Annotated in this window: 207 protein-coding genes, 2 tRNA genes and 3 pseudogenes (2 of these 212 only partly in view); 131 read left to right on the forward strand and 81 right to left on the reverse strand. The window is 61.4% G+C overall.

Going from position 1 to position 228149, the window contains the following annotated elements; translation table 11 throughout:
* Nucleotides 1–380, reverse strand: the 5' portion of a protein-coding gene (locus AC2S2E_RS09800; protein ID WP_476102647.1) for an FMN-dependent NADH-azoreductase. 205 nt of this gene lie to the left of the window's left edge; the window shows 380 of its 585 coding nt (coding positions 1–380); it begins with the start codon at nt 378–380; its stop codon lies off the left edge, out of view.
* Between the two features lie 39 nt (nt 381–419).
* Nucleotides 420–1208, reverse strand: a complete 789-nt coding sequence (locus tag AC2S2E_RS09805; protein WP_486522183.1) for a DODA-type extradiol aromatic ring-opening family dioxygenase — start codon at nt 1206–1208, stop codon at nt 420–422.
* A gap of 116 nt (nt 1209–1324) precedes the next feature.
* On the opposite strand from AC2S2E_RS09805, the gene AC2S2E_RS09810 reads away from it, so the two are divergent.
* The 4 genes from AC2S2E_RS09810 to AC2S2E_RS09825 all read left to right on the forward strand — a co-directional run bounded on the left by AC2S2E_RS09810 (nt 1325) and on the right by AC2S2E_RS09825 (nt 6329).
* Nucleotides 1325–2206, forward strand: coding sequence for a LysR family transcriptional regulator (locus AC2S2E_RS09810; RefSeq protein WP_486522184.1), 882 nt, complete (start codon nt 1325–1327; stop codon nt 2204–2206).
* Nucleotides 2207–2398: 192 nt separating this feature from the next.
* Nucleotides 2399–3145 (forward strand): FadR/GntR family transcriptional regulator, encoded by a 747-nt coding sequence (locus AC2S2E_RS09815; RefSeq protein ID WP_476102640.1) that lies wholly within the window; start codon nt 2399–2401, stop codon nt 3143–3145.
* Nucleotides 3146–3339: 194 nt separating this feature from the next.
* Nucleotides 3340–4191 (forward strand): p-hydroxycinnamoyl CoA hydratase/lyase, encoded by an 852-nt coding sequence (locus AC2S2E_RS09820; RefSeq protein ID WP_486522185.1) that lies wholly within the window; start codon nt 3340–3342, stop codon nt 4189–4191.
* 26 nt (nt 4192–4217) lie between these two features.
* Complete coding sequence (locus tag AC2S2E_RS09825) at nt 4218–6329, forward strand: acetate--CoA ligase family protein (RefSeq protein WP_486522186.1); 2112 nt, start codon at nt 4218–4220, stop codon at nt 6327–6329.
* Between the two features lie 10 nt (nt 6330–6339).
* On the opposite strand, the gene AC2S2E_RS09830 is transcribed toward AC2S2E_RS09825, so the two are convergent.
* The gene (locus AC2S2E_RS09830; protein WP_486522187.1) at nt 6340–7191 is read right to left on the reverse strand and encodes a helix-turn-helix domain-containing protein; all 852 of its coding nucleotides are present in this window, start codon (nt 7189–7191) and stop codon (nt 6340–6342) included.
* Nucleotides 7192–7315: 124 nt separating this feature from the next.
* Here AC2S2E_RS09830 and pobA point away from each other — a divergent pair, with 124 nt between their 5' ends.
* Complete coding sequence (pobA, locus tag AC2S2E_RS09835; RefSeq protein ID WP_486522189.1) at nt 7316–8485, forward strand: 4-hydroxybenzoate 3-monooxygenase; 1170 nt, start codon at nt 7316–7318, stop codon at nt 8483–8485.
* A gap of 47 nt (nt 8486–8532) precedes the next feature.
* Here the strand turns inward: pobA and AC2S2E_RS09840 are convergent, their stop codons facing one another.
* Nucleotides 8533–9432 carry a hypothetical protein gene (locus tag AC2S2E_RS09840; RefSeq protein ID WP_486522190.1) on the reverse strand — a complete coding sequence of 300 codons (900 nt, stop codon included), beginning with the start codon at nt 9430–9432 and terminating at the stop codon, nt 8533–8535.
* Between the two features lie 44 nt (nt 9433–9476).
* Between AC2S2E_RS09840 and trxB the strand changes: the two genes are divergently transcribed.
* Nucleotides 9477–10451 carry a thioredoxin-disulfide reductase gene (trxB, locus tag AC2S2E_RS09845; RefSeq protein ID WP_486522191.1) on the forward strand — a complete coding sequence of 325 codons (975 nt, stop codon included), beginning with the start codon at nt 9477–9479 and terminating at the stop codon, nt 10449–10451.
* A gap of 36 nt (nt 10452–10487) precedes the next feature.
* Here trxB and AC2S2E_RS09850 read toward each other — a convergent pair whose 3' ends face one another.
* The 4 genes from AC2S2E_RS09850 to AC2S2E_RS09865 form a co-directional block, all read right to left on the reverse strand.
* Entirely contained in the window at nt 10488–11270 is a 783-nt protein-coding gene (locus AC2S2E_RS09850; protein WP_486522192.1) for a hydrolase 1, exosortase A system-associated, read from the reverse strand.
* A complete protein-coding gene (locus AC2S2E_RS09855; RefSeq protein ID WP_486522193.1) occupies nt 11267–11971 on the reverse strand; it encodes a hypothetical protein in 705 nt (234 codons plus the stop codon). The genes AC2S2E_RS09850 and AC2S2E_RS09855 overlap by 4 nt, the downstream gene beginning before the upstream one ends.
* Nucleotides 11972–11986: 15 nt before the next feature.
* On the reverse strand, nt 11987–12250 hold the full coding sequence (locus AC2S2E_RS09860) for an acyl carrier protein (RefSeq protein ID WP_486522194.1): 264 nt from the start codon (nt 12248–12250) through the stop codon (nt 11987–11989).
* A 118-nt stretch (nt 12251–12368) separates the two neighbouring features.
* Nucleotides 12369–13385, reverse strand: a complete 1017-nt coding sequence (locus AC2S2E_RS09865; protein WP_486522195.1) for a GNAT family N-acetyltransferase — start codon at nt 13383–13385, stop codon at nt 12369–12371.
* 26 nt (nt 13386–13411) lie between these two features.
* On the opposite strand from AC2S2E_RS09865, the gene AC2S2E_RS09870 reads away from it, so the two are divergent.
* From AC2S2E_RS09870 to AC2S2E_RS09930, 13 genes are all read left to right on the forward strand, one after another.
* Entirely contained in the window at nt 13412–14980 is a 1569-nt protein-coding gene (locus AC2S2E_RS09870) for an acyl-CoA ligase (AMP-forming), exosortase A system-associated (protein WP_486522196.1), read from the forward strand.
* Nucleotides 14977–16206: a pyridoxal-dependent decarboxylase, exosortase A system-associated gene (locus AC2S2E_RS09875; RefSeq protein ID WP_486522197.1), complete on the forward strand. Its 1230-nt coding sequence runs from the start codon at nt 14977–14979 to the stop codon at nt 16204–16206. Before AC2S2E_RS09870 ends, AC2S2E_RS09875 begins: the two co-directional genes overlap by 4 nt.
* A 305-nt stretch (nt 16207–16511) precedes the next feature.
* Nucleotides 16512–17156 (forward strand): XrtA/PEP-CTERM system exopolysaccharide export protein, encoded by a 645-nt coding sequence (locus AC2S2E_RS09880; protein WP_486522199.1) that lies wholly within the window; start codon nt 16512–16514, stop codon nt 17154–17156.
* Nucleotides 17157–17171: 15 nt separating this feature from the next.
* The gene (locus AC2S2E_RS09885) at nt 17172–18701 is read left to right on the forward strand and encodes an XrtA system polysaccharide chain length determinant (RefSeq protein WP_486522200.1); all 1530 of its coding nucleotides are present in this window, start codon (nt 17172–17174) and stop codon (nt 18699–18701) included.
* Nucleotides 18702–18711: 10 nt separating this feature from the next.
* Nucleotides 18712–19803 (forward strand): P-loop NTPase family protein, encoded by a 1092-nt coding sequence (locus AC2S2E_RS09890; RefSeq protein WP_476102607.1) that lies wholly within the window; start codon nt 18712–18714, stop codon nt 19801–19803.
* 15 nt (nt 19804–19818) lie between these two features.
* On the forward strand, nt 19819–21843 hold the full coding sequence (locus AC2S2E_RS09895; protein ID WP_486522202.1) for a preprotein translocase subunit YajC: 2025 nt from the start codon (nt 19819–19821) through the stop codon (nt 21841–21843).
* A 20-nt stretch (nt 21844–21863) separates the two neighbouring features.
* On the forward strand, nt 21864–23057 hold the full coding sequence (locus tag AC2S2E_RS09900; protein WP_476102603.1) for an XrtA/PEP-CTERM system-associated ATPase: 1194 nt from the start codon (nt 21864–21866) through the stop codon (nt 23055–23057).
* A 55-nt stretch (nt 23058–23112) separates the two neighbouring features.
* Entirely contained in the window at nt 23113–24003 is an 891-nt protein-coding gene (locus AC2S2E_RS09905; protein ID WP_486522203.1) for an XrtA system polysaccharide deacetylase, read from the forward strand.
* A complete protein-coding gene (locus AC2S2E_RS09910) occupies nt 24000–25079 on the forward strand; it encodes a FemAB family XrtA/PEP-CTERM system-associated protein (RefSeq protein WP_486522204.1) in 1080 nt (359 codons plus the stop codon). Before AC2S2E_RS09905 ends, AC2S2E_RS09910 begins: the two co-directional genes overlap by 4 nt.
* Nucleotides 25076–26311, forward strand: coding sequence for a TIGR03087 family PEP-CTERM/XrtA system glycosyltransferase (locus AC2S2E_RS09915; RefSeq protein ID WP_486522205.1), 1236 nt, complete (start codon nt 25076–25078; stop codon nt 26309–26311). The genes AC2S2E_RS09910 and AC2S2E_RS09915 overlap by 4 nt, the downstream gene beginning before the upstream one ends.
* A complete protein-coding gene (xrtA, locus tag AC2S2E_RS09920; RefSeq protein WP_486522206.1) occupies nt 26239–27849 on the forward strand; it encodes an exosortase A in 1611 nt (536 codons plus the stop codon). Before AC2S2E_RS09915 ends, xrtA begins: the two co-directional genes overlap by 73 nt.
* Before the next feature lie 45 nt (nt 27850–27894).
* Nucleotides 27895–29805, forward strand: a complete 1911-nt coding sequence (locus AC2S2E_RS09925) for an XrtA/PEP-CTERM system amidotransferase (RefSeq protein ID WP_486522207.1) — start codon at nt 27895–27897, stop codon at nt 29803–29805.
* A 305-nt stretch (nt 29806–30110) separates the two neighbouring features.
* Nucleotides 30111–30938, forward strand: coding sequence for a crotonase/enoyl-CoA hydratase family protein (locus AC2S2E_RS09930; RefSeq protein ID WP_486522208.1), 828 nt, complete (start codon nt 30111–30113; stop codon nt 30936–30938).
* Nucleotides 30939–30985: 47 nt separating this feature from the next.
* On the opposite strand, the gene zapE is transcribed toward AC2S2E_RS09930, so the two are convergent.
* The 5 genes from zapE to AC2S2E_RS09955 all read right to left on the reverse strand — a co-directional run bounded on the left by zapE (nt 30986) and on the right by AC2S2E_RS09955 (nt 36951).
* Nucleotides 30986–32125, reverse strand: a complete 1140-nt coding sequence (zapE, locus tag AC2S2E_RS09935; protein ID WP_476102587.1) for a cell division protein ZapE — start codon at nt 32123–32125, stop codon at nt 30986–30988.
* A gap of 18 nt (nt 32126–32143) precedes the next feature.
* Entirely contained in the window at nt 32144–32551 is a 408-nt protein-coding gene (locus AC2S2E_RS09940) for a hypothetical protein (RefSeq protein ID WP_486522209.1), read from the reverse strand.
* Nucleotides 32552–32704: 153 nt separating this feature from the next.
* Complete coding sequence (locus AC2S2E_RS09945; RefSeq protein ID WP_476102583.1) at nt 32705–33487, reverse strand: succinate dehydrogenase iron-sulfur subunit; 783 nt, start codon at nt 33485–33487, stop codon at nt 32705–32707.
* 241 nt (nt 33488–33728) lie between these two features.
* Nucleotides 33729–36512 (reverse strand): Rne/Rng family ribonuclease, encoded by a 2784-nt coding sequence (locus AC2S2E_RS09950; RefSeq protein WP_486522210.1) that lies wholly within the window; start codon nt 36510–36512, stop codon nt 33729–33731.
* Nucleotides 36436–36951: a hypothetical protein gene (locus AC2S2E_RS09955; protein ID WP_486522211.1), complete on the reverse strand. Its 516-nt coding sequence runs from the start codon at nt 36949–36951 to the stop codon at nt 36436–36438. The genes AC2S2E_RS09950 and AC2S2E_RS09955 overlap by 77 nt, the downstream gene beginning before the upstream one ends.
* A gap of 350 nt (nt 36952–37301) precedes the next feature.
* Between AC2S2E_RS09955 and AC2S2E_RS09960 the strand changes: the two genes are divergently transcribed.
* The gene (locus AC2S2E_RS09960; protein ID WP_486522212.1) at nt 37302–38300 is read left to right on the forward strand and encodes an N-acetylmuramoyl-L-alanine amidase family protein; all 999 of its coding nucleotides are present in this window, start codon (nt 37302–37304) and stop codon (nt 38298–38300) included.
* Between the two features lie 43 nt (nt 38301–38343).
* On the forward strand, nt 38344–40929 hold the full coding sequence (locus tag AC2S2E_RS09965) for a penicillin-binding protein 1A (protein ID WP_486522213.1): 2586 nt from the start codon (nt 38344–38346) through the stop codon (nt 40927–40929).
* A 9-nt stretch (nt 40930–40938) separates the two neighbouring features.
* On the opposite strand, the gene AC2S2E_RS09970 is transcribed toward AC2S2E_RS09965, so the two are convergent.
* Nucleotides 40939–41679: a metallophosphoesterase family protein gene (locus tag AC2S2E_RS09970; protein WP_486522214.1), complete on the reverse strand. Its 741-nt coding sequence runs from the start codon at nt 41677–41679 to the stop codon at nt 40939–40941.
* On the reverse strand, nt 41680–42522 hold the full coding sequence (locus AC2S2E_RS09975; protein ID WP_486522215.1) for an SGNH/GDSL hydrolase family protein: 843 nt from the start codon (nt 42520–42522) through the stop codon (nt 41680–41682).
* A 118-nt stretch (nt 42523–42640) separates the two neighbouring features.
* Between AC2S2E_RS09975 and AC2S2E_RS09980 the strand changes: the two genes are divergently transcribed.
* From AC2S2E_RS09980 to AC2S2E_RS10000, 5 genes are all read left to right on the forward strand, one after another.
* Nucleotides 42641–43201: a peroxiredoxin gene (locus AC2S2E_RS09980; RefSeq protein ID WP_486522216.1), complete on the forward strand. Its 561-nt coding sequence runs from the start codon at nt 42641–42643 to the stop codon at nt 43199–43201.
* Nucleotides 43202–43599: 398 nt separating this feature from the next.
* On the forward strand, nt 43600–44727 hold the full coding sequence (gene prfB, locus AC2S2E_RS09985) for a peptide chain release factor 2 (protein ID WP_476102568.1): 1128 nt from the start codon (nt 43600–43602) through the stop codon (nt 44725–44727).
* Nucleotides 44727–45629, forward strand: a complete 903-nt coding sequence (gene bla, locus AC2S2E_RS09990; RefSeq protein WP_486522217.1) for a class A beta-lactamase — start codon at nt 44727–44729, stop codon at nt 45627–45629. Before prfB ends, bla begins: the two co-directional genes overlap by 1 nt.
* 183 nt (nt 45630–45812) lie before the next feature.
* Nucleotides 45813–47219: an NAD(P)H-dependent flavin oxidoreductase gene (locus tag AC2S2E_RS09995; protein WP_486522218.1), complete on the forward strand. Its 1407-nt coding sequence runs from the start codon at nt 45813–45815 to the stop codon at nt 47217–47219.
* Between the two features lie 175 nt (nt 47220–47394).
* The gene (locus tag AC2S2E_RS10000) at nt 47395–47889 is read left to right on the forward strand and encodes an SH3 domain-containing protein (protein WP_476102562.1); all 495 of its coding nucleotides are present in this window, start codon (nt 47395–47397) and stop codon (nt 47887–47889) included.
* Between the two features lie 83 nt (nt 47890–47972).
* Here AC2S2E_RS10000 and AC2S2E_RS10005 read toward each other — a convergent pair whose 3' ends face one another.
* On the reverse strand, nt 47973–49166 hold the full coding sequence (locus tag AC2S2E_RS10005; RefSeq protein ID WP_476102560.1) for a thiolase family protein: 1194 nt from the start codon (nt 49164–49166) through the stop codon (nt 47973–47975).
* A gap of 308 nt (nt 49167–49474) precedes the next feature.
* Here AC2S2E_RS10005 and AC2S2E_RS10010 point away from each other — a divergent pair, with 308 nt between their 5' ends.
* The 19 genes and pseudogenes from AC2S2E_RS10010 to AC2S2E_RS10100 all read left to right on the forward strand — a co-directional run bounded on the left by AC2S2E_RS10010 (nt 49475) and on the right by AC2S2E_RS10100 (nt 67700).
* Nucleotides 49475–49861, forward strand: coding sequence for an NADH-quinone oxidoreductase subunit A (locus AC2S2E_RS10010; RefSeq protein ID WP_168602385.1), 387 nt, complete (start codon nt 49475–49477; stop codon nt 49859–49861).
* Nucleotides 49858–50412, forward strand: a complete 555-nt coding sequence (locus AC2S2E_RS10015; protein WP_168602386.1) for a NuoB/complex I 20 kDa subunit family protein — start codon at nt 49858–49860, stop codon at nt 50410–50412. The genes AC2S2E_RS10010 and AC2S2E_RS10015 overlap by 4 nt, the downstream gene beginning before the upstream one ends.
* Nucleotides 50413–50423: 11 nt before the next feature.
* A pseudogene (locus tag AC2S2E_RS10020) lies at nt 50424–51035 on the forward strand (NADH-quinone oxidoreductase subunit C); the annotation flags it as partial.
* Nucleotides 51036–51046: 11 nt separating this feature from the next.
* Nucleotides 51047–52261, forward strand: a complete 1215-nt coding sequence (locus tag AC2S2E_RS10025; protein ID WP_476102556.1) for an NADH-quinone oxidoreductase subunit D — start codon at nt 51047–51049, stop codon at nt 52259–52261.
* A gap of 35 nt (nt 52262–52296) precedes the next feature.
* A complete protein-coding gene (locus AC2S2E_RS10030) occupies nt 52297–52620 on the forward strand; it encodes a nuclear transport factor 2 family protein (RefSeq protein ID WP_476103063.1) in 324 nt (107 codons plus the stop codon).
* Nucleotides 52620–53288 carry an NADH-quinone oxidoreductase subunit NuoE gene (nuoE, locus tag AC2S2E_RS10035; protein ID WP_476102554.1) on the forward strand — a complete coding sequence of 223 codons (669 nt, stop codon included), beginning with the start codon at nt 52620–52622 and terminating at the stop codon, nt 53286–53288. The genes AC2S2E_RS10030 and nuoE overlap by 1 nt, the downstream gene beginning before the upstream one ends.
* A gap of 3 nt (nt 53289–53291) precedes the next feature.
* Nucleotides 53292–54587 (forward strand): NADH-quinone oxidoreductase subunit NuoF, encoded by a 1296-nt coding sequence (nuoF, locus tag AC2S2E_RS10040; protein WP_486522220.1) that lies wholly within the window; start codon nt 53292–53294, stop codon nt 54585–54587.
* A complete protein-coding gene (nuoG, locus tag AC2S2E_RS10045) occupies nt 54587–56611 on the forward strand; it encodes an NADH-quinone oxidoreductase subunit NuoG (RefSeq protein WP_486522221.1) in 2025 nt (674 codons plus the stop codon). The genes nuoF and nuoG overlap by 1 nt, the downstream gene beginning before the upstream one ends.
* Nucleotides 56608–57654 carry an NADH-quinone oxidoreductase subunit NuoH gene (gene nuoH / locus AC2S2E_RS10050; protein WP_486522222.1) on the forward strand — a complete coding sequence of 349 codons (1047 nt, stop codon included), beginning with the start codon at nt 56608–56610 and terminating at the stop codon, nt 57652–57654. Before nuoG ends, nuoH begins: the two co-directional genes overlap by 4 nt.
* Entirely contained in the window at nt 57651–58136 is a 486-nt protein-coding gene (gene nuoI / locus AC2S2E_RS10055; protein ID WP_168602393.1) for an NADH-quinone oxidoreductase subunit NuoI, read from the forward strand. Before nuoH ends, nuoI begins: the two co-directional genes overlap by 4 nt.
* A gap of 21 nt (nt 58137–58157) precedes the next feature.
* Nucleotides 58158–58775 (forward strand): NADH-quinone oxidoreductase subunit J, encoded by a 618-nt coding sequence (locus AC2S2E_RS10060; protein ID WP_486522224.1) that lies wholly within the window; start codon nt 58158–58160, stop codon nt 58773–58775.
* 10 nt (nt 58776–58785) lie between these two features.
* Nucleotides 58786–59091 carry an NADH-quinone oxidoreductase subunit NuoK gene (gene nuoK / locus AC2S2E_RS10065; RefSeq protein ID WP_168602395.1) on the forward strand — a complete coding sequence of 102 codons (306 nt, stop codon included), beginning with the start codon at nt 58786–58788 and terminating at the stop codon, nt 59089–59091.
* Between the two features lie 5 nt (nt 59092–59096).
* The gene (gene nuoL / locus AC2S2E_RS10070; RefSeq protein WP_486522225.1) at nt 59097–61142 is read left to right on the forward strand and encodes an NADH-quinone oxidoreductase subunit L; all 2046 of its coding nucleotides are present in this window, start codon (nt 59097–59099) and stop codon (nt 61140–61142) included.
* Nucleotides 61143–61170: 28 nt separating this feature from the next.
* On the forward strand, nt 61171–62721 hold the full coding sequence (locus AC2S2E_RS10075) for an NADH-quinone oxidoreductase subunit M (RefSeq protein WP_476102541.1): 1551 nt from the start codon (nt 61171–61173) through the stop codon (nt 62719–62721).
* A complete protein-coding gene (gene nuoN / locus AC2S2E_RS10080) occupies nt 62721–64184 on the forward strand; it encodes an NADH-quinone oxidoreductase subunit NuoN (RefSeq protein WP_476102539.1) in 1464 nt (487 codons plus the stop codon). Before AC2S2E_RS10075 ends, nuoN begins: the two co-directional genes overlap by 1 nt.
* Nucleotides 64185–64195: 11 nt before the next feature.
* Nucleotides 64196–64906 (forward strand): biotin--[acetyl-CoA-carboxylase] ligase, encoded by a 711-nt coding sequence (locus AC2S2E_RS10085; protein WP_486522226.1) that lies wholly within the window; start codon nt 64196–64198, stop codon nt 64904–64906.
* A gap of 25 nt (nt 64907–64931) precedes the next feature.
* Nucleotides 64932–65711: a type III pantothenate kinase gene (locus AC2S2E_RS10090; protein WP_486522227.1), complete on the forward strand. Its 780-nt coding sequence runs from the start codon at nt 64932–64934 to the stop codon at nt 65709–65711.
* Between the two features lie 100 nt (nt 65712–65811).
* Nucleotides 65812–67416: a ribonuclease J gene (locus AC2S2E_RS10095; protein WP_476102533.1), complete on the forward strand. Its 1605-nt coding sequence runs from the start codon at nt 65812–65814 to the stop codon at nt 67414–67416.
* The gene (locus AC2S2E_RS10100; RefSeq protein WP_486522228.1) at nt 67413–67700 is read left to right on the forward strand and encodes a DUF1467 family protein; all 288 of its coding nucleotides are present in this window, start codon (nt 67413–67415) and stop codon (nt 67698–67700) included. Before AC2S2E_RS10095 ends, AC2S2E_RS10100 begins: the two co-directional genes overlap by 4 nt.
* Here AC2S2E_RS10100 and AC2S2E_RS10105 read toward each other — a convergent pair.
* Entirely contained in the window at nt 67697–69967 is a 2271-nt protein-coding gene (locus tag AC2S2E_RS10105; protein ID WP_486522229.1) for a coiled-coil domain-containing protein, read from the reverse strand. The genes AC2S2E_RS10100 and AC2S2E_RS10105 overlap by 4 nt on opposite strands.
* Nucleotides 69968–70119: 152 nt before the next feature.
* Between AC2S2E_RS10105 and AC2S2E_RS10110 the strand changes: the two genes are divergently transcribed.
* From AC2S2E_RS10110 to AC2S2E_RS10125, 4 genes are read left to right on the forward strand one after another with little or no spacing between them, the layout of a single operon-like run.
* Entirely contained in the window at nt 70120–70422 is a 303-nt protein-coding gene (locus tag AC2S2E_RS10110) for an Hpt domain-containing protein (protein ID WP_486522230.1), read from the forward strand.
* A gap of 30 nt (nt 70423–70452) precedes the next feature.
* Entirely contained in the window at nt 70453–71754 is a 1302-nt protein-coding gene (locus tag AC2S2E_RS10115) for a hypothetical protein (RefSeq protein ID WP_486522231.1), read from the forward strand.
* A 24-nt stretch (nt 71755–71778) separates the two neighbouring features.
* Nucleotides 71779–72723: a hypothetical protein gene (locus tag AC2S2E_RS10120; protein ID WP_476102523.1), complete on the forward strand. Its 945-nt coding sequence runs from the start codon at nt 71779–71781 to the stop codon at nt 72721–72723.
* Complete coding sequence (locus AC2S2E_RS10125; protein ID WP_486522232.1) at nt 72720–74090, forward strand: sensor histidine kinase; 1371 nt, start codon at nt 72720–72722, stop codon at nt 74088–74090. The genes AC2S2E_RS10120 and AC2S2E_RS10125 overlap by 4 nt, the downstream gene beginning before the upstream one ends.
* 301 nt (nt 74091–74391) lie before the next feature.
* On the opposite strand, the gene gltA is transcribed toward AC2S2E_RS10125, so the two are convergent.
* A complete protein-coding gene (gltA, locus tag AC2S2E_RS10130) occupies nt 74392–75675 on the reverse strand; it encodes a citrate synthase (protein WP_476102519.1) in 1284 nt (427 codons plus the stop codon).
* Nucleotides 75676–75697: 22 nt separating this feature from the next.
* Nucleotides 75698–77164, reverse strand: a complete 1467-nt coding sequence (gene gltX / locus AC2S2E_RS10135; RefSeq protein WP_476102517.1) for a glutamate--tRNA ligase — start codon at nt 77162–77164, stop codon at nt 75698–75700.
* Nucleotides 77165–77194: 30 nt separating this feature from the next.
* On the opposite strand from gltX, the gene AC2S2E_RS10140 reads away from it, so the two are divergent.
* Nucleotides 77195–79426: a ComEC/Rec2 family competence protein gene (locus AC2S2E_RS10140; RefSeq protein WP_486522233.1), complete on the forward strand. Its 2232-nt coding sequence runs from the start codon at nt 77195–77197 to the stop codon at nt 79424–79426.
* A gap of 46 nt (nt 79427–79472) precedes the next feature.
* Here AC2S2E_RS10140 and lexA read toward each other — a convergent pair whose 3' ends face one another.
* The 3 genes from lexA to moaC all read right to left on the reverse strand — a co-directional run bounded on the left by lexA (nt 79473) and on the right by moaC (nt 81898).
* On the reverse strand, nt 79473–80156 hold the full coding sequence (gene lexA, locus AC2S2E_RS10145; protein ID WP_486522234.1) for a transcriptional repressor LexA: 684 nt from the start codon (nt 80154–80156) through the stop codon (nt 79473–79475).
* A gap of 66 nt (nt 80157–80222) precedes the next feature.
* Nucleotides 80223–81428: a molybdopterin molybdotransferase MoeA gene (locus tag AC2S2E_RS10150; protein ID WP_486522236.1), complete on the reverse strand. Its 1206-nt coding sequence runs from the start codon at nt 81426–81428 to the stop codon at nt 80223–80225.
* Entirely contained in the window at nt 81425–81898 is a 474-nt protein-coding gene (moaC, locus tag AC2S2E_RS10155) for a cyclic pyranopterin monophosphate synthase MoaC (RefSeq protein WP_486522237.1), read from the reverse strand. The genes AC2S2E_RS10150 and moaC overlap by 4 nt, the downstream gene beginning before the upstream one ends.
* Before the next feature lie 92 nt (nt 81899–81990).
* Between moaC and AC2S2E_RS10160 the strand changes: the two genes are divergently transcribed.
* The gene (locus AC2S2E_RS10160; protein ID WP_476102505.1) at nt 81991–82551 is read left to right on the forward strand and encodes an NUDIX hydrolase; all 561 of its coding nucleotides are present in this window, start codon (nt 81991–81993) and stop codon (nt 82549–82551) included.
* Here AC2S2E_RS10160 and trpC read toward each other — a convergent pair.
* The 5 genes from trpC to AC2S2E_RS10185 are packed head-to-tail and all read right to left on the reverse strand — an operon-like array spanning nt 82548 to nt 88408.
* Nucleotides 82548–83336, reverse strand: coding sequence for an indole-3-glycerol phosphate synthase TrpC (trpC, locus tag AC2S2E_RS10165; RefSeq protein WP_476102503.1), 789 nt, complete (start codon nt 83334–83336; stop codon nt 82548–82550). The genes AC2S2E_RS10160 and trpC overlap by 4 nt on opposite strands.
* A complete protein-coding gene (trpD, locus tag AC2S2E_RS10170) occupies nt 83333–84328 on the reverse strand; it encodes an anthranilate phosphoribosyltransferase (protein ID WP_486522238.1) in 996 nt (331 codons plus the stop codon). Before trpD ends, trpC begins: the two co-directional genes overlap by 4 nt.
* Entirely contained in the window at nt 84325–84933 is a 609-nt protein-coding gene (locus AC2S2E_RS10175) for an anthranilate synthase component II (RefSeq protein WP_486522239.1), read from the reverse strand. The genes trpD and AC2S2E_RS10175 overlap by 4 nt, the downstream gene beginning before the upstream one ends.
* A complete protein-coding gene (locus tag AC2S2E_RS10180; RefSeq protein ID WP_486522240.1) occupies nt 84930–86456 on the reverse strand; it encodes an anthranilate synthase component I family protein in 1527 nt (508 codons plus the stop codon). Before AC2S2E_RS10180 ends, AC2S2E_RS10175 begins: the two co-directional genes overlap by 4 nt.
* 26 nt (nt 86457–86482) lie before the next feature.
* Nucleotides 86483–88408: a peptidyl-prolyl cis-trans isomerase gene (locus tag AC2S2E_RS10185; protein ID WP_486522241.1), complete on the reverse strand. Its 1926-nt coding sequence runs from the start codon at nt 88406–88408 to the stop codon at nt 86483–86485.
* A gap of 304 nt (nt 88409–88712) precedes the next feature.
* Between AC2S2E_RS10185 and tpiA the strand changes: the two genes are divergently transcribed.
* The 3 genes from tpiA (at nt 88713) to pyrG (ending at nt 91738) form a co-directional block, all read left to right on the forward strand.
* Entirely contained in the window at nt 88713–89465 is a 753-nt protein-coding gene (tpiA, locus tag AC2S2E_RS10190; RefSeq protein ID WP_486522242.1) for a triose-phosphate isomerase, read from the forward strand.
* A 135-nt stretch (nt 89466–89600) separates the two neighbouring features.
* Nucleotides 89601–89933: a preprotein translocase subunit SecG gene (gene secG, locus AC2S2E_RS10195; protein WP_486522243.1), complete on the forward strand. Its 333-nt coding sequence runs from the start codon at nt 89601–89603 to the stop codon at nt 89931–89933.
* Nucleotides 89934–90106: 173 nt separating this feature from the next.
* On the forward strand, nt 90107–91738 hold the full coding sequence (gene pyrG / locus AC2S2E_RS10200; RefSeq protein WP_476102489.1) for a CTP synthase: 1632 nt from the start codon (nt 90107–90109) through the stop codon (nt 91736–91738).
* A gap of 225 nt (nt 91739–91963) precedes the next feature.
* Here pyrG and AC2S2E_RS10205 read toward each other — a convergent pair whose 3' ends face one another.
* The 10 genes from AC2S2E_RS10205 to AC2S2E_RS10250 all read right to left on the reverse strand — a co-directional run bounded on the left by AC2S2E_RS10205 (nt 91964) and on the right by AC2S2E_RS10250 (nt 95716).
* Nucleotides 91964–92314, reverse strand: a complete 351-nt coding sequence (locus tag AC2S2E_RS10205; RefSeq protein WP_476102487.1) for a YbaN family protein — start codon at nt 92312–92314, stop codon at nt 91964–91966.
* A gap of 6 nt (nt 92315–92320) precedes the next feature.
* A complete protein-coding gene (locus AC2S2E_RS10210) occupies nt 92321–92728 on the reverse strand; it encodes a SufE family protein (protein ID WP_172339248.1) in 408 nt (135 codons plus the stop codon).
* 26 nt (nt 92729–92754) lie between these two features.
* Nucleotides 92755–92988, reverse strand: a complete 234-nt coding sequence (locus tag AC2S2E_RS10215) for a hypothetical protein (RefSeq protein WP_476102485.1) — start codon at nt 92986–92988, stop codon at nt 92755–92757.
* A gap of 14 nt (nt 92989–93002) precedes the next feature.
* The gene (locus AC2S2E_RS10220; protein ID WP_486522244.1) at nt 93003–93260 is read right to left on the reverse strand and encodes a hypothetical protein; all 258 of its coding nucleotides are present in this window, start codon (nt 93258–93260) and stop codon (nt 93003–93005) included.
* A gap of 27 nt (nt 93261–93287) precedes the next feature.
* Nucleotides 93288–93578, reverse strand: coding sequence for a hypothetical protein (locus AC2S2E_RS10225; protein ID WP_476102480.1), 291 nt, complete (start codon nt 93576–93578; stop codon nt 93288–93290).
* 21 nt (nt 93579–93599) lie between these two features.
* A complete protein-coding gene (locus AC2S2E_RS10230) occupies nt 93600–93890 on the reverse strand; it encodes a hypothetical protein (RefSeq protein ID WP_476102478.1) in 291 nt (96 codons plus the stop codon).
* A 24-nt stretch (nt 93891–93914) separates the two neighbouring features.
* Complete coding sequence (pspC, locus tag AC2S2E_RS10235; RefSeq protein ID WP_476102476.1) at nt 93915–94292, reverse strand: envelope stress response membrane protein PspC; 378 nt, start codon at nt 94290–94292, stop codon at nt 93915–93917.
* Complete coding sequence (pspB, locus tag AC2S2E_RS10240; protein WP_486522245.1) at nt 94289–94618, reverse strand: envelope stress response membrane protein PspB; 330 nt, start codon at nt 94616–94618, stop codon at nt 94289–94291. Before pspB ends, pspC begins: the two co-directional genes overlap by 4 nt.
* A 4-nt stretch (nt 94619–94622) precedes the next feature.
* Nucleotides 94623–95336 carry a phage shock protein PspA gene (gene pspA, locus AC2S2E_RS10245; protein WP_476103061.1) on the reverse strand — a complete coding sequence of 238 codons (714 nt, stop codon included), beginning with the start codon at nt 95334–95336 and terminating at the stop codon, nt 94623–94625.
* Nucleotides 95337–95584: 248 nt separating this feature from the next.
* The gene (locus tag AC2S2E_RS10250) at nt 95585–95716 is read right to left on the reverse strand and encodes a hypothetical protein (protein ID WP_486522246.1); all 132 of its coding nucleotides are present in this window, start codon (nt 95714–95716) and stop codon (nt 95585–95587) included.
* Between AC2S2E_RS10250 and pspF the strand changes: the two genes are divergently transcribed.
* The 7 genes from pspF (at nt 95715) to infB (ending at nt 103802) form a co-directional block, all read left to right on the forward strand.
* The gene (pspF, locus tag AC2S2E_RS10255; RefSeq protein WP_486522247.1) at nt 95715–96740 is read left to right on the forward strand and encodes a phage shock protein operon transcriptional activator; all 1026 of its coding nucleotides are present in this window, start codon (nt 95715–95717) and stop codon (nt 96738–96740) included. The genes AC2S2E_RS10250 and pspF overlap by 2 nt on opposite strands.
* Before the next feature lie 71 nt (nt 96741–96811).
* Nucleotides 96812–97582 carry a ParA family protein gene (locus tag AC2S2E_RS10260; RefSeq protein WP_486522248.1) on the forward strand — a complete coding sequence of 257 codons (771 nt, stop codon included), beginning with the start codon at nt 96812–96814 and terminating at the stop codon, nt 97580–97582.
* Nucleotides 97583–97626: 44 nt separating this feature from the next.
* The gene (locus AC2S2E_RS10265) at nt 97627–98073 is read left to right on the forward strand and encodes a hypothetical protein (protein WP_486522249.1); all 447 of its coding nucleotides are present in this window, start codon (nt 97627–97629) and stop codon (nt 98071–98073) included.
* Nucleotides 98074–98215: 142 nt separating this feature from the next.
* Nucleotides 98216–98788, forward strand: a complete 573-nt coding sequence (rimP, locus tag AC2S2E_RS10270) for a ribosome maturation protein RimP (RefSeq protein ID WP_486522250.1) — start codon at nt 98216–98218, stop codon at nt 98786–98788.
* A gap of 2 nt (nt 98789–98790) precedes the next feature.
* On the forward strand, nt 98791–100419 hold the full coding sequence (gene nusA, locus AC2S2E_RS10275; protein WP_476102460.1) for a transcription termination factor NusA: 1629 nt from the start codon (nt 98791–98793) through the stop codon (nt 100417–100419).
* On the forward strand, nt 100400–101152 hold the full coding sequence (locus AC2S2E_RS10280; protein ID WP_476102458.1) for a DUF448 domain-containing protein: 753 nt from the start codon (nt 100400–100402) through the stop codon (nt 101150–101152). The genes nusA and AC2S2E_RS10280 overlap by 20 nt, the downstream gene beginning before the upstream one ends.
* 22 nt (nt 101153–101174) lie before the next feature.
* On the forward strand, nt 101175–103802 hold the full coding sequence (infB, locus tag AC2S2E_RS10285) for a translation initiation factor IF-2 (protein ID WP_486522251.1): 2628 nt from the start codon (nt 101175–101177) through the stop codon (nt 103800–103802).
* A gap of 136 nt (nt 103803–103938) precedes the next feature.
* Here the strand turns inward: infB and AC2S2E_RS10290 are convergent.
* A pseudogene (locus AC2S2E_RS10290) lies at nt 103939–104124 on the reverse strand (RcnB family protein); the annotation flags it as partial.
* 179 nt (nt 104125–104303) lie between these two features.
* Here AC2S2E_RS10290 and tnpA point away from each other — a divergent pair.
* From tnpA to tnpC (AC2S2E_RS10305), 3 genes are read left to right on the forward strand one after another with little or no spacing between them, the layout of a single operon-like run.
* Complete coding sequence (gene tnpA, locus AC2S2E_RS10295) at nt 104304–104669, forward strand: IS66-like element accessory protein TnpA (protein WP_486522252.1); 366 nt, start codon at nt 104304–104306, stop codon at nt 104667–104669.
* The gene (tnpB, locus tag AC2S2E_RS10300) at nt 104653–105006 is read left to right on the forward strand and encodes an IS66 family insertion sequence element accessory protein TnpB (RefSeq protein WP_486522253.1); all 354 of its coding nucleotides are present in this window, start codon (nt 104653–104655) and stop codon (nt 105004–105006) included. The genes tnpA and tnpB (AC2S2E_RS10300) overlap by 17 nt, the downstream gene beginning before the upstream one ends.
* A 41-nt stretch (nt 105007–105047) precedes the next feature.
* On the forward strand, nt 105048–106649 hold the full coding sequence (gene tnpC / locus AC2S2E_RS10305) for an IS66 family transposase (RefSeq protein WP_486522254.1): 1602 nt from the start codon (nt 105048–105050) through the stop codon (nt 106647–106649).
* A gap of 34 nt (nt 106650–106683) precedes the next feature.
* Here the strand turns inward: tnpC (AC2S2E_RS10305) and AC2S2E_RS10310 are convergent, their stop codons facing one another.
* The gene (locus tag AC2S2E_RS10310) at nt 106684–106842 is read right to left on the reverse strand and encodes a hypothetical protein (RefSeq protein ID WP_486522255.1); all 159 of its coding nucleotides are present in this window, start codon (nt 106840–106842) and stop codon (nt 106684–106686) included.
* Between the two features lie 185 nt (nt 106843–107027).
* A complete protein-coding gene (locus tag AC2S2E_RS10315) occupies nt 107028–107417 on the reverse strand; it encodes an RcnB family protein (protein WP_476102451.1) in 390 nt (129 codons plus the stop codon).
* A gap of 178 nt (nt 107418–107595) precedes the next feature.
* Between AC2S2E_RS10315 and rbfA the strand changes: the two genes are divergently transcribed.
* The 5 genes from rbfA to pnp all read left to right on the forward strand — a co-directional run bounded on the left by rbfA (nt 107596) and on the right by pnp (nt 112369).
* Entirely contained in the window at nt 107596–108000 is a 405-nt protein-coding gene (gene rbfA, locus AC2S2E_RS10320) for a 30S ribosome-binding factor RbfA (protein ID WP_476102449.1), read from the forward strand.
* A gap of 10 nt (nt 108001–108010) precedes the next feature.
* On the forward strand, nt 108011–108595 hold the full coding sequence (locus AC2S2E_RS10325) for a thymidine kinase (protein ID WP_476103059.1): 585 nt from the start codon (nt 108011–108013) through the stop codon (nt 108593–108595).
* Entirely contained in the window at nt 108592–109509 is a 918-nt protein-coding gene (gene truB / locus AC2S2E_RS10330; RefSeq protein WP_486522256.1) for a tRNA pseudouridine(55) synthase TruB, read from the forward strand. Before AC2S2E_RS10325 ends, truB begins: the two co-directional genes overlap by 4 nt.
* A 5-nt stretch (nt 109510–109514) precedes the next feature.
* On the forward strand, nt 109515–109784 hold the full coding sequence (rpsO, locus tag AC2S2E_RS10335; RefSeq protein ID WP_168602441.1) for a 30S ribosomal protein S15: 270 nt from the start codon (nt 109515–109517) through the stop codon (nt 109782–109784).
* A gap of 281 nt (nt 109785–110065) precedes the next feature.
* Nucleotides 110066–112369 (forward strand): polyribonucleotide nucleotidyltransferase, encoded by a 2304-nt coding sequence (pnp, locus tag AC2S2E_RS10340; protein ID WP_486522258.1) that lies wholly within the window; start codon nt 110066–110068, stop codon nt 112367–112369.
* 112 nt (nt 112370–112481) lie between these two features.
* Here pnp and AC2S2E_RS10345 read toward each other — a convergent pair whose 3' ends face one another.
* The 3 genes from AC2S2E_RS10345 to AC2S2E_RS10355 all read right to left on the reverse strand — a co-directional run bounded on the left by AC2S2E_RS10345 (nt 112482) and on the right by AC2S2E_RS10355 (nt 116302).
* Complete coding sequence (locus AC2S2E_RS10345; RefSeq protein ID WP_486522259.1) at nt 112482–113666, reverse strand: GGDEF domain-containing protein; 1185 nt, start codon at nt 113664–113666, stop codon at nt 112482–112484.
* Between the two features lie 72 nt (nt 113667–113738).
* Entirely contained in the window at nt 113739–115490 is a 1752-nt protein-coding gene (locus AC2S2E_RS10350) for a hypothetical protein (RefSeq protein ID WP_486522260.1), read from the reverse strand.
* 107 nt (nt 115491–115597) lie between these two features.
* The gene (locus tag AC2S2E_RS10355; RefSeq protein ID WP_476102432.1) at nt 115598–116302 is read right to left on the reverse strand and encodes a GcrA family cell cycle regulator; all 705 of its coding nucleotides are present in this window, start codon (nt 116300–116302) and stop codon (nt 115598–115600) included.
* A gap of 110 nt (nt 116303–116412) precedes the next feature.
* Here AC2S2E_RS10355 and AC2S2E_RS10360 point away from each other — a divergent pair, with 110 nt between their 5' ends.
* Complete coding sequence (locus AC2S2E_RS10360; RefSeq protein WP_476102430.1) at nt 116413–117306, forward strand: ABC transporter permease; 894 nt, start codon at nt 116413–116415, stop codon at nt 117304–117306.
* 72 nt (nt 117307–117378) lie between these two features.
* Here the strand turns inward: AC2S2E_RS10360 and hspQ are convergent, their stop codons facing one another.
* A complete protein-coding gene (gene hspQ / locus AC2S2E_RS10365; RefSeq protein WP_476102428.1) occupies nt 117379–117759 on the reverse strand; it encodes a heat shock protein HspQ in 381 nt (126 codons plus the stop codon).
* 154 nt (nt 117760–117913) lie between these two features.
* Here hspQ and AC2S2E_RS10370 point away from each other — a divergent pair.
* Nucleotides 117914–118003 (forward strand) — tRNA-Ser (locus AC2S2E_RS10370).
* A 197-nt stretch (nt 118004–118200) separates the two neighbouring features.
* Here the strand turns inward: AC2S2E_RS10370 and AC2S2E_RS10375 are convergent.
* Nucleotides 118201–119109 (reverse strand): LysR family transcriptional regulator, encoded by a 909-nt coding sequence (locus AC2S2E_RS10375; protein WP_486522261.1) that lies wholly within the window; start codon nt 119107–119109, stop codon nt 118201–118203.
* Between the two features lie 128 nt (nt 119110–119237).
* On the opposite strand from AC2S2E_RS10375, the gene mdlC reads away from it, so the two are divergent.
* The 10 genes from mdlC to AC2S2E_RS10425 all read left to right on the forward strand — a co-directional run bounded on the left by mdlC (nt 119238) and on the right by AC2S2E_RS10425 (nt 131208).
* Nucleotides 119238–120803: a benzoylformate decarboxylase gene (mdlC, locus tag AC2S2E_RS10380; protein WP_486522262.1), complete on the forward strand. Its 1566-nt coding sequence runs from the start codon at nt 119238–119240 to the stop codon at nt 120801–120803.
* Nucleotides 120804–120823: 20 nt separating this feature from the next.
* Nucleotides 120824–122167, forward strand: a complete 1344-nt coding sequence (locus AC2S2E_RS10385) for an aromatic ring-hydroxylating oxygenase subunit alpha (RefSeq protein ID WP_486522263.1) — start codon at nt 120824–120826, stop codon at nt 122165–122167.
* Nucleotides 122164–122658, forward strand: a complete 495-nt coding sequence (locus AC2S2E_RS10390) for an aromatic-ring-hydroxylating dioxygenase subunit beta (protein WP_486522265.1) — start codon at nt 122164–122166, stop codon at nt 122656–122658. Before AC2S2E_RS10385 ends, AC2S2E_RS10390 begins: the two co-directional genes overlap by 4 nt.
* Before the next feature lie 10 nt (nt 122659–122668).
* Nucleotides 122669–123601 carry a ketopantoate reductase family protein gene (locus AC2S2E_RS10395; protein ID WP_486522266.1) on the forward strand — a complete coding sequence of 311 codons (933 nt, stop codon included), beginning with the start codon at nt 122669–122671 and terminating at the stop codon, nt 123599–123601.
* 320 nt (nt 123602–123921) lie between these two features.
* Nucleotides 123922–125001, forward strand: coding sequence for an amidohydrolase family protein (locus tag AC2S2E_RS10400; protein ID WP_486522267.1), 1080 nt, complete (start codon nt 123922–123924; stop codon nt 124999–125001).
* Between the two features lie 57 nt (nt 125002–125058).
* Complete coding sequence (locus AC2S2E_RS10405) at nt 125059–125991, forward strand: LysR family transcriptional regulator (RefSeq protein WP_486522269.1); 933 nt, start codon at nt 125059–125061, stop codon at nt 125989–125991.
* 67 nt (nt 125992–126058) lie between these two features.
* Nucleotides 126059–126991 (forward strand): VOC family protein, encoded by a 933-nt coding sequence (locus AC2S2E_RS10410; RefSeq protein WP_486522271.1) that lies wholly within the window; start codon nt 126059–126061, stop codon nt 126989–126991.
* Nucleotides 126969–128048: a fumarylacetoacetate hydrolase family protein gene (locus AC2S2E_RS10415; RefSeq protein ID WP_486522272.1), complete on the forward strand. Its 1080-nt coding sequence runs from the start codon at nt 126969–126971 to the stop codon at nt 128046–128048. Before AC2S2E_RS10410 ends, AC2S2E_RS10415 begins: the two co-directional genes overlap by 23 nt.
* Nucleotides 128045–128620 carry a cytochrome b gene (locus tag AC2S2E_RS10420; protein WP_486522273.1) on the forward strand — a complete coding sequence of 192 codons (576 nt, stop codon included), beginning with the start codon at nt 128045–128047 and terminating at the stop codon, nt 128618–128620. The genes AC2S2E_RS10415 and AC2S2E_RS10420 overlap by 4 nt, the downstream gene beginning before the upstream one ends.
* Nucleotides 128621–128754: 134 nt before the next feature.
* Nucleotides 128755–131208 carry a TonB-dependent receptor gene (locus AC2S2E_RS10425; RefSeq protein WP_486522274.1) on the forward strand — a complete coding sequence of 818 codons (2454 nt, stop codon included), beginning with the start codon at nt 128755–128757 and terminating at the stop codon, nt 131206–131208.
* A 72-nt stretch (nt 131209–131280) separates the two neighbouring features.
* Here the strand turns inward: AC2S2E_RS10425 and AC2S2E_RS10430 are convergent, their stop codons facing one another.
* Together AC2S2E_RS10430 and AC2S2E_RS10435 are read right to left on the reverse strand one after the other, a co-directional pair.
* Nucleotides 131281–131973 carry a spermidine synthase gene (locus AC2S2E_RS10430; protein WP_476105060.1) on the reverse strand — a complete coding sequence of 231 codons (693 nt, stop codon included), beginning with the start codon at nt 131971–131973 and terminating at the stop codon, nt 131281–131283.
* 135 nt (nt 131974–132108) lie between these two features.
* Complete coding sequence (locus AC2S2E_RS10435) at nt 132109–132558, reverse strand: tRNA (cytidine(34)-2'-O)-methyltransferase (protein WP_476105058.1); 450 nt, start codon at nt 132556–132558, stop codon at nt 132109–132111.
* 136 nt (nt 132559–132694) lie between these two features.
* On the opposite strand from AC2S2E_RS10435, the gene AC2S2E_RS10440 reads away from it, so the two are divergent.
* From AC2S2E_RS10440 to AC2S2E_RS10450, 3 genes are all read left to right on the forward strand, one after another.
* Nucleotides 132695–133489 (forward strand): MASE1 domain-containing protein, encoded by a 795-nt coding sequence (locus tag AC2S2E_RS10440; RefSeq protein WP_486522275.1) that lies wholly within the window; start codon nt 132695–132697, stop codon nt 133487–133489.
* Nucleotides 133462–134436, forward strand: coding sequence for a GGDEF domain-containing protein (locus tag AC2S2E_RS10445; RefSeq protein WP_486522276.1), 975 nt, complete (start codon nt 133462–133464; stop codon nt 134434–134436). The genes AC2S2E_RS10440 and AC2S2E_RS10445 overlap by 28 nt, the downstream gene beginning before the upstream one ends.
* 192 nt (nt 134437–134628) lie before the next feature.
* Entirely contained in the window at nt 134629–135303 is a 675-nt protein-coding gene (locus tag AC2S2E_RS10450) for an HIRAN domain-containing protein (protein WP_476105054.1), read from the forward strand.
* A 39-nt stretch (nt 135304–135342) separates the two neighbouring features.
* Here the strand turns inward: AC2S2E_RS10450 and AC2S2E_RS10455 are convergent, their stop codons facing one another.
* The 4 genes from AC2S2E_RS10455 to AC2S2E_RS10470 form a co-directional block, all read right to left on the reverse strand.
* Nucleotides 135343–136719: an alpha,alpha-trehalose-phosphate synthase (UDP-forming) gene (locus tag AC2S2E_RS10455; protein ID WP_486522277.1), complete on the reverse strand. Its 1377-nt coding sequence runs from the start codon at nt 136717–136719 to the stop codon at nt 135343–135345.
* The gene (locus AC2S2E_RS10460) at nt 136716–138500 is read right to left on the reverse strand and encodes a glycoside hydrolase family 15 protein (protein ID WP_486522278.1); all 1785 of its coding nucleotides are present in this window, start codon (nt 138498–138500) and stop codon (nt 136716–136718) included. Before AC2S2E_RS10460 ends, AC2S2E_RS10455 begins: the two co-directional genes overlap by 4 nt.
* A complete protein-coding gene (gene otsB / locus AC2S2E_RS10465; protein WP_486522279.1) occupies nt 138497–139288 on the reverse strand; it encodes a trehalose-phosphatase in 792 nt (263 codons plus the stop codon). Before otsB ends, AC2S2E_RS10460 begins: the two co-directional genes overlap by 4 nt.
* A 186-nt stretch (nt 139289–139474) precedes the next feature.
* Nucleotides 139475–141889, reverse strand: a complete 2415-nt coding sequence (locus AC2S2E_RS10470) for a TonB-dependent receptor plug domain-containing protein (protein ID WP_486522280.1) — start codon at nt 141887–141889, stop codon at nt 139475–139477.
* Between the two features lie 414 nt (nt 141890–142303).
* On the opposite strand from AC2S2E_RS10470, the gene AC2S2E_RS10475 reads away from it, so the two are divergent.
* Nucleotides 142304–142669, forward strand: a complete 366-nt coding sequence (locus AC2S2E_RS10475) for a glutathione S-transferase N-terminal domain-containing protein (protein ID WP_486522281.1) — start codon at nt 142304–142306, stop codon at nt 142667–142669.
* A 4-nt stretch (nt 142670–142673) separates the two neighbouring features.
* Here AC2S2E_RS10475 and AC2S2E_RS10480 read toward each other — a convergent pair whose 3' ends face one another.
* Entirely contained in the window at nt 142674–143555 is an 882-nt protein-coding gene (locus tag AC2S2E_RS10480; RefSeq protein WP_476105045.1) for an alpha/beta fold hydrolase, read from the reverse strand.
* A 151-nt stretch (nt 143556–143706) separates the two neighbouring features.
* Here AC2S2E_RS10480 and AC2S2E_RS10485 point away from each other — a divergent pair, with 151 nt between their 5' ends.
* Nucleotides 143707–144795, forward strand: a complete 1089-nt coding sequence (locus AC2S2E_RS10485) for a helix-turn-helix transcriptional regulator (protein ID WP_486522282.1) — start codon at nt 143707–143709, stop codon at nt 144793–144795.
* A 46-nt stretch (nt 144796–144841) separates the two neighbouring features.
* Here AC2S2E_RS10485 and AC2S2E_RS10490 read toward each other — a convergent pair whose 3' ends face one another.
* Nucleotides 144842–145312: an Hsp20 family protein gene (locus tag AC2S2E_RS10490; protein WP_476105041.1), complete on the reverse strand. Its 471-nt coding sequence runs from the start codon at nt 145310–145312 to the stop codon at nt 144842–144844.
* 164 nt (nt 145313–145476) lie between these two features.
* Here AC2S2E_RS10490 and grxC point away from each other — a divergent pair, with 164 nt between their 5' ends.
* The 4 genes from grxC to AC2S2E_RS10510 all read left to right on the forward strand — a co-directional run bounded on the left by grxC (nt 145477) and on the right by AC2S2E_RS10510 (nt 147233).
* Nucleotides 145477–145740 carry a glutaredoxin 3 gene (grxC, locus tag AC2S2E_RS10495; RefSeq protein WP_476105039.1) on the forward strand — a complete coding sequence of 88 codons (264 nt, stop codon included), beginning with the start codon at nt 145477–145479 and terminating at the stop codon, nt 145738–145740.
* A gap of 1 nt (nt 145741) precedes the next feature.
* Nucleotides 145742–146578, forward strand: coding sequence for a carbon-nitrogen hydrolase family protein (locus tag AC2S2E_RS10500; RefSeq protein WP_486522283.1), 837 nt, complete (start codon nt 145742–145744; stop codon nt 146576–146578).
* 5 nt (nt 146579–146583) lie between these two features.
* Nucleotides 146584–147096, forward strand: a complete 513-nt coding sequence (locus AC2S2E_RS10505; RefSeq protein WP_486522284.1) for a DUF1178 family protein — start codon at nt 146584–146586, stop codon at nt 147094–147096.
* A 60-nt stretch (nt 147097–147156) separates the two neighbouring features.
* Nucleotides 147157–147233: transfer RNA gene (locus AC2S2E_RS10510), tRNA-Arg, on the forward strand.
* Nucleotides 147234–147334: 101 nt separating this feature from the next.
* On the opposite strand, the gene AC2S2E_RS10515 is transcribed toward AC2S2E_RS10510, so the two are convergent.
* The 3 genes from AC2S2E_RS10515 to tenA all read right to left on the reverse strand — a co-directional run bounded on the left by AC2S2E_RS10515 (nt 147335) and on the right by tenA (nt 149430).
* Entirely contained in the window at nt 147335–147541 is a 207-nt protein-coding gene (locus AC2S2E_RS10515) for a hypothetical protein (protein ID WP_486522286.1), read from the reverse strand.
* Between the two features lie 141 nt (nt 147542–147682).
* Nucleotides 147683–147946 (reverse strand): hypothetical protein, encoded by a 264-nt coding sequence (locus tag AC2S2E_RS10520; RefSeq protein ID WP_486522288.1) that lies wholly within the window; start codon nt 147944–147946, stop codon nt 147683–147685.
* A gap of 821 nt (nt 147947–148767) precedes the next feature.
* Nucleotides 148768–149430, reverse strand: coding sequence for a thiaminase II (tenA, locus tag AC2S2E_RS10525; protein ID WP_476104954.1), 663 nt, complete (start codon nt 149428–149430; stop codon nt 148768–148770).
* A 381-nt stretch (nt 149431–149811) separates the two neighbouring features.
* Between tenA and AC2S2E_RS10530 the strand changes: the two genes are divergently transcribed.
* From AC2S2E_RS10530 to AC2S2E_RS10570, 9 genes are all read left to right on the forward strand, one after another.
* The gene (locus AC2S2E_RS10530; RefSeq protein ID WP_486522289.1) at nt 149812–151482 is read left to right on the forward strand and encodes a GH35 family beta-galactosidase; all 1671 of its coding nucleotides are present in this window, start codon (nt 149812–149814) and stop codon (nt 151480–151482) included.
* A 62-nt stretch (nt 151483–151544) separates the two neighbouring features.
* Nucleotides 151545–152348 carry a hypothetical protein gene (locus AC2S2E_RS10535; protein ID WP_486522290.1) on the forward strand — a complete coding sequence of 268 codons (804 nt, stop codon included), beginning with the start codon at nt 151545–151547 and terminating at the stop codon, nt 152346–152348.
* A 129-nt stretch (nt 152349–152477) separates the two neighbouring features.
* Nucleotides 152478–152978, forward strand: coding sequence for a c-type cytochrome (locus AC2S2E_RS10540; protein ID WP_476104950.1), 501 nt, complete (start codon nt 152478–152480; stop codon nt 152976–152978).
* Between the two features lie 441 nt (nt 152979–153419).
* Nucleotides 153420–154298 carry an ATP-grasp fold amidoligase family protein gene (locus tag AC2S2E_RS10545; protein ID WP_486522291.1) on the forward strand — a complete coding sequence of 293 codons (879 nt, stop codon included), beginning with the start codon at nt 153420–153422 and terminating at the stop codon, nt 154296–154298.
* A 376-nt stretch (nt 154299–154674) separates the two neighbouring features.
* Nucleotides 154675–155022, forward strand: a complete 348-nt coding sequence (locus AC2S2E_RS10550) for a transposase (protein WP_273617543.1) — start codon at nt 154675–154677, stop codon at nt 155020–155022.
* A complete protein-coding gene (tnpB, locus tag AC2S2E_RS10555) occupies nt 155019–155366 on the forward strand; it encodes an IS66 family insertion sequence element accessory protein TnpB (protein WP_273617544.1) in 348 nt (115 codons plus the stop codon). The genes AC2S2E_RS10550 and tnpB (AC2S2E_RS10555) overlap by 4 nt, the downstream gene beginning before the upstream one ends.
* 98 nt (nt 155367–155464) lie before the next feature.
* Complete coding sequence (gene tnpC, locus AC2S2E_RS10560) at nt 155465–157093, forward strand: IS66 family transposase (protein ID WP_476108095.1); 1629 nt, start codon at nt 155465–155467, stop codon at nt 157091–157093.
* Nucleotides 157093–157314: a hypothetical protein gene (locus AC2S2E_RS10565; protein ID WP_292690834.1), complete on the forward strand. Its 222-nt coding sequence runs from the start codon at nt 157093–157095 to the stop codon at nt 157312–157314. Before tnpC (AC2S2E_RS10560) ends, AC2S2E_RS10565 begins: the two co-directional genes overlap by 1 nt.
* A gap of 31 nt (nt 157315–157345) precedes the next feature.
* Nucleotides 157346–157477, forward strand: coding sequence for a hypothetical protein (locus tag AC2S2E_RS10570; RefSeq protein WP_486522292.1), 132 nt, complete (start codon nt 157346–157348; stop codon nt 157475–157477).
* A gap of 419 nt (nt 157478–157896) precedes the next feature.
* On the opposite strand, the gene AC2S2E_RS10575 is transcribed toward AC2S2E_RS10570, so the two are convergent.
* The gene (locus tag AC2S2E_RS10575; protein ID WP_486522293.1) at nt 157897–158118 is read right to left on the reverse strand and encodes a hypothetical protein; all 222 of its coding nucleotides are present in this window, start codon (nt 158116–158118) and stop codon (nt 157897–157899) included.
* A gap of 272 nt (nt 158119–158390) precedes the next feature.
* On the opposite strand from AC2S2E_RS10575, the gene AC2S2E_RS10580 reads away from it, so the two are divergent.
* The 11 genes from AC2S2E_RS10580 to AC2S2E_RS10630 all read left to right on the forward strand — a co-directional run bounded on the left by AC2S2E_RS10580 (nt 158391) and on the right by AC2S2E_RS10630 (nt 171694).
* Nucleotides 158391–160241, forward strand: coding sequence for an ATP-binding protein (locus AC2S2E_RS10580; protein WP_486522294.1), 1851 nt, complete (start codon nt 158391–158393; stop codon nt 160239–160241).
* The gene (locus AC2S2E_RS10585; protein WP_486522295.1) at nt 160238–162433 is read left to right on the forward strand and encodes a two-component system response regulator; all 2196 of its coding nucleotides are present in this window, start codon (nt 160238–160240) and stop codon (nt 162431–162433) included. The genes AC2S2E_RS10580 and AC2S2E_RS10585 overlap by 4 nt, the downstream gene beginning before the upstream one ends.
* 216 nt (nt 162434–162649) lie before the next feature.
* On the forward strand, nt 162650–162928 hold the full coding sequence (locus tag AC2S2E_RS10590) for an STAS domain-containing protein (protein ID WP_486522297.1): 279 nt from the start codon (nt 162650–162652) through the stop codon (nt 162926–162928).
* Nucleotides 162925–163293: a response regulator gene (locus AC2S2E_RS10595; protein WP_476104939.1), complete on the forward strand. Its 369-nt coding sequence runs from the start codon at nt 162925–162927 to the stop codon at nt 163291–163293. The genes AC2S2E_RS10590 and AC2S2E_RS10595 overlap by 4 nt, the downstream gene beginning before the upstream one ends.
* Nucleotides 163290–165272 carry a chemotaxis protein CheA gene (locus tag AC2S2E_RS10600; protein ID WP_486522298.1) on the forward strand — a complete coding sequence of 661 codons (1983 nt, stop codon included), beginning with the start codon at nt 163290–163292 and terminating at the stop codon, nt 165270–165272. Before AC2S2E_RS10595 ends, AC2S2E_RS10600 begins: the two co-directional genes overlap by 4 nt.
* Nucleotides 165269–165760 carry a chemotaxis protein CheW gene (locus tag AC2S2E_RS10605; protein ID WP_476104936.1) on the forward strand — a complete coding sequence of 164 codons (492 nt, stop codon included), beginning with the start codon at nt 165269–165271 and terminating at the stop codon, nt 165758–165760. Before AC2S2E_RS10600 ends, AC2S2E_RS10605 begins: the two co-directional genes overlap by 4 nt.
* 47 nt (nt 165761–165807) lie before the next feature.
* The gene (locus tag AC2S2E_RS10610; protein ID WP_486522299.1) at nt 165808–167496 is read left to right on the forward strand and encodes a methyl-accepting chemotaxis protein; all 1689 of its coding nucleotides are present in this window, start codon (nt 165808–165810) and stop codon (nt 167494–167496) included.
* Nucleotides 167493–167978 (forward strand): chemotaxis protein CheW, encoded by a 486-nt coding sequence (locus tag AC2S2E_RS10615; protein WP_476104932.1) that lies wholly within the window; start codon nt 167493–167495, stop codon nt 167976–167978. The genes AC2S2E_RS10610 and AC2S2E_RS10615 overlap by 4 nt, the downstream gene beginning before the upstream one ends.
* Before the next feature lie 5 nt (nt 167979–167983).
* Nucleotides 167984–168841, forward strand: coding sequence for a CheR family methyltransferase (locus tag AC2S2E_RS10620; protein WP_486522300.1), 858 nt, complete (start codon nt 167984–167986; stop codon nt 168839–168841).
* Nucleotides 168842–168846: 5 nt separating this feature from the next.
* A complete protein-coding gene (locus AC2S2E_RS10625; protein ID WP_476104930.1) occupies nt 168847–169917 on the forward strand; it encodes a protein-glutamate methylesterase/protein-glutamine glutaminase in 1071 nt (356 codons plus the stop codon).
* Between the two features lie 10 nt (nt 169918–169927).
* Nucleotides 169928–171694, forward strand: coding sequence for a chemotaxis protein (locus AC2S2E_RS10630; protein WP_486522301.1), 1767 nt, complete (start codon nt 169928–169930; stop codon nt 171692–171694).
* On the opposite strand, the gene AC2S2E_RS10635 is transcribed toward AC2S2E_RS10630, so the two are convergent.
* The 3 genes from AC2S2E_RS10635 to AC2S2E_RS10645 are packed head-to-tail and all read right to left on the reverse strand — an operon-like array spanning nt 171691 to nt 177431.
* A complete protein-coding gene (locus tag AC2S2E_RS10635) occupies nt 171691–173088 on the reverse strand; it encodes an efflux transporter outer membrane subunit (RefSeq protein ID WP_486522302.1) in 1398 nt (465 codons plus the stop codon). The two genes, AC2S2E_RS10630 and AC2S2E_RS10635, sit on opposite strands and share 4 nt — an antisense overlap.
* On the reverse strand, nt 173081–174247 hold the full coding sequence (locus AC2S2E_RS10640) for an efflux RND transporter periplasmic adaptor subunit (RefSeq protein ID WP_486522303.1): 1167 nt from the start codon (nt 174245–174247) through the stop codon (nt 173081–173083). The genes AC2S2E_RS10635 and AC2S2E_RS10640 overlap by 8 nt, the downstream gene beginning before the upstream one ends.
* Nucleotides 174240–177431, reverse strand: coding sequence for an efflux RND transporter permease subunit (locus AC2S2E_RS10645; RefSeq protein WP_486522304.1), 3192 nt, complete (start codon nt 177429–177431; stop codon nt 174240–174242). Before AC2S2E_RS10645 ends, AC2S2E_RS10640 begins: the two co-directional genes overlap by 8 nt.
* Before the next feature lie 350 nt (nt 177432–177781).
* Between AC2S2E_RS10645 and AC2S2E_RS10650 the strand changes: the two genes are divergently transcribed.
* Nucleotides 177782–177943, forward strand: coding sequence for a hypothetical protein (locus AC2S2E_RS10650; RefSeq protein ID WP_486522305.1), 162 nt, complete (start codon nt 177782–177784; stop codon nt 177941–177943).
* Nucleotides 177944–177993: 50 nt separating this feature from the next.
* On the opposite strand, the gene AC2S2E_RS10655 is transcribed toward AC2S2E_RS10650, so the two are convergent.
* From AC2S2E_RS10655 to AC2S2E_RS10665, 3 genes are all read right to left on the reverse strand, one after another.
* Nucleotides 177994–179343, reverse strand: a complete 1350-nt coding sequence (locus AC2S2E_RS10655) for a sensor histidine kinase (RefSeq protein WP_486522307.1) — start codon at nt 179341–179343, stop codon at nt 177994–177996.
* A gap of 23 nt (nt 179344–179366) precedes the next feature.
* A complete protein-coding gene (locus AC2S2E_RS10660; RefSeq protein WP_486522308.1) occupies nt 179367–180059 on the reverse strand; it encodes a response regulator transcription factor in 693 nt (230 codons plus the stop codon).
* A 68-nt stretch (nt 180060–180127) separates the two neighbouring features.
* Nucleotides 180128–181123 carry a YeiH family protein gene (locus AC2S2E_RS10665; RefSeq protein WP_486522309.1) on the reverse strand — a complete coding sequence of 332 codons (996 nt, stop codon included), beginning with the start codon at nt 181121–181123 and terminating at the stop codon, nt 180128–180130.
* A gap of 75 nt (nt 181124–181198) precedes the next feature.
* Between AC2S2E_RS10665 and AC2S2E_RS10670 the strand changes: the two genes are divergently transcribed.
* Nucleotides 181199–182077, forward strand: a complete 879-nt coding sequence (locus AC2S2E_RS10670) for a LysR substrate-binding domain-containing protein (protein ID WP_486522311.1) — start codon at nt 181199–181201, stop codon at nt 182075–182077.
* Here AC2S2E_RS10670 and AC2S2E_RS10675 read toward each other — a convergent pair.
* The 3 genes from AC2S2E_RS10675 to AC2S2E_RS10685 are packed head-to-tail and all read right to left on the reverse strand — an operon-like array spanning nt 182060 to nt 187489.
* Nucleotides 182060–185227 (reverse strand): error-prone DNA polymerase, encoded by a 3168-nt coding sequence (locus AC2S2E_RS10675; protein ID WP_486522312.1) that lies wholly within the window; start codon nt 185225–185227, stop codon nt 182060–182062. The genes AC2S2E_RS10670 and AC2S2E_RS10675 overlap by 18 nt on opposite strands.
* On the reverse strand, nt 185224–186681 hold the full coding sequence (locus tag AC2S2E_RS10680; RefSeq protein ID WP_486524582.1) for a Y-family DNA polymerase: 1458 nt from the start codon (nt 186679–186681) through the stop codon (nt 185224–185226). Before AC2S2E_RS10680 ends, AC2S2E_RS10675 begins: the two co-directional genes overlap by 4 nt.
* Before the next feature lie 13 nt (nt 186682–186694).
* Nucleotides 186695–187489 (reverse strand): ImuA family protein, encoded by a 795-nt coding sequence (locus tag AC2S2E_RS10685; RefSeq protein ID WP_486522314.1) that lies wholly within the window; start codon nt 187487–187489, stop codon nt 186695–186697.
* A gap of 172 nt (nt 187490–187661) precedes the next feature.
* Here AC2S2E_RS10685 and AC2S2E_RS10690 point away from each other — a divergent pair, with 172 nt between their 5' ends.
* Genes AC2S2E_RS10690 through mdoH form a run of 4 tightly spaced genes read left to right on the forward strand, consistent with a single transcriptional unit; the run spans nt 187662 to nt 192976 of the window.
* On the forward strand, nt 187662–188525 hold the full coding sequence (locus AC2S2E_RS10690; RefSeq protein WP_486522316.1) for a TolC family protein: 864 nt from the start codon (nt 187662–187664) through the stop codon (nt 188523–188525).
* Nucleotides 188518–189708 carry an efflux RND transporter periplasmic adaptor subunit gene (locus AC2S2E_RS10695; protein WP_486522318.1) on the forward strand — a complete coding sequence of 397 codons (1191 nt, stop codon included), beginning with the start codon at nt 188518–188520 and terminating at the stop codon, nt 189706–189708. The genes AC2S2E_RS10690 and AC2S2E_RS10695 overlap by 8 nt, the downstream gene beginning before the upstream one ends.
* Nucleotides 189705–191207 carry a glucan biosynthesis protein gene (locus tag AC2S2E_RS10700; RefSeq protein WP_486522319.1) on the forward strand — a complete coding sequence of 501 codons (1503 nt, stop codon included), beginning with the start codon at nt 189705–189707 and terminating at the stop codon, nt 191205–191207. Before AC2S2E_RS10695 ends, AC2S2E_RS10700 begins: the two co-directional genes overlap by 4 nt.
* A gap of 38 nt (nt 191208–191245) precedes the next feature.
* On the forward strand, nt 191246–192976 hold the full coding sequence (gene mdoH / locus AC2S2E_RS10705; RefSeq protein WP_486524584.1) for a glucans biosynthesis glucosyltransferase MdoH: 1731 nt from the start codon (nt 191246–191248) through the stop codon (nt 192974–192976).
* An 81-nt stretch (nt 192977–193057) separates the two neighbouring features.
* Here the strand turns inward: mdoH and AC2S2E_RS10710 are convergent, their stop codons facing one another.
* The 4 genes from AC2S2E_RS10710 to AC2S2E_RS10725 form a co-directional block, all read right to left on the reverse strand.
* Nucleotides 193058–193555: a RidA family protein gene (locus AC2S2E_RS10710; RefSeq protein ID WP_476104911.1), complete on the reverse strand. Its 498-nt coding sequence runs from the start codon at nt 193553–193555 to the stop codon at nt 193058–193060.
* A gap of 73 nt (nt 193556–193628) precedes the next feature.
* Nucleotides 193629–194948 (reverse strand): APC family permease, encoded by a 1320-nt coding sequence (locus AC2S2E_RS10715; RefSeq protein WP_486522320.1) that lies wholly within the window; start codon nt 194946–194948, stop codon nt 193629–193631.
* A gap of 10 nt (nt 194949–194958) precedes the next feature.
* Nucleotides 194959–196395: a D-alanyl-D-alanine carboxypeptidase/D-alanyl-D-alanine endopeptidase gene (gene dacB, locus AC2S2E_RS10720; protein WP_486522321.1), complete on the reverse strand. Its 1437-nt coding sequence runs from the start codon at nt 196393–196395 to the stop codon at nt 194959–194961.
* A gap of 13 nt (nt 196396–196408) precedes the next feature.
* Nucleotides 196409–198460, reverse strand: a complete 2052-nt coding sequence (locus AC2S2E_RS10725) for a M3 family metallopeptidase (RefSeq protein ID WP_486522322.1) — start codon at nt 198458–198460, stop codon at nt 196409–196411.
* A 140-nt stretch (nt 198461–198600) separates the two neighbouring features.
* On the opposite strand from AC2S2E_RS10725, the gene AC2S2E_RS10730 reads away from it, so the two are divergent.
* Together AC2S2E_RS10730 and AC2S2E_RS10735 are read left to right on the forward strand one after the other, a co-directional pair.
* The gene (locus AC2S2E_RS10730; protein ID WP_486522323.1) at nt 198601–199065 is read left to right on the forward strand and encodes a (2Fe-2S)-binding protein; all 465 of its coding nucleotides are present in this window, start codon (nt 198601–198603) and stop codon (nt 199063–199065) included.
* A gap of 98 nt (nt 199066–199163) precedes the next feature.
* Nucleotides 199164–200915: pseudogene (locus AC2S2E_RS10735) on the forward strand (xanthine dehydrogenase family protein molybdopterin-binding subunit); the annotation flags it as partial.
* Here AC2S2E_RS10735 and AC2S2E_RS10740 read toward each other — a convergent pair.
* Nucleotides 200902–202464, reverse strand: coding sequence for an amino acid permease (locus tag AC2S2E_RS10740; RefSeq protein WP_486522324.1), 1563 nt, complete (start codon nt 202462–202464; stop codon nt 200902–200904). The pseudogene AC2S2E_RS10735 and the gene AC2S2E_RS10740 overlap by 14 nt on opposite strands.
* A gap of 76 nt (nt 202465–202540) precedes the next feature.
* Nucleotides 202541–203017: a vgr related protein gene (locus tag AC2S2E_RS10745; RefSeq protein WP_486522325.1), complete on the reverse strand. Its 477-nt coding sequence runs from the start codon at nt 203015–203017 to the stop codon at nt 202541–202543.
* A 120-nt stretch (nt 203018–203137) separates the two neighbouring features.
* On the opposite strand from AC2S2E_RS10745, the gene AC2S2E_RS10750 reads away from it, so the two are divergent.
* Nucleotides 203138–204709 (forward strand): amidase, encoded by a 1572-nt coding sequence (locus tag AC2S2E_RS10750; protein WP_486522326.1) that lies wholly within the window; start codon nt 203138–203140, stop codon nt 204707–204709.
* 9 nt (nt 204710–204718) lie between these two features.
* Here the strand turns inward: AC2S2E_RS10750 and AC2S2E_RS10755 are convergent, their stop codons facing one another.
* Nucleotides 204719–205297 (reverse strand): response regulator transcription factor, encoded by a 579-nt coding sequence (locus AC2S2E_RS10755; protein ID WP_476104894.1) that lies wholly within the window; start codon nt 205295–205297, stop codon nt 204719–204721.
* Nucleotides 205298–205481: 184 nt separating this feature from the next.
* Here AC2S2E_RS10755 and AC2S2E_RS10760 point away from each other — a divergent pair, with 184 nt between their 5' ends.
* The 7 genes from AC2S2E_RS10760 (at nt 205482) to AC2S2E_RS10790 (ending at nt 213323) form a co-directional block, all read left to right on the forward strand.
* Nucleotides 205482–206429 (forward strand): NAD(P)/FAD-dependent oxidoreductase, encoded by a 948-nt coding sequence (locus AC2S2E_RS10760; RefSeq protein ID WP_476104893.1) that lies wholly within the window; start codon nt 205482–205484, stop codon nt 206427–206429.
* An 18-nt stretch (nt 206430–206447) separates the two neighbouring features.
* Nucleotides 206448–207659, forward strand: a complete 1212-nt coding sequence (locus AC2S2E_RS10765) for a BaiN/RdsA family NAD(P)/FAD-dependent oxidoreductase (RefSeq protein WP_486522327.1) — start codon at nt 206448–206450, stop codon at nt 207657–207659.
* 74 nt (nt 207660–207733) lie between these two features.
* The gene (gene adhP / locus AC2S2E_RS10770; RefSeq protein WP_486524585.1) at nt 207734–208759 is read left to right on the forward strand and encodes an alcohol dehydrogenase AdhP; all 1026 of its coding nucleotides are present in this window, start codon (nt 207734–207736) and stop codon (nt 208757–208759) included.
* A 127-nt stretch (nt 208760–208886) separates the two neighbouring features.
* On the forward strand, nt 208887–209969 hold the full coding sequence (locus AC2S2E_RS10775) for a hypothetical protein (protein ID WP_486522329.1): 1083 nt from the start codon (nt 208887–208889) through the stop codon (nt 209967–209969).
* Nucleotides 209966–210970, forward strand: a complete 1005-nt coding sequence (locus AC2S2E_RS10780) for a KpsF/GutQ family sugar-phosphate isomerase (RefSeq protein WP_486522330.1) — start codon at nt 209966–209968, stop codon at nt 210968–210970. Before AC2S2E_RS10775 ends, AC2S2E_RS10780 begins: the two co-directional genes overlap by 4 nt.
* Complete coding sequence (locus AC2S2E_RS10785; protein WP_486522331.1) at nt 210967–212322, forward strand: RraA family protein; 1356 nt, start codon at nt 210967–210969, stop codon at nt 212320–212322. Before AC2S2E_RS10780 ends, AC2S2E_RS10785 begins: the two co-directional genes overlap by 4 nt.
* 92 nt (nt 212323–212414) lie before the next feature.
* A complete protein-coding gene (locus AC2S2E_RS10790) occupies nt 212415–213323 on the forward strand; it encodes an SDR family NAD(P)-dependent oxidoreductase (RefSeq protein WP_476104884.1) in 909 nt (302 codons plus the stop codon).
* Between the two features lie 123 nt (nt 213324–213446).
* Here the strand turns inward: AC2S2E_RS10790 and AC2S2E_RS10795 are convergent, their stop codons facing one another.
* Nucleotides 213447–214040 (reverse strand): TetR/AcrR family transcriptional regulator, encoded by a 594-nt coding sequence (locus AC2S2E_RS10795; RefSeq protein WP_476104882.1) that lies wholly within the window; start codon nt 214038–214040, stop codon nt 213447–213449.
* A gap of 207 nt (nt 214041–214247) precedes the next feature.
* On the opposite strand from AC2S2E_RS10795, the gene AC2S2E_RS10800 reads away from it, so the two are divergent.
* The 3 genes from AC2S2E_RS10800 (at nt 214248) to AC2S2E_RS10810 (ending at nt 219474) form a co-directional block, all read left to right on the forward strand.
* The gene (locus tag AC2S2E_RS10800; protein WP_486522332.1) at nt 214248–216668 is read left to right on the forward strand and encodes a TonB-dependent receptor; all 2421 of its coding nucleotides are present in this window, start codon (nt 214248–214250) and stop codon (nt 216666–216668) included.
* Nucleotides 216669–216671: 3 nt separating this feature from the next.
* Complete coding sequence (locus tag AC2S2E_RS10805) at nt 216672–217811, forward strand: glycerophosphodiester phosphodiesterase (RefSeq protein WP_486522333.1); 1140 nt, start codon at nt 216672–216674, stop codon at nt 217809–217811.
* 166 nt (nt 217812–217977) lie between these two features.
* Nucleotides 217978–219474, forward strand: coding sequence for a phosphomannomutase (locus AC2S2E_RS10810; RefSeq protein WP_486522334.1), 1497 nt, complete (start codon nt 217978–217980; stop codon nt 219472–219474).
* 261 nt (nt 219475–219735) lie between these two features.
* Here AC2S2E_RS10810 and AC2S2E_RS10815 read toward each other — a convergent pair whose 3' ends face one another.
* Genes AC2S2E_RS10815 through cyoA form a run of 7 tightly spaced genes read right to left on the reverse strand, consistent with a single transcriptional unit; the run spans nt 219736 to nt 226490 of the window.
* Nucleotides 219736–220272 carry a response regulator transcription factor gene (locus tag AC2S2E_RS10815; RefSeq protein WP_486522335.1) on the reverse strand — a complete coding sequence of 179 codons (537 nt, stop codon included), beginning with the start codon at nt 220270–220272 and terminating at the stop codon, nt 219736–219738.
* Nucleotides 220269–221570, reverse strand: a complete 1302-nt coding sequence (locus tag AC2S2E_RS10820; protein WP_476104875.1) for an ATP-binding protein — start codon at nt 221568–221570, stop codon at nt 220269–220271. Before AC2S2E_RS10820 ends, AC2S2E_RS10815 begins: the two co-directional genes overlap by 4 nt.
* 33 nt (nt 221571–221603) lie before the next feature.
* Nucleotides 221604–222329 carry an SURF1 family protein gene (locus AC2S2E_RS10825; RefSeq protein WP_486522336.1) on the reverse strand — a complete coding sequence of 242 codons (726 nt, stop codon included), beginning with the start codon at nt 222327–222329 and terminating at the stop codon, nt 221604–221606.
* Entirely contained in the window at nt 222329–222688 is a 360-nt protein-coding gene (gene cyoD / locus AC2S2E_RS10830; RefSeq protein ID WP_486522337.1) for a cytochrome o ubiquinol oxidase subunit IV, read from the reverse strand. The genes AC2S2E_RS10825 and cyoD overlap by 1 nt, the downstream gene beginning before the upstream one ends.
* Nucleotides 222688–223302 carry a cytochrome o ubiquinol oxidase subunit III gene (gene cyoC / locus AC2S2E_RS10835; protein ID WP_476104869.1) on the reverse strand — a complete coding sequence of 205 codons (615 nt, stop codon included), beginning with the start codon at nt 223300–223302 and terminating at the stop codon, nt 222688–222690. Before cyoC ends, cyoD begins: the two co-directional genes overlap by 1 nt.
* A complete protein-coding gene (gene cyoB / locus AC2S2E_RS10840; RefSeq protein WP_476104868.1) occupies nt 223302–225320 on the reverse strand; it encodes a cytochrome o ubiquinol oxidase subunit I in 2019 nt (672 codons plus the stop codon). Before cyoB ends, cyoC begins: the two co-directional genes overlap by 1 nt.
* A gap of 12 nt (nt 225321–225332) precedes the next feature.
* Entirely contained in the window at nt 225333–226490 is a 1158-nt protein-coding gene (cyoA, locus tag AC2S2E_RS10845) for a ubiquinol oxidase subunit II (RefSeq protein WP_486522338.1), read from the reverse strand.
* A gap of 229 nt (nt 226491–226719) precedes the next feature.
* Here cyoA and AC2S2E_RS10850 point away from each other — a divergent pair, with 229 nt between their 5' ends.
* Nucleotides 226720–228069, forward strand: a complete 1350-nt coding sequence (locus AC2S2E_RS10850; protein ID WP_486522339.1) for an MFS transporter — start codon at nt 226720–226722, stop codon at nt 228067–228069.
* A 69-nt stretch (nt 228070–228138) separates the two neighbouring features.
* Nucleotides 228139–228149 carry the 5' portion of an ATP-binding protein gene (locus tag AC2S2E_RS10855; RefSeq protein ID WP_486522341.1) on the forward strand. It continues 1615 nt past the right edge of the window, so the window shows 11 of its 1626 coding nt (coding positions 1–11); it begins with the start codon at nt 228139–228141; its stop codon lies beyond the right edge, outside the window.

Below are 228149 nucleotides of genomic sequence, written 5' to 3' on the forward strand. Positions count from 1 at the left end.
CCCTTGATCAGACCTTCAGGGCCTTCGGCAGTGTACTGGAACGTGGTGCCGGCGCGGGCGATGTAGTCGAACCAGGCCTTGAGCGTCGAGGGCATGCCGAAGTTGTAGAGCGGAACGCCAATGACGATCACATCGGCGGCAAAGGCTTCGGCAATCAGCTCATCCTGCAGCGCGCGGGCGGCGGCGAATTGTTCACCTTCGGGGGCCTGACGACCGATACCGGCCAGCGAGGCGGAGTCGACGTGGGGGACGGGGTTCGCGTCAAGGTCGCGTTCCACGACATTGGCTTCGGGGTGGGCGGCCAGATAGGCGTTGATCAGCTTGTTGCTGACCGAGGCTTCGCCAGTGGCGGCCGAACGGATCACAAGAACATTAGCCATGGGAATTCTCCTGAAATAGAAGGGGTTGGTCAGTAAAGGTCAGTCGAAACGATAGGCATCCATGCGCAGGATGCCCAAATCGGTGGATTGGTGGATACGGGTGGCCTTTGCGCCTTCGCCCGCCGCGCCAAGTGCAACGAACAAAGGCAAAAGATGTTCATCCGTCGGGTGATTTTCCACCGCAAAGGGGGCAAGGCGGCGATAGGAGACCAGATCGCAGGTGCGCCCTGATACCAGCGCCTCGTCCATCCAGTCGGCAAAGGCGGTCACCCATTCCGGGCCCCATTTCGAGCCAAGCCCATCGCCCAGTTGGCGGTTGATGGCGCGAAGGTTGTGGGTGAAACTGCCCGAAGCCAGCACCAGAATGTTGTCCTTGCGCAATTGCGTCAGAGCGCGGCCCAGTTGCACGTGATGTCCCGGCCCAAGGCGGCTCTGCACCGAAAGCTGGACCACCGGAATGTCATGTTCGGGCCACATCAGCAGCAGCGGCGTCCATGCCCCGTGGTCCAGACCGCGGCGGGTATCGATCCCGGCGCGCAGCCCCGCATCGCCCAGCAGATCCACCACGCGGGCGGCCAGATCGGGCGAGCCGGGCGCGGGATAGGTCAGCGCATAGAGCGGCGGCGGAAAGCCGTAGAAATCGTGGATCGTCTCATTGACTTCTACTGCATTGACCGCCGGAACGTCCGTTTCCCAATGGGCTGAAATCACGACGATCGCGTCGGGGCGTTCAAGCTGGCCGCCAAGGCCCGCGATGAAATGACGCGCCGGGTGGTCCTGCAGCGCCAGCATCGGCGAACCGTGGGAGAGGTAGAGGGTGGGCTGCATCGGTCATCTCCGTGCCAAGACTGGCTTGGCGTTGAGGGAGAGATAGGGTAATGATTTTTGCATTACAATCGACTAAAAATGCAAAGCATCCATGCAAAAACGCATAAGGTGGAAAAATGGACTGGGATGATGTGCGAAGCTTTCTGGCTATTGCCCGCACGCGCAGCCTGTCGGGCGCGGCGCGTGAACTGGGCGTGCGCCAATCGACGATGAGCCGCAGGCTGGAGGCGATGGAGGCGCGCAATGGCGCCCGCCTGTTGCAGCGGACCACCAGCGGCTATGAATTGACCGCGCTGGGCGAGGCGGTTTTGGGCAATGCAGAGCGGATGGAGGCCGAGGCCATTGCGGTTGAGCGCATGGTGCAGGGGCGCGACGTGGCGCTCTCGGGCGTGGTGCGATTGACCACGGTGGAGGTCATCGCCAACCTTTTGCTGCCCCGCGCGGTTGTGGCGTTACAGGCGCGTTATCCGGCGATCACGCTGGATGTGCTGACCGAAAGCCGCTCGCTCAATCTGACCAAGCGCGAGGCCGATATTGCCATCCGCATGACCCGGTTCGACAGTCAGGATCTGATCACCCGCCGCATGGGCACGGCGGCCAGCGCGCTCTATGCCAGCCCCGATTATCTGGCGACGCATGGGCAGGATTTGAGCGGCGACAATCATGCCATCATCACCGTGCTGGAGGATCAATCGCATCAGAGCGAGGCCAAATGGCTGGTCGAAATGATGCCTCATGCCCGCGTGGCCATGCGCAACAACAGTCGAGATGGGCAATTGGCAGCGGCGCGCGCCGGGGTGGGTGTGGCTTGCCTGCCCTGCTATCTGGCCGACCGTGATCCGGGACTGGTGCGGCTGGACGTCGGCTATGGCCCGCCGCGCGAAGTATGGTTGGGGGTCCATGCCGATTTGCGCCATATGCCCCGTATCCGCGCAGTGATCGATGTTTTGAACCAGGCTTTTGCCGAGGATAGGTCGATGTTTGTGGGCGAGGGGTGAGAGGGCCGGCGCGGCAATTTGCTGCGCAGCAAATCGGGAATGGTCGTAATCTTGGCGATTGTTTCCGGATAGCCGCGCCAAAACGAACAAATTTTGCGCACAATAAGGGCGCGATTTACGGATTGTGCGCGCAGCAGAGATTGCGCAGGCCGGTTTGCGCGCTTAAGGTTTGTGCAGGGAGAGTTTGCGAAAATGTCATCAGCAGTGCCGCCATCAACCACCACCAGATCGCGCAGGCGCAAGGGCGGCGAAGGATTGCGCATCCACCAATCCATCGCGCGCCAGCTGGGCATTGCCATTCTCAACGGCACCTATGAACCGGGCTCTTCTTTGGGGGGCGAGATTGATGCTTCCGAGCGTCTGGGCGTATCGCGCACCGCCTATCGTGAGGCGATCCGCATCCTGATTGCCAAGGGGCTGATCGAAAGCCGCCCCAAGGCCGGGACGCATGTGTTGCCCCGGCGGCGGTGGAACCTACTGGACCCGGATATTCTGGCATGGATGTTTTCGGAAAAGCCGGATCGCAATTTCGTGCGCGACCTGTTCGAATTGCGCGGCATTATTGAGCCGGAGGCCGCCGCTCTGGCCGCCGAACGTCGCACCGATGCGCATTTGGCCGCGATGAAGGTGGCGCTTGATGGGATGCGTGTCCACGGCCTTGCCTGCGGCGATGGGCAGGCGGCGGATCAGGATTTCCATTCGACCATGCTGGAGGCGGCGGGCAATGATGCGCTGACCTCGCTGATCGGGTCGGTTGGGGCGGCGGTACGCTGGACCACCCATTTCAAACAGAGCAACTCGCCCCTGCCGCGCAATTCGCTGCCCGAACATGAGGCTGTGCATCATGCGATTGCGGCCGGGGACGCCGCAGGTGCGCGCCGTGCGATGCAGATCCTGTTGGCCTATGCACGGGCCGATGTGGTGGATGTCATGGCCTGATACGACTGAAATATATTCGGTTTTCAAACAGCCCGCCCCGGTCATCATGCCGCGGCGGGCTGTTTTGTCATGGGCGCTGAAATGGCCGGCATGGCATCGTGCAAGGGCGCTTGACGAGGGCGGGATAAATGTTATGAATAATAGCATACGCCGCCCCAGACGGCGGCGCCATCCCATTTGGAGAGGAGCCTGTCATGACCGAACAGACGATTGATCGCGCCGAAGAAGATACCGTTGCCGTCCATATCGAAAACCGCATCGCCTGGGTAAAGTACAACCGCCCGGAAAAGCGCAATTGCATGAGCCCTAAGCTCAATCGTCAGATGACGCGCGTGCTGGCCGATCTGGAATTCCGCGAAGACGTGGGCGTGGTCGTGCTGACGGGCGAAGGCTCGGCTTTCTCGGCGGGCATGGATCTTCAGGAATATTTCCGCGAAAACGAACAGAAGGGCCTGTGGGCCACCCGCAAGGCCCAGCGCGAAGCCTATAACTGGTGGGAACGTCTGCGTTGGTATGAAAAGCCGACCATCGGCATGATCAACGGCTGGTGCTTTGGTGGGGCCTATGGCCCGCTCTATGCGGTCGACATCGCGATTTCGTCGGACGATGCCAAGTTCGGCCTGTCGGAAATCAACTGGGGCATCCTGCCCGGCGGCGGCGCGTCCAAGGTGGCGCAGGAACTGATGCCGCTGCGCAAGGCGATGTATCACGCCATGATGGGCGAAAACCTGACCGGCAAGCAGGCCGAAGCGCAGGGTCTGGTGACTGAAAGCGTGCCGCATGACCAGTTGGTCGCCCGCGTGACCGAAATCGCCGAGGCGCTGCTGAAAAAGGACGCCAACGCGTTGCGCGCCACCAAGTGGGCGATGCGTCGCATGGTCGAAATGACCTATGACAATGCCGAGGATTACCTGATCCGCGCACAGGAAGCACTGAACGGTTTTGGCGGTCTGGAAGCGCGCAAGGAAGCCACCAAGCAGTTCCTTGACGAAAAGACCTTCAAGCCCGGTCTTGGCACCTTCGACATCACCAAGATCAACAAGTAATCATCCGCCGGAGAGGGCAGAAAATCATGGCAAGACTGGAACGGGCGAGCATTGCTCGCCTGCTCAAGCCGCGCAGTGTTGCGGTAGTGGGCGCAAGCGACAAGCCGGGTGCCTTGGGCGCAACGCTGATCAGCAATCTGGACCGTGCCGGATATGCGGGCGCGATTTACCCGATCAATCCCAACCGGGAAAAGATCGGGGAGCGCGCCTGCCTGCCCTCGGTGGATGCTTTGCCCGATGGCGTGGATGTGGCGGTTCTGGCCATTCCCCGCGCCTTCGTGCTGGATACGATCAAGGGCCTTGCCGTGCGCGGCGTAGGCAGCGCGATCATCTTTGCGGCTGGCTTTGCCGAGGATGGCGAAGCAGGCATGGCCGAGCAGGCCGAGATCGGCCGCATCGCCGCCGAATCCGGCATGGTGATCGAGGGGCCGAACTGCCTTGGCATGGTCAATCATGTCGATGGCGTGCCGCTGACCTTTGTGGAAACGGCGATTGTGCCGCCGGCCGGTCGTCGCTCGGTATCGGTGGTGTCGCAGTCGGGCGCGATGGCGGCGGTGCTTTGCACCACGCTTTTGGCGCGCGAACTGGCCTGTTCTTATTCCGTCAGCACCGGCAATGAGGCGGCATCGGGCGTGGAGGATTATCTCGACTGGCTGGTCGATGATGCCGATACCTCGGTCATCGCCATGATCGTCGAGCAGTTCCGCGATCCGGCCCGCTTCATCGCGGCGGCGGACCGGGCGCGCGCGGCGGGCAAGCCCATCGTGCTGCTGCATCCGGGCAAATCCTCGGCGGCGCGTGAAAGCGCGGCCACGCATACCGGCGCCATGGCGGGCGATTACAAGCTGATGCGCGCCAAGGTCGAGCGCACCGGCGTGATCTTTGCCGAAACGCTTCAGGAACTGGGCGATATAGCCGAGATCCTCGTGCGCTGCGCCGCGATGAACCATCCTTCGGCGGCTGTTCTGGGGGAATCGGGCGCGTTCAAGGCGCTGACTCTCGATCTGGCCGAGGAACTGGGCCTGCCGCTTGCCGATCTGCATGATGAGGACAGCCCGGAACTGCGCGCGGCCTTGCCGCCCTTCGTGCCGGTGTCGAACCCGCTGGACATTACCGCACAGGGCCTGTCGCAGCCGATCATCTATACGCAATCCTTGGGCGCGCTGATGGATGATGCGCGCGTGGGTGCGGTGGTGGCCGGGATCATCCAGTCCGATCCGATCACCGCCAAGATCAAGGTGCCCGCGATTGTGGCCGCTCTCGACGGGCGCGAGATCACCAAGCCGCTGGTGTTTGCAGGCCTCGATGAAGGCGCGGATATGCCCGCGCACTATATCGCCGACCTGCGCGCTCGCGGCATTCCGTGGTTTCCCACCACCGAGCGGGCTTTCCGCGCTCTGGCTGCGCTGACCCGCCGCGCCGCGCTCGATCTGACCAATGCGGCCCCGGTGGCGCTGTCGGTCGCCGGCCTTGGCGATTATGCGGGCGTGGTGGCCGAATATCAGGCCAAGGCGCTGCTTGGCCCGCTGGGGATCAGCTTCCCCTCTGGCCGGTTTGCAGCGGATGCCGAGGCAGCGGTCGCGGCGGCCGAAGCGGTCGGCTATCCCGTGGCGATGAAGGCGCAGGCGGCGGCCCTTGGCCACAAGTCGGATGCGGGCGGGGTGATGCTCAACCTGGCCGATGCTGAAGCGGTGCGCGCGGCGTTCCCGAAAATGGTGGCCAATGTCGCGGCCTATGACGCCTCCATCACTCTGGACGGCGTGCTGATCGAGAAGATGGGCAAGCGCGGTCTGGAAATGATCGTGGGCGCCAAGAATGATCCCGAATGGGGTCCGGTGGTGCTGGCCGGGTTTGGCGGGGTGACGGCGGAAATTCTTGCCGACGTGGCGCTGATTACGCCCGACCTGTCCGAAGAAGCGATTGTCGAAAAGCTCTATGGGTTGAAGCAGGCTGCTTTGCTCAAGGGCTATCGCGGGTCGCCTGCGCTGGACGTGGCGGCGCTGGCGCGGCTGATCCGTCAGATCAGCGCGGTCTTGCTGGCCGAACCGCGGATTGCGGAAATGGACCTCAACCCGGTGATCCTGCACCCGGTGGGTGAGGGCGTTGTGGCGCTCGACGCCCTGATGCTGGTCCAATAATCGATGCGCCTCAGGCGGAGTGGTCGCGCTCCGCCTGAGGCCGCTGACCCATGACGCGCAGGTAAAAGCGCGAAAAATAGGACGGGTCGGCAAAGCCCAGTTCCTGCGCAATCTGCGTCACGCTGGCATTGGTATAGCGCAGCAGGCGTTGCGCCTCGACGCCCAGACGGCGATGGATCACCTCCAGCGGGCTGCCCCCCAGGCGGGCATGGCACAATCGCCCCAGCGTGCGCGGGGTACAGCCGATGCTGTTGGCGTAAAAATCCAGCCCGCGATGTTCGCGCAGATGCACCTCGACCAGATGGCGGAATTGCGCGAGGCGGCGGTCGTCCGCGCTTTGGGCGCCCAATTCAGGATCAGGCAGCGATCGGGCCAAAGCCTCGGCCAGCGCGAGGAAGAGATGGCCGTCATGCCATTCCTGCGCCAGTGCGTTCATTTCCCCCGCCAACAATTCCACTCGCCGCGCCGCATTGTCGCCCATCGTGCCATGCCCACCCTTGGTCAGCAGATGCCGCAAGGGGTCATCGGCGCCCCGCGCCCGTCCGGCAAAATCGAGCGAAAGCGTCAGCACATGCCCATGCGTGCCGGGGCTGAAGCGGAAACCATGCACGCTGCCTGCGGGCAGTACGACATAGGCGGGGGGCACCAGCGCGAAACGCGCCCCATCCAATGTCACTTCGGCATGGCCCGCGCTAACGATAAGTACCTGAATACCGCGTTCGTGGCGATGGGGCGAAATTTCCCAATCATGCAGGCTGGAGCGCTCCGCAATCGTCTCAATATGCGCAAAACCGGCGGGAGACGGCGCATGGCTCTCGCCAAAGAGGCCATAGACGGGGATGGCGGGGGATGTTTTGCGCATGTCCGAAAAGTGCCAATAGAATGACCGACCCATCCCTTTTCGCAAAGGCGGCCCGATGTCAATATCCCGGTCAATTGGCCTGATGATCAAATGTCGGCCAAGTGTGGAATATGGGAGATATGTCATGAAGACTCAGGTCGCCATTATTGGCGCCGGGCCTGCCGGTTTGTTGCTGGGCCATTTGCTGAAATCCGAAGGCGTCGATTGCGTGGTGCTGGAACGCCAGACCGGTGACTATGTGCTGGGCCGCATCCGCGCGGGCGTTTTGGAACAGATCACCGTGCAATTGATGGAGCGCCTTGGTCTGGACGGCCGCCTCAAGGCCGAGGGCCTCGTTGAGGAAGGCTTCAACCTAGCCGATGGCGAACGCCTGATCCGTATCGATGTCGCCAACCTGACGGGCAAAACCGTTGTGGTCTATGGTCAGACCGAGATCACCAAGGACCTGATGGATGCGGCCGCGCCGCGCGGGCTTGAGGTGATCTATCAGGCGGGTGACGTTGCGCTGCATGATATCGAATCCGATGCGCCTTATGTCACCTATACGAAGGATGGCGCGGATCATCGCATCGACGCCCGCTTCATCATCGGCTGCGACGGTTTCCACGGCCCCAGCCGCAAGGCGATTCCCGCCAGCGTTGCGCGGGAATATGAACGCGTCTATCCTTTCGGCTGGCTGGGCATTCTGGCCGATGTGCCGCCGTGCAACCACGAACTGATCTATGCCAACCACGAGCGCGGCTTTGCCCTTGCCTCGATGCGTTCGCACACGCGCAGCCGTTATTATGTCGACGTGCCGCTGACCGAAAAGATCGAGGATTGGTCGGACGATCGCATCTGGGACGAACTGGCAATCCGCCTTGGCCCGGATGCGGCGGCCAATATCACCCGCGGGCCGTCGATTGAAAAGTCCATCGCCCCGCTGCGGTCCTATGTGTTCGAACCGATGCGCCATGGCAGCCTGCTGCTGTGCGGCGACGCGGCCCATATCGTGCCGCCCACCGGGGCCAAGGGGCTGAACCTTGCCGCATCCGACGTGCATTATGCGGCCGAGGCTTTGACGGCCTATTTCCGCCGCGCCGACAATGATGCGGTGATCGGCTATTCGGCCAAAGCGCTGGCCCGCGTGTGGAAATCGGAACGTTTCAGCTGGACGCTGACCAAGCTGATGCACCGTTTCCCCGATGACGGGCCGTTCGAACGGGCGATGCAGGTGGCCGAACTGGACTATATCAGCACCAGCAAGGCGGCGCAGACCAGTATTGCCGAAAATTACGTCGGGCTGCCGGTCTGATGATGCTGGTGTAATGCCAGAGTGGGCGGGAGGGAAACCTTCCGCCCTTACAATTTCCAGTTGAAGTTGAGATTGGCATAGGTGCGGCTCGGTTGGGCCGCGCTGCCCGGACCAAGGCGCATGTCATAGCCGGTTTCCACCGACAGCGCCGAATTCTTGCCCAGCAGTTTGAGCCGCGCCACCGCCCCCGCATCGTGGCGCGCCGCCGGCGCAAAATCATCCAGCGTGCCCAGATCGCCCCGCGCCACCATGCCCAGCGCCAGCGCCGAATTGAGTTGATAGAACGCGCTGGAACTATAGCTGAAGCGCATGGGGTTCTGATTGATCAGCGATTTGTTGCCCTTTACGTCCACCTGAACATCGACCGGCCCGGACATGTGGCGCAGTTTCAGGTTGGCGGCCAAGTTGCGCGAATCGGCAAAACGCTGCTGAACAGCCACCGCAACCCGCTTGGCATTGCCCAGATCATATTTGCCCAGATCCTGAAACTTGACGCCCGGATCGGGGAACATGTTGTTTTTGCCATGCGACACGCCGTTGACGACGATATCGCGGCCATTGGCGGCCCCCGGCATCCAGCTTTCGACCGAAAATCCGGTATATTGTCCCGTGGCGGCAATGTTCATGGCCAAGGCCGTGTCCAGCATGCGCTCAACTTCGGGCGCCATCTCCTCGCCGATTTGGGCCGCCGTTTCGCCAGGCTCCAATTCCAGGCGCATATCCATCGATTCGCGCAGAGCGACGGGCCATTCGATCAACGGGGACGGGGCATCCACATCCTGCGCACACGCAGGCCCCGCGGCCAGAGCCACGCCAAGGCAAAGCGGAACGAGGGCAAGGCGATGATGCATCGTCATGTCAGTGCGGGGCCGTGAACAAAATCCAGACTTGGCCGCAGTATAGCGAATATTGGCGGCCATAACAGCCATGCGATGCTGGCTTTCCATGCAACTCATCCCTATTTCGACCGGGTTAGGAAAGAGAGAATCGCATGGCAACGCATAACACTCGCATGCTCATCATTGGTTCGGGGCCGGCCGGGCTGACCGCCGCCATCTATGGCGCGCGCGCCGGTTTGAACCCCATTGTGGTGCAGGGCCTGCAACCGGGCGGGCAATTGACGATTACGACCGATGTCGAAAACTATCCCGGTTTCCGTGAAGCGGTGCAGGGCCCCTGGCTGGTTCAGGAAATGCAGGCACAGGCCGAACATGTCGGCACGCGCATGATGTGGGACACGATTGTCGAAATCGACCTTTCGGGCCCTCCGTTCCGCGCGATTGGCGATTCGGGCGATGTTTACGAAGGCGACACGCTGGTCATCTGCACCGGGGCGCAGGCCAAGTGGCTGGGCACCAAGGGCGAGCAGGAATTTTCGGGCAAGGGCGTTTCGGCCTGCGCCACCTGCGACGGCTTCTTCTATCGCGGCAAGAAGGTCGTTGTGATCGGTGGCGGCAACACCGCGGTCGAGGAAGCGCTGTACCTGACCAACCATTCGCAGGATGTGACGCTCATCCACCGCCGCGATTCCTTGCGCGCGGAAAAGATCCTTCAGGAACGCCTGTTCGCCCACCCCAACATCAAGGTTCTGTGGAACAAGGAAGTTGAGGAATTCATCGGTGATGCCGCCATTGGCGGGGCGGGCCTGACGGGTCTTGCTCTGGTTGATACGGTGACGGGTGAAAAGTCGGTGGAACCGGCACAGGGCGCCTTTGTCGCCATCGGCCATGCACCGGCCACCGAATTGTTCAAGGGCAAGCTGGAACTGGACGACAGCGGCTATATCGTGGTCCAACCCGGCACGCCCAAGACCGCGATCCCTGGCGTGTTCGCGGCGGGCGATGTTATGGATCACACCTATCGTCAGGCCGTCACCGCGGCGGGTACGGGCTGCATGGCGGCGCTGGATGCGGAACGCTTTGTCGGCGCGCTGGATTTCGCGGCGCAGGCCAAGGCGGACGCCTGATAAAAGAGGGGCGGCGGGATCAACCGCCGCCCTTTTTTACGCCGCCTGCATCGCGGCGATGATGTGATCCATCAACCATTGCCTTGCATGGGGCTCGACAAAGGAATGGCTGGCCCCGTCGCATCGCTCGATACGCGGGTCTTTGCCATCCCACACCCCGGCAAAGGCTTGCGCGGTGGAATCATTGCCCGCCAGCAGCAGGTGGACCGGCCCATCAAAATTGGCCAACCCATCGCTCATTTGCCGCACCAGAGGCGCGGGCGGCGGGGCAGGGCGCGCCAAACGCAGCAGCGAGCCAAACAGGCTGTCCAGCGATACTTTGCCCGTCAGCAGGCGCATCACCGCATCGGTACTGAGCAGGCGCTTTTTGTAATGCGCGCGCAGGGCCTGCACCGATGGCCCGGCGCTGTCTTCCTCAAACGTCCATGGGTTGGACAGGATCAACCCATCGACCCCCGCCCCGCCCGACAGCATCAGGGCGCTGGCCGCATCGCAATTGCCCAGCGCGATGATGCGCGTCATCGACGGCACGGCGGCGCGAAAGGCGGCAAGGGCGGCGGAAATATCGGGGGTGGAGGATTTGAAGCCGCCATTGGTCCCGGTGCTGTCGCCCACGCCGCGCCGGTCGAAACGGAACGCGGCATAGCCTTGCGCCACCACGCTCTCGGCAATCCGGGCGTGGCTGCCCCATGCGCCGGAACGGATTTCATTGCCGCCCGATACGATCAGCAATCCGGTCGTGGGCACGCCTTCAGGCATGTCGAGCGTGGCGCAAAGCACCGCCCCTTCGCAGGGGAAGGAAAGCATTTGGCGCGTCATGCCCATTCTCCCTGTGCCACGCCAACCGCGATCACAGCGGCCAGAGCATCGGCCTGTGACGCATCTTCGCCCGGTTCGGGGCGCATCCATAATCCGGGGCCGCCCAGCATATCCTGCGTGATGGTTTGCACATCGGGACGGGCATCCGCAACGATCCCACCAAATTCGCTCAGGAAATCAGGCCCCAGCCGGTATCCGGCCAGTTCCAGCCCCTTGACCCGCCCGTGTTCGAGCAGGCTGTCCTGTGTCTCACTGCGGCCCGCTTCGCGCGAGGCAAGGATGCGGGCGCGGAGCATCTGGCGCAACTGGCTGGCCCCGGCGAGGGGGGCGTAATGCCAGCCCGGAACATCGCGTGGCGCGGCAAGAGCGCCGCCGCGAATGGCCAGCATATGTGTTGCGCCGAAATGACGCGCCGCGCCTTCCATGGCGGCCTGCCAATCGCTGGGCGTTTGCTCCTCAAGCGGCAGGCCGCTTTCATTCAGACCCGGAAGATCGGGCAGAAAGCAGGCAATCCCGCTGGCGGATAAACGCCGCATCACCTCGACGGTGAAACGGCGCATCTTGTTGCCTTCGTCGAACAAGGCCGGGACGATCAGCAGGCGCGCCTTCTCGTCCCCGTCGGGCCTGTGCGTTAAGGCCCATTCCTGCACCGCGCCGCCGCCAGGCAGTGGGCAGGACCATTGTGCCATTTCCTGCAACATGTGTCCTTACATGGGTTATGCCGCCTTGCGCCGCGCCGAAACGAATTCCAGCAACGAGCCATAGTCGGAGAGCATATCGCCATCGACATCTTCATCCTCGACGATGATGCCCAGACGATCCTCTATTTCGGTAAGCAGCCCGGCCACCGCCATCGAATCCAGTTCGGGCAAGTGGCCAAACAGGCCGGTTTGCGCTGTGAAAGCATCGGCCTGACCCGGCTTCAGCCCCAGAACATCACTCAGGATGGCGCGGAGCATTTGATCGGTATCGTTTTGCATAGGGATCCTACTGGGTGTTCCTGTTGGGTTGACGCAACATGCCCCGGTAGCCTCCTGCAAGGCCTGCCTCAAGCCTTGCCTTGCTAGCGCCAATTGGTTTCAAAATTCTCTAGGACGATCAGGCGCGGTTAAGGGCGCGGCGCAAAAGCGATTTTCCAATGGCTTTCCATTGGCCGATCCGCGCCGGATTATAGGCGGTGATGCGGTAACGCGGGCGCGATTCTTCCATCCAGTCGCGCTTATAGGGATCATCGCCCGTGCCGAAATCAACGGTATGGACGCGGTCGCCATCGATGACCCGTTCGAACAACGCCGCCGACAGGCTGGTTCCGGGCGAAATCACCTTGGCCGCCTCGACATAGGCCAGCTTGTGAATATAGGCGGCGGCGTTTTCAACCGTCCACATTTGCGCGGCGACCGGCTGGTTCACGCCCTCGATCTCACCATGGGCGACGCCCATGCGCAGGCGGCCCGCTTTGCCTTCCTCTTGCGCGAAATGGCGCAGCAGGGCGGGTGAACCTTCCTCCGGTTTCCAGCTTTGCGCATAGACCGTTTCGTAATCGTCCCAAGCTTGGGCGGAGAAATCGTCGTAGAGGGTAATCGAAACCTTCTTCGCCTTGCGCTTTAACGTGGTGCGCAAGGGGCCGGGGCGCGAGGCCATATATTCGGCGTAGGTCCGCCCGTTGACCTTCAGGATATGGTTGGTGTCGCACTCCACCCGTTCGACGATCCAGCCCGCCCGCGACAGGGCCGCGCACAGCAGGCTGGCTTCGCCCCCTTCATCGGGCACAGGCCAAAGGGTGATCCGCCCCGCCTTTGCCCGCAGATCGCGCGTCAAAGCGGACAGCAGCGCCAGTCCATCGCCGCCCGCCGTCACGCGCGGCCGCACCGTAAAGGCGTACCAGTTCGACAATGGCCCCAGCCCATCCTCGCGCCGGGCCAGAGGCAGCACCGCCATCGCATCGCCATTACGTGCCACGGCCAGCAAGGGCTTCACCCCACCCAGCTGTTCGAGCGCGGTAAACCACTCCAGCCGATCAAACAGACCGGCAGCCTGCGGCGCGCGCAGCCAGTCGCAAAGCGCAATATCGCCTTGCAGTTCGTTAAGGTTAGCATGATAGCTGAGCCGGGTCACAAGCCTGTCCGAAGTCGGGAAAATCCATGGTCACGCACAGTCATTCGCTTGAAACCGCCCCTTTGCCGCTGGATCATCTGGCGATCCGGGGCAGGGGGGATGATCCTGCGCTGGTGCTGCGTGACGGTGTTCTTAGCTACAAGGCTTTAACAGAGCGTGTCGGTGCGATGGCATCGTGGCTGACGGGGCGGGCGCAAAAGGGAGACCGCATCGCCACATGGGCGGCCAAGGGTGAGCTGACCTGTCTGATGCCTCTGGCCGCGGCGCGGGCGGGCATGGTGCATGTGCCGATCAATCCCTTGCTCAAGCGGGCGCAGGTGGCGCATATTCTGGCCGACAGCGGCGCGGTGTTGTTGATCGCCACGCCCGCGCGGCTGGCCACACTGGAGCCGGGCGATGCGCCTTGCCCGGTGCTGGGCGAGGGCGAGGCGGTGGAGGAGAGCAGGGCTTTTTCCTCCATGGCGCCGTCGCAGGCCGATCCCGATAAACTGGCCGCGATTCTTTATACCAGCGGTTCGACCGGGCGGCCCAAGGGGGTGATGCTGTCCCACGCCAATATGTGGCTGGGGGCGCAAAGCGTGGCGACCTATCTGGACCTGCGGCCCGATGATCGGGCGCTGGCCGTTCTGCCGCTCAGTTTCGATTATGGACAGAATCAGTTGCTCTCGCACTGGTATGCGGGTGGCAGCGCGGTGCCGCTGGATTACCTGATGCCGCGTGATGTGGTGAAGGCCATCGATCGGCATGATGTGACGACACTGGCCTGTGTTCCGCCGCTCTGGGTGCAATTGACCGAATTGGAATGGCCAACCCATGTGGCGGCCAAACTGCGGCGGCTGACCAACAGCGGGGGGGCGTTGACGGTCGATCTGGTGCATCGGCTGCGCGCAATTTTCCCCGATGCGCGCCTGTTTGCCATGTATGGCCTGACCGAGGCTTTCCGCTCGACGTTTCTTGATCCCGATTTGATCGACACCCATCCCACCAGCATGGGCAAGGCGATCCCGCATGCCGAAATACTGGTTATCAATGATGAAGGCATGATTGCCGCCGATGATGAGGAAGGCGAACTGGTGCATTGCGGCCCCTTGGTCGCGCAGGGTTATTGGCAGGATGCGGCGCGCACCGCCGAACGTTACAAGCCTGCGCCCGCCGGTTCGGCCTATGGCGGCATGGCGGTGTGGAGCGGTGACCGCGTGCGGCGTGACCGCGACGGCCTGCTCTATTTCGTCGGACGCCGCGATGCGATGATCAAGACGGCGGGCAACCGTATCAGCCCGCAAGAGGTTGAAGACGCCGCCATTGCCACCGGATTGGTGGCCGAAGCGGTGGCCTTGGGCATTCCCGATGTGCGTTTGGGCCATGCGGTGCATTTGATCGTTCGCGCGGCGCCGGGTGCGGAAAACCCGGCGGAAGAATTGCCGCGCCGCCTCAAGGGCGATCTGCCCAATTTCATGCAGCCTTCGGTGATCCACTGGAAGGATGCCATGCCCATCAGCCCCAATGGAAAATTGGATCGCGCAGGATTGTATCAGGAAATGCTGGACTGGAAGATCGCCGTCGAATTGGAATCCTCGCGGGAGCATGATGCATGAAGCCTTTGGGGCCAATTCCGGCGGGCTTTGTGGCGCGCGATGGTATTCTGACGATTGATGGAGCCAAGGTCACCGAACTGGTGGCGCAAAGCGGGGGGGCGACGCCGCTGTTTGTCTATTCGGGCGCGATGTTGCGTGCGCGCGTGGCGGAACTGCGCGCGGCCATGCCCGAACGGCTGGCCATCCACTATGCGATGAAGGCCAATCCTTTTGCACCCGTATTGCGTTTGATGGGCGAATTGGTCGACGGGTTTGACATTGCCAGCGGCGGCGAATTGGGCATGGCGCTCAACGCCGGGCTGGACCCGTCGCGCATCAGCTTTGCCGGACCGGGCAAGCGCGACATGGAATTGCAGGCCGCCATCATGCGCGGCGTGACGCTCAACCTTGAATCCGAGGGCGAGGCGCAGCGGGCGCTCAATATTGCCGAAAGGATTGGTAAAACGCCCCGGCTTGCCATACGGGTGAACCCTGATTTTGGCCTTGCGGGGTCGGGCATGAAAATGGGCGGCGGGGCGAAACCCTTTGGTATTGATGCTGAGCGCGTGCCTGCTTTGGCCCGATTGGTCGTGGATGCGGGCGCCGAGTGGCGGGGTTTTCACATCTTCGCCGGATCGCAATCGCTCAATTCCGACGCTGTCATCGAAACACAGGCGCAAACCATCGCTCTGGCCGCACGGCTGGCGGATGAAGCGGACGTGGGTCTGCCGCATTGCAATCTGGGCGGGGGGATGGGCATTCCGTACTTCCCCGGCGACACGCCCGTTGATGCAAACCGGATTGGTGAGGCGCTGGGCCAACAGTTCGACAACTTGCCCGATGTTCTTGGCGAAACGCAATTCTGCATGGAATTGGGCCGCTATCTGGTGGGCGAGGCGGGGGTTTACCTGACCCGTATCGTCGATCGCAAGATCAGCCATGGTGAGGTCTATCTGGTCACTGATGGCGGTTTGCATCACCAATTGGCGGCCAGCGGCAATTTCGGCACGGTCGTCCGCCGCAATTACCCCGTTGCCATCGCCACCCAATTCGGCCGCGAATCGGTCGAGGAGGCCAGCGTTGTGGGTTGCCTCTGCACCCCTCTGGATCGTTTGGCCGACAAGGCGGGCTTTCCCCATGCTGATGTGGGCGATCTGGTCGCGGTGTTCTGTGCGGGCGCCTATGGGGCCAGCGCCAGCCCTTCGGCCTTTCTGGGACAGGGGCCAGCGCGCGAGATGTTGCTATAGGTCTTGATACCTAGCATTTCCGGGGTTTGTTTTACCTCTTTGGCGATTATTCGCCTGAATTGTTTCCTGCCAAGTCTTGCCAAAGTTCTCGCAAGACTTGGCAAGAATCGGCGCTGTTAAGATATTTCCGACAATTGTCCCCTTCTGGGACCACTATCCAAAAAGCCCCGTATTCCCGCGGTTCGTGCCACAATGGCTAACCGGATCTTTACCCTTCTTGCCCATACCGCACCTTGAACTGCCGTGCCTTCCATCAGGAATAGATCTTGTTGGGCAATCGGACGGCGCCGTCGAGGAAAAGGACCATGTCGAGCAAGAGTTTTGCAACGCTGCTTGGCGGAGCTGCGCTGGCCAGCGTCGCCATGGCGGGCTGCGCCGACGCCAGAACCGCCCCGCGTTTGCCCTCCGCCAATTTTGTGGCGCTTCAGGAAGGGCCGGGCGAGGATTACGTGATCGGCCCGATGGACGAGCTGACCGTGTTCGTCTGGCGCAACCCTGAGCTGGGCGCGCGCGTACAGGTCCGTCCCGACGGCCGTATCACCACGCCGCTGATCGCGGACCTGCCCGCCACGGGCAAGACGCCCAGCATGTTGGCGCAGGACATCCAGCTTCAGCTGAGCCAATATATTCAGGATCCGCTGGTCTCGGTCATCGTCAACCGCTTTGCGGGCACCTTTTCCGAACAGATCCGCATTGTTGGCGCCACCGGGCGCCCCGCCTCGATCCCCTATCGCGCGAACATGACCATCTTGGACGCGATGATTGCGGTGGGCGGCATGAATGAATTTGCCGCCGGCAACCGTTCGAAGCTCGTTCGCTTCGACAAGGCAACCGGCAAGCAGAAAGAATTTTCGCTGCGCCTTAGCGACCTTTTCAAGAAGGGTGACTCCAAGGCCAACGTGATGCTGATGCCGGGCGATGTGATCATCATCCCCGAAAGCATCTTCTAAGCAGGGGGCCGTCAGATGAATACGCTTCTGGAAGATTTCCGGGCTACGCTGCACAGTATCTGGCAACGTCGCTGGCTTGCGCTCGCTGTGGCGTGGGTGGTGTGCGTGCTGGGCTGGCTGGGCGTTTCGATGGTGCCCAACACCTACGAATCGCGCGCACGCATTTTCGTGCAGATTTACGATCCGCTGGCAACGCAGGTCGGCATCAATGACACCGACCGCAAGGCCGCCATCGACAAGGTGCGCGACTCGCTGACCGGCACACTCAATCTGGAACGCGTGATCCGCTCGACCCGTCTGGGTGAGAGCATCACCACGCGCAAGCAGATGGACGGGGCCGTTGCGGGTCTGGGCAAGGCCATCAAGATCAACGCCGATCAGGACAATCTGTTCACGATCACCGCGCGTTCGGCCTCGATGCGGTTTTCCGATGGCGAAAACGCCCGCCTGTCGCGCGATATCGTCCAGAAGCTGATCGACATTTTCCGCGAGGAAAACCAGAACGGTGGTCAGGGCGAAATGAAGCAGACGCTTCAGTTCCTCGACCAGCAGCTGGCCAACCGTCAGGGTGAGCTTCAGGCCGCCGAACAGCGCCGTCTGGCCTTTGAATCACAGCATCCCGAACTGGCGCAGGGCGGCGTTTCGCTGATCCAGCGTCTGGAACAGAGCCGCGCCTCGATCCGTGGCCTGGACGCCGACATTGCCGCTGCGCAAAGCTCGCTTGCCGCCATTCAGGCCCAGGTGGCCAGCACGCCCCAGACCGTGGCCGTCAATGGCCCGACCGGCGGCCTGCGTGGTCAACTGGCTCAGGTTCAGTCGGATCTGGCGATGATGCGCGCACGCGGTCTGACCGAAAACCACCCCGACGTGATCACCGCCCGCAACCAGATCGTCTCGCTGCGCCAACAGGTGAAGGCGGAAGGCAATTCGGGCGCCGTATCGGGCACGCCGAACCCGGCCTATGCCTCGCTGGAATCGATCCGCGCCGAGCGGCAAGCCAACCTGCAATCGTTGCAGGCCCGCCGCGCCGCCGCCGAGGGGGAAATCGCCCAGATCACCTCGCAGCAGTTCACCAATCCCGAACTGATGCAGGAAGCCCAGAACATCAGCCGCGACTATGACGTGCTGAAAAGCCAGTATGACAAGATGCTGACCGACCGCGAAAACCTGCGCCTCAAGGGTCAGGTCGTCTCGGCCCGCGGCACGGCCAAGGTTGACGTTCTGGATCCGCCGGTTCTGCCGCGCGCGCCTGCTGCGCCCAATCGTCCGCTGTTGCTGATGATCGTGCTGGCCGGCGGCATTGTGGCCGGTATCGGTGTGGCTTTTGCCGCTGGCGAGCTGCAGTCGAGCTTCTCGACCACCAGCAAGCTGGAGCGTTCGACGGGCCTGCCGGTGCTGGGCGCCATTTCGCAAACGCTGACCGCCGAGGGCGCCGCGACCAAGGCTCGCCGCACCCGCAACTTCTATGCTGCATCGGTGGCGCTGGGCGGTGTGTTTGCCCTCTTGCTGGCGATGGAGTTCATCCAGCGCGGCACGATCGCCTGAGGAGGATGACATGAACGAACCTCTCAAGAATCAGGACTATCCGCAAAAGCCGGAAGATACGCACAGCTCGCTGATCCAGCGCGCCATGCAGGCCTTTGATCGCGGCCAGTTCGTACCGCCCTCGGGCCCGGCCGATCTGGTGCCGCCTTCGCTGACCCCGCAGGCTCCGGCCCCGCAGGCATACATGCCCCCGGTGCAGGCCCCGGTTCAGCCCGCAGCCCCGGTGAACCCGCAAGCGCCAGTAAGTCCGCAAGCCTATGCCCCGGCGCCCATCGTGGCTCCGGTGGCCCCGCCGCCCCAGTATGGCGCGCCGGTTTATGGCGAGCAGGCCCCGGCCTATGCCCCGCAACCGGCGGCACCCGCACCGGCATTCCACCGCATCAATCACCAGCGCCTTGCTCTGGAAGGTTTCGCGGTGCCCGGCGGCGCGGCCAATGCACAGGTCGAAGAATTCCGCATCGTCAAGCGCCAGCTCCTCGAACAGATCGAGGATCTGCGCCGTCAGGGTGCGGGTGTCGAGGCCCAGTCGATCCTGATCACCTCGGCTCTGCCCGAAGAAGGCAAGACTTTCGTGGCGATCAACCTTGCCATGTCGATTGCCGCGGAAAAGGATACTGAAGTCGTGCTGGTCGATCTCGACATGGCGCGTTCCTCGGTACTCTCGACGCTGGGGCTGCCCGGTGGTCCGGGGCTGGTCGACGCGATTGCCGACCCGCGCATCGATGTGCGCGATCTGGTGATCAAGACCGATCTGGGCGGGCTTTCGGTGTTGCCGGGCGGTCGTCCGACGGCCTCGGATTCCGAATATCTGGCCTCGGCCCGTGCAAAGGCGGTCATTGCCCGCCTGATCGAAGGCCATCCCAACCGCGTTGTCGTGTTCGATACGCCGCCGGTTCTGGCCGCCGCTCTGGCGGTCGAAGTGGCCAAGCTCTCGGCCCAGACCGTGCTGGTGGTAAAGGCGGAAAAGACTTCGGGCAGCTCGGTGCAGGACGCCGCCAGCCTGTTGTCGGCCGGCTGCCCCAATGTGCAGGCGCTGCTTAACGGGGTGCAATTCAGCCCCAGCGGCCGTCGCTTTGGCACCTATCACAACTATCGCGGGTAATTGATCATGCGGGCGATGGCTCATCAGATTTCTGTTCTGGCGCTGGGGGCGGTTCTTGCGGTTATGCCGCAGGCCGTCGCCGCCCAGCCCCGGCAGACCGCATCACAGACGCAAGGTCTCAATGATGCGGCGGCGCAGGCCATTGCCCCCAATCTTGGCGACAATACGGTGTTGACCACGGGCGACACCAACCGCGACAATGGCGCACAGGCCGTCATTCAACAGGACGAGGCGATCGGGGCCAATCCCTACACGCCCTTTTCCTATGACAATGACGTCACCTATACGCAGGCCGATGGGTTGCGCACCAATGCCACCAACCGCCGCGAAACGCCGGCCGACCGCGCAGGCCGCTATTACGGCGCGGCCTATAGCAGCGGCGATCTGGCGGCGGCGGCCTATTCGGACGATGATTACAATTCGACGCGCGGCAAAACCACGATGAAGCCCCGCCGCCTTGGCGTGTTCGATCAGGGCACCGTGGACAAGCGCCGTCTGGCCATCCGCCCCTATATCGAGGCGGCTCAGGTGGTGCAGGCCAACCTCGGCTCGCGCCAGTCGCTGGCGTTCAATGACGATGTGGTCACCTATTCGACGGTGGCGGCGGGCGCGGACGCCACGATCAACGGGCGCAACAATCAGGGCGTGATTTCCGCGCGCTATGAGCGCCGCTTTACGTGGAACCGTAAAAGCAACACCGATGGCGTGACGGGCATCGCGCGCATGTCCTCCTCGATCGTGCCCAACGCCTTGCGCGTGGATTACGGCGGCTTTGCCAACCGCACCTATGTCACCGAAACCGGCGCGGCCTTTGGCTCAAACGCGGTGGGCGCTGATTCGCTGACGCAGGTTTACTCGGTCTATGCCGGCCCCACGCTGGCCACGCAAAAGGGCGATGTGGCCATCACCGCGCATTATCATGCCGGGTACACCGCGCTCAATTCGCAGGGCAATGTCAGCGCCAACGGCGTTTCGGCGGGCGTGGACCGGCTGGACCATTCCACCGTGCAGGAAGGCCGCTTTGCCGTTGGCAACCGTCCGGGCGAGGGGCTTCCCGTCGGCCTTGGCGTCGATGCGGGCGTCTATCAGGAAGACGTCTCGAACCTGACCCAGCGGGTCAGCGACAAGCATGTGCGCGGGTCGATCACGATCCCGGTGACCGAAGACGTCTCGCTGGTGGGCGGCGCGGGTTACGAACATGTCCGCGTGTCGGCGCGCAATGCGAAATATGACAGTGCGGGCAATGTGATCGTCGATTCCAACGGCCGCTTTGTCACCGATTATTCCACGGGTCGTCAGATTGCCTTCGACACCGAAGGTCTGATCTGGGACGCGGGCGTCGTGTGGCGTCCCAGCCGTCGCACCAATGTCGAATTCCACGTCGGCGACCGTTATGGCCGGTTCGGCGGCTATGGCTTCATCAATTATCAGCCCGACGATCATTCCAGCTTCAATCTGGTGGTCTATCAGGGCGTGACGGGTTTTGGCGGTGCGCTGACCAATTCGCTCTTCAACCTGCCCACGCAATTTTCCACCGTGCGCGATGCGATCACCGGCAACCTGTCCAGCTGCGTTGCGGCGGCCACATCGGGCAATTGCCTTGCCGGGTCCATCGGCTCGGTCAATTCGACGGTCTATCGTGGCAACGGCTTCTCGGCGGGTTACTCGTTTGACCACAGCCGCCTGCGCGGCGGTATCGGCTTTGGCTATGAACGCCGCCAGTACATCACCGCGCCCAACACCATCCTGGCCAACATCAACGGCAAGGTGGACCAATATTACTGGGTCTCGACCTATCTGGGCTATCACGTGACGCCGCGTTCCACGTTTGGCGCCACGCTGGACGGGTACAAGTATGTCAGCGGCATCAACACCACGCAGGGTGACATCAACGCCGTTCGCGCGGTGGCCCTTTATCAATATTACCTTTCGCGCCATCTTACGACGACCGCATCACTGGCCATGGACGGGATCACCCGTGAAAAGGCCGCTGACCTGTGGAGTGCCTCGGCGGCACTTGGTATGCGTTACACTTTCTGATCCCACTGGGGAGAGCAAGAATGTTCGATAATTTCTATGGTTTCACCGGGCGTCCTTTTCAGCTCACTCCGGACCCGGCATTTTATTTTGAAAGCCTGACCCATCGCAAGGCTTTGTCCTATCTGGGCTATGGTCTGGCGCAGGGCGAAGGTTTCATCGTCATCACCGGCGAGGTGGGCGCGGGCAAATCGACGCTGGTGGCGCATCTGATGGCCACGATCGACCGCAACCGCCTGACCGCGGCGCAGATCGTCACCAGCCGTTTGGACAGCGGCGAACTGGTACATGTCGTGGCGCAGGCCTTCGGGCTGAGCGTGCCGGGGCAGGACAAGGCGAGCGCTTTGGGCGCGATTGAAAAGTTCCTGCATGACGAGGCGCGCGCGGGTCGCCGTTGCCTGTTGGTGGTGGACGAATCGCAGAATCTTGCTCTGGGCGCTCTCGAAGAATTGCGCATGCTCTCCAATTTCCAGTTGGGCAGCCATCCTCTGCTCCAGATCCTGTTGCTGGGTCAGCCGGAATTCCGTGAAAGCCTGCAAGGCCACCCCGGCCTTGAACAATTGCGCCAGCGCGTGATCGCGGCCCATCATCTCGACGCGATGGAGCCGGGCGAGATGGAGCCTTACATCATGCACCGCCTGCGTCTGGTGGGCTGGAATGGCAATCCGACCTTTGAACCGCGCGTGTTCGCCGAGTTGTACACCGCGACCGGGGGCGTCCCGCGCCGGATCAACCAGATCGTCAACCGCCTGCTGATCCTTGGCGCGGTGGAGCAGCGCCAGCATATCGATGGCGTGATGCTGGCACAGGTTCTGGCCGAACTGACCGCCGATGGCGGCTTGCAGATCGCGCCCGCACCGGCCCAGCCGGGCGAAGGCCTTGCCGTGGCGCAGGGCATGGCCCTGCCTACCACGCCGCAGGCACAGGCCCCCGCCCAATTCGCCGTCGAAGGCCTTTCGCACCTTCAGGCCGCATTGGCCCAGCGTGACAGCCAGATCGCCGAGTTGCAGCAGGCCGTGATCGAACTGGCCAATCAGGGCGACACGTCGGGGCTCGAAGGCGCGGATTCCGCGCACAAGGCCGCCATCGAGGTGATGCAGGAACGTCTGGCCAAGCTGGAAAGCCGTCTGGTCGAACAGGATCGCACGATCCGTCACACGCTGACCATGTTGATCGAATGGATCGAGCGGGACGAGGCACAGCGCGTCGCGGCATGACATCTCTGCCGCGCAGCGGTGGATAGGTACGCGGGCGTCAGCAGGAGATAGGAAAATGGTGGCTCAGGCGCCGCTGGTAAAGGCCAAGCTGCTCAACGGCTTTTCGGTCGATGTTGAGGATTGGTTTCAGGTTGGCGCCTTTGAAAAGGTGATCGATCCGGCCGACTGGGACGGTCTGGCCTGCCGGGTCGATGTCAACACCAACCGCCTTTTGGATATGTGCGAAGATCTGGGTGTGAAGGCGACGTTCTTCACGCTGGGCTGGGTGGCCAAACGCCACCCGGCGCTGATGCGCCGCATCGTCGAAAACGGGCATGAATTGGCCAGCCATGGTTGGGCCCATGCCCGCGTGTTCACGATGGATGCCGCCGGCTTTGCCGCCGACATTGGCGATGCGCGCAAGGCGTTGGAGGATGCCTCCGGCGCGCGCGTCATCGGCTATCGCGCGCCCAGTTTTTCCATCGACACCCGCACCCCATGGGCGCATGAAATCCTGGCAGAGCAGGGCTATCTCTATTCCAGCAGCGTGGCCCCGATTGCGCATGACCATTACGGTTGGCGCGAGGCGCCCCGATTTGCTTTCCGCCCGGTGGCGGGGGCCGATCTGATCGAAATTCCGGTCACGACGGTTGAAACATTCGGACGGCGCATGGCGGCGGGCGGCGGCGGTTTCTTCCGCGTATTGCCCTATGCGTTCAGCCAATGGGCAATGCGCCGCGTCAATGAACAGGACGAACGCCCGATCATTTTTTACTTTCACCCGTGGGAAGTGGACACCGAACAGCCCCGCGTTGCCCATGCCCCGCTGAAAAGTCGCCTGCGTCATTATACAAATATTGACGGGATGGAGGCTAAATTGCGGCGAATGCTCAAGGAATTCGCGTGGGGTCGTATGGATAACGTCGCAGCAACCGAAGGTCTGAGGGTGGTGGAGTTCGAGCGGTGAACGCGCCGTTCCGCGTGGACATGGACCTGCGGGTCGCTCTGGCCGATCTGAACGATCCACAAATGGCGCGCTCGGTCGAAGGCTTTGTCGCCGCTCACCCAGAAAGCACGCCCTTTCATCGGCCCGTCTGGTTGAATGCCGTGGCGCGCGGGACGGGCAATGACGCGCTGGCGCTGATCCTGACCCGCTGCGGCGAGGTGGAGGCCTATCTGCCGCTGACCCAGGTTCATTCGCCGATTTTTGGCCGCGTGCTGGCGTCCAGCGGTTTTGCCGTGGGCGGGGGCGTTCTGGCCGCGCCCGATGTCGATCCCGCGCCTTTGTTCGCCGCGGTGGAGGAATTGGCCCTGCGTCAATCCACGCCCTCGGTTGAACTGCGCGGAGGCCCTTTGCCCGAAACCCGCGCCGGATGGACGATCAAACGCGAAAGCCATTGCGGTTTCATCCGTCCTCTGGCCGATAGCGACGAGGCCGAATTGACCACCATCCCGCGCAAACAACGCGCCGAGGTGCGCAAAAGTCTGGCGGGCGAATTGACGGTGGAAACCGGGACCGGTCCCGCCGACCGCGACGCCCATTATGGCGTCTATGCGCAAAGCGTGCGCAATCTGGGCACGCCCGTTTTTCCGCGCGCTTTATTCGATGCGGTGCTGGACCTCTTTGGCGAGGATGCCGACATCCTGACCGTCCGCCACGAAGGCGCGCCGGTGGCCAGCGTCCTTTCGGTTTATCACCGTGGCGCGGTCATGCCCTATTGGGGCGGCGGCACGTGGGATGCACGACGGCTGCGGGCCAATGACCGCATGTATTACGAACTGATGCTGCACGCCCGTCGCCGGGGATGCACTCATTTCGATTTCGGGCGCAGCAAGACGAACAGTGGCGCCTATGATTTCAAACGCAACTGGGGTTTTGAGCCGCAGCCTTTGTCCTATGGCGTATGGACCGCGCCCGGCGCGCCCAAACGCGATGCGGACCCGACCAGCGCGACCCATTCGCGCCGGATCGACATGTGGAAAAAGCTGCCCTTGCCGGTCGCCAATCTGATCGGTCCGTGGATCGCAAGGGGGCTGGGATGAGCAACGAAATCCTGTTCCTGTCCCACCGCATCCCTTTTCCGCCCAATCGGGGGGACAAGATCCGCTCGCACCATATTTTGCGGCGTCTGGCCCGGATGGCGCCGGTGCATGTCGGGTGCTTTGCCGATGATCACGCCGATCTGGCCGAAGAGGTTGAGCTTGCCTCGCTCTCGCATTCCTATCGGTTGGTGCGCCGAACAAAGCCGTTGGTGCTGGCCGGAATTCAGGCCATCATGAAGCGCGAGCCGATCAGCCTAACGGCCTTTCGCGATGAAAACGTGACGAAATACGTTCGTCAGACATTGGCGAGCGGGCGCATCGGCACGATCTATGTCTTTTCGGGCCAGATGGGCCAATATGTGCCCGACGACTTTACGGGCCGCGTCATTATGGATTTCGTCGATGTTGATTCGGCCAAATTCGAAGCCTATGCCGCCAAATCGCACGGGCCGATGGGCTGGGTCCACGGGCGCGAGGCACGCCTTCTGGCCGCAGAGGAAGCGCGTTTGGCCGCCATGGCCGATTACAGCCTGTTGATCAGCCGCGCCGAGGCGGACCTCTTTGCCCAGAGGTTAGGCGCATCGGCCCGTCATGCGCGGATCGAGGTTTTGGGCAATGGCATCGATTCCGATTACTTTGACCCGCTACAGGTCGGCCCCGAATGCCAGATGGGGCATATGGGCGGGCCTCGCCTGATCTTTACCGGACAGATGGATTATCAGCCCAATGTGGCCGCCGTGATCCGCGTCGCGCGCCTTATTCTGCCGCTGGTTCAGGCGCGTCATCCGGAGGCGACGTTCCATATCGTCGGGCGCAACCCCACCGATGCGGTCAAGGCGTTGAATGCCATGGCGGGCGTCCATGTCTGGGGCCGGGTGGATGATATTCGCCCATGGCTCAAGGCGGCCGATATGGCGCTGGTCCCGCTGGATATCGCGCGCGGGGTTCAGAACAAGGTGCTGGAGGCCATGGCGATGGAATTGCCTGTCGTGCTGACTTCGGCGGCGGCCAATGGCATTCACGCGGTGGCCGGGCACCATTTCGCCGTGGCCGACAGCGACGAGGCCTTGGCCGCACAAGTCAACCGATTGGCCGATACGCCGCATCTGGGCAAGGCGATGGGTATTGATGCGCGCCGTCTGGTTGTGGAGCGCGCCAGTTGGCAAAGCACGCTGGCGCCTTTGTCCGCCATGCTGTCCCAGCCGCCGCGCCGGTGGCGCGATGCGGCGTGAGCCTTGCGGTACCTGAACTGACCCGACCGGCGCGCGCCATGCCTTTGGCGTGGCGTGAAGGGGTGATCCGTCTGGCCTGCCTCTGGGCGGGGCTGATCGCGCTGTTCCGGGGCGATTGGGCGGCGATGGGGCATCAGTGGTGGGATTCCTCTACCTATAATCACATCCTGATGGTGCCGGCCATTCTGGTCTGGCTGGTGTCCCAGCGATTGCCTGATCTGTTCCGCCTGCCGGTGGCGCTGTGGCGGGGCGGGTTGTGGATGATGGGGGGGGCGCTGCTGCTCTGGGCGCTGGGGGCTTTGGCCGGTGTGGCGCAGGTGACGCAGATCGCCGCTGTTGCCATGCTGATCGCGGCGGTGCCTTTGATGCTGGGCGAAAGGGCGGCGCTGGGGCTGTTGTTTCCGCTGACCTATATGGGGTTTCTGGTGCCGTTTGGCGATGAAGCCATCCCCATGCTGCAAACCGTGACGGCCAAGATCACCATCGCCCTTGTCCATATCAGCGGGATCAAGGCGCAGATCGATGGCGTGTTCATCGCTACACCCGCCGGCCTGTTCGAAGTGGCCGAGGCATGTTCGGGCGTCAAATTTCTGGTCGCCATGATTGCCTTTGGCGCTCTGGCGGCACATGTCTGTTTCGTTTCGTGGGCGCGGCGCGCCGGGTTCATGGTCCTGTGCATTGTCGCGCCCATTCTGGCCAATGGTGTGCGGGCGTGGGGCACGGTCTATCTTGCGCAAATCTATGGCGCAGAGATTGCGGGCGGGGTCGATCATATCATCTATGGCTGGTTCTTCTTTGCTGCGGTAATTGCCGGGGTGATTGCGCTGGGCTGGCGGTTTTTTGACCGGGCGGCGGGCGCGCCTATGCTGGACGTGGATGCGGTCATGGCGCTGCGTCTGCCGCAATGGCGCGGGATCTCGGCCAAGGCTTGCTTTGGGGCGCTGGGGTTGATGGTGCTGGCGGCACAGGGTTGGGTGATGGCGGCGGACCGGCTTGCCGCGCCTTTGCCTACACAGATTGCCCTGCCAGAGGTCGCCGGATGGCATCGGGTCGATTACGCCCCTCGCCATGTGTGGGAACCGCGCGCGGGCGGGGCCGATCATCGCCTGCTGGGCCGCTATGCCGATGCGCAGGGGCATGAGGTGGATGTGTTCTTCGCCCTCTATGCCGCGCAAGGTCCGGGCAAGAAGGCGGGCGGATTTGGCGAAGGGGCGCTGCGCCCGGATACGGGATGGTCGTGGCAATCGCCCGGGCCGGATGTGCCGGATGCGCGCAGCGACCGTTTGCTGGCGGGCGGGCCGACCGAGCGTTTGGCGCAAACCAGTTACAAGACCGGTGATCTGGTAACGGGCAGCAATGCGCGCCTGAAACTGGCCAATATCGTGGATCGGTTGTTGTTGCGGCGGCGGGCAACCATGATGCTGATCCTGTCGGCCGAAGAAGTCGGGCCGTTCAAGGCCGCCGATTCCATCGCCGCTTTCCGCGCCAGTGCGGGGCCGATCGGTGATTGGATGGACGCGGTGGCACGGGGTTTGTAAGGCCCGGTCAAGAGTTGCAGGCAAAGTCGTTTAAGGGGTTCACATATGTGTGGTTTTGCCGGGATCTTTCATCTGGAAACCCCCAAGCCGGTTGATCCGGCCCGGGTGGAGCGGATGTGCGATGCCATTGCCCATCGCGGGCCGGATGGCTTTGGCGTGTGGACCGCGCCGGGCATAGGCATGGGCCATCGCCGCCTGTCCATCATCGACATTGCCGGTTCGCCCCAACCGATGGCGTCCACCGATGGGCGCGCGATGCTGTTGTTTAACGGCGAGATCTATAATTACCGCGAATTGCGCGCCGAACTGGCGGCGCAGGGGGCGGTTTTCCATACAGACGGCGACAGCGAGGTGATCCTTGCCGCCTATCAGCGTTGGGGCGCCGATTGCGTGTCGCGCCTGTCGGGCATGTTTGCCTTTGCCATCTATGATCTGGACCAGCGCTCGCTCTTGCTGGTGCGTGACCGGCTGGGGGTCAAACCGCTGTTTCTGGCCGAATTGTCGGATGGCAGTTTGATCTTTGGGTCGGAATTGAAGGCCTTGATGGCGCATCCGGCCCTGCGGCGCGAAGTGGATCCGCTGGCGATCGAGGATTATCTGACCTGGGGTTATGTGCCCGATCATCGCTCGATGTTGCGCGGGGTTGAGAAATTGCCCGCCGGGCATCTGATGATCCTCAAGCATGGCGCGCCCAAGCCTGCGCCCCGGCAATGGTGGGATGTCAGTTTTGCCGAAAGGCGTAAGGGCAGCGCGGCGGACTTGTCGGCTGAACTGATCCATTTGATGCGCGATGCCGTGACCAGCCGGATGGTGGCCGATGTGCCCTTGGGGGCGTTTCTGTCGGGCGGAGTCGATTCCTCCTCGGTCGTCGCGCTGATGGCCGAGGCGAGTTCGTCGCCGGTCAAGACATGCTCGATCGGTTTTGACGTCAAGGCGCTGGATGAAAGCGACTATGCGCGACGGATTGCCGAGCAATTCGGCACCGATCATCAAAGCCGCATCGTGTCGCCCAATGATTTCGAGGCGGTCGACCATCTGACCACCATGTTCGACGAACCCTTTGCGGACGCCAGCGCGCTGCCGACATGGCGCGTGTGCCAATTGGCGCGCGAAACGGTGACGGTGGCCCTGTCGGGTGACGGCGCGGACGAAGCCTTTGCCGGATACCGCCGCCATGTGTTTCAGCTTGGCGAGGACCGGGTGAGGGGGATGATCCCCGATGGATTGCGCCGGGGCCTGTTCGGAACATTGGGCGGCATCTATCCCAAGGCGGATTGGGCGCCGCGTCCGCTGCGGGCGAAAACCACGCTGCTCAACCTCGCACGGTCGAGTGAGGAGGCCTATACCGACGCGGTCAGCGTGACGGGGCCTGCGCTGCGTGATAGGCTCTATACCGAGGAATATCGGCGTTTGCGGGGCGACTATCGGGCCGAGCAGGCGTTTCTGGACTGTATGGCGCGGGCGCCGGCACGATCCGGGCTGGACCGGGCGCAATATGCAGATCTCAAATTCTGGCTGCCGGGCGACATCCTGACCAAGGTGGACCGGGCCAGCATGGCGGTCAGTCTGGAAGCGCGTGAGCCTTTGCTCGACCACCGATTGATCGAATTTGCCGCCAGCCTTCCGGAGAATCTGCGAGTCAAAGGTGGGCAGGGCAAGTGGCTGCTTAAAGATTCGATGCGGCGTTATCTGCCTGATGACATTCTGTTTCGGCCCAAACAGGGATTCGTTACCCCCATTGCGCAATGGTTGCGCGGACCACTTGCCGCAGAAGCGAGAAAAATTGCTGCACAAGCGAAAGATGGTGGAGGGGCGCTGGGGCGCACCGGATGGTTAAATCCCATTAACCTTCATGAAATAGCAGAAGCGCACATTTCCGGGGTTTCTGACCACTCAAGACTGTTGTGGCAGTTGTTGATGCTGGACAGGTCGCTTGTCCATCTGGGCATTGCCTGATACGCTCTGCTTTCGGAGCAAAGATTAACTAAAAACTTTTTGTTTCATTTTGAAACACCTTTCTGTAAAAAGGCTTTGCATTCCGTGGTTTAGCATGCCTAAACTTCGCCCGGTACTAGAGAGCGGTGAAAGACGAGGTTGCGCTTCGTTAACCGTGATCAGAAAGGGTCGTGACGACAATGGACCGGATGACCGGTGAAATGGGAAATTTGCCTCCTTACGGTGAAAGTGGAGGCAATCGTGGCATCTTCTTTCCCGAGGATCCCGCGCAGGCAGCCCTAAATCGCCTGGCCGTTCCAGAGGCATTGACCGATCTGGAACAGCTTGACGTCTTGTATGACGATCAGGCCAGTACGATCTGGACCTTTATGAGCCCGTCAGGACGCCCCAGCTTCACGCCCTCGCTGTTGCGGGATTTTGAAAGCTGGCAGGATCTGATTGCCGGCAATTTCGGCCCTGACAAGATCCCGCTGCGCTTTCTGGTTCTGGGCAGCCGGACGCCCGGCGTATTCGGGTTTGGCGGCGATCTGGAACTGTTTCAGGGCATGATCCGGTCACAGGACCGCGAAGGTCTGGCCGCTTATGGCCATCGCTGTGTTGCCATTCTGGATCGTAACCGTCGCGCACTCGAATTGCCCATCGTCACGATCGGGCTGGTGCAGGGGCAGGCGCTGGGCGGCGGTTTTGAGGCGGTGCTCTCGTTTGATTATCTGGTGGCGGAAAAGGGCGCGACCTTTGGTTTGCCAGAGGTGATGTTCGGCCTGTTCCCCGGCATGGGCGCCCATGCGATCCTGTCGCGCAAGCTGGGCACGGCTGCGGCACAGCGCATCATCCTGTCCAACCGCACCTATAGCGCCGAGGAAATGTATGATCTGGGCGTGGTGACGCATCTGGCCGAGCGGGGCGAGGGTGTGGCCTATGTTCAGGATTTCATCGCCAAGAATCAGCGTCGCCATGGCGGTCTGGTGGCCGCGCAAAAGGCGATCCGTCGCGCGGCACCTCTGGATCTTGCCGAATTGAACGACATCGTCGATCTGTGGGCAGAGGCCGCATTGGGTCTGTCGGAGAGCGATCTCAAGCTGATGTCGCGTCTGGCCGGGGCGCAGGCGCGCAACCATTCGGCGGCGGCCTGAATTGGGCGTTAGGGGGCGCTTATGCGGCGCCCCTTATTCTTCGGGCCTTATTCTTCGCCGTGGCCCTTGGCCATGTAATCCTGGCTCTGCATTTCGGTCAGTCGGCTGATCGTACGATCAAATTCAAAGCTGCCGGTGTCGGATTCCTTGTCGCCCGAATCATACAAACGGTCGAGAGGTGCGTCGGCGGTCACGAACAATTTGACCTTATGTTCGTACAACGCGTCGATCAGCGTAACAAAGCGCGCCGCTTCGTTGCGGGTTTCCTTGCCTAGCCGGGGAATGCCGACCAGAATGACCGTATGATAGGCCCGCGCCACGGTCAGATAGTCTGACGCCCCGCGCGCCTCGCCACACAGCTTTTTAAAGCTGAATACGGCCACGCCCTTCAGGCTCTTGGGCACATGCAGCAGGCGCCCGCCGCCAACATCCAGATCCGCCGAGGGCACATTGCGCGCATCTTCTGGCGGAAAATCGGTCAGGCGGAAGAAAACTTCACGCACACGTTCGGTCGCCGGCAGGCCCAATGGGCTGTGCCAGCTGCGGATACCGGCCAGACGTTCCAGCCGGTAATCGACCGGACCATTTAGCGTCAGCACATCCAGCTCTCCCTCGATCAGCGCGATGAAGGGCAGGAAATGCTCACGATTGAGGCCGTTTTTGTACAATTCGGACGGAGCGCGGTTGCTAGTGGTGACGAGCGTCAAATTGTGATCGTGGATCAAGGCGGTGAACAACCGGCTCATGATCATCGCGTCGGCCGAATTGTTGACCACCATTTCGTCAAAGGCCAGCACGCGCAGGCCCTCAGCAATGCGGGTGGCGACCTGCGGGATGGGGTCGCCGGTTTCGCCCTGACGGACCTCGCGCATGATCGCGTGGACTTCCTGCATAAAGGCATGGAAATGCACGCGGCGCTTTTCGGTGATGTTCAGCGTGTCGTGGAACAGGTCCATCAGCATCGATTTGCCGCGCCCGACGCCGCCCCACATGTAAAGCCCGCGCGCGCGCGTCGGTTTGCGGCCCAGCAATCGTCCAAAGAAACCGCCACCGGCAGGCGCCGCTTCCAATTCCTGTTGCAGGACATTGAGTCGTTCCGCCGCGGCCGCCTGTTCCCGATCGACGCGCAATTCATGGGTATGGATGAGCGCGCGATAACGCTCGATCACAGTCGCAGGCTTGGCCATCGTAACGTCTTCAAACTTTCAATCGCAGGTGATGCGGGCCAGAATATCGCCGTCGCCATCAACCCGCGTGGTCAAGGGCATCGAGCGATAGATACCGCCTTCACGCTTCATTTCCGGGCCGGTGCCCTGCCAATGCAGTTTGCGGCCCGCGTCGGTCGTCTCTGCATAGGCGTAAAGCGGAATATCTTCAATCTGCGTCAATTTTTCCCCGGCGGGCGAGCGCAGATAGGAGCTTTCGCGCGGGTTGAAATAATACCAGCCCTGATCATGCAGCCCTTTATGGTCTGTATAGGCCAGAATGACGCGCAAGGGGCGCGAGCAGGCGTTCTGGACAAAGATCTGGCGGCGGGCCTGAGCCGACGCTTCCCCGGCCCCAAGGGCAAGGGCGGCGAGTGCGGCAGAGAAGGCAAGGGCATTACGAAACATTGCGATTTCCCGTGGATCAGGATTCTAAGGGGCGACCGTTTACCAATCGCTAACCCAGTCATACGGGGCGTTACAAGGGAATGCACGTAAAGTGGATGCAAAAAAGCGCCCCCAGTCGAGACTGGCGGCGCTTTCCTGATTCGCGTCAAGAGATCAGACGTGGCGTTCGGCCTGCATCTTCTTGATTTCGGCAATGGCGCGGGCGGGCGAAAGGCCCTTGGGGCACACATTGGCGCAGTTCATGATCGTGTGGCAACGATACAGGCGGAACGGATCTTCCAGTTCGTCCAGACGCTCACCCGTGAATTCGTCGCGGCTGTCGGCCAGCCAGCGATAGGCCTGAAGTAGGATCGCCGGGCCAAGGAACTTGTCGCTGTTCCACCAGTACGAAGGGCACGAGGTCGAGCAGCAGGCGCACAGAATGCACTCATACAGACCGTCGAGCTTTTCGCGCTGTTCGGGCGACTGCAGGCGCTCCTTGCCCGAAGGCGTGGTCGAAACGGTCTGAAGCCAAGGGCGAATCGAGGCATATTGGGCATAGAAATGCGTAAAGTCAGGGACGAGGTCCTTGATCACTTCCATATGCGGCAGCGGCGTGATGCGCACATTGCCCGAAAGATCTTCGATTGCGGTGGTGCAGGCAAGACCGTTGCGACCATTGATGTTCATCGCGCAAGAACCGCAAATGCCTTCACGGCACGAACGGCGGAACGTCAGCGTCGAGTCGACTTCGTTCTTGATCTTGAGCAGCGCGTCCAGCACCATCGGGCCGCACGCGTCGAGATCGATCTCGAACGTGTCATAACGCGGGTTTTCGCCGCTGTCGGGGTCATAGCGGTACACGGTGAATTTCTTCACCTTGGCCGCGCCCTCTGCCTTATGGACGACGCCATTCTTGCTGATCTTGCTATTGGCGGGGAGGGAGAACTGGGCCATTTTCCGCTGCTTCCATCTCTGAACACGATTCTGTTAGGGGCTATGAGCCCCCGCTCCGTAGGGGCGCATAGCCCCCTGCTTGCCCGCCTGTCTAGTGTCTTGTGGGCCATGAGCAAGCATAGATTTTTGCACTGCGGCGAAAGTCGCAGACTCTGCCTCTCTTGACCACCCATCCCAAATGCAAAAAGCCGGAGAGCGTTTGGGCTCTCCGGCTTGATGTCATCGGCAAGATGCTTTGGGCTTATTCGCCAAAAGTACGCTGCCACCAACCGCGACGCGGCGTTGCGGAACCTTCGTCGTCACCGCCCGCAGCAGCAGGTTCCGAAACCGGCTCTGCGGCAGGCGCTTCAACAGCGGTTTGCGCCACAGGAGCCTCAGCCACCGGGGCGTCGGCAGGAGCGGTCTCGACCTTCTTCTTGCGCACACGCTTGGGCTTGGCCGGGGCTGTTTCCGCCACGGCTTCCGTCGGAGCGGCTTCGGCAGGTGCTGCTTCCACCTTCTTCTTGCGCACGCGCTTGGGCTTGGCAGGGGCTTCTTCAGCTACTGCTTCGACCGGCGTTGCTTCTGCCGCCACGGCTTGCGCCGGCGCTGCTTCGGCGGTTTCTGCCGGCGCGGCCTTTTTGCGGCGTACGCGCTTGGGCTTGGCAGGCGCTTCTTCAGCGACCGCCTCGACCGGCGCGGCTTCAACGGGGGCTTCGGCCTTGGGGGCTTCGACCACCGGTTCGGCCACAAGGGCCACGTCAGCGGGCGCTTCAACCACAGGGGTCACTTCGGCGGGCGCATCTTCGTCGCCTGCTTCACCCTGTTCTTCGCTCACGCCTTCTTCGCCTTCACCGCGGTTGCGGCTGCGCCGACGCTTGCGACGACGACGCTTGCGCGGTCCTTCTTCGCCCGCTTCGACCGGAGCTTCGGCATCGCCTTCTTCACCCTCGTCGGCTTCTTCGCCATCGTTGGTTTCGGCCTGGCTTTCCTCACCGGTGCCTTCTTCGCGGCGATCACGGCCACGACCGCGACGACGCTTGCGACGCTTGCGACGGGTTTCGGCGCTTTCGTTCGCGCCTTCGCCGCCGGTTTCGCCTTCGGCTTCCTCGGCTTCTTCCTCGATCTCGTCCTCGAAATCCTCTTCCGGCAGATCGTCAAGGTCTTCTTCAAGGATCAGCGGTTCGAACTTGGGCACGAATTCGTTACGCGGACCCGACGAGACGACGCGCATCTTGGCGCCTTCATTCTCGCCTTCGGGGATCACTTCGACCACGACGCCGTAACGGTTTTCGATCTCGCCCAGATCAAGGCGCTTGGCATTGAGGACGTAAACCGCCGCTTCCTGGCTGGCGAAGAGCGTGATGACCGTGCCCTTGCCCTTGGCCGCTTCTTCCTCGATCAGGCGCAGCGCCGACAGGCCCGCCGAACCCGCCGTGCGGACCAGACCGGTGCCATCGCAATGCGGGCAAGAACGGGTCGTGGCTTCCAGAACGCCGGTGCGCAGACGCTGGCGGCTCATTTCCATCAGGCCGAAGCTGCTGATACGGCCGACCTGAATGCGGGCGCGGTCGTTTTTCAGCGCTTCCTTCATGGCCTTCTCGACCTTGCGGACGTTCGAGCCATATTCCATGTCGATGAAGTCGATCACGACCAGACCAGCCATGTCGCGCAGGCGCAACTGGCGGGCGATTTCGCGCGCGGCTTCAAGGTTGGTGGCCACCGCCGTCTGCTCGATGCCATGTTCCTTGGTGGAACGGCCCGAGTTGATGTCGATGGAAACCAGAGCTTCGGTCGGGTTGATGACGATATAGCCGCCCGACTTCAACTGAACCACCGGATCATACATCGCGGTCAACTGATCCTCGGCGCCAAAGCGCTGGAACAGGGGGACCGGATCGGCGTAATGCTTCACCCGGCGGGCATGGCTGGGCATCAGCAGTTTCATGAAGTCACGCGCCGCGCGATAGCCATCGTCGCCCTCGACGATCACTTCTTCGATGTCGCGGTTATAGATGTCGCGGATGGCGCGCTTGATCAGGTCGCTGTCCGAATGGATCAGCGCAGGCGCCGCCGACTTCAGCGTGCTTTCGCGGATATCGTCCCACAGGCGGGCCAGATAGTCGAAGTCGCGCTTGATCTCGGTCTTGGTGCGCTGAAGCCCCGCCGTGCGCACGATGCAGCCCATGCTCTTGGGCAGGTCCATTTCGGCGATGATGGTCTTCAAACGCTTGCGGTCGGCAAAGCTGCTGATCTTGCGCGAAATGCCGCCGCCATGGCTGCTGTTCGGCATCAGCACGCAATAGCGACCGGCCAGCGAAAGGTAGGTGGTGAGAGCTGCGCCCTTGTTGCCGCGCTCTTCCTTCACGACCTGAACCAGCAGCACCTGGCGCCGATGGATCACGTCCTGAATCTTGTAACGGCGGCGCAGAGCCATGCGCTTGGCGCGCAGCTCTTCGGCTTCCTTGGCGTGGGACGCGTTGCGGCCACCCTGACGACGGCCACGACGGCCACGGCGCTCACCGCCTTCTTCGGCGGCTTCTTCGGCTTCATGGTCGCCTTCGAAACCGTCTTCGACATGACCGGCCTCGATCGTGGCGACGCTGTTCTTTTCCGATGTGTCGACTTCGATCAGCGAGCCGGTTTCCTCGACGCTGCCGCCGGCGAAATCATCGGCCAGACCTTCGCCCAGTTCATCGTCGCCAACGAAATCTTCCTCACCCTCGGCAACCGCGCGCAGGGCGGCTTCTTCCTCGGCATGGGCCGCTTCTTCGGCCAGCAAGGCCTCGCGGTCTTCCTTGGGGATCTGATAATAATCAGGGTGGATTTCGGAAAAAGCGAGGAAACCGTGACGGTTGCCCCCGAAATCGACAAAAGCGGCCTGAAGCGAGGGTTCTACTCGCGTGACCTTGGCCAGATAGATATTGCCCTTGATCTGCTTGTGATCAGCAGAATCAAAGTCGAATTCTTCAATACGGTTGCCCTTGAGCACCGCCACCCGGGTTTCTTCCGAGTGGCGCGCATCGATCAGCATGCGCGTTGACATTATGATTTCTCCGGCCGCGCAGGTCCGGCATCGGGTCATGGCCTGGGGTCGGTCCCTTTGGCGCATGGCCCGGCAATGGGGCGCGGCAATTGTGGTGGTGTTCGCGCGGCGGCTTGGCCATCGGCGCGAGGATCAACAGGCCATTCGCGCAAGATGCGCGTCCGGCATGAGTGGAACGGCCATGGGGCAAAGGCCCGCTGGCGTTTTTCGTGTCTGCAAGGCAGAGGAGGCGCGGCTGTGTGCTGCGCATGGCGATGGCTTTATGCTTTGCAAACAGGGTCTTGCCCTTTGCATAGCGCTTCGGAAATTGCGACCGGTTTGTCGTGAAGCGGTTTGCCATCGACGAGTCTTCCGCCCACACCGCAAAGCCGCCTTGCGGCTGCGGATTTTGGAACGGAACACAACTCATCATACCTGCATCAACCTGTACGTCCGGCATGAAAAAACAACCGGGGCCAAGGGCAGGTTTTGTCGCGCTTCCCTTTTGCTTGGCCCGGCCGGAATGGCGGGCGGCGATGCCTTGGGCGGGGTTTGCCTATGGGCCTGTTGGCGTTTGGGGCAAACCTTTGAAAAAGGCAGGGGCGCGGGGAATGTACTGCCCCCGGTCTTTCCCTGCTAGCACCCCTTGTCTTTCCGGGCAAGTTCCATGCGATGCGTGATTCTACGCTTTTTTCCGGGGACTGTGTCGATAAAGACATCGCCAACGCGGCGTTAACCCCATTGCGTGCATAAGGGGTCTCGCTTACCACAATCATGCTTTGGGGATGTCCCCAAGTCCGATGGACCCTGATGGACCCCGCCAACCGCGCCATGTCTGAAACCAATCCGACGCCTGTTGATCCGCCATCTGCTGATCTGCTGGTGCTGGACGAGGCAGAGCCGCGTTCGGATAATCAGCGCGGGCTTGGGCTGGGGCTTTTGATCTTCGCCTTGTTCGCGCCGCTGGCCTTGCTGGTGTCGATGCTGCTGATGGACCTGTGGATGGGCGCGCCGGGTTTTACGCGCGATTATGTCGTGCGTTTCGATTTGCCGCCTGCGGGCGCATTGGCCGCTTTGCCGCAGATTTCCGGGCCAAATGATCCGCATAGTCCGTTGGTTGTGATCGATGCCGGGCATGGCGGCCATGATCCGGGTGCGCATGGCGATCACCGCGATGAAAAGGATCTGACGCTTTCCCTTGCCTTGGCCTTGCGACAGCGCCTGCTGGATGTGGGGGGCATTCGTGTCGCATTGACCCGCGCCGATGATCGCTATCTCTTGCTGGAGGAACGGTCAGGCATCGCGCGGGCGATGAAGGCGGACCTGTTCCTCTCGATCCATGCCGACAGCGCCGACACGCCCGATGCGCATGGCGCCACCGTCTATACCCTGTCCGATCGTGGCAGCAGCCAGGAGGCCGAGCATCTGGCCGCGTCCGAAAATCGCGCCGATACGGTCAATGGCGTGTCGCTGGCCAACACCAGCAGTTCGGTTTCGGCCATTCTGGTCGATTTGTCGCAGCGCCATTCGGCGGAAATGTCGACCAATCTGGCGCGGCTCATCCTGCGTGAGGGTGAGGGGCGAATCGCTTTCCGCGACCGCGCCTTGCAATCGGCCGCCTTTGTCGTGCTGAAATCGCCCGACGTCCCCTCGGTCCTTTACGAGGCGGGGTATATTTCCAATACGGATGATGCCGCGCGCCTTGCCTCGCCCGCTGGCCGTCGCGATTTTGCCGAGGCCACGGCGCAGGCCATCCGCGTTTACTTTGCCCGCGCGAGGGAAGCGTTGGCGCCAAGTCCAGCGCCTTAACCACTGGCAAAGCCGGGGTTGCCCGTGCTAGGGGCGCAAGTCTATGGCGCCCAGCGATCCTTCTCAGCCCGGTTCTGATCCGAACAATTCGCCCGATCAGAATGAAACTTTTCACCTGCGTATCCGTCGTCAGGCGGGCGGGGCATGGCGTCGGTTGCTGGCGCCGGGACTGACGCGGTTTCGCGCCTGGTTTTCGGTGCGCTGGCAAAGCGGGCGGTTGTTCCGCATTGGCGCGCTGGCCGTGGGACTGCTGGTTGCCTTTTGGCTGTTGCTCTATGTGACGGTGCTGCGCACGCTGCCCTCGGCCGATACGCTGCTGACCTATCAGCCGCCTTTGCCGACGATGGTGCGCGGCAATGATGGCGGTATCGTCTATTCCTATGCCCGCGAACGGCGCGTCCAATTGCGTTATGTCGATTTTCCCAAGCAATTGGTGAATGCGTTCCTGTCGGCGGAAGACAAGAATTTCTTCAGCCATGGCGGGGTCGATTTCATCGGTCTTGGGCAGGCGGTTGTCGATTACGCGTTGAAATATGGCAGCGGTGAACGCGCCCGCGGCGGTTCGACCATCACGCAGCAGGTGGCCAAGAACATCCTGATTGGCGATGAATATTCGGTCAGCCGCAAGCTCAAGGAAATGATCGTCGCCTTCCGCATCGAGGGCGTGCTGAACAAGCAGCAGATCCTTGAGCTTTACCTCAACGAAATCCCGCTGGGGCGCCAAAGCTTTGGCGTTCAGGCTGCCGCCCGCGCCTATTTCGGCAAGGACGTGGACAAGCTGGAACTGCACGAGGCCGCTTTCCTTGCCATCCTGCCCAAGGCGCCCGAAGTTTATGGCCGCGCCAAATTCGCCGAAAAGGCGATTGCGCGCCGCAACTGGGTGCTGGACCAGATGGTCAAGAATGGTGCGGTCGATGCCGGTGCCGCCGCCAATGCCAAGGCGCAGCCGTTGGGTCTGATCCAGCGCCGCGTGGAAACCTATGATCCCTCGGTCGGCTATTTCGTCGAGGAAGTGCGCCGCCAACTGATCGCCAAATATGGCGAGAACGCCGAAAACGGCCCCAACAGCGTCTATGCGGGCGGGCTGTGGGTGCGCACTTCGCTCGATTCCGAATTGCAGAAGGCGGCGCAGGAAGCCCTGCGCGGCGGCCTGCTGCGCTATTCGGCGGGCAAGGGTTGGCACGGGCCGATCGCCCATATCGAACTGGATCGCGACCATTGGCAGAGTCAGTTGATCGGGTTGAACAAATCGATTGCCTATAAGGACTGGCGCGTGGGCATCGTGCTGCGCCGGGGTGGCAATGGTCAGATCGGCTTTACCGACGGTTCGACCGCGGCTTTGACCGGATTGGTTGATCAGGTGCGCGTGGGCGATGTCATCACGGCGGCGCCTGCCGGGACGGGCGTCTATGCCTTGCGCATCCTGCCCGGTGTGGGCGGCGGCATGTTGGTGGAACAGCCCGGATCGGGCCGCGTTCTGGCCGTGGCCGGCGGGTTCGACGATGGGCTGGACAGTTTCAACCGCGCCACACAGGCCCAGCGCCAGCCCGGTTCGACCATCAAGCCCTTCGTCTATGCCACCGGCCTCGACAATGGCATGACGCCCGCCAGCATGGTCCCAGACCAGTCCTTCTGCGTCTATCAGGGCGCAAACCTTGGCGAAAAATGCTTCCGCAATTTTGACAGTCGCGGGATGGGCGGCATTCACACGATGCGCTGGGGCCTTGAACAATCGCGCAACCTGATGACCGTCCACATCGCCAATGATGTGGGCATGGATAAGGTGGTCAAAACCTTTGCCAATATGGGCATCGGCAAATATCCGCCCTATTTCGGCTTTGCTCTGGGCGCGGGTGAAACCACCGTGGCGCAAATGGTCAATGCCTATGCCGCGCTGGCCGCGAACGGGGTTCAGCATCAGCAGACCTATGTGGACTTTATTCAAGACCGCAACGGCAAGGTGGTGTGGCGCGCCGATGAACGCGCCTGCAACGGTTGCAACATGCCCGATTGGGATGGCAAGCCCATGCCGCGCTTTGCCCCGCGCGGGCATCAGGTGATGGATGCCCGCACCGCCTATCAGACCGTCCACATGCTCGAAGGCGTGGTGCAGCGCGGTACGGCGGTGGTGCTGCGCGATCTGGGCCTGCCTTTGTTCGGCAAGACGGGGACCACGACCGGCCCCACCAATGTCTGGTTCATGGGCGGTTCGCCCAAGATCGTGGGCGGCGTCTATATTGGTTATGACCAGCCCAAATCGCTGGGTGGCTATGCGCAAGGGGGGACCTATGCCGCGCCGATCTTCAAGCAATTCGTGCAATTGACCAAGGCGCGTTGGGATCACACGCCCTTCGTCGCGCCGCCGGGCATTCGCATGATGAAGATCAGCCGTTCCACCGGCCAGCGCGTGTTCGGCGGCACGCCGGGCGATGACCCCAAGGCCGAGGTCATCTGGGAAGCGTTCAAGCCCGAAACCGAGCCCCAGCGTGTGGGTCGTCAGGAGCAGGTCGCGGCCAAGCGCAGCGAGTTGCTCGACGCGATCCGGCGCGGGTTTGACGCTTTGGGCGGCCGCGTGTTCCAGCGCGGCGAGGGTGAGGATATGGTGGTGGAGCAGGGTGGGCCTGATTAAGCCCGCTCTTTAACCCATCCGCCCGGTGCGCAAGGCGCGCGCCCAACTGTCGCGGCCCATCGCCTCTGCGCGGCGGGCCGCGTATTCGTGGTCATAGGGCACGGCATGGAGCGTCACCTCCCAACGGCCATCGACCAACTTCGTGGTCAAATAGCGGGCATCGGGCGTGCCGGTTTCCACCACATGCCACGACGGCACATCATCCTCATAGGCGGGCAGGCCGACGCTGCCCGCATTGGCGATCTGGCGACCATCGGGCAGGGCCACCACGCGTGGCATATGGGTGTGTCCGCATAGGGTCAGGGCATGCGCGCTGGCATGGGGCGCAATTTCCTCCAGCGTGGATTCACGCATCCGTCCGCCCTTTTGCCTTCGGTGGAGCCAGTAAGTATCGTCGCTTTGCGGCGTGGCATGGCACAAAAGGACATCCCCATCGGGCCATTCCATGCGCGGCGGCAGGGCGGCCATCCATGCGCGAATATCCTTGTCGATCACAGCATGGGCCGCCGCATCCGTCGGTCCCATTTTCGCCGGGTCCAGCGTCAGCAATTGCCGCTCATGATTGCCCGCTAGGGTCGGCCAGTTCAGCGCCATCAGCCTTTGGGCCGTTTCACGCGGCCAAAGCGGCCCCGAAAGGCTGTCACCCAGATTGACGATCCGGGTGATCCCCTGCGCGGCGATGTGGTCAATCACGGCCTCCAGCGCAGGCAGGTTGCCGTGAATGTCGGAAACGGCGGCAAATTCGATCATTTACCGCGCGCGCCAGGCGGCCTCGATCAATTGGGCGGCGGCGGCCATGCCGGCCTGATTGGGATGATAGTTCACGCCGTCCAGCTTTGCCCGATCCGGCTTTGGTCCATTGACCCAAGGCGCCGCTCCGCAAATGCCATGATCGGCCGATGCGCGATCGAGCGCCACCGTGCGGGCAAAGGCGCGATAGGGGCGCACCGCAGCCTCGGTAATGGCGCTCAGATCGCGGGCGATGGGGCGGATCTGGGCGACGGCTTCATCGGTGAGGCCCGTGGCGGCGCAATTGCCCGTGGCGGGAAACAGCGTGAAATATTGCACCAGCAGAACGCGCGCCTTGGGCGCCCGCTGATGAATGGTGGCGATCATGCGGTCCATGTCGGCGGCCAGCTTCTGCTTCGCCTCGATGGTCAGCGGGGTGAAAGGTGTGCATGTTCCGCCGAAATAGCGGTTGCGCTCTTCATCGGTCAGATTGGGGCACTGAAATTTGCCGATGGCGGTCATATAGCCCAGATCATTGCCGCCAATCGTCACCGTCACCAATTGCGTGTCGGCATCCAGCGCATCAACCTGCGCCGGGATTGGACCCCAAGCGCCCAGAATATGCGCGGTGGTCGCGCCGCTGCATGATACGTCCTTCAATTCCAGCCCGACCTTTTGCGCAAAGATATGCGCCGCATTGGTGGCCGAACGGGCACAGCGGTTGGGCGGTGTGTCGGCGCTTTGGCCAATGCCGGGGCCTGCGGCATAGGAGCTGCCCATGGCGACATAGGCGGCGCCCGCCATGGCCGGATGGGCGGCCGATGCGGAAAGGAGCGAAAGGGCGGCAAAGGCTGATTGTTTCATGGGCGCAGGGTTTGCCGATAATTGCGCCCTTGGCAAGACGGGTTGCCCATTTCGCAAATTGTATCGGCCGGTTCAGATTGCTGGACAGGGTGGAGCGTGTGCGACATTCTGTCGCGCCATGACCAACCTGCGTAACCTGTTCGCCCCTGCGCTTGCCGCTCTTGCCGTCGGCGCTTTGTTGTCCACCCCGGCGCACGCCGAACTGGCGGTGGGGGCGGTGGCGCCCGCCTTTGTCACGCAGGGGGCAAAGGCGGGGAAGCCCTTTACCTTCGACCTTAAAAAGGCGCTGAAGAAGGGGCCGGTGGTCGTCTATTTCTATCCCAAGGCTTTTACCAAAGGTTGCACTTTGGAAGCCCATGCCTTTGCCGAGGCGACCGATGATTTCGCCAAGGCCGGCGCGATGGTGATCGGCATGTCGGCGGATGATCTACCCACGCTTGAAAAATTCTCGACGATGGAATGCCGCGACAAATTCCCGGTGGCGATTGCGGACGCGGCGATCATCAAGAATTATGACGTCCTTCTGACCCGCCCCGATCTGAACGCGACGATCACGAAGCGCACGTCCTATGTCATCGGCAAGGATGGCAAGATCAAGCTGTCTTTCACCGACATGGATTACAAGGATCACGTGTCCAAGACGCTGGCCACGGTTCAGGGGCTGGCAGCCAAGCGCTGATGGTTGGGGCCGGGCGGGTTTAACATCTGCCTGTCCGGCTTTCCCGAATTGGGACCGTTGCAAGGTGCAAATGGGCGAACGGCCCGTCGTCAGGCATCAGGGAATCACGTCTTTTCAATGATGCGCGATGATGATGCTAACCGGCGATGGAGCAGGCCATGATGCATTCCGTTTTAAGCAACCTGACCTTGCGGGCCGCGGCGATTTCCTTGCTGATGCTGGCCCCCATGGTGGTGTCGGTCAAGATTTGACATCCCAGTGTTCGCGCCTTGGCAGGCAACCGTGGCGCGCGGCGCAAATGCGTTGAATATCGCAAGGGGCGACTGACGCTTTCCCTTTACTTTCGCCCCAATCCGGCTAACGCGCCGTGGTTTGGACATAAGCTAAGGGTATTGACGATGCGTGCCGAAGGGCAGGCCCATATTGACCGGATCGATGCAGCGCTGGCGCTGGTGCGCAAGTTTCTCGACTGGGAGCGTGCGCTGCGCCGCTTTGACGAGTTGAACGCGCGCGTCGAGGACCCGAAACTTTGGGACAATCCCAAGGAAGCCGAAAAGGTGATGAAGGAACGGCGCCGTCTGGAGGCTTCCATCGGCGCCGTGAATCAGATTTCGGCCGAGATGAAGGATGCCATCGAGTTCATCGAACTGGGCGAGATGGAGGATGATGAGGCCACCGTTCAGGAGGGTCTCTCGACTCTGGCGGCTTTGGCCGAACGCGCGGATCGCGACAAGGTGCAGGCGCTGTTGGCCGGTGAAGCCGACGGCATGGACACCTATATCGAAATCCACGCGGGCGCTGGCGGCACCGAATCGCAGGACTGGGCCTCGATGCTTTTGCGCATGTACACGCGCTGGGCCGAAAAGCGGGGCTTCAAGGTCGATCTGATCGAGTTTCAGGCGGGCGAAACGGCGGGCATCAAGAGCGCGACCATCCTGTGCAAGGGCGAGAACGCCTATGGCTATGCCAAGACCGAGAGCGGCGTCCACCGCCTGGTCCGCATCAGCCCCTATGACAGCAGCGCACGTCGCCATACCTCGTTCAGCTCGGTCTGGGTCTATCCGGTGATCGACGACAGCTTTACGATCGAGATCAATCCGGCGGATCTGAAGATCGACACCTACCGCGCATCGGGCGCAGGCGGGCAGCACGTGAACACGACCGACTCGGCGGTGCGAATCACCCACGTGCCTAGCGGCATCATCGTGGCCAGCCAGATCGACCGCAGTCAGCACAAGAACCGCGAAACCGCGATGAACATGCTGAAGGCGCGTTTGTACGAGGCCGAAATGCAGCGCCGCGAAGAAGCGGCCAATGCCGAACACGCTTCCAAGAGCGACATCGGCTGGGGCCATCAGATCCGCTCCTATGTTCTCCAGCCCTATCAGATGGTCAAGGATCTGCGCACCGGCCTGACCAGCCCGACGCCTGCAGATGTGCTGGACGGTGATGTGGATGCCTTCATGGCGGCCGCTCTGTCGCAGCGCGTGACGGGCGAAAAGGTCAATGTCGAGGACGTGGACTGATGTTCCCTGTGCTGGGGCGCCGGCATTTTATGGGTGGCGCTCTGGCCAGCGGTCTGTTGGGCGCGGCGCGGGCAGGGGCAGTTGTCATGCCCCCGCCGCATTGGTCTTTGATTGAGCTTGAACAGGAGCATGGCGGGCGTTTGGGCGTCTATGCGTGGTTTGCGGACCGTCCGGCCATCGCCTGGCGGGCTGATGAACGCTTTTCCTTTTGCTCCTCTTTCAAGCTGAGCCTTGCCGCTCTGATATTAAAGGGCGCAGAAACGGGCCATTGGCGCTTGGGCGAAAAACTTGCCTTTGGGCCAAAGGATCTGCTGCCTCACTCGCCCGCGCTTGAGGCGCATCTGAGCGAGGGGCAATTGTCGTTGGGGGAACTGGCGGAAGCTGCGCAGAAGTTTTCCGATAATGGTGCAACCAACCTGCTGCTCCGCCGTCTGGGCGGGCCGCAAAAGGTGACGGCCTTCTGGCGCGCGCTGGGGGATCGGGTCAGCCGTTTGGATGATTACGAAACCTCGCTCAATCGTGTGCCGCCCGGGACCTCGCGCAACACGACCAGTCCGCGCGCCATGGCAGGCAATGTCGTTGCGTTGATGAACCGGCGCGGGGTGATGGGGGCGAACTCGCGTGGCCTGTTGAAACAATGGATGCATGATACGGATACCGGGTTGAAACGGCTTCGCGCCGGATTACCTGTTGATTGGTGGGCTGGCGACAAGACGGGTACGGGCCTGCCTGATGATGTTCCGGGTTGTTATGTCGATTTGCTTTGGGCGGAACCGAAAGGTCGGGGCGCATTGGCCATCGCGGCTTTCTATCGGCCGGAAAAGCCGACGCCCAATGGAGATTCGCATGCCGAGGCCATATTGGCTAACGTTGCACATACCATTGTGTCGCAAGGAAAATGAGGCAGAATGCGTAGGGCCTATGTTGATTTTAGTCGCATGATGGCCCGAAAAGTTTATGAACAGTATTTGAACATTTGGAACATCCGGTCAGCCCCGATCGGATGTTCCGGGGCCGCAGACAAAGGGGGGGAGGGTGCTTCCTTTTCTGCGGTGTGTCGGGGTTTGTGGTGAAAGTATACGGCAATGGGTTTCAAGGGTTTGCAGCCGATCCTTTATGGTCGTCGTGAGGTTTGGCCGCTGGTAGAAGGCGGCAAGGGTGTGGCGGCGACCAACCATGCCAGTTCGGGCGCATGGGCGGCGGCCGGCGGCATCGGCACGGTCAGCGCCGTTAACGCCGACAGCTATGACCCCGAAGGCAAGATCATTCCGCAGGTCTATCATGAGCTGACCCGTCAGGGGCGCCATGAGGAACTGATCCGCTATGCCATTGATGGCGCAGTGGAACAGGTTAAGCGGGCCTATGATATTGCCTCGGGTCGCGGCGCGATCAACATCAACGTGCTGTGGGAAATGGGCGGCGCACAGCAGGTTCTCGAAGGCGTGCTCGAACGCACCAAGGGGCTGGTGACGGGCGTGACCTGCGGCGCGGGGATGCCGTACAAGCTGTCGGAAATCGCGGCGCGCTTTAACGTGCATTACCTGCCGATCGTGTCGTCGGGGCGCGCTTTCCGCGCACTGTGGAAGCGGGCCTATCACAAGGTTGCCGAACTGATGGCGGCGGTGGTCTATGAAGACCCGTGGCTGGCCGGTGGACACAACGGCCTGTCGAACGCCGAAGACCCGACCAAGCCGCAGGATCCTTATCCCCGCGTTAAGCAACTTCGCGAAACCATGCGCGCCGAGGGCGTCCCTGACAGCGTCCCCATCGTGATGGCGGGCGGCGTCTGGTTCCTGCGCGAGTGGGAAAACTGGATCGATAATCCCGAACTGGGCGCAATTGTGTTCCAGTTCGGCACCCGGCCGCTGCTGACCGAGGAAAGCCCGATCCCGCAGGCGTGGAAGGATCATCTGCGCACGCTGGAACCGGGCGACGTGCTGTTGCACAAATTCTCGCCGACCGGCTTCTATTCCTCGGCGGTCAAGAATCCGTTCCTGATGAGCCTTGTCGCGCGCAGCGACCGCCAGATCCCCTATTCCAAGGTGGAAGCGGGCGATCATACGGTGCAACTTGACGTTGGCGTCAAGGGCAAGAACTTCTGGGTCACGCCCTGCGACCGCGCCCGTGCGCATCAGTGGGTGAACGAGGGCTTTGTCGAAGCGCTGCGCACGCCGGATGACACGGTGATTTTCGTGACGCCGGCCGAGCGTCAGGAAATCCGCAAGGATCAGGCCGATTGCATGGGCTGTCTTTCGCATTGCGGTTTTTCCAGCTGGAAGGACCATGATGACTGGACGACGGGGCGCATGGCCGACCCGCGCAGCTTCTGCATTCAAAAGAGCCTGCAGAACATCGCCCATGGTGGCGACATCAATGAAAATCTGATGTTTGCGGGCCATGCGGCTTATCGGTTCAAGCAGGACCCGTTCTATTCGAACAATTTCACCCCGACGGTGAAGCAATTGGTGGATCGCATCCTGACCGGCGATTGATTCGGGAGAGGGGGAACCCCTTTTCGAAGAAATGGAAAGCCCGATCATGTCGCCGCGTGATCGGGCTTTTGCTTTATGGCGCGTAAACCAGATCTGTTGGTGCCAACCCGGCTTTGCGGCGTATAGAGTGTGCCCCGGCTTGCCGCATGTGGCGCAAGGGTACTATAGAAGAACCATGTTGCACAAATTCTGGAATAGGTTCGGGCGCGCTGTTGCATTGGCGGGTCTGGTAATTGCTGGGGCGTGGGGCGGCCCTGTGGGTGCCGAAACGCCGCAATTTCCCGCGTGGCGTTCGTTGCGCGATCCTGTTGTGAATATGCGCACCGGGCCGGGCGAAGATTATGCCATCCGTTTCATCTATCGTCGCCAGTTTTTGCCGATCAAGGTGCTGCGCCTTTATCAGGGATGGTATCTGGTCGAGGATCCGGATGGTTCGCGCGGCTGGATGATGATGCGCTTTTTGAACAAAACGCCGACAGCGCTGATTCGCGGCAAGGGGCCCGTGGAAATGCGTGCAGGGCCGGGCGCGGACGCGCAATTGCTGTGGAAGCTGGCGCCGGGTTTGGTCGGACGTCTGGGGCCTTGCAAGGATGGCTGGTGCCAGATGGACATTGACCGTCATGTCGGTTTCGTGCCGGAAGGACGTCTTTGGGGTGCGGGAAAACCGTAATCGGATGATACGGTCCAGATGCAAAGAAACGCCCCAACCGTGAGGTCGGGGCGTTTCCTGTTTTTAGGCTTGGTTAGAAAGGCTTACACCAGTTCTACCGCAACCGCCGTGCCTTCGCCGCCGCCGATGCAGAGCGCAGCAACGCCTTTCTTCAGCCCGCGAGCCTTGAGCGCCGCGATCAGCGTGACGAGAATGCGCGCGCCCGAGCAGCCGATCGGGTGGCCCAGCGCGGTTGCGCCGCCATTGACGTTGACCTTGGCGTGATCGAGGCCAAGGTCATGGATCGCGAACATGGCGACGCAGGCAAAGGCTTCGTTGACTTCGAACAGGTCCACATCGGCCACGGTCCAGCCAGCCTTGTCCAGCGCCTTTTGAATGGCGCCGACCGGGGCGGTCGTGAACAGCTTGGGATCATGGGCGTGGGCGGCCACGGCCTTGACGATGGCGACGGGCTTGGCACCCTTGGCCTCGGCAGTGCTCTGACGGGTCAGGACCATCGCGGCCGCGCCGTCAGAAATCGACGAAGAGGAGGCCGCCGTGATCGTGCCGTCCTTGGCAAAGGCAGGCTTGAGGGCGGGGATCTTGTCGGGGCGGCCCTTGGCGGGGGCTTCGTCGGTGTCCACGACGACTTCGCCCGCACGGGTCTTGATCGTCACGGGTGCGATTTCGTCGACAAAGCGGCCTTCGGCCACCGCGGCCTTGGCGCGGGCCAGCGATTCGATCGAATAGGCGTCCATGCCTTCGCGCGTCAGGCCGTAATCATTGGCGGTGACCTGCGCAAAGCTGCCCATGGCGGCGCCTTCATAGGCGTCTTCCAAACCGTCGAGGAACATGTGGTCATAGGCCGTGTCATGACCGATGCGCGCGCCCGAGCGATGCTTTTTCAGCAGATAGGGGGCGTTGGTCATGCTTTCCATGCCGCCCGCGATCACGAAATCGACGCTGCCTGCGGCCAGAGCTTCGGAGGCCATGATGACCGTCTGCATGCCCGAACCGCAAACCTTGTTGACGGTGGTGGCCTGAACCGACTTGGGCAGGCCGGCCTTGATCACGGCCTGGCGGGCAGGGGCCTGACCCAGGCCAGCAGGAAGGACGCAGCCCATATACGCGCGTTCGATGTCTTCACCCGCGATACCGGCGCGTTCAACAGCGGCCTTGACGGCGGTGGCGCCAAGCTCGGTGGCGGACACTTCGGAGAGACTGCCCTGCATCGCGCCCATGGGGGTGCGGGCATAAGAAAGAATGACAATCGGATCAGCAGCGGAAATCTGTGCCATGTAACTAGGACCCTCCGGAGTAGCAGCGCGAGCGCGCCTGATGCGGAAAGACGGGCTTAGCGTCCTTCAATGAAGGCGCGATGACGCCTTGCCTCTTTGAGATAGTGCCGCACAGCAGCAAAGGCAATCAGGATAAGTGGATGAAGAATCGACGTGCAAATACGCATTATTTGCGCTATTGCGAAGCACTTGCAGATATTTGAGCAGGTTCTTTTCGCTCCTGCACAGTTTGAGACGTTAGGAGGCTTGCGCACCCCGGAAAGGGGTACTAGGGCCGCCAAAGCTCAACTTTATCTGCGAGTCAGCTCTTGATCGACCTGTCGCACTACCTGTCGAACTACCTTCCCATCCTGATCTTTCTCGGGATCGCGCTTGGTTTGTCTTCGGCCTTCGTCATTTTGCCCATTCTTGTGTCGCGCCTTACGGGCTCGTACAAACCGGATGCTGACAAGCTTTCGGAATATGAATGCGGTTTCCCCGCCTTTGAAGAACCGCGCAGTCAGTTTGACGTGCGTTTCTATCTCGTGGCGATCCTCTTCATCATCTTCGATCTCGAAGCAGCTTTCCTGTTTCCCTGGGCTGTCAGCCTGAAGGAAACCGGCTGGGCTGGCTGGCTGACGATGATGGTGTTTCTTGCCGAACTCGTGATCGGCTTTGCCTATGCGTGGAAGAAGGGAGCGTTGGACTGGGAATGAGTACAAATCCCTCCTTTGAACCGATCATGGCGGCTAACGGCAAGTTGGTCGCCCCCGATCAGGGTTTCTTTAACGACCTGTCGAACGAAGTGTCCGACAAGGGCTTTCTGGTAACCAGCACCGAGGAACTCTTTCAGTGGGCCCGCACCGGCTCGCTGTGGTGGATGACCTTTGGACTGGCTTGCTGTGCTGTGGAAATGATCCACGTCAATATGCCGCGCTATGACATGGAGCGCTTTGGTGCTGCTCCGCGTGCGTCCCCGCGTCAGTCGGACGTGATGATCGTGGCCGGCACGTTGTGCAACAAGATGGCCCCGGCGCTGCGCAAGGTCTATGACCAGATGTCGAACCCGAAGTACGTGATCTCGATGGGGTCGTGTGCGAATGGCGGTGGTTACTACCATTATTCCTATTCGGTGGTTCGTGGTTGTGACCGCATCGTTCCGGTCGACATCTATGTTCCCGGCTGCCCGCCGACCGCGGAAGCCTTGCTCTATGGCATCATGCAGTTGCAGCGGAAGATCCGCCGCGTCGGCACCATCGAGCGTTGAGGGAGGGACGAATGGCTGTTCTGCATTCCGCCCCCAAGTGGAGCTCGAACGAAGGCGTACTCGACACGCTGGTGGGCGCTCTTGCCCACCGCGTCGTTGCGTCCAAGGAAGAGCATGGCGAAATCGTCATTACCGTGGGCCGCAACCACGTTGAGGACGCGCTCAAGATCCTTCGCGATGAGCATGAATACCAGCAGTTGATGGAAATTGCCGGTGCCGACTATCCCAACCGCGATGAGCGGTTTGAAGTCGTCTACATGCTGCTCTCGGTGACGAAGAATCATCGCATTCTGGTCAAGACCACCACGGATGAAGTCGCGCCGGTTCCCACCGTCACGACGCTCTGGCCGGTGGCCGGCTGGTTGGAACGCGAAGTGTTCGACCTTTACGGCGTGGTCTTTGCCGGCAATGCGGACCTGCGCCGCATCCTGACCGACTATGGTTTTGAAGGGCATCCTTTCCGCAAGGATTTCCCGCTGACAGGCTATCAGGAACTGCACTATTCGAACGAAGAAAAGCGCGTGGTTTATGAGCCGGTCCGTCTGGCCCAGGATCTGCGTCAGTTCGACTTCACCTCGCCGTGGGAAGGTTCGGATTACGTCCTTCCGGGCGACGAGAAAGCTGGGGAAGGCAAATGAGCGGTCTGATTCTTGAAGAATCGCCGACCACCGGCGATGAAATCATCACCAATTACACCATCAACTTCGGACCTCAGCACCCCGCCGCCCACGGCGTGTTGCGCATGGTCACCGAACTGGACGGTGAAATTGTCACGCGTATCGATCCGCATATCGGCCTGCTGCATCGCGGCACCGAAAAGCTGATCGAATACAAGACCTATCTGCAGGCGCTGCCCTATTTCGACCGGCTGGACTATTGTTCGCCGCTCGGCATGGAGCATTCCTATGTTCTGGCGGTGGAAAAGCTGCTGAATTTGGAAGTGCCCGAGCGCGCCAAGTGGCTGCGCACGATGTTTGCGGAAATCACGCGTATCTGCAACCACATGCTCAACATCGGTTCGCACGTCATGGACGTGGGGGCGATGACGCCGAACCTGTGGCTGTTCGAAATTCGCGAAGATTGCTTGAACTTCTTCGAGCGCGCTTCGGGCGCTCGCATGCACTCGGCATGGTTCCGCCCCGGCGGCGTCCATCAGGACGTGCCGCAAAAGCTGATCGACGACATCAGCGTCTGGCTCGACAAGCGTCTGCCCGAACTGTTCGAAGACGCGATGAGCCTTGTGTGCGATAACCGCATCTTCAAGCAGCGCAACGTCGATATCGCGACGGTGACCAAGGAAGACGCGCTGGCATGGGGCTTTTCCGGCCCGATGATCCGCGGCAGCGGCATTCCTTGGGATCTGCGCAAGTCGCAGCCCTATGATGCCTATGATCAGGTCGATTTCGAAGTGCCCGTGGGCACCCGCGGCGACTGCTATGATCGCTTCATGGTCCGCGTCGAAGAAGTCCGCCAGTCGGCTCTTATCATCCGCCAGTGCATCGAAAAAATGCCTGCCGGTCCGGTGCTGAGCAGCGACCGCAAGGTGGCCCCGCCCAAGCGCGCCGAGATGAAGCAGGACATGGAAAGCCTGATCCATCACTTTAAGCTTTACACCGAAGGCTTCCACGTTCCGGCGGGCGAAGTCTATGTGGCGACCGAAAGCCCCAAGGGCGAGTTCGGCGTCTATCTGGTGTCGGACGGCTCGAACAAGCCCTATCGCTGCAAGATCCGCCCGACGGCGTTCAGCCATCTTCAGGCGATGGACTTCATGACCAAGGGCCACATGCTGCCCGATATCACGGCCATCCTTGGCGCGATGGATATCGTGTTCGGGGAGTGTGACCGGTGAGCCAGAGCAGCAATCATCTGGCAACCGCCGAGGCGATGATCGCGGCCTATAACGCGCAGGATGCCGACCTTTACGTGTCCTATATGACCGATGATGCCTGCGAAGCGGGTTATCGCGGCGCTGTGGTGCGTGAAGGCAAGGAAGGCACCCGCACGGGTCTGGCCGCCGCTTTCGCTAAGTGGCCGGAAAACCATGCCGAGATCCGCGAAAAGCAGGCCATCGGCAATTATGTGCTGTTCCGCGAATATGTCACGCGCGGCCCGGCCAGCGATGGTTCGGAACTGGTTGATCCGTTCGAAGTCATCGCCGTCTATTCGTTCGAGGGCGACAAATGCTCTCGCGTGGAGTTCATCCGCTAATGGCTGATCGTCATATCTATCCCGATAGCCCCGAGCTGCGCGCGCGTTGGGGCAATTTCGCGTGGACCGAGGCCAATGCGGCCAAGGCCAAGGAAATCGTCGCGCGTTACCCCGAAGGACGTCAGCGTTCGGCCTCGATGCCGCTGCTCGATCTGGCGCAGCGTCAGGTGGGCGCGGAAACCGGCACGCAGGGCTGGTTGCCGATCCCGGTGATGGAATATGTCGCGAAATATCTCGACATGCCGATCATCCGCGTGGTCGAGGTCGCCACCTTCTATACCATGTATAATCTGGTTCCGGTCGGAAAGTTCCATGTGCAGGTTTGCGGCACCACGCCGTGCATGCTGCGTGGTTCGGACGATCTGATCTCGGTCTGCAAGGCCAAGAAGATGCCCACCGGCGGCGTTTCGGAAGATGGTCTCTGGACCTTCACCGAAGTCGAATGCATGGGCAATTGCTCGTCGGCGCCGATGGTGCAGATCAATGACGACAATTACGAAGACCTGACCGCTGAACGTTTCGAGGGCATTCTGGATGCTCTGGCGCGCGGTGAAAGCCCCAAGACGGGCACGCAGGAACCGGGTCGTCACACGGTTGAACCGGCCGGTGCGCTTTCTTCGTTGACCGCCATGGCCAACGAAAATCACGATTATCGCGGGGAGTGGTAAGACATGGCACTCGCTGACAAGGATCGCATCTTTACCAATCTCTACGGTTTTCAGCCGTGGAACCTGAGCGCGGCGCGCGCGCGGGGCGATTGGGACAACACCAAGGCGCTGCTCGAAAAGGGCCGCGACGCGATTATCCAGGAAATCAAGGATTCGGGCCTTCGCGGTCGTGGCGGTGCGGGTTTCCCCACCGGCATGAAGTGGTCCTTCATGCCCAAGGAAAGCAAGGACGGTCGTCCCAGCTTTCTGGTCATCAATGCTGACGAATCCGAACCCGGTTCGTGCAAGGACCGCGAAATCATCCGCCACGATCCGCACAAGCTGATCGAAGGCGCGCTGGTGGCCGGTTTCGCGATGGGGGCACGTGCGGCCTACATCTATATTCGCGGCGAATATATCCGCGAAGCTGAAACGCTGTTTGCCGCTGTTGCCGAAGCCTATGACGCCGGACTGGTGGGCAAGAACGCCAGCGGTTCGGGCTATGATTTCGACGTCTTCGTCCATCGCGGCGCGGGTGCCTATATCTGCGGCGAAGAAACCGCGATGATCGAATCGATCGAAGGCAAGAAGGGCCAGCCCCGTCTGAAGCCTCCTTTCCCCGCCGGTGCCGGCCTTTATGGCTGCCCCACCACGGTGAACAATGTCGAATCGATCGCGGTTGCTCCCACCATCCTGCGTCGCGGCGCGGGCTGGTTCGCTTCGTTCGGGCGTGAGAACAACAAGGGCACCAAGCTCTTTCAGATCTCGGGCCATGTGAACAAGCCGTGCGTGGTCGAAGAAGAAATGTCGATCCCGTTCAGCGAACTGATCGAAAAACACTGCGGCGGCATTCGCGGTGGCAAGGACAATCTGCTGGCGGTCATTCCCGGCGGTTCGTCGGTGCCGCTGGTGCCGGCCGATCAGATCTGGGACGCGCCGATGGACTTTGACGGTCTGCGTGCGGTCGGTTCGGGTCTGGGCACGGCGGCGGTCATCGTCATCGACAAGTCCACCGACATCGTGCGCGCGATCAGCCGCCTTTCGTACTTCTACAAGCACGAAAGCTGCGGCCAGTGCACGCCGTGCCGCGAAGGCACCGGCTGGATGTGGCGCGTGATGGAGCGTCTGCGCAAGGGCGATGCCGATGTGCAGGAAATCGACATGCTCTGGAACGTTACCAAGCAGGTTGAAGGTCACACGATCTGCGCATTGGGTGACGCGGCGGCTTGGCCGATTCAGGGCCTGATCCGTCATTTCCGCCCCGAAATTGAGCGTCGCATTGCCGAAAAGGGCGGTGCGCTGCGGGAGGCCGCTGAGTAATGCCTAAGGTCAAAGTTGACGGCGTGGAACTTGAGGTGCCGGCCGGCGCCACTGTTCTGCAAGCCTGCGAAATGGCGGGGAAGGAAATTCCGCGCTTCTGTTATCACGAGCGTCTGAGCATTGCGGGCAATTGCCGCATGTGCCTGGTCGAAGTGAAGCCCGGGCCGCCCAAGCCGCAGGCTTCCTGCGCGCTTCCGGCCGCCGAAGGTCAGGAAATCCGCACCGACAGCGAGATGGTCAAGAAGGCGCGTGAAGGGGTGATGGAGTTTCTCCTCATCAACCACCCGCTCGATTGCCCGATTTGCGATCAGGGCGGCGAATGCGACCTTCAGGACCAGAGCGTGGCCTATGGCCGCGGTTCTTCGCGTTACCACGAGCACAAACGCGCGGTGACCGAGAAGTATATGGGCCCGCTGATCAAGACGGTGATGACGCGCTGCATCCAGTGCACGCGCTGTGTCCGTTTCAGCGAGGAAATCGCGGGTGTGGATGAAATCGGCGCGCTTTATCGCGGCGAAAACATGCAGATCAGCACCTATCTGGAAAAGGCCTCGACACACGAACTGTCGGCCAATGTGATCGATCTGTGCCCGGTCGGTGCGCTCACTTCGCGTCCTTACGCGTTTGAAGCGCGTCCTTGGGAATTGAAGAAGACGATTTCAATCGACGTTTCGGACGCGATTGGCTCGAACATTCGTGTCGACGCGCGTGGCCGCGAAGCCATGCGCATCCTGCCGCGCGTCAACGACGACGTGAACGAGGAATGGTTGTCCGACAAGGGCCGCTATATGGTGGATGGCCTGTCCAAGCGCCGTCTTGACCGTCCGTTCATCCGTCTCGATGGCAAGCTCAAGGCCGTGACTTGGGATGAAGCGCTGGCCGCTGTCGCCAAGATTGCTCCGGGCAATTCGATTGCTGCGGTGGCGGGCGATCTGGTTGACGTTGAAACGATGTTTGCGGCCAAGAAGCTGCTGGCCGGCCTTGGTTCGTCGGTACTCGAAGGGCGCCAGACGGGTCTGGCCTATGATTGCTCGAACTTGGCTGCGGTCAATTTCAACAGCACCATTGGCGGCATTGAAACGGCAGACGCCATCCTGATCGTGGGCAGCCACGTTCGTTGGGAAGCGGCCGTTCTGAATGCCCGTCTGCGTAAAGCGGTAAAGCATGGCGCCAAGGTGTTCATCATCGGCCCCGAATGGAATACGACCTATCCGGCCGAATTCCTGGGTTCGGACGCTGCGATCCTGAACAATCTGCCCGCGCATGTCTGGTCGGCTTTGCAGGGCGCCAAGCGTCCCGCGCTGATCATCGGCGGGGCAGGGCTGGCCAAGGGTGCGCTGGAAGCGGGCCTGTCGATCAGCGAGCAGCTCGGTCTGGTTCGCACGCTCGAAGACGGTTCGGTGTGGAACGGCTTCAACGTTCTGCACATGGCCGCGTCGCGCATGGGCGGCCTGATGCTGGGTTATGCACAGAAGGGCGGTATCAACGATGTCGCCGCTGCCAAGCCCAAGCTGCTGCTTTCGCTGGGCGCGGATGAGGTGGATTACACCAAATTCGCCGACAGCATGATCGTCTATGTCGGCCATCATGGCGACAAGGGCGCGCATGCCGCTGACGTGATCCTGCCGGCTTCGGCCTTCACCGAAAAGGCGGGTATTTACGTCAACACCGAAGGTCGCGTGCAATTTGCCGAAAAGGCTGTGTTCGCTCCGGGTGATGCTCGTGAAGACTGGGCGATCCTGCGCGCCATGGCTCAGGTTCTGAACGTCAATGTCGGCTTTGACAGCTTTGACGAATTGCGTTCGGCGCTGTTTGTCGAATATCCGGCGCTTACGGTTGATGGTGGTTTGGTCGAATTTGGCCCGCTGCCTACCGGTGTTTCGGGTTCGGCTGCTGGCGAAATCGCCTATCCGATCAAGGATTTCTATCTGACCAACCCGATTGCACGGGCAAGTGAAACGCTTGCCAAGTGCTCGGCAGAATTGCTGAACGGGTCGCAACCCCAAGCGGAGGCTGCGGAATGACCGCCTTCTTCCAATCGCTTGGCCTGCCTTTTGAAGGGGCATGGCTGATTTCCACCATTGCGGGGATCCTGTTGATCGCGCTGCCGCTGATGCTCAGCGTCGCGATGATCATCTATGTCGACCGCAAGATCTGGGCAGCCATGGCGCTGCGTCGCGGCCCGAACGTTGTTGGTCCGCTGGGTCTGCTGCAGTCGTTCGCCGACGGTCTTAAGGTTTTCCTTCAGGAAACCATCGTTCCGACCGCCGCAAACAAGGGCATCTTCCTGATCGGCCCGGTGGTGACGTTCACCGTCACGCTGCTGGCTTGGGCTGTGATCCCGTTCAATTCGGGCGCGATCCTGGCCGACATCAACGTTGGCCTGCTCTATGTGCTGGCGATTTCGTCGCTGGGCGTTTACGGCACGATCATGGCCGGTTGGGCTTCGAACTCGAAGTATCCGTTCTTCTCGGCAATGCGCGCTTCGGCACAGATGATCTCTTATGAAGTCTCGATCGGCTTCATTCTGATCTGCGTTGTGCTGTGGGCGGGTTCGTTCAATTTGGGCACGATCGTTTCGGCGCAGAAGGGCCATGTGTTTGGCATTCTGAACGGCTTCGGTTTCAATCCCTTGTTGTTCCCGATGTGGGTGCTGTTCCTGATCTCTGGCATGGCCGAAACGCAGCGCGCTCCGTTCGACCTTTGCGAAGCGGAATCCGAACTGGTTGCCGGTTATCAGACCGAATATTCCTCGATGGCTTTCGCGCTGTTCTGGCTCGGCGAATATGGCAACGTGCTCTTGATGTGTGCGCTTAACGCCACGCTGTTCTGGGGCGGATACTTGCCGCCGCTGGATATTCCGGTGCTTTACATGGTGCCGGGCGTGATCTGGCTGCTGCTCAAGATCTTCTTCTTCTTCTTTGTGTTCAGCTGGGTGAAGGCCACCGTGCCGCGCTATCGTTATGACCAGCTGATGCGTCTGGGCTGGAAAATTTTCCTGCCGCTCTCGCTGCTGTTCGTTTTCCTCGTCAGCGGTTACCTCATGGCTACGGGACATTTTGCATGAGCGTCGCCCATCTCATCAAGAGTTTCACCCTCTGGGAGTTCGTGAAGGCACACGCCTTGACCTTGAAGTATTTCTTCAAGGAAAAGGCGACCATCAACTATCCCTATGAGAAGAACCCGCTTTCGCCCCGTTTTCGCGGTGAACATGCGTTGCGGCGCTATCCCAATGGGGAAGAGCGCTGCATCGCGTGCAAATTGTGCGAGGCGATCTGCCCCGCACAGGCGATCACGATCGAGGCCGAACCGCGCGATGACGGCAGCCGCCGCACGACGCGTTACGACATCGACATGACCAAGTGCATCTTCTGCGGCTTCTGCCAGGAAGCATGCCCGGTCGATGCCATCGTCGAAGGGCCGAATTTCGAATACGCGACCGAAACGCGTGCCGAACTGCTCTATGACAAGAACAAGCTGTTGGCGAACGGGGACAAGTGGGAGCGTGCTATCGCCGCGAACCTTGAAGCCGACGCGCCCTACCGTTAAGGCGCGGGCCGGAGACAAGAGATGATCCAAACGCTTGCCTTTTATCTGTTCGCCGCGCTGGTGATCGCGTCGGCCGTGATGGTGATCACGGCGCGCAATCCCGTGCATTCCGTGCTCTGGCTGATTTTGGCCTTCTTCAACGCGGCCGGTCTGATGATCCTGATCGGCGCCGAATTCATCGCGATGCTTCTGGTCATCGTCTATGTCGGCGCGGTTGCGGTGCTGTTCCTGTTCGTGGTGATGATGCTCGACATCGACTTTGCCACGCTGCGGGCCGGTTTTGTGAAGAACTTCCCGCTGGGTCTGGCGATTGCCGGCATCCTGCTGGCCGAACTGCTTTTCGGTCTGGGCGCTCATTCGGCTGGTGGCCTTGTGCTGGGCACGCCCGATGCGGCGACGGCACCGCTGGCCAATGTGCCTAACATTCAGGCGATCGGTGCGGTCCTTTACGGCCACTACCTGTTCCTGTTCGAAGCGGCCGGGGTTGTGCTGCTGGTTGCCATGATCGGCGCCATTGTACTTACCCACCGTCAGCGCAGCGATGTGCATCCGCAGAACATCTCGGAACAGGTCAAGCGCCGTCCTGAAGATGCCACCATCAACACCCGTCCCGAAGTGGGCGGCGGCGTGAAGCTGTAAGGGGGCGGCCATGATCGGTATCGAACATTATATCGTTGTCAGCTCGATCCTCTTCGGGCTGGGCGTGCTGGGCATCGTGCTCAACCGCAAGAACATCATCATCGTGTTGATGGCCATCGAGCTCATTCTGCTCTCGGTGAACATCAACCTCGTGGCCTTCAGCGCCTTCCTGCATGACCTGGCCGGTCAGATCTTCGCGATGTTCGTGTTGACCGTGGCCGCGGGTGAAGCAGCCGTGGGCCTGGCCATCCTCGTGATCTATTTCCGCAGCCGCGGTACGATTGCGGTGGACGACGCCAACCGGATGAAGGGGTAAGACCTGTGCATTCGATCCTCTTCATTGTTTTCCTGCCGTTGCTGGCCTCGGCGATTGCCGGGCTTGGCAACAAGGCGCTGGGCAAGTTCCCGGCCAAGGTGGTGACGACGGGCGGGCTGCTGGCAGCCTGCGCCCTGTCGTGGCCGATCTTCATCAGCTTCCTCACTGGAAATGCCGAAGCCACTGTCGTCCCCGTACTCAAGTGGGTGCAGTCGGGCGATCTCAGCTTTGACTGGGAACTGCGCGTCGATACGCTCACGGCGGTCATGCTTGTCGTGATCACCAGCGTTTCGGCTCTGGTTCACCTCTATAGCTGGGGCTATATGGACGAAGAGCCGGATCAGCCGCGCTTCTTCTCCTATCTCTCGCTTTTCACCTTCGCCATGCTCATGCTGGTGACCGCGAACAATCTGGTTCAGATGTTCTTCGGCTGGGAAGGCGTGGGTCTGGCTTCGTACCTGCTGATCGGTTTCTGGTTCCGCAAGCCTTCGGCTGGTGCTGCCGCGATTAAGGCTTTCGTGGTCAACCGCGTGGGCGACCTTGGCTTCATGCTGGGCATCTTCGGCGTGTTTCTGGTGTTCGGCACGGTGTCGATCCCCGAAATACTCGCCAATGTCCCCAACCATGTAGGCAGCACCATCGGCTTCCTCGGCTACCGCTTTGATACGTTGACGATCCTGTCGATCCTGTTGTTCATCGGCGCGATGGGTAAATCGGCCCAGCTTGGTCTGCACACGTGGCTCCCGGACGCGATGGAAGGCCCGACGCCTGTGTCGGCGCTGATCCACGCGGCCACCATGGTGACCGCTGGCGTCTTCATGACCTGCCGCCTTTCGCCGCTGTTCTCGGCCAGCCCCGATGCGATGACCTTTGTCACCATCGTCGGCGCTGCCACCTGCTTCTTTGCCGCCACCATCGGCACGACGCAGTGGGACATCAAGCGCGTGATCGCCTATTCGACCTGTTCGCAGCTGGGCTATATGTTCTTTGCCGCAGGTTCGGGCGCTTTCGGTGCGGCCATGTTCCACCTGTTCACGCACGCTTTCTTCAAGGCTCTGCTGTTCCTTGGCGCCGGCAGCGTGATCCATGCGATGCATCACGAGCAGGACATGCGCTATTATGGCGCGCTGCGTAAGAAGATCCCGCTCACCTATTGGGCGATGATGGCTGGCACGCTGGCGATCACCGGTGTGGGTATCGTCGACGTGTTCGGTTTCGCAGGCTTCTATTCGAAGGACTCGATCCTTGAAGCCGCCTATGGCACCGGCACCGGCGTTGGCCACTTTGCCTTCTTCATGGGCATCGTTGCGGCTCTTCTGACCTCGTTCTACTCGTGGCGTTTGGTGTTCCTGACCTTCTTCGGCAAGGCTCGCTGGTCGCAGTCGGAACACATCCAGCATGCCGTTCATGACGCGCATGGTCACGACGATCACGGCCATGGCCACGATCATGCTCATGACCATCACCACGCGCATGACGACGATGGCACCGCTGGTTATCACCCGCACGAAAGCCCGCTGGTCATGCTGCTGCCGCTCATCATCCTGAGCATCGGCGCGGTATTTGCCGGCTTCGTCTTCAGCCATGCCTTCATCTCTGAAGGTGAGGGTGAGTTCTGGAAGGGCAGCCTCGTGTTCTCCGAACACCTGATCCACCACATGCATGAAGTGCCTGTGTGGGTGAAATGGGCTCCGTTCGGCGTGATGGTGACCGGCCTGCTGGGCGCGATTTACGCTTACATCATCAACCCCGGCTTCCCCGCGGCCTTCGTCCGCGCGATCAAGCCGATCCACACCTTCGTTTACAACAAGTGGTTCTTTGACGAACTCTACAACTTCCTGTTCGTCCGTCCTGCCTTTGCGCTGGGCCGGATCTTCTGGAAGGCTGGCGATGTCGGCTTCATCGACCGCTTTGGCCCCAATGGCGCGGCCTGGGTTGTGGTTCAGGGCACGGGTCTGGCCCGTCGTCTCCAATCTGGTCTGCTCACCAGCTATGCGCTGTGGATGCTGATCGGCCTGGTGGCTGCGGTCAGCTGGGTTCTCACTCGATAAAGGCGGGCAGCGAAAAGGTTTTATGGCAATGACCGGTTTTCCCATCCTTTCGCTGATGCTGGCGGTGCCAGCGGTAGCGGCTGTGGCGGCTTTGTTCGCCTCAGCCGGCGCCGCGCGCACCATCGCGTTGGTGGCGACTTTGATCGATCTGGCCCTTGGTCTCGATCTTTGGGCCAATTACCAGATTGGCGGCCCGCAGTGGCAATTTGTCGAACATGCCGAAGTGTTCAGCGGTTTCAGCTGGTCGCTTGGCATTGACGGCATCGCTCTTGTTCTGATCGTCCTCTCGACCTTCCTCATGCCGATCTGCATCGGCGCCAGCTGGGAAGCGATCGAGAAGCGCGTGCCGGAATATATGGCGGCCTTCCTGTTCATGGAAACGCTGATGATCGGCGTTTTTGCGGCACAGGATCTGTTCCTTTTCTACATCCTGTTCGAGGCAGGCCTGATCCCGATGTATCTGATCATCGGCATCTGGGGCGGCGTGGATCGCATCTACGCCAGCTACAAGTTCTTCCTCTATACGCTGCTTGGCTCGGTGCTGATGCTGATCGCCATGCTGTGGATCGTGAACCTGACGGGCACGACCTATATTCCGACGCTGATGGAGTATAACTTCCCGGTTCAGGCTCAGTATCTGCTGTGGCTGGCCTTCTTCGCCTCGTTTGCGGTCAAGATGCCGATGTGGCCGGTTCACACCTGGCTGCCCGACGCGCACGTTCAGGCGCCGACCGCTGGTTCGGTTATTCTGGCGGGCGTGCTGCTCAAGATGGGTGGTTATGGCTTCATCCGCTTCAGCCTGCCCTTCTTCCCTGAAGCCAGCGCCTATTTCGCGCCGCTGGTATGGGGCCTCTCGATCGTGGCGGTGGTGTACACCTCGCTGGTCGCGCTGGTTCAGTCCGACATGAAGAAGCTGATCGCCTATTCGTCGGTTGCCCATATGGCGATTGTGACCTTGGGCCTGTTCGCTTTCAATCGTCAGGGCCTTGAAGGTTCGATGATTGTTATGCTGGCCCATGGTCTGGTTTCGGGCGCGCTGTTCCTTTGCGTCGGCGTGATCTATGACCGTCTGCACACTCGCGAAATCAACCGTTACGGTGGCCTTGCGATCAACATGCCCTATTATGCGCTGTTCTTCATGTTCTTCACGATGGCTTCGGTGGGTCTGCCCGCCACGGCCAACTTCGTGGGTGAATTCCTGTCGCTTCAGGGCATTTACAAGGCGTCGAGCTGGACCGCGCTGATCGCAGGTACGGGCATCATTCTGGGCGCTGCCTATATGCTCTACCTCTATCGCCGTGTGGCTTTTGGTGAGCAGAAGAATGCTGATGCCGCCGCTATGCCCGACCTGACGGTTCGCGAATATCTGCTGCTCACGCCGCTGGTGATCGCGACGCTGTGGATGGGCATCTATCCGGAAAGCTTCATCGCGCCGATCCGTGCCGACATTGCTCATCTGGATGCCCGCCTTGCTGCGGCCCGTCCGGCTGGTGATGCGCAGGTGACGCCGGGTCATCCGGTGGCTGGTGATGAACATCATGAAAACGCCGAACATGCCGGCGAAGGGAGTGAAAAGTAATGGACTGGGCAACTTCCCTTCGCCTGGTAGCTGGTGAGGAATTCCTCAGCGTATCCGGGCTGGTGCTCTTGCTGGTCTGCGCGTGGGCGGGTGACAAATCCGCCCGCTTGGTGACGTGGCTTGCGGTTGCCGCTTTGGCGGTGGCTGGTGTGCTGGCGGCTCCGGCGCTTTGCGGCGGCGTCATGGGCGCAGAGGCTTCGGCTTTCTTTGGTCAGTATTCGGCAGACAGCTTCTCGGCTTTCGCCAAGCTGCTGATTTATGGCGCTGCTGGTGCATCGCTTCTGGTTGCGCCCGGCTTCTTTGAACGTCAGGGCGGCTATCGCGCTGAATATCCGGTGTTGGCGCTGTTTGCTGCACTGGGCATGGGGCTGATGGTTTCGGCGACCGACATGCTCACGCTCTATGTCGGTCTCGAAATGAACTCGCTGGCGGCTTATGTGCTGGCGGCCATGCTGCGCACAGATGACCGTTCGCCGGAAGCGGGCCTCAAGTACTTCGTGCTGGGTTCGTTGGCTTCGGGCATCCTGCTCTTCGGCATCAGCCTGACCTATGGCTTTGCGGGCAGCACGAGCTTTGACGCCATCCACACCGCGCTGGTGGGCAAGATGTCGACCGGTTCGCTTTTCGGTCTGGTGTTCATCCTTGTCGGTCTGTCGTTCAAGATCAGCGCTGTGCCGTTCCACATGTGGACGCCCGACGTTTATGAAGGTGCGCCGACCCCGGTAACCACCTTCTTCGCCACGGCTCCCAAGGTCGCGGCTCTGGCTCTGACCATGCGTGTCACGCTGTTTGCCTTTGGCATGCAGGCCGCCGCATGGCAGCAGATCGTTGTCGCCATTTCGCTGCTCTCGATCGTCGTGGGCGCCCTTGGCGCTATCGGTCAGGGCAACATCAAGCGCCTGATGGCCTATTCCTCGATCAACAACGTCGGCTTCATGCTGATCGGTCTGGCAGCCGCCACGCCGGGCGGCGCGTCCTCGATGCTGGTCTATCTGGCGATCTACGTTGCCATGTCGGTGGCGGGTTTCGTGGCGATCCTTTCGCTGCGTGATGCTGAAGGCAAGCCGGTTGAAGCGATTGCCGACCTTGCGGGTCTGTCGCGCAGCAAGCCGGGTCTGGCCTTCGTTCTGGCCATGGTGATGTTCAGCCTTGCCGGTATTCCGCCGCTGTTCGGTTTCTGGGGCAAGTTTGTGGTCTTCCAGTCGGCTGTGGCTGCTGGCATGATCCCGCTCGCCACGGTTGGTATCGCCGCTTCGGTGATCGGCGCGTTCTACTACCTCAAGGTCGTCAAGACTCTCTACTTCGATGAACCCGCCGACAAGGTGGTAGGCTCGATGGACGGCGTTCACGCGGTTCTGCTCTATGGCAGCGCCATCGTGATCTCGCCCGTGGGCTATCTCTTCACGGGTTGGCTGGGCGGTATTGCCCGTCAGGCCGCAGCGGCTCTGTTCCATGCGGCCTGAGAAGCTGTGCTTTGATTGAAGTTATCGGCCTGACCGGCTCGACCAATGCAGACCTTGCGAAAAGGCTGACTTCGGGCGAGCCGGTGGTTGAAGGGCAATGGTTGGTTGCCGATCGCCAGAATGCCGGACGTGGCCGTTTGGGTCGGGTCTGGAATGATGGTCTTGGCAATTTCATGGGCTCGACTGTGGTGCGGATCGATCCGCACCAGCCGCCTGCTCCCAGCCTCGCGCTGGTGGCAGGCCTTGCCGTTCAGGCCTGTGTCGCTGATCTTGTTCCACCACCACGTATGGCCTTGTTGAAATGGCCCAATGACGTGTTGATCGGGCCGGGGAAGGTGGCCGGTATTCTGCTCGAAGCGGTGGCGGGATGCGTGATAGTCGGGGTCGGGGTCAATCTTGCCTCGGCGCCCCAATTGGCGGATCGCGCTACGGTGGCTCTCAGCGACTTTGGACCAGCGCCGGATCGAGACGGTTTTGCCTTGGCTCTTTCTACGCGATTTGCCGAGGAATTGAACCACTGGCGCCAGTTTGGCCTATCGGCTCTGGTCCAAAGGTGGCAGGCTGCGGCGCATTCTTTGGGCACGCCTCTGGTGGTGCGCGATTCCATGGGGCAGGCCATCGCCGGGCAATTTTCGGGGCTGCGTGACGACGGGGCCTTGCAGCTTCGGCTTTCCAACGGCACGGTCCGGGTCATTCATGCAGGCGATGTCGAACTCGCCTGAAATATAACAAGCGGAGAGAGGCAGCATGTTGCTGGCCATTGATGTGGGCAATACCAATGTCGTCTTCGCGCTCTATGACGGGCGCGAGATGAAGACGCGTTGGCGTATCGCCACCGATCCGCGCCGCACTGCGGATGAATTCGCGGTCTGGTTGTTGCAGTTGATGGCGATTGAGGGGTTTGGCCGAGAGCAGATCTCGACCATGATCGTTTCGACCGTTGTGCCGCGGGCGCTGCATAACCTCCAAGTTTTGGCGACCAAATATTTCAACACCGAATTGCTGGTCGCCGGCGTTGGCAAGGCGGAATATGGCATTGATGTCGATGTCGACGCGCCCAAGTCTTTGGGGGCGGACCGGGCGGTCAATGCCATTGGCGCGCATGAAAAATTCGAAGGCGATCTGATCGTTGTCGATTTCGGCACCGCCACGACCATCGACCATATTGACGCGCGCGGGGCCTATAAGGGCGGCATCATTGCGCCCGGCATCAATCTGTCGCTTGATGCGCTGGTGGGCAATACGGCCAAACTGCCGCGCATCGCGATTGCCGTGCCCGAAAGCGAAGGCGTGATCGGCACCAATACCGAAGACCAGATGCTGATCGGGGTCTATTGGGGCTATGTCGCGATGATCGAGGGATTGATCGCCCGTATGCGTGCCCAGATTGGACGCCCGGTGACCGTGGTGGCCACAGGCGGCCTTGCCGTGCTGTTTGACCGCCAACCGGGCCTGTTCGATGTGGTTGAACATGATTTGACACTTAACGGACTGGCGCTGCTCGCAGAGCGCGTCGCCGCACGATAAACGGAGAAGTACAATAGCGCGCAAGTCTGAAACGAAGGATCCGTTCACGCCCGGCAAGGAATTGCTGTTTTGCGCGCTGGGCGGATCGGGCGAGATTGGCATGAACGTCAATCTCTATGGCGCGCATGGCAAATGGTTGATGGTCGATCTGGGCATGACGTTCGCCGGAAATGAATATCCGGGCAGCGAACTGGTCTTTGCCGATCTGGCCTTCATCGAGGAACGCCGTGAGGATCTGGTCGGCATCGTGCTGACCCATGCGCATGAGGATCACATTGGCGCGGTGCCCTATTTCGCCGCCGACCTTGATGTTCCGCTTTATGCCACGCCTTTCACGGCGAAACTGGTGGCCTCCAAACTGGCCGAGGCGGGGATTGATCGGGACGTTGAACTCAATGTCATCGATCATTTTGACCAGTTTGAACTGGGGCCGTTTGGCATCCGCTATGTTCCGTTGGCGCATTCGATCGCCGAGGGTCATGCGCTGCTGATCGATACGCCTTATGGACGCGTCTTTCACACGGGCGATTGGAAGCTGGACGATGAACCGATTATCGGAACGCCCGCGACGCCTGAACAATTGACCGCCATTGGCGACGAAGGCGTGTTGGCGCTGGTGTGTGACAGCACCAATGTGTTCAACCCTTCGCCTTCGGGCAGCGAGGGCGAAGTCGCCCGCGCGATGAAAGAGGAAGTCGCGCGCCACAAGGGCAAGCGCGTTCTGGTCACAACCTTTGCCAGCAATGTCGCGCGCCTGCACACACTGGGCGAGGTGGCCAAGGCAACCAATCGCCGTCTTTGCGTATCGGGCCGTTCGCTGGATCGGATCATTCAGGCGGCCGAGGGTTGCGGCTATCTGGGCAAATTGCCCGATATTATCGATCCCGATACGGCGATGAGCCTGCCGCGTGGAGAAGTCCTGATTGTTGCCACCGGCGGGCAGGGCGAACCGCGTGCGGCGTTGGCCCGTATTGCCGAGGGGAACCATCCGATCAAATTGGAATCGGGCGACGTTGTCCTTTTCTCCAGCCGTCAGATCCCCGGCAATGAAATCGCCATCGGGCGCATTCAGAACCAGCTGGCGGGGGATGGGATTACTGTTGTCACCGACCGTCAGGCCGATATCCACGTTTCGGGCCACCCCGGTCGCCCGGAACTGGAGGCGATCTATGGTTGGCTGCGGCCCAAGATCCTGATGCCCGTGCATGGCGAAATGCGCCACATGCGCGAACAGGCCAAGGTGGGCAAGGAAGGCGGTATTCCGACGCAGGTGGTGCAGAAGAACGGCGATCTGGTCCGTCTGGCGCCGGGCCGTCCGGGTAAATTTGCCGAGGTGCCGCATGGCCGCCTCGTTCTGGATGGCGACATCATCGCGCCCGCCGATGGTGAGGCGGTGGTTATGCGTCGCCGACTGGCATGGCATGGCGTGTTGATGGTGGCGGTTTCGGGCCGGATGAAGCACCACGAATATGCCTGTCAGGTGGCCGGTCTGGGCTTGCCTCTGGTCGAGGATTACGACGCCTTTGTCGAGGAGGCGCAGAATGACGTGATCGAGGCTCTGGGCAAGCTGCGCGGGCCGGACAAGCGTAACGCCAGCGCGATCAGCGAAGCGGCTCGTCTGGCCGTGCGCCGTGCCGCCACGCGTTGGTGCGGCAAGAAGCCCCAGGTCAAGGTGATGTTGATGGTGGAGGGGCTGGAAGGGTGAAACCCGCCTCCATCCTTGCGATCTATTTGTTGTTTTGGGTCATTTCGGCCTTTTTGGTGCTGCCCTTTGGCCTGCGCACGCCCGACGAAACGGGCGATGACATGATCAAGGGGCAGGCCGCCAGCGCCCCGGTCAATTTCCGACCCGGCCGCGTTGCGATCCGCGCGACGATTGTTTCCGCCATCGCCTTTGCACTGTTTTATGCCAACTACGTTTACGATTGGGTGCGTATCGAGGATATCGCACCCTTTCAGGTTCCCGCATCGCTGGAACAGGATCGTTAAGCCCGCAGCCTTTCGATGGCCTGTGCGAGGGCCACATAGAGTTTGCCCATGTCGGACGACAGCAGCGTCACCGAAATGGCATGGCCATCGCGCGTTGACAGGACGTGGCGCAACATTGCTTCAAAATCATGGATATAGCGGTTGACCTGCGCCTGAAACGCGCCGTCATTTTCATAGAGGTTCAGCACCTGACGCGCATCGCCCGTGTCCATCAGACGCACCGCACGCCGCGTGAAAATTCCACGATCGCCGCGCAAATAGGATGCCCACGCCGTATCGGCCACTTCGCTATCCAGCGCGCGGGTGATGTCCACGGCATTGGATTGCAGCGTGTCGGTAATGATCGCCATCCGACGTGAAAAATCATTGTCCACCGGGTCTTCGGCCTTGTCACGGGCCTCGGCGATGCGGGTTTCGATATTGGCGATGACGGTTTCGACCTCGCGTAATTGTTCGCGCAACTGGTGGGCCGCCTCGCGGCTGATGCCAAGGGCGTGGGATGCGGCCTGTTCCAGTTGGCCGGTGATCTCGCTGGCCTTTAGGCGCATGGCGCGTTCCAGCGCGATGCCGCTTTCGGTTGAAAGCTGATCGGCCAGAGCGGTTACTCGCGATGCGCCTTCGCTCTCGATAGAGCCAAGCATCTGCATAACGGTGCCGCCCAGAGTGCGGATCGCTTCGCCCAGTTCGCCCTTGGCGTCGCTGGCGATGCGCAGGGCTTCGCTTTCGACTTGAGTCAACTGCTCGCGCAACCCGCCAATGGCCACATCCTGCGCGCTCAAGGCATCACTCACGCCATGGGCCGCGCCATGGACCTGCACGATGCGCTGGGCCAGCATTTCGCCCTGTGCGCCCGCTTCGACCACGACATTGCGCAGCGATTGCACGCGGGTTTCAAAATGCACCAGCCGTTCCTCGCTCTCATTGAGCGCAGGCTGCAAAGTCTCGCGGCTGTGGCGCGCGGAGGATTGGATGAGATCAAGCAGGCGAACACTCGTTTCGGTCAGCCGTTCCAGCCCCTTGTCGGTTTCACTCAGCCGGCGCTCAATGGCCTCAAGCCTTGTGTCCATGGCGCCCGATACCGCAACATCGGCCATGGCAATCGCTTCAAGCCGCGCCTCGGCCTGCGCCAGACGCAGGCTCGATGCTTCGCTCATCACGCCCAGCTTGGCCGCGCGTTCGATGGCGGCGTCATGGCGTTGCGCCAGATCCTGATCGAGCCGCGCAAGGTCATTGGTGAGCCGCGCCGTCGCCGCCTGCCAGTCACCCAAAGCCACGGCTTCGTTTTCGCGCAGCGAACGGCCGATGATCGCGGCCTCGTCACGCATGGCCGACAGGCGTGCGCGCAGCGAGGTCAGGGCCTCGGCCTCATCCTGATCGAGCCGGGCGCGGGTGGCGGCAATTTCCTCACCCATCACCGATGCGCGGCGGCGCAGGGCATCATTGGCGTCCGCCTCGTGCCGTTCCAGATCGAGCGAAAAGCCCGTTGAGCGTTGCTCCAGCGCCTCAAACCGCCCGGTGATGACGGCGTCCAACTGCTGTGTCCGGCCCTCCAGATTGCCCAGCGTCGCCTCGATCTTTTCGCGCAGAGAGCCGACCTGCTGCTCGCTCGACTGGGCAAAATCCTGAAGGCGCCCAAGGCCGCTGACCATATCCTGAAGATGGGCGTGGGCGATGCGGCCCGCATTGCCGATATTGCTGGTCACATCCTTGGCGGCATTGCTGATGACGGGCAAATGGTCGCGCAATTGCTCCATATTGTTCAGTGCGGCGGTGCTGACGGTGCCGATGGTTTCGACCTGTGCGGCATTATCACGCACCAGCGTATCGATTTTCTGAGCGCTTTGCCCGATGCGGTCGACCGCGGTGCGCCCCAGTGAATCCAGTTCGCGCGTCTGTGCCGCCAGAAATTCGCGCGCCAGGCTCAATTCGCGGTTGAGCGAGGTCAGGCGCATCTCCAACGCTTCCGACTCCCGGCGTAGCGCGCTGGCGGCATCACCAAAACGCGAGGCCTCGCGGCGGCTCGACCGCTGAACGATCAGATAGACCAGCGCGATCAGCAAAACCGGCGTCGACCATTGCATGGTCAGCGCGCTCCATTCCGCCGGGCCGCGCGCGTTCATTAACGCGGGCGTCGCGCCCATGCCAAATACCACGCTCCACCCGGCAACAAGCAGCGACGCGATGGCAAGGGGCAGCCAGTCCGGCAGCTTGCGTCCGGGCGCTTCGGCATCATCGGCCCAACCCGCCTCCTCTTCGCCTCCGGTCATGGAGGGGAGGGGCATGCCCGCGTTATCCTCCGTGATCGAAGGGTGTTGGGGTTCAATGCTGAAGATGGGTGTTCCGCTCGCCATCCGCCCTTGATAGCATAAGCTGCGCGTGGGGAAACACTGCTTTAACTTCTGATGTGTAGTGTTTCCACATGGCTTATGAAGCAGGCGCTCTTGACGCAACCCTTGCCGCCGCTGCGGGCGATGATCCGGTCCTGATGCGTGAATTGCGCACCAGTTTCCATGAAAGCCTCGCGCGTCAGATCGACTTGCTCAAACGTGCGCGATGCGACGGCAATTGGGAAGTCGCCGCGATGCGTCTCAAAGGGCTGGCGGCCAGCTTTCAGGTCTGGCCGCTGATCGCTCTGGCCGATCAGGCATTGGATGGGGCGCCGGGCGATCCGGTGGTTTTGCGCCAGCTACAGGCCTTTGTGGATGAATTTCCGCTGGGTTGATCCGGGGTACTTGCCCGAATCAATCGGGGTATGGGCGATGGTTCGCGTCTTGGCATAACGTTCAGGCTTCTTTACAACCTGCCCGGTCCCGCCAAATTGGCTTTGCCGGAGAATGTCTTGCGCGTTGCGCTTTTATCCCTGATCGCCCCTGTCGGCCCCGATGCCGGCGCGCAGGCTTCGGCCATGCCGCGCGGCATGATGCGGCTTGGCGGTCATACTCTTGCCCGACATCAATTGGCCATCGCGCTGTCGCTGGGTTGTGACCGGGTGATCGTGGTGGCCAATGGCGCGCTCGATGGCCTTTTGCCGTTGCAACATGCGGCGGAAAGCGCGGGGGCCTTGTTCCACCGCGTCACGGGCGCGCATGGCGTCATGGGGCTGGTCAGCGCGCAGGATGAGGTGATCGCGCTGGGCGACGGGGTTCTTGCATGGCCGGATCTGGCGCATGAATTGCTGGGCACGCCCGCCGTTCTGGTACAGCCGGTGGAGCAGGGCGTCGCGGCGGGGTTTGAACGTCTCGATTTCAATTACGCCTCGGCCGGGGCGATGCGCTTTCCGGGCCGTCTGGTTGAACGGTTGGGTGAATTGCCCGGTGACGTTGAAACTTTCGCCTGTTTGCAAAGAATTGCGCTGCAAGGCGGCGTTCCGCAGCGCTCGGTTCCCGATGATGTGATTGCGCAGGGACGCTGGACCCTGCTGCATAATGAGCAAGAGGTTCAGGCCGTCGAACCGGGCTGGATCAGCCACCATCTGTTCGAGGATGGTTTGCGTTCGCCCTCCGAATGGCTTGCGGGTCAGGCTGTGCGTCTGGCTGGCCCGGCCTTGCTGGAGGCGGGGTCAGGCGGCACCGTCGTGGCAATGGCGGCGGGCGTGCTGGCGGCGCTGGGCATGGTGGCGGGCGGATTTGGCGCGATTACGCTGGGGCTGATGCTGGTTGCGGCGGCGTGGCTGGGTTTTGCCTGCGCATCGCTGTTTGGCCGGTTTGAGCGGCGCTCGCTGCGCCTGCCGCGGCCGCGCGTGGCGCCGGTTGTCACCTATCGCTGGATTGTTGACGGCGTGCTGCTGGCCCTGCTGGGGCTGGCGCATGGGCAAAACGGCTATATCGCCGGGCTGTTTGCCCCGTTGATGTTGTTGGGGTTAATCCGACTGGTTCCGGTCCTTTTGCCGATTCGAATCGCGGCATGGATCGAGGATCGCGCCTTGTTCGCCCTGATGCTGGGTCTGCTGTCCATGCTGGATTGGTTGCGCAATGGCGTAGCGGTTTTCGCGGTTGCCTTGCTTTTATCCGGATTAATAATGGTAGGAAGACAAAATCGGCTAACGCCAGCTTAACTCCCTGTCATCTATGGTGGGCCTATGACTGATCGTATGTCTGACGCTCTGGGCCGGGATTCGAGTGAATCTTCGCTGCGCCTGCAACTGGCGCGGGGCGATGCTGTGGTCGGGTCGGTGGTGCCGGTCTTGCGGCATTTGCTGGTCTGCGGCGATCAGGGACTGTTTGGCGACGACGTGTTGGCGCGGCTGCGCGCGATGCTCGATGATCTGGCGAATCAGCTGGAGATGGGGGTTATCGACGCGGGCGGGCGCGGCGGCATTCTCGATTCGCTGATGGAACAATTGCCCGAAGTGCCGGGCCTGCTCTCGCATCTTCACGCCCTGGCGCTGGAATGGCAAATGACGCAGCGTCTGGCCGACCGGCTGGGTGTTGATCCGGTGGTGTCGCCTTTGTTACAGGCGCTTATTGCCTCGACAGAGGCGGAAACCTCGGCGCGGGCGATGAAATTGCTGGCCGCGCAGGCGCGCTTTGCCCAAAATCAGCGCCGGATGCAGTTGCCGCTGGGCGAATTGCCCGCCGAATTGCTTCACGGCGTTCTGGTCGCGCTGCATGTCGCTGCCGAGGATGATGGCGAGGCCGCATCGCGCGCTTCGGATGTCCTGCGCCAGAATTATGATGAGGCTTCGACCCGTTTGGGGCTTTTGGCGCGACTGGTCGCGGCGATGGGGCCGGGGTCGGTGGCGGCTTTGGCCTTGGCGCATGGCGGGGTGGCGATGTTTGCCTCGGCGCTGGCGCTGGCCGGTGATGGGGTGCGCGAATCGGTCCTGTTGTCGATGCGCGACGGACAGCAGGCCAGATTGGCCGTGGCCTTGCGCGCTGGCGGTGCAAAGCTCGGGGTGATCGAGGAGAATTTGCTGATCCTCCATCCACAGACGATCCGCCCCGATGGCTTGTCGCGTTTGAGCGTTGAGCGCGCCGGTGAATTGCTGGTCGAAGCGGCGCAGGCTTTGGGACGGCTTCCATGAGCGCGCCCGAGCGCATTCAGGTCGAGGCGCAAAGTGATGGCGAGGATCGGCTGCTGCGGGCGGACGAACCGCTTTCGGCGCTGCAAATGCGGTGCGGTGGGACGATCCCCGGCGCGATTGCCGTTCCCGAATTGCGCGAATTGGTCAGCAAAGCGCGCGGATTTGGCTTGAAACTGGCGCGGCCCATCATCGCGCAGGACGGTCAGGAAACCATTCGCGCATGGATCGAGGTAACGCCGCAGGAAGGCGGCTGCCTGATCATCCTTCGTCATTGGCAGGCCAGCAGCCTGCCGCCGGAACCGGCCGATCTGGCCAACCGCCGCAAGTCCGAGATTGACCGGGCACTGGCCGAATTGACGGCGCGTCTGGACCCGCATCAACGTTTGATGGCGGTCGAATCCTCGGCCAGCGATCTGGTGGAGGCCACCCATGCCATGCGCGCCGGATTGGGCCGTCCCTGGACCGATTTCGTGCAATTGCCTGGCAGCGGATTGAAGCAGCCCCTCCATTGGCGCCTGCTGGACGGTGCCAGCGTTATTGTGCCGGGGTCGGCGCGGGGGTGGCGGGCAACCATTTTGCCCCAAACCGGGCCGGAGGGTGAGACGCTGGGTTTTGATCTGTGCCTGACCAGCGAACAGCCCTTGCCCCGCGTGAATGAGCCCGAGCAGGAGGTCGAAGCCCCTCCGGCCAAGGCAAGTTCCGTGATTGGCCGCGAATTGGCGCCGGTTCTGCGTCAACCTATTGCCCGGATCATCGCCAATGCCGAAACCATCCGCACGCGCCGGGCGGGGCCGCTGACCGAGGAATATGCCGGTTATGCGGGGGATATTGCTTCGGCCGGGCAACATCTTTTGACCTTGATCGAGGACCTGTCCGATATGGAGGTCATCGAGGCGGAAGGGTTTGCGCCGGCGGCGGACCGGATCGATCTGGCCGATGTTGCGCGGCGGGCGGCGGGCATTCTGGGCGTTCGCGCGCGGGAAAAAGGGATTGCCATCCACGCGCCGGACGAAGGTGCCTCATTGCCGGCGGTCGGAGAGTTTCGTCGGGTGCTTCAGGTGCTTTTGAACCTGATTGGTAATGCCATTCGCTATAGCCCTGAAAATTCGTCGATTTTGCTTATCCTGACGGGTGGCGCGGGCGTGGCCCGGATCACCGTTGCCGATCAAGGGCCGGGCCTGTCGCCGCAGGATGCCGCTCGGGTTTTCGACAAATTCGAACGCCTTGGGCGCAGCGGTGATGGTGGGTCGGGGCTGGGCCTTTATATTTCGCGCCGCTTGGCCCGCGCCATGGGCGGGGAATTGAGTGTCGACAGCCATGCCGGGCAGGGCGCGCGGTTTGTGTTGACCTTGCCGGTTCAGGCGTAAGGATTGCCTCCGGCGGGCAAAGGGCGGGGGCCCTTTGCAATCCCGATAATGGGAGCAGTTTTGCTTTCTTATGACGTTAAATTTAAAGCCTGCGGCGCAGATAAAGGGCGCCGCAGGCTTTAAATATTGTGACGTTGCGTCGATCATTTCACGCCGAACCAGTGGCACAACGCAGACAGTAATGGGAGCGCGAGGGTCTAGACCCTCGCATCATTGCCTTCTTTCAAAACTCAACCCCAAAACAAAAACGCGGGAGAAGGTTTCCCTTCCCCCGCGTTCGTGAATGGTCGAGCCTTAAGGCTTAACGCTGGCCAACGGGCACGTAGTCGCGCTGCGTCGGGCCGGTGTAGAGCTGGCGGGGACGGCCGATCTTCTGGCTGGGATCTTCGATCATTTCGTTCCACTGAGCCACCCAGCCCACGGTGCGCGCCAGAGCGAACAGCACGGTGAACATGGTGGTGGGGAAGCCGATGGCCGACAGGATGATGCCCGAATAGAAGTCGACGTTCGGGAACAGCTTCTTTTCGACGAAGTAAGGATCGTTCAGCGCGATCTCTTCGAGGCGCAGAGCGGTTTCGAACAGCGGATCCTGCACGTTGAGTGCTTCGAACACTTCGCGCACGGTCTTCTGCATCACGGTCGCGCGCGGGTCGCGGTTCTTGTACACGCGGTGGCCAAAGCCCATCAGACGGAACGGATCGTTCTTGTCCTTGGCGCGCTCGATATAGTGCGGGATCTTGTCCGGGGTACCGATTTCACGCAGCATGTTGAGGCATGCTTCGTTCGCGCCGCCATGGGCCGGGCCCCACAGGCAGGCGATACCGGCCGCAACGCAAGCGAACGGATTGGCGCCCGACGAACCGGCCAGACGCACGGTCGAGGTCGAAGCGTTCTGTTCGTGGTCGGCGTGCAGGATGAAGATGCGGTCCATCGCCTTTTCGACGGCGGGCACAACTTCATATTCTTCGGCCGGAACGCCAAAGGTCATGCGCAGGAAGTTGCCGGCATAGGACAGCTTGTTGTCGGGATAGACGAAGGGCTGACCCACCGAATACTTGTACGCCATGGCGGCGATGGTCGGGATCTTGGCGATCAGGCGGTGGGCCGAAATGCGGCGCTGCACCGGATCGGAGATGTCCGTCGAGTCATGATAGAAGGCCGAGAGCGCGCCAACCACGCCGACCATGATGGCCATCGGGTGCGCGTCGCGACGGAAGCCCTTGAAGAAGCTCGACAGCTGTTCATGGACCATCGTGTGGCGCGTGATCGTGCGCGAGAACGTGTCAAGCTCGCTGGCGCTGGGCAGTTCGCCGTTCAGCAGCAGATAGCAAACTTCCATGAAGGACGACTGTTCGGCCAGCTGACCAATCGGATAACCGCGGTGCAGCAGCACACCTTCGTCGCCGTCGATATAGGTCAGCGCGCTTTCGCACGATGCCGTCGAAGTGAAGCCGGGGTCATAAGTGAACGCACCGGTCTGGGCATAAAGCTTGCGGATGTCGATGACATCCGGACCAACGCTGCCCTTCAGGATCGGAGATTCAACTTCCTTGCCCTCGACGATGAACTTTGCCGTATCACCCACCGCAACACTCCTTGTAGTATGCTTAGATTTTTGTGGTTTCCATTTGCTCCGCGATGCGCGCGAGGCTTTCCTCTCGCCCAAGTAGGATCAAAACATCGAAAATACCGGGAGACGTAGTTTGCCCGGTCAAAGCCGCGCGAAGCGGCTGGGCCAGTTTACCAAGACCAAGACCAAGCTCGCCGGCCAGTGATTTGACCGTGGCCTCCAGGGGCTCGATTGTCCAGTGCGTTTCCTGCAACAGCGTTGCGTGAATTTTCTGAAGAATCGAACGCGCGTCGTCGGTTAGCAGCGCGGCCGCCTTCTCCTCCAGCGCCAGCGGGCGCACGGTAAAGAGGAAGCGCGCACCAGCGGCCAATTCGTTAAGATCCTTGGCGCGAACCTTGAGCACGGGCATTGCCTGCGCCAGCAAATTCATCTCGACCGACAGGTCCGTGATGCGCGGCGCGACCAGCTGCGCCAGACGCGCATCATCGGCTTCGCGCAGGTAATGGCCGTTGAGATTGGCCAGCTTGGCAAAGTCAAAGCGCGAGGCGCCCTTGTTCACATCCTTGATGTCGAACCATTCGATGGCTTGGGCAATCGAGATGATTTCCTCATCCCCATGCCCCCAGCCAAGACGCATCAGATAGTTCAGCACCGCTTCGGGAAGCAGGCCCATTTCGTCACGATAGGCGTCCACGCCCAGCGCGCCGTGGCGCTTGGACAGCTTTGCCCCGTCCGCGCCATGGATCAGCGGGATATGGCCATATTCCGGGTCCGGCCATGCATGTCCTTGGCCACCTTCGATGGCATCCATTGCACGGATGATCACCAACTGGCGAAAGGCGTTGTTGATATGGTCATCGCCGCGGATCACATGGGTCACGCCCATATCGTGATCGTCCACCACCACGGCCAGCATATAGGTCGGCGTACCGTCAGAGCGCAGAATGATGAAATCGTCCAGCTCAACGTTCTGAACCGTGATGCTGCCCTGAACCAGATCGTCGATCACGGTCGCGCCTTCACGCGGCGCCTTGATGCGCACCACATAGGGCAGATCGGCGGGCCACTGATCGGGCGTCGCGTCGCGCCAGGGCGACTGAATACGGAACGGACGCTTCTCGGCCTGCGCCGCTTCGCGCATCGCGCTCAGCTCTTCCTGAGTCAGATAGCAGCGATAGGCGTAGCCCGCGTCCAGCAGCTTATGCGCTACCTCGGCATGACGGGGCGAACGTTCGAACTGCATCACGGCGGGCTGATCGCCGTCCAGACCCAGCCAGCGCAGACCATCAAAGATCGCGTCAATGGCCGCATCGGTCGAACGCGCGCGGTCGGTATCCTCGATACGCAAAAGATATTGCCCGCCATTGGCGCGGGCATAAAGCCAGTTGAACAAAGCCGTGCGCGCGCCGCCAATATGCAGAAAACCTGTGGGCGAAGGCGCAAAACGAGTGACAACAGGGCGTTTGCCGGTGCTATTGCTGCCAGCCAACCCCGAACTTGTCATTCCCTTGTCCTTTCTGTCCTAATAGGGCCCATGGTTCACGCGACCCAGAGCAACACCCAAACGGCCCAGCGTTCCGCCTCTTTCGGGGGGGATGGCGCTGCAACGCAACATGGCCCTTGGCGCAGCCGCGCGCGCTTGGCAAGTTTTGCTTTGGTCTTAGAGCAATTTCTGTTGCGGGCCGGATCGACGCTGGCGCCATGGCTGGCGGCGGGCATGGCCGGAGGCGTGGCGGCGTGGTTTGCGCTCTTTGGCCCGCTTCAATGGATATTGTTGATAGCAATATGTTTTTCCGTCGCGCTGTTTGCCGGCGTGTTGCTGGGGCCCAAGGGGCGATGGCCGTGTCTGGCCAAGGCGATGATGTCGATGGCCTTGGCCGTCGCCTTGGGTTGCGGGCTGGTTTGGGCCAAATCGACCTTGGTCGGTACGCCGGCGATTCCCGCGCCTATGGTCTTGAATATACGAGCCATTGTGGTGGAGCGTCAGGAATTGCCCGCCCAATCGCGGATTCGCCTGATCCTGGGGCTGCGTTTGCCGGGCGAAAAAAGGGCGATCAAGGCGAGAATCACGCTGAAAACCGGCGATTCCGCTTCGGGGGCGGTGGAGGGGGCCTATGTGCAAATGCGGGCGAGGCTTGTTCCACCTGCGCCACCGCGTTTACCGGGAGGCTATGATTTTGCACGCGCGGCGTGGTTCAGCGGGTTGGCGGCAACGGGCAGCGCTCTGGGTCCGGTGACGGTCGAATCGGCCCCGCGCGCGCAGGGCCTGTCGCGGATGCGTCATGCGCTGGCCGCGCATATCCGCGCCGTTTTACCCGGATCGGCGGGGGGCATGGCCGCAGCCTTTGCCAGTGGTGAGCGCGGAGGTATCACACCACAGGACGAGGCGGCCATGCGTGATGCGGGGCTGACCCATCTGCTCTCCGTTTCCGGCCTTCATGTCAGCGCCGTTGTCGCGGGGGCCTATTTTCTTGCGCTGCGTCTGCTGGCCCTCTGCCCATGGCTTGTTCTGCGGATTCGCTTGCCGATCGTGGCCAGTGGTGCAGGGGGATTGGCCGCGGTCGGATATACGTTGTTGACGGGGGCCGAGGTGCCGACGGTGCGGTCCTGTCTTGGTGCCTTGCTGGCTCTGGCGGCGATTGCGGCCGGGCGACAACCCTTTTCGATCCGTCTTTTGGCCGTGGCGGCGGCTTTTGTGATGCTGCTTTGGCCGGAAGCCGTTATCGGACCCAGCTTTCAGATGAGCTTTGGTTCGGTTCTGGCCATTGTGGCCCTGCATGAAGCGACCCCGGTTCGGGCCTTTCTTGCCCGGCGGGAAGAAGCCTGGGTGATCCGTTTGGGTCGGCACATTGCCATGTTGCTGATGACGGGCATGGTCATAGAATTGGCGCTGATGCCGGTCAGTTTCTATCACTTTCACCGCGCCGGGATCTATGGCTCGCTCGCCAATCTGGTTGCCATCCCGCTGACGACCTTTGTCACTATGCCTTTGATTGCCGCGGGTTTGGTTTTCGATATGATTGGCATGGGCGGGCCGTTCTGGGGCCTTTGCGGCTTGTCGCTGGATGGCCTGATTGGGCTTGCGCGATGGGTGGGCGCGCGGCCCGATGCCGTGACGCAATTGTCGGTTATGGCGGGGGGCACCTATGCTTTCATCGTGCTGGGCCTGTTATGGCTGGCGCTTTGGCGCGGGACTATTCGACTGCTGGGACTGGTGCCTGCGGTCCTTGGTTGCCTGTGGCTGGCATTATCAGCGCCGCCCGATGTCATGATCACGGGTGACGGACGTCAATTGGGATTGATCGATCCGCAAACCGGGCAATTGCTGGTAATGGGTCAAGGGCGTTCAAATTACACTTCGGATGCCATGCAGGAAGCGGCCGGGCTGTCTGGCGCTGTATTGCCGATTGAACAGTGGCGTGGCTCGACCTGCAATCAAAGCTTCTGTCGTGTCACGATCAGGCAAGGAGAGCGGGATTGGGCCATCCTTGCGGCGCGGGGGGAAGGCTTTGTTGACGAAGCGGCGATGGCCAAGGCTTGTGCGGCGGTCGATATTGTCGTCTCACGGGTGGCGTTACAGCCTTCGTGCCGCCCCCGTTTCCTGCGCGCGGATGAGGCGCTGCTCTATCGGACCGGCGGGATGGCGATCTATCTGAACCGAGGGAAAATTGTCACTGTGGCGCAGGGGCAGGGGCAACATCCGTGGTGGCGCGCGCCTAGTCTAAAGCAGGATATGACGTCTAAAGCAGGATATGACGATAGGTGATGATTAGGAGAGGGCGTTACAACCCCCTCCCGATCAAGCAGGGTGCTTAATGATACCGGCGGAGCAAGCCGGCCAGCTTGCCTTGAACCTGTACTTCGCCGGGCTGATAATATTGCGGGTCATAGGCCGCATTGGCCGGGTCCAGGCGGACCAGACCGCGTTCGCGCCGTAGATATTTCAGCGTCGCTTCCTCGCCGCGTACAAGGGCGACGACAATCTCGCCTTCGCGCGCAATGTCGGTCTTGCGGATCAGTGCCAGATCGCCGTCCAAAATGCCCGCTTCGACCATGGAATCGCCCGAAACCTCAAGCGCGTAATGTTCGCCCGAACCCAGCAAGGCCGCCGGGACCGGCAGCATGGTCTGACCTTCCATTGCCTCGATCGGAACGCCGGCCGCGATGCGCCCATGCAGCGGGATTTCCACCACGTCATTGGCCGCGGCGGGCACGACAGGCTTGGGTGCCTCGACCACCTTCTTGGGTGCCGCAGCCTTGGCCGCGACCGGCGGGGTGACGTCTTCGGGCTGGCGCAACACTTCCAAAGCGCGGGCGCGGTTGGGCAGGCGGCGGATAAAACCGCGTTCCTCCAGAGCGGAGATCAGGCGATGCACCCCCGATTTCGACTTCAGATCGAGCGCTTCTTTCATTTCCTCAAAGCTGGGCGAAACGCCCGTTTCCTCAAGGCTGGCTTGGATGAAGCGCAGCAATTCATGCTGTTTCCGGGTGAGCATTGTGACCTCCCAACGGGGGTGTTGCGTGAACAATTGCGGAACAATTACGCAACCATTGCCCTTACGTCAAGCGCTTCCGCCATTTTCGATCAAATGGATCTTCACCCTATCGCCGGCCGCCGCCGATGGTGCATTCGCCATATGTTCGATCAGGCAATTGCTGGCCGCCATCGCCGCCAGCGCAGAGGAATCGCGCATAGGACGTGGCAGGACATTTTGGCCGTCCCACCATCCACGGATGAATTCGCGCCTGTCGGCCCCCGGACCCAGCGGTTCGCTCAATTGCGCCATCGCGGTCCTGGGCAAAGGATTGGCTGCCCCCTGCATCGCGCGCAGCAGCGGCAGCAGGAACAAATGCGCGGTCACAAAGCTGGACACCGGATTGCCTGGCAGGCCGATCACGATCTGATGCCCGCGCGTCGCCACCAGCAGGGGTTTGCCGGGCCGGATCGCGACCTTCCAGAAATCGACCTGCGCGCCCCAATTCAGCAAGGCGGGCTGGATCAGGTCGTGATCGCCCACCGATGCGCCGCCGCTGGTGACAATCACATCAACATCGCCTGCACGCGCCAAGGCGGCGTCCAGCGCAGACAGATCATCGGTCACTGGTCCAAGGCGCAGGATGTCTCCGGCCACGCCTGATGCCATCGCCGCCAACATTGCGCCGTTGCTGGCGGGCAGGCGGTGGGGCGGGCAATCGAGGCCGGGCGCCACCAATTCATCCCCGCTGTCCAAAATGGCCAGACGCGGGCGGCGGTGGACCGAAATTTCGCCATGCCCCGCCGCGATGGCCAAGGCCATTTGCGCCGGCCCGATCCTTGTGCCTGCCGGCAAGACCTCGTCGCCATGGCTAAAGTCCAGCCCCTTGCGCCGGATATGCCGTCCTTCGGGTTGGGGCGGCGTTCCGGTCAGGGTTAGGCGGTCGCCGTCCCTTGCTGCGTCCTCCTGACACAGGACGATTCCGGCGCCATCGGGCACCATTGCGCCCGTGGAGATACGAATGGCCTGTCCGGGCTGAACGGTGCCGCCAAAGGGGTGCCCTGCCGCGCTTTCACCCACGACGGTCCACGGCCCGCCCAGATCGCCGGGGGCCAGAGCATAGCCATCCATGGCCGAAAGATCAGCCGCCGGTTGTGTCCGGCGGGCCAGCAGCGGCTGGGACAGGTAACGCCCTAGCGAGGCCTCAATTGGCACGGCTTCGCCGGCTGTCGGAGTGGCTAGAGCCAGAACTCGCGCCTGCGCCTCTTCAAGGGGCAAGGGCGCGCGCGTCATAGCTCTGCTTTCCAGTCGCCGGATTTGCCGCCCCGTTTTTCGATCAGGCGCACTTCTTCGATGACCATGCCTTTGTCGATGGCCTTGGCCATGTCGTAAATCGTCAGAAGGGCGAGCGAAGTGGCGGTCAAAGCCTCCATTTCAACCCCCGTCTTGCCGGTCAGGCTGGCCATGGCGGTGGCGCGGATCGCGCCTTCCTCGACGGTGAAATCGACGGTCACGCTGTGCAGGGGCAAGGGATGGCAAAGCGGGATGAGATCGGCGGTTTTCTTGGCCGCCATGATCCCGGCGATGCGGGCTGCGGCCAGAACGTCGCCTTTGGGCACATTGCCATCGCGGATCGCGACCAGCGCCGCCGCGTTCATGCGGATACGGCCAGAGGCAATCGCAATCCGCGCGGTTTCAGCCTTGGCGCCGACATCGACCATGCGGGCATGGCCTTGGGCATCGAGATGGGTCAATTCGCTCATGCTTCTCTCTTGCCAAAGCGGAGGCATCAGGCAACGAAGAAATGCGCGAACTGCGATAGAGTCATGCCAAGTTTTTGAGGGACCGAACAAATATGGCGGAAATTATTGCCCGGCATTTGATCTATGATGGATGGTATCGGTTTTTTCGGCTGGAATTGCGGATGCCTGACGGCATGATTTCCGAAAGGCATCTGATCGATAATGGACAGGCTGTCGCGGTTTTGCCTTATGACCGGGAACGCCGCGTGGTGATGTTGGTGACGCAGCCGCGCGCGGCGGTGCTGGATGCCGGGGTGGCGCCTCTGCTCGAAGCGATTGCGGGCGGGCTGGATGGGGCCGTGCCCGAAGCGCGCATTCACAAAGAAGCGATGGAGGAGGGTGGCGTTCGCCTATCCACGCTGGAACCGGTTTCCAATATCTGGCCCATCCCGCCGCTGTCGACGGAACGGGTCATGCTGTATCTGGCGCAATATACCGCCGCCGATCGCGTGGGCGATGGCGGCGGAGCAGAAGACGAGGATGAGCATATCAACGTCGTTGAGATTGGCCTCGACGCGTTGCGTGACATGGTGATGGACGGCACGCTGGAAGATGCCAAAACGCTGATCCTGGCACAGGCGCTGATGCTGCGTTATCCAGAGCTTTGGAGTTAAAGCCCGAGCAAGGCCTTCGTCGCCGCCGTCACGTCCTCCTGCCGCATCAGGCTTTCCCCCACAAGGAAGGTGCGCGCCCCGCAAGGGGCAAGGCGCAGCAGATCGGCATGGGTGTTGATCCCGCTTTCCGCCACCAGCAAGGTCCCCTCCGGCGCGAGAGCGGCGAGGCGCTCGGTCGTCGAAATGTCGGTTTTGAAGGTCTTGAGATTGCGGTTGTTGACCCCGATCAGGCGCGATTGGAGGTTGGCGGCGCGGGCCATTTCTTCCTCGTCATGCACCTCGACCAGAACCGACATCGACCGCTCGATGGCGGCGGCCTCGATTTCAAGCATTTGCGCGTCGGACAGGGCGGCGACGATGATCAGGATGGCGTCCGCACCGATGGCGCGGGCCTCGGCCACCTGCCACGGATCGACCATGAAATCCTTGCGCAGCACCGGCAGATCACAGGCCGCGCGCGCGGCAATCAGGTAATCCTCATGCCCCTGAAAATAGGGCGCGTCGGTCAGGATCGACAGACAGGCCGCCCCGCCCGCCTGATAGGCGCGAGCGTGAGCGGGCGGATCAAAATCGGCGCGGATCAAACCCTTGGAAGGGCTGGCCTTCTTGATTTCGGCAATCAGGGCGAAACCATCGGCGGCCTTTGCGCGCAGGGCAGCTTCAAACCCGCGCGTCGGTGTCTGCTCGCTCGCACGGGCATCCAGATCCGCGATGCTGGCCAAAGGCTTGCGCGCGGCGACTTCTTCACGCTTGGTGTCGCAGATTTCGGTCAATTTGTCGGTCATGAGCAAGCCTTGATCCAGCAATCGAGCAGGCCCTTGGCCAGCCCCTTGTCAATGGCCTCTGCGGCCTCTTCGGCGCCTTCGCGCCAGTCGTTCACTTCGCCCGCCACCATCAGCGCCCCGGCGGCATTCATCAGCACCGCATCGCGATAGGCGCCATGTTCGCCCATCAGCAAGCGGTCGAGCGCGGCGGCATTATAGGCCGGATCGCCGCCCTTGATCGCATCGACGGGATATTCCGGCAGGCCAGCATCGGCAGGCGTCACACGGCGCATGGCCACGGCGTCATGGCGCACATCGGCCACTTCATTGCCGCCCGCAAGGCTCAGTTCGTCGAGGCCCTCGTCGCCCGAAATGACAAAACTGCGCGCCGTGCCAAGGCGGCGGATCGCTTCGGCATAGATCGGGACATAGGCGGGGCGGGCAATGCCCACCAATTGGCGCTGAACATTGGCCGGATTGGCCAGCGGGCCCATCAGGTTAAAGATCGTGCGCGAGCCCAGTTTCCGCCGGATCGGCGCGATATGCTTGAGCGCGGGATGATGCGCCTGGGCAAAGAGAAAGGCGATGCCGATCTCGTTCAACGTCGTTTCCGCCCGCGCGCCCGCATTGGCCAGATTGAGGCCCAGCGCCTCAAGCGTATCGGCAGCGCCCGCCTTGGAGGATGCGGCGCGATTGCCATGCTTGGCCACCGGCACGCCGCAGGCCGCCACGACCAGCGACACCGCCGTCGAGACATTGAGTGTATGATGCCCGTCGCCTCCTGTGCCACACACATCGATGGCCCCTTCGGGCGCATGGACCGCGATCATCCGTGACCGCATGGCGCGGGCCGCGCCGGCGATTTCGCTGGCCGTTTCTCCACGTGCCGACAGGGCGACGAGGAAGGCCGCGATGACCTCATCGCTGACCTTCTGATCCAGAATGGCGCCGAACAGGCTTTGCGATTCCGCCTCGCCAAAAGGTTGTGAGGTAACCTCCGGCAGGCCCGTCATGCAGGCCCCACCGCATCGGGAATACGGGCATCAATCCCGCAAACCTTCAGGAAATTGGCCAGCATCGCATGACCATGCTGGGTGGCGATGCTTTCGGGGTGGAATTGCACACCATGGATCGGCAAGGACACATGGCGGAAACCCATGACATGCCCATCGTCGCTGCGCGCATTGACATGCAGGCAGGCCGGAATATCCGTCACGATCAGCGAGTGATAGCGCGTGGCGATAAAGGGCGAGGGGATGCCCTCGAACAGGCCGGTGTTGTCATGGGTGACGGGCGAAGTCTTGCCATGCATCAAACCGCCGCGCTGCACCGTGCCGCCGAAATATTGGCCGATGCTCTGATGGCCAAGGCATACGCCCAGCAAGGGCTTGCCCGCATCTGCCGCCGCGCCGACCAGATCGAGGCTGATCCCCGCTTCATTCGGCGTACAGGGGCCGGGCGAGAGCAGGAAACCGGTCGCGCCGCTGTCGATGGCCTGCGCCGCAGTCATGGCGTCATTGCGCACCACCTCGACCTCTGCGCCCAGTTCCATGATGTAATGGACCAGGTTCCAGGTGAAGCTGTCGTAATTGTCGATGACGAGAATCTTGCCGCTCATTGTCCAAACCCCGCTTCCTGCGCCACGCGCACCGCCTCACGGGCGGCGGCGAAAAGGGCGCCGGATTTATGTTCGCATTCGCGCTGTTCATAGACCGGATCGCTGTCGGCCACGATGCCCGCGCCCGCCTGTACGTGCAAGACGCCATCCTTGACGATGCCGGTGCGCAGCACGATGCAGCTGTCCAGATTGCCGTCCGGCCCGAAATAGCCCACGCCGCCCGCATAGGCGCCGCGCGTTTCCGGCTCCAGCCCGGCGATGATCTGGCCCGCGCGCACCTTGGGCGCGCCCGACACGGTGCCCGCCGGGAAACCGGCAAAGACCGCGTCAATCGCATCCGCGCGGTTCGTGTCCAATTCGCCCACCACGTTCGAAACGATATGCATCACATGGCTGTAACGCTCGATCGTATAGCTTTCGGTGACCTTGACCGTGCCCTTGGCGGCCACGCGGCCCACATCATTGCGGCCCAGATCGAGCAGCATCAGATGTTCTGCGCGCTCCTTCTGGTCTTCCAGTAGGCTGATCTCATTGGCTTTGTCCTCAGCCGCAGTCTTGCCGCGCGGACGGGTGCCAGCGATGGGACGGATCGTCACCTCACCGTCACGCACGCGCACCAGAATTTCCGGGCTGGACCCCACCACGGCAAAACCGGGCAGGTCGAGGAAATAGAGGAAGGGCGAGGGGTTCACCCGGCGCAAGGATCGATAGAGCGACAAAGGCGGCAGGGTAAACGGCGCGGTGAAACGCTGAGCCAGCACGACCTGAAAGATGTCGCCCGCCTCGATGAACTGCTTGGCGGCCTCGACCATGTTGCCATAATCGCCCGGCGCCATCACCGGGGTCGGCATCGGCATGGGCATGTCCGGCCCGGCGCGCACCGGTTCGGGCGCGGGCGCGGCCAGAGCGCGCAGCGCATCGTCGATCCGATCCTGCGCCACTTCCAGCGCGGCCTCGGGCGCGCGGTCCGAGGGCCATACCGGGGCCACGGCAAACAATTCATCGCCCAGCCGGTCGAACACAAGGATCACCGTCGGGCGCACAAACAGCATGTCCGGCAATTCCAGCGCGCTTTGCGGCGCACGGGGCAGCTTTTCGACAAGGCCGAACGTCTCATAGCCGAAATAGCCCACGATGCAGGCCAGCGCAGGCGGCAGCGCGGCAGGCACATCCATCCGGCAGCTTTCCACCAGCGCGCGCAATTCATTGAGCGCATCACCCGCCAGCGGCTCGAAAGCGTCGCGGTCGGTGGCCCATACACGGTTGATTTCAGCCGCATGGCCGGTGGCGCGGAACACCAGATCGGGGGCCAGACCCAGCAGGCTGTAACGCCCGCGAACCTCGCCGCCCTCGACCGATTCGAGCAGGAAATCGCCCCGCTCGCCCGCGAACAGCTTTACCGCCGCGCCCACGGGTGTTTCGGTGTCCGCAATGACGCGACGCCACACCAGCGCCGGATTCCCGCCAGACAGCAGGGAAAGGGCGGCGTCCCAGTTTTCTGGGCGATGGGTGTTGTCGGTCATGGGTCTTTCGCTTTTGTTATTGAACTTCAGTTGCCGCCGGCCAGTGTGGCGGCGACGGTCTTGATGGTGCTTTCGTTGCGCTCCACCTTGACTTCGGTGCGGATTGCGCGGCGCAGGCTTTCACCTTGTTCGCGCGCGGCCAGATTGTTCAGCTCGCCCTTGACCTGTCCGATCAGCGGATCATTGGCGGCCACGGTGCCCGGCGTGATGGCTTTAAGCTGGACCGCAATAAAGCCGCGATTGCCCGCAATCGGGATCAGCTTGGTCGTGCCCGGCGCCATGCCAAAGAACAGGGCGACGGCAGGCGGGATCTGACCACCGCGCGACATGATTTCCTCGCGGCCCATGTTGAGCGGCTGAACCGGGGGCAGGGCAACGCCCAGCTTGGCGACTTCGGCGCCCAACTCGCCACCCTTCTTGCCCGCGGCCAGCAGCTTCATGGCGGCGGCGCGGGCGGCAACGGCGCCCTTTTCAAGCTGGATGTCAGCCATCACCTGCGCGCCGATCTGGGCCAGCGGGGCAGGGGCGGCAGGGACGATCTTGGTCACGTCAAAGATCACAAAGCTCTTGCCCGCGACCAATTCGGAAATCTGCGGCTGACCTTCATGCTCCATGCTAAAAGCAGCGGGCAGAATCGAGGCGAGGTCCGCCGGAAGGCCCGCGCCCGCAGGTGCCTTGGCTGTCAGCAATGGCGTTTCCGCCATGGTCACGCCCAATTCCTTGGCCGTGTCGGACAGCGCGCCGCCCTTGCCGAAATCATCATTGATCTTCTCGGTCAGCGCGGCCAGCGTTTCCTTGCGCTTTTCCTCGGTCAGGGTCGCGGCGATTTCGCCCTTTACCTGATCCAGAGTACGAGCGGGCTTGGCGTCAATCGCATCAACCCGCACCAGCGCCCAGCCAACTTGACCCTTGACCGGGCCGACCGTGGCGCCTGCCTTGGCGGCATAAGCGGCTTCGGCAACAGCAGGGCCGCTCTTGATGGCCAGAGCATCCTTGCTGACCAGACCGAGCGAGGCAACGCTCAACCCCTTGGCCTTGGCGGCGGCTTCAAGGCTTTCGCCCTTGGCGGCGGCGGCGGCGATCTCCTTGGCCATGGCTTCGCCAATGACGATCACCTGCGACACCTTGCGCGTTTCGCTGGCGGCATATTGCGCGGCGTTCAATTTATAGCGGGTCGCGATTTCGGCATCGGTGGGGGCCGGAGCCTTCTGGACCGCCGATTCGTCGAAACGGGCGTAACGGATCATGCGCTGTTCGGGCACGGTATAGGCGGCCTTGTGGTTGTTGTACCACGCGGTCACTTCGACCTGTGTTGGCAGACCCTTGGGCGCAAAGGCATTCGAGGGCAGCATGGCGACAAAGCCGGTGCGATGTTCTTTCAACAAGGCGGCATATTGCATGATCGCGCTTTGCGGCAGGGTCGCGCCGAATTGGGCCGGGGCCAAGAGCTGACGCGACACCAGATCGCGCGCAAAGCTGTCGCGCACATCGGCGTCATTCATCTGGCGCTGGGCCAGAACCGAAAGATAGGCGTTCTGATCAAACTTGCCCCCTGCGCCCTGAAACGCGGGGATCTTGGCCAGTTCGGAATCGATCAGGCGCTTGCCCGCGATCACGCCGATCTTGCGGCCAAAGGCCATCTGCGCCTCGCCATCGATCATCTGGTCCAGAACGACGTCCAATCCGCCTTCGGCCAGAAAGGTCTTCATCGTCATGCCGGGCTGCTGCTGGCGGGTGATTTCCACGGCCTGCTGCATCTGCTTGGTCAATTGCGCGGCGCCGATGGCGGTGCCGCCCACCTTGGCCACACGATCGCCGCCGGTGATGCTGCCCGAGCTGATCATGTTCGACACATCGCCCGCGGCAAAAGCCAGAGCCAGCATCACAATCAGCCCCAGAGCAGCGAACACGCCCACCGAGGAGTGGAAGAACTTGCGGAACATTTGCAGCATCAAATCAACCCGTCATCGCGGTGGCGCCCAAAAGGCGCGCGCCGTCAAAACTATCAGTCGGCGGCTTTAGGCGGCTTGGCCGCATCCCGCAAGCAGCGCATTGGGCCAAATTTTCGCAGGTCAGGCAGCGCTGTCTGTGGTGCGGCAATGTCGCGCCTGTGTGTTTTTGGTGGTTAACGTGCCCATGCCTTTTGACAAAAGCGGCCTCCTTGGCCTAGTCGCGCATACGCATGCTGGGGAAGCGTGGCCGGCGAACCTTTTGGGGTTTGCATGGGGTCACGCGCTTAGGAAGGACAAAGGGATCATGGCTTTGCGGCCCTATATCGTCGGCAACTGGAAGATGAACGGCCTGCGCGCCACTTTGGCCGAGGCCCGCGCGATTGATCGCGCTGCGGCCCGCTATCCGGCGGTGGATGTCGGCATCGCGCCGCCTTTTACGCTGGTCCACACGATGGCCGAAGAAGCCCAAGCAATGGCCGTGGGTGGTCAGGATGTCCACGCCAAGGCCAACGGCGCCTATACCGGCGACATTTCGGCCGTGATGCTGGAGGATGCCGGTGCGCGCTTCACCATCGTTGGGCATAGCGAGCGGCGCAGCCTGCATGGCGAAAGCAATGCCGATGTTCAGGCCAAGGCCGTTGCCGCCCGCGCGGCGGGCCTTTCGGTGATCCTTTGTGTCGGGGAAACCGAAGCAGAGCGTGATGCCGGTCAGGCAGAATCGGTGGTGTCCGCCCAGCTTCACGGCTCGATGCCCGCAGGTGATGCCGAAGGGCTGGCCGTGGCCTATGAGCCGGTCTGGGCCATCGGCACGGGGCGCGTACCCTCGGTTGAGGATGTGGCCGCGATGCATCAGGCGATCCGCCGTGACCTGATCGCGATCTATGGCGAAGCGGGCAAGGGCGTTCGCATTCTCTATGGCGGTTCGGTCAATGCGGGCAATGCCTCGGAATTGCTGGCCGTTGCCGAGGTCGGCGGCGCTCTGGTCGGCGGGGCCAGTCTGACGGCAGAGAGCTTTTCGGCCATCATCTATGCCGCCGCCATGCTGGTCGAAGGCTAAATTTCGTCTATTCAGTTTTGGGGCAGGGGGGAAGCACCCCCTTGCAACTCATCGCTCTCGCGCCTAGATGCGCGCCATTCCATTCATGCGGTGACATGCCGATTGCGGTTGTCACCATGTCGAGAGTCGCGCTTCATGTTCATCTTCCTTATTGTGCTTCAGGCCATTGTCGCGGCCATGCTGGTCGTGGTGATCCTGATCCAGAAGTCGGAAGGCGGCGGGCTTGGCGTTGGCGGCAGCCCGTCGGGCTTTATGTCGGCGCGCGGTGCGGCCGATTTCATGACCCGTGCGACGGGCGTTCTGGCCGCGATTTTTGTCGGCCTCTCGATCGTTCTGGCGGCCATGGCCGTGGCCAGCGCGTCGAACCAGAAGGTCGACACCTCGCTCGATCGCACCGTTTCTGCGCCCGTCGCGGCCCCTGCGGTGCCGGCTCCGGCCGATCCGTTGGCCGGAGCGGCCAAGAAGTAATTTTGTGGTATTGTGTCAGCCACCCTGCCGCATTCGCGGTGGGGTGGTTGGCGTTTGGGTATGACCGCCTGCTGCCGTTTTAACGCGGTATTGAACAGGACTGTGGATTGCCTATCGCTGGCGTGCATTGCGCGCTTGGATTGATGGTTCGAAAAAGGTAAGGCGCAAATCCCATGGCGCGGTATATTTTCATCACCGGCGGCGTGGTCTCCTCGCTGGGCAAGGGTTTGATGGCGGCTTCTTTGGCCGCCTTGTTGCAGGCGCGTGGCTTTAAGGTCCGCATCCGCAAGTTCGACCCCTATCTCAACGTCGACCCCGGCACCATGAGCCCGTATCAGCACGGTGAGGTCTTTGTGACCGACGACGGCGCTGAAACGGACCTCGATCTTGGGCATTATGAACGCTTTACGGGCGTTTCGGCGCGCAAGAGCGACAACATCACCTCTGGCCGGATCTATCAGACGATCATCGCCAAGGAGCGCCGCGGCGACTATCTGGGTGCCACGGTTCAGGTGATCCCGCATGTGACCGACGCGATCAAGGAATTCGCCCAGGCGGATACCGATGATCTCGATTTCGTGCTTTGCGAAATCGGCGGCACGGTGGGCGACATCGAAGGCCTGCCCTTCATCGAGGCGATTCGCCAGTTGCGCAACGAACTGGGCCGTGAGCAGACCTGCTTTGCCCACGTGACGCTGGTGCCCTACATTGCGGCGGCCGGTGAGCTGAAGACCAAGCCGACTCAGCACTCGGTGCGCGAACTGACGTCCTATGGCATTCAGCCCGACGTGCTGCTGTGCCGTTGCGAACAGGAATTGCCTGAGAACGAGCGCAGCAAGATCGCGCTCTTCTGTAACGTGCGCAAGGAGGCGGTGATCCCGGCCCTTGACGCGCCGAACATCTATGCCGTGCCGTTGCAATATCACGCCGAAGGGCTGGATAATGCGGTGCTGCATCACTTCGGCCTGACCGCGCCCGAGCCGGTCCTCGACCGCTGGCAGGCGCTGACCAAGACTTATGCCAACCCCGAGGGTGAGGTCACCATCGGCGTGGTGGGCAAATATGTCGTGTTGCAGGACGCCTATAAGTCGCTGAACGAAGCGCTGGTGCATGGCGGCATTGCGAACAAGGTCAAGGTCAATATCAAATGGATCGACGCCGAAATCTTTGAAAAGGATGAGGAAGAGATCGTCTCGACGCTCGAACCTCTGCACGGCATTCTGGTGCCCGGCGGTTTTGGCGAACGCGGCACCGAAGGCAAGATTTCGGCGGTGCGCTTTGCCCGTGAACGCAAGGTGCCCTTCTTCGGTATCTGCCTCGGCATGCAGATGGCCTGTATCGAAGGCGCGCGCAACACGGCGGGAATCGCCGATGCTTCCTCGACCGAATTTGGCGAAACGACCGACCCCGTTGTGGGCATTATCACCGAATGGATGAGCGAAGAGGGCCTTCAGACCCGTACCAGCGAAACCGATCTTGGCGGCACGATGCGCCTCGGCGCCTATGAAGCCAAGCTGGCCGGCAACAGCCATGTCGCGGCGATTTATGGCAGCGAGACGATCAGCGAACGTCACCGCCACCGCTACGAAGTCAACAGCCACTATCGCGAAGCTCTGGAACAGGGCGGTTTGGTGTTCTCGGGCATGTCGCCCGATGGCCTGCTGCCCGAAATCGTCGAGCGTCCCGATCATCCATGGTTCGTCGGCGTGCAGTTTCACCCCGAACTCAAGAGCCGTCCGTTCGAGCCGCATCCGCTGTTTGCCGGTTTCATCGGGGCTGCGCTGCGTCAGGCGCGGTTGGTTTAAGGGGCAAGGTGCCTCCGGCGGGCAAAGGGACTCGGTCCCTTTGCAATCCCATTATTGGGGCTTGATCTGAGATCTTGTGTTGAAATGATTAAAGCCTGCGGCGCATTTCGTTGGCGCCGCAGGCTTTAATTTTGCAAACGGCGCGTCCGACACACAATGCCGATCCCATGGCTCAACGAAGACAGTAATGAGAGCGCGAGGGACGAGTCCCTCGCATCTATCCTTCTACTCAGCCCTTGTCCAAATCCACGACCCGGACAAAACCATCACCCCCACCGGGATCAACACCCACGGCCAACCAGCGGTAAACGCCGTAATCCCCACCGACACCGCCATGGCCAACAGCGCGGCCTTCTTGGCCCTACGCGGGATCGCGCGCCGTTCACGCCATTGGCGCAGGGGCGGGCCATAGGTTGGATGGTCGAGCAGGCGCTGTTCCCACGCGGGGTTCGAGCGGGCAAAGCAGAACAGCGCCAGCAACAGGAAAGGCACCGTGGGTAACAGGGGCAGGAAAGCCCCGACAATGCCGAGGCCAACAAAGAACAGGCCGCCCGCTTGATAAAGGTGGCGGCGCATCCCCGATCAGCCCGCCGCGAGCCGCGATGCGTGATCCTTGATCAGCGCGATCATGTTGGGCACGCCTTGGGTCCGGTTGCTGGAAAGCTGGTTTTTCAGATCAAACGGCGCCAGAGCCTCGGCAATATCCATCGCGGCGACTTCATCGGCGGGCTTGCCCTGAACCGCCGACAACACCAGCGCGATGATGCCCTTGGTGATCGCTGCATTCGAATCGGCCAGGAATTGCAGCCGGTCGCCCTGTTCCACCGGATAGACCCAGACGCTGGCCGAACATCCGCGCACCAGCGTGGCGTCGGTTTTCAGCGCGTCGGGCATCGGGTCCAGTTCGCGGCCCAGTTCGATCAACAGGCGGTAACGTTCGTCGGCTTCGAGGAATTCATATTCCTCGGCAATATCGGAGAGGCTGCGCATGAATGCTGCGATAGCGCCCATGGGCCTTACAAATCAACCCCGGCGGCAATCGCTTCCAGCTTGCGCAGGCGTTCTTTCAGGTCCGCCATCTCGATCCGCTGGGTGGGCGAGGGCTGTGCCGGTTCCTCGGCCTTGGCCGCCAGATCAAGTTCGCGGTGTTTCAGGCCAAGCCATCCCGACCAGCCGCGCAACAGGGCGATGCTGATCATGGCAATGGCGGTCAGGGCGGAGGCCAGTTCGGGCAGGGTCAGGCTGTCCATGGTAAAGCTCCGGATTACTGGTGGCGCAGGGCTTCGATTTCGGCCGAAAGCTTGTCTGCGCTGCGGGTTTCAAGCGTGGATGAGGTGGCGATGCGTTCCAGCACGCGGATGCGTTCGCGCAATTGTTCGACCTCGTAATCACTTTCGGGCGCGCGGGGCGTGTCGGCAAACTGGATCGCGGCCAACTTGCGGCGATGGCGCAGGGTGATGGCGGTGATGGCGATGCCGGTCCACATCAACGGGGCGAGGTTGTGAAGAAAATCATGCAACATCGGTTCAAACCCTTCTATCGGCCCCGCTTATCGACGGAGCGATTCGATTTCATCGGCCAGATCGCGGGCCTTGCGGTCCTCGGTGGCGATGCGTTCCAAGACCTTGATGCGTTCGCGCAATTCTTCGACTTCGCTGCTCAGCCGCTGATTGCGTATGTCGGCTTCGGCATTGTCGGCATGTTCGATGATGGTCTGCTTGCCCTTGTCATCGATGGTCACGCGGCGCGCCCGGCCCGACCGGCTGTAAAGCCCGGCCTGAAACACTTTCGCGACCGACGTGATGATGACGATCAGAACAATGGCTTCCCAGAAATTCATGACACTGGCTCCGGCGAGAGATCAGTTGAGGGGATCGCGGCGGTAATCTTCGACGGCGCGGGTGTCGCGCAGGGCCTCGATCTGGGCGGCGACGTCATAGCCCTTGTCGGTGACGATGCGTTCCAGCACGCGGACCCGTTCTTCCAACTCGCGCGTTTTGGCGGCATATTGCGCGGCGCGTTCGGCGGTGTCATCGGCGGTGGCGCGGATCTGCATTTCGGCGATGCGCGTCTTGTGCTTGGTCCAGATCGCGACAATCGGGATCGAGAGCGCGACGATCGGGATCAGCGCGCCAATGGTGCCAGCAGACATGGAAATTCCCCCTGATGCTGCGGCTTAGCGCAGCTTTTCAATCTCTTCGGACAGGCGCGGATTAGAGGAGACGTAATAGTCCTCCACAGCGGCCAACCGGCGGTCCAGATCGCGGAACTTGGCGCGGACCTCGCGGGTGGTGCGGCCCGGCGATTGGCGCACCCCCTGCCAGAAGCGCTGTTCTTCGCGGTCGGTGTACAATTCGCGCGGCTTGTTAGGGGCCAGGAAACCGATGCCGAAATAGACCAGCCAAGCGGTGCCCCCGCTCATGGAGAGCAGGATCAGCGTGGCGATCCGCACCCAAAGCACGTCAATTCCGGTGTAATCGGCAATCCCGGCGCAAACGCCCATGAACTTGCCATTGGCCTTGTCACGGTAAAAACGGGTGTGGATCGGGTTCATCGGATGCTCCTGTCGGAAGAGCGGGCGCGCATACGTTCAATCTCGCGCAGCGGGTGGTTGTCGATTTCGCGGTTGGGCCCAGAAAAACTGGATTGGGGTACGGCGGGGTGAAATTCGGGATGTTCCGAAGCGACAAGGCGCTCGACCGTATCCATCCGTTCATCCAGCCGCCGGGCCAATTGATAGAGTTCCTCCAGCAAGGCTTCGTCATCGGTGGTCAGCGTTGCGGCGGTTTTCCATTTGGTGACGTAATGCAGGATCACCCAAGGCAGGCCGATGAACAGCGCGACCACGCAGGCAAGGCCCACGACATCTCCACTTTCCATGGCCTCAGCCCTCCTTGCGCAAAGCGCGCTTCATGGCTTCGAGTTCCTCGTCCACCTTGTCGCCAGAGGCGAGGGCGGCGATTTCGTCGGCAAGGCTGGGCTTGGCATTGTCGGCAAGGCCAAGGGCATCGGCGCGGCCTTCAGCATAATCGACGCGGCGCTCCAGCGCATCGAAACGCGCCATGGCTTCATCGACGCGCTCGCTGGCCAGCAAGGTGCGCAGCTTGACCCGGTTTTCCGCGCTTTCCAGACGGGCGGCAATCGCGGTCTGGCGGCTGCGGGCCTCGCGCAGGCGGGTTTGCAGCTTTTCAATGTCGGCTTCAAAGGCGCGCAGACTGTCGTCCAGCACCGCGACTTCTGACATCAACTGATCGGCCATGTCCGAAGCCTTGCGTTTTTCCACCAGAGCGGCGCGGGCCAGATCCTCGCGGTCCTTGGACAGGGCAAGCTGCGCCTTTTCGCCCCAATCGGCCTGAAGGCGGTCGAGCTTGGCGATATGGCGGCGCATTTCCTTCTGGTCGGCGATGGTGCGGGCGGCGGACGCGCGCACTTCGACCAGCGTTTCCTCCATTTCAAGGATGATCATGCGGATCATCTTGGAAGGATCTTCGGCCTTTTCCAGAAGATCGGAGAAATTGGCGGCGATAATGTCGCGGGTGCGGCTGAAAATGCCCATGCGGCTTGCTCCCGATGATGGATTGGATTGCAGTTTCTCGATTTCCCGTTCTAGCTTGCTGAAGCCTTTCGAGAAATCCTGAAGTGAAAAAAACCGGGCCGGAGGGGGAAGTGCCGCATCGCGCAGGGGCGTTGCGCGATCATCACCCGAAAAGCGGGTGAACTGGCCCTCCGGCCCGCCCTTCGCCAGACCCGTTTGGGGGTTGCGCATCGGTTGTGTCGGCGATGCGCCGATCATGCCGGGGGTGTCGGCATGAAAGTGTGGGTCGAGAGGCGAAAGTTCGGTCATGCCTAGGTTATTGCATGGGGCGTGCCAATTTGCGGAAAGCCCGATTTTTCCGGCATTTTGTGATGGCGCGGATTGACGGATTTTGTGATTTTTGCCAACCTTCGGGAAATTTCACCAAGGATAGGCAAAGTCATGGCCCTGTCTCCTCAACACGCCCAGCGCGACACGCAATTCATTGGCCAATCGGGCGCTTTCCTTGATGCGGTGGAGCGCGCCAGTCGCGCCGCGCCCCTGCGTCGCCCGGTTCTGGTGATTGGTGAGCGGGGTACGGGCAAGGAACTGATCGCGGAACGTCTCCACCGCCTGTCGATGCGTTGGGATGAGCCTTTGGTGACGCTCAATTGCGCGGCCATGCCCGAAACGCTGATCGAGGCGGAATTGTTCGGGCATGAGGCGGGGGCCTTTACCGGCGCGACGCGGGCGCGTGCAGGGCGGTTTGAGGAGGCGGATCGCGGTACTCTGTTCCTCGACGAATTGGGGACGCTGAGCATGGGGGCGCAGGAGCGCCTGTTGCGCGCGGTCGAATATGGCGAGGTGACGCGGATCGGGGCCTCGCGCCCGGTGCGGGTGGATGTGCGCATTGTCGCGGCCACCAACGAAGACCTGCCCCGCATGGCGCGTGAAGGGCGGTTTCGCGCTGATTTGCTCGACCGATTGAGTTTTGAGGTCATCACCCTGCCGCCATTGCGCGCGCGGGAAGGGGACATCCTGGTGCTAGCCGAATATTTCGGGCGGCGTATGGCCAGCGAGATGGGTTGGGACCGCTGGCCGGGATTCACCGGGGCGGCGGCGGCGGCGCTGGAGAAGTATCAGTGGCCCGGCAATGTCCGCGAATTGCGCAATGTGATCGAGCGCGCCGTCTATCGCAGCGATACGCCCGATGCGCCAATTGCCGATATCACCTTCGACCCCTTTGATTCGCCTTGGAAGCCGACGCAATCCCTGCGCGCTGCCGACAATGACGCGCCGCCCGCCGCAGTGATGGCCGGCGATCTGGCCGGGGTGTGTGACTTGCGCGGGGCGGTCGATGCCCATGAAAAAGCGATTGTCGAGGCAGCTCTTGCCCGCCACCGGTATAATCAGCGCCAGACCGCAAAGGCTCTGGGCGTGACCTATGACCAATTGCGGCACACCATGCGAAAGCATCATCTGCTTTGACTTGCGGGCTTTGACTTGCGGATGTCACCTTTGCGGGCTTAGGCTGTGGTTTCAGGTAGAAAGGCGGGCGCATGGGCAAGGTGATCGCGGTTTACAGTATGAAGGGCGGGGTGGGGAAATCCTCGCTGGCGGTCAATCTGGCGCATGGCTTTGCGGTTTCCGGCAAGAGGACGCTGATCTGGGATATTGATGCGCAGGGGGCGGTGGCGTTCCTGTTGGGGCAGTCAGGTGCGGCGGCGAAAGCCAAGAAGATATTCGCCCGCGACGCTGATCCCGCCGATGCGATTGTACCGACGAATTGGCCCGAACTCGACCTGATCGCTGCGGACCTGTCGCTGCGCCATCTCGAAAGCGATCTGGCCGATGACAAGCCCAAGCGTTTGAAGAAGCTGCTGGAGAGCCTTTCGCCCGATTATGACCGGATCGTGGTGGATTGCCCGCCGGGTCTGGGCGGGATTTCGGACCAGATTTTCCGCGCCGCCGATCTGCTGGTGGTGCCTTTGTTGCCCGCGCCCTTGGCGATGCGCACGTTGGAGCAGGTGAAGGATCATCTGGCCGCCGAGCGCGGCGGCAAGGCGCCCGGCGTGTTGCCGGTTCTGTCCATGGTGGACCGGCGCAAGGCGATGCACCGCGAGATTGTCGAGGCCCATCCCGACTGGCCCGTGATTCCGCACGCCAGCGTGATCGAGCAGATGGGGCTGAAACAGGCGCCTCTGGCCGAATTTGCGGGGCGCAGCGCGGCCATGCTGGCGGTGGAAAATGTGCTGGCGCGGGCGGAGCTGATGCTGGGCAGCGGGGTGTGGCTGACGCAGGCGACGGATGACGGGTGGGTGAAGGGATGAGGGGCCAATCTGGCGGAGACGGCGATGTGCTTTCTGGACCGGCAATGTTGGTGCTCGCCGTTCCAATGGGATTTCATGTCGGTCTGTTGGTCTGGTTGCTGTTCATTCTTTTGGCTGCGATGTTCGGCTTCGGTCCGTTCGACGACTTCTCATGGCGTGATCTTTTAGGGTTAGGCCCGATCTTCATCCTTGTGGAGATTATTGGTCTTCTGCTGGCCAGTTTCGGGGCGGTGGTTTTAGGTTGGCCTGCGGTGCACTGGCTTCAAAATGATGTGATGTCGCGAAAATCGGGCTTGCTTGCCGTGGTGTATGCGGGCCTTTGTGGGGGCGCCATTTCAGCGGCATTCTGGGCCATCTTGTTTGGCTGGAATGCCGATTTGTGGATCAATGTGCTTTTCTTTGTATGTGGGGTTCCTTTTGGCGCATCGATTGGCGGGTGCTGGTTGTTTTTGTGCCGCCGTGCGTGCCTGGGGGAATTGCGAAAGCAATAGTCGTTGCGTGGCTCTTGCATTCGCGGCCAAACAGGCGTAAAGGCCCGATCAATCCCGACATTGTGAAGCAAAGCGGGGCTGGCGCCGGAAGGGGCCGGCGCGAAACTGCTTCGCTACCTTGTCGCTCATTACAGGAACTTACATGGCCAATATCGCGCGCATTACCGAGATTGTCGAACCCGAGGTGAAAGCCCTTGGCCTGGATCTTGTGCGCGTGATTCTGTTTGGCAAATCCGATGTGGGCGATGAAGAGTATACGCTCCAGATTATGGCCGAGCGCCCCGAAACCGGGCAATTGGTGATCGGCGATTGTGTCGCGCTCTCGCACCGCATTTCGGACAAGATTGACGCTTTGGAAGAAGCGGGTGAGACGCTGATCGAGGAAGCCTATCGCCTTGAGGTCAGTTCGCCCGGTATTGACCGCCCGCTGACGCGGCTTAAGGATTTTACCGCGTGGATCGGCCATGAGGCCAAGGTCAACCTGACCGTTCCTGTCGATGGCAATCGCAAGAGCGTGGTGGGTAATCTGATCGCTCTTGAAGGCGAGGTGATCACGTTGGAGGATAAAAAGTCCGGCCGCGTGTCCTTCCCCTTTGCTGATATTCATTCCGCCAAGCTGGTGCTGACCGATCGCCTGCTGGCTGCCTCTAAACCCATCGAACTTGACGAAGAATTCGACGAGATCGACGAAGAAACCGAAACGCAGGAAGACTGATTATGGCCAGTGCGATTTCCGCCAACCGCGCCGAACTGCTCGCGATTGCAACGGCTGTTGCCACCGAGAAGATGATCGACAAGGCGATCGTCATCGAGGCAATGGAAGAAGCGATCCAGAAGTCGGCCCGTAACCGCTATGGCGCCGAAAACGACATTCGCGCCAAGCTGGACCCGCGCACCGGCGATCTGCGCCTGTGGCGCGTGGTCGAAGTGGTCGAGCATGTCGATGACTATTTCAAGCAGGTGGATCTGAAGGCTGCTGAAAAGCTGCAGAAGGACGCCAAGATCGGTGACTTCATCGTCGACCCGCTGCCGCCGGTGGACCTTGGCCGCATTGACGCCCAGAGCGCCAAGCAGGTCATTTTCCAGAAGGTGCGCGATGCCGAGCGCGACCGTCAGTATGCCGAGTTCAAGGACCGCGCGGGCGAAATCGTCACGGGCGTGATCAAGTCGGTCGAGTTCGGCCATGTGATCGTCAACCTTGGTCGCGCCGAGGGCGTGATCCGCCGTGATCAGCAGATCCCGCGCGAAACCGCCCGCGTGGGCGAGCGTGTGCGTGCGCTGATCCTGAAGGTTGAGCGTCAGAACCGTGGCCCGCAGATTTTCCTGAGCCGCGCGCATCCCGATTTCATGAAGCGCCTGTTCGCGCAGGAAGTGCCTGAAATCTACGACAACATCATCGAGATCAAGGCCGCCGCCCGCGATCCCGGTTCGCGCGCCAAGATCGGCGTGATCAGTCGCGATTCGAGCATCGACCCGGTCGGCGCCTGCGTCGGCATGAAGGGCAGCCGCGTGCAGGCCGTCGTGCAGGAAATGCAGGGCGAAAAGATCGACATCATTCCCTGGAGCGAAGATACCGCCACTTTTGTGGTGAACGCTCTCCAGCCCGCGACTGTCAGCCGCGTGGTGATTGATGAAGAAGAAGGCCGCATCGAGGTTGTGGTTCCCGACGATCAGCTCTCGCTGGCCATCGGTCGCCGTGGCCAGAACGTGCGTCTGGCCAGCCAGTTGACTGGCCGTCAGATCGACATCATGACCGAGGCCGAGGCGAGCGAAAAGCGTCAGAAGGAATTCGCCGAAAAGTCCAAGCTGTTCGAAGAAGAGCTGGACGTCGACGAAACCCTCTCGCAGCTCTTGGTGGCCGAAGGCTTCAGCGAGCTGGAAGAAGTGGCCTATATCGAAATCGCCGAACTGGCGCAGATCGAAGGCTTTGACGAGGAACTGGCCGAAGAGCTGCAGAACCGCGCGCAGGAAGCGCTGGATCGCCGCGAAGAGGCCGCCCGTCAGGAACGTCGCGCTCTGGGCGTTGAAGATGCGCTGGCTGAACTGCCGCATCTCAACGAAGGCATGCTGGTGACGCTGGGCAAGGCGGGGATCAAGACGCTCGACGATCTGGCCGATCTGGCCACCGATGAGTTGATCGCCAAGAAGCGCGTCAATGACCAGCGCCGCCGCAATGACAAGCGCGACCGCGACGACAAGCGCGATGAAAAGCGCGAAGAAGTGAGCCGCGGCGGTGTGCTGGGCGAATATGGGCTGACCGAAGAGCAGGGCAATGAGATCATCATGGCCGCCCGTGCTCACTGGTTCACTGATGAGGAGGCCGCCGATGCGGATTCCTCGCAATGAACGCGTAAGCGCCGACATCGCTGACGCCGGGCCGGAAAGGAAATGCATCCTTTCCGGCGAGGTGGCCCCGCGCGATGCGCTGATCCGACTGGCGATTTCGCCCGAAGGACCGGATGGGGCCTGCTTTATCGCACCCGATGCTTTGGCCAAGGCGCCAGGGCGTGGGGCGTGGATCGGTGTGCGTAAGGACGAACTGACAAAGGCGATTGCCAAGGGTAAGCTGAAGGGCGCTCTGGCGCGGGCCTATAAAGGCGCGAAAATTGCCATTCCCGATGACCTGCCGGAAAAGATCGAAGCGGCGCTGACCCGCGCCTTCACCGATCGGCTGGGGCTGGAAATGCGCAGCGGGCGCTTGCTGGTAGGCTCTGATCGCATTGCCGAAAATGCGCGCATGGGGCGTGTCGTATGGCTGGCCCATGCGGCCGATGCGGGCGATGATGGCAATCGCAAGCTGGATCAGGCCTGGCGCGTAGGCAAGGAAACCGAAGGCAGTGGTGAAAAGGGTGACACCTTGCCACTGGACCGCGCGGCCCTGTCTGTGGCATTGGGCCGCGACAATGTCGTGCATCTGGCGTTGACCGACCGGGCATCGGCCGAAAGGCTTGCCCCCTTGCTCGCGCGCCTGAATCACTATCTTGCCGAAGATAATCAAGGCTTTGGCGGTAATTCCGCCGAACCGGACGCACATCATGATGACGCCGCCGACAGTGAGTCGCCGGCTGAGACGAATTGAGACTGAAGGGCTGTTTGAACCGATGACCGATAACAATGACAAACCGACACTGGGTCGCAAGCCGCTGGGGCTGAAGCGCTCGGTGGAAGCGGGCGAAGTCAAACAGACCTTCAGCCACGGCCGCACCAATAAGGTGGTGGTTGAAGTCAAGCGCCGCAAGGTGATCCCGGGCAAGCCGGGTGAGGGTGCCCCGCAGGCTGGTGAGGCCGCTCCGGCTCCTGCGCCTGCGCCCGCTCCTGTGGCACAGCCTGCGCGTCCGCCGCTGCCGCCTGTGCGCCCGGCGCCCGTAGCCGCAAGCCGCGAAACGCGTCAGGAAATGCAGGCTCGCCTGCTGCGCGAGGCCGAAGAAGCCCGTCTGGCCGCGACCGAGGCTGCGACCCGTCGTGAACAGGAAGAAAAGGCGCGCCAGATCGAAGAAGAGCGCCGCCGCGCCGAAGAAAACCGTCGCGCTGCCGAAGCTGCTGCGGCCCCTGCGCCTGCGCCCGTCGTGGAAGAAGCGCCCAAGGCTGGTGAAGCCGCGCCTGCGCCTGCCGCGCCCGTGGCAAAGCCGGTGGCCGAAGCCGCTCCTGCGCCGGCGGCCCCGGTGAAGGTCGAAGCGCCCAAGGCTGCTCCGGTTGAGGAAAAGCCCGCTGCGCCTGCGCCGCGCCGCTTTACGCCGGTTCAATCGGCGCCGACCCCGCCGCGTCGCCCCGAAGCGGCGGCGCCTGCGCCCAAGAAGCCTGCGCCCAGCCGTGGCAAGACCGCCGACGAACGTCGCGGCGGCAAGCTGACGGTGAACCGCGCGCTCAACGAGGACGAAGGCGCCCGCGCCCGTTCGCTGGCCGCGTTGAAGCGTGCCCGCGAAAAGGAACGCCGCGCCCACTTCGGCGGTCAGTATCAGCAGCGTGAAAAGCAGGTGCGCGACGTGATCGTGCCCGAAGCGATCACGGTGCAGGAACTGGCCAACCGTATGGCTGAAAAGGCCGCCGATCTGGTCAAGTCGCTGTTCAAGATGGGCATGGTGGTGACGCTTAATCACACCATCGATCAGGATACGGCGGAACTGCTGGTCGAAGAATTCGGCCACAACATCCAGCGCGTTTCGGAAAGCGACGTTGATATCGACTCGACCGTTGACGTCGATGCCGATGAAACGCTCAAGACCCGTCCGCCTGTCGTGGCGATCATGGGCCACGTTGACCATGGCAAGACCTCGCTGCTCGACGCTTTGCGTGGGACAGACGTGGTGCGCGGCGAAGCCGGCGGCATTACGCAGCATATCGGCGCCTATCAGATCAAGACCAAGGGCGGCGATCTCGTCACCTTCCTTGATACGCCGGGCCACGAAGCTTTCACCGAAATGCGTATGCGCGGCGCCAATGTCACCGACATCGTCATTCTGGTGGTTGCGGGCGATGACGGCCTGATGCCGCAGACGATCGAGGCGATCAACCACACCAAGGCGGCCGGCGTGCCGATGATCGTGGCGATCACCAAGAGCGACAAGCCCGAATTCAACCCGCAGAAGATCCGCGAACGTCTGCTCGAACATGAAATCATTGTCGAGCAGATGTCGGGTGACGTTCAGGACGTGGAAGTTTCGGCCAAGACCGGCGCGGGGCTTCAGGATCTGATCGACAAGATCCTGCTGCAGGCCGAATTGATGGAACTGCGCGCCAATCCGGACCGCGCGGCCGAAGCCACCGTGATCGAAGCCAAGCTGGACAAGGGCAAGGGACCGCTGGCCACCGTGCTGATCAACCGTGGTACGCTCAAGGTTGGCGACATCTTCGTCGTCGGCACCCAGTCGGGCCGCGTGCGCGCCATGCTGGACGACAAGGGCCGTCAGGTGAAGCAGGCTCCGCCCGCGTTGCCGGTTGAGGTTCTGGGTCTGGGCGGTGTGCCGATGGCCGGGGATACGCTGACCGTTGTGGAAAGCGAAGCGCGTGCCCGTGAAGTGGCTGCCTTCCGTCAGGAACAGGCCACCGCCAAGCGCACCACCGCATCGCCGGCAAGCCTTGAAAACATGTTCTCGGCTCTGGCCGCCAAGCAGTCGGTGATCGAATATCCGATCGTCGTGAAGGCGGACGTGCAGGGTTCGGTCGAAGCTATCGTCAACGCGCTCAACCGCCTGTCGAATGACGAGATCAAGCTCAAGGTGCTGGCTTCGGGCGTCGGCGCCATCACGGAAAGCGACGTCAATCTGGCGGCGGCTTCGGGCGCGCCGATCGTGGGCTTCAACGTCCGTCCCAATGCCAAGGCGCGCGACATTGTCGAACGCTTCAAGGTGCGGATGAAGTATTTCGACGTGATCTATCACCTGACCGATGACATCGCTAAGGAAATGGCGGGTGTCTGGGGGCCGGAACGCATCGAAACCGTCGTCGGCCGCGCCGAGGTCAAGGAGGTGTTCCCAGCCGGCAAGCACAACAAGGCCGCTGGTCTGTTGGTTGTCGAAGGTTACATCAAGAAAGGCCTGCACACGCGTCTTACCCGCAACGACGTCATCGTTTCCAAGACCACCGTGGCCTCGCTGCGCCGGTTCAAGGACGACGTTGCCGAAGTACGCGCCGGTCTGGAATGCGGTGTCGTTCTGGAAGCAACCAACGATGTGAAGGCGGGCGATATGCTCGAAGTCTTCGAAGTCGAAATGCGCGAGCGTACGCTCTGATCCTTTGACGGATCGGCCCCGGAAACGGGGCGCAACGAAAAAGGGCGGCTTCCCGTGTGGGGAGCCGCCCTTTTTGCATGGCGGGCAGATTGGGAAAGGGACGGGCGGGGCTGTGATGACGCCGCCCGAATGGCCCTTAACGGATTGCGCCGGCAATCACGCTGGCCACGATGCCCGATGTGATGCCGATCAGCACGGCGTCATTGCCGCTGCGGACCCAGCGATAGCCGCGGGGCGGCGGGCCAAGGCGGCGATAGCGGTGATAATCGACAACGGCATAATTAGGTGCGCGGCGACGGTCGAAGCGTTCGCCCTTGCGGAACTGAACGAATTGGGGGGCATTGCCGCGCCCCTGCGGGCCGTGGAACGCGGGGCCGCCGCGGTTGTCGGTAAGCGCGCAAAGCCCTGCACCTGTTCACTGACATCGACATGATGGATTGTGTCCACGAGGAGATCGTGGACACAATGGCATTGGATGGTGGGATTTTGGGGCGGCCCGGAGTGGTCAGTGTTTCTCGCAATGGGAAGCGTCGGTATGATCCGATCTGGAAGGAGCGGTTGATCGCAGCAGCCCTTGAACCGGGGGTCTCGATTGCAAGGCTCGCACTGGAGCATGGGGTGAATGCCAACCAGTTGCGCAACTGGGTCAAAGTGCTTCGGGACCGACAGGGGGTGTGGGCACCGAAGAATGTGCCTGCCTGCGGGCCGTCAGCTTTCGTTCCGGTTGTTGAAGTCACATCACCGGCACGCCTGCAATTGAAGGCATCGCTGCCGAATGGCGTTCTGCTTGAGCTGGCCGATGCGGATGCACAAGCCCTGTCTGTATTCATCGAAGTGCTGGGGCGTTGCCATGTTCCGGCTCGCTGAAGATCTGCGGGTCTATCTCCACCGGGATCCGATCGATTTTCGCTGTGGGATCAACAGTCTTGCGATCCTGGTCGAGCAATCGATGGGCCTCAATCCGTTCGAGCGCGCGGTGTTTGCCTTCTGCAACCGGCGTCGCACCCGGATGAAGCTCCTGTTCTTTGAGCGGTCCGGCTTTGTCCTGGTGTTGAAGGCGCTGACGGAGGATAAATTCCGGTGGCCCCGACGCGCGGAAACGGTGGTGGCGCTCACCGCCGAGCAATTGCGGTGGCTGCTGGACGGGATCGATATTGACGCGATGGTGCCTCATCCGGTGCGGCAATATCAGTTTGTTGGCTAAAGGCTGTTGACGCGGGAGGGGGCTTTCGATTCAAGACTGTGATGGATCAAACCGGCGTCCCCACTGTTGCGGAATTGATGGCGCTTCTGGCGACCAAAGCCGCCGAGGTCGCGACATTGGAGGCCGAGAAAGACGCCCTCGCACGGCGCATCCGCAAGCTTGAGGAGGAACTGGCGCTGGCGCGGCTGCACCGCTTTGCGCCGCGCAGCGAAAAGCACATGGATCGTATCTTCAACGAAGCCGAGCAGGTCTCCCATGAGGGTGATGCAGGCGAAGATCACGACGATATCGATGAGCCGGGCGCGGCCGATCTTCCCGATACGGAATTGCCGGAGGCGCAAAAGCCCGCAGGCAAAAAGCGCGGTCGCAAGCCGCTGCCCGCCAACCTGCCGCGCCAACGCGTCGAGTATGACCTTGCCGAGGACCAGCAGGTCTGCCCGTGCTGCCGCGGCCGGATGCATCGCATGGGCGAGGTCGTTACGGAGCAGCTTCACGTCGAGGTGAAGGCCACGGTTCTGCAGAATGCCCGCGCCAAATATGCCTGCCGCCATTGCGACCGCACCGGGATCACGACGCCGATCATTCTTGCCCCGATGCCCGCACAGCCCTTGCCGGGCAGCATTGCCACGGCCTCGACGCTGGCCTTCGCCCTTGTTCATAAATACGTCGACGGCACACCCCTCTATCGTCTGGCGCAAACCTTCGAGCGCGCGGGCGTGCCGGTCAGCCGCGGTGCTCTGGGCCATTGGGTGATCGGTTCAAGCCAGAGGCACCTGTATCGCATCTATGACGCCCTGAAGCTGCGCCTCCGGTCCCAGGAGGTCATCCATGGCGACGAGACGACGGTTCAGGTTCTGAAGGAAGAAGGCAAGGCCCCTGCCAGCACCTCATATATGTGGGCGTACCGCAGCGGCGAGGAGAGCCAGCAGCCGATCGTGCTGTTCGACTATCAGCCCGGTCGCGGGCAGGAATATCCGCAGACCTTCCTTGGCGACTATCGCGGCATCCTGATGAGTGACGGATACTCGGCCTGGCGCACATTGAAAGGCGCTACCCATCTGGGATGCATGGCTCACGCCAGACGGCGCTTTGCTGACGCCCTCAAGGCGAGGAAGAAACCAGGCGGGCCGCCCGCACAGGCCCTCAAGTTCTTCGACCAGCTCTACCGGATCGAAAGGCAGGCGCGGGACGAAATACCCATCGAGGGAGAAACACAGGCCGACACCATGCGTCGCTTCCGCCAGAAACATAGCGTCCCGGTCCTCAATGCCCTCAAGGCGTGGCTCAATGCCATCGCACCCAAGGTCGTGCCCGACACCAAGCTTGGCGATGCGGTCTCCTACACCCTCAACCAGTGGGGGTATCTGATGCGCTATGCCGAAGACGGCAGAATGCCGATCGACAACAATCTTCTCGAACGCGACATCAGAATCTTTGCAACAGGCAGGAAATCCTGGCTTTTCTGTGATACCCCGGACGGAGCAAGGGCCAGCGCCGTCATCTACAGCCTGATGTTGACTTGCCGCGCCTGTGGCGTCGAGCCTCTCGCATGGCTACGCCATGTCCTCACGGAACTGCCCCAGCGCCCACATGGCGCCGATATCGACGACCTGCTGCCATTCAACTTCAAAAACCAAGCCTGAACCGCCACATTCGTTCCGCGCACGTTGCCCTGCGTCATTTATGATCGCCGCCCACCAGCGTGATCCGCGCGCTATGAAATGCGCGCTTACGGTTGTCGTGGCCGCGATCATAATGGCCGCCCGGTTGCGCCATGGCCGGAACCGCAGGAACCAGCAGGGCGGCGGCAATCGCCAGTGCGATAGGGGTCTTCATGGTTTTCCTCCTGTATGAAGCCGTGAAATCGTGATCAAATGATTACGAGGAGGAAACGCACGGGAGGCTGAACGGCCCCCGTCATTCTTGTGCTAAATTGTCGCAATTATTTGTGATAGTTACAAAAAAGCCCGCCTTGATCGCCAAGGCGGGCCGCAAGTTGATCGGGTCGAGGGTGAAGTGAATTAACGCATGGCGCCGACGATGACGCTGGCCACGATGCCGCTGGCGATACCGACCATCAGGGCGTCATTGCCGCTGCGGACCCAGTGATATCCGCGCGGCGGAGGGCGCAAACGGTCCCAGCGGCGATAGTCGTTGATCACGTAATAGTTGGGCGCGCGGCTTGCATAGAAGCGCTCACCGCGGCGGAATTGGCGCCAGCCCGGTTGGGGCGCCCAGCCGCCGCGGCTCCAGCCCGGACCGCGGTCGTGGCGCCAATCGCGGTCGTACCCGCCATGATGGCCCCGGTCCCAATGGCCCCGCCCGTGCCCATGACCATGACCGGGATCGGCCGCAGCGATCGTCGGGGCCAGCGCGAGGGCGCAAAGTGCCAGACTGATGATTTTACGCATGATATTCCTCCTTCCGGTTCCGTTCTGATGGACGAGATCAGATTTCGGAGCCGCTCAATGTGTAAGAAGTCATTGCCAAGCGATGCGTTCCATGGGCAAAGCGAATTTACGACAGGCCGGTTCGTTCCGGCGACAGAATATATGCCGGTGCAATCCGGCCAGAGAAATGACGGACATTATGGCACGCCACCAAACTTCCACTCCCGAAAACCGTTCGGTTCGCCTGCTCAAGGTTGGCGAACAGGTGCGGCATGTGATTTCCGATCTGTTGACGCGGCAGATGGTGCATGACGACGTGTTGACCGCCCATTCGGTCAGCGTGACCGAGGTTCGCATGAGCCCGGATCTGCGCCACGCGACGGTTTTTGTTAAGCCTCTGTTGGGCGTTCACGAGGATATCGTGCTTAAGGCGCTGCGCACGAATATCGCGTTTTTCCAAAAGGAAGTCGCGGGCAAGCTGAAGCTGAAATATGCGGCCAAGATCAAGTTTTTGCCCGACGAAAGCTTTGACGAGGCGACCCGCATCGACGCTTTGCTGTCCAGCCCGCTGGTGCGGCGCGATATCGAAGGTGGCGGCGAGTAAGCCTTACACGATGGCCAAGCTCTATTTTTACTATGCCAGCATGAATGCGGGCAAATCGACCACGCTGCTTCAGGCCGATTTCAATTATCGCGAGCGGGGCATGGCCACGATGCTGTGGACGGCGGCGTTGGACCATCGCGGGGGTGACAATGCGATTGAAAGCCGGATTGGCCTGCACGCCGATGCGCATCGCTTTGGCGCCCGGACGGACATTCATGGCGCGGTTATGGCGGCGCATGCCGAGTCGCCTTTGTCCTGCGTTCTGATCGATGAGGCGCAGTTCCTGTCCGCCGATCAGGTGTGGCAGGCGGCGCGGATCGCGGATGAGGGCGGGATTCCGGTCCTTTGCTATGGGTTGCGCACCGATTTTCAGGGTGAGTTGTTCCCCGGTTCGGCGGCCTTGCTGGGCATTGCCGATGCCTTGGTGGAGTTGAAGGCGGTGTGCCATTGCGGGCGCAAGGCGACGATGAACCTGCGCGTCGATGCGTCGGGCCGGGCGGTCATCGAAGGGGCGCAGACCGAGATCGGGGGTAATGACCGCTATGTCGCGCTTTGCCGCCGTCATTTCGCAACGGCGCGGGGGATGTTCGCATGAGCGTCCATGGCTGGATCATTCTGGACAAGCCGCTGGAACTGGGCAGCACGCAGGCGGTCAGCGCGGTCAAGCGCAACCTGCGCGCGGCGGGCTATAACATGAAGCTGAAGGGCGGGATCAAGGTGGGCCATGGTGGCACGCTCGACCCGCTGGCCAGCGGAATTTTGCCGATTGCGCTGGGCGAGGCGACGAAATTGACGGGGCGGATGCTGGATGCGTCCAAGACCTATGATTTCACGGTCAAGTTCGGCGAGGAGACGGAAACGCTCGATCTTGAGGGCAAGGTGGTGGCGACCAGCGATGTGCGCCCCATCGCGGCGGAAATCGCGGCGGTGTTGTCCCAGTTCACCGGGCCGATTGAGCAGGTGCCGCCCGCCTATTCGGCGCTGATGATCGACGGGGTGCGCGCCTATGACCGCGCGCGCCGGGGTGAGGCGGTGGATATGCCCACCCGCGCCGTCACGATCCACGCGCTGGACTTGATCGATGCGGGAGAGGATTGGGCCACCCTGCGCGCCCATGTGTCCAAGGGCACCTATATCCGTTCGCTTGCCCGCGACATTTCCTTGGCGCTGGGCACGCGCGGGTCTGTGACGATGTTGCGGCGGCTGTCGGCGGGGCCGTTTGCGCTGGAACACGCGATTTCGCTGGACTCCTTGAACGAAATCGGTCAGGGGGCGCCGCTTGAAACTAAACTTCTGCCGCTAGAGGCAGGGCTGGTCGACATCCCGGCTCTTTCCCTCACGCCCCAGCAGGCAGGAGCGGTCCGTCAGGGCCGCGTTCTTTTGGGGCAGCCCTATCCCGATGGGCTTTATCTGGCGCGGCTGGGCAATGTGCCTGTCGCGCTGATGATGCTTGAAGGGGGCTCGGCCAGAGTCGAGCGGGGGTTCAACCTTTCGGATGTCGCGGAGTAGAGATTATGACGATTACCGCTGAAAAGAAGCAGGAACTGATCGCTGACAACGCCCAGCACGCCGGCGACACCGGTTCGCCCGAAGTGCAGGTTGCGATCCTGACCACGCGCATTGTCAACCTCACCGAACACTTCAAGACCCACGCGAAGGACAACCACTCGCGTCGCGGTCTGCTTCAGCTGGTCAACAAGCGTCGCACGCTGCTGGCCTATCTGAAGAAGAAGGATGTGGCGCGTTACAACGCTCTCATCGCCAAGCTGGGCCTGCGCAAGTAAGCCAAGTTTGAGAAGCGCCCCCACGCGGGGCGCTTCGCTTATGTAGACAGGGCGGTTGCTGATGGATCAGCGCTGCCCTTTCTGCTATGCAGCGCCAGATTTGCACGACACGCCCCATCCGGGGCGGTTTGCATTTCAGGCGTATGATTGATTTTGGGGCTTTTTCCGCAATTCGGCGGGGGCCTTTGGGGCATGAACAAACAGCCCCGCACCGCACCGGGCGGCTATCCCGGCAGCAAATCCTGTGTGGCAATAGGGCCATGTGGGCTGAAGGATACAAGATGTTCGACGTTAAGACCGTATCGCTGGAGTGGGGCGGAAAGACCCTCACCCTCGAAACCGGCCGTATTGCCCGTCAGGCCGACGGCGCTGTTCTGGCCACTTATGGCGAAACCGTGGTGCTTTGCGCCGTGACCGCCGCCAAGTCGGTGAAGGAAGGCCAGGACTTTTTCCCGCTGACCGTTCACTATCAGGAAAAGTTTTCGGCTGCTGGCCGTATTCCCGGCGGCTTTTTTAAGCGCGAACGCGGCGCGACGGAAAAGGAAACGCTGGTTTCCCGCCTGATCGACCGTCCGGTCCGCCCGCTGTTCCCCGAAGGTTTCTATAACGAAATCAACGTCATTGCCCAAGTTCTGAGCTATGACGGCGAAACCGAACCCGATATCGTTGCGATGATCGCCGCTTCGGCTGCGCTGACCATCTCGGGCGTGCCTTTCATGGGCCCCATCGGCGCTGCACGCGTGGGCTTCAAGGATGGCGAATATCAGCTCAACCCCTCGATGGCGCAGGTGGCCGAAGGCCGTCTCGACCTCGTCGTGGCTGCCACCGGCAATGCCGTGATGATGGTCGAATCGGAAGCCAAGGAACTCTCGGAAGACGAGATGCTGGGCGCCGTGATGTTTGCGCATGACGAATGCCGCAAGGTGGTCAACGCCATCATCGATCTGGCCGAAAAGGCCGCCAAGGATCCTTGGGAAGTCGACCTGTCGGACAACACCGCCGACATGAAGGCCAAGCTCAAGAAGCTGGTGGGCAAAGATATCGCTGCTGCCTACAAGCTGACCGACAAGTCGGCTCGCTCGAACGCGCTCAATGAAGTGCGCGCCAAGGCCAAGGCCGCCTATGCCGACGAATCGCCCCAGACCCAGATGGTCGCCATCAAGGTGACCAAGAAGCTGGAAGCCGAAATCGTGCGCACCGCCATCCTCAAGGACGGCAAGCGTATCGACGGGCGCACCACCACGCAGATCCGCCCCATCGAATCGATGGTCGGCTTCCTGCCGCGCACCCATGGTTCGGCGCTGTTCACGCGTGGCGAAACGCAGTCGATCTGCACCACCACGCTGGGCACCAAGGACGCTGAACAGATGATCGACGGCCTTGACGGCCTGTCGTATCAGAACTTCATGCTGCACTATAACTTCCCCCCCTATTCGGTGGGTGAAGTGGGCCGCTTTGGCGCCCCCGGTCGCCGCGAAGTGGGCCATGGCAAGCTGGCATGGCGCGCTCTGCACCCCGTGCTGCCTTCGAAGGAAGACTTCCCCTACACGATCCGCGTTCTCTCGGACATCACCGAGTCGAACGGTTCGTCCTCGATGGCCACCGTCTGCGGCGGTTCGCTCTCGATGATGGACGCTGGCGTGCCGCTGGTGCGCCCGGTGTCGGGCATCGCCATGGGTCTGATCCTCGAAGGCGACGAATTCACCGTGCTGTCCGACATTCTGGGTGATGAAGATCACCTGGGCGACATGGACTTCAAGGTGGCCGGTACGTCTGAAGGCATTACCACGATGCAGATGGACATCAAGGTTGCCGGCATCACGCAGGAAATCATGGGCAAGGCTTTGGCTCAGGCCAAGGAAGGCCGCGCGCATATCCTGGGTGAAATGCTCAAGGCTCTGGGCGAAGCGCGCACCGAACTGTCGGCGCATGCTCCGCGCATCGAAACCATCAGCATCGACAAGTCGAAGATCCGTGACGTCATCGGCACGGGCGGCAAGGTGATCCGCGAAATCGTGGCCACCACCGGCGCCAAGGTCGACATTGATGATGAAGGCGTGATCAAGATCTCGTCGAGCGATCTGGGCCAGATCGAGGCCGCTAAGGCCTGGATTCTGGGCATTGTGGAAGAAGCCGAAGTCGGCAAGATCTACAAGGGCAAGGTCGTCAACATCGTCGATTTCGGCGCTTTCGTGAACTTCATGGGCGGCAAGGACGGTCTGGTCCACGTGTCGGAAATGAAGAATGAACGCGTTGAAAAGCCGACCGATGTGGTGAAGGAAGGCCAGGAAGTTTTCGTCAAGGTTCTGGAAATCGATCCGCGTGGCAAGGTTCGCCTGTCGATGCGCGTTGTCGATCAGGAAACCGGCGGCGAACTGGAAGACACCCGTCCGCCCCGCGAACCGCGCGAACCCCGCGCTGATCGTGGCGACCGTGGTGATCGTGGCGGCGACCGTCGTCCCCGCGGCGGCGACCGTGGTCCGCGTCGTGAAGGTGGCCGTGATGGTGGCCGTGGCCCCCGTCGTGACCGTGAAGAAGGCGGCAACCCCGACCACATGCCGGCTTTCCTGAAGTCGGAAGATTGATCTGATACATGGGGGAGGGCGCCCTGCGCTCTCCCTTTTCAGGCCAAAGAAAAGGCCCGCCTCTGTCGCAAGAGGCGGGCCTTCTTCTTGGTGGGGCGACCAAGAAGCCTGTTTAACTCTTTTGGTGGCGCTTTGTGCGTTCGTCTTCCGAAGGTTCGGCCACCATTACGCGGTTTCGCCCTTCGGCCTTGGCGCGGTACAGCGCCTTGTCGGCGGCGCGCAGGGCCGCGCGCGGGTCGGCAAAGGAAAAGACGTCGGCAATCCCGGCAGAGAAGGTGACCTTGCCAATGGGCATGTCGGTTGCCCGGTTGACCATCCGCCGTTCGGCCAGCGCAGAGCGCGCGTCATCGAGCAATTCCCACGCCTGATGCAACGAACGGCCGCGCAGCAGGACGACAAATTCCTCGCCGCCATGGCGGGCGACGTGACAGCGATCATCGGAAATGCGGGTCAGGGCCGTCGCCACATTGCGCAACACGCGGTCGCCTGCTTCATGGCCATGTTCGTCGTTGATCCGCTTGAAATGGTCGATGTCGCAAAAGGCCACGGCCAATTGGTCTCCGGCATCGCGGGCGCTGGCAAATTCGCTGCTGAAACGGTGTTCAAAGGCGCGGCGATTGGGCAGGCCTGTCAGGTGGTCCTCTTCGGCGCTGCGGCGCGCCTGTTCAAGGCTGCGACGCAGGGCGCGGGTTTCCAGCAACGAACGCGCCATATCCTGTTCAAGGCTGGCGGTGCGATCCAGCATGGTGCGCGCGATAGAGACCAGTTCATGCACCAATTCGCCCGTATCGATGGGTTTGTTGGCGGGCTTCATTTCGACCAGCCCGTCAACATGGGCCGACAGGGCATCGCCATATTCGCTGGCGGCGGTTTTGGCCGCGCTGCTGGTGCGATCAAAGGCTTCGATGTTTGATTCAAGCCGGTTCATCAGCCGGTTAAGGAATTCGCTCTGATCCCCGCCATTTTCGCGCAACAGTTGCTCGATCCATTCCAGCGTCAGAGGCTCGCGCGCCTGCATCCGTTGGTCGATGCTGCGGACCATGGAACCATCGCCGCCGATCAGGTAATTATGCGCCACGGTCAATGTCAGCGGGCTGATTTCCAGATCATGGGCCAGCAAAAAGTCGGCAATGTCAGTCAGTAGTTGCGTGCGCGCCAAACGGCGCGGATCACGCGTGACAACAGTTTCGGCGGCCTGTTCTTCTTCTGACGCGTCATCTTCCCGGCCGCTGCCCATCAGCCAGCCAATCAGGCCCTTTGCCGGGCGCCGTGCAAGGTTAGGATCGTGCGAAGTCATGGCCGGAGTTGTAACACCGGCCTATGGAAACCATATTGCCGGTTTGGACCGGATTTCTACGCAGATCGCGACTTAATGCTTGGCCTGTACGGGTTCGTCATGAAAAACCGTCGCGCCGGGGGGCAGTTTTGACCAATCGGCGGGGGTGACACAGCAATAGGCGCCGCTGCGATGGGCGATGCCTTGCAATATTGGGGGCAGGCGTTTGCAGCGCATCAGGATGCCATCGCTGTTATGCGAGGCCAGATAGGCCACGGGATCGGTAATCGACCCACGGAAATGGCGCGGCAGTACCGCCAGTTCATGATCGGGCATCACACTTTGCATATAGGCAAAATAGGTGATGTCATCGAGCAGCAGGTGTCGCGCATCACGCGGCATGGGCAGATTACATTGCCGTGCGGCCCCCATGATATTGGCATAGGACGCGTGATAACCGAAAACCGGCACCGACCAAGGGTGATAGGGCAGCCAGTCGCGGCGCCGGGCATCGTCAATAAGGCGCGGGCCATACAGGCCAGACACCAGCACAATGGACAGCAGCATCAACGGCCCGATAGCCAGCGCCAGCGTGCTGATCCAGCGGCGCAGAGCCTCCCATTTATGCGGGCTGGCCATGGCCAGAATGATCGCCAGCATCAGCAGCGGCAGGACGAAACTGGCTTCATAGACATTGCGGTCATATTGGCTGACACACCAGATCGACACCGCGCCAAGCAACATCAGCGAGATCACCGGTTCGGGCGGAATTACCCGTTCCCGCCACATGACCCGCACCCCGCCGATAAAGCTGATGATCGCGGCCAGCAGAGCGGTGGCCCAGATAATGGTCATTCCGCCTTGCCAGCCCTGCATTTCATCCTGACTGACGATATTGACGGGCAGCCATAACGATCTCGGAGCGACCGCTGGGGCTGCCCGATTCACATAGATGTTCAGCTTGTAATTCTGCAAAACCTTGAGGACCAGCTCGACCTTGCTGATCTTGCCCATATCCAATTGGCCGGCCAGATTGTTCCGCGCGTGCTGTTCGGCAATGATCGGGTCGGCCGGGCATTGCACGCGGTTGACCCAATATTGCCCCGCGCTGACCGTGGCACAGGCCAGCAGGATAATCGCCACGCCGCGCGCGAACAGGGCACGGCGGCCCCGGCTGGCAAAGATGATGCAGGCGGCAAAGGCGGGCACCACCAGCACGGCCTTGAAGTGATAGGACATGGCGATCAGCGCCAACGCCAGAATGGTCAGCGAGCGGCGCCATGCGGTGCCGGGGCTGGCGGTGGCGTTGGTGTAGGCGATGCCGTTAAAGGGCGCGAAAAGGTTGCCCGGCGATCGCCACCCCGCGCTGGCGATCAGGACCGCGGCGGTGGCGGCCAGAAAGATCGGCTGTTCCGGCCTGCTCCACACCAGCAACAGAGGCATGACGCCCAAGCCCATCAGCGCCGAGGCAATAATGGCCAGCGTGTGCCGTTCATCATAGCTGCGCCCGATCTGTTTGACGAGGCGCAGGACCATGACGATAAACACGATGGCATAGGCCACGCCCGAAACGCGCACGAACATCGGATCGGGAAAGCGCGTGTTGAAAAAGGCCGAATACCAACGCACCGGCCACATGAAAAAGGGTGGCACGGCCAGCGTGTTCGGCCCGCAATTGTCCGAATAAAGCTTGTCCAGCCCGTCGAGCCACGCCCGTTCCTGAAGCCTCCACCCGATTTCATCGGTATAGACCGGCAAGAGCATGCCCGCGACCAGAGCGATCAACAGCCCGCCCACGACGGCGCGGCGCAAATTGGGGAACAATCTGGTGTGGTCAAAGGTCATGGAAGAAGCGGGCGCCCCGAAAAGATCAAATTCTGTGTGGCCACATGCAACAAGGCGCGCAAGCGGCGGATCATGCCACTTGCGCGCCTGTGTTTGTCAGCAAACGTTTAACGCACGCGCGGATTGCCAAACGGCAGCGGCGGCGGAGGGCGGCGATGGCCACGCGGCAATTGTGCCTGATAGGCGCGACCGCAATGTTCGACGCAATAGGGGAAGCCGGGGTTCACCTTTTCACCGCAGAAGTGGAAATCCGGTTCGCCCGGATGCCCCATCGGCCAGCGGCAGATGCGATCGTTGAGATCGAGCAGGCTGGTCTTGTCGGCGATGTCCGCGCTGGGCTTTGCCGGCACAAGGCGGCGCGGCGGCGCGGGGGGAATGGGGGCCTGCTGTTCGCCCGGACCCTGACGCAGAAAGCCGCCGGGGCCGACCGAGACGATGCGCGGAGCGGGCGGAGCCGCCGGAGCATCACCCGAAGGCGCAGCAGGCGCGGCTGCAACCGGGGCGGGAGGCGCGGCCACAGGGGCAGCCGGGGCCGGACGCGGCGCAGGCGCGGGTGCCGACACGCGGGGCGCTGGCGGTTCAACCGGCGCGGGACGCGGCGTTGGCGCGGTTTGCACCGGGGCGGGCGTGGCCTCTTCGTGGCGATCATTCGACTTGACCGGGCTGGGGCGAGCCTTGAGCCCAAGACGGTGCGCCTTGCCGATGACGGCATTGCGGGACACGCCGCCCAGTTCTTCCGCGATCTGGCTGGCGGTGGAGCCGCCTTCCCACATGCGGGTCAGTTTGTCGATGCGTTCTTCGGTCCAGCTCATGCGTGCCTTGCTGCCTTTTGTCCTGATTCTTTCGCGCACCCCAATGTGGGGAGTGTGAAAGCGCGGTGCAAGTCTTGCCAGCCCGCGCGCTACCCGATAGTCGGGCAAGCATGGTCGATCAACCCCGCAATGCCGCCCAGACCGCCGCAATCGCCCATGATTCGTCGGTTCGTCCCCCTTTAAGGCAGTTTCCTGTTCAGGGAGAGCCTCTGATCCATGGCATCAACCGCCTGGGCTTGTGGACTCTCTATATGAAAGAGGTGCGCCGTTTCATCAAGGTCCAGACCCAGACTATCTGGGCGCCGGCGGTCACGACTTTGTTGTTTCTGGTGATATTCACGGTGGCGATGGGGCGTGGGGGGCGCATTGTGCTGGGCGTGAACTTTGCCACCTTTGTCGCGCCGGGCCTGATCATGATGGGTATGATGAACAATGCGTTCCAGAATGCCTCGTTCAGCTTTCTTGCGGGCAAAATTCAGGGGACGATCGTCGATTTCCTGACGCCGCCGCTTTCGACCGGCGAATTGATGGCCGGGATGATCGGCGGGGCGATGACGCGCGGCATTCTGGTCGGGTTGGCGCTGGCCGGGGCGATGCTGCTGTGGCCGGGTGTGACGTTGAGCGTGGCGCATCCGTGGGCGGTGGCGTGGTTCGGGTTGATGGGGACGATGCTTTTGTCGCTGATCGGGCTGTTGTCATCGGTTTGGGCGGAAAAGTTTGACCACAATGCGGCCGTCACCAATTTCGTGGTGCAACCCTTGGCGCTGTTGTCGGGGACGTTTTATGTGATCGACAACCTCTCGCCCGCGTTTCAGTCGGTCAGCCGGGTCAATCCGTTCTTCTATGTGATTTCCGGCTTCCGCTTCGGCTTTCTGGGGCAGAGTGACATTGGGGCGACCAATCAGGCGGTGCTGCATGGCGCATTGGGTCTGGCGGCATTGAACGTGGCTCTGGGCGTGCTGTGCTATATGGTGCTCAAGTCGGGGTGGAAGCTGAAGGGATAATCCTTCGCCAGCGCCGAATAGAAAAAACCCGCCGGGATGAACTCTCGGCGGGTTTTTTATTGGTGATCGGGCTTAGTGGCTCAGGCCCGCCCTTAACCGATAGCGGGCGCCGTCAAACGGTTCGAACACCTGCGGCAGGGCGGGGTGTTCCACCGGATCGCCTTCTGTATCGCGCACAAGGTTCTGCTGGCTGACATAGGCGATATAGCTGTCCTCCTCGCTCTCGGCAAAGAGGTGGTAGAAAGGCTGGTCGCGGTCGGGTCGGACGTCCTGTGGAATGGATTCGTACCATTCCTCGCTGTTGGCAAACACCGGATCGATGTCGAAGATCACCCCGCGAAAATCGAAATCGCGGTGGCGTACAACATCGCCAATGGCAAAGCGGGCGCGTGCGGCACGAGGTACGTCGATCCGACGTCCGGCCTGGGGAGAGAAGAAACTCGTCCTGTCCATGATTGGAAATATAGGCGTGTTGCAGCGCAAAACAAGCGGCCCATCAGAAAATCCACAGGGATGTGAAATTAGGGCTTGGCAAGGTGTGATTCGTTGGCTAGAGGGCGGCTCCCGACCGGGACGAAGCCCTTGCGGTTTCATCCAAAACCTCTGCGGAGAGGTGGCAGAGTGGTCGAATGCACCGCACTCGAAATGCGGCATACTCGTGAGGGTATCCAGGGTTCGAATCCCTGCCTCTCCGCCACTTACCCCCTCCAGAGGGGGCGCAGTTGACACTAAGCTGCGATAAGCCGGGCAACCCGGCCTGATCTTCCATAGCTATCCTGCCAAATTGGTTTTTAGGCGATCCGGCGTGCTGTTGCGCCCAAGTGCATGACGCCGCGGCAACCATTGCCCCAATAGTGCCGCCGAGGATTGCGCAATCGCGGGGCTGTCATACATTCAGGCGGACAAAGAATCCGCAAGATCGAATTGCGATAAAAGCAATTCCGCGGGCCGCGAAAGATAGCCATTGGTGCGTCGATAAATCGCGAAACGTCGAGGGTAGGTCAATTCGGGGATGGCAAGCGCGACAAGGGATCGGTCGGCGATCTGATCACGAATGACGGGCATGGGCAGCCAGCCGATCAGATCGTTGCTCTGAAGCAGGGCGATCTGGGCGACGATGGAATTGGTTTCGATGGCGATGACAGGCAGTTGTGCGCCAGCTTTGGCAACCAGATCGTCGAAATAGCGGCGCGGCGTCCGCCCCTTGTTCAGCAGAATCCAGCGTTGGCGAAGAACATCGCTGAGGCGGGGGGCTGTTGGCAATAATCGGGCGGTGCGCGCGCCACAGCAGACCGAAAACTGATCGCCATGCCCGCATTGGCCAAGGGACTTGATGCCTTCATGGACCAGTCCGGTGCTGCCGATCATCAAATCGATTTTTCTTTCGGCAAGAGCCTCGATCAACTCGCCATCGGCTGCTTCGAATAATTCGATCGAAACTTGGGGCGCTTCAGCCATCAAGGCTTTGATGGCGTCGGCCACCAGCGCATAAATCGCCGTGGCAATCGCGCCGATCCTAACCCGTCCGCCGCGCATTCCGTCAAGTTCGGCAAGGGCTTCGCGCGCCTGCTTCATGTCGAACACCAATTGCCTTGCATAGCGCAGCATGATCTCGCCGGCGACCGTGGGGGGCATGCCTTTGCTGTGCCGTTCGAACAGTGCGCGCCCAAGGCGCATTTCCATCTCATGGATCATGCGGCTCAAGGCCGGCTGGCTCAGGTTTACCTGATCCGCGGCGCGGCCCAGGCTGCCCGTGTCGGCGATGGCGATGATGGCGCGCAGTCGATGTTCGTCAAATGTCATGCAGAATTGGTATGTCTTTGGCCAAATAATGCAATGGCCGTTATGACATGAGCGCGCTAGTTTCGAAGCATAAAACAAAGGCGCGCCGGTTCGGGCCGCGCTGCATATTGCGGAGAGAATGGCCGACCATGACCACGGTCAGACAGATCACTATCGATGTGTTGCGAAAGCTGCGCATGACCCATGTTTTTGGCAATCCCGGTTCGACCGAACTACCGATGTTCCGCGATTTTCCGGCGGATTTCCGCTATGTGCTGGGGCTTCAGGAATCGGTCGCGCTGGCCATGGCCGACGGTTTTGCGCAGGCCACGCGCAACGCGGCGTTGGTCAACCTGCACAGTTCGGCGGGCACGGGCCATGCGCTTGGCAATCTGTTTACCGCATATAAAAACCAGACGCCGCTGGTGGTGACGGCGGGCCAGCAGGCGCGCTCGATCCTGCCGTTCGAACCGTTTCTGTTTGCAGAGCGGGTCTGCGAATTCCCGCGCCCCTTTGTCAAATGGGCGTGTGAACCGGCGCGGGCGGCGGACGTACCGCGCACGATTCTGCGCGGCTATCGCATCGCCATGACGCCGCCCTATGGCCCGGTGTTCATTTCGGTGCCGGTGGATGATTGGGATCAACCTTGCGATCGGCTGGACTTCGGTTCCTTTGCGGCCAGCAATCCGGGTGATCAGAGCGAAATGGCCGAATTGGCGCAAAGGTTGAGCGAGGCGCGCGCGCCCGCGCTGGTGCTTGGGGCAGGGTGCGCACGCCAGCAGGCGTGGGATGCGGTGGTCCAATTGGCGCAGGCGCAAGGGATGGCGGTCTATGTAGCGCCCTTTGCCAGCCGTAATGTGTTTCCCGAAGATCATCGCCTGTTTCAGGGTTTCCTGCCCGCGTCGCGCGAAAGGATCGTGGAAACACTGGCGCGGCACGATCTGGTGATTGCCGTGGGCGGCCCGCTCAATCTCTATCATACCGAGGGCCATGGGCCTCATCTGCCCAAAGATACCAAGGTGTGGTTGATCACCGATGATCCGGGCCTCTTGTCCTTTGCGCAGGGGGACAGGGCTGTTCTGGCCGATCCGCGCCATGCGGTTGAAACCTTGGCGCGGCTTGCCCCTCCGCCATCCGCGAGGGTCGAGGTGGAGCCGCGTGATACGCGCCGTGCGCCCGATGCCCTCAACAGCGGGTTTGGCGAAGACCATATGATGGAGGCCATCGCAAGGCTGCGTCCCAAAGGCTCGGTCATTGTTGAGGAGGCCCCTTCCAGCCGCCCAGCCATGCAGCGCGGTTTGCCGATGCTCGATCCCGACAGCTTTTATACGACGGCCGGTGGCGGGCTTGGGTTTGGATTGCCGGCGGCGGTCGGCATCGCGCTTGCCCGGCGGCAGGATAAGGTTATCGCGCTGCTGGGCGACGGTTCGGCGATGTATGCGATTCAGGGCCTGTTTTCCGCCGCAAAACTGGGTGTCGCGGTCAGCTTCCTGATCGTCAACAATCGCTCCTATGCCGCGCTGCGCCAGTTTGGCGGGCATTTCGGGCTGGAAAAGGTCGAAGGCTCGGATCTCGATGGGCTGGACTTTTGCGCCATCGCACAGGGCCATGGGGTTGAGGCCCGGCGCGCGACAACACCCGAAGAGCTTGAAGCTGCGCTGCAATGGTCGTTTGACGCGCCAAAGCCGACGCTGGTCGAAATGGTTTTGGCATGATGCGCGGGGAGGGTTTGGATATGCATCAATTCACACTTGGCGCCTTGATCGACGATCGGCCCGAAGACGGCGTATTCCGGGTCAATCGTGCGTTGTTTCGGGATGCGGCACTCTTCGATCTGGAAATGAAGCATATCTTCGAAGGCGGCTGGGTGTTTGTCGGCATGGCCACCCAGGCCGAGCAGCCGCATGACTATTTCACCGCTGCCATCGGGCGGGTGCCGATCCTGGTCAGCCGGGATGGCGAGGGGCAATTGCATTGTTTCATCAACGCCTGCCCGCACAAGGGCGTACGCCTTGTGCAGCGCCAGTGCGGACAGGCGCGGCGGCATGTCTGCCCCTATCACAGCTGGACCTTTGACAGCGCCGGGGCCAATCGCGGCATCAAATGGGAAAAGCGCGGCTGCTATGGCGAAGGTTTCGCGCGTGAGGATCACAATCTGGCCCGTGTGGCGCGTTTTGGCGAATATCGCGGCTTTCTGTTCGCCAGCCTGAATGCCGATGTCCCTTCGTTGGATGAGCATCTGGGCGAGGCGCGCAAGCTGATTGATCTGGTGGTAGATAAGAGCCCCGAAGGCGTTGAACTGGTGCCGGGGCGCGTGCGTTTCACCTATGCGGCCAATTGGAAGATGCAGCTTGAGAATTGCTCGGATCAGTATCACTTCACATCAACCCACCCCAGCTATATCCGCATTCTGAACGAGCGCGCCCAAGAGGAAACCGCGCAAGTGGTGACAGCCAGCCTTAGCAATGCCGACTTCTGGAAAGAGGATGCCAGCGGGATCACCGGCGGCACCTATTGCTTTGACCATGGCCTTGTTCTCAACTGGGGGTTGATGGGGGTGACGGCTGCGCTGCCTGAATTCGAGCGGGCGGATGCTTTGGCCGAGGAACTGGGCGTGGCCCGGCGCAACTGGATATTCAACATGCGCAACCTGACGCTTTTCCCCAATATGCAGATCGCCGAAAACGCATCGAGCCAGTTGCGCATGATCCGGCCGATTGCGCCCAACCTGACCGAAATGCAGACATGGTGCATCGCCCCGCGCGGCGAGAGCGCCAAGGCACGGCAATTGCGTATCCGTCAGTATGAGGACTTCTTCAACCCCACCGGCATGGCGACGCCTGATGACACGGTGTGTTACGAGGAAGCCCAGACCGGCATGGCCGAGCAGGCAAGTGAGTGGCTGCAAGGCCATTCGCGCGGGCTGGGCGCATCGGTGGCGGGCGGCAATGATTTTTCCGACGCTTTGGGCATGAACCCGGCCTCCAGCGTGCTGGCCGATGCGCAATTGTGCGACGAGAGCTTGTTCCGCAATTACTATCGCGCTTGGGCGCAGCGCATGGCGCCGGTGCTGTCATGAGCGGCGAATCCACCCAATTCGCAGAGCTTCTGACCCGTGAGGCGCTGTTGCTTGATCGCGGCGCTTATCAGGAATGGCTTGATCTCTACACGCCCGACTGCGTGTTCTGGATGCCGGCATGGCGCGACGATGGCACGCAAACCCAAGACCCGGATAGGGAACTGTCCCTGATCTATTATCGCGGGCGCCGCAATCTGGAGGACCGGGTCAAGCGCATACAATCCGGCCTTTCGGTCGCCTCCTCGGTCATGCCGCGCGTGTCGCATATGATCGGTAATGTGCTGCTCGAGGCGTCGGATGGCCAGCGGGCGCGTATTGCTTCGGTTTTCACGGTCCATGTCCATGATGTGCGCACGTCGCGGGCCCATGTGTTCTTCGGGCGCTATGAACACGAATTGGTGTTTGTGGAGGGCCGCTGGATGATCGCGGGCAAGGTCATTCGCCTGATGAATGACGTCATTCCCACCTTACTCGATATTTACAGCATCTGACGGAGCCGTGATGACCCAATTTCCCCAAACTGTCGCAATCATTGGCGCGGGCGCGATGGGCTGTCTGTTCGCCGCGCGCATGGCCGAGGCGGGGGCGCGGGTGACGCTGATCGATGTTGATACCGCGCGGCTTGATGGGATTGCCCGCGATGGTATTCGCCTGACCGATGACCGTGGAACCCGCGATGTTGCTGTTGGCGCTGCGCTGGCAAAGGACGTCATACAGGCGCCGGATCTCGCGCTGTTGTTCACCAAGAGCAACCACAGCGCGGCGGCCATTGCTTCGCTCGCGCATTGGCAAGGGCAAAGTCCGTTGCTGATGACCTTGCAAAACGGGATCGGCAATGCGGAACGTCTGGCCGAAGTTTTCGGGGCGGACCATGTGTTGCAGGGAACCGCGCATGTTCCGGCCGATTTCCTGCCGCCCAACGGTGTGGTGACACATGGGTTTGGACATATCCACTTTGGCGGCCTGACGGCGCAGGCCCATGCGGCGGCGTCCGGCATTCGCGACTTGCTGGAACGGGCCGGATTTGAGGCGGTTCTGGCGCATGATGTCGAGCGGGTTGTCTGGGAAAAAGTCGCTTTCAATGCCGCGCTCAATGCCACATCAATGATTTGCGAGGCCACCAACGGTCAGATCGACAACCCTTCTGGTCGGCGGATCGCCGGGGCGGTGGTGCATGAGACGGTCGCTGTTGCAAAGGCGCGGGGCCTGATACTGGATGCCGATGTCATAATGGCTACGGTCAGCGCCGCGCTGGTCGACCATCGCCACCACAAGCCCTCGATGCTTCAGGACCGCGAACATGGCCGCGCGACCGAGATAGAGGCGATCAATGGCGCGATCCTGCGTGAGGGCGAAAGGTTGGGCGTGCCAACCCCGGTTTGCGCGACCTTGGCCGATCTTGTGCGGCTGATCGAACAAAAGAGCGCTGTTTAGAGCGTTTTCCGATCATTCGGGATCGAAAAACGCGACTAGCCCGCGCGGCGCTTGAGCGTCGCTTTTCCGTTCGCGTCAGCTTGAACGGAAATCGCTCTAGGGTGTGAACTGTTCCTGTTTTCCCGGCGGCTGGGATGTGTGAGAGGGAGCTTTTGTCATGAGCAAGACCCATAAGCGGCATTGATGGGTGTCGATGGTTTAAACGATACTGCAATGACATCTTGCTCTGCTAGTATGCGGCAAAGCGATAAGCATAAGCCAAGCCCCCAAATTTCGCCGCGTTCAGGCAAGGGGGGCTTAATTTTGCCGGGACGGGATGGATGGCGCAAGATTGCCTTACAAATTGCGGGCATAGCAGACTTGGCAGAGCGGTCATCAAACGCCGTGAGGAGTTGGTTGTTGACCTGCACTGCCACCTTAATGTGGCCGCCGCCGAACAATATGTTCGCAAGGAGGTTCCCGATGCCCCGGATCCACTGACATTTGTGTCTGCGGCATCGCGGGCAACCAACGCCAAATTGTTTGCCGAAATCGGCGCAAAATTGAACGGCATCAACGAACGCTTGCTGGACATGGACCGTTTAGGGGTCGATGTGCAGGCCATCAGCCCATCGCCGGGGCAATATTACTATTTCGCCCCCCCGGAAGTAGGGCGTCAGGCCGCGCAATTGGTCAATGACCGGATGGCGCAGGCCGTGGCCGAGCAGCCCGATCGGCTGGTGGGCATGGGGACCGTGCCCCTGCAAAACACCGATATGGCGATTGCCGAAATGCGACGCTGTGTTTCGGACCTTGGGCTTCGTGGTGTAGAGATCGGTTCGAATGTCGCCGGTCGCGAACTGGCCGGTAACGATCTGCGCCCCTTCTTTGCAGCGGCAGAGGAACTGGGCGTATTGGTGTTTCTGCATCCGCTTGGCTTCACGCATGGCGAGCGGTTGAAAGAATATTACCTCGACAACATTATCGGCAACCCGCTGGAATCCAGCATTGCGCTCAGCCACCTGATCTTTGCGGGCATATTGGACGCCTATCCGCGCCTCAAGCTGTGCGTGGCGCATGGCGGGGGTTTCTTGTCGGGCTATTGGGGGCGTATGGATCATGCATGGCGCGTGCGCCCGGAATGCCAAATCCATGCACGTCGCCCACCGTCAGACTATCTGCGCCAGATCTGGCTCGACACGCTGGTGTTCGACCGCAAACAACTCGACGCCTTGATCGATAGCCATGGGGCTGATCGGCTGTGCATGGGAACCGATTATCCCTTCGACATGGCAGAACCCGATCCGGTGGGGTTCCACAGCCACCTTGCCCCTGATGTGCGGGCCAAAATCCTTGGCCTGAACGCGGCCGAACTGTTGGGGCTGGAAGTGCGCAGTCTGACCGATCAAAGCGAAACATAGCGCGGCCGGGCGCAAGCCGTTGACGGGACATGCGCATGACTTGTGTTAAAAAGCCGAATGCGATTCGATAAACTTGACCTCAACCTGCTCGTCGCGCTCGACGCGTTGATCAGCGAGCAGAGCGTGACCGAGGCTTCACGGCGCCTCTACCTCAGCCAACCGGCCGTGACATCGGCGCTGAACCGCCTGCGGCAGTATTTTGGGGATGACCTGCTGGTGCTGGAAGGGCGCCAGATGCGTCTTACCTATAAGGCGGAAGAATTGGCTGCGCCCGTGCGGCAGGCTCTGGAGCTGATCCGAAGCGAAATCACGCAGCCCGGTCAATTCGATCCAAAGGAATCGTCACGTAAATTCGTGATCATCGCCTCGGATTACATTCACACGATCCTGCTTGCCGAGGTGATTGCCACTATCGCGCGTGAAGCGCCCAAAGTGATGATCGAAATCATCCGGCCCAGCACCGATGCCACCGAGCGGTTCGAGCGAGCCGAGGCTGATTTGATGCTGACCGTTGAGCCTTTCTCGCTGGCCCAGCATCCCAGCGTTCCGCTCTTTCAGGACGAACACGTGCTGATCTCATGGGTGGGATCGGGCCATGGCGATGTCATTTCATCCGAACAATTCCTGGCCGCAGGCCATGTCGCGGCGTCCTTTGGGCGCGACAGGCGGCCCGCGCTATCCGAACTCTCGCTTGAAAAATTCCGCGAACAGCGCCGGATCGAACTGGTCGTGCCCAGTTTTTCCGCGCTGGCCCAATCCGTGGTGGGGACCGAGCGGCTGGCCACCATGCATAGTAAACTGGCCCAGCATTTTCTGCCCTTCTACCCGATCCGCATGCACACATTGCCTGTGCCCATTCCACCCATCCAGCAGGTCGTGCATTGGCATAGGCTTAGAAACCGGGACGCCGGGATGCAGTGGTTGAAAGACCTGATCGTCGCACGCAGCGCGGCCAAATTCGGCCAACCCATAAATAGCGCAGATAGATAGGGCGCAGCCTTTCGATTAGACGGATGAGAGCGCCGCTGCCATTGTTTCTTCCATCGGGAGAACAGATATGGCGATCAAAGGCCTCCATCACATTCATCTTGCTGTTCAGGATTTACCGGGCGGCGTTGCTTTTGCACAGGATTTCGGACTTCATATTGCCGATGTCCTGGGCGCTCGCACTTACCTGCGCGGTCTTGGACGTCATCCCTACCTTGTCGTGCTGGAACAAGCGGCCCAATCGGATTTCCGCGGTCTTTCGTTTGAAGCCGACAGCCGGGCCGATCTCGACAGAGCCATTGCCCGGCATGGCGCGGGCGCGATCCGCGAACTGGACGGCCCGGGGGGCGGCATTGCGGTGGATCTGCGCGATCCCAACGGCTTTGCCATTTCGCTCGTCCATGGTGTGGCCGATCGCACGCCTGATCCGTTGCCTCCGTCGCTTTTGCTCAATCAAGGGTATGAAAAGCCGCGCATCGGCAACGCTCAGGAAAAGTCGCCGCTGGGGCCGCCGCCGGTCATCCGTCTGGGCCATGTGGGCATCTATGTTCAGGACTGGAAAGCCGCCGACGCATGGTATCGCGACGTTCTTGGCCTGATCCCCAGCGATCTGATCCACGTGGGCGACGAGAACGTCAAGGTCGGCGGCTTCTATCGCCTTGATCGCGGCGATGAATTTGTCGACCACCATGTCGTTGGCATGTTCGGCCTGCCCGGCAAGCAAGGGCTGCACCACCTGTCATTGGAAGTGCCCAATTCCGAGGCGCAATTCATGGCGCACCGTTGGTTGGCCCAGCGCCAGCGCAACGAGGTCTGGGGCGTAGGCCGCCACCCGTTGGGCAGCCATGTCTTCGACGTTTGGAAAGACCCCAACGGCTTTCGTTACGAAACCTTCTCCGACACCGATTTGCTGAATGCCTCAGCGCCTGCGGGCCTGCACGCCATTCAGCAGATGGAAATGGACCTATGGAGTGACCGCGATGTCCAAATCTACTTTGCATGACCTCAAGCCGAAGCCGGCGCCCCAGCCCGAAGGCATCCATGAAGCCACAGGCCTGATCAAGGGCAGTTTTGGCATCGGTACTTACCGCGCCCATGGCAAAGTGTTCCCCGGTCTGGTTCAGGCCGACGGCGGGGTCCACGACCTTTCCTTGCACTATGCCGACACGCTGGCGCTGTTCGAGGATTGGGACCGCGCGCTCGATCTGCTGGCCGATATTGCGGCCAAGGATGCCGGGACCGACCTGCGCTTTGCCGATGTCGAATGCCTGCCCCCGGTCTCGCGCCCCAACATGCTGTGCGCCGGGTCCAACTATCGCCAACATGTCGCCGAGATGATGACCTATAACAAGTTCAATCAGGACAAGCGCTTGCCCGGCGAAAGCGATGAAAGCTTCTTCCTGCGCAATCTGGAGGAAGTCGATCGCCGCGCCCGCGAAGGCATGCCCTTCTTCTGGACCGGGCTGCACAGTTCGCTGTGCGGCGCGAATGACGAGATCCCGCTGCCGCTGGTGGGCGAACACCCCGATTGGGAACTGGAATTTGCCGCCGTTGTCGCCCGCACCGGCCGTTATATCCGCCCCGATGATGCGGGCGATCTGATCGCGGGCTATGTGATGGTCAACGATCTGGGCACCGTGGACGAATTCCGCCGCGCCGACGTGCGCTGGGGCCATGATTGGGTCAGCAAGCACCAGCCCAACTTCAAACCCGCCGGGCCCTTCATCGTGCCCAAGCAGTTCGTGGACCGCTCCAAGGTCCAGATCCGCATGAAGCTGAATGGCCAAATCATGCAGGATTGGCCGATCAGCGACATGATCTTCGAGCCTGAACAGATCTTGTCTTATGCATCGGAACGTATCCGCCTGATGCCGGGCGATTTCCTGCTGACCGGCTCGCCTCCGGGCAATGGCGCGATGCACAACAACCGCTGGATGCGTCCGGGCGATGTGCTGGAAAGCGAGATTACCTATCTGGGCCGTCAGACCAACAAAGTGGTGGCCGAAGAAACGCAGGGCAAGCCGACCTATGGCCCCTTCATCACGGAATGGACGACGTGACCGGCGCCATCCTGCCAGAAGCTGAGCCGACTTTGTCGGCTCAGCAATATACAAAAACCGCCGCGCTGCTGCATTGGATCATCGCGGCGCTGATATTGGCCAATCTGGTCCTGGGTTTCATGTGTGGCTGGCTGGAATTGGCGTTTGAAGACACAATCATGAACCTGCACAAGGTTATCGGACTGCTGGTTCTGGCGTTAAGCTTTCTCCGGCTGGCATGGCGACTGAGCCATCGCCCGCCCGAACCGGTCAATACCGCGGCGTTGCAGCGCAGGGCCGCCGGGGCGGTCCACTTTGCGCTCTATGCCTTGATGTTGGTCCTGCCGTTTTCGGGATGGTTGGTGACATCCAGCTTTCCCAAGCGGCATCCCATCAGCGTCGGCCTTTTCGACCTGCCGTTCCTGCCCGTCGGCCCCAGCCTTGCGCGCGCCATGTTTGCCCATGGTGTTCACGAGGCGCTCTCGTTGGTCATGCTGGGCTTGGTGATGGGCCACATTATGGCGGCGCTCTATCACCAATTGGTTCTGCGCGACGGGCTGATTGCCCGCATGCGCTTGGGGAACGATGGCTGAGTGCATCCACCTATCCACGCCATCTATAAATGGGCTCTATGTTATCGATTTGACTGAAAGCGGCATCGGCCGATTAAATAGACCTGCAAAAAACGAACCGAAATGATCGGCGCAAAACCCGTTGGGAGGGAACAATGAAAGCATTATTACTGGTATCGACCGGTTTGGCATGCGCACTGTCGCTTGGCATGCCCGCTTTGGCCCAAGACAGCAAGGCCAATGCAACGCCAGCCAGAGATGGGCTGGCCGAAATCGTCGTGACGGCGCAGCATCGCTCGGAATCCTCGCAAAGGGCTGCGGTTCCGCTGGATGTGGTTTCAACCGCCAAGCTGCTGAATGCGGGCGTAACGTCAAGCACCGCGCTCAATGCGGCCGTGCCCTCGCTGTACGTCAGCCGGGGCGGCGGCGCGAACACCAGCTATTTCATTCGCGGCGTGGGCGATTTCACCAACAATGGCTATACCGATCCGGCCATCGCCTTCAACGTGGACGGCGTCTATTATGGCCGCCCCGGATCGACCATCGGCGCTTTTTACGATCTGGACCGGATCGAAGTTCTCAAAGGGCCGCAGGGCACCCTCTATGGCCGCAATGCCACCGGCGGCGCGATCAACGTGCTGACGGCCAAGCCGATATTGGGCAAATGGGCGGGGCGGGTTGCGTTGGGCTATGGCAATTACAACGCCATTGACGGCGAAGCCTTCATCAACGCGCCGCTGGGCGAAAACGCGGCGCTGCGCATCAGCGGCAAGGTGCTCGACCGTGACGGTTATTACAGCGACGGCACATCCGATGAAAAAGGACACGCCGTGCGGGCACAGGTTCTGGCCAACCTGTCCAGCAATCTGACGGTCCGGATTATCGGCGATTATTCCCATATCGGCGGCATGGGGCCGGGCGCTACCTTTACCCACAGCATCAGGGCAACGCCCGGGTCTGCGGCCACGGCCACGTCGCCGGCCAATTACACGATCACGCCCACCGGCCTTGATCCCCGCTCCGGCCTGCTCTCGCCCAGCAATGCTGCGTTCTTCTCGAACGTGTTCATTGGCGGGCCGGGCATCAACCCCGCGCCTCTGAACAGACCGTTTGTCCAAAATGACTATTACGGCATCAGCGGCGAGTTGACATGGCGCACCGGCCTTGGCGATCTCACCGTCATTCCCGCCTATCGCAATTCCAGAGTGCGCAGTCTGTTCAACGGTCCCGCCTTTCGCGGCGGCCTGGTCCATGAAGATTCCGATCAATTCACGTTGGAAGCGCGCATCGCGGGCAAGCGGATCGGACCGGTCGATTGGCAGATCGGCGGGTTTTATTTTGACGAACACGTCAACGGTTCGCAGGTATTCAGCCAATATACCGTCAATTCGTTCCAGATTTTTCGGGCCAACAACAAATCCAGCGCCGCCTATGGCCGACTGACCCTGCATGCCAGTGATCGCCTGCGGCTGGTCGGCGGGATCCGCTTTACCAACGATGACAAGACTTTTGCGGGCGACGGCAAGAACCTGATCCAGATCTGCTCGACCCAGCCTTCGACCACATGCCTTGGCGGCCCGTCGGTTCCCGTTGCGCTGACCTATGCAGACCTCTCACGGATGATAACGCTGCCCACTTTGCCCGGACCGGCTAACGGGGTGGCGTTTGGGTCCACGGGCAATCGGCTTTTCTATACGCCGGTGGTCAACAATCAGAAGCTGAACCGTAACCGGACCACTTGGCGCGGCGCGGTGGAATTCGATGTTGCCCCGCGCTCGTTGCTTTATGCCAGCTATGAAACCGGCTTCCGTTCGGGCGGCTTCAACTTTGCGCTGGGCCGCGAAACCTATGAGCCGGAATATATCACCGCGTGGACGTTGGGCATGAAGAACCGCCTGTTTGACAACCGGCTTCAACTCAACCTCGAGTTGTTCCGCTGGAATTACACGAATCAGCAAGTGGCCCATTTTGGCCTCGATTCCACCGGCGGCAATTCGTTCTTCACCGAAAATATCGGCAAATCCCGCATTCAGGGTGTCGATGTGGATGTTCAGTTCAAGGCCGCCGCCAACACGCTTTTGCGCGGGTCGGTGCAGATCCTCGATAACAAGCTGACCAGCTTTACCTACAATACACAGCGCAACGCCACCAACAACGCGCTGCCCCCGGTTGTGGGCTGTGCCACATCGCCGGGCACCGCGCCGATCCCCGGATCGACCACAGGCGCCACAAGCACGGTTTGGGTCGTAAACTGTTCGGGCAATCCGGGGTTCAATTCGCCCAAACTGGCGTTTAACGTCGGTATAGAACAGACCTTCCCAATTGGCGCCTATGATGTGGTCGCCACCGTTGATGGCCGTTATCGGTCGAACCGGGTCACGTCGTTCGAATATCTGGCCTTTGAAAACTCAGGCGCCGATTTCACGGCGGATGCCTCGCTGCGGTTTGCGCCGCGCGAGGGCAGGTGGTCCATCACGGCCTATATGCAAAATATCGGCAATCGCCTGATCCCGACATTGTCTCAGTTTGCAGGGACAACCGGCAATGTCGTCGTGACCAGCTATGGCGCGCCGCGCACCTATGGCTTGAGGGCAGGCTACTCGTTCTGAACGAGCAATCGCGGCCACTTGGGGTGGCAGGTATTCCGAGGCCCGGCGCGCACATCGCCGCCGGGCCTCGGATCAAATGGCTTTGCCTAATGTTGCGAACCAGATTACGTGCTTGGCGCCCTTGCCGTTGCCGTGCTTGTCATAGCGGGCAAAGACCGTAACCTCGTCCACCGTAAAACCGGCGGCCTTGAGGCGTCGCGTAAAGGCTTCGTCACGCGCCGCAGACCAGATGGCCAGCACGCCGCCGGGCCGCAAAGCCCGGCCCGCCGTGCGTAAGCCCGCGCTGGCATAGAGCCGATTATTGCCCGCGCGCACCAATCCGTCGGGTCCATTATCAACGTCGAGCAGAATGGCATCAAACCCGCCCGGCGAGTTGGCGATGACATCGACAACATCGCCCTGCATGATTTCAACGCGTCGATCATCCAGACATCCGGCCGCCACCTCGGCCATCGGCCCGCGCGCCCAGGCAAGGATCTCGGGCACGATTTCCGCCACAGTGACCCGCGCGTCATCAGGCAGTTTGGCCAGCGCGGCACGCAAAGTGAAGCCCATTCCATAGCCGCCGATCAACATGCGCGGCCGCGCCGCACCGGCGATGCGCGTACAGGACATGACGGCCAACGCCTCTTCGGAGCCGCGCATCCGCGTGCTCATCAATTCGTTGCCGCCCAGCACGATCATGAAATCGCCGCCATGACGAAAAAGGCGTAATTCCTCGCCATCGGGCACCTGTGCCGTGCCAATCAACTCACGCGTAATCATACCGGTTCTCCTGCCGGCTGCCCGGTCGCTGCGTCCTTTGGCCAAGGTCAATGGAAATTACAATCGTCCAGTCAGTCGATGGATCGCACAGCTTTGCCTGTTTGGGGCCGTCACACAGGCAAGGCGGCGACTTCCTCAAGGCAGGCTGTTTGTCTGACGCAGCGCTTCGCCAAGGACGATGGCCGCGGTGGTGGCAAGGTTCATCGAGCGCACCTCTGGCCGCATGGGGATGCGTATGCGGGCGTGACAGATGTCGGCCACTTCGGCCGGAACGCCTGCGCTTTCCTTGCCAAACAACAGAACGTCATCGGCCATGAATTGGAAATCATAGGCAGAGGCAGAGCTTTTGGTGCTGAGCAGGACGAGGCGGCTGTTGCCTACCGTGGGCAGGAAGGTCTCGAAACTGGCATGGCGGACAAAGGTGACATGGTCGATGTAATCCATCGCCGCGCGGCGCACGCGCCGGTCGTCCCAGGCAAAGCCCATGGGTTCGATCAGATCGATCTGCGCGCCAAAGCACGCGCCAAGGCGCAGGATGGCGCCGACATTTCCCGCAATTTCCGGTTCGAACAGAGCAATACGCATGGCGCTTCCTTGGCCTTGGCCGGGCGGTCAGGCAAGATGGGATGCGGCATTTATTCACCATCGGGCGGCAGGATTTTGCAGGCCGACGCCGGAATCAAGCACATTGTTAACTGTCCTTCTATATCGATTGTCATCGATGAATGATGACCGATCTTCTTCCTTTGGATTGCCCTATGGCCTTGGTCGCGCGCTTTGGGCGGGGCTGGCCTATTTCTGTCTGGCGGCCATCACCATTGCCCTGACCAGCGATGGGCGCAATCATACGACGATCTGGGTGGCGGATCCGGTTATCCTTGCGCTTTTGCTGCATTTACCGCGGGCGCAATGGAAGCCGGTGCTGATTGCAGGCCTGATCGCCAATCATCTGGCCAATGACGTGATGCGTGGGTTTGAATGGGGCCATATCCTGTACGGCGTCATCAATATGGGGCAGGTATGGGTCGCGGCCACCTGTCTGCGCCCCAGACTCACAACGCCCAGCCTGTTGTCGGATGCGCGCTCGCTGGGTGATTTCGTGCTGTGGGCGGGGGTGATTACGCCCGCGGTCGGGGGCGTTTTGGGGTCATTGGTGACCTTGGCGATCTATCAACAACCCTTTGTTCCATCCTTTGTTCGCTGGTTTTTCAGCAACGGGCTGGGCTTTCTGGTGGCGACGCCCTTTTTCAAATCGATCTGGGATGGGTCCTATGTCGAATGCTATCGCATAAAAACCGCGAATGAGCGGATGCGGATGATGGGCTTGCTGGCCGGATATACGGTGTTGTTAGCCCTCGTCTTTATGCAAACGGCGATGCCTTTGCTGTTCCTGCCGGTCAATGCGCTGGTCTTGCTGACCTTCCCCTTGGGTCGCCAGGGGTCAAGGTCGCGATTGTCATTACCGCGCTTGTCGGCGCACTGGCCACCATGGAGGGGCATGGTCCGATTTCCTTGATGCATGGCGATCTTCTGGCCAAGTCTGTCTTCTTTCAATTCTATCTGATCATGACGTTGGCCACGTGTTTCACGGTGGCGGCGATCATTGCCTCGCGCGCGGAATTTTCGGCCAAGCTCAAGGATCGGGAAAATTCCATCCAGATGATTCTGGCCAACAGCCCCGATGCGGTTCTGGGTTTTGATGCCGAAGGTCGCTGCATTTTTGCCGGTGGTCCGACGACGGCGCTGCTGGGTGAGGATTCGGAAAAGCTGACGGGGCGGTCGCTGTGGCAATTGGCCGAAAAATGGCCCGATCTGGCCCCGTTCCTGCAGCGCAGGGAAACAGTGGTCGAATTGCAATCCCCACAGGGGCTTTGCGTCGAAGCCTCCTTTACCCCGCTTGATCAAAATGCGGGCGGATCCGGGGCGGTGGTGACGTTCCACAATATCACCGTGCGGGCGCTGCGCGAACGTGAACTGGAAAAGAAGGCCTATACCGATGACCTGACCCAGGTTCTCAACCGCGCCGGTTTCCACCACAGCGTTCAGGAAGCGATCCTTGAGGGACGCAAATGCACGCTGGCGCTGATCGATGTCGATCATTTCAAATCGATCAACGACCGCTTTGGCCATAACAGGGGCGATGAGGTTCTGGCCAAGATTGGCGAGTGCCTGCGCGTTGAGACGCGATTGACCGACGTTGTCGGGCGTATCGGCGGCGATGAATTCGCGGTTCTGTTCAACACGGATGCGCAAACCGCCGAAAAAGTGTGCAACCGCATTCTGGATAAATGCGGCATTCTGACGGCCTCGGTGCGCGACGGCCAGATGATGCACGTGACGCTCAGTTGTGGCCTTGCCGAAATGGTGCCGGGCTGGACCAAGGCTCAACTTTTCCGCAATGCCGATGAAGCGCTGTATGAGGTCAAGGGCGCGGGGCGCAACGCGGTACGCCTGCGAGCGTGAAGTATTCAACATGCGCCGCAAGGCCATGGGCGACGACATAGTCGTGGTTGCCATCACGCATGTTCAAATCCGGCATGATGTGGCTACTTGGGGATAGTCTATAGTTAGACTTGCCTTGATGGACCTATTGGCACTAGGCGCCCGTCAAGTGGATCGCGGCAACGCCGATCGCAGCCAGACAAAGGGATCAGCATGTTCAGTTTCTTGAAGCGTTTTTTCGGCAAAGTGGTGCAGTGGGCGCAAGCTCCGGCCATTGACGCGCCTGAAACGACACAGGATGACGTGCAGAGCGAAGGTTCGCGGATCGATACGCTGCGCCGCGCTTCGGTCCTTGCCGAAAGCCAGCCGGTTGAGTTTGCGCAGTTTCAGCCCGAACCGGCTGTGATTGAGCCATATATTCCGGGGCCGGGCGCTCATACGGAAGCCCCGCAGCCCACGATTTCGGACGATTTCCTGCGCGGTTCGGTCTTTGACGATGATGACGAAGAAGAAGAACTGCCCGGCGACAAGGCCAATCTGGGCATGGTGCCCAGCATCGGCAATCCCTATGCCTATATGATCGGTCTGGTTGATGAACAATATCATGCCGAAGCGGTCCATGACCTGCGCGAAGGCACGGTGGTGACGCTGGAGCTTGAACCGGGCAATCCCCATGATCCCGCCGCCATTGCCGCGGTTGACCCCTATGGCCGCGTGATCGGTTATGTCAGCCGCGACAGTTGGCTGCGTGAGGCGGTCTATGGCGGCGGTTCGGGCTTTTCGGCCAAGGTCCTTGCGGTGGAAGAAGGCAGCCGTGGCTTTGCCGAAGTGGTGCTGGAGGTTGAGCCCAGCGAACAGCCCTTGCTGGAACGCGCATACGAAGGTTGAGCATATAGGCCCCCGGCGCGACGGGGGCCATTGTATGCGTCATGCGGGGCAAACCGGCACATCTTTGAGCGCATCGGTAAAGCGCTTGAGCCACCACATGACGTCTTCCTGTTCCACGCCCGCCATCAGGCGTTCCCAGCGCTGAATCCTCTCGGCCAGAGGCATGGTCAGCGCGCGGCCCAGAGCGTCGGAAATTTCCTCGGCGCTGTGGGGGTTGACCAGAATGGCGTCGGTCATCTGTTCGGCCGCCCCGGCAAAGCGGGACAGGATCAGGACACCCGGATCGGCGGGGTTTTGTGCGGCCACATATTCCTTGGCCACCAAATTCATGCCGTCGCGCAGAGGCGTGACCAGACCCACCCTGCTGGCGCGATAGACACCGGCCAGCATGTCGCGCGGATAGCTTTGATTGACATAGCGGATCGGCACCCAATCGAGCGCGGCATGGGCGCCATTGATCTTGCCCGCCAGACTTTCCAGCGAACTGCGTATGCGCATATAGCTTTCCACCGCGCCGCGTGATGGCGGAGCGATCTGGAGCAGGACGACATTCTTGCGCTCGTCGGGATGTTCGGTGAGGAAGCGTTCATAGCCGAGGAAGCGTTCTTCCAACCCCTTGGAATAATCGAGCCGATCAACACCCACGATCAGATTGCGTCCGACCGCGCTTTCACGCACCCGTTCAAAAGTTTCCCGCGCCTTTTCACTGGCGGCCAGTTCGGCAAATTCATTGGCATCAATGCCCACCGGACAGACGATCAACCGAACCCGGCGCCCGTTGAGCGAGAGAACCTTGTTCTCATCCACGACCCCGCCCAATTCCTCCCGCGCATAATCGCAGAAGGATTCCAGCCATTCATTCGTGTGAAAACCGATCAGGTCATATTCCAGCAAGCCTTCGACCAGTTGCCGCGCTTCGGGCAGGGTGGAGAGCAGGCGGCGCGCAGGCCATGGAATATGCAGGAAAAAGCCGATGCGATTGGCCACACCCCGCTTGCGCAATTCCTTGCCCAGCGGGAACATGTGGTAATCCTGAACCCAGACAATGTCCTCATCCTCGATCAGGGGGCGGACGGTGTCGGCGAAACGTTCATTGGCCCGTTGATAACCACCGGCAAAACTGCGCTCATATTCGGCCAGATCGATGCGGTAATGGCACAGTGGCCAAAGCGTGCGATTGGCATAGCCGTTGTAATATTCGTCAATATCCTGTTCTTCCAGATCGATCGTGGCGGTGGTGACGCCATCGACCCGCTGGAAATTGATATGGCCGGTGAATTCGGGCGTTTCCTGACCCGACCACCCGAACCATATGCCCCCATGTTCGCGCAGGGCCGCCGAAAGCGCGACGGCCAGGCCGCCTTGATTGCCCCCGCCGGGACTGACGCGGTTGGAAATGACGATCAATCGGCTCATCGGACACTGTTCCATGGTTTGCTCAACAGGACGGCACAGTTGATCAAGCCGACAAGCGAGTAGGTTTGCGGGTAATTGCCCCAAAGTTCGCCGGTGACGGGATCAATGTCTTCGGACAGCAGACCGGCCGGATTACAGCGGCTCAGCATTTCCTCGTAAAGGGCGCGGGCCTCGGCGCTGCGTCCGGTCAGATGCAGCGCCTCGATCAGCCAGAAGGTGCAGACGTTGAACGCCGTTTCGGGCAATCCGAAATCATCCTCCGTCGCATAGCGCAGCATATGCGATCCGCGCCGAAGCCCCGTTTCAATCGCGGCCAAGGTCGAAACAAAGCGCGGATCATCGGGGGCCAGAAAACGCAGGTCGAGCAACTGGATCACACTGGCATCCAGATCATCGCCCGAAAATGTGGCGGACATGCGCTGTGTTTCGGGGCGCCATGCGGATTCTTCGATCCGGTTGCGGATGTGGGCGGCGCGTTCGTTCCAATGGGTTGCGCTGGCCTCCAGCCCCAATGCGGCGGCGGCATTGCCCAGACGGTCGCACGCGGCCCAGCACATGGCCGCGCTATACGTATGGACCGATTGGCGGGTGCGCAATTCCCAAAGGCCCGCGTCGGGTTTGTCGAACAATTCCCACGCACGTTCGCCGATTTTTTCCAGCGCTTCGAAATCGGCCACGCCGGATTGGCGCAACAGGCGTTGATCGAAAAAGGCTTGCGTGCTGGACAGGATGATCTGGCCATAGGCGTCGTGCTGGCGCTGGATATAGGCGGCATTGCCCGCACGCACCGGCCCCATGCCGCGATAGCCGCCCAGCTTGTCGGCAAAGCCTTCCTCCAGCCGCGCTTCGCCCAGAACGCTGTAGAGCGGTTGGACATCGCCGCCCTTGGTCGCGTCCACAATGTTGCGCAGATAGGTGAGATAGGATTCCAGCACATCCAGCGCACCAAGCCGGTTGAGCGCCTGAACCGTATAATAGGCGTCGCGGATCCAGCAGTAGCGATAGTCCCAATTACGCTGTGACCCGGCATGTTCGGGGATCGATGTGGTCAACGCGGCAACGATCGCGCCCGTTTCCTCATGCTGGCACAGTTTCAACGTGATGGCCGAACGGATCACCACATTCTGCCATTCCAGAGGGATGGCCAGACCGCGTACCCATTTGCGCCATTCATCCTTTGTCGCGGCCAGCATTTCATCCAGCGTGGCCGGTATCTCGCCCGAAAAGCTTTCATCCGGGCCAAGGAAGAAATGGAGGGGATGTTCAAGGCGGAACGTCAATTCCTGGGCCACCAGACCAACCGGCGCGGTCGTGCTGAGGCGCAGCGTCGTCGCTTCGGTGGGATAGCGGATATGGTTGGACCCGCCAATGCGGGCCTGTGACGGGCAGCCCCAATCGCCGGTCGGGCGAAGGCGCACCGTGATCCGGGGCGAGCCGGACACAGGCCGCACGATCCGGGCAAAGGCGCCGGGGCGATAGCTGCGCCCCAGTCGGCGGAAATAGGGGCAGAAATCGGTAATCTCGATCTCACCCCCATGCTCGTCGCGGTGGCGAGTGATCAGGATGGGCGTGTTGCGCACATATTCCTGCGTGGTTTCAACACAGCCTTCCAGATCGATGGCCCAGAAGCCGGTATCGGGTTCCTCGCCCCCAATCAGTGAGGAAAAGACCGGATCGCCATCGACCCGCGGCACACAGCCCCAGACGAAGCGCCCCGCCGTGTCGATCAGCGCGGAAACCTGACAATTGCCGATGGGCCAGAGGTCGAGGGTCTGGGTCACGCTACAGCCTCCTGCAACCATGCCTTCAGCGCATCGGGCGAGGGCAGGCCATATTGCGCGGCGGTGCTGCGATGCGGCCCGATCAGAATGCCGTAACCGCCCAGCGCGCGAACCGCGCCGAACCCGGGTTCATCGGTCAGATCGTCGCCGGCAAAGACCGGCGTCGTGCCCTGCATCATCGGGCGATCCATCAGGCGGGTGATCGCGCTGCCTTTGTTGCCGCCGGCGATGCGCAATTCGACCATCATTTTGCCATGCTGGACCATCAGGCCGAATTCTGTGGCCAAGTCCTCGGTCAGAGCATGAGCCGCGCCTTCGGCCTGCGGCATCAGGCGGTAATGCAGGCCGACGCCGAAACTCTTTTCCTCTATCAGAACCTGCGGATAGGCTTCCACGAACAGTTTCATGCGTTCGGCGGCCAGATCGAGTTCATGGGGGCGGTTGGGGCGGGCAGAAATGCCATGCCATCGGTGTTCACAACCATGGCTGCCGGAAAGGGCCAGTTCGGCCGCCATGGGGCCGATGATGCGGTCGATCTGCTCAATAGAGCGGCCCGATATGATGGCGAGGCGACCATGCAATTTTTGAGAAAGCTTTTGCAAAAGCTCTAATAGATATTCATCTGCCCGAACAGATTCCGGATCATCGACCAGGTCGAGCAAAGTACCATCGAGATCCAGAAAAAGTGTAGCTTCGTCCAGAAGGTCGGCTGGCGGGGGGGACAGCTTGTCTTGTACGCTAGCGATTATTCTTCTCCGGCTGAGGGCGAAAGAGTCGGGAGGCGACATCTTTTGCCAAAGGCGATGCTGGGTGTTGCAACTGCCTGCGGATAGGAAATGCGACGAACCGTTGAATGTTCCCGCCCGTCGCCCTTTGCGACGATGGGGTGAGCCTTGGGCGCGATCAACCGAGCCCACAAGAAAAGCGCCCCGCACAAGGCGAGGCGCTTTCCTGTTTCAGCTATGCCTATCCGATTACCAGTTCAGGCTCAGCTTGGCATAGAGATAGCGGCCGTTGAAACCCCAGGGCGAGTAATACGGGAACGCAACCGCGCCATTGGTGGCCAGCAGGTTGGCCGGGGTCTGCTTGGGATAGATGTCGAACACATTGTTCGCACCCACCGACAGGCTGGCCATCGGCAGAACCTTGTAGCGCGCTTCCAGATCGATGATCGTCTTGCGCCCCGTGCTCAGATCGCCAGCCGCCGTCGAGGAAGGCTGGATCACATTGCCATAATAGGACGCACGGGCCGTCGCGCCCAGCTTGTCAAACGACCAGTCGACGCTGCCGACCAGCTTTTCGCCCGGCGTGCCATCGGTGATGGTCAGGATACGCTGACGCGCAAACAGAGTGGAAAGCGACGAGGTGGGATAGCTGTCAACGGTGATCTTGTTGATGTTGGCCGCCGCCGTCAGGTCAAACGTGCCCACCGATGCGGTGCGCAGCTTGTAATGGCCGACGATGTCGATACCCTTGGTCGTGGTGTGCAGACCATTGATAAAGAAGCGGGCCGCCGACACGCCATAGGTTGCCTGATCAGCGCTCGACAGGTTGATGTTTTCCGACAGGCCCAACTGGTCGCGGATCTTGATGATATAACCGTCGATGGTCAGGTCAAAGCCGCCCTTGCGGAACACCGCGCCTGCCGAGAAGTTGGTCGACTTTTCAGGACGCAGCGCCTGACCGCCCAGCGAGCGCGCGATGTTGCTGGTCGAGGGGAAGGTGCCGGTTTCCACGATCGTCGGCACGGTCTGGCCGGGCAGCGTGGTCAGGACCGAAGCGGTCGAGGTGAAATACTGCTGTTGCAGCGAAGGCGCGCGGAAGCCCGTCGAAACCGTGCCGCGCAGCGCGAACCAGTCGGCAATATCGGCGCGGGCCGAAAGCTTGCCGGTGGCAATGTCGCCAAAATCGGAATAATGTTCGCCGCGAACCGCTGCGCCAAAGGTGAAGATGCTGGGCAGCTTGGCTTCGAGGTCCAGATAGATCGCGTTGCTGATGCGGCTGGTCTTCAGAGCATTGCCCGCCTGAAAGCCGATGAAGCCCTGCGCGCCGCTGGTCAGAACAGCACCGCCGTTGGGGCTGTTGTTGACCGGACCGCGGTTGTACGAGGTCGGCTCGCCCGCGATGATGCGATAGCCTTCGCGGCGCACTTCCACGCCCCATGCCACGTTCAGGTCCGTGCCGCCCAGCTTGTAGAGCTTGGCCAGATCCATGCCGCCCAGCGCCTGATCATAGATCATCGCGCCGTCATAAAAGCTGGTCTGCGAGGCCGCGCCATAGGTCGAGTTGAGCGAACCCTGGGTGCGATAGTCCAGACGGTTGCGGCCATAGGAAGCCTTGATCGTCGCGTTCCAGTCGCCCATCTGGCCGCGCACGCCCGCCGTCACGGTCAGGTCCTTGGACAGGACCTTGATCTGGGGCAGGAAGCCGTTGGGATAGATCGAGAGAACATTGTTCACATTGCCCGGCTCACGCGCAAAGGCCGAACTGGTGCTGTCACGGAACTGATAGCCGCCAAAGGCAAACGCGGTCCAATTGGTGTCGCCGATCGGCAGCGCGGCGTTGACGTAGCCGGTGCCCTGCAAAACCTTGGGATCGCCGATGCGCGAACGCACCACCGCCGGGGTGGCCGGGGTCAGCGCGGTCGCCGTCTGGGTGCGCGTGTCGAGGTCCGAACGGGCCGTCAGGCCGCGATCCAGATATTCGCCCGTGACGGTCAGGAAACCGCCATTGTTGCCCAGCTTGAAGCCCTGCCATGCGCCAACGGTCAGCGTGCCGCCGTCCGAGATGTGACGCGACGAACGGGCGCCGTTGAACTGCGTGTCATACTGACCATAGGAAACGGTTGCCCCGCCGCCATGGCTGGCTTCGCGCAGGCGCAGGTTCATCACGCCCGCGATGGCGTCCGAACCATACTGGGCCGAGGCGCCGTCACGCAGCACTTCGACCTGCGACAGGGCCAGGGTGGGGATGGTGTTGAGGTCGACAGCCGCCGAACCGCGACCCACCGAACCGTTGACGTTGAGCAGGGCCGAGGTGTGGCCGCGCACGCCATTGATCAGCACCAGCGTCTGGTCAGGCGAAAGACCGCGCAGCGTGGCGGGACGGATCGAGTCCGTGCCATCGGTACCGGCCGGGCGGGGGAAGTCGATCGAGGGGGCGACAGCAGCCAGCGAGGCACCCAGTTCGGTCGAGCCCTGACGCGAGAGGCTGTCGAGCGAAAGGACATCGACGGGGGCGACGGAGTCAAGCTTGGTGCGGTTCTGGGCGCGGGTACCGGTCACGACGATGTCGGTGGCGGGTTCATCGGCGGCCCATACGGGGGTGCTGACGGCCACCGCCAATGCGGAGCCGACGCCAGCCAGAAGGGCTTGGCGGAGGTTGGTCATAGAAATGTCCTCATTCACTTGGCGAAGAAATTTATGTTTTTTTCGATCGCTTGCCGGGGGGCGGCTCACGACCGGCATCTCCCCTAGACCCCATTTGTCGGGCAGGACAACCAACAAAACATGGATTGTTACCAAGGAATCGGCCTGCAAGCGGAAAAAAGCGTATAAGGTGACATTTTTGCCGCAATTTTTGTTCTTTTGGCAGAATCCGTTGCGGCTTTATGCACCAATATACGATTGCACATGAGGATAGATGCGCGACATATATGAACGGGATGACAGGTTTGTCGCACTGTTCATCCGCTCTGTTTCCGGCTTTTCACCGCGTCCCGTGTGACGGAGCGCGCCAGGCGGCTTGACAACCCAGAGCATAGACGGTCGAAACGGGGTCTTCCCTCAAGCAGGATGTCCACCATGAGCCACACCGACTTTCGTCCTGTCGTCTATCTCAAGGATCGTTGCCCATGGTCGCTTAAATTCCGTCTGTTCCTGCTGGAATCAGGTCTGCGCGATAATTTCGAATTTCGCGAATTTGCCCCCGGCGATGATCGTGAAACGGCTATCCGCGAGGAATTGGGCCAGCATTTTGAACGGCCCACATTCCCCACGGTTCAGGTCGCGCCTGGCGTCTATATGCGGGAATCGGACGATCTGATCGCCCATTACGCTACAGCAAATAATGTCAGCCTGACCGACCTGCCCACGCTGGACCAATATGTGCGCGGGCCATTGGTGACGATTGCCGAATTGCGTGCCGAGATTGCGCAATTAAAGAACTGACCGATCAACCTTGGGCCAGAAATGCCTTCAGGTCGCGCATGAAGGCGTCAAAACGATCATGGTGGGGCCAATGGCTGGCCTCATCATATTCGATCAGGCGCGCGTTGCGGAAATGATTGATGCGGCCATCCGTGACAGGATTGGGCATGAAACTCTCGCTGCCCTGAATGAACAGGATCGGGCATTCGACGGCCTGCCACAGGCTTTCGACATCAGCCTGTTGAAAATCGACGGCGGGAAAGATGTTGAGCCGGGGGTCGAATTTCCAGCTATAGCTGCCGTCCTCATTCCGGCGCAGCGCGTGATGCGTCAAGTGGCGCACCAGTACCTCGCTCAGATGGCGGTTCTTTTCCCGCATCCTTTCGCGGGCTTGCTCCTCGGTTGCATAACGGCGGACCTTGCGCAGCGGCGCGGCGCGGTGCAGGGCCACCCATTCGCGCATCCGCGCGGCAAAAGGTGTGATGGAAAGCAGCGAATTGGCTTGCTGTGGGACACTTAACCCTTCGATATTGACGAATTTGACCACCCGTTCGGGATAGATGCCGGCAAAGCGCGTGGTGATCATCGCACCCAGAGAATGGGCACAGATCGTCACTTTGTCCTGTCCCAACGCCTCGATCAGATTGGCAAAGTCAAAGATATAGGCCGCCATGTTATAGGCCGCATCGACCGACCAGGCGCTGTCGCCATGACCGCGCAGGTCGGGCGCGATGACATGCCATTCATCGGCCAATTCGCGCGCGATCCAGTCCATCGAACGGGCATGATCGAACCCGCCATGCTGAAGGATCAGCAATGGCGCGCCATGGTTGCCCCAGTCCAGATAATGCAAACGCAGGTTTTGGCTGGTGAAGAAACAGGATGTGGGTTGCCGATTATCAGTCATTGACCACCCATGGGCGAGACGGCAACCGGCGTCAACCAAGACAAAAATCGCAGATTTTCGGCCTTTTGGCCCCGTGGAACCCATTGCACGAGGGGGTGACGAAGGTTAACCTGACACTGTAACAGGGGGAAATGCGATTCCGATTCAGGCTTTGGCGGAGGCATTTCTTGCCGCGCCATTTTCGGATGATGGGTGGGACAAGGCGTTGCGGGCGCTGGCCAGCGCGACAGGATCGTCGCGCGCGCACTTGATTGCCATGAATGAGCGCCACGCCCGGTTCAACTGGATGACCGATGCGCCGCTTGAATATGGACAACTTTTCCTTGAAATCGAGGCTTATAAGCCCGAAGTCAATTACCGCATCGGCGCCATGGCCGCGCCGATGGAGGTTTCGTTTGAACGCGACTACGACCATTCTCGCCAGATAATGGGTACGAACGAGGTCTATCTGGACCATGTGCGCGAGATGGACGGCGAATTTGGATGTCAATCGGTCCTGATGCGCAATGATCAGTCCATGATCGGTCTGGCCATGTTGCATGGCCAAGCCGATGGGCTGACGACGATTGAGCAGCGTGATTTGTTTGCGCAATCCTTGCCCCATGTCCTTTCGGCGGTCAGGTTGCAAAACGCGATCGATCATCAGGGGACCGATCTGCTGTGCGGTTCGCTCGAAACGATGCGGGCGGCTGCGGTGTTGATTGATGGGGTGGGGCGGGTTTGCGCGTGTACGCAATCGGCCGAACGTACTTTGTCCGCAGGGGTGCTTCACATCGTTCACGGACAATTGCATGCGGCCTCTGCATCCTTTGACCGGCATCTTCAAAATGCCATTGGCGCGGCCATTGCCTTGCAGCCTATTCCTGCCCATGATCTTTGGGTGCCGCAGGGTTCCCCGCCTCTGTTGGTAGAGGTCAATGCCTTGCCCATGCGGCCGTGGAGTTTGGGCTTTGCCCCGGCGGCCATTGTAACTTTGCGATCGCCGGTTCGCGCTGATCAGATCGACGGCTCGGTTTTGGCCGATGCTTTGGGGCTGACGCAGGCCGAAGGGGATGTGGCGGCGATGGTTGCGTTGGGCCAAAACCGCCAGTTGATTGCCGCGGCCCGTAACACCAGTGTTCAGACAGTGACCACCCAATTGCGGTCGATTTTCCAGAAATGCGGGGTCAGGCGTGAGGCCGAACTGGTCAGCCTTGCGCTTCAGGTCGGGCAATTGGCCCGCGCCGTAAACAACGTTTGAAAACAGAGCCTTCCGCGCGGGGGCGGAAGGCTCCTCGGTCTTGGGGTTAAGCGGCGTTCTTGCCTTCGACCACGGTCAGAGCAGCCGGGCCGGCGGTGCCGATGGCGATCTTCTTGGGCTTCATCGCTTCGGGCACTTCGCGCAGCAGGTCGATCACCAGCAGGCCGTCCTCAAGGTTGGCGGCCTCGACCCGGACAAAATCGGCCAGTTCAAAGCGGCGCTCAAACCCGCGCTGGGCAATGCCCAGGTGGAGATATTCGCCTTGCGGGGCGGTGTGCTCGTCATGCTTGCGGCCCTGGATCACCAACAGGTTCTGCTGTGCGGTGATGTCGATGTCGGCGGGTTTGAACCCGGCCACGGCCAGCGTGATGCGATAGGAATCCTCGCCCTTGCGTTCGATGTTGAAGGGGGGATAATTGTCGCCCCCGCCCGCACGATTGACGTTTTCCAGCAGGTCGAACAAGCGGTCAAAGCCAACAGTGTTGCGGCGATAGGGGGTGAAATCAAAACGGGTCATATCAAAAATCCTCTTGCGTTTGAGCAATTTTCGGTTCGACGAAAGCCCTTGTCGGCGCTTTCTGATTGTGGTCATGCCCGGTGCGGCGCATGACACGGATCTTGAGATATGTTAGCCGCGACCTATTTCAAGACCCGGACAAACGACAAAGAAGGACTTGTTTGATGACCACCCCCAAGGTCGAGATTTATACCCAATGGGGTTGCCCCTATTGCGTGCGTGCCAAGGCTTTGCTGGACAGCAAGGGCGTGGCCTATACCGAGATCGACGTGACCATGGATACGGCCAAGCGCCGCGAGATGGGCGAACGCAATCCGGGCGCGCGCACCGTGCCGCAGGTTTTCGTCAATGATCAGGCTTTGGGCGGCAGCGATGACATTCACGCGCTGGACGCTGCGGGCAAGCTGAACCCGCTGCTGGGCCTGTAACATGGCCCGCGTCGCCCTGCTTCAAATGACGAGCGGGATCGATCCCGCCGCCAATGCCGCCACGATTGTCGAGGCGGCGCGCGCGGCCAAGGCCGGCGGGGCGACGATGCTGTTCACGCCCGAAATGTGCGGTTTGATTGACCGTGACCGGGCGAGGGCGGCGCCCCATATCGTTCCGGCATCGCAAAACCCAGTCTTGGCGGCGGCGCAAAATGTGGCGGCCGAGCAGGGGGTCTGGGTCGTGCTTGGCTCCTTGGCCGTCAAGGTTGAGGGCGAGGAGCGCGCCGCCAACCGCACCTTTGTCATCGATGCAAAGGGGCAGATCGCCGCGCAATATGACAAGATCCACATGTTCGACGTGGACCTTGCCGCCAAGAATGGAGTGGGGGGTGAGAGTTGGCGCGAAAGCCGCGCCTATCGTCCCGGTGATCAGGTGGTGACGGTCGAAACGCCTGCGGGGCGGTTGGGGCTGGCGATCTGCTATGACCTGCGTTTCCCGGCCTTGTTTGAGGCTTTGGGCCGTGCGCGCTGTGATCTGATCGCCATTCCGGCGGCCTTTACGGTGCCTACTGGGGCCGCGCATTGGCACATCATGCAACGCGCCCGCGCCATCGAGGCCAGCGCTTATGTCGTTTCCGCCGCGCAAGTGGGCCAGCATCAGGATGGCCGCGCCACCTATGGCCACAGTCTGGTCGTTGACCCTTGGGGCGATGTCCTGCTCGACATGGGCGGGGATGCGGTGGGGCTTGGCTTTGCCGAAATCGAGCCGCAGCGCTTGGCCGAAGTGCGCGCCCAATTGCCCAGCCTTGTCAATCGCCGACCCATTCTTACATCCTGAACGCCATGATTGTTTATGATCTTGCCTGCCGTGAAAACGGCCACCGTTTCGAAGGGTGGTTCGCCTCTTCGGATGATTTTACGCATCAGCAGGCGCGCGGTTTCGTCACTTGCCCGCAATGCGACAGCCATGATGTTATCAAGGCACCGATGGCGCCCCGGTTGAACCGCAAGGGCAATCAACAGGTGGTGGCGACGCCATCGCTTCCCGCGCCGACGCAGGCGATGGTTGCACCTGCTGCTGGTCCGGCACCAACGCCACCATTGCCGCCCGAAGTGCGCGAGAAATTGCAAGCCGCGATCAAGGTTGTGGTCGAGGCGCAGGCCGAAGCGCTGAAATCCTCGCGCTGGGTCGGCAAGAGTTTTGCCGAAGACGCCCGCGCCATGCATTATGGCGACAAGGAACCGGCACCCATTCACGGTCAGGCCAGCCCCGAAGACGCGCGCGCTCTGGTCGAAGAAGGGGTTGAGATCATGCCTTTGCTGGTCCCGGTCGCCCCGCCCGAAGAGATTAACTGAACCTTTTGTGCGCGCCAGTGGTTGCAAGTCAGACGACGCGCCATTATGGCCAAGCCGAGTGCATCCGTAGCTCAGCAGGATAGAGCATCAGATTCCTAATCTGAGGGCCATGGGTTCGAATCCCGTCGGGTGCACCATTTTTTCAAGGGTTTAGGGCATTTTTCGTTTGGGCTGTTTTCCTCGCCTAAGCCGTTAGTAAGCACATAGTAAGCACCAGAGCGATTTTCGCGCCTAAAGGTCAAAAGATGCTTGGGGGGGGATTCGCGGCCTTTGCGCTCCAAGGGCCTGCGGTATTTTCCACAAGCATTTTTAATGCCGGAAAGGGGCAATCAAATTTATACAGTTCGGGCAAGGGCGCGGTTAGCCAAATCCGCCACTGGTATGGGGCTAGGATAACTGGTGATCGGTCATGGATGTGCGCAAGTTCGGGCGTGTTGTCGGTCATGACGCCGGTATAGCAGTCGCCCCATTCATCAGATCGGTGATGGCTTGCAGGTCGCCGTGTTGGTATCTGCTGCCCATCGCCTAGCCTTCATGGCTATTCTAATATATTCGGACGATGACCCTGTATTTTCGAATAGTTTGTCTAGGGCTTGGCGCAAAATGCCTTAGCTTGGTTCGCCAATTCAATCTCGCCATATTGTAGCGCCACGGCAATCGCCTTTGGGCAATCACCGGCTGCTAGCAAGTCGCCTACGTCTTTTCGCAGGCCTTCACGAAAACGCGCCTTGTCGGCTGCAATCTCCGCTTGCGCTCTAGCATATTGCTCTTGTTGCGCCGCCTCGCGCTGACGCCTGATCGCCTGCCCTTGCAGATAGCCTTGCATAAAGGAATTGCCAAAATCTGGCATAGGAGACGGTTGCACTAGTGGCGCTATGGGTGGCGGAGGGGCTTGCGTTGTGGTGTTGCACTGAACCGTATTGCCGACGCGATAGCAGCTTGTGCTTGAATTTTGCGCGCTACTACCCGTTGACCACCCGAGGGCCGCGCACATCGTCACCGTCATTAAAGCCCGCTTTTCTATCATTCGCCTGCCCTTCGTCACTATGTGCCAGCGTGACAATCTCTTCTGCACTGGCGCGCAACAGGCGTAAAGACATTGCGCCTATTGGGTGCATGGCCTGTGCGCAAATAGCTCTGATAGCCCGCGTTCCGATGCGCGAAGGGATCGGCCATGTATTCCCAAAATTTCTTGCAATGCCAATCGAGTGGCACGCCAGTTTGCGCCATCCATGCTAAGGCCAATTTCTGCCCCCAAATCCGTTCCACTGGCCCATGATACGCTTGGGCAAGAGCATCCTCTAAGACACACGAAGGGCAAGGCGGTTAAGGTCATCACGAGTGAGCTGCTGCGCCAAAATCAGGCCCTTTCCCCCAGCGACCACGATTCCGTCCTCCAAATCATCCACTCCCTAGCCACCAGCGCCGCCAGCCGCCGCGTCAACGAAAGCCGCATCAGCGACGCCGATTGGTTTGGGGAGGAGGAGGTGCCTCAGCTTGTGGCCAGAAACCCACCAGTCCAAGCGTAGAGCGACCGAGGCAGGTTTCGACCAGCTATCGCCGTTCGTCCATCGCCCCCAATGGCTGCCTGTGACGGAAGCGGCCGTTGTGGCTTGTCGTCGTGACGAGACCGTCGGGGATGGCCGCCATGGGAAGTCTCGAAGGGGCCGCTCAGATAGGCCAGGTCTCACGCCGGTAGGCGGAATCCCAGAACATCCATTCGTAGCGCGTGGCGGTTCGGAAGGCGGTCGCCATTGCGGCGCGGGTTGCCGGGGTGGCGTTGTCGGCGGCCTCGTCCACCAGTGCGCGAACGCGATCGGTTGCCTCGCCGAAGGAGGGAGCGGCGTAGGTATCGATCCATGCTGCATAAGGATTGGGCGAGGCAGCGCGCGGCTTGATGTCGCAGCCGACTTCCCAATAGACCCAGAAGCAGGGGAGGATGCCCGCGATCAGTTCCTCGTAGCTGCGCGTTGCGGCAAGGCTGGCAAGGTAGCTGGTGTAGCCAAGGCACGCGGGCGTCGCCTCGGCCTCCCGACTCATTTCTGTGGTAACACCAAACTGTACGAAGAAGGCCTGATGTAGCGCCTGTTCCACCTGCACCGCAACCTTGGCGCCGTCCGAGAATTCGAGGCGCCCTTCGGCCGTGGGCGCGCGCGCGGCCGCGATCGCCAGCACGCGGGCATATTCTGCAAGGTATAGGCTGTCCTGCAGCATGTAGTGTCTGAAGCTCTCGGGCGGGAGCGATCCATCGGCCAACTCCGCAAGAAAGGGCTGGGCGAGGATCGCGCTGCGCAGCGGGGCGACGTCCTGCCAGATCGTGTCGCAGAAGCTCATGGGCTGGTTCTCTTCCCTTAGAAACGGCATGTGGCGCCGAGGCCGAACTGGCGGCCGGTGTTGATCGTGAAGCTGTCGAACGGGCCATTTAGGCCACAGGCGCATAATAATAGGATGAATTGCTGATCAATAACAGGCCACGTTAAATCACTTCAGCGGATTTGCGGTTGAGGTGGCAGGCGACCAATTCAAGCCGCCGGGTATTTGGCACTCGAACGACCGCTTGTCTCGAAAACGGCCATACATGGGGTTGCCCCAAAGATTGAACGCACTCGGCAAATGCCCCCATTGCCATATCAGAACAATAGTCCTACTTTTGATTTGTGCGCTGCTGAGCGGACATCAAAGAGGGGATGCATTGTGAAGAGGATCCTGCCGTGCTTGTTGACGGCTATTGCGGCGGGGGCGCTCTTTCCTGCTGCCCATGCCGAGGAATTGCCGGTCATCCGAAACCGCCAGCTGCTTGTGGATGGCAAACCATACCTCGCGCTTGGTGGCGAATTACACAATTCCAGTGCCTCCAACTCGGACTATATGCGGCCGGTATGGGACAAATTGAAAGCAATGCGCGTCCGCACGGTGGTCAGCACGGTGAGTTGGGAAGACTTCGAACCGCAGGAAGGCCGTTACGATTATGCTCTGATCGATGCCCAGATTGCGCAGGCCCGAAAGCACAATTTGCGGCTGGTGCTGATCTGGTTCGGGGCGTTCAAGAATGCCAGTTCGACCTATGCGCCCACTTGGGTGCGCGCCAATCCTGCCCGTTTCCCCCGTGCCGTTGCGCGGGGACAGTTCGCGGAGGCCTTCACCTATCCCGGCGCCATGCCCAAGCCTGTGCTGTCGGTTTTCTCGCCCGAACTGCTGAATGCCGATCGGCGCGCCTTTGCCGCTTTCATGAAACATCTGGCGCAGGTCGATCCCGATCATCGCGTCATCATGGTGCAGGTCAACAACGAAACCGGCATGTTGCATGACAGCCGGGACCGCTCACCGCTGGCCAATGCGGCATGGGGACAGCAGGTACCCTCGCCTCTGCTGAAGTATCTCGCCGCTCATCGGCAGGATTTGCGTCCTGAACTGGCGCAATTGTGGGCGCGTCAGCGGCGCCGCAGCACCGGAACCTGGGCGCAGGTCTTTGGCGCGGACTGGCAGGCTGACGAGGTCTTTATGGCGTGGCATTTCGCCCGCTATATGGAGGCGCTGGCCGCAGAGGGCAAAAAGGCCCTGCCTTTGCCCATGTATGTCAATGGGTGGCTGGGGCCGCAGGAAGGGCAGCCGATCGCGGGCCAATATCCCAGCGGCGGTCCGGCCAAGCGGGTGCTGGACATATGGAGGGCTGCGGCCCCATCGCTCGACATGCTCTCGCCCGATATTTACGTGCCGGATGCCAAGGAACCGCTGGCCGATTATGACCACGCGGGCAATCCACCCTTTGTGCCCGAGGCGCAATTCCGCACCGGCAATCTGTTCTGGGCCTTGGGCCAGCATGGCGCGCTGGGCTATTCCATCTTTGGCATCGAGGATGGCAAACCCGACAGCCAGTTGGCGCAGGCCTATGCACTGCTTGCAAATATGGATGGCGTCATTACGCGGGCACAGGCGGAAAAGCGTATCGCCGGTATCCTGATCGACGATGGCAAACCGGTCGAAATCCATTTAGGCGGCTATACGATCACGGTGCGCGAAACGCAGGTGCTGCTTAAGCAAATGTTGCTGGATGCGGGCCTTCAGGCGCCCCCTACGCCCGCACCTTTGCCCAGCGAGACCGAGCATGGCCAGCCAGCGCCGGGGGATGGCCGCCCGTTCGGCCTTGTCATCGATGAGGGCAAAGGCAGCTTTCTGGTTATAGGCCGGGGCTTCACTGTCGATTTTGCCGACAAGGCGGGCCTTGCCGAAATCGACAGGGTCGAAGAAGGCCGCTTCGACGAAAAGGGCTGGAAGGCAGGACGCGTCATCAATGGTGACGAACGTCTAACCATTATACCTATGGACCGCATCGGTCTGGTGCGCATCCGCCTTTTGCGAAGGGCAGGCATGCATTATGGATTATAGCACCCAGTACCGGCTTGATTTTAAGGCAGTTTGGCTTCACTCACAGGGTATAGGGGGATCGAATGCTGCCAATTCTTGCCATGTTGCTTGCTTCATCTGCGGTACCAGACAGTATGGTCGCGGTTCCAGTATCGCATGGAACGATTCAGTCCGCAGACATGGCGATTCCCGTCAGCGATTCTGTGCGCGCAGCAACTTGGGATAGCATGGCGGTCAAGCCAGATAAGCCTGTGCATTTTCGAGTGGCCTGTATTGTCATTGGCTTATTCGGATTGCCCGGGGCGTGCGTGCCGGCATCCAGCGTCGATGAAAATGGAAAGACTATTAATTGGGCCAAGGCCAGGGACGATTATGACCAATGGGAGCGAACTGCGGATCCCAAAGATGTTGCCTTGCTGCGTGTTGTCACAGAGCGGCTGAATGCTGCTCGGGCGCCGAAATCGCGTATCGCCAAATCCCTATTTGCAATACAGTTCTTTGATGAGGTCGTTAGCCCCGAAGATGCACGCGCACCATATGCGCTCGGTGATGCTTTAGCATTTAGCGACATCAAGCTGACCAAGCCGATAGATGGGGAATTGCTAAGTTGGCTTTACCCGACGGCTGCTCTGCGCAATGGCGTATCGGCCCAGGTCTTGTTGGTTTGTGATATTCAACCAAATTTAAAATTGTTGTGCAGAGATCAGGGGCGGATCAATCTTGCGGGAACCGGAGCTATTCCCGATTCAGATAGAGCAATTCACGACTTTAGGTTTGCAACCTATCAGTTTGCCTCCACCCTGCAATTGGAGCCGATGAGTTTGAAAGGTGATAGTGTGGCGGGGCGGCAATTAAAGCTCTATATGAGCTGGAAGTTGCCCGAATAGTGCTATTGCTGGGCCAGTGATGGGGGCATTGCGGAACCAAGTGCAAGTTTGGGTTGATTGTCCTAGACCAACTGGACATTCCGGGCGCTTGAGAGCAACGCGATTGGCATGAATTACCCCAGCGAATCCGTGCCCAGTCGTTCCCAAAAGACCTCATGCGCCAGCGTTTTGCCACGCCACGCCAAGGGTGTCCTGCATGGCCTTCTCTTGGGAACATTGGTCATGGTGGGTGGGTGCACGGATGATCGCCGGGAAGAGCGTCTGCGCGCTGTGGGGGCAAATCCTACGCTGGACGATTTTATGCGTGTTGCCGATGCCAAAGTCGGGGCGTCGAAATTCGATCAATGCAAAGCCTGTCATTCCTATATTGAAGGCGCGACGGATCGCGGCGGGCCGAACCTGTTCGGGGTTTATGGAAAGCCCATGGGTACGAACAGCGTGAGGTTCGGCTATACGGCGGATTTGCGCGGCAAGGGGGGCAAGTGGGACGCGGCGACGCTGGATCGTTGGATCAGCAATCCGAAAAAGATGATTCCGGGCACGTCGATGCAATTTGACGGGATAGCCGACAGGCTCGATCGGGCGGATATCATCGCCTATATTCGGCAGTTGAGTGAAGCGCCGGAGTGAGGGGTTTCGCGGGGCGGACAATGAGCATTACGCCCTCTACAACCTTACCATCTGCTTGATCCCGCCAGCATCCATCGCGGTGTCGATGCTCTCGACCAGCCAATTGGTCCCACCGACTGCCGCGTCCCATCCGTTGAGCGCGACCCGCTGATTGGGCCTGACATGCGGTATTGGCTGCTGAACTGGCCGAAGGCACGTTCTTCATCGTATTTTCCCAAGTGCCATGGCCGAGACGACCTGGTGCCTTGAAAGATCTTCGGATTAGGGTTGCTTGCCACAGAATTTCTGCGATGCGGGCTCCCAAGCGGGCATCTACGCATACCCGCTTTCAGACATTTCGGGGGGAATGCGCTTGTTATGCAGAAGCTAAGGGAATCTTGTGGTGATTTGCTCATTCTTCTGATGATAAACTTATGCGTATATCTTAAGCACCCAATGTGGATGGCACGAACAGCCTATCGGCAGAGGACACTGCCTAACATAGCCGTTCCGACCCGGTTCCGTGAAAAGCGCATATGGCGCCTGATCTTCGATCAAAACCCGTTGTTTCATCTTTTTGGCGATAAATTGGCCACCAAGGAATGGATGAAACAGCGCGCGCCCGGCCTCGAAGTCGCTCGCACTTTGTGGTCGGTGACGTCGGTATCAGAGCTACCGCTCGACGCCCTGCGCGCAGGTATTGTCGTCAAGGCAAATAGTGGATGTAATCAAAACCTTTTCCTTGGAGCCGGCCAGGTCGACCCTGCTTCCATCAAGGAGATCATTAGCCAATGGTTGCGTTTGCCCTACAACGAAAAGTACGGTCGACGGTACTGGCCCAATCCCACGCAAAGAGTTTTCGGTGAAGAGGCAATCATCAGCGAAAATGGCCCGCTGGTCGATGTCAATTTCTTTTGCTGCAACGGCAAGGTTCACTTTGCGGTCGTTACAGTTGGGGAGAAGACCGATGATGAACGGATAGCCTATTTCACTGCAGACGGTCAGCGCATCACCTCGATCATGCATGAACCCACTTACCAGCGTAACTGGCTCCCTCTCGATTTCGTGGTTCCGGTTGGTTACGCCGAGGCGGCAAAAGCAGCAGCGGCTCTATCTGTCGGAATTGATTTCATGCGGGTTGACATCATGATCGCCAACAACAGACCCTATGCCTGCGAAATGTCGCCGTTCCCTGGTTACGGTCAATATGATACCACAGCCTTGTACAAGGACTGGATCAAAAACTGGGATATCCGACTTACCTGGTTTGTCACGCAGCCTAAATCCGGCTTAACAGAGCGTTATCGCAAGGCGCTCGGCAGGCGGCTAGGTGCTAATTGAAATCAATGGGATTTTGGGGCGTGCTTTCCCAAAGGCAAAATGCCCCCAGCATAGCTTGTAGAGATGCGTGCCGAGCCGCTGCGCCTAGCGTGGAACCCTTGACTTCATGCCAGCGCCGGAATCTGCGACAGATCAACGCCGCCACATGCCGGGGAAAGAGCCCTTTGCGGTCGCGGGGCTTTGGCGGCCCACCGATGTTTGGGGCAAATGCTACACAATGGTGATGGTGCCAAGCAGCGATCAGATGACAGATGTCCACGATCATATGCCGGTGATCCGTACGCCTCCGATAGCGGCCGCCTTGTGGATGCCCATCCGGTGTGGATTTAGGCCCCGGTGCTAGCTCTGGTGTTAGCACTGGTGCGAAGGATCAGTGGTGGGACAAGTAACGGTTTTTGCAGGCTCGGAGCGCCGTCGGATTTGGGATGATGCAGAGAAGCTGGCGCTATTGGCGCGGGCTTTTGCCCCTGGTGCGGTTCTGGCCCATGTTGCGCGGGCGGCCGATGTGCATCCAAGCCAGCTTTACCGGTGGCGCAAGGAGTTTGGCTTTACGCCGGACGGTGGAACGCAAGGTTTTGCGCAAGTCGTCGTGCAGCCCGATCCACCTGAAGTTGCCCGCCGGGCTTGCGCCATCAGGGTGTGCCTGAACGGAGCGGAAGTGGAAATCGGCGAACATGCGCCATTGCCATTGGCAACCGCTGTCCTGCAGGCGCTGTCGCGATGATCCCCGTTTCAGGCAATGCGCGGATCTGGCTGGCGCTGGGACATACCGATATGCGGCGAGGCATGCGCTCACTGGCATTGCAGGTGCAACAGGCACTCAGGAAGGACGTGCATACCGGCGACCTGTTTGTCTTCCGGGGACGAAGCGGATCTTTGTGCAAGATCCTGTGGCATGACGGGATTGCTATGTCCTTATACATCCGCCGCCTGGAGCGGGGGCGGTTCGTCTGGCCGGCAACAAAGGAAGGAACAGTGGCGATCCCGGCCTCGGCACTGGCATGTCTGCTCGAAGGGATCGACTGGCGCGCGCCGCAGGAAACCTGGCGCCCGGCACAGGTTGGTTGATGCACTCAGCCCCCATTCGGGCGCTTTCCTGAAAGGTGAAATGGCGCTGAAAATGGCGAAAATGCTGGAGTTTTGACGAATTTCTGCTATGCGGGCGCATGTCCGCAATTGAGCCTTCCCAGGAGCTGTCACGCCTGCGCGCCGAGTTGTCCTGTGCGCAGGCTCATGCTCTCGAGACGGAAGCGGAACTGGCCAGAGTTCGGGCCGTCAATGCCGATCTGCAGGCTCGTAACGCACATCTTGAGCTGATGAACGAGAAGATGCGCCGCGATAAATATGGCGCGAGTTCCGAACGTCGGCGGGTGCTTGATCAGTTCGAGATCGCCTTTGAAGAAGCAGAGGCCGATGCCAGTGCGGCTGAGATGGAAGGCCAGATCGCTGCGGCCAGGACTACAAGCGTTGCCCCATTCACCCGCAAGCGCGCCACGCGCCGCGACTTTCCAGCCGATCTGCCGCGCGAAGACATCGTGATCCCGGCGCCTGAACAATGTCCCTGTTGTGGTTCGGGCAGTCTCAGCCGCTTACCCGCCGACATCACCGAAACGCTTGAGAAGGTGCCTGCGCGCCACAAGGTTATCCGCACGATCCGCGAGAAGGTCTCCTGTCGTCGTTGCGAGAAAATCAGCCAGCCCCCGGCGCCATTCCATGTGACGCCGCGCGGCATGTTCGGGCCGCACTTTCTCGCCAACCTCGCCTTCCAGAAATATGGTCTGCACCAACCGCTCAATTCTCAGCGCGACCGGCTTGAAGCCGAAGGCATTCCGATCAGTCTCTCGACACTGGCGGACCAGATCGGTGCCATCAGTGTCGTGACAAGGCCCTTGTTCCTTCTCCTTGAAGCCCATGTTCTTGGCGGTGATCGGCTCCATGCCGATGACACCACTCTGCCGCTGCTGGCCAGATACAAGACCGATATCGCCAGAATCTGGGATTACGTGCGCGATGACAGCCCCTTTGGCGGGCTCTCGCCGCCCGGCGTGGTCTGCTATTACTCCCGCAATCGCAAGGGAGAACATCCCCGTGGTCATCTGGCCGGATATGGCGGCATCCTTCAGGTTGATCGCTTTGCCGGTTTCAATGAAATGTTCCGGCAAAGCACCATGACCCGCGCCAATTGTTGGGCCCATTCACGTCGCCAGTTCTTCGAACTGGTCGATGTCGCGCGCCAACTCAAACGCAAAAAGGGCAAGCCGCCTATCGTCTCACCTCTTGCCATGGAGGCGCTGGAGCAAATCGACCGGATCTTTGCCATTGAGCACACCATCAATGGCCAATCCGCCGCCCAGCGCCTGCAGGTTCGGCAGGACAGCGTTGCTCCGCTTGTGCGCGATCTCGAAGTCTGGATGCGCACGCATCTTGGCTTGCTCTCGCGTCACGATGCTGTTGCCAAGGCCATCGCATACATGCTCAACGACTGGGAGGGTTTCACCGCCTTCCTTGGCGATGGCAGGATCTGTCTCACAAACAATGCGGCCGAGCGGCAGCTGCGCGGTGTGGCTCGAGGCAGAAAAGCATGGCTGTTCGTCGGCTCCGATCGCGGCGGTGAGCGGGCAGCGATGATGTACAGTTTCTTCGGCTCGGCCCGACTTAACGGCATAGATCCGCTGGCCTGGTTTACCGACGTGCTCGCCCGCATCGCTGACATACCCCAAGGCCAGTTGCATGAGTTGCTTCCGTGGAACTGGAAAGCGACCCAGCAGGCTCAAATTGCAGAATTGGCCGCCTAATGCAGAGAAACAAGGTCTATGCCGTCACGACCCTCACCAGGGTCGCACTGGACCTGGGCGAAGATGAAGACTTCCTCTTTGACCTCACCGACCAGATGGACACCGAAGACGGACTGATCTGGGTTTACGGCACGGGCGATGAGCCTGTTCTTGCTCTCTCCAGCGATGGCGTCGACTGTCTCCAGGACATCATCGCCGAGAACCGCCGGAGCCAATTCTGATCTCACGGGCGGCCGCTATCGGAGGCGTACGGTGATCCTGCGCCGCGAGGATTGGGATATCTGGCTGGACGCGTCGCCTCAGGATGCTTTTGCGCTTTGCCAAACGTGGGCCGGGCCGCTTGAGGTTGAGCGCACCGACGAGCGCTGGGCGGGCAGGCGCTAGGCTGGGGCAGGGCAGGGAGCGCAGACTTTGCCTGATGCCCGAACGCCCTCGCTCCCACGCCAGTTTGGGGTCGTCAGGCAGGAGTATGCTGCCGAGGCGCGAGGTGGGGTAGGGCTGCGCTCTGACTTGCGCGTGCGGCGCACCTTTTGCAGAAAGCGATGGTGCTGCAACGTGCAGATCGTGCGAACCACCGTGGCGCGGGCCAGTCTGGCCTTGGCGCAGATCGTGTCGAGCGCGGGATCGCAGCGGCCCTTCGCGTTCACCCTTGCGTTTATCCCGCGTGTTATATTCCCGCGCGACCTGGAGCAGCTTGTCGCGCCAGCGAAGCGCGTCGGCGCTGCGCCCGCCGCGTTCAAGTTTTTGCACCTGCCAGCCCACAAGGTCGCCAATGGCATAGCCGCTTATGCGTGGGGTCCAAATCAGCCGGAAAACGGTTCGCCAATTTTCGCGGAAACCCGCAGAAATGCGTCGGCGCGGTCCAGTCCTTTGTCCATTATAAGATAATGATTTAAAGCGTTAAATAAGGTAACGTCGGGTGCAACAAAACCTCCCCCCCCGGAATGGCAAGGTTTGACGTTGTTCATCTCCCGGATTGGGCGAATGCGTTTTTGCGCGGCGGTGTTTCTTGCATCTGGAATCATTCGATCATTTTGCAAGGAAAGATCGGAAATATGGAATTGCAGAATATGGCGTAAAAGGATGCCGTCATGGCGATGATAAGGGGCTTAACTGGGGTTTCCATTTTTCTGTGATTTAGGTGTTATTAGGTAATCTGCTCAATATCTGCTCGACAATATTTAAAGCGAAGCCGTGGTAAAACAGTCATAACTGACTGATGAAAGGCATGGCCTTGCTGCGGTATTTTCACAATCTTCTCAATGCTCAAGGGTATGCCCCCCACGGCTTCTGCCTATTGTGGCAACCAGAGCTGATTTGGACCCATGTGCTGGCTGATGCCATCACGGCGCTGGCCTACTTTACCATTCCGGTGGCGTTGGTGATGCTGGTGCGCAAGCGGGGCGATATCGCTTTTAGCTGGGTGTTCATATGCTTTGCGGTGTTCATTTTGGCATGCGGTGCAACGCATGTCATTTCGATCATCACCTTGTGGAAGCCGATTTACGGCATTCAGGCACTGGTCAAGGCGCTGACGGCGGTGGTCTCGGTGGCGACGGCCGGGGCGCTTTGGCCATTGATGCCCAAGCTTTTGGCCATTCCGTCGCCCACGCAATTACGCATGGCCAATGAAGCCTTGGCCGCTCGCGTCTTGGAACGTGACGCCGCGATCGAGCAATTGCAGGCCGAAATCGCCGAGCGCAAAAGCATTCAGGCCCAGTTGGCCCAACAGAGCCGCGAATTGGATATTGCCCGTTCGGTGGCCGAAAGCGCCAGTCAGGCCAAGTCGAACTTTCTGGCCAATATGAGCCATGAATTGCGCACGCCGCTCAACGCGGTGCTGGGCTATGCCCAATTGCTGATGCGCGAGCGCGGACTGGAGGAACGCCACAAGCACGCGGCACAGACCATCCACGACAGCGGCGAGCATCTGCTCACGCTGATCAATGACATCCTTGACCTGTCCAAGATCGAGGCGGGCAAGTTTGAACTTTACCCTTCCAGCATTGACCTGCGCGGTTTCCTGAAGGGCATCGCGGCGATCATGCGGGTGCGGACCGAGGAAAAGGCGCTGGAATTCCATTGCGAATTGGCCAGCGATCTGCCCGAATTCGTGCTGGCCGATGAAAAGCGGTTGCGTCAGGTCTTGCTCAACCTGCTGGGCAATGCGGTCAAATTTACCGAGCGTGGCGGCATTACGCTGAGCGTCAGCGTATTGATTATCAGCGATCAGAATGTCCGCCTCAATTTTTCCGTGCGCGACACCGGCGTGGGCATTTCGGAACAGGAATTGCCCGCCATTTTCAGGCCCTTTGAACAGGTGGGCGCGACCGAGAAGCGTTCGGGCGGCACCGGCCTTGGCCTGTCGATCAGCCGCCAGTTGATCGAATTGATGGACAGCGAACTCAAGGTCGAAAGCGCACCGGGCGAGGGCAGCCTGTTCTGGTTCGACCTCGATCTGCCCGTTTCGCATGTCCAAGCGGCCACCGCGATCAGCCCTGCCGAATGCACCGGCTATCGCGGCGCGCGTCGGCGTGTGCTGGTGGTCGATGACGTCACCGCCAATCGCGAGGTTCTCAGCGCAATGTTGTGGGAACTGGGCTTTACCGTCGAGCAGGCGTCCAGCGCGCAGGCCGGGATTGATCAGGCGATTGCCTCGCCGCCAGACCTGATCATGATGGACATCCGCATGCCGGTCATGGATGGGCTGGCGGCGATCCGGATCCTGTGCGCGCATAAAGGCGTGAAATCCGTGCCGATCATCGCAGTATCTTCGGGCATTTCGCCTCAGAACCAGTCCAATGCGCTGGCCGCGGGCGCTTGTTCCTTCCTGCCCAAACCATTGGATCGGGGCGAAATGATCCGTCTGGTGGGTGAGGCGACCGGCGTTGAATGGATCATGGGAGAGGGCAATCCGGTTGAACCGGAAGATGATGCCATGATCTTCCCGCCTGCCGATGCGCTTGATGCTCTGCATGGCGCGGCCCTTGCCGGGAACATGCGCATGGTGCGGGCCGAGGCCGAAGCAATCGCTGCGCTCGACCCGGCCTATCGCGCCTTTGCCGATACGATCCAGCGCATGGCGCGTGCGTTTCAGTCGCAGGCCCTCTTGGCATTGATAGAGAATAATAGGGAGAAGCAGGCATGAGCGATATGTCGGGAGCCTTTGTTGCCGATATGGGGGACGTGTCGGCACAGGTTCAGACCATTTTGGTGGTCGATGACAACCCGGTCAATCTGGGCGTCGTGGGCGAACATCTGGAGGACAACAATTACAATGTGACCGTGGCCCAGGACGGATTGGAAGGGTTGAAACGCGCCGAATTTGGCCAGCCCGATCTGATCCTTCTGGACGTGATGATGCCGGGGATCGACGGGTTTGAAACCTGCCGCAGGTTAAAAGCCAATCCGTTGACGGCGGAAATTCCGGTCATTTTCATGACCGCGCTGACCGATGTGGCGGACAAGATCGCGGCCTTTCAGGCGGGCGGCGTCGATTATATCAGCAAGCCGTTCCAGACCGAGGAATTGCTGGCCCGGGTGCGCACGCACCTCAGCCTCAGGGATGCGCAAAAGACGCTGGCCGCCAAGAATGCGAAGCTGGAGCAGGAAATGGCTGCGCGGCAGATCGCCGAAGTCAGCCTGCAACGCACAGAGGTCAGCTATCGCCGCCTGTTCGAAACGGCCCCCGATGGGCTCATGTTGGTCGATGCGCTGACCGGCCAGGTGTTTGATGCCAATCCGGCGGCCTTGAATATGTTGACCGATGACCCTGCCGATGTGCTGGGCAAAAAGATTTGGGAGATTGCCGGCCTCGCCCATTTGGGGCTGGATGCGGCATTTTTGGGAGACGCGCTGCGCGGTGAAATTATCAAATATGACGATTGGAACCTGTTGGCCACCAATGGCATGATCACCCATGCCGAGGTTATTGCCCGATCCTATCAGACCGATCAGCGCAAGGTGATCCTTTACAATTTCCGCAGCATCAATGACCGCAAAGAGGCCGAGGCGCGCATTCGCTATATGGCGCTGCATGATGCGCTGACGGGTTTGCCCAATCGCACGTTGTTGACCGATCGGCTGGGACAGGCCGTCGCCCATGCCCGCCGCGCGCGCGGCAAGGTGGCGGTGATGATGCTGGACCTCGATCATTTCAAACATATCAATGACTCACTGGGTCATCACGTGGGCGATATGTTGCTGCAAACCGTGGCGGATCGATTGCGCGCCTGTCTGCGCGAATGCGATACGGCGGCCCGGCTGGGCGGGGATGAATTCGTGATCCTGCTGGGCGATGTGGAAAGCAGCGCCGATATTGACGTGGTGGCCGAAAAGGTGCTGGCTGCTCTCAAGACGCCGTTTATGATCGAGCAGCACCAATTGCATATCGGATGCAGCATTGGCGTCAGCACCTATCCCCATGATGGCGAAGATCCGGCCAAGCTGATGCGTGCGGCCGATACGGCCATGTATGACGCCAAGGGTAATGGGCGGGGCATTCACCGCCACTTTACCCCCGAAATGAACGAAGCGACGATGCGTTGGCAGGAATTGGCCAATGACATCCATATGGCCTGCGCCAATGGCGAATTCACCCTTTACTATCAGCCGCAGGTTGCGCTCGACGGTTATCAGATCACCGGGGTCGAGGCTTTGCTGCGCTGGAACCACCCAGAGCAAGGTTTGGTCATGCCCTCGGTTTTCGTGCCTTTGCTCGAAGAACTGGGCCTGATTGTCGAGGTGGGCGAATGGGCGTTGGTGCAGGCATGTCAGCAGAATATGGCGTGGCAGGCGCAAGGCCATCCCCCGATCCGCATGGCCGTCAACCTTTCGGCCCAGCAATTCTATCGCGGCGATATCGTTAAAAGCGTTAAACATGCGCTGGAAGTTTCAGGCATGGATCCGCAATGGCTTGAGCTTGAGTTGACCGAGAGCCTGACGCTGGACGATACCGAAGTCACAATAAAGATCATGAATGATCTCAAGGATCTGGGCGTCACGCTTTCGCTCGATGACTTTGGCACGGGGTGGTCGTCTCTGTCCTATCTGCGGCGTTTTCCATTGGATCGCATCAAGATCGACCGCGCCTTTATGAGCGAGGTCGCCACCGAACCCAATGCGGCGGCGGTGGTGCATGGCATCCTTAACCTTGCGCAAAGTCTTGGCCTTGGCTGTGTGGCCGAAGGCATCGAAAACAATGAACAACTTGATTACCTGAAACAACAGATCTGTGCCGACATGCAGGGTTTTCTGTTCAGCCGCCCCTTGGCCGCCGAAGATGTTTCGCGGGTTTTGGCCGAAGTGATGGGGCCAAAGCCGCTTGTTGATGATCAATAAATATCCGCATAAATTCAATGTATTGTGCATGTTGCGGGCAAGGTTGTGAACTAAAATCGATTATGATTGCTTCGGGACTGCGTGAGTTTACGCAGTCCCTCTCAAAGTAACCATCTACAAGCTTCTGATACTCCTGAGTCAATGAAAGGGCGCCTGAATAGGCCTTTGACGGGGTTAGGCTTGATTATGGCAACATTGGTACGACTGGCACCGCAGGTGACGCTGCAAACGGTTTCGGCAGCCTATGAGGCGCTGTGCGAGGCATTCGCGGCCGGACAGGATGTCGACCTTGATGTCGACCAACTGGAGGAGGGCGATCTGGGCGTGGTTCAATTGATTTTGGCCGCCCGCGCCGAAGCCGACCGCAACCATCGCCATTTCCGCCTGACGGCTTCGGCCAACCCGGTGCTGATCTCCTTGCTCAACCGGTCGGGTCTCTATCCTCAGACACCCGCCGATGTCGATTTCTGGTTCCATGGAGTAATCCCTGCATGAGCGCGACCATCCTTACCGTTGATGATTCCTCCAGCCTGCGCATGGCCGTGCGGATCGCGCTGACCGGCGCGGGCTATACCGTGACGGAGGCCAATGATGGCATGGAAGGCCTGACCAAGGCCGGAGCCCAGCGGTTCGACATGATTATCACCGACCTCAACATGCCGCGCATGGACGGGCTGACGATGATCCGCGAAATCCGAAAGTCGGGCAAGCAGACCGGCGTTCCTATCATCTTTCTGACCACGGAAAGCGATGACGGGATCAAGGGACAGGCCAAGGCCGCCGGCGCGACCGGATGGCTGGTCAAACCGTTCAACGCCGACCAATTGGTCAAGATCGCCCGAAAGGTGCTGGGCCGATGAGCGAAGACGATCCAGTCGCCGCCTTTAGGGTCGAGGCCGCGGACCTGCTCGATCAGGTGGAGCGCGCCTTGCTCGATCTGGCCGGGGATTCGACCAGCAGCGCGCTGGTCGATGAAGTGTTTCGCGGCCTGCACACTCTGAAAGGCTCGGGCGCGATGTTCGGGTTTGAGGCGCTGGCCCGTTTCACCCACCATTGCGAAACCGCCTTTGACCGCGTTCGCAAGGGCAAGGCCGAAGCCTCGCAGGCGCTGATCGGCGTGGTTCTGTCGGCCCGCGATCACATGCAGGCGCTGATCGATGTCGGCACGCAGGGCGATCCGATGCTGGAAACGGCGGGCGATGCGATTCTGGCCGCGCTGGAAAAGGCGGTGGCCGATGGCGAAGGCGTCGCCATCCCCCGCCGCATCGAGGAAGCCGAGCGCAAGGGCTGGCACATTTCCTTCAAGCTGCCCCCCGGTTCGATGGCCAATGGCACCAATCCTTTGCCTTTGCTGGATGAATTGCGCGGGCTGGGCGATTGCCGGATCACGCCGCGGCTGGATGAATTGCCGCCCTTGGCCAGCATGGTTCCCACCGAATGCTATATCTATTGGGACATCGTGGTCGAAGGCGACGTGACGTGTGAGGACATCGAGGATGTCTTCATCTTTGTCATCGACGACATGGATATGGCGATCACGCCGCTGGTCGATGAACCCGAACCGGAGGTCACCGAAAAGGAAGTCCCGGTGGCCACCGTCGTCACCGCGCCCCAACCGACAGCCAGCAAGGCCGCCCCGGCGGCGCAGGAAAGCGTACGCGTTGCCGCCGAAAGGCTGGACGAATTGATGAACCGCGTGGGCGAGCTGGTCATCGCGCAAAGCCGTCTGGCTCAGCTGGCGGGCATGTCGGGGCCGGTCAATGAATTGACCCTGCGCGCGGTGTCGGAGGATATCGAGCGCCTGTCCGCCGAATTGCGCGACACCACCATGGCCATGCGCATGATGCCGGTGGGCAATCTGTTCAGCCGTTTCCGCCGTCTGGTCCACGATCTGGCGCGGGAAACCGGCAAGACCATCGAACTGGTCACCGAAGGCGAAGCGACCGAGGTGGACAAGACCGTGATCGAGCGTCTGGCCGATCCGATGATCCACTTGATCCGCAATTCTTGCGATCACGGTCTGGAAATGGCCGACGAACGCGTCGCTTCGGGCAAGCCTACGACCGGTCGCCTGACCCTGTCGGCGCGACAGGCGGGGGGCGAGGTGTTGATCGCCATCACCGACGACGGGCGCGGCATCAACCGCGAACGCGTGCGCGCCAAGGCCGAATCGCAGGGCTTGATCCAGCCCGGCGCGCTGCTGGGCGATGCCGAATTGTTCCAGATGATCTTTCACCCCGGATTTTCGACGGCGGCGGCGATCACCAACCTGTCCGGGCGCGGCGTTGGCATGGATGTGGTCAAGCGCAGCATTGAATCCTTGCGCGGCACGATCGACATTTCCAGCCAGGACGGTCGCGGCACGACGATGACGCTGCACCTGCCGCTGACGCTGGCGATCATCGAATGTATGCTCGTGCGGGTGGGCGAAGGGCGTTATGCAATCCCGCTGTCCGTGGTCGAGGAATGTATCGAACTGCCCGCCAGCGAGGTGGCCTCGACGGCCAAGCGCAACTTCCTCGACGTGCGTGGCGAACTGGTGCCCTATGTCCGGCTGCGCGACAGTTTCGGCACCGATTATCCCGCCGACTTGTTCCAGAAAGTCGTCATTGTCGGACAGGGGCGCGGCCGCGTCGGTCTGGTCGTCGATCAGATCATCGGCAACACCCAGACCGTCATCAAATCGCTCTCGCGCTTTCATGCGGGGCAAGGCTGTTTTTCGGGCGCCACCATCCTTGGCGATGGCAGCGTGGCGCTGATCCTTGATGTGTCGACGCTGATTGTCGGTGCGCAAAAGAACCAGCGCCTGCTGGCCGAACGGGCGGGGGAAGTGGCATGAACATGATGAATGGCGTTCCTGTTCCCGAACGGGTGCTGACCTTTGCGCTGGATGGCGAAATGTTTGCCATTGATGCGCAGGCCGTGCGCGAAATCCTTGAGGTTCCGCCCATTACGCGGGTGCCGGGCGCGCCTTCCTTTGCCAATGCGTTGATCAATGTGCGCGGGGCGATTGTGCCGATGGCCGATCTGGCCGTGGCCTTTGGCATGGCCAAAATCGACCATGGCGAGGACACGCGCGTTATCGTCATCGAGGCCGATGTCGAAGGCGAACCCACCACGATTGGCGTGGTTGCGGACAAGGTGCTGGACGTGGCCGCCATGGAGGGCGTTCCCATCGAGGAAGCGCCGCCCGTCGGCATGCGTTGGCGGGCCGATTTCATCCGCGCGATTGCCCGGCCCAACGGCCAATTCGTCATCCTGCCCGATCTCGAACTGATCTTTGCCGAAAGCCTGGCCCAGTCCGCACGGCAACATAACATCAACTGATCGCCGCCCCCGATTGTTCAGAGACCGAAACTCCAGAGGATTGCCTTATGAAACTGACCCTTAGGACGAAATTGGCGGCGGCCTTTTCTGCCGTCCTGCTGCTTTCCACGGTGCTGGGCATCGTGGGTATTTTCAACATGAGCAAGATCAACGATCAGGCAGTCGAGATCAACACCAACTGGATGCCCAGCATCGATTTGATCCACACGATCGACACCGGGACGTCGGATCTGCGCGTCAATGAATTGACCCATGTGGCCAACACCGATCAGGCCAAGATGGCCGAGGTTGAAAAGGACACCGATCGTTTGCTCAAGGCGATTGCCGACACGCGCGCAAAATATGCGGCGCTGATTTCATCGCCGGAGGAAAAGGCGGTTTATGACCGCTTTTCCCAGAAATATGAGCAGTTTCTGGTGATCCATAATGAGATCATCCAGCATTCGCGCAAGAATGAGAATGATGATGCGCACCGCAAAATCTTCTCGTCCAAGCCGCTGTATGATGACTTTTCGACTGACCTGAAAACGCTGGTCAAGATCAACGTCGATGGCGGCGCGGCCACGGCCAAGATGGCGGCGGAAACCTATACCAATGCGCGGCTGATGTTCCTTTCCATCATGGTTCTGGCCATTCTGGTCGGGGTTGGCGCGGCGGTCGTCGTCATCCGCAGCGTGATGAAGCAATTGGGCGGTGAACCCGATTATGCCCGCGATGTGATCAGCAAGATTGCCGAAGGCGACCTGACCGTGCGCGTGGAAACCAAGGATGGTGATACGACCAGCCTACTGGCCAGTGCGCGCGACATGGTGAACAAGTTGGCGCAGGTGATCGGCAATGTGTCGAGCGCGGCGGACAATGTCGCATCGGGTTCGCAGCAAATGTCGGCAGGCGCCGAAACCCTGTCGCAAGGCGCCACTGAACAGGCCGCCAGCACCGAGGAAGCATCCAGTTCGATCGAGGAAATGGCCGGCAACATCAAGCAGAACGCCGACAATTCCGCCCAGACCGAAAAGATCGCCCGCCAATCGGCCAAGGACGCCGAAGTCAGCGGCGCCGCCGTCAGCAAGGCCGTCGTGGCCATGCAGACCATCGCGTCAAAGATCAGCATTGTTCAGGAAATCGCCCGTCAAACCGACCTGCTGGCGCTGAACGCCGCGGTCGAGGCGGCGCGGGCGGGTGAACATGGGCGCGGCTTTGCCGTGGTGGCCTCCGAAGTGCGCAAACTGGCCGAACGTAGCCAGGTGGCGGCCAGCGAAATCAGCACCCTGTCGACCGACACCGTCAAGGCGGCCACCGAAGCGGGCGAGATGCTGACCAAACTGGTGCCCGACATTCGCCGCACCGCCGAACTGGTGGCGGAAATCAGCGCGGCGTGCCGCGAACAGGACATCGGTTCGGCCCAGATCAACACCGCGATCCAGCAATTGGACAAGGTGACGCAGCAAAACGCCGGTTCGTCCGAGGAAATTTCCGCGACCGCCGAGGAACTTGCCTCGCAGGCCGAGGAATTGCAGGCCAGCGTCGCTTTCTTCCGCACCGACAACAAATCGCATGCCGCGCCGGTCAAGAAGGCCGCCAAGCCCGTCCGCAAGGCGCCGGTCGCACGCCCCACATTCCGCGCCCCGCGCGTGAATACTGTGGCCCATCAACAGGACCGCGTGCGCGGCTTTGCCCTCGATCTGGATCAGGGTGGACCTGACGCCGACGACCTCGATTTCGAGCGCGTGGCATGAGCGGGGACGGCGCCGTGCAGGCGGTCACTTTCAGCATCGGGGCTGAAATCTTCGCCGTTCCGGTCGAGCAGGTGCGCGAGATCCTGGATTATCAGGAATCGTTCCACCTGCCCGGCGCGCCCGAACATTTCCTTGGGTTGATCGACGTACGCGGGTTGGGCGTGCCCACCATCGACCTGCGGCTGCGCCTTGGCCTGCCGCGGGCCGAACCCACGCCTTTGACGCGCATTCTCATCCTTGAGGTGCCGCGTGAAGGGGAAACGATCGTGTTGGGTCTGGTCATCGACCGGGCGCTGGTGGTCAATGCCTATCCGCGCGACACCATCGAAAAGGCACCCGATATCGGCGTGCGCTGGCGTTCCGATTACATCACCGGGGTCATTCGTCAGGATGGCGGCTTTGTCGTGCTGATCGACATTGCCAAGGTTTTGACCAGTCAGGATGCGGCCATGATCGGCCAATCGACCGAAAGGGCGGCATAAACATTATGTCCGGCAAGGCTCTCGCTCTGGATACAGGTACTGGGTCCATCGGTGACCGGCAATTCCGGCAGATCGCGGCCTATATTCAGGCCCAAACCGGGATCAAGATGCCGGCGACCAAGGCCCAAATGATCGAGGGTCGCCTGATCCGGCGCGTGCGCGAGGGCGGCTTTTCCAGCATCAATGAATATTGCGAACACATCCTGTCGGGCTATGCCACGGATGAGGCGGTCGATGATTTCATCAACGCCATCACCACCAACAAGACCGACTTTTTCCGCGAACCGGGCCATTTCGATTACATGGCGCAAAAAATCCTGCCCGAAATGCAGGCCGAAGGGCGGCGGCGGATCCGGTGCTGGAGTTCGGCCGCCTCGACCGGGATGGAGGCCTATACGATGGCCATGATGCTGGCCGATTTTGTCGGCACGCGTAAGGATATGGAATATTTCATCCTGGCCACCGACATTGACACCAATGTTTTGGCCGAGGCGCGGCGGGGGATTTATCCGGTGACCGCACTTGCGCCCGTGCCGTCGCGTTTGCGCGCGCGCTATGTCGCCGCCGCCCGCGATCCGCGCCGCGGCGAAGCCCGCATCATTCCCGAATTGCGGCGCAAGGTGGGCTTTGCCCGGTTGAACCTGATGGATGAGAAATATCCGGTTGGCGAACCGATGGACATTATCTTTTGCCGCAACGTGTTGATCTATTTCGAGCGTGATACGCAATACAAGGTCATCTCGCGCCTTTGCGACAATCTGCGCCCCGGAGGCCATTTGATCCTTGGCCATTCGGAATCGATCCATGGCTTTGATCTGCCGCTCACCACCGTGGCCAACACGGTGTTCAGGAAAAAGGGGTAAGGCCGATGCCCAAGATCCGTGTCTTGATCGTCGATGATTCGGCCAGCGTGCGCCAGATGATGACAAAGATCCTGTCCGCCGATCCCCAGATTGAGGTGATCGCGGCGGCCAGCGACCCTTTTGCCGCGGCGCGCTATATCAAGGATGAATTGCCCGATGTGGTGACGCTGGACGTGGAAATGCCGCGCATGGACGGCATCACATTCCTGCGCAAATTGATGAGCCAGTGTCCGGTGCCGGTGGTCATGTGTTCATCGCTGACCGAGGACGGTTCCGAAACCTTGCTGCAGGCGCTGGAGGCGGGCGCTGTGGACATCATCCTCAAGCCGCAGGCCGGGGTGGCCGACTTCCTTGCCGAACAGCATCAGCGCATCCGCGATGTGGTCAAAGGCGCCGCCCGCGCCCGCGTTTCGGCGCGCAACGAACGCACGATGATCAAGCCCCAGCAAAAGCTGACCGCCGACGCGGTTCTGCCGCCGCCGGGCACGCGGGCGATGAGCCGGACCACCGAACAGATCGTGTGCATCGGTGCCTCCACCGGCGGGACCGAGGCGTTGCGTGAAGTGTTGGAAGCTCTGCCCGCGAACTCGCCCGGCATTGTCATTGTCCAGCATATGCCGGAACATTTTACGCGATCCTTTGCCCAACGTCTCAATGACTTGTGCGAGGTTGATGTCAAAGAGGCCGAAGATGGCGACACCGTCATGCGCGGCCACGTGCTGATCGCGCCGGGCGGGCGCCATACGCTGCTGACCCGGCAAGGCGCGCGATACACGGTTAGCGTGCGCGAAGGGCCGCTGGTGTCGCGCCACCGGCCTTCGGTCGATGTCTTGTTCCGTTCGGCGGCGCAATCGGCGGGCAGCAATGCCGTCGGCGTGATCCTGACCGGGATGGGCGATGATGGGGCGCAGGGCATGCTGGAAATGAAGCAGGCCGGCGCGCGCACCATTGCCCAGGACGAAGCCACCAGCATCGTCTTTGGCATGCCCAAGGAAGCCATCGCTCGCGGTGCGGTCGACCGGGTCGTACCGCTGGGCAATGTGGCGCGTGAACTGCTCCACGCGGCCTCGAAATAAGGGAAACTTGATGAAACATACCAGCTTCCCCGTTTTCGACGCCACCAGCCCAGGCATCGGCCAGACCGCCGATGCACAGGCGGGCATGGCCGATATTGTCACCAGCCTCGATTCCCGCTTTATCCCGGCGGGCGAAACGCTGGCGCGGCTGGTCGAAGCGATGGGGGCGGTATTATCCGGCCTTGATGTGATGGGCCGCGTTCTGGGCGATGGATCGGGCGGGGATAGCGAGGCGGCCGAGGCATTGCTGTCGGCCGCGCGCCAATTGCGCGAGGCGCCCGAACGCCAAAGCGAAAGGGCGCGTCAGGTGACGTCTCTGGCCGCTGTTATGCAGAAATTGGGCACATTGTCGGCGGAAATTGCGCGTATTCTGACGGTGCTGGAATTCTATACGGTCAATTTGAAGATCGCGGCGGCGGGCGCTGATGAATTTGTCGAATTTGCCAATGACATGGCGGTCAAACTGAAATCAGGCAGCCGCGAAGTCGAAGCCTTCAACAATCAGATCAAGGTCATGCAATCCAGCCTGGCCGATATGCGCCGGGTGGATGACGTGCTGGCCCGCGAATGCGCGCGCGTGATCCCCCAAGTGCCCAACCGTCTGGTGGATGAGGTGCAGCAATTGCGGTCGCGTCAGGCGTGGCTGTCGCAAGTGGCGGGCAACACCCGCGCCATCATCATGCGGCTGCAAGGTCGGGTGGGCACGGCTCTGGCCGCGATGCAGGTGGGCGATATTACGCGGCAAAGGCTCGAACACGTGCTGGATGGCTGCCGCGCGCTGGAAAGCCTGCTGGCCGATCCGGCGGCGGTTGATCCGGACGGGACGCGGGGCCATATGCTGCGCCTCTATGGCGATCAATTGGGTGATCTGACCCGCGACTTTATCGACCAGACCGGCGATCTGCTTGATGCCTTGGGCGCGCTGGGGCCGGATTGCGCGCAATTGCTGGGCAATGGCCGCCGTGACGACACGATGCACCAAAGCAATGACTTCCTCCACGACCTGAGCAATTGCATCGCCGATGCCCATGGCATGACCGGCCAGTTGCAGCGCGCCAATGAAAAGGCCACCGAAATTGCCGAAGTCGTGGTGCAGGTTGTCCACGCCCTGCGCCAACGGGTACAGGCGATCGAAAGCCTGCGCTTTGACGTCGATTACATGGCGATCAACGTGAACATTCGCGCCCGCCGCGATGCCCAGATCGGGCGCCCGGTGGCGGTGATCGCCGATGAAATCCGTATCTGTTCCCAGCAACTGGCCGAATTGATCCTTGGCATCGGACATGTGGCCGACGATCTGGGGGTGCAAAGTCAGGCATTCGAAAATGGCCATAGCATGACCGGCCAACCGGGCGTCGACACGATGCTGGGCAATGCGTTGCAGATCATCCGGCAAGGCGCGAGCGAGAGCGAGCAGGCCATGGCCGATGTCGACAAACGCGCCCAGGGCATTGCCAGCATGATTGATGCGGCGTCCGATGAACTGTCCATTTGCGGCACGTTGTCGGAAAGCCTGCGCGCGATGACCGACAGTTTTGCCGTTCTGGCCGGACGCGATGAGGTCGATGTCGCGGCGCAAAAGCCCCATCCGGTCGAAGGGTTGATGGGCGATATGGCCCGCAAATATACGATGAGCAGCGAACGGCGCGTGCATGATCGCCATCTGTTGCCCGGCATGGCGCCACTGATGGGCATCTCTGTGGTCCATGCCGGGCTGGGCGCCACCAATCCGCCGCCGGATGATGATGACGCCCTGTTCGATGACGCGTTGTTCTAAGCTGCTGGCCCTCCCAGCGCCCGGACGAGGGCGATGCTGACCTGCACGCGCTGCGTTGCGACTTGCGCGGCGCGGCGGCGGGCGGCCAGTTCGGCGGTTTCAGCCGTCACCACGTCCAGCAAGGTGTTGGCGCCCTTGATGTAGAGTTCATAGGACAGTTTGGAGGCTTGCCCTGCTGCGGCGGCGGCCCGGTTTTGCGCGGCGCCTTCCTGTTGCAATTGGTCCATGGATGTCAGGCTGTCCTCAACCTCGCGCATGGACTGCAATACGTTGCCGCGATAATTGGCGCTGGCCGCGTCCCAATCGGCCCGCGCGGCTTCGATCCGCGCCTTGATCCGCCCCCCGTCAAAGATCGGCAGGCTGAATTGCGGCCCCACGGCCCAGAAGGCATTGGGCGCGGAAATCAGGCTGGACACTGCCATGCTTTGAAACCCGCCATTGCCGCCCAGCGAGATTTGCGGAAACCGCGCCGCGCGGGCAACGCCAATGGCGCGATTGGCGGCATACATGCGCCTTTCCGCTGCCGCGATGTCCGGCCGCCGCTGCAACAGCGTGGCGGGCAGGGTGGCGGGCACGGACAGAATGCCGAGAGATCCATTTACAGGCGCAAATTGGGCTTCACCCGCCGGAATGCCCGCCAATGTGGCAACGGCATGGGCCAAAACGGCGCGCTGGGCGCGGACCTGCGCCAGTTGTGCCTGCGCATCGGCCAATTGCGCGTCGGCGCGGCCCACGTCGATGCCATTGGCAATGCCGCCGTCATAGCGGTGATGCGTCACATCATCGGCCCTCTGATAGGCCGCCACCGCATCGGACAGGATCGCGATTTCCAGATCCGCCCCGCGCATGGCCGCCCATGTGCTGGCCAGATCGGCCTGTAGCGCAAGGCGCAGCGCAGCCGCGTCATCGGCGCTGGCCAGAGCATTGGCTTTCGCCGCACGGACGGAATCGCGCACCCGGCCCCACAGGTCCAGTTCATAGCTGACCGTGGCGCCGACCGTATCGGAACCATAATAATCGGGCTGTGTTCCGCCGCGCAAAGGGCGGTCATCCGATTGCCGGTTGCGTGTCAACGTGCCTGATGATTCCACATCGGGCATCTGCGCCGCCTTGCTCTGGCGCAGCGCGGCCATGGCAAGCCGGTGCTTGGCAAGGATCGCGGCAAGGCTGGGATTGTCCTTGTCCAGCCGTTCCTCCAACGCATCGAGCGCCGGATCGTTCAGGCCATGCCACCATGCCTTGTCCACCTGCGGCGCGGCGGGCTGGGCCTCGCCCCACACTTTGTCGGCATCGGCGAACGTGGCGGGCAGGGGCGCCTGGGGCGGGCGATAGGCGGGTGCCTGACTACAGGCCGCCGCCAGAAGGGGTAAAAACCCGATCCAGCGCTTAGCCATTCGCGCCCCCTGCAACATGGACCTTTTGACCGTCCAGCAGCGAGTCCGGCGGGCTGTCGATGACCTTCTCGCCCGGTTTCAGGCCGGATGAGATGTCGACCGAATTGCCCTGATCCTGCGCGATGGTGACGTTGGCGAAATGGACCTTGCCCGATGCATCGACGGTGGCCACCTTGGTCCCGCCGCCGCGCAGGATCAGCGCGCTGGCCGGAAGGTTCAGCCGTCCGGCGGGCACCGGCACATCAAAGTGCACTTGCGCAAAGCCGCCGGGGCGCAGCGCGTCGTCGGCATTGTCCATCACCAATTGCACCTGAAGCGAGCCGGTCTGCGGATTGATCGCGCCCGATTGATCGACCAGCCGGGCCGTGAAATTGCGCCCCGGCCATGCAGGCGCGGTCAAACGCGCCGTCAGGCCCGAACGCATCAGCGGGGCATATTGCTGGGGTACGCTGACATAGACGCGCAGGCGGTGGCCGTCGGCCATGGCGAACATCGGGTTGGGATTGGTCGATCCCGGCCCGACCAGATCGCCAATGTCGGCGTTACGTAAAGTAACCGTCCCGGCAAAGGGCGCGCGGATCGTGGCATAGGCCTTCATCGCCAGAAGCCGTCCCAGATTGGCCTGCGCCTCGTTCACGGCGGCGACGTGGGTGGCGGCATTGGCGTTTTTTTCATCGGTCTCCTGCTGGGAAACCGAATGGCTTTTGAGCAGGTCGGTCCAGCGCGCCGCCGTGGTGCGGGCCAACGTCGCCTCGGCCTTGACGCGGACAAGGGTGGCGCGGGCCTGAATGATCTGCTGGTCCAATTCGGGCGTGTCGATGGCGCCAAGGGGCGCGCCTGCGGCAACCTTTGCGCCAATATCGGCGTACCATGCGCGGACATATCCGGGGACGCGGGCGAACAGGCGGGCCGATGTCCATGCCTCGATCGTGCCGGGCTGGACCAGTTCGTCGCTGGTGCCGGTGGGCTTGGGCGTGATCAGGCGCACGGTGGGGGTGCTCTGGTCATCGGCCCATGCGCGCGCTTCGTTGTTTTCATGCGCGCGCGACCAGGTGCCGGCGAGCACCACGGCGATGGCTATTGCCCCTGCCGCGATGCCCGCCGACCGCAGGCCCCGAGGGGGGGGAGGGGTGGCCTGCGTAAAGGAAGTATCAGTCATTTTCGGAAAGCTCCTTCTGATCGCCGCGATGGATCAGGCTGAACACCACAGGCACGAAAACCAGCGTGGCCATGGTGGCAAAGATAAGTCCGCCGATAACGGCACGGCCCAGCGGGGCGTTCTGTTCACCGCCTTCGCCCATGCCCAGCGCCATCGGACCCATGCCGATGATCATGGCCAAAGCCGTCATCAGAACCGGGCGGAAACGGGTGGATCCGGCCTCCAACGCGGCCTGAAGCGCATTGCCGCAGGCCGCCAGCCTTTCGCGGGCGAAACTGACCACCAGCACAGAGTTGGCGGTCGCCACGCCCATGCACAGGATGGCCCCGGTCAGTGCGGGCACCGACAGCGTGGTGCCCGTGGCGAACAATATCCATGCGATCCCCGCCAATGCCGCAGGCAGAGCCGAGACGATGGCGGCCGGATCGGCCCAGCTTTGGAAATTCACCACGATCAGCAGGTAGATCAGCACGATGGCCCCCGCCAAACCGGCAATCAGGCCGACAAAGGCGGTGTTCATCGTTTCCACCTGACCGCGCAAGGCAACCTGTGCGCCCTTGGGCAGGTCGCCCTTGGTGGCGTCGAGGATCTTCTGGATGTCGGCCGAAACCGCGCCCAGATCGCGCCCTTGCGTGGCGGCATAGATGTCAAAGGCGGGGCGCACCGCATAATGGGTGATCACCGCCGGGCTGGGGCCGCGCTTTAACGTGCCCAGAGCGGACAGCGTCTGGAACGCGCCGGTGCTGCCGCTGATGGGGGTATTTTGCAGGGCGGCGATGCTGTCGGTGTGCCACAGCGGGGCCTGGACCACGATTGGGTAGGACACGCCGTTCTTGGGGTTGAGCCAGAAGGTGGGCGCCACCTGACTGGACCCCGACAGGCCAACGGACAGCGAGCGCGTCACGTCATTTTCGGTAATGCCCAGACGGTCCGCCTGTGCGCGGTCGATGTTGACGCCGATCTGGGGATAGTTGGACGCCTGTTGCAGGCGAACGTCCACCACGCCGCCAATGCGCGCCATTTTTGCCGCGACCATATGGGCATAGGCTTCATTGGCGGCGGCATCGGGGCCGGTGACCATCACGTCGATCGGGGCGGGCGCGCCAAAGTTCAGGATCTGGCTGACGATATCCACCGGCAGGAACGAGAAGACCGTGCCCGGAAACGCCTTGGGAAGATCGGCGCGCAGTTGGCGGACATAATCGTCGGTTGCGCCATGGTCTTCCTTCAGCGAGATCAGGATGTCGCCGTCCTGTGGGCCGATGCCGCCGGTGTTCGAATAGGCGCGGTTGATGCCCGATACCGGCGGGCCGATGTTGTCGGTCATGCTGGCGATTTCGCCCTTGGGCAATTGTGAGCGGACGCGGTCTTCGATCCGGTCGAACATGGCGGCGGTTTCTTCGATACGCGTGCCAACCGGCGCGCGGACGTGAATGCCGATCTGGCCCGTATCGACCGCCGGAAAGAAGTTGCGGCCAAGGAAGGGCACCAGCACCAGCGAAAGCGCGACGATGACCGCAAAGCCGACGATCACCTGTTTACGCCGGTTGAGCGCCAGAGAAAGCGCGCCGACATACCAGCTGCGGATCTTTTCAAAGCGCACCTCGAAACCATGCTGGAACCGGCGCAGCGGGTTGTGCGTGCCGGGATGGCCGACGGCGGCGTCATGTTCGCGCATTTGTTCGCCGATATGTTCGGGGGCATGGGCGCGCAGCAGATAGTTGCCCATGGTGGGCACCAAAGTACGGCTGAGGATGAACGAGGCGATCATTGCAAAGACGACGGATTTCGCCATCGGGGCAAAGAGGAAGCCTGCCACACCGGGCAGGAAGAACATCGGCACAAAGGCGATGCAGATGCACAGCAGGCTGACGAGAGCAGGCTGAACAATCTGTTGCGCGCCATCGAGGATGGCCTCCTGCACGCCTTTACCCTGTTCAAGGTGCCAGTTGATGTTTTCGATGGTGACGGTCGCGTCATCCACCAGAATGCCGACCGCCAGCGACAGGCCGCCCAGCGTCATGATGTTGAGCGTTTCGCCGGTCATCGCCAAACCCATCACCGCGGCCAGAACCGCCAGCGGGATCGAGGTTGCGATGATCACCGTCGAGCGCCACGAACCAAGGAAGAGCAGGATCATCAGGCTGGTCAGCACGGCGGCAATCACGCCTTCGCGGATCACGCCCGAAACCGCGCCTTTGACAAAGACCGACTGGTCGGAAAGGAAGGAAATGTGCAGGTCGGAGGGCAGGGTGAGCTGTAATTGCGGCACGATCTTTTTGACGCCATCGACAATCGCCACGGTCGAGGCCGACCCAGCCTTGAGGATGGTCATCAGCACTGCGCGGGTGCCATTGACGCGCACGATATTCTGTTGCGGGGGCGATCCGTCGTGAACGTGGGCCACATCGCCAATCGTGATCGTCGTGCCGCCCACCGTGCGGATGGGCAGCTTGTTGAGATCATCGATCGCGCTGGGGCTGTTGTTCAGATGGACGGTATATTCAAACGTGCCGATGCGCGCGGTGCCCGGGGGCACGATCTGGTTTTGCGCGGCAAGCGCGGTGCCGACATCGGTGGCCGACAGGTGGTGGGCCTGAAGCGCGGCGGGATCGATGTCGATCTGGATCTGGCGTTCGCGCCCGCCATAGGGGGTGGGGACGGCGGCGCCTTCGACCTGGGCCAGGCCGGGGCGGATGGCGTTGATGCCAAAGTCGAACGTCTTTTGTTCGCCCAGCGTCGGCGATGACAGCGCCAATTGCAGGATCGGCACGGTCGAGGCGTTATAATTCATCACCAGCGGCGGCGTCATGCCCGGCGGCATCTGTTTCAGCACGGTTTGCGAAATCGCGGTCACCTGTGCGGTGGCGGTGCGAATGTCGACGCCGGGGTGAAAGAAGATTTTGACCACGCCCATGCCGGCATAGGACTGGCTTTCGACGTGATCGATGTCGTTGACGGTGGTCGATAGCTGGCGTTCGTAATAGTAAACGACGCGCCCGGCCATGTCTTCGGGGGGCAGGCCCTTATAGGACCACACCGCCGCGATGACGGGCATTTTGATGTCCGGGAAAATGTCGGTGGGGGAACGAAGCCAGGCGATGGAACCGCCAAGCACGATGAGGATGGCCATCACCACAAAGGTATATGGCTTGCCTAGTGCGATTTTGACGAGTTGAAGCATGAAGACCCGATCTTGGCGACGCGATGGGGGGGGATGCGCCGGTTGCAGGTCTGCGTTTCGTACCCTTGGGGCGGGGTTTCAAATGAATTGGATTTTAGGTTGCTGCATTGCGGCAATCGGGGTCAATCTAGCATGCGGTTTTTGCAATTGCGATGGATTAGATTGTCGCTTGCGCAATGATGCTCACCGGGCGTATGGGCGACAATGCCCGACGGAATCGGTCCTTTTTTAATGGTAAAGGGTGTCGCCGGGACAGGTTCAAGCGTTGATGCCCTGCATTGTGCAGATTTCCATCTGGACCGGCGTTTTGAGGCAATTTGCCTCGCCATAGAAAGAGTCAGCTATTCGCCATGGAATGGGTTCCCGTATTTTTGATCACCCTCAAGGTCGTTGTTTTTGGGACGGGAATGTTCTTCTCGATCAAATGGCATTACGATCAGGACAAGAAAAAGAAGCAGGAAGCCGCCATAGCGCAGGAGCGCGCAGAAGCGGGTGCCGAGGTTCAGGACTGACTGAATTCTGAGCGAGGCGTTTCTTTTACGGCATGCCTCGCTTCGCGGCTTTACGCGGCGTCGTTGCGCCATTCCGGGGCGCGTATGCGCACAACCAATCCCGGTCCGGCATCGCCCAGTTCCAATCCGAACCCGTGCAGATGCACAATCGCCGCAACCAGATTGAGGCCAAGCCCCGATCCCGGCGTTTGCCTGCTGGCTGCGCCGCGATAGAAACGGCGCAGCACAGCGTCGCGTTCCGACCGCGCAATGCCCGGCCCATTATCGGCCAGTTCTATGATCAATTCCTGTGCCCGCCTGATCAGGTTCAGGCGGATACGCCCCCCTTGCGGCGCGAACTTGATCGCATTGTCCAGCAGGTTGCCCACCGCCTCGACCAGCAGCGCTTCATCGCCCATGATCTGATGGCCGTAACTGCCGCTGATGGCGATTTCGATCCCGCGCTCCTCGGCCAGCGGTTCATAGAGTTCGGCCGCCGTGGTCATCAGCATCATCGGGTCAAGCGGGCCGAAACCGGCGCGGCGATTGGCCGCTTCCAATTCGGCAATGCGCAACAGGGCGTCGAAACGGCCCAGCACCGCGTCAATATCCTCTACCGCCTGATCCACGCCTTCGGGGCGCGGGTCCATCATGGCCAAACGCATGCGAAGCCGCGCCAACGGGCTGCGCAGATCATGGGCAATGGCATCGGTCGCACCTTTGACCTGTTCCATCAGGCGCTCAATCTCCTCGACCATGCCGTTCATCGTGTCGGCCACCAGATCGAGTTCATCGCCGCGCGGCGAAACCAGAATGCGGTGTGAAAACTCGCCCGCCGAAATGCGTTTGGCATCGGTGCGCAATTGGGCAATCCGGCGGATCGGGCCAAGGCTGAGCGCGATGGCGGCGATGGAGGCGGACAGGATCACGATGGCCCCCGCCGTCAGCGATAGGTCCAGAATGCGGGTGCGAAATTCAACCGCCGGGGTAATGTCGCGCGCCACGATCAGACTTTGCCCATCGGGCAGGCGCGTGGTCATGGACAACAGTGGTCCGGGGGCCAGCGTCCCGGCGGGCCACTCCTTCATCGCCTCGGTCGGGGGTGGGTCATTCCATTTCAGGTTTCCTGCGATTTCATGCCCTTGCGCATCGATCAGGGCAAAATAGTTGAGACCCGAAATGCTGGTGGCAATGGCGGCCTTTACCTCATCTGCGCGCAGGTTGGTGGGGGCATGGCCCAACCTTGCGGTTTCCGATGCGATGATGCGGTCGGATCGGTTGATCAACTCGCCCTTGGTCAGAAAATAGGTCAGGCCCAACAGCGCGACCACCGCCAGCAAGAACACTGCGCCCAGCATCAGCATCAGCCGGAACGCCGATGTCCGGCGCAATTCACCCCATGGCAGATCGGGGCGCGGCATACGAGGGGGCTTGATGGGCAAGTTCAGTCCGCCACCAGCCGATAGCCTTCGCCCTTCACCGTTTCGATGATGGTGTTTTGGCTCTTGCCAGATTGGTTGGGCCGTTCCAGCTTGCGGCGTAATTTGCCGATGTGGACATTGATCAGATTGTCCGCCGGATCAAAGAAATAGCCCCAGACCTGTTCAAAGATCATCTGGCGGCTCAAAATCTGGCCGGGATGGCGGGCAAGGAATTCAAGCAGGCGAAATTCCTTATGCAGCAAGGCGACCGGTTCGCCGCCCAACCAGACCTTGCGCTTGATGAGATCCATTTCCAGTTGGCCGACCACAAGGCGCCCTTCGGCGGGATAATCCCGTCCGCGCCGCAACAGCACCTCGACGCGCATGGCGACTTCGTCCGGCGCAAAGGGTTTGACCATATAATCATCGCCGCCCGCCCGCAGGCCCGCAATGCGTTGATCCACATCGCCCAGCGAGGAAATCATCAGCACCGGCGTCATCACCTGTTCGGCGCGCAACCGCGCCACCAGCGCCAGCCCGTCCATATCGGGCAGCATCCGGTCCAGCGTGATCGCGTCAAAGCGGGTCGTCTTTGTATGGGCCAGCGCCTCGCGTCCGGTTGTGGCATGCAGGACATGATGACCTTGCGCGCGCAGGCAATCGGTAATCACCTGTGCCACTTCGGCATCATCTTCCACCACCATTATCTGGTTCATCGTCTTTCACTAAGGCCTTGGCGCGGGGCGGGGCAAGTGAAATGAAATTCATGCCGCCAGTTTGACGATCATGCCAGTTTGACGATCAAGATGGCCACGCCAAACAGCACGCCAAGGCACAGGATCGCGCTGGCGCTGACCCGCAGGCCAGAACGTGCGACAAGGGTCAGATCGACGCTGAGCCCCAGTCCCGCCATGGCCAGAACCGTGAGCAGCAGGCTGGCCCGATGGGCCGCATCCGACAGGGCGGGGGGGATAACCCCCACCGAATGCGCCATGGCCAGAGCCAGAAAGATCAGGATGAAGGCCGGAAAGAGCCGCCCCCGCGCCGCGCCGTTTCCGCGATGGGCCAGCGACAGGACCGTCACCACCGGCCCCAGCATCAGTACCCGCACCAGTTTCACCAGCGCGCCCACCTGTACCGCAACGGCCCCCATCGGATGGGCCGCGGCCAGAACCTGCGGCACGGCATAGACGGTCAGCCCCGCCAGCATTCCGCCCCGCACCGCGTCCAGATGCAAAGCCCCCGCCATAACCGGCACCAGCAACACCACCACAATGCCCAGCACCGCCGTAAAGCCGATCGAGGCGGCCACATCATCGCCATCGGCCTCGATCGCGGGGGCCACGGCGGCGATGGCCGAATTGCCGCAGATTGCATTGCCGCAGGCCACCAACAGCGCCATCCGCCCGCTCAGCCCCAGCCAGCGGCCAAGGGCATAGCCCAGCGCAATGGTCATCGCGATCAGGCCGACAATCGAACCCACCAGCGTCCATCCCATGCCTGCCAATGCGCCAAGGCTGATCGTGGCGCCCATCAGCGCGACGGCCCATTCCATCACCGGCTTGGCGGCAAAGGCGATGCCGGTGGCGCATGTTTGCGGCGCGGGCCGGATCGTGCGGCACAGCGCGCCAAGGATGATGGCCACCACCAAGGCATCCAGCCACACCCGGCCCAGCAGCGCCTGTTGCACCCATTCCACCCCAAAGGCGGCAAGGGCAATGGCGCCAACCAGCGTCAGGCCGGGCAGCAGGTGGGCAGGGATGTTGGGACGGTTCACCATGGGATGCTTTTGCGCGTTTGCTATTCAATGATCCAATCAATTGAATATGTATATTTGATAGGCTATTTCTATGGAATGACCCTTGAACAGCTCCGCATCTTTGTCGAAGTCGCGCAAAGCCTGAACATGACCCGCGCGGCGCAGGCGCTGAACCTGACCCAGCCGTCGGTCAGCGCGGCGATTGCGGTGCTGGAGGGGCGGCACGGGTTGCGCCTGTTCGACAGGGTGGGGCGGTCCATCGAATTGTCCGAAGCGGGGAGAGCGTTCCTGCCCGAGGCACGCGGCGTTCTGGCGCGGGCAAGAGAGGCGGCGCAGGCGCTGGACGATCTGGCCGGATTGCGGCGCGGCCATCTGCGCATCGCGGCCAGCCAGACGGTGGCGACCTATTGGCTGCCCGCGCGCATGGCCCGTTTTGCGCAGCGCCATCCGGGGATCACACTGGCCCTGACGCTGGGCAATACGCAGGAGGGGGCGCAGGCGGTGCTGGCGGGCGATGCCGATCTGGCCTTTGTCGAGGGCGAGGCGCAGGGCGATTTGTTGCGCGTGACATCGGTGGGAGAAGATCGCCTTGGCCTCTATGCGCGGCCCGGCCATCCTCTGGCGGGGCGGGCGCTGGACCGGGATGCTTTGCGCGGCGCGGTCTGGGTGTTGCGAGAGGAGGGTTCGGGCACGCGGGCGCATCTGGGCATGGCTTTGGCGCAGGCGGGGCTGGATTGGGAGGATCTGGACGTGCGGCTGGAATTGCCCGCCAATGGCGCAGTGCTGGAGGCGCTGGATGGCGGCGATCTGATCACGGCGGTGTCGGAATTTGCGGCTGCTTCGCGCGTGGCGGCGGGGCGGATCGTGCATCTCGACTGGCCCTTTGCCGCCCGCCAGTTCTCGATGTTGACCCACCGCGCCCGGCGTTTGAGCGCGGCGAGCGAGGCTTTTATCACATCAATGGAAATCGCGTGATTTGGGCATGATGCGGACATTGCGTGGATGGGTTCTGGTGGGGGCGGGGCCATCTGTCTGCGTATCGGTCAAGGTGCCCAGCATGGCCGTCCGGTCGATCACGCGATCGATCATGACATGGACGACATTCTCCTTGCTGCGCTGAACCACGCCTTCGAGCAACATCAGGCGCGAAGCCATCACCGCGGCGCGCTGTTTTTCCATGTCGCGGGTCCACAGCAAGCCATTGGCGATGCCGGTTTCATCCTCGATGGTGATAAAGACTGCATTGCCCTTGCCCGGACGTTGCCGGGTCAGCACCACGCCGGCCACGCGGATCTTGCTGCCATCCTTTACGTTTTGCAGGACAGAACAGGGCTTTACCCCCTCCTGCGTCAAAGCCTCTCGCAAAAAGCGCATCGGGTGGCCTTTGAGCGAATAGCGCAAGGTCTGGTAATCGGCGATGACTTCCTCGGCCGTGGGCATGGCGGGCAAGGGCGCATCGGTTTCGCGCCCCAATTCAGGCGCATCGGCATGGGCGAAAAGCGGCAATTGCGCGGGCGGTTTGCGGCGCACTTCCCACAGAGCCTCACGCCGGGAATGGCCCAGCGATCCCAGCGCATCGGCATCGGCCAGTTTGCGCAAGGCCGCAGGAGGCAAAGCCGCGCGATGGGCCAGATCCTCGACCGAGGCATAGGGCGCGCCGTTGCGTTCACGCGCCATCGCATCGCCCCATTCGCGCCGAAATCCGTCCAGCCGTGAAAAGCCCAGCCGCAAAACCTGTCCTCCATCCTCCAGCGTGCAATCCCATGCGCTGTGGTTCACATCGACGCGGCGCACCACCACGCCATGTTCCTGCGCGTCACGGATCAGCTGCGCGGGGGCGTAAAACCCCATCGGCTGGCTGTTGAGCAGCGCGCAGGTGAAGGCCGCCGGATGCCGACATTTCAGCCATGAGGACACATAGGCCAGCCACGCAAAGGCCTGCGCATGGCTTTCGGGGAAACCATATTCGCCAAAGCCTTTGACCTGTTCAAAGCATCTTTCGGCAAAGTCGGGATCATAGCCATTGTCGATCATGCCGGCGATGAACTTGCGTCTGTGGTTTTCCTCGATCTGGCCATTGCGGCGGAACGCGGCCATATCGCGGCGCAGACGGTCGGCGTCGACCACACTATAGCCGGCACCGACCATCGCCAGTTTCATCGCCTGTTCCTGAAACAGCGGCACGCCCAGTGTGCGTTTGAGCAAATCGCGCAGGGCGGGGCTGGGATAGACCACCTTCTCCTCGCCATTGCGGCGGCGCAGATAGGGGTGAACCATGCCCCCTTGAATCGGGCCGGGGCGGACAATGGCCACCTGAATTACCAGATCATAGAGTTTGCTGGGCCGCATCCGGGGCAGCATCGCCATCTGCGCCCGGCTTTCGACCTGAAACGTGCCGATACTGTCGCCCCTTTGCAGCATGCGATAGGTGGCCGGATCCTCCAGCGGGACATTGCTGAGCCGATAATCGCCCAGCCGGTGCTGGCGAAGCAGGTCGAAGCTCTTGCGGATACAGGTCAACATGCCCAGCGCCAGCACATCGACCTTCATCAGGCCCAATTCGTCAATATCGTCCTTGTCCCATTCGATGAAGGTCCGGTCGGGCATGGCGGCATTGTGGATCGGCACCATTTCATCCAACCGCCCATGGGTCAGCACAAAACCGCCCACATGCTGCGACAAATGGCGCGGAAAACACAGCAATTGATCGACCAGATTTTTCATGCGCGCAATCACCGGATTGGCCGGATCAAAGCCCGCCTGTGTCACCCGCGCATCGGGCACATCGCCGCCCCAACTGCCCCATATGGTCGAGGACAGGCGCGCGGTCACATCCTCGCTCATGCCCAATGCCTTGCCCACTTCGCGGATCGTGCTGCGCGGGCGGTAATGGATGACGGTGGCGGCAATCCCGGCGCGGTCGCGGCCATAGCGGGCATAGATATATTGCATGACCTCTTTGCGCCGTTCATGTTCGAAATCGACGTCAATGTCGGGCGGTTCGTTGCGCGCCTCGGACAGGAAACGGGAAAAGAGCAGCTTTTCACGCACCGGATCGATCGGCGTGATGCCCAGAAAATAGCACACCAGCGAATTGGCCGCGCTGCCGCGCCCCTGACACAGGATGGGGGGATCAAGGCTGCGCGCGTGACGCACGATGTCATGCACGGTCAGGAAATAGGGCGCATATTTGCAAGAGCGGATGAGGCGGAATTCCTCGTTCAGCACGGCCCAATAGTCCGGCGTCAGACCATCGGGGAAATAGGCGCGGCTGCCCTCCAGCACGAGATGTTCCAGCCACCTTTGCGCGTCCCACCCATCGGGCACGGGTTCATGGGGATATTCATAGTGCAATTCGTCCAGCGTAAAGGTGATGCGGTTCAGCACATCGATGCTGGCCGCGATGGCTTCGGGACAGGCCCGGAACAGGCGGGCCATTTCGGCGGGGCTTTTCAAATAGCGCTCTGCATTGATGGCAAGGCGGCGCCCGGCGGTGTGGATCGTTGCGCCCTCGCGGATACAGGTGAGGATGTCGTGCAGCGGGCGCGCATCGGGCGTATCGTAAAGCGCATCATTGCTGGCCAGAATTGGCGCGCCGGCGGCCGCCGACAGGGCCTGAACCTGCGCCAGACGCCGCGCATCGGCCCCGCTGCGCAACATATGCGCGGCGATCCAGACCGCATCGGGCCGCGCCTCGCGCAATTGTTCGACCACCGCGCGGTCCTGTCCCGTCGCGATCAGCAGCAGATCATCGGCATGATCGAGCAGATCAGGCAGGCGCAGGATGCAATCGCCCTTTTCCGCCCGCCGATTGCCCAGCGTCAGCAAGCGCGTCAGCCGCCCCCAGCCATGCCGCGTGGTCGGATAGGCGACAATATCGGGCGTATCATCGGCAAAAACCAGCCGCGCACCCACCACCAGTTTCAGCCCGCTTTCCTCGCGGCCCAACTCCTTCCACGCCTTATGCGCGCGCACCACGCCCGCCACGCTGTTGCGGTCGGCAATGCCCATGCCGACCATGCCCAACCTGACCGCCCGCACCACCATGTCGGCGGGGTGCGATGCCCCGCGCAGAAAGCTGTAATTACTGGCCGCGATCATTTCGGCAAATGCGGGGGCATTCATGCGAAAAGCCCGTGCATATACCATTTCGGATCGGGCTTTTCTTCATACAACCCGTGGCGAAAGATCCAGTAACGCCGCCCGCGCACATCCTCGACCCGGTAATAATCGCGGGTCAATCCGCCCATGCCGGGGATCTCGCCTTCCTTGCGCCGCCACCATGGCGCGGCGATGCGTTCGGGGCCTTCATACAGGCGGATCTCATACATTTTACGTTGCCAGCGGAAACGGTGCGGGGGACCATCGGGCACTTCGGCAATGACCTCGACCGGCTGGGGCGGATCGAACAGGAACAGGGGGCGCAGGGGCGGCTCTCCGGGCGGCGGGGCGGGCCATCGGCGGGGAGTGGGCAGATTCATCGCGGGGAGGGCCAGTTGCGCCTGTTCGGGCATATGGCTGTCCTGCGGCACCAGACGGCGCAGCGCCTGCGGCCCCAGACGCGTGCTTAACCGGTCGATCAATTCGGCCAGCGCGGCATCCTGTTGTTCCGCGCCGTCCAACTCGGGCTGGCTGGCGGCCAAAGGCTGGGCCAGAGGGATGAACAGCGTGATCCGGTCATAGCCAAAGCCGGGATCAAGCGGATCGGCCAGCGCCGCGATCCGTTCATCAAACAGCCGCAGCACCAGCGCCGGATCACGCGTGGGCTGGCCGGTTTCGATCATCAACCGATGCCGCGCCCCATCGCTGCGAAACAGGGTGAGGGCAAAGCGTCGCCCGCCCAGATCGCGTTCCCCCATCGCGGCGGCGGCCTGATGCAACAGGTCGAGGAAACAGGCCGCTACGGTCGATTGCAAGGCAATGGGTTCGGGAAAACGCCGTTCAAAACGCAGCGGGCGCGGGCGGGTGATCGGCGCGATCGGCGCCTGCTCCTCGCCCAGCAGGCGGCGCAGGGCGGTGACCGCATCGGCCCCGAAACGCGCGGCAATGCTGGCCATCGACCGCCCCGCCACATCGCCCACGCATTTCAGCCCCGCCCGCGTCAGCGCCAGCGTGCCTTCCCCGTCCAGCCCCAGCGCGACAATGGGCAGGGCACGGATGGCGGCGTCCTCATCCCTGACCGGCCCATTCCTGACCGGGCATGCGCCATAATGCGCCAATGCCTGCGCCGCCTCGGGCGTGGGGGCGGCGGCGATGCGGATGTCCATGCCAATCTGGGCCATCGCGTCTTCGATTTGCGCGGCCAATCCGGCCTCTCCGCCGAACAGATGATCGACGCCCGTGCTTTCCAGCACCAGCCCATCGGGGCGCGCCACCATCACATGGGGCGACCATACATCGCACCGCCGCGCCAGACGCATCAGCCAGTGGGCATCGGCATCCTCGTCCATATCGGCCACGATCAGTTCGGGCAGCACCGCCCGCGCATCGGCCAGCGTCATGCCCACGCTCATGCCCCGATCCCGCGCCGCGCGATTGACCGCGCCCAGCCTGATGCCCCCGCGCACCTTGGCCACCATGGCCAAAGGCGCATCAGGCGGCGTGCTGTCGCCCTGTTCTATCCGGAACCTGTCGGTGGACAGGCGCGGAAACCACAGCGCCAGATAGCGCTTCACGGAATTGGCATTGCTCACGGTCCCACTCCAGCCGCCATTCAAGGCCCGACGGCCCCGAACGTTGGCGCAACAAAGTCACATCAAAGGTGGCGCGCCCCGGCGCCTGACCCGGCCCGGCCTGGGCCAGTCCCTGCGAAGGGGCGGCGCAAATCTGCCACCGGGTGCGGGCGGCGCTGGGCGCGGGGGCGGCGTCCACGCGCAGCACGAAAAGCGGCACGCCCGATTGTTCGGCCGCCAGCGCAAAGCGGCGCGTGGCGGTCAGATCGAGTTCGCGCATCGCCCCCCAGCATTCCATCACCACCGCGCCCAGCGCCCCGCAGCGCAGCCCATCAACCGCCGCCCGCATCAACCCGACCGTATCGCCCACAACCCCCATCAGCCCGCCATCATGCGCCCCGCTTAAATCCGCCCAACCGGCCCCCTGAAACACGCCCACCGCCCCGACACAGCGCCGTGAACGCAACCACAGCATCGGGCGCGGCGTACCATTTGCACCATCGCTTATCCCGCCCCCACTCATCCCAGTTGCCGCGGCCAGAGTGAAACCGGCGGCGGCGGCGGCATCGCCCACCTCTCCGGCATAGATTTCATGCATCGATCCATAGGCCAGACCGCCGCCCAGCGCGGCATCCATGGCGTCAATACCGCAACTCCACCGGCGGATCGGCGGCGCATCGCTGTAAAGCGGGGAAGGGGCGTTTATGATTCTCATATGTTCTTATTATGTTCTATTTGGCGCAGTAATCAAGCCCGACCTTTCCCCATCCCAAACCCCGGATTTGTCACAGGTTGACCGCCAAAGCGTTGCCCATGCGCGATGGATGGAGTGGTCTTTGTACCCTGTTCAGCTTTCCTTCTGCTAAGCACGTGGGGTGCACAAACTTATGTTTCCCCAACGCTGGGCCTCTTTCCAAGGGGTTGCTGCGGCGCTCATCCTTGCCTGCGGAGCCTGTACGCCGCAGACGGGCGTTCCTACGCAGGCCGGTTCTTCACAAATTTCAGAAGCTTCCACATCGGGGCCATGGTGGCGCCAATCGGGCGACGCGTTGCTTGATGATATGGTGGCGCAGGCGCTGACATCCATGCCGCCGGTTTGCATGCCGGCGCCCGGCGGGTTTCGCGGCAGGATTCAGAGCGCGCTGCATCACAAGGCCAAGCAAAAGCGCCATGCCGAGGAGGCCGATCGCGCCGCGCAAAGATTGCGCAAGGCCGAAGCGGTGGCCGAGGCCTATCTGCGCCTGCGCGCGTGGCAGGAGCGTTTGACCGCCCGCCATGCGATGATGGCACCATGGGCGGACAATGCCGAAATCGCCCATTTCCGCCATGAAGCCGGACTGGTGCCGGGGCTGGACGAGGATATGGCCGGGGTCATGGTCGGATTGAACGCCACGGACGAGGATGCGGCGCGCAATGCCCGTGACCATGCGCTGGCCGATCTGGCGCGACTGACCGGACAGGATGCGGGTTCGCTGCGCGCAAGGTTGGAAAAGACATCGCCCATGCCGCTTAGCAATGCCGTTACGGCCAAGGGGGATGCCGACGAACTGCTGGCCAAGGCCGAGGCGGTTCTGGCCACGGCGCGCATCGCCTATCGCGGCGGGGCGACAACATTTGCCGCGCTCTATATTGCCGAAGCCAATGTTCTGGCCGCGCGTGAGGCGCAGATCATGGCCGCCCATGCCGCCGCCCTTGCCACCATCCGCCAATGGAGCGAGAAGGGTATGGGCGAGGAGGCGCATTGTGGTTGAACTGTCGCCAACCGATAGTCTGCTGGGCGCGCAAAGGCCCCGGCGGCGGCGCGGACTGGTCGTGCTGTTGCTGGTCCTGCTGGCCGGGTTTGCGGCGCTTTGGCTGTTCACACGCTTTCTGGTGGGGACGGATTCGCCCTATTTCACCGCCCCGGTCGAAAGGGGCGATCTGACGCCCACGCTCTCGCTGCGCGGCACCCTGCATGGCGAAGGCGAGGTGACGATTGCCGCCGCGCAGGATGGCGTGGTGGTCAGCCTGACCTCGCCCGGCGACATGCGGGTCGCGGCGGGGCAGGAACTGGTGGTTCTGGACACCCAGGCCGTTGCCCGCAGCATCGCCGCCAACGAAGCCGCCTTGCAAAGCGCCAAGGAGGCCCAGCAGCGCGCCCAGATCACCCTGCGCGAACATCAGGTGCGGTTGGACCGCTATGAAAGCGTGTGGCGCAAATCGGGCGGCCGGGTGCCTTCGGTCAACGAGATGGAGGGTGCGCGCGCCGATGTTTCACGCGCGCAGATCGATCTGGGCCGGGCGCAGGATGCCATCGCCGAAGGTGAGCGCAAGCTGAAGGAAGACCGCGCCCTGATGGGCAATGCCATCGCGCGGGCGCCTTTTGCGGGCTATCTGGTGGCCTGTTCGGTGGCGCCGGGGCAATGGGTCCATGCGGGGCAACCGCTTTGCACCATCGCGGCCAATCCGGAAAAGCTGATCATGACGGTGCCGATTACGGAAAGCGATGCGGGGCGTCTGGCGGCCAAGGCCGGGGCCTGCGTGTTGATCGATGGCAAGAGCGATGCTGAACGCAGCGCCACGCTGATCCGCATTGACCGTCTGGCCCATGGCGGGCGCGAGGCGGTCTTTGCCCTTGCCCCGCCGGACGCTTCCCAAAACAAGGACAAGCCGGGGGCCAATCTGTTGCCCGGACTGGACGGTTCGGCGCAAATTGATTTGGCCGAACGCGAAAATGTTTTGTTGGTTCCCAATGCCGCGCTCACTTTCAGCCTGCATGGTGAGGAACGCAGTCGCCAAAGCGGCGTTTACGTTTCAGGCAGCGATGGCGCACCGCGTTTCGTTGCCGTCGCGCTGGGGGCCAATGACGGTCGCCGCAGCGAGGTTTTGTCTAGCGCTCTTCAACCGGGCGATCAGGTGATCATCGGTTGGCGGCGCGACCACAAAGGATCATGATGACTTTTGGAATGACCCGCCGGGACGTGGCGAAAAGCGGATTTGGTGCTTTATTGACGGTTTTAGCCGGGAACGCGTGGGCGGCCGGCAAAACCGATGGACGTTTCGGCCCGCCACGGGTTTTTGCATGGGACGATCTGGTCAAACAGGCGCAGATGCGGGCGCGCAAACCCTATGCGCGGCAATTGGCGACCAAGACCGTGCCCGATTTCGACGCCCATGCCCGGTTGAGCTATGAGCCCGCCGATACAATCGCGGGCCGTTTGCGCCTGTTCCCGGCCAAGGGTGATACCGCGCCTGACCGTGTGAACATCCATGTTGTCGAAGGCGGCATGGCGCGCACGGTCATCGATACGCATGGCCTGTTCGGCGGCGGGCAATCGGTCGATGTCGCAGGTTTCCGCGTGCTGGAGACAAAGGGGTGGGGCGACTGGCTGGCTTCGCTTGGCGCGTCCTATTTCCGTGCGGTGGGGCCGACGGGGCAATATGGCCTGTCCGCCCGCGCCGTGGCGGTTGACACCGCCATGCCGGGGCCGGAGGAATTTCCCGCCTTCACCGATTTCTGGATCGAGCAGAAGGGCGAGGATCACCTGTTGATCCATGCCATGGTCGATGGGCCTTCGCTGACCGGTGCCTATGCATTCGATATCCAGCGTTCGGCCAGCGGTGTGGAACATGGCATCCGTGCATCGCTGTTCATCCGGCGCGACATCCGGCGGCTGGGTTTGGCGCCCATCACCAGCATGTATTATTTCGATCAGGCCCAGCGCAACACGCCCGGTGATTGGCGCCCGGAAGTGCATGACAGCGACGGTCTGGCCATCCATACGGGCAGTGGAGAGCGGATCTGGCGCCCGCTGGACAATCCGCCGGGGCCGCGTGTCCATATGCTGCGCGCCGACAGTATGAAGGGCTTTGGCATGATCCAGCGCGATCAGGCCTTTGACCACTATCAGGACGACCTCAATTTCTACAACCGCCGTCCCTCGCTCTGGGTCGAACCGCAGGGGGATTGGGGGCCGGGCGCGGTCATGTTGTACGAGATGAACACGATCTCGGAAAATGTTGATAATATGGCCGCCATGTGGATTTCCGACCGACCGGCGCGGGCCGGTGATCGCCGCGATTTCGCCTATCGCCTGCGTTGGGGACAGGGCGACATGATGGGCGATGGCAATGCCATTTGCGTCGATTACTTCATGGGGCCGGGGGGTATTCCGGGCGGTGATCCGATTGCCGGGGCCACGCGCTATATCTTCGATTTCGCGGGCGCGTCGCTGCGCGGATTGAACCGCGACAGCCATGTCGAGGCGATGACGGATCTGCCCAAGGGGTCGGTATTGTTGAACAATGTCATGCCGGTTGAAGGACAGAAGGATCTGTGGCGCGTGACGCTGGACATTCGCGTTGACGGGTTGAAGCAGAACGAGTTTCGTCTGTTCCTGCGCCGCAATGGCGGGGCGTTGAGCGAGACGGTGATCAAAACGGTGAGGCCGTGATAAACCTGCCCCAACTCCCCCCGGAATCGCCGCTGGAGATGCCGGTACAGGATTTGTTCGGCAATCCTCCGGGCCGGATCGAGGTTTTGACGCGCCCCCACGGCATGGGGATGAAGCGGCTTTTGCTGGCGCTGTTGACGGCGGTTTTGAGTTTGGCCGCGTCCAGCGAACTGCGCGTGCAATTCTCGCTCGACGGGCTGGATTGGTTCGAGGTCGCGCTGCTGATCTGTTTCGTGCCTTTGTTCAGCTGGGTGGCTTTTGGCTTTGTCACCTCGCTGATCGGCTTTATGCAACTGATCAGCGGCGAGCATCCCGGTTTCACCGAAATCCCCAGTCCGGCCAAGGCGTTGCGCCATCGCACCGCCGTCCTGATGCCTGTCTATAACGAAAGCGTCGAGGAAGTCTTTGCCCGCGTCGAGGCGATGGGCCATTCGATTGCCGCATCGGGCGGCGGTCCGTGGATCGACTATTTCATCCTGAGCGATTCTCGCCCCGACCATGGCGCGTTGGAGGAAGCGGCATGGGCCAAGCTGGCGCCGCGCCTGCCGATCCGCCTGTTTTACCGCCGCCGGACGGAAAATACCGAGCGTAAACCCGGCAACATTGCCGAATGGGTCCGACGCTTTGGCGGGGCCTATGAGAATATGCTGGTGCTGGACGCCGACAGTTTGATGAGCGGCCATGCGATTGTCGGCATGGCGGCTATCATGGAGGAGCGTCCATCGGTCGGCCTGTTGCAGACCGTACCGATGATTACCAATGCGCGCACCCTGTTCCAGCGCTGGATGCAATTTGCCAGCGAGGCCTATGGTCCGATCGCTTCGGCGGGGCTGTTGTGGTGGTCGGGGTCGGAGGCCAATTTCTGGGGCCATAATGCGATTGTGCGCACGCGCGCCTTTGCCGAATGCTGCGGATTGCCGCAATTGCCGGGCAATCCGCCCTTTGGCGGGGCGATCCAGAGCCATGACATGTTCGAATCCGCCCTGCTGCGCCGCAGGGGCTGGGCCGTTCACATGATCATGATCGGCGGCAGTTACGAGGAATTCCCGCCCAGCATCGTCGATTTCGCCATCCGCGACCGGCGCTGGATGCAGGGCAATCTGCAACATCTCCAATTGCTGGGCGCATCGGGATTGAGCCTCACGCACCGGTTGCATCTGTTGCTGGGCGCTTCGGCCTATCTGACGTCGCCGGGGTGGTTGCTGCTGGTCATCACCTCGATCCTGCGCATGGGCGCGGCGGGGGAATGGCAGGCGGGCGGCGGTATGCCGCTCAACGTGCTGTGGTTGACGCTGGTGCTGTTGTTCGGGCCAAAGGTGATGGGCGTTTTGTGGATGATGTCGGATGCCAAACGCTCGCGTGAATTTGGCGGGGCGGGGGGCATTTTGCGCTCGGTCGGGTTGGAGGTGGTCTTGTCCATCCTGCTGGCCCCGGTGACGATGGTGACCCAGACCAAGGCGCTAGGGGCGCTGTTGATGGGCGTGCCGTCGGGCTGGAACACACAGGCGCGTGAGGCGCGGCGTTTGCCTGTGCGTGACTTGATCCCGTCCTTACGCGAGCATCTGATATTGGGCGCTCTGTTTGCCGCGGCCTTTTTCTACAGCACAAGCCTTGGCTGGTGGCTTTCTCCGCTGGCGCTGGGCCTTTTGCTCTCGCCATGGCTGATCAGCCTGACCTCGTCCGAGGATCTGGGCGCTTCGGCGGGCCATGCGGGGGTCTTTACCGTGCCGACACCCGAAATCGTCGATCCGACCGGGCCGAAGGAATAATCCACCGGGCACAAAAAAGGGGCGGCAGGGAGGAAATCCCCGCCGCCCCTTTTTTTGTTGGGTCGATTACTTCTTGCCGGATTACTTCTTGGGCGTCTTGGCGGCGGTCGCCTCGATTTCCACCAAGAAGGCCGGACCGGCAAGAGCGGCAACCTGCACCACCGAACGAGCCGACTTGTTGGGCTGGGTGGCGGTGCCGAAGAACTGGCTATAGGCTTCGTTGAAACCCTTGAAGTCCAGCTTGCCGCCATTGGCCGGATCGCCGACCAGGAACACCGTCAGCTTGATCACGTCCGACATTTCATAACCCTGCGCCTTGAGCAGGGCTTCGATTTTCTTGAACGTGCTGATCGCCTGCGTCTTGGTGTCGCCATAGGTGGCGATGGCGTCGGGGGCGCCGCCCTGAACGACGGGCGCAGGGACCTGACCCGACAGGATCAGCATGTCGGCCTTGGCCGGAACGAACACGCCCGCCAGAATGGGCGAGGTCGCGCCGCCGGGGATGCGGGTGACATCCTGCGCGTGGCCCGCGGCGGGCAGGGCGGCAAGGAGGGCGGCGGCGGTCAAAAGGCGTTTCATGTTTTCTGCTCCTGAAAGAAGGATGGCGCCTTTTGGCACGGCAACATGACCGCGCCAAGACCGGGCTAAAGCGCTATTTTGCGTATGCATGCGCGCGCCGGCGCAAAAGAAAGTCCAGCCCCGCACCCATCGCCAGAACCAGCGCGCCAAACACCGCGCCCATCCCCAACTGAACAAAGGAGGCATAGAGCATATAGGCCGCCAGCATCAGGAACAGCACAGGGAACAACGGAAACAGAGGCGTCTTGACCGGGCGGGGCAGATCGGGATGGATGATCCGCAACCGGATCGCGGCGGCCATGCCCATGCCGATGAACAGCCAGTAGACCGGCGTCATGTAATCCACCATCGCATTAAACCCGCTGCCTGTCAGCGCGGAAAGCAGGGTCAGCAACAGCGACACCCCGCCCACGGCCAGCGCCGCGCGCGTTGGCGTTCCGCGCGTGGGATGCCAATGGGCAAGGTGGCCAAGGCCGGGATGATCGCGGGCGGCCGCATAGGTGGTGCGCGCACAAACGATGATGGTGGAATTGATACTGGCCACCGCCGAAATGCCCACCACCACCATGATCAGCATTTGTCCGGGCCAACCAAAGGCCATGCGCGCCAGATCCGCCGCCGGGGCCACGGAATAGGCCAGCGCACGTTCACCCAGCCCCCGCATCAGCGCCCAGTTGAGCGCGACATAGATCACGCCCAGCAGGCTGATCGATCCGATGACGGCGATGAACATACCGCGCCGCCCGGATCGCACCTCGGCCGACAGGGTGGCCGCATCGCTCCACCCGCCATAGGCAAGGAAGATGTAGATCAGCGCCACGGCGATTTTGCCCATGTCGGGTCGCGGCGCGTCGGGCATCAGGGGCGCGGCGGGCATAATTGCGCCCGCCAGAATGACGCTGATGAAACCCAGCGCGACCATTACCACCAGCGCTGCCTGCGTCAGAAAGCCCAGCCGGACATGGGCGATGTTCAACCCCGTCATCGCCATCACCAGCCCGACCGAGAGCATCAGCCGCCCGCCCGCGCCCAGTCCCAGCGGCGCACCAATATAGTCCGCGGCCAGATGCGCCATCAGCGCGACCCATCCGGTATGCATGATGGCAAAGCGCGACCACGCGTAAAGCGTGCCCACCCTTTCGCCCCATGCGCGGCGGATAAAGCTGTATTCGCCCCCGGCATCGGGAAAGGCGGCGGCCATTTCGACATAGGACAATCCGCCGATGATCGAAATCACTGCGCCCGCCACCCACAGGCCAAGGAAGTTCCAGTGGCCGATTGAGGCGACAATCGTCGGCGCGGTTTTCAGCGCATCGGTGGACATGATCATGCCCAGCGCCAGCAGCATCGCGTGCAGGCTGTGAAGGTGCCGTTGCGGCTGATGGATACTCATGAAACGCCCGTTAGTTGGCCGATGCGATCAGCGCCAGTGCCTCGTCCATCGCGGGCAGAACCGAAGGCGCGCCCGAAGGCCGGTCATTGGCGTAAATGGCAAAGACCAGTTCGCGCCCGCTGGCCGTGGTCAGATATCCGGCCAGCGCATTAGCGGCCAGCAGGGTTCCGGTCTTGGCAAAGACCTTGCCCTGAAGAAGCGGGTTTTTCATCCGGCGGCCAATCGTGCCATCCACCCCGCCGATGGGCAGGGTCTTGCGCCACTGTGCCGCCCAAGGTTGCGCATCGACCCAGTGCAGATATTGCACCATTGCGCGCGGGGTGATGCGATTGTCGGGCGAGAGGCCAGATCCGTCATAGAAATCATGCGTCCAGTCGGCCAGTCCGGCGCGGGCGATGGTCTGGTTCAACACGATGCGGCCTGCGGGCGTCGTGGGCGGCAGGCCCTGCGTCAAAGCCAGCTTTTTCAGGAACAGATGGGCGTGCAGGTTCTGGCTGACCTTTGACGTAATGGTCAGATCCTCGATCAGATCAGGCGGGGTGAGGGTGGCAAGGTCGGGCGCTGTTGCGGCGGGCGTGACCGGTGCCGGGATCAGATCCACCGGCCCCATCGGCGCATGGCGGGCGCGGGGCTTGCCCGCAACCTTTACCCCGCGTTCGCGCAGCAATTGGGCCAGACGGATCGCGGCATAATCGGCCGGATCGTCAATGTCGAAATCCAGCCTCTGCTCCTTGCCGCCAAGGGGCAGTGAGCCCAGCAGGCGGATCTGCCGCGTGCCCGGAACCATGTCGACCATGACTTCGGCACGGGAATCGGCGGGGCCGGTGGTGATCTGGTTGATGATTTCCATTTCCGGCGCGTTGATTTCCAGCGCGGCTCGGCCCGGCGCGCCCACGGCCTCGCCCGGATTGGCCAGAATCACCAATTCATTGTCATTGATGGTCAGCGCCGAGATTTGCGTGCGCGTGCCGGGCCGGATGCGATCCGAAATGACCCAGCGGTCATAAGGCATGAAAGTATCGTCACCGATCACATCGCCCACGCGCTTGACCCCACCCGCTACGACTGCATCGGCCAGAGCGGCAAGGCAATCCTTCGCGCAATCGGGCGTGTCCTTCATCATCGCATCGCCGCGCCCGACGATGACGATATTCTTTCGGCCATGATCCTCCTCGATCCGCACGCCATTGCCCGCATTGGGAAAGGGCGCGCGAGACATGGCGTCAAACACGGCGGTCGTCACAAAGACCTTGGTGTTCGATGCGGGTTGAAACCTTTCATCCGGCGCGATGGAGGCGATGACATGGCCTTCCTTATCCTCGACCCGGACGCCCCAGCGGGTGCCCTCGATGGCGGGTTTGGCAAGGATGGCGCGGATTTGCGATTCCAGATCGGCGGCCATGGCCGGAGTTGAAAGCGCCAGAAGCGGCAAGAACCAGAAACGCATCACTTATCCCCGCTCACTTATCTTTCGCCAATTCGGCCTTGTAGGCGTCCAGACTGATCGGACGGCCCAGAAAATCCTGCACCAGTTGCGCGGCCGGCTTGCTGCCCCCCGGCGCCAGCACCAGATTGCGATAGCGCGTGGCCGTGGCCCGATCATGCAATCCGTTCTTCGCAAACTGGCTGAAAAGGTCGAGCGCAATCACCTTTGACCAGCGATAGGTGTAATAGACCGCCGAATAGCCGACCAGATGGCCGAAACTGTCCTGAAATTGCGAAAATTCGGGCGGGGGCAGGATGGCATAGGCCCCGTCCAGCCGCCGCGTTGCCGCGCCCAGATCGGCGGGCGCGGGCCCTTTGTGCAGGCCCAGCGAGATATTGCTGAAACCCAATTGCCGCATATCCTGCATGCCCAGATCGAAGTAACGCGCCCGGTTCATCTTTTCCACCAGATCGCGCGGGATCACCTCGCCCGCATCATTGATGGCAAAGCGTTTGAGCGTGTCGTAATCGTAAACCCATTCCTCCAGCATCTGTGAAGGCGCCTCGACAAAGTCCCATTCGGTCGAAACCCCGCTTTGCCCGGCCCAGCGCGCCGATTGCCCGCCAAAGATGTGGTGCAGCATATGGCCGAATTCGTGGAGGAAGGTTTCCACGTCATGATGCTCCATCAATCCGCCATTGGCCCCGCCGGTCGACACATTCATCACCAAAGCGCCGACGGGCACGCTGACGCCTTTTATGCCCGCCTCCCTTATTCCGGGACGTAGGGGGACGGCATTGGCATGTTCATATTTGCCGGGGCGGGGGTGGGAATCGAAATAGAAGCGGCCAATGACCTGTCCCTTTTCGACCATTTCATAGGCTTCGACATCCTTGTCCCACACCGCCGTTTTCCACGGACGGATGGTCACGTCGAACAATTCCTGCGTCAGCGCCAGAATGCCGTCGCGCACCCGATTATACGCGAAATAGGGGCGCAGTGCCGATCGGTCGAAGGCATAATCGGCCTTGGCCACCTGATTGGTCAGGAAATTGTTGTTCCACGCGCCATAGGATGTCGCGCCGGGATGGTCGCCCTGCCACAGTTTCAATTTGCGGTCATAGTCGCGCATCCCGACCGGCCGCGCGACCGCCGCCATGTCGGACAGCAAGCCATCCACCTTGGCGGGCGTATCCAGCATCTTGTCTTCCAGCACCAGCGCCGCATGGTTCGGGCGGCCCAGAAGCGTGGCCAGTTGTTGACGCAGGTTGAGGATTTCGGTCAGCCGCGCGTCATTTTCCGGATAGGCTCGCGTGACATTGGCCTCATACAACCGCTTTTTCAGGTCTTCGGATCGCGCATAGCCCATGACCGGCACGATGTCGGTGTAATCGGTGGACAGGGTGATTTTGCCATCCGCGCCGGGCTTGTGGCTGGCTATGAAATCGGCGGGCATGCCGGACAATTCGTCGGGTGTGGCCGAAACCGTGCGGCGGCCATCGGCAATCGCCTTTTCAAACGCCGTGCCGACCTCGGAAATCCGGTCGGACAATTTGCGTGCTTCCTCGCGCTGTTTTTCGGGCAAGGCCACGCCTGACCGCTCAAACCCTTGCAAGGTCCGGGTCAGATAGAGTTGCGTCGGCGCGTCCAGGCCCTTTTGCGGAATGGCTTTCAACCGGTCATACATCGGGCGCGACAGGGACAGGGCATTGCCCGCTTGTGACAGGCGCACCTCACACGCCGCCCCGGCATCGCGCCGCGCGGCATCGGCCATGACTTCGCGATAGAGGCCATATTCACCAGCGCCGCCCGACAGAACCTGCGACAGGTCATCATAGCGTTGCAGCGTGGCTAGCGTTGCCGGCCCCTTTTCCGCCTCCAACTGCTTCTGCCGCCGGGTGACTTCGGCAAGGATCGTGTCGCAGCGCTTGTTCAACACATCGGCATTGGCCGCATCGGCCATCACGCCCCCCAGAAAGGCGACTGGCCCCGCGGCTGCTTTTACCGGCGCGGCGACGGCGGGTGCGGCGATCAGGGCGGAAAGTGTGACCATTCCGGCCATGGGCAGGCTCAATTTGCGGCGCATGGTAACATTCCCCCTCGATCAAACAGGCGCGCGATCATTGCAGAAGGACGCGCCGCGGCAAAGAGGCAAACCCGCGCCAACTTTGCGTATTTTCGCCCTTATGCGCCTTGGTTTAGCATCCGCCCCAAGGGGGAATTGTCATGCCGATCATCTTGAGTGTGAATGGGCAAAAACACAGCGTGGACAACAGTGCCGCGGATGTGCCGCTCTTGTGGGTTTTGCGCGATATAGTCGGCATGACGGGCACGAAATTCGGTTGCGGCGTCGGGCTTTGCGGGGCCTGCGGCGTGTTGATCGGTGGGCAACGCTATTTCAGTTGCCAGACGCCTTTGCGCGCGGTGATCGGACAGGATGTCACCACGATCGAGGGGCTGGGCGATGATCCCCAGGGCGCCGCGCTGCAAAAGGCGTGGGATGAGGTTGATGTGGTCCAATGCGGATATTGCCAACCGGGGCAATTGATCGCGGCCTGCGCGCTGTTGAAGGCCAATCCCAAACCCGATGATGCCGCGATTGACGAAGGGATGAGCGGTAATCTGTGCCGTTGCGGCACCTATCCGCGCATTCGCAAGGCGGTGAAACTGGCGGCGGGAGGCGTAAAATGAGCGAGGGTGGAATTTCACGCCGCACCATGTTGCAGGGCGCGGCGGCGGTTGGCGCGGCCTTGGTGGTGCCGGTTGCGCGCGGGGCCGGTGGTGGCGGGATGCTGGCGGCCAATGGCTATATCTCGATTACGGCGCAGGGCGTGGAACTGGCCTTGCCCAAGACCGAGATGGGGCAGGGGGTGATCACCTCGCTCTCCATGCTGGTGGCCGAGGAGATCGGCGTCGGTCTGGACAAGGTGCGGGTCAGCATCCCCGATGGCGACGCGGCCCGATTTGCGCCGATCATTCAGGAAACCGGCGGTTCGACCTCTATCCGCGAAGTGTACAAGCCGATGCGGCAGGCCGCCGCCCGTGCGCGCGTGGCTTTGATTGAGGCAGCGGCGCGGCAATGGGGTGTTGCGCCGGGCCTGTGCGATTTGGTCGACGGTGCGGTGGTGTCGGGCAAACGGCGTATCCCCATGGGAGAACTGATCGCCGGGGCGGTTTTGCCCAAGGACGCCCCCCTGCGCCAGAACCTGCGCCTGATCGGAAAGCCCACGCGCCGGATGGACAGCCGCGCCAAGATCACCGGCGCGACGCAATTCGGCATCGATTTCCGTCTGCCGGGGATGAAGGTCGCGACGCTGGCGCAATGCCCGATCTATGGCGGCATGCTGGCGGGGTTGGATGAAAAGGCGGCGCTGGCCGTGCCGGGCGTGGTCAAAGTGGTGAAGGGGCGCGACGTCGTTTTTGTCGTGGCCGATCATTATTGGGCCGCGATACAAGGCTATGTGGCGGCCAATGTGCAATGGGCGGCGGGGCCAAAACCGGCCGAACAGGGCGCGATTGTCGCCGATCTTGACGCCGCGCTGGAACGGCCCGGCCATTCGGCCAAGTCACAGGGCGACCTGAAAGCCGCGCATGGGCGCGAAATTTCCGCCACCTATCACCAGCCATTTCTGGCCCATGCCGCGATGGAGCCTTTGGCCTGCACCATCCATGTCACGGAAAAAGGCTGCGAAATCTGGTCCGGGTCGCAGGTGCCGTCTCAGGCGCGGAGCGATGCGGCCAAGGCTTTGGGGATCGGTGAGGAGAAAGTTACTTTTCACAACTTTCAAATGGGCGGGGGTTTCGGGCGACGTCTGGAAACCGACATGGTGCTGCGCGCAGTCGAATTGGGGCGGGCTGTACCCTATCCTGTCAAACTGGTGTGGAGCCGCGAGGAAGATGTCCAGCACGACATGTTTCGCCCTGCCTATGCCGACCGGATCAGCGCGAAGGTCGATGAAAAGGGGCGGCCCGTTGCATGGGAACACCGCATCGCCGGTTCATCGATTATGGCCCGTTTGATGGGCGACGGGTTCAAGGGCGTGGATGGCGATGCGATCGAAGGCGCTGTGGAAATGCCCTATGCCGTCCCGGCCCATCACGTCACGTTTCAACAGGTGGAAAGCGCGGTCCCGACCAGTTGGTGGCGCGGGGTGGGCGGCTTGCGCTCATGCTTTGTGGTGGAAAGCTTTATCGATGAGCTGGCCCATGGCGCGGGGGCGGATCCGCTGGCCTATCGGCTGGCCCTGATGGAGGATGCGCGCAGCCGTGCCGTCTTGACCCGCGCCGCGAAAGAGGCCGGATGGGGCCGCGCCTTGCCGCCGGGGCATGGTATGGGGATGGCCGTGCTGAAACTATGGGGCACGCATATTGCCGCGGTGGTCGAGGCCAAGGTGGATGAGGGACAGATCAGCGTGCCGCGTGTGACGGTTGCGGTGGATTGCGGGCTGGCGATCAACCCTCTGGGCATAGAGGCGCAGGTGGAGAGCGGGGTGGTGTTCGGCCTTTCGGCGGCGCTGTTCGGCGAAATCACCATGAAGGGCGGGATGGCAGAGCAGTCGAATTACCACGACTTTCGCATCCTGCGCATGAATGAGGCGCCGCGCATCGCGATCCACCTGATCCCGAGTCAGGCCGATCCGGGCGGCATGGGCGAACCGCCCTGTGCGGTGGTGGCACCGGCTTTGGCCAATGCGGTCTTTGCCGCCACGGGTCAGAGGATGCGCAAATTGCCCCTGATGGCCTGAAATCAGGCGCGCCGGTTTCGCCACCACGCGAAACCGCAATGCCCAGCGTGACAAGGCTGCTGATCAATTCCACCCGGCGGGCGGGGGCAAACATCATCGCCACCAGAATGCTCAGGATCGCGGCCAGCGTGGCATAGGAAAGCCATGGGAACAGCCACATGCGGATGGGCATCTGTTCACGGCCCTCCGCCTCGATCCGGCGGCGCTGGATAATCTGGGCCAGACCGACGGCGAAATAGACAAACAGCATTAGCGCGCCCGATGCGTTCACCAGAAAAGAGAACACCAGTTCGGGCGAGATCACCGATGCGGCCAGCGCCAGATAGCCAAAAAGACTGGCAATCAGGATGGCGCGGGCGGGCACCTTGCGCTTGTTCACCGCCACCAGCCATGCGGGGGCGTCCCCCTTGTCGGCCAGTACAAACAGCACGCGGCTGGTCACATACATGCCCGAATTGAGGCAGGAGAGCACCGCCACCAGCACGACAAGGTTCATCAGAAACTCGGCATGGGGGATCGCCATGTGGCCAAGGGCAATGGCAAAAGGTGACGTTCCCGGCACAATGTCCGTCCACGGCATGACCGCCACGATCAACAGCAGCGAAAGCACGTAAAACAGGATGATCCGGGCCGCCACGCTGCTGGTGATGCGGGCGATGGTGCGGGCCGGTTCATGCGATTCGGCCGCCGCCACGGTCGCGATTTCCGCCCCCGTCAGGGCAAAGATCACGCTGGCCGTGCCCGCCAGAACCGCGCCCCACCCCTTTGGGGCAAAGCCGCCATGGGCGCTCAGGTTGCTCCACGTCGGGCCGGTGGGCGATGTCAGGCCAAAGACCCAGACCCCGGCAATCGCGATAAAGGCGACAATGGCGATCACCTTCATCAGCGAGAACCAATATTCAAACTCGCCATAGGACCGGGTGGACATCAGGTTCACCCCCGTCAACATGCCCAGCAAAGCGACGCCAATCGCCCAGACCGGCGCGTCGATCCATAAATGCAGGATCTTGGCCCCTGCAATCGCCTCGATCGGCACGACGATGACCCAGAAATACCAATAGAGCCAGCCGCAAATGAACCCCGCGCGCGGCCCCAGCACATCGCGCACCAGTTCGGTGAACGCACCAAGGCCGGGGCGCAGGGCGGCCATTTCGGCCATCATCCGCATGACCATCAAAACCACCGTCCCGGCCAAGGCATAGGACATGACCACTGCCGGGCCGACTTGCGCAATCGAACTGGACGATCCGACGAAAAGCCCCGCACCGATGATGCCCCCGATGGCAATCATCGAGACATGGCGCGATTTCAAGGCGGCCTGAAGCTGATTATCCTGCGCGGCCAAGCAAGTTCCCCCTGACACCGATCCTGATGCCGAATGAACAGCCAGGATCGGGCCGGGTCAAGCCCCGCGCGATACGCTATTTGCCCCGGCCAAAAGGTATCAGCCGTTCCAGATCGGCAAGGCGCGGTGCATCTTCCCATTGCGCACCATGGCGCAGCAGGAATGTGTGGCGGATGATTTCGGCTTGTTGCTCAATATTGTAATCGGCAAAGGTTCTGGCCGGGTGCAAATCGTAATCGTATCGACAGAAGGGCAGCCGTCGGAGGAGCAGGTTGATGCCCGCCTGATGCTGCCAAACATGGGCCATTTCGTGGATGAACAGCCCTTGCGCCGCCAATGTGCCATGGCCGAAACAGGGGTGCCAGAGCGGGCTTTCGGGATGGAAATGCAGCGATCCGCGCGGCGCCATCACCACATTGCGCGGTTGAAGCCACCACCATCGGCGGCGATGCACCCGCACCGGACCGGGATCGACCGCATCCCCGAACATATCTGCCACAAGGCCTTTTTCAGCCAAGGTCAGCGGGCGGGAAGTGGGAAGCGCATCGTCCATGGATCGGCATATGGCGATTGTCGCGCCGCGGTGCCAGCCTGAGCCACCAACTTTGCCCAATTGACGCATTGCGCCTGTGCTTTGTTGGGATAGACTTTGACGCGAACCAAAGGGGGCGAGATGAAATTTCACTGGATCGCATGGGCCGCCGTGATCGCGCCCTCTGCACAGGCGGCAACCACGGTGGAGGAAGTGCCGCTGTCGGAAATTTCCGCCCAATTGGCCAATCGGACGATCAGCAGCGAGGGTGTGACCGCCGCTTATCTGGAACGCATCGCCGCGATGGACCGCAAGGGGCCGCAATTGCGCGCCATTCTGGCGGTGAACCCGGACGCCATCGCACAGGCCCGCGCATCGGACGCGCGGCGCAAGGCGGGCAAGGCTTTGGGGCCGCTTGATGGTGTGCCCATCCTGATCAAGGACAATATCGAGACGCAGGACCCTGTTGCCACCACGGCGGGCAGTCTGGCGCTGCGTGACAATGTCAGCGGGCGTGACGCGCCGGTTGTGGCTTTGCTGCGCGGGGCGGGGGCCGTGATCCTTGCCAAGACGAACCTTTCGGAATGGGCCAATATTCGCTCCAACCACTCGATTTCGGGGTGGAGCGGTATGGGCGGACAGGTGCGCAACCCCTATGCACTGGACCGCAGCCCCTGCGGATCGTCCAGCGGCACGGGCGCGGGCGTCGCGGCCAGTTTTGGCGCGGGCGGATTGGGCACGGAAACCGATGGGTCGGTGGTGTGCCCGTCCTCGCTCAATGGGTTGGTGGGGTTGAAACCGACCGTGGGCTTGGTAAGCCGCACCCATGTCGTGCCCATCAGCCACAGCCAGGACACCCCTGGCCCAATGGCGCGCAGCGTGCGTGATGTGGCCATGCTGTTTTCCGCCATGGTGGGGCGTGATGAACGTGATCCCGCCACCGCCGATGCCGATACCCACAAACAGGATTTCGCCGTAGCCTTGGACAGCGCCAGTCTGAAAGGGGTGCGGATCGCCTATTACCGCCCGGTGATGATCGCCGCCTTGGCCCAGCGGTTTGACGCCGCGCTGGAAGTGCTGAAAGCGCAAGGGGCCGAATTGGTCGAGGTGCAGCGGCCCGCTTTGGAAGGGTTGAGTCAGGCCGAACATGATGTGTTGCGCACAGAGTTGAAGGCCGATCTCAACGCTTACCTGTTTACGTCGACCACAGCGGTCAAGACGCGCAGTCTGGCCGAGGTGATTGCGTTTAACAAGGCGAATGCGGCGGCGGAAATGCCGTTGTTCGCGCAGGAAAGTTTTGAAGAGGCCGAGACGACGCGCGGGGTAAATGACGCCGAATATCTGGGCGCGCGGGCGAAATCGCTCCGGCTGGCCGCGCGCGAAGGGTTGGATGTGATGTTGGCCAAGGCCGATATTCTGGTGCAGCCGACAACGGGGCCAGCGTGGTTGATCGACCCGATCTATACCGACCAAGGGCGCGGGCCGTCGGCCAGCGGGCTTCCGGCGGTGTCGGGCTATCCGCATCTGACCGTGCCGATGGGGCTGGTGGGCGGATTGCCGGTGGGCCTGTCCTTTATCGCGCGGCCCTATGAAGAGGGTAAATTGCTGGGCGCGGGCTATGTCTATGAACAGGCGGCCAAGGCCCGCTTCGCGCCGACCTATCGCGCGACGGTGGATATGGGCGCGGCGTTCAAGGGCGCGGTAGAACCATAGGGCGGGGCGTTACAGCCCCGCTTCGACCGCCACACGGATGGCTTCGGCGCTGGAACGCACGCCCAAGGTTTTGAACATGGCCGAACGGTGCATCTTGATCGTGCGTTCCGACAGGCCCAATTCCCATGCAACCTGCTTGTTCAGCTTGCCCGCAGCCATTTCGATCAGAATCTGACGTTGACGCGGGGGAAGGGTGTTGACGCGTTCAAGCGCCTGTTCGCGGGTTTGGCCGCCGGTTTCGGCAACCTCGACCTGCGAGCCGAGGAAATATTCAACGCCGCCGTCGGTATCGAATATTGGCGCAATCATCACGGCATTACGAAAAGGCGTGCCGTCTTTTTTATAATTGCGGATCTCGACAATGGCGGGTTGGCTTTTGCGGATTGCGTCGCGCAAGACTTCGGTCAGTTCGCTTTCAGTATCCGGCCCACGCAGAAACCGGCAATTGCGCCCGATCACTTCTTGCCGAGAATAGCCGGTCAGGTCGAGAAATGCCTCATTGCATGCGATAATCGGGTTATCGGGTTGCCTTGGATCGCTGATAACAGCAGGAATCGGGCTTAGCTGGATCATTTCGTCAGGTGACATACACGCACTTTAGGGCAGTTTGCCCAGTTTTCCAAGCGTTTCGCACGGAACAGGCTTGTTGTTCAAAACATTCAATGCCATTGTGTTGTGTGTAAATAATCTGCCATATTGTTTTTGTTTAATTTGATGTTCATTCAAATATAAGCCTGATGATTTTATAGTAATTGTTTTGGAGTTTCAATCAATGCAGATCGGTATCATCGGCGCCGGAATGGCCGGCCTCTGCGCGGCCGATCTGTTGGTCGGGCAAGGGCACACCGTGACCCTGTTCGACAAGGGGCGGGCGGCGGGCGGGCGGTTGTCCACCCGGCGAGTGGACGATGGCCACTGGCAATTTGATCATGGCGCGCCGTGGTTTTCGGCGCGGGACGAAGGTTTCATCGCGGCGATGACTCAATGGGAAAAGCGCGGCGTGGTTGCCCGCTGGCCCAACCCCGATGGACAGCACTGGGTGGGCGTGCCGGGCATGAATGCGCTGGTCCGCCATGCGGCCGAAGGGCATGATGTGCGCTTTGGGGTTCAGATCACATCGCTGCTCCATGCCGGGGATTGGTGGTTGAACGCGGGTGATAAACCCTATGGCCCCTTTAATGCGATCCTTTTGGCTTTGCCGGCTGAACAGGCTGCGCTTCTGGCCGGGCTGTATGATTTCAACATGGCACGTGTGGCGGCGTCTGTGCGCTCGGTTCCGGTGTGGACGGGGATGTTTGCCTTTGACCGTATCCTTGCCGCGCCTGATGTCATTTCGGCCAAGGGTGGCATTGACCTTGCCCTGCGCAACGGGGCCAAGCCGGGGCGGGGCGGGGGCGAGACCTGGGTGGTCCACGCCACCTCGCAATGGAGCGCGCAGCATCTGGAAGATGCGGCCGAGGATGTGGCGGGGGCGTTGCTTTCACAATTTGGCGATATGGTGGATGATGCTTTGCCAAAGCCTGTATTCATGCAGGCGCATCGTTGGCGATTTGCCCTTCCCAGCGACAATCCCGCCTCGACCCAATTTGCCCTGTGGAACCCGCAGATCCAGCTGGGCGCTTGCGGCGACTGGCTGGGCGGCAATGGCGTAGAGGCGGCGTGGCTCTCGGGACGGGCATTGGCCACGCGAATGCTGGAGGGGTGGCGCAAGGGCGCATGATGGCCTAAGGCCCGCGCCATGACGGCGACACCTGAAAATCATGATGCGATCGTGCTGGGCGCGGGCGCGGCGGGCCTGTTTTGCGCAAGCGTTGCGGGGCAACGGGGCGCAAAGGTGATCGTGCTCGATCATGCCCCCGAACCGGGGCGCAAGATCCTGATTTCGGGCGGCGGGCGCTGTAACTTCACCAATATTCACGCCAGCCACGAACGCTATCTGTCGGCCAACAAGCATTTCGCGCGTTCGGCCTTGTCGCGCTATACGGCGGCGGATTTTCTGGCGCTGGTCGAGCGTTATGGCATCGCATGGCATGAAAAGACGTTGGGCCAATTGTTCTGCGATGGTTCGGCGCGTGAAATTCTGGCCATGCTGGTCGAGGAATGCCGGGTGGGCGGTGTGGAAATCGCCTGCGGCATGGCACTGGGCGAGGTCAGTCATGCCGATGGATTGTTCCATGTCCGGGCGGGGGATCAAACGCTTTGCGCGCGCAATCTGGTGATCGCGACGGGCGGGCCTTCGATCCCCAAGATGGGGGCGACCGGGATCGCCTATGATCTGGCGCGGCAATTTGGGTTGAAAGTGGTCCAGCCGCGGCCCGCGCTGGTGCCTTTGACGCTGCCGGGGGACGAGGCGCTGTTTCGCGAATTGTCGGGCGTGGCCACCCCGGTCGAAACCCGCGTGGCGGATGGCCCATGGGGCAAGGCGGCGTTTCGCGAGGCGGCGCTGTTTACCCATCGCGGCCTGTCAGGGCCTGCGATCCTGCAAATCTCATCCTATTGGCAGCGCGGCGTGCCGCTGGGCATCAACTTCCTGCCCGATCTGACGCAGGGGTGGTTGGTGGAGGCCAAGAAGGCCAATCCCAAGGCTGCTTTGCGCCGGGTGTTGGGCGCCCATCTGCCCGATCGTCTGGCGGTGGCTCTGGCCGAAAGGCTGAATTTGCCGGGCGATCTGGGCAATCAATCGGACAAGGCCCTGCGCGCCGCCGAGGCCCAAATGGCCGACTGGCGTTTCAACCCCGATGGCAGCGAAGGCTATGCCAAGGCCGAAGTCACCGCAGGCGGCATCGCCACCACGGGCCTTTCGCAAAAGACGATGGAGGCCAGCACCGTCCCCGGTCTTTACGCCATTGGCGAGGCGGTGGATGTCACGGGCTGGCTGGGCGGCTATAATTTCCAATGGGCATGGGCCAGCGGCCATGCCGCCGGAACCGCCATCGCCGGGGCTATTTGACAGGTATCAAGGCGGGGCCATGGCGCGGGGTCTAGGGCAACATCATCCTTTCAAGGAGATGTCCGATGACTTCGATCCCCCCCACCATGCGCGCGGCGGTCGTGCGCGAATTTGGTGCCCCCCTGACCATTGAGCAATGGCCCGTGCCCGCCCCCGCGCGGGGTGAAGTGCTGGTCAGGTTGGTCGCGACCGGCGTTTGCCATACCGATTTGCATGCCGCCCATGGCGACTGGCCGGTCCAGCCGACCTTGCCTTTCATTCCGGGCCACGAGGGCGTGGGCTATGTTGCCGCTCTGGGCGAAGGGGTGGATGATCTGGCGATTGGTGACGCGGTGGGCGTGCCATGGCTGCATGATGCCTGCGGGCAATGCGAATTTTGCCAGACGGGCTGGGAAACGCTTTGTGAAAAGCAGCATAATACCGGCTATTCGGTCAATGGCACCTATGCCGAATATGTCACGGCGCCCGCGGCCTATGTCGGGCGTTTGCCAAAGGGGGCGGACCTTGTGCCTTTGGCCCCGATCCTTTGCGCCGGGGTTACGACCTATAAGGGGTTGAAGGAAACCGAGGCCCGGCCCGGCGAATGGGTGGCCATTTCGGGTGTGGGCGGACTGGGCCATGTCGCCGTGCAATATGCCAAGGCGATGGGGCTGAAGGTCGTTGGCGTCGATGTGGGTCAGGACAAGCTGGACCTTGCGCTGGCGCTGGGCGCGGATATGGCGGTCAATGCGCTGGACCCGGATGCGGCGGCGCGCGTGGTCGAGGCGACGGGCGGTGGTGTTCATGGCGTATTGGTGACGGCGGTATCGGTGCCCGCCTTTGAACAGGCGCTGGCCATGGTTCGGCGGCGGGGGACGGTCGCGCTGGTGGGCCTGCCGCCGGGGGCGTTTCCGACGCCGATCTTTGATGTCGTCCTGAAACGCATCACCGTGCGCGGGTCGATTGTCGGCACGCGCCGCGATCTGGCCGAAGCGATTGCCTTTGCCGCAGAGGGCAAGGTCAAGAGCACGATCCAGACCGCGCCGATGGAAGATATTAACGCCATTTTCGACCGGATGATTGCCGGAAAGATCGAAGGTCGCATCGTCCTGACGTTTTGAACGCGGCGATTAGGTAAACCTGCATAATCAAGGCACAGCCATGCTTTAGGCATCCTTGTTCATAAAGCGAGGCGACAGGGGCGGACATTAAAAATCCGATTCCTGTTGCCAAGCTGCAGGGAACAGGATGCGCCTTCTCTTCTATCTTCCGGTGATCACGCCTTGGTGGTTTGAGGCCATCATTTCGCCCATGCTGGTGCGGCTGAACGACGACGCATGGGTGCATGAAATCCACGTGATGGTGGCCCCGCTCTGGCGCAATACCGGGGTGGAGGGGCAACAGCTCGAACCCTTGCTGGACCTGCATAAGCTGCGCTGGCACATTATGGACGAGGGCGACCCGTCCCGGTTCCGGATGCGCGGCATGGCCGTGCCGGGTTTGATTGAGACGGTGGCGTCGATAAAGCCTGACCTGACTTTGGCGCGGAGCAGCGATTTTGCAACGCTTGCCATGTTCCCCGGCACTGTCCGCTATATCATGGAGGCCGCCGCCGCCCCCTTCATCACCGATCCGACTTGGGTCGTGCTGGAGGAGGAGCCCTTTTCCTATGGCTTCACGCCGGACGACTGGAGCCTCCCAGAGGAACTGGGCGAACGGGTCGACGCCTTGTGGCAGGCGGCCGCCAAACGCTTTGGCACGATTTCCATTCCCCTCTCGCGCCCGCAGCTGGCCGTCCCTCTGCCCTATGAGCATGAGGAAAACCTGTTCCTTCAACACAGCGTCTATCGCGAGGGGGAGGTTCTGTTGCGGCATCTGCTCGACACCTTGCCCGATGAATGGCGGATTATGGTCAGCGACCACCCGCTCAACACGCTGCATGTCGATCGCGGCGCTCTGAACGTGTTCCTTGCCACCGCATCGGATCGGTTGAGCGGCGCGCCCGATGACACCAATGCCATGATCGCGGGCGCGACAGCGGTCTTTACCGACCTGTCCAAGAGCTGGACGCTGGCCGCCTTTGCCGGAAAGCCGATGCTGCATCTGGGGCAAAAGCCGATGGCGCCGTGGCTGAACGCCCATGCCAATATTGGCGAATTGACGCCCCCTGATCGGGCGGCGGCGCGGCGTTGGTTCGAATGGCATCTGGCGGCGCGTTTGCTGCGGCCCGAAGCGGTCGAACTCAACCTGTTGCTGCGCCATGCCAGAGGGGAGCAGACGTTCGATGACATGGATGCCAATCTGGACGCGTTGGAAGTGATTGTCCCATGATCATGCAACCAGTCTTGCCCCTGCGCGCGGTCGAACTGGTTGCCACGCCGGTCGAGGAATGGGCGTTGGAGGTGCTGCGCGGCGAGATGCAGGCGCTGGCCGATTGTTTGGCCCAACCGCCGGAGGGATTGTCGGCCGCGATCCATGCGGTCGCGGCGACGCGGTTGCCGGTTCTGTGCTGCGGGGTTGGCAAATCGGGGCTGGTCGCGGCCAAGATCGCGGCAACCTTGTCCAGCCTCGGCACGCCTTCGTTCTGTTTGTCGGCGGGCGATGCCAGCCATGGCGACCTTGGCGCCGTCACACAGGGCAGCGTGGTGATCCTGTTTTCGAACAGCGGAACTACGGTGGAATTGATGCGTATTCTGCCCGGACTGCGTGATCGGCGGTGTCACCTGATCGGCCTTGTCGGTCGCGCCGATACGGCTCTGGCGCGCGCGGTGGATACTTTGGTGTTGCTGCCCATCCTGCGTGAAGCCGACCATCTGGGCATGGCCCCTACGGCCAGCACGACGCTGCAAATGGCGATGGGGGACGCGATGGCCGTTGCGGCCAGCCAGTTGCGCGGCTTCGCCCGCACCGATTTCCTGCGCAGCCACCCCGCCGGCGCGCTGGGCCAACGCGCCCAATCGATCCGCAGCGTGATGCGTGAAGGGGCCTCCTTGCCCCTTGTCGCGCCCGAGGCCAGTCTGGCCGATGTGATTGCGGCCATTTCCATGGGGCGGATGGGGGCGGCATGTGTGGTGGAGGGGGGCTATCTGGCCGGATTGATCGTCGATGGCGACATCCGCCGCGCGGTGGCCGCCCGCCGCGACATCTATGCCGAACGCGCCGCCGACGTGATGCGCGCCGACCCCACCGTCCTTTCGCCCTCGGCCACCATGGGGGATGCGCTGGATCTGATGCGCGACCATGGGGCGGGGTTTTCCGTTTTGCCTGTGACCGATGACGCCGGTCGCCTGCTGGGCATGGTGCACAGCGTCGATCTGGTGCAGAGCCTATGAACGCCCATTCGTCCATCCCGTCCCGCCCGCGTGTGGCCGCCCTGATGCCCGCCAAGGGCAATAGCGAGCGGATCGAGGCCAAGAACACGCAGGTTCTGGATGGCGATCACCTGTTCCTGCGCAAATTGCGGCAATTGCTGGCCTGCGGGGCGGTGGATGCGGTTTATCTGGATACGGAATGCGATGTGATCGGCGGACTGGTGGGGGATCTGCCGGTGCGCCGCCTGTATCGGCCGGTCGAATTGGCCAGCAATTCTTGTGACGGCCATGGATTGTTCGCATGGGAATGCGCCGCGGCCGATCAGGTCGATGGTCCCTATGACCTCTATCTTCAGGCCTTATGCACCGCGCCATTTGTCACCGAACACACCGTGGCGCGGGCTATTCAGGCGATGATCGACAATCCCGAAGCCGACAGCCTGGTCGCGGTCAGCCGTGCCAAGCAATATTGCTGGGACGGGGGTGAACCGATGTATGGCCGTGGCCGCATCCCCAACAGCGTCGAATTGCCCCCCACGGTGATCGAGGCCATGAGCCTTTACATCGTGCGCCGTCGTCCCGGCGATCCGGTGCCGACCCAGCGTTTCGGGCGCAACCCCATCCTGTTCGAACTGGACCCGACCGAGCAGGTGGACATCAACAATCCCGCCGACCTGATCATGGCCGAGGCGCTGTGCGCCGGGCACCGGGCGCAGGAGGTGACGCGGTTGCGCGCCCTGACGCAATATCTGTCCTCGCCTGTTCTGGCCGATATCACCAAGGAGATGGGGCTTCGCGCCGTCCTGCCCGCCCATATCGCGGCGACCAGTCCGGGCAAAATGCTGGGCCGGGCGCGCACGTTACAATTGGTGGCCATCACGGCGGAGGAGCGTGAAAGCGGGCGGTGGAAGGGCATTTATGATGCGCTGGATTCCTATCGTTTCGTGCGTCCCGGTTGCGTCATCACCGTCGCCAATGAAGCGCCCGGTTTTGCCTATTTCGGCGATCTGAACGCGACGCTGGCCATTCGCGCGGGGGCTGTGGGGGCGGTGATCGACGGCGTGACGCGTGACAGCCGTGATGTGTCGCTGCTGGGCCTGCCGGTCTATGCACGGCGGTCCTATTGCGACGATATCAAATATGAAGGCACGCTGGGTTCGATGAACATGCCGGTCAAGATCGGCGATGTGCGTATCGAACATGACGACATGATTTTTGGTGACGAAAACGGCGTGGTTGTCATCCCCCACGCGCTGTGGCCCAAGGTCGAGGAAGCCGCCTGGGACGTGCTGACCAATGAGGCGCGCATCCGCATTATGGCGGCGCGGGGAAGGCCCACCGGACAGATACTTTCGGAATGCGGGACGTTCTGATCCTCTTGCGCATTGCTCCTTACAATGTAAGTATAACATACAAAGGCGACTCAGGTTTCAGATCGCCCGTATGGTAAGAGAGGATGCGATTTATGCAGGATTTCAACGGGCAAGTTGCCTTTATCACCGGCGGCGCCTCGGGCGCTGGCCTTGGACAGGCGTTGGTGTTCGGTCGCGCCGGGGCCAAGATCGTGATCGCCGATCTGCGCGCCGATGCGATTGAGGCGGCCCTGACGCAATTGCGGGCCGAAGGCATCACCGCCCATGGTATCGTGCTGGATATCACCGACCGCGCCGCCTATGCCCGCGCCGCCGACGAGGTCGAGCAGGTCTTTGGGGCCGCCCCGACGATGCTGTTCAACACGGCGGGCGTGAACAGCTTTGGCCCGGTGGAAAAGACCACCTATGCCGATTTCGACTGGCTGATCGGGGTGAACCTTGGCGGGGTGATCAATGGCATGGTGACCTTTGTCCCGCGCATGATCGAGAGCGGGCGTCCCGGCCATATCGTCACCACATCCTCGCTTGGCGGCCTTTCGGGCAGCGCTCTTGCCGCGCCCTATTCGGCGGCCAAGGCGGCGGTGATCAATCTGATGGAAGGCTATGCGCAGGGGTTGGCCAAGTATAACATCGGCGTGTCGGTGATTTGCCCCGCCAACATCAAGAGCAACATTGCCGAGGCCAGCAAGCTGCGCCCCGCCGACCTTGGCCCGTCCGGCTATCGCGAGGATGAGGCGACGATCCAGTCGCTGCATTCGATCCACCGCCATGGGATGGAGCCGGTCGAACTGGCCGAATGGACCAAGAAGGGCATCGAGAAGGGCGACCTCTACATCATCCCCTATCCCGAAGCGAAGGAACAGATCCGCGCCCATTTTGACCGTATCGTCGATGCGGTCCTGCCGATCGAGGCCGATCCCGAAGGCGCCAAGGCCCGCACCCAGGCCTTGATGGAATGGGCGACCAATGGGGCAAAGGTTTTCGCCAAAACTGAGGGTTAACCGACAAGCCTGCGTCAGTGCAGGAATGGACAGGCGGAGGGATGCCCAAGGGTTTCGGCCTCCCTCCGCTCATATTTGTCGGATCAGGGGCTGGGCGCTACGCAGGATAGCGCTAAGGCGCTGTTATTTTTGACGCCGGCATTCAAAACCAGCGATCAGCGTATTCACGCTTTCGGTCATCGCCGGTTCAATCGGATCGAGTTGCTCCAGTGCCTCGCCGTAAAATTTGTTGAACCCGGTCCAGCCAATCACAATCGCGTGAATGGAGGCATGGAGTTGAATGGCCTCGGCCGCGGAAAGCCCCAGAGGTTGCAGAATTTCGGCCAAATGTTGCCGAAAGCCCCTGATTTCCTCGACACCATAACCCAGCGAAAATGTCAGGCGCGCCGCATCGCGGGCTCCGTGATACATGATCCACAGCGCGTGCGCGTAATTGGACGCCCAATCCTGCCATGTTTGGGCGGCGGGCATATCCTTGGTGGCCTCGGCATAGAGTTGCTTGCTCATGCGGCGCAGCAATTCTTCCTTGTTGGGGATGTGCCAATAGATCGACATGGCCTGTACGCCCAACCGCCCGGCAAGGCGCCGCAAAGAGACCGCGTCGAGCCCTTGTTCCTGCATCAAGGCGATGGCTTCATCCACGATGCGCTCGGCATTCAGCGGGGCAGAGGAGATGTCTGCGCCCGGCTTGTCGGAGGGATTTGTCGCGCTGCACATGATGAAATGCCTAGGCCCACATGCTGTGAATGGCAACTGGACACAAGCTTTAGGCATAAATCCTTGGCGGCGATTACCGAATGCAGCATTTTCACAAAAATGCCATCAATTTCATTGATTTGTCTCTGAACTGACGCGCAGCGGTCACGTGCTTCCCCTAGCGGCCTTCGCAACTGCAGCGCCATGCTGCAAAAGATGAGGAACGTCATGGGTCGAATCACATTGCGCGCCAGCCTTTCGCTGGTTGCCGTTTCGCTTGCGCTGGCCACCACGCCCGCTTTTGCCGCCAACCTACCGGCCGAAGGCGCTGTTCCTGCGGCCGATGCCGCCGACGCCTCGGCGGATATGGGCGAAACCATCGTCGTCAACGCCAAGACCACGCGTTCGGCCACGGCCATTCCGGCGGCGGAAATGCAGAAAATCCTGCCCGGCATCTCGCCGCTCAAGGCGATCCAGAGCCTGCCCGGCGTATTGTATGTGACCGCCGACCCGTGGGGCAACAATGAACAGAACGCCCAGATGTTCGTCCACGGCTTCTCGGCACAGCAATTGGGCTATACGATGGATGGCGTGCCGCTGGGCGACCAGAACTATGGCAATTACAACGGCCTTTCGCCCAGCCGCGCGCTGATTTCGGAAAACACCGGGCGCACGGTTGTTGCCACCGGTGCCGGTGAATTGGGCGTGGCCTCGATCAGCAACCTTGGCGGTGCGGTCGAAATCTCCAGCCGCGATCCGTCGAACGAGCGCGGTCTGGAAATCAACCACACCGGCGGTTCCTATGGCACGGCGCGCACGTTCGTCCGCGTGGATTCGGGTGAATTCGGCAATGGCAACAAACTCTTCCTGTCGGGCAGCCGCCAGCGCGCCCGCGCATGGGACTTTGCCGGGGTTCAGGGTGGCTATCAGGCCAATGGTAAATTCATCCACGAAGACAGCCACGGCAAACTGACCGCCTATTTCGCCTATTCGGACAAGGTGGAGCCGAACGAAGACGCCACCACCATCTATACCAACCCCACCACTGCGGCGCAGGCCTATCAGCCCTATACGCGCCCCTTCACCTATCCCAGCTTCAGCGCGGCGCTGAACTATCTGGATGCCAGCGGCAATGTGCCGGCGGCGGCGGCCAACAATTATCGCAATTTCTATTCCGATGCACAGCGCACCGACTATCTGGGTTATGTCAAATATGATGTGAATCTGTCGAAGGCGGTCAAGTGGTCGAACCAGTTCTATATCCACCACAATGACGGCGTGGGCGTGGTGGCCGGGCCGATCACGGTGGCGGGCCTGCCTTCGCTCTTTGCGAAATACTTTCCCGGTCAGGATCTGAAAACCGTGTTCGGCGGATCGGGTTACGCCATCCGTACCACCGAATATATGATCCACCGCGAAGGCATCATCAGCAATCTGAACATTGACGCGGGCGATCACCGGATCGAGGCGGGCGTTTGGTTCCACCACAATGAATCTTCGGCCTATCGCCGTTGGTATCCGATGAATGTGAACACGCCCAACGCCTACAGCCCCTATATCCGCCCGACCGGCTATCTGATCACGCAATATGCGGTCGAAATGCGCACGGATAACCTGCAACTGCACATTCAGGACGCATGGCGCGTCAACAGCCGCCTGAACGTCGAAGGCGGTATCAAGACCAGCGCGCAATTCGCCAATGGCGTATTCACGGTGCAGGAAATCAACAACCCGCGCCCCAGTGGCCGGATCAATTCGACCAATTGGTTCCTGCCTTCGTTTGGCGCCAATTATGATCTGAACGGTTCCGAAAAACTCTATTTCAACGTCCAGAAGAACCTGCGCCAATTCCAGGCCTATGGCGCGGGCGGTTCGGCCGACCCGTGGAGCACCGGCAGCCAGGCAGCGTTTGACTACATCAAGGCCAATGTCCGCCCCGAAACGGCATGGGTTTATGAAGTGGGTCTGCGCAGCCACCGCAACTTCTCCGGCCTGCTCAGCAGCATCGATGCGCAGATCAACTATTACCACGTCGATTTCAGCAACCGCCTGCTGGCGCTCTCGACATCGGGTGCGATCAATTCGATCAATGCCTCGACCACGGCGCTGTTCAACGTGGGCAGCGTGACCACAGACGGTGTCGACGCGGCCGTGACCCTTGGTTTTGGTCAGCATGTGAAGCTCTATAATGCGCTCAGCTATAACAGCTCGCGTTATGGCAGCGACTATTCGACCGTGACGGGCGCGGCCACCGGCACGCAGATCGGCGGCTATGCCACCGTTGGCGGCGTGGTTCCCACCGGCGGCAAGCAGATTCCCGGCTCGCCCCAGTGGATGAACAAGACTATGCTGACGGTGAATTATGGCGATGCCGAGGTTCAACTGATCGGCGACTATATCGGCCGCCGCTACGCGACCTATACCAATGACGCCTCGATCCCCAGCCTGTTTATGGCCTCGGCCCGCGTGGCTTATCAGTTGCCCGCGCAACTGGTGCATGCCAAGAAGGCCGAGCTGAGCCTGAACATCACCAACCTGTTCGACAAGAAGGGCTGGTTGCAGGTGTCGAGCTTCAACAATGCTGGCAGCTTTGCGGCCTATCCGGTTGCCCCGCGCCAGTTCTTTATCACCCTGGCCGTGGGGCTTTGATCGATGCGTAATCCGCTCTCTCGTCGCAATGTGTTGTCGCAAGGTCTGCTGATGGCGGGCGCCGTGACGGGGGGGCGGAACATGGCTTTTGCCGCGCCGGCGGGGGAGCGCGTTTCGGCGCGTGTCCGTCCGGCGCGGCCTTTGCTGTTGGCCCATCGCGGGGCATCGGCTTTGCGCCCGGAACATACGTTGGCTTCCTATGCCAAGGCGATTGCCGATGGGGCCGATTTCATTGAGCCGGACCTGTGCTGTACCAAGGATGGCGTGTTGGTGGCGCGGCATGAAAACAACATTGCCGAAACCACCGATGTTGCGGCGCACCCTGAATTTGCCAATCGCCGGGTGGAAAAGGTGGTCGATGGTGAAAAGCTTGTCGGCTGGTTCACCGAGGATTTCACTCTGGCCGAATTGAAAACGCTGCGGGCCAAGGAACGGCTTGGTGCAGTGCGGCCCGAAAGCCAGAGCTATGACGGCCAGTTCCAGATTGTGACGCTGGAGGAAATCGCCGATTTCGTCGCGGCCGAGGCGGCGGCGCGCGGGCGGGTGATCGGTCTTATTCCAGAGGTCAAACATTCGACCTATTTCGCCGGGATTGGTTTGCCCATCGAACCCCGCCTGATCGAACGGTTGAACGCCAGTGCTTATTTGAAAACGGCTCCTGTCGTGATTCAGAGCTTTGAGGTTGCCAATCTCAAGGCGTTGAAAAAGATGCTGGCGGGGCGGAGTAATATTCAATTGATGCAATTGGTGGGCGATCCGCGCCAAAGCCCTGCTGATTTCGTGGCGGCTGGCGACAAAAGGGTGTGGGCCGATCTGTTGACGCCGCAGGGGTTGGGCGAAATTGCCACCTATGCCGACTGGCTGGCGCCCGCCACGCGCATGTTGATCCCGTTGGAGGCCGATGGACGTCTGGGCAAACCGACCGGATTGGTCGAGGCGGCACATCGTGCGGGATTATTGGTGGGCACATGGACATTCCGCCCGGAAAACCGCTTTATGGCCGCCGATTTCCGCAGCGGCGAAGGTGAAAACGCGCGCCATGTCGAAGGCAGCATTGCCGAAATCCGCCGTTATCTGGCGCTGGGGCTGGACGGGTTCTTTACCGATGATCCGGCATTGGGGTTTGCCGCGCGCGGCAATTGACGGTAACGGCGGTCGAATTGTCGTATCTGGTACAGCGCAGGGCATGCTGATGGTTCGTTTCCTACGATCCGATTAGGCACTTTGTTGCGATGCAAGATATTGTATAATGGAATTCACCTAGGCATCGACATGCCTTGTACAGTGCGACCGTACAAAGGAAGATCAAATGACCAGCACCGCCGCTCTTGCGCCGCTCACCGTTGATTTGTTGATGCAACAATCGGGTGTGCAATTTGGCACCAGCGGCGCGCGCGGAGAGGTCGTCGCGATGACGGACCATGTGTGCTACGGATACACACAGGGTTTTCTTTCTTATTTGTGTGAAATTGGCGAATATTCTGGCGGTCGTGTGGCACTGGCCGGGGATTTGCGCCCCAGCACGCCGCGCATTCTGGCCGCCTGTGCGCAAGCCATCCGCGATCTGGGGGGCGAGCCGGTGTTCTGCGGCTATGTTCCGACGCCCGCTCTCGCGCTCTATGCCTTTGGGCAGGCGATCCCCAGCCTGATGGTAACAGGCAGCCATATTCCCGATGACCGCAATGGCATCAAATTCTATCGCCCCGCCGGCGAAGTGCTGAAATCCGACGAAGCGGGCATGAAGCGTCAGGTGGTCAAATTGGCCGATGGCGCGTTTGATGATGCGGGCATGTTGGTGTCGCCCGCGCCGTTGCCCAAAGTGACCGACGCGGAAACCGCCTATATCGCGCGTTATGTCGCGGCGTTTGGTGATGATGCCCTGGCCGGGCGCACCATCGGCGTTTATCAGCATTCGGCCGTCGGGCGCGATGTCGTCCTGTCCATTGTCGAGGCGCTGGGCGCCAAGGGCGTGCCGATTGGGCGTGCGACCAAATTCATCCCGGTCGATACCGAAGCCATCCGCCCCGAAGACGTTGTTCTGGCCCGTGAATGGGCGGCGGAATATGGGTTCGATGCGATCATTTCGACCGATGGCGACAGCGACCGTCCCTTGCTGGCCGACCATACGGGCGAATGGATGCGCGGCGACGTTCTGGGCGTCCTGTGCGCGCGGGCATTGGGTGCGGGCACGGTGGTGACGCCGGTTTCGAGCAACACGGTGCTGGAATTGTCGGGCGCGTTTGCCCATTGCGCGCGCACGCGCATCGGTTCGCCCTTTGTAATCGACGCCATGAATGCCGCGCTGGCCGCCGGGCAGGGCAATGTTTGCGGCTATGAGGCGAATGGCGGCTTTTTGCTGGCCAGCGATTTTGATTTGGGCGGGCGCAAGATTTCGGCGCTGCCCACGCGTGATGCCGTGTTGCCGGTGGTGGCAGTGATCGCCGCGGCGCGGGGGCGCCGCGTTGCCGATCTGCTGAGCGAATTGCCGCCGCGCGTGACCTATTCCGACCGCATTCAGAGCTTTGCCACCGAGCGCAGCGAAGCGATCTTTGCCGCCTTGCTGGAAGGTGGAGCGCAGGAGCAGTTGGATCGGATGAGCGGCTATTTCGGCGGGATCGCGGGCGCGATCATCGGCGTGGATCTGACCGATGGTATCCGCATGTCTTGCGCGGATGGTTCGGTGTTGCACCTGCGCCGTTCGGGCAATGCCCCTGAACTGCGGTGTTACAGCGAAGCCGATGATGCCGAAAAGGCGGCGGCCATCAATGCGGCGGCGTTGAAGGTGGTTTTGGAGGAATTGGCGTAAGAGACTGTGCCTCCGGCGGGCAAAGGGCGGGGGCCCTTTGCAATCCCGTTATGGGGTGGTGTGAAGACGGCGGCGAAGCGTTTCGGGCAATTTTTGTAAAGCCTGCGGCGCGGCAACCTCATGCCTGATGCGCCGCAGGCTTTATAATTTCATTGCTGCGTCAATCCACTGTGTTTGATTCAGCGCGCAACATAGACAGTATCGGGATTGCAAAGGGACCGAGTCCCTTTGCCCGCCGGAGGCAAAACGCCCCAAACCCCATCACTTAACCTGCTGCTTTTCCAGCTTTCTGGCCAAAGTCCGTCGATGCATCCCCAACCGGCGCGCGGCTTCGGAGATGTTGAAATTGCATTCGGCCAGAGTGGTGTGGATATATTCCCATTCCACCGTTTTGATGCTGGTCTTGCGCCCTTCGACGGGGACGGCGGCATTGCCTTCGCGCTTTGAGAAGGCTTCTTCGATATCGTCGGTGTTGGCGGGCTTGGCCAGATAATGCGCCGCGCCCAGCTTGATGGCCTCGACCGCCGTGGCGATGCTGGCAAATCCGGTCAGCACAACGATGGTGGTTTCCGGGTCTTTTTCATGCAGCATCTGCACACAGGTCAGCCCCGAAGCCGTACCCAGTTTCAGGTCCACCACCGCATAATGGAACCGCGTGCTTTGCATCAGCAGCGCCAGTTCTTCCGGGCTGGTGGCCAGCAGCACCTCGTAACCCCGGCGTTCGAACGACCGGCGAAGCGTGCGGCCAAAGGCGGGGTCATCCTCGACGATCACCAGATGGGGCAGGGGGTTGTTCATGATGCTCCTTTGCCCGTAAAAGCCAGCGCCGACAATGGGATCGATAGGATGACAAGCGCGCCGCCTTGTTCGGCGCCTTCCTCATCATCAATATTGCTGACCTCGATCCGTCCGCCAAGTTGACGCAAGACGTTGACCACAAGGAACAGGCCAAGCCCGCCGCCATCGCGCCCCTTGGTCGAGCGATAGGGGCGCCCGACCTGATCGATCATATCAGGCGCGAAACCGGGGCCGAAATCGCGCACGGCAATTTGCCAGATATCGCCGTCGCGCGCGGTGGCGATGGTGATGCCTTCGGGCGAAACTTCCAGCGCATTGTCGACTACATTGCCGATAACCTGACGCAGCGCGGGGTCGGCGATGATGGGGACGTCCTCGCCCAGCCGGTCGTCCAATTCGATGGGAACGGGGCTGCGCGCGCGCCAGTCTTCAACGATTTCACACAGGAACCCGCGCGCTGTGGTGACGGAGGGGTTTTCGCCGCGCACTTCACCCGCCGCCATCAGGATGCCCGACAGGATGGCTTTGCAGCGTTTGAGTTCGGCCTGCATATCGGCCACATCCGCCGACAGGTCAGGGTCACCCGCGATTGTCTTTTCTCGCGCCCAATCACCAAGGATCACCGACATGGACGCCATGGGCGTGCCCAATTCATGCGCCGCGCCGCTGGCCAGCAATCCCAGCCGCACGATATGGTTCTCCTCTGCCGCCTGTTGGCGCAGGGCGGCAAGGGCTGCGCTGCTGGCTCGTTGGTTACGATCCATACGGACCACGAAATAGACCAGAATGGCCGCGATCAGGACAAAGCAGGCCAGACTGCCCAGCAGATAGAGCCGGAAATGTTCGCCAGCATAAGCGGGCGGCAATTCCAGTGGCCTATAGTCAAAGGTCAGAAACGCGACATCGCAACAGGCCACCAGCGCGACAATCCAGCTCCACCGTGCAGGCAAAAGAATCGCGCCCAGCATGATCTGGACCAGAAACAGGAAGATGAAAGGATTGGTCGCGCCGCCGGTGAAATAGAGCTGCCAGCTCAACGCTTCGACGTCGAGCATCAGCGCGCCCAGCAGTTCCAGATAGGAATAGCCCGCGCGTTGCCGCCCATAGGCCCATGTGCCGACATTCATCAGCGCCAAAAGCGCTGGCACCGCCACCAGTTCGGCCATGGGTAGCCTGACGTCCAAAACGCGCCAGGCCACCCAGATCGTGACCAATTGCCCCAGCACCGCGATCCAGCGTAGCTGAACCAGCAGGCCCATGTTGCCATAGGAGGCCGGGGCAATGTCAAAGTCGGCCATGTGTGTCGGTTGTGATGCCATGGCCGCGCTTTATCAGGCGCCGCGCCGACAGACCAGCCAGATGCCGAACAGGCTGGCCAGCGCCATGGCGAACCATGTCAGCGCATATTGCAGATGGTTGTTCGGGAATTGCACCACGGTCAGCTCCGGCACCGGTTGCCCGGCAATTTCAGGCCCCTGTGCGTCAATGAACCAAGCGGCATTGCCCACGACGCCGCGTGCCTCGGACATGGCGGCGACATCGCGCGAATACCAACGGTCCTGCGCCGGGACATTGGCCTGAAGGAACCGGCCTTTCGGTTCGGTCTTGCGCAGCAGGCCGGTGATGGCCACTTCGCCCATCGGGGTGGACGCGGCGATGGACTGGGCCGTGCTGCCCAGCGGGACATAACCGCGGTTGATCCACACCGCCCGCCCATCACCCATGCGCAGCGGCGTCAGCACCCAATAGCCCGCGCCGCGTTCGGTCAGCGCCGACACCAGCGTGGTGGCCTGCGTTTCAAACCGCCCCAAGGCCCAGACGCGGCGATATTCCAGATCCGCCAGTTCCGCCTTTGTGGGCACCATGGGTAACATCCGCGCCTCGACCGGATTGGCCGTGGACACTTCATCGACATGCGCGATCAACGCGCGTTTCCATGCCAGCCTGTTCACCTGCCATGCGCCCAATGCCGAAAACAGCACCGCACAAAGCAGCAGGGCGGCCACCGGAATAATCCGGCGCCGCCCCTTTTGCTGGCCATTAAGGCCGGACTTCATCAGCCCATGCCGTCCATCTTGACCGGCATCATGTTGGTGTTGAGGTGGAACATCACCCACAACGTGCCCGACAGGATGATCGCCACCAGAAGGATGGTGAAGAGCGCGGCCATCAGGTTCCAGCCGCCCTCGATCTTGCCGTTCATGTGCAGGAAGTAGACCATGTGGACCACAACCTGAACCGCGGCAAAGGCCGTGATGATGATGGCGGCGGTCGATTTATCGGCAACCGCGCCGGTCATCACCAGCCAGAAGGGGATGGCGGTCAGGATGACGGAAAGGACGAAGCCGATCACGTAATCCTTGGTGGTGGCGTGGAACGCAGGCTCGTGGCCATGCCCGTGTGCGTGGTCAGCCATTAGCGCAGCACTCCCATCAGATAGACAAAGGTGAACACGCCGATCCAGACCACGTCAAGGAAGTGCCAGAACAGCGAGAGGCAGGACAGGCGGCGCTGGTTGGCCTCGGTCAGGCCATGCTTGCCCACCTGGAACAACAGCGTGACCAGCCAGATCGAACCGAAGGTCACGTGAAGACCGTGGGTGCCGACCAGCGTGAAGAAGGCCGACAGGAAAGCACTGCGCTGGGGTCCTGCGCCTTCCTCGATCAGGTGATGGAACTCGTAAAGTTCGATCGAGAGGAAGCCCAGACCAAAGCACAGGGTCAGGATCAGCCAGCCGATCAGGCCCTTCTTGCTGCCATTCTGCATCGCGATCATGGCAAAGCCATAGGTGATCGACGAGAAGAGCAGCAGCGAGGTGTTGAGCGCCACCAGCGGCAGGTCGAAGAGATCCTTGGGCGCCGGACCCCCGGCATAATTGCCGCCCAGCACCGCATAGGTGGCAAACAGCATGCCGAAGATGAGGCAGTCGCTCATCAGGTAGATCCAGAAGCCCAGCGTGGTGCTGTAGCCGTCCGGATGGGCGTGTTCGTGCAGATCGTAATACTGCTCGGTGAGGTTGGTGCTCGCCATTACGCGGCTCCCTTTTCCAGCGCGGCCAACTGGGCCGTGCGCGCAGCTTCCACCTCGGCGACATGGTCGGCCTTGATATAGAAGGTGCGGTTATAGTTGAAGGTGTGGAAGATGGCGGTTGCAACAACACCCACCAGCATCACAATGGCCAGCCACCAGACCTGCCAGATCAGCGCGAAACCGCAGACCGTGGACAGACCCGCCAGCACGATACCGGCCCAGGTGCCCTGCGGCATATAGATGTCCTGAAAACCTTCGACCGGACGGGTGACGCCCTTGGCCTTCATGTCGGCCCATGCGTCAATGTCATGGATCTTGGGCGTGAAGGCAAAGTTGTATTCCGGCGGGGGCGACGAGGTTGCCCATTCCAGAGTACGGCCGCCCCACGGGTCGCCGCTTTCGTCCTTGTATTCCTCGCGCTTCCAGATCGACACGGCGAACTGGATCAGCATCGCGCCGATACCGGCCGCGATCAGCAAGGCACCTGCCAGCGCGATCCAGTAGTAAACGCGCATCGGGTCAAAGCTGGCGTCGAACACGCGCATGCGACGCGTCACGCCCATGAAGCCCAGGATGTAGAGCGGGGTAAAGGCGATCCAGAAACCCGGAACCCAGCACCAGAACGACACCTTGCCCCAGAACTGGTTCAGCTTGAAGCCGAAAGCCTTGGGCCACCAGTAGTTGATTGCGGCAAACACGCCCCAGACCACGCCGCCGATGATGACGTTATGGAAGTGGGCGATCAGGAACACCGAGTTGTGCAGCACAAAGTCGGCGGCGGGCACAGCCATCATCACGCCGGTCATACCGCCGATGGTGAAGGTGAGCATGAAGGCCACGGTCCACATCATGGGCAGTTCAAACCGGATGCGGCCACGGAACATGGTGAAGAGCCAGTTGAACAGCTTGGCCCCGGTGGGGATCGAGATCACCATGGTGGTGATGCCGAAGAACGAGTTGACCGAAGCGCCCGAACCCATGGTGAAGAAGTGGTGCAGCCAGACCGAGTAGGACAGGATGCCGATAACGCAGGTGGCGTAAACCATCGAGGTATAGCCAAACAGGCGCTTAGAGCAGAAAGTCGAGACGATTTCCGAGAACACGCCGAAGACCGGCAAGACCAGAATGTAAACTTCCGGGTGGCCCCAGATCCAGATCAGGTTGACATAGAGCATCGGCGAACCGCCGAAGTCATTGGTGAAGAAGTTGGTGTGGAACACGCGGTCCAGACCCAGCAGGGCCAGAACAACGGTCAGCACGGGGAACACGGCAACGATCAGGATGTTGGTGACCAGAGCGGTCCAGGTGAACACCGGCATCTTCATCATGGTCATGCCGGGCGCGCGCAGCTTGATGATCGTGGCGATCAGGTTCACACCTGAAAGCGTCGTACCGACACCGGCCACCTGAAGCGACCAGATGTAGTAATCGACACCCACGTCAGGGCTGTACGCCAGACCCGAGAGCGGGGGATAGGCCAGCCAGCCGGTACGCGCAAACTCGCCAACAAAGAGCGAGAGCATGACCAGCACCGCGCCGCCCGCCGTCATCCAGAACGAGAAGTTGTTCAGGAAGGGGAAGGACACGTCGCGTGCGCCGATCTGAAGCGGCACGACATAGTTCATCAGGCCCGTGACGAAAGGCATCGCCACAAAGAAGATCATGATGACGCCGTGGGCGGTGAACACCTGATCAAAGTGGTGGCTGTTCAGATAACCATCCGAACCGCCAAAGCCCAGCGCCTGCTGGCTGCGGATCATGATCGCGTCGGCAAAACCGCGCAGGAACATGACCAGACCCAGGATCATGTACATGATCCCGATCTTCTTGTGGTCAACGCTCGTGAACCACTCTTTCCAGAGATAGGACCACAGGCGGAAATAGGTGAGCGCACCCACCAGCGCGATGCCGCCGAGAGACACGGCCGCAAACGTGGCGAGCACGATCGGCTCGGTAGGGATCGCGTCCGGGCCAAGGCGGCCCAGAAGCGGTGTCCAATGGGAATGTGTCGGGATCATGGGATCTCGCTATCAGCTAAGAGGGGTGCGCGCAGGGGCGGCCAGCGTCAGCTTGGCAGCGGCGGCGGGAACGGGGGTCTTCACACCATCGGGAACGCAGATCGCGCGAACGAATGCCTTGGTGCGAGCGTCAGCCTGTTGGGCGGCGCGACCGGGGATGACGGGGATGGTCGTCTCGCGGCCATTCTTGTCATAGGTCAGAGCGGCGACATTATAGATGCCGGCCTTGCCCGCGCCACCGCGAGCGTCCAGCGCCATCATGTCACGCACGCACATCTTGCCCGGACGGACGCAAAGGTTGACGACCTTGTCGAACAGACCATCATCAACAGCGGTGAAGTGACGGACCGGTTCCTTTTCGCTGGGCTGTTCCAGCTGGAGGTAGGCGACGGTGTCGAGCGAACCGGCGCTGGCATTGTCGGCGCCCTTGGCGATGTTGGCGGCCCACTGGTTGAAATCAGCGTCGGTCATGCCCAGCGTCTTGAAACGCATGTGCGAGAAGCCTGCGCCCGAATAGTTGGCCGAGAAGCCGTCAAACGTGCCGGTCTTGTTCAGAACCGCGTTCAATTCGCTCTTCATGCCGGGCATGGCATAAATCTGGCCAGCGAGAGCCGGGATATAGAAAGAGTTCATCACCGAGGAGGCCGAGATGCTGAAATGCACCGGGCGATCCACGGGCAGAGCCAGTTCATTCACCGAGGCAATCTTCTGCTCGGGATAAATAAACAGCCATTTCCAGTCCAGCGCCACAACCTGCACTTCGAGCGGCTTCGCGTCCGCAGCAAGGGGCTTGCCCTCTGCGATGCGCGAGACCGGACGGAACGGGTCAAGCGTGTGGGTGGTCACCCAGGTCAGCGAGCCGAGCGCGATGATGATCATCAGCGGTGCGGCCCAGATCACCAGTTCGAGCTGGGTCGAATGGTGCCATTCGGGCTCGTAGCGGGCGCCGGCGTTTTCGCGATATTTCCATGCGAAATAAACGGTCAACGCCATCACTGGGATGATGATGATCAGCATCAGCAGCGTGGCGGTAACCACCAGGCTGGCTTCCTGCTTGGCAATGTCGCCCGCGGGGTTCAGCACCACCGGGCTACAGGCGGAGAGCGAGGCGAGCAGGGCAAGGCTGCCGAGCCGGCTCACAAGGCGAAAGGGGGTGGGTTGCGTGCTCATGGCGCCCGCGCGTAGGAGGCTCATGCTGCAACCGCGATAGGACATATTGTCCCATCAATTTGATTGCCATCAAATCGCTTTTGATGCAGTCTCTGATCAGTCCCTGTGAAAGGCGCTGAAATCTGCGGTTTTCCGTCCATTTCGGAACCTTTTTCCGGAGGCGAAATTATAGAGAAAAGCCGGGTTGTTCCTTTGGGAAAACACCGGCCCGATTATGGGGATGCTGAATATGACCACCTCCGTTTCAAACGGGGTGGCCGCAGGGGTCGTTTCGGGCCATGCTGGCCATTCCGATCACGTTTCTCCCGGTGAAATCGCCATTGGCGTGATCATTGGACGCACGTCGGAATTTTTTGACTTTTTTGTCTATGCCATCGCTTCGGTGCTGGTATTTCCGAGCTTTTTCTTTCCATTCACCGATGCCTACACGGGCACGCTTTACTCCTTCGCGATCTTTCCGCTGGCCTTTGTCGCGCGACCGCTGGGCACTTTCGTGTTCATGACGGTTGACCGGCTGTATGGCCGCTCGGCCAAGCTGGCGATTGCGCTGTTCCTGCTGGGCGGTTCGACGGCGGCGATTTCCTTCCTGCCGGGCTATGCCACGCTGGGCAGCGGGGCGATCATGCTGCTGGCCCTGTTCCGTCTGGGGCAAGGGTTCGCGCTGGGCGGAAGCTGGGATGGTCTGGCTTCGCTGCTGGCGCTCAATGCGCCGCGTGATCGTCGTGGCTGGTTTGCGATGGTGCCGCAATTGGGCGCGCCGCTGGGGCTGATCGTGGCCTCCTCGATGTTCGCCTTTTTCGTCTCGTCGCTGCCGACCGAGGACTTCCTCAGCTGGGGCTGGCGCTTCCCGTTCTTTGTTGCTTTCGCGATCAACGTGGTGGCTCTGTTTGCCCGTCTGCGTTTGGTGGAATCGCCTGAATTCGTTCGCCTTTTCGAAAGCCGCGATCTTCAGCCGGAAAAGGCCATCGTCACCATCCGTGAAGAGGGCCGCACCATCCTGATCGGCGCACTGGCGCCTCTGGCCAGCTTTGCGCTGTTCCACATGGTCACGGTTTTTCCGCTTTCCTATGTGATGCTCAACACGCCTGAACGGCCCGCCTCGTTCCTGATTATCGAAACGGGCGCGGCCATGATCGGCGTGCTGGCGATCATCGTTTCGGGCTATATGGCCGACCGTTTCGGGCGTCGTGCGGTGCTGGGCGCTTCGGCGGCGGCGATTGCGGCGTTTTCGGGTTTTGCCCCGCAATTGCTGGGTCAGGGCACCGGGGGTGAAGTGGCCTTTATGACCATCGGTTTTGCCATCCTCGGCGTCTCTTTTGGCCAGTCGTCGGGCGCTGTGGCTTCCAGTTTCTCGACTCAGCATCGCTATACCGGCTCGGCGCTGACCAGCGATATTGCATGGTTGGTGGGCGCTGCCTTTGCGCCGTTGATCGCGCTGAAGCTGGCGACCACCTACGGGTTGATCTCGTCGGGGGCCTATCTGCTCTCCGGTGCTGCGGCCACGTTGATCGCGCTGTGGGCCAACCGCGAACTGGCGGGTAATCGCAATGCGATGTCGCCGATGTCGCTGGCGGTGTAATTGTTTCTCTCGCGGGCCTATGCCCAATGGCATTGCCCGCGGGCCACAGTTCTGTAATGGAAAGGGGGCGTGAAAAGCCC

The sequence above is a fragment of the Novosphingobium sp. 550D genome (assembly GCF_057401885.1).

What these genes read in the sequence shown, in the direction of transcription:
- moaC (WP_486522237.1), bottom strand. Translation starts at nt 81,898, where the DNA reads ATGAGCGAATTGACCCATCTCGATGCCCAAGGCCATGCCCGCATGGTC.
- grxC (WP_476105039.1), top strand. Translation starts at nt 145,477, where the DNA reads ATGACCACCCCCAAGGTCGAGATTTATACCCAATGGGGTTGCCCCTAT.
- AC2S2E_RS09860 (WP_486522194.1), bottom strand. Translation starts at nt 12,250, where the DNA reads ATGCAAAACGATACCGATCAAATGCTCCGCGCCATCCTGAGTGATGTT.
- AC2S2E_RS09995 (WP_486522218.1), top strand. Translation starts at nt 45,813, where the DNA reads ATGGGTTTCAAGGGTTTGCAGCCGATCCTTTATGGTCGTCGTGAGGTT.
- AC2S2E_RS10520 (WP_486522288.1), bottom strand. Translation starts at nt 147,946, where the DNA reads ATGCCAGATTTTGGCAATTCCTTTATGCAAGGCTATCTGCAAGGGCAG.
- AC2S2E_RS10575 (WP_486522293.1), bottom strand. Translation starts at nt 158,118, where the DNA reads ATGATTCCAGATGCAAGAAACACCGCCGCGCAAAAACGCATTCGCCCA.
- tnpC (WP_486522254.1), top strand. Translation starts at nt 105,048, where the DNA reads ATGGATCAAACCGGCGTCCCCACTGTTGCGGAATTGATGGCGCTTCTG.
- AC2S2E_RS09950 (WP_486522210.1), bottom strand. Translation starts at nt 36,512, where the DNA reads ATGTCAACGCGCATGCTGATCGATGCGCGCCACTCGGAAGAAACCCGG.
- nuoK (WP_168602395.1), top strand. Translation starts at nt 58,786, where the DNA reads ATGATCGGTATCGAACATTATATCGTTGTCAGCTCGATCCTCTTCGGG.
- AC2S2E_RS10655 (WP_486522307.1), bottom strand. Translation starts at nt 179,343, where the DNA reads ATGCCGCGCCCCGATCTGCCATGGGGTGAATTGCGCCGGACATCGGCG.
- AC2S2E_RS09880 (WP_486522199.1), top strand. Translation starts at nt 16,512, where the DNA reads ATGTCGAGCAAGAGTTTTGCAACGCTGCTTGGCGGAGCTGCGCTGGCC.
- pspB (WP_486522245.1), bottom strand. Translation starts at nt 94,618, where the DNA reads ATGGAAAGTGGAGATGTCGTGGGCCTTGCCTGCGTGGTCGCGCTGTTC.
- AC2S2E_RS10125 (WP_486522232.1), top strand. Translation starts at nt 72,720, where the DNA reads ATGAGCGCGCCCGAGCGCATTCAGGTCGAGGCGCAAAGTGATGGCGAG.
- AC2S2E_RS10450 (WP_476105054.1), top strand. Translation starts at nt 134,629, where the DNA reads ATGTTCAGTTTCTTGAAGCGTTTTTTCGGCAAAGTGGTGCAGTGGGCG.
- AC2S2E_RS09825 (WP_486522186.1), top strand. Translation starts at nt 4,218, where the DNA reads ATGGCAAGACTGGAACGGGCGAGCATTGCTCGCCTGCTCAAGCCGCGC.
- AC2S2E_RS09875 (WP_486522197.1), top strand. Translation starts at nt 14,977, where the DNA reads ATGAAGCCTTTGGGGCCAATTCCGGCGGGCTTTGTGGCGCGCGATGGT.
- AC2S2E_RS09970 (WP_486522214.1), bottom strand. Translation starts at nt 41,679, where the DNA reads ATGATCGAATTTGCCGCCGTTTCCGACATTCACGGCAACCTGCCTGCG.
- AC2S2E_RS10810 (WP_486522334.1), top strand. Translation starts at nt 217,978, where the DNA reads ATGACCAGCACCGCCGCTCTTGCGCCGCTCACCGTTGATTTGTTGATG.
- AC2S2E_RS10585 (WP_486522295.1), top strand. Translation starts at nt 160,238, where the DNA reads ATGAGCGATATGTCGGGAGCCTTTGTTGCCGATATGGGGGACGTGTCG.
- AC2S2E_RS10120 (WP_476102523.1), top strand. Translation starts at nt 71,779, where the DNA reads ATGACTGATCGTATGTCTGACGCTCTGGGCCGGGATTCGAGTGAATCT.
- AC2S2E_RS10405 (WP_486522269.1), top strand. Translation starts at nt 125,059, where the DNA reads ATGCGATTCGATAAACTTGACCTCAACCTGCTCGTCGCGCTCGACGCG.
- truB (WP_486522256.1), top strand. Translation starts at nt 108,592, where the DNA reads ATGAGCGTCCATGGCTGGATCATTCTGGACAAGCCGCTGGAACTGGGC.
- AC2S2E_RS10565 (WP_292690834.1), top strand. Translation starts at nt 157,093, where the DNA reads ATGCAGAGAAACAAGGTCTATGCCGTCACGACCCTCACCAGGGTCGCA.
- AC2S2E_RS10280 (WP_476102458.1), top strand. Translation starts at nt 100,400, where the DNA reads ATGCGGATTCCTCGCAATGAACGCGTAAGCGCCGACATCGCTGACGCC.
- AC2S2E_RS10605 (WP_476104936.1), top strand. Translation starts at nt 165,269, where the DNA reads ATGAACATGATGAATGGCGTTCCTGTTCCCGAACGGGTGCTGACCTTT.
- AC2S2E_RS10030 (WP_476103063.1), top strand. Translation starts at nt 52,297, where the DNA reads ATGATCGCGGCCTATAACGCGCAGGATGCCGACCTTTACGTGTCCTAT.
- AC2S2E_RS10545 (WP_486522291.1), top strand. Translation starts at nt 153,420, where the DNA reads ATGGCACGAACAGCCTATCGGCAGAGGACACTGCCTAACATAGCCGTT.
- AC2S2E_RS10780 (WP_486522330.1), top strand. Translation starts at nt 209,966, where the DNA reads ATGATCATGCAACCAGTCTTGCCCCTGCGCGCGGTCGAACTGGTTGCC.
- AC2S2E_RS10015 (WP_168602386.1), top strand. Translation starts at nt 49,858, where the DNA reads ATGAGTACAAATCCCTCCTTTGAACCGATCATGGCGGCTAACGGCAAG.
- AC2S2E_RS09945 (WP_476102583.1), bottom strand. Translation starts at nt 33,487, where the DNA reads ATGGCCCAGTTCTCCCTCCCCGCCAATAGCAAGATCAGCAAGAATGGC.
- AC2S2E_RS10250 (WP_486522246.1), bottom strand. Translation starts at nt 95,716, where the DNA reads ATGACTTTGCCTATCCTTGGTGAAATTTCCCGAAGGTTGGCAAAAATC.
- AC2S2E_RS09900 (WP_476102603.1), top strand. Translation starts at nt 21,864, where the DNA reads ATGTTCGATAATTTCTATGGTTTCACCGGGCGTCCTTTTCAGCTCACT.
- AC2S2E_RS09805 (WP_486522183.1), bottom strand. Translation starts at nt 1,208, where the DNA reads ATGCAGCCCACCCTCTACCTCTCCCACGGTTCGCCGATGCTGGCGCTG.
- AC2S2E_RS10260 (WP_486522248.1), top strand. Translation starts at nt 96,812, where the DNA reads ATGGGCAAGGTGATCGCGGTTTACAGTATGAAGGGCGGGGTGGGGAAA.
- AC2S2E_RS10515 (WP_486522286.1), bottom strand. Translation starts at nt 147,541, where the DNA reads ATGACCGACAACACGCCCGAACTTGCGCACATCCATGACCGATCACCA.
- tnpB (WP_486522253.1), top strand. Translation starts at nt 104,653, where the DNA reads ATGTTCCGGCTCGCTGAAGATCTGCGGGTCTATCTCCACCGGGATCCG.
- AC2S2E_RS10825 (WP_486522336.1), bottom strand. Translation starts at nt 222,329, where the DNA reads ATGAAGTCCGGCCTTAATGGCCAGCAAAAGGGGCGGCGCCGGATTATT.
- cyoB (WP_476104868.1), bottom strand. Translation starts at nt 225,320, where the DNA reads ATGATCCCGACACATTCCCATTGGACACCGCTTCTGGGCCGCCTTGGC.
- AC2S2E_RS10700 (WP_486522319.1), top strand. Translation starts at nt 189,705, where the DNA reads ATGATGACTTTTGGAATGACCCGCCGGGACGTGGCGAAAAGCGGATTT.
- AC2S2E_RS10375 (WP_486522261.1), bottom strand. Translation starts at nt 119,109, where the DNA reads ATGACATTTGACGAACATCGACTGCGCGCCATCATCGCCATCGCCGAC.
- AC2S2E_RS10415 (WP_486522272.1), top strand. Translation starts at nt 126,969, where the DNA reads ATGTCCAAATCTACTTTGCATGACCTCAAGCCGAAGCCGGCGCCCCAG.
- cyoD (WP_486522337.1), bottom strand. Translation starts at nt 222,688, where the DNA reads ATGGCTGACCACGCACACGGGCATGGCCACGAGCCTGCGTTCCACGCC.
- AC2S2E_RS09895 (WP_486522202.1), top strand. Translation starts at nt 19,819, where the DNA reads ATGGCTCATCAGATTTCTGTTCTGGCGCTGGGGGCGGTTCTTGCGGTT.
- AC2S2E_RS10265 (WP_486522249.1), top strand. Translation starts at nt 97,627, where the DNA reads ATGTTGGTGCTCGCCGTTCCAATGGGATTTCATGTCGGTCTGTTGGTC.
- AC2S2E_RS10115 (WP_486522231.1), top strand. Translation starts at nt 70,453, where the DNA reads ATGGGCGATGGTTCGCGTCTTGGCATAACGTTCAGGCTTCTTTACAAC.
- AC2S2E_RS10455 (WP_486522277.1), bottom strand. Translation starts at nt 136,719, where the DNA reads ATGAGCCGATTGATCGTCATTTCCAACCGCGTCAGTCCCGGCGGGGGC.
- AC2S2E_RS09965 (WP_486522213.1), top strand. Translation starts at nt 38,344, where the DNA reads ATGGCGCCCAGCGATCCTTCTCAGCCCGGTTCTGATCCGAACAATTCG.
- AC2S2E_RS10215 (WP_476102485.1), bottom strand. Translation starts at nt 92,988, where the DNA reads ATGGACAGCCTGACCCTGCCCGAACTGGCCTCCGCCCTGACCGCCATT.
- AC2S2E_RS10650 (WP_486522305.1), top strand. Translation starts at nt 177,782, where the DNA reads ATGGAATGGGTTCCCGTATTTTTGATCACCCTCAAGGTCGTTGTTTTT.
- trxB (WP_486522191.1), top strand. Translation starts at nt 9,477, where the DNA reads ATGGCAACGCATAACACTCGCATGCTCATCATTGGTTCGGGGCCGGCC.
- AC2S2E_RS09830 (WP_486522187.1), bottom strand. Translation starts at nt 7,191, where the DNA reads ATGCGCAAAACATCCCCCGCCATCCCCGTCTATGGCCTCTTTGGCGAG.
- lexA (WP_486522234.1), bottom strand. Translation starts at nt 80,156, where the DNA reads ATGCTCACCCGGAAACAGCATGAATTGCTGCGCTTCATCCAAGCCAGC.
- AC2S2E_RS10635 (WP_486522302.1), bottom strand. Translation starts at nt 173,088, where the DNA reads ATGGCTAAGCGCTGGATCGGGTTTTTACCCCTTCTGGCGGCGGCCTGT.
- nuoN (WP_476102539.1), top strand. Translation starts at nt 62,721, where the DNA reads ATGGACTGGGCAACTTCCCTTCGCCTGGTAGCTGGTGAGGAATTCCTC.
- AC2S2E_RS10805 (WP_486522333.1), top strand. Translation starts at nt 216,672, where the DNA reads ATGCGTAATCCGCTCTCTCGTCGCAATGTGTTGTCGCAAGGTCTGCTG.
- AC2S2E_RS10725 (WP_486522322.1), bottom strand. Translation starts at nt 198,460, where the DNA reads ATGCGCCGCAAATTGAGCCTGCCCATGGCCGGAATGGTCACACTTTCC.
- AC2S2E_RS09870 (WP_486522196.1), top strand. Translation starts at nt 13,412, where the DNA reads ATGGTCACGCACAGTCATTCGCTTGAAACCGCCCCTTTGCCGCTGGAT.
- AC2S2E_RS09925 (WP_486522207.1), top strand. Translation starts at nt 27,895, where the DNA reads ATGTGTGGTTTTGCCGGGATCTTTCATCTGGAAACCCCCAAGCCGGTT.
- AC2S2E_RS09960 (WP_486522212.1), top strand. Translation starts at nt 37,302, where the DNA reads ATGGACCCCGCCAACCGCGCCATGTCTGAAACCAATCCGACGCCTGTT.
- AC2S2E_RS10060 (WP_486522224.1), top strand. Translation starts at nt 58,158, where the DNA reads ATGATCCAAACGCTTGCCTTTTATCTGTTCGCCGCGCTGGTGATCGCG.
- AC2S2E_RS10355 (WP_476102432.1), bottom strand. Translation starts at nt 116,302, where the DNA reads ATGAGCTGGACCGAAGAACGCATCGACAAACTGACCCGCATGTGGGAA.
- AC2S2E_RS10095 (WP_476102533.1), top strand. Translation starts at nt 65,812, where the DNA reads ATGAACGTCAATCTCTATGGCGCGCATGGCAAATGGTTGATGGTCGAT.
- AC2S2E_RS10105 (WP_486522229.1), bottom strand. Translation starts at nt 69,967, where the DNA reads ATGACCGGAGGCGAAGAGGAGGCGGGTTGGGCCGATGATGCCGAAGCG.
- AC2S2E_RS10620 (WP_486522300.1), top strand. Translation starts at nt 167,984, where the DNA reads ATGTCCGGCAAGGCTCTCGCTCTGGATACAGGTACTGGGTCCATCGGT.
- nuoG (WP_486522221.1), top strand. Translation starts at nt 54,587, where the DNA reads ATGCCTAAGGTCAAAGTTGACGGCGTGGAACTTGAGGTGCCGGCCGGC.
- AC2S2E_RS10390 (WP_486522265.1), top strand. Translation starts at nt 122,164, where the DNA reads ATGAGCGGCGAATCCACCCAATTCGCAGAGCTTCTGACCCGTGAGGCG.
- AC2S2E_RS10205 (WP_476102487.1), bottom strand. Translation starts at nt 92,314, where the DNA reads ATGCGCCGCCACCTTTATCAAGCGGGCGGCCTGTTCTTTGTTGGCCTC.
- AC2S2E_RS10435 (WP_476105058.1), bottom strand. Translation starts at nt 132,558, where the DNA reads ATGCGTATTGCTCTGTTCGAACCGGAAATTGCGGGAAATGTCGGCGCC.
- nuoI (WP_168602393.1), top strand. Translation starts at nt 57,651, where the DNA reads ATGAGCGTCGCCCATCTCATCAAGAGTTTCACCCTCTGGGAGTTCGTG.
- cyoC (WP_476104869.1), bottom strand. Translation starts at nt 223,302, where the DNA reads ATGGCGAGCACCAACCTCACCGAGCAGTATTACGATCTGCACGAACAC.
- AC2S2E_RS10185 (WP_486522241.1), bottom strand. Translation starts at nt 88,408, where the DNA reads ATGCTGCAAATGTTCCGCAAGTTCTTCCACTCCTCGGTGGGCGTGTTC.
- nuoE (WP_476102554.1), top strand. Translation starts at nt 52,620, where the DNA reads ATGGCTGATCGTCATATCTATCCCGATAGCCCCGAGCTGCGCGCGCGT.
- nusA (WP_476102460.1), top strand. Translation starts at nt 98,791, where the DNA reads ATGGCCAGTGCGATTTCCGCCAACCGCGCCGAACTGCTCGCGATTGCA.
- AC2S2E_RS10110 (WP_486522230.1), top strand. Translation starts at nt 70,120, where the DNA reads ATGGCTTATGAAGCAGGCGCTCTTGACGCAACCCTTGCCGCCGCTGCG.
- rimP (WP_486522250.1), top strand. Translation starts at nt 98,216, where the DNA reads ATGGCCAATATCGCGCGCATTACCGAGATTGTCGAACCCGAGGTGAAA.
- hspQ (WP_476102428.1), bottom strand. Translation starts at nt 117,759, where the DNA reads ATGGACAGGACGAGTTTCTTCTCTCCCCAGGCCGGACGTCGGATCGAC.
- AC2S2E_RS09890 (WP_476102607.1), top strand. Translation starts at nt 18,712, where the DNA reads ATGAACGAACCTCTCAAGAATCAGGACTATCCGCAAAAGCCGGAAGAT.
- AC2S2E_RS10425 (WP_486522274.1), top strand. Translation starts at nt 128,755, where the DNA reads ATGAAAGCATTATTACTGGTATCGACCGGTTTGGCATGCGCACTGTCG.
- AC2S2E_RS10820 (WP_476104875.1), bottom strand. Translation starts at nt 221,570, where the DNA reads ATGGCCGACTTTGACATTGCCCCGGCCTCCTATGGCAACATGGGCCTG.
- AC2S2E_RS10430 (WP_476105060.1), bottom strand. Translation starts at nt 131,973, where the DNA reads ATGATTACGCGTGAGTTGATTGGCACGGCACAGGTGCCCGATGGCGAG.
- AC2S2E_RS10220 (WP_486522244.1), bottom strand. Translation starts at nt 93,260, where the DNA reads ATGTTGCATGATTTTCTTCACAACCTCGCCCCGTTGATGTGGACCGGC.
- AC2S2E_RS10745 (WP_486522325.1), bottom strand. Translation starts at nt 203,017, where the DNA reads ATGGACGATGCGCTTCCCACTTCCCGCCCGCTGACCTTGGCTGAAAAA.
- AC2S2E_RS10075 (WP_476102541.1), top strand. Translation starts at nt 61,171, where the DNA reads ATGACCGGTTTTCCCATCCTTTCGCTGATGCTGGCGGTGCCAGCGGTA.
- cyoA (WP_486522338.1), bottom strand. Translation starts at nt 226,490, where the DNA reads ATGAGCACGCAACCCACCCCCTTTCGCCTTGTGAGCCGGCTCGGCAGC.
- tnpC (WP_476108095.1), top strand. Translation starts at nt 155,465, where the DNA reads ATGTCCGCAATTGAGCCTTCCCAGGAGCTGTCACGCCTGCGCGCCGAG.
- pspF (WP_486522247.1), top strand. Translation starts at nt 95,715, where the DNA reads ATGGCCCTGTCTCCTCAACACGCCCAGCGCGACACGCAATTCATTGGC.
- AC2S2E_RS10490 (WP_476105041.1), bottom strand. Translation starts at nt 145,312, where the DNA reads ATGACCCGTTTTGATTTCACCCCCTATCGCCGCAACACTGTTGGCTTT.
- AC2S2E_RS10615 (WP_476104932.1), top strand. Translation starts at nt 167,493, where the DNA reads ATGAGCGGGGACGGCGCCGTGCAGGCGGTCACTTTCAGCATCGGGGCT.
- prfB (WP_476102568.1), top strand. Translation starts at nt 43,600, where the DNA reads ATGCGTGCCGAAGGGCAGGCCCATATTGACCGGATCGATGCAGCGCTG.
- AC2S2E_RS10800 (WP_486522332.1), top strand. Translation starts at nt 214,248, where the DNA reads ATGGGTCGAATCACATTGCGCGCCAGCCTTTCGCTGGTTGCCGTTTCG.
- AC2S2E_RS09955 (WP_486522211.1), bottom strand. Translation starts at nt 36,951, where the DNA reads ATGCCGGACGTACAGGTTGATGCAGGTATGATGAGTTGTGTTCCGTTC.
- pobA (WP_486522189.1), top strand. Translation starts at nt 7,316, where the DNA reads ATGAAGACTCAGGTCGCCATTATTGGCGCCGGGCCTGCCGGTTTGTTG.
- AC2S2E_RS10630 (WP_486522301.1), top strand. Translation starts at nt 169,928, where the DNA reads ATGAAACATACCAGCTTCCCCGTTTTCGACGCCACCAGCCCAGGCATC.
- AC2S2E_RS10710 (WP_476104911.1), bottom strand. Translation starts at nt 193,555, where the DNA reads ATGAAACGCCTTTTGACCGCCGCCGCCCTCCTTGCCGCCCTGCCCGCC.
- zapE (WP_476102587.1), bottom strand. Translation starts at nt 32,125, where the DNA reads ATGGCCAAGCCTGCGACTGTGATCGAGCGTTATCGCGCGCTCATCCAT.
- AC2S2E_RS10310 (WP_486522255.1), bottom strand. Translation starts at nt 106,842, where the DNA reads ATGAAGACCCCTATCGCACTGGCGATTGCCGCCGCCCTGCTGGTTCCT.
- nuoF (WP_486522220.1), top strand. Translation starts at nt 53,292, where the DNA reads ATGGCACTCGCTGACAAGGATCGCATCTTTACCAATCTCTACGGTTTT.
- mdoH (WP_486524584.1), top strand. Translation starts at nt 191,246, where the DNA reads ATGCCGGTACAGGATTTGTTCGGCAATCCTCCGGGCCGGATCGAGGTT.
- pspC (WP_476102476.1), bottom strand. Translation starts at nt 94,292, where the DNA reads ATGAACCCGATCCACACCCGTTTTTACCGTGACAAGGCCAATGGCAAG.
- AC2S2E_RS10595 (WP_476104939.1), top strand. Translation starts at nt 162,925, where the DNA reads ATGAGCGCGACCATCCTTACCGTTGATGATTCCTCCAGCCTGCGCATG.
- AC2S2E_RS10445 (WP_486522276.1), top strand. Translation starts at nt 133,462, where the DNA reads ATGGAGGGGCATGGTCCGATTTCCTTGATGCATGGCGATCTTCTGGCC.
- AC2S2E_RS10715 (WP_486522320.1), bottom strand. Translation starts at nt 194,948, where the DNA reads ATGAGTATCCATCAGCCGCAACGGCACCTTCACAGCCTGCACGCGATG.
- AC2S2E_RS09815 (WP_476102640.1), top strand. Translation starts at nt 2,399, where the DNA reads ATGTCATCAGCAGTGCCGCCATCAACCACCACCAGATCGCGCAGGCGC.
- AC2S2E_RS10625 (WP_476104930.1), top strand. Translation starts at nt 168,847, where the DNA reads ATGCCCAAGATCCGTGTCTTGATCGTCGATGATTCGGCCAGCGTGCGC.
- AC2S2E_RS09940 (WP_486522209.1), bottom strand. Translation starts at nt 32,551, where the DNA reads ATGTTTCGTAATGCCCTTGCCTTCTCTGCCGCACTCGCCGCCCTTGCC.
- bla (WP_486522217.1), top strand. Translation starts at nt 44,727, where the DNA reads ATGTTCCCTGTGCTGGGGCGCCGGCATTTTATGGGTGGCGCTCTGGCC.
- AC2S2E_RS10230 (WP_476102478.1), bottom strand. Translation starts at nt 93,890, where the DNA reads ATGTCTGCTGGCACCATTGGCGCGCTGATCCCGATCGTCGCGCTCTCG.
- AC2S2E_RS10665 (WP_486522309.1), bottom strand. Translation starts at nt 181,123, where the DNA reads ATGGTGAACCGTCCCAACATCCCTGCCCACCTGCTGCCCGGCCTGACG.
- pyrG (WP_476102489.1), top strand. Translation starts at nt 90,107, where the DNA reads ATGGCGCGGTATATTTTCATCACCGGCGGCGTGGTCTCCTCGCTGGGC.
- AC2S2E_RS10025 (WP_476102556.1), top strand. Translation starts at nt 51,047, where the DNA reads ATGAGCGGTCTGATTCTTGAAGAATCGCCGACCACCGGCGATGAAATC.
- AC2S2E_RS09850 (WP_486522192.1), bottom strand. Translation starts at nt 11,270, where the DNA reads ATGACGCGCCAAATGCTTTCCTTCCCCTGCGAAGGGGCGGTGCTTTGC.
- AC2S2E_RS10850 (WP_486522339.1), top strand. Translation starts at nt 226,720, where the DNA reads ATGACCACCTCCGTTTCAAACGGGGTGGCCGCAGGGGTCGTTTCGGGC.
- infB (WP_486522251.1), top strand. Translation starts at nt 101,175, where the DNA reads ATGACCGATAACAATGACAAACCGACACTGGGTCGCAAGCCGCTGGGG.
- AC2S2E_RS10350 (WP_486522260.1), bottom strand. Translation starts at nt 115,490, where the DNA reads ATGACCTTTGACCACACCAGATTGTTCCCCAATTTGCGCCGCGCCGTC.
- AC2S2E_RS09980 (WP_486522216.1), top strand. Translation starts at nt 42,641, where the DNA reads ATGACCAACCTGCGTAACCTGTTCGCCCCTGCGCTTGCCGCTCTTGCC.
- pnp (WP_486522258.1), top strand. Translation starts at nt 110,066, where the DNA reads ATGTTCGACGTTAAGACCGTATCGCTGGAGTGGGGCGGAAAGACCCTC.
- otsB (WP_486522279.1), bottom strand. Translation starts at nt 139,288, where the DNA reads ATGTCGCCTCCCGACTCTTTCGCCCTCAGCCGGAGAAGAATAATCGCT.
- AC2S2E_RS09855 (WP_486522193.1), bottom strand. Translation starts at nt 11,971, where the DNA reads ATGTTGCAGGAAATGGCACAATGGTCCTGCCCACTGCCTGGCGGCGGC.
- AC2S2E_RS10660 (WP_486522308.1), bottom strand. Translation starts at nt 180,059, where the DNA reads ATGAACCAGATAATGGTGGTGGAAGATGATGCCGAAGTGGCACAGGTG.
- trpC (WP_476102503.1), bottom strand. Translation starts at nt 83,336, where the DNA reads ATGACCGACAAATTGACCGAAATCTGCGACACCAAGCGTGAAGAAGTC.
- AC2S2E_RS10175 (WP_486522239.1), bottom strand. Translation starts at nt 84,933, where the DNA reads ATGAGCGGCAAGATTCTCGTCATCGACAATTACGACAGCTTCACCTGG.
- AC2S2E_RS10325 (WP_476103059.1), top strand. Translation starts at nt 108,011, where the DNA reads ATGGCCAAGCTCTATTTTTACTATGCCAGCATGAATGCGGGCAAATCG.
- AC2S2E_RS10760 (WP_476104893.1), top strand. Translation starts at nt 205,482, where the DNA reads ATGCAGATCGGTATCATCGGCGCCGGAATGGCCGGCCTCTGCGCGGCC.
- AC2S2E_RS10535 (WP_486522290.1), top strand. Translation starts at nt 151,545, where the DNA reads ATGCTGCCAATTCTTGCCATGTTGCTTGCTTCATCTGCGGTACCAGAC.
- AC2S2E_RS10395 (WP_486522266.1), top strand. Translation starts at nt 122,669, where the DNA reads ATGACCCAATTTCCCCAAACTGTCGCAATCATTGGCGCGGGCGCGATG.
- secG (WP_486522243.1), top strand. Translation starts at nt 89,601, where the DNA reads ATGTTCATCTTCCTTATTGTGCTTCAGGCCATTGTCGCGGCCATGCTG.
- AC2S2E_RS09885 (WP_486522200.1), top strand. Translation starts at nt 17,172, where the DNA reads ATGAATACGCTTCTGGAAGATTTCCGGGCTACGCTGCACAGTATCTGG.
- gltX (WP_476102517.1), bottom strand. Translation starts at nt 77,164, where the DNA reads ATGACAAGTTCGGGGTTGGCTGGCAGCAATAGCACCGGCAAACGCCCT.
- AC2S2E_RS10645 (WP_486522304.1), bottom strand. Translation starts at nt 177,431, where the DNA reads ATGCTTCAACTCGTCAAAATCGCACTAGGCAAGCCATATACCTTTGTG.
- AC2S2E_RS10000 (WP_476102562.1), top strand. Translation starts at nt 47,395, where the DNA reads ATGTTGCACAAATTCTGGAATAGGTTCGGGCGCGCTGTTGCATTGGCG.
- AC2S2E_RS10360 (WP_476102430.1), top strand. Translation starts at nt 116,413, where the DNA reads ATGGTCGATCAACCCCGCAATGCCGCCCAGACCGCCGCAATCGCCCAT.
- AC2S2E_RS10640 (WP_486522303.1), bottom strand. Translation starts at nt 174,247, where the DNA reads ATGACTGATACTTCCTTTACGCAGGCCACCCCTCCCCCCCCTCGGGGC.
- AC2S2E_RS10680 (WP_486524582.1), bottom strand. Translation starts at nt 186,681, where the DNA reads ATGGTGGCCAAGGTGCGCGGGGGCATCAGGCTGGGCGCGGTCAATCGC.
- AC2S2E_RS10150 (WP_486522236.1), bottom strand. Translation starts at nt 81,428, where the DNA reads ATGACGCGCGCGCCCTTGCCCCTTGAAGAGGCGCAGGCGCGAGTTCTG.
- AC2S2E_RS10675 (WP_486522312.1), bottom strand. Translation starts at nt 185,227, where the DNA reads ATGAATGCCCCCGCATTTGCCGAAATGATCGCGGCCAGTAATTACAGC.
- AC2S2E_RS10600 (WP_486522298.1), top strand. Translation starts at nt 163,290, where the DNA reads ATGAGCGAAGACGATCCAGTCGCCGCCTTTAGGGTCGAGGCCGCGGAC.
- rbfA (WP_476102449.1), top strand. Translation starts at nt 107,596, where the DNA reads ATGGCACGCCACCAAACTTCCACTCCCGAAAACCGTTCGGTTCGCCTG.
- tpiA (WP_486522242.1), top strand. Translation starts at nt 88,713, where the DNA reads ATGGCTTTGCGGCCCTATATCGTCGGCAACTGGAAGATGAACGGCCTG.
- AC2S2E_RS10480 (WP_476105045.1), bottom strand. Translation starts at nt 143,555, where the DNA reads ATGACTGATAATCGGCAACCCACATCCTGTTTCTTCACCAGCCAAAAC.
- AC2S2E_RS10315 (WP_476102451.1), bottom strand. Translation starts at nt 107,417, where the DNA reads ATGCGTAAAATCATCAGTCTGGCACTTTGCGCCCTCGCGCTGGCCCCG.
- AC2S2E_RS10090 (WP_486522227.1), top strand. Translation starts at nt 64,932, where the DNA reads ATGTTGCTGGCCATTGATGTGGGCAATACCAATGTCGTCTTCGCGCTC.
- AC2S2E_RS09820 (WP_486522185.1), top strand. Translation starts at nt 3,340, where the DNA reads ATGACCGAACAGACGATTGATCGCGCCGAAGAAGATACCGTTGCCGTC.
- AC2S2E_RS10775 (WP_486522329.1), top strand. Translation starts at nt 208,887, where the DNA reads ATGCGCCTTCTCTTCTATCTTCCGGTGATCACGCCTTGGTGGTTTGAG.
- AC2S2E_RS10210 (WP_172339248.1), bottom strand. Translation starts at nt 92,728, where the DNA reads ATGCGCAGCCTCTCCGATATTGCCGAGGAATATGAATTCCTCGAAGCC.
- nuoH (WP_486522222.1), top strand. Translation starts at nt 56,608, where the DNA reads ATGACCGCCTTCTTCCAATCGCTTGGCCTGCCTTTTGAAGGGGCATGG.
- AC2S2E_RS10470 (WP_486522280.1), bottom strand. Translation starts at nt 141,889, where the DNA reads ATGACCAACCTCCGCCAAGCCCTTCTGGCTGGCGTCGGCTCCGCATTG.
- AC2S2E_RS10160 (WP_476102505.1), top strand. Translation starts at nt 81,991, where the DNA reads ATGGCGGAAATTATTGCCCGGCATTTGATCTATGATGGATGGTATCGG.
- mdlC (WP_486522262.1), top strand. Translation starts at nt 119,238, where the DNA reads ATGACCACGGTCAGACAGATCACTATCGATGTGTTGCGAAAGCTGCGC.
- AC2S2E_RS10690 (WP_486522316.1), top strand. Translation starts at nt 187,662, where the DNA reads ATGTTTCCCCAACGCTGGGCCTCTTTCCAAGGGGTTGCTGCGGCGCTC.
- AC2S2E_RS10475 (WP_486522281.1), top strand. Translation starts at nt 142,304, where the DNA reads ATGAGCCACACCGACTTTCGTCCTGTCGTCTATCTCAAGGATCGTTGC.
- AC2S2E_RS10005 (WP_476102560.1), bottom strand. Translation starts at nt 49,166, where the DNA reads ATGGCACAGATTTCCGCTGCTGATCCGATTGTCATTCTTTCTTATGCC.
- tnpB (WP_273617544.1), top strand. Translation starts at nt 155,019, where the DNA reads ATGATCCCCGTTTCAGGCAATGCGCGGATCTGGCTGGCGCTGGGACAT.
- AC2S2E_RS10755 (WP_476104894.1), bottom strand. Translation starts at nt 205,297, where the DNA reads ATGTCACCTGACGAAATGATCCAGCTAAGCCCGATTCCTGCTGTTATC.
- dacB (WP_486522321.1), bottom strand. Translation starts at nt 196,395, where the DNA reads ATGCGTTTCTGGTTCTTGCCGCTTCTGGCGCTTTCAACTCCGGCCATG.
- AC2S2E_RS10140 (WP_486522233.1), top strand. Translation starts at nt 77,195, where the DNA reads ATGGTTCACGCGACCCAGAGCAACACCCAAACGGCCCAGCGTTCCGCC.
- AC2S2E_RS09905 (WP_486522203.1), top strand. Translation starts at nt 23,113, where the DNA reads ATGGTGGCTCAGGCGCCGCTGGTAAAGGCCAAGCTGCTCAACGGCTTT.
- AC2S2E_RS09840 (WP_486522190.1), bottom strand. Translation starts at nt 9,432, where the DNA reads ATGGAAAGCCAGCATCGCATGGCTGTTATGGCCGCCAATATTCGCTAT.
- AC2S2E_RS10670 (WP_486522311.1), top strand. Translation starts at nt 181,199, where the DNA reads ATGACCCTTGAACAGCTCCGCATCTTTGTCGAAGTCGCGCAAAGCCTG.
- AC2S2E_RS10505 (WP_486522284.1), top strand. Translation starts at nt 146,584, where the DNA reads ATGATTGTTTATGATCTTGCCTGCCGTGAAAACGGCCACCGTTTCGAA.
- AC2S2E_RS10345 (WP_486522259.1), bottom strand. Translation starts at nt 113,666, where the DNA reads ATGACTTCGCACGATCCTAACCTTGCACGGCGCCCGGCAAAGGGCCTG.
- AC2S2E_RS09975 (WP_486522215.1), bottom strand. Translation starts at nt 42,522, where the DNA reads ATGAAACAATCAGCCTTTGCCGCCCTTTCGCTCCTTTCCGCATCGGCC.
- AC2S2E_RS10225 (WP_476102480.1), bottom strand. Translation starts at nt 93,578, where the DNA reads ATGAATTTCTGGGAAGCCATTGTTCTGATCGTCATCATCACGTCGGTC.
- AC2S2E_RS10385 (WP_486522263.1), top strand. Translation starts at nt 120,824, where the DNA reads ATGCATCAATTCACACTTGGCGCCTTGATCGACGATCGGCCCGAAGAC.
- AC2S2E_RS10610 (WP_486522299.1), top strand. Translation starts at nt 165,808, where the DNA reads ATGAAACTGACCCTTAGGACGAAATTGGCGGCGGCCTTTTCTGCCGTC.
- AC2S2E_RS09915 (WP_486522205.1), top strand. Translation starts at nt 25,076, where the DNA reads ATGAGCAACGAAATCCTGTTCCTGTCCCACCGCATCCCTTTTCCGCCC.
- AC2S2E_RS10790 (WP_476104884.1), top strand. Translation starts at nt 212,415, where the DNA reads ATGCAGGATTTCAACGGGCAAGTTGCCTTTATCACCGGCGGCGCCTCG.
- AC2S2E_RS10500 (WP_486522283.1), top strand. Translation starts at nt 145,742, where the DNA reads ATGGCCCGCGTCGCCCTGCTTCAAATGACGAGCGGGATCGATCCCGCC.
- AC2S2E_RS10180 (WP_486522240.1), bottom strand. Translation starts at nt 86,456, where the DNA reads ATGACCGACAACACCCATCGCCCAGAAAACTGGGACGCCGCCCTTTCC.
- trpD (WP_486522238.1), bottom strand. Translation starts at nt 84,328, where the DNA reads ATGACGGGCCTGCCGGAGGTTACCTCACAACCTTTTGGCGAGGCGGAA.
- tenA (WP_476104954.1), bottom strand. Translation starts at nt 149,430, where the DNA reads ATGAGCTTCTGCGACACGATCTGGCAGGACGTCGCCCCGCTGCGCAGC.
- rpsO (WP_168602441.1), top strand. Translation starts at nt 109,515, where the DNA reads ATGACGATTACCGCTGAAAAGAAGCAGGAACTGATCGCTGACAACGCC.
- AC2S2E_RS10685 (WP_486522314.1), bottom strand. Translation starts at nt 187,489, where the DNA reads ATGAGAATCATAAACGCCCCTTCCCCGCTTTACAGCGATGCGCCGCCG.
- AC2S2E_RS10410 (WP_486522271.1), top strand. Translation starts at nt 126,059, where the DNA reads ATGGCGATCAAAGGCCTCCATCACATTCATCTTGCTGTTCAGGATTTA.
- AC2S2E_RS10785 (WP_486522331.1), top strand. Translation starts at nt 210,967, where the DNA reads ATGAACGCCCATTCGTCCATCCCGTCCCGCCCGCGTGTGGCCGCCCTG.
- AC2S2E_RS10795 (WP_476104882.1), bottom strand. Translation starts at nt 214,040, where the DNA reads ATGTGCAGCGCGACAAATCCCTCCGACAAGCCGGGCGCAGACATCTCC.
- AC2S2E_RS10815 (WP_486522335.1), bottom strand. Translation starts at nt 220,272, where the DNA reads ATGAACAACCCCCTGCCCCATCTGGTGATCGTCGAGGATGACCCCGCC.
- AC2S2E_RS10730 (WP_486522323.1), top strand. Translation starts at nt 198,601, where the DNA reads ATGCCGATCATCTTGAGTGTGAATGGGCAAAAACACAGCGTGGACAAC.
- AC2S2E_RS09810 (WP_486522184.1), top strand. Translation starts at nt 1,325, where the DNA reads ATGGACTGGGATGATGTGCGAAGCTTTCTGGCTATTGCCCGCACGCGC.
- AC2S2E_RS10400 (WP_486522267.1), top strand. Translation starts at nt 123,922, where the DNA reads ATGGCGCAAGATTGCCTTACAAATTGCGGGCATAGCAGACTTGGCAGA.
- AC2S2E_RS10440 (WP_486522275.1), top strand. Translation starts at nt 132,695, where the DNA reads ATGAATGATGACCGATCTTCTTCCTTTGGATTGCCCTATGGCCTTGGT.
- AC2S2E_RS10765 (WP_486522327.1), top strand. Translation starts at nt 206,448, where the DNA reads ATGACGGCGACACCTGAAAATCATGATGCGATCGTGCTGGGCGCGGGC.
- AC2S2E_RS10750 (WP_486522326.1), top strand. Translation starts at nt 203,138, where the DNA reads ATGAAATTTCACTGGATCGCATGGGCCGCCGTGATCGCGCCCTCTGCA.